At 64.7% G+C, this 222,093-nt stretch carries 233 protein-coding genes and 5 tRNA genes (2 of these 238 cut by a window edge); 85 read left to right on the top strand and 153 right to left on the bottom strand.

Annotated features, from left to right (window positions below; all coding sequences use genetic code 11):
• From ACW17U_RS07180 to ACW17U_RS06985, 40 genes are all read right to left on the bottom strand, one after another.
• On the bottom strand, positions 1 to 544 hold the beginning of the coding sequence (locus ACW17U_RS07180) for an Eco57I restriction-modification methylase domain-containing protein (RefSeq protein WP_492055370.1). The gene continues 1,043 nt to the left of window position 1, outside the view; only the first 544 of its 1,587 coding nucleotides appear in the window; its start codon is at positions 542 to 544; its stop codon lies beyond the left edge, outside the window.
• Positions 541 to 1,194 (bottom strand): N-6 DNA methylase, encoded by a 654-nt coding sequence (locus ACW17U_RS07175; RefSeq protein WP_492055369.1) that lies wholly within the window; start codon positions 1,192 to 1,194, stop codon positions 541 to 543. Before ACW17U_RS07175 ends, ACW17U_RS07180 begins: the two co-directional genes overlap by 4 nt.
• 312 nt (positions 1,195 to 1,506) lie before the next feature.
• Positions 1,507 to 1,860 (bottom strand): hypothetical protein, encoded by a 354-nt coding sequence (locus ACW17U_RS07170; protein WP_492055368.1) that lies wholly within the window; start codon positions 1,858 to 1,860, stop codon positions 1,507 to 1,509.
• 199 nt (positions 1,861 to 2,059) lie between these two features.
• Positions 2,060 to 2,416 (bottom strand): hypothetical protein, encoded by a 357-nt coding sequence (locus ACW17U_RS07165; RefSeq protein ID WP_492055367.1) that lies wholly within the window; start codon positions 2,414 to 2,416, stop codon positions 2,060 to 2,062.
• Complete coding sequence (locus tag ACW17U_RS07160) at positions 2,413 to 2,760, bottom strand: hypothetical protein (protein ID WP_419316959.1); 348 nt, start codon at positions 2,758 to 2,760, stop codon at positions 2,413 to 2,415. Before ACW17U_RS07160 ends, ACW17U_RS07165 begins: the two co-directional genes overlap by 4 nt.
• Before the next feature lie 75 nt (positions 2,761 to 2,835).
• Entirely contained in the window at positions 2,836 to 3,147 is a 312-nt protein-coding gene (locus ACW17U_RS07155) for a hypothetical protein (protein ID WP_492055366.1), read from the bottom strand.
• A gap of 13 nt (positions 3,148 to 3,160) precedes the next feature.
• Positions 3,161 to 7,027 (bottom strand): baseplate multidomain protein megatron, encoded by a 3,867-nt coding sequence (locus tag ACW17U_RS07150; protein WP_492055705.1) that lies wholly within the window; start codon positions 7,025 to 7,027, stop codon positions 3,161 to 3,163.
• Positions 7,028 to 7,052: 25 nt separating this feature from the next.
• Positions 7,053 to 7,502: an NlpC/P60 family protein gene (locus ACW17U_RS07145; RefSeq protein WP_492055365.1), complete on the bottom strand. Its 450-nt coding sequence runs from the start codon at positions 7,500 to 7,502 to the stop codon at positions 7,053 to 7,055.
• Positions 7,495 to 8,343 (bottom strand): phage/gene transfer agent baseplate hub protein, encoded by an 849-nt coding sequence (locus ACW17U_RS07140; protein WP_492055364.1) that lies wholly within the window; start codon positions 8,341 to 8,343, stop codon positions 7,495 to 7,497. Before ACW17U_RS07140 ends, ACW17U_RS07145 begins: the two co-directional genes overlap by 8 nt.
• Positions 8,340 to 8,978, bottom strand: a complete 639-nt coding sequence (locus ACW17U_RS07135) for a phage distal tail protein, Rcc01695 family (protein ID WP_492055363.1) — start codon at positions 8,976 to 8,978, stop codon at positions 8,340 to 8,342. Before ACW17U_RS07135 ends, ACW17U_RS07140 begins: the two co-directional genes overlap by 4 nt.
• A 1-nt stretch (position 8,979) precedes the next feature.
• Entirely contained in the window at positions 8,980 to 11,274 is a 2,295-nt protein-coding gene (locus ACW17U_RS07130; protein WP_492055362.1) for a hypothetical protein, read from the bottom strand.
• Between the two features lie 376 nt (positions 11,275 to 11,650).
• Positions 11,651 to 12,061 (bottom strand): hypothetical protein, encoded by a 411-nt coding sequence (locus ACW17U_RS07125; protein ID WP_492055361.1) that lies wholly within the window; start codon positions 12,059 to 12,061, stop codon positions 11,651 to 11,653.
• Positions 12,061 to 12,462 carry a phage tail protein gene (locus ACW17U_RS07120; RefSeq protein WP_492055360.1) on the bottom strand — a complete coding sequence of 134 codons (402 nt, stop codon included), beginning with the start codon at positions 12,460 to 12,462 and terminating at the stop codon, positions 12,061 to 12,063. Before ACW17U_RS07120 ends, ACW17U_RS07125 begins: the two co-directional genes overlap by 1 nt.
• Positions 12,463 to 12,475: 13 nt before the next feature.
• On the bottom strand, positions 12,476 to 13,201 hold the full coding sequence (locus tag ACW17U_RS07115) for a hypothetical protein (RefSeq protein WP_492055359.1): 726 nt from the start codon (positions 13,199 to 13,201) through the stop codon (positions 12,476 to 12,478).
• A gap of 1 nt (position 13,202) precedes the next feature.
• Positions 13,203 to 13,607 (bottom strand): tail completion protein gp17, encoded by a 405-nt coding sequence (gene gp17 / locus ACW17U_RS07110; RefSeq protein WP_492055358.1) that lies wholly within the window; start codon positions 13,605 to 13,607, stop codon positions 13,203 to 13,205.
• Between the two features lies 1 nt (position 13,608).
• Entirely contained in the window at positions 13,609 to 14,103 is a 495-nt protein-coding gene (locus tag ACW17U_RS07105) for an HK97 gp10 family phage protein (RefSeq protein WP_492055357.1), read from the bottom strand.
• The gene (locus ACW17U_RS07100) at positions 14,103 to 14,420 is read right to left on the bottom strand and encodes a phage head closure protein (protein WP_492055356.1); all 318 of its coding nucleotides are present in this window, start codon (positions 14,418 to 14,420) and stop codon (positions 14,103 to 14,105) included. Before ACW17U_RS07100 ends, ACW17U_RS07105 begins: the two co-directional genes overlap by 1 nt.
• On the bottom strand, positions 14,402 to 14,995 hold the full coding sequence (locus ACW17U_RS07095) for a head-tail connector protein (protein WP_492055355.1): 594 nt from the start codon (positions 14,993 to 14,995) through the stop codon (positions 14,402 to 14,404). Before ACW17U_RS07095 ends, ACW17U_RS07100 begins: the two co-directional genes overlap by 19 nt.
• 11 nt (positions 14,996 to 15,006) lie before the next feature.
• Positions 15,007 to 15,456, bottom strand: coding sequence for a hypothetical protein (locus ACW17U_RS07090; RefSeq protein ID WP_492055354.1), 450 nt, complete (start codon positions 15,454 to 15,456; stop codon positions 15,007 to 15,009).
• Positions 15,457 to 15,543: 87 nt separating this feature from the next.
• Positions 15,544 to 16,920 carry a phage major capsid protein gene (locus tag ACW17U_RS07085; RefSeq protein WP_492055353.1) on the bottom strand — a complete coding sequence of 459 codons (1,377 nt, stop codon included), beginning with the start codon at positions 16,918 to 16,920 and terminating at the stop codon, positions 15,544 to 15,546.
• A gap of 74 nt (positions 16,921 to 16,994) precedes the next feature.
• Complete coding sequence (locus ACW17U_RS07080; protein WP_492055352.1) at positions 16,995 to 17,792, bottom strand: S49 family peptidase; 798 nt, start codon at positions 17,790 to 17,792, stop codon at positions 16,995 to 16,997.
• A gap of 312 nt (positions 17,793 to 18,104) precedes the next feature.
• Complete coding sequence (locus ACW17U_RS07075; RefSeq protein WP_492055351.1) at positions 18,105 to 18,572, bottom strand: RipA family octameric membrane protein; 468 nt, start codon at positions 18,570 to 18,572, stop codon at positions 18,105 to 18,107.
• A gap of 80 nt (positions 18,573 to 18,652) precedes the next feature.
• Positions 18,653 to 19,090 carry a TIR domain-containing protein gene (locus ACW17U_RS07070; protein ID WP_492055350.1) on the bottom strand — a complete coding sequence of 146 codons (438 nt, stop codon included), beginning with the start codon at positions 19,088 to 19,090 and terminating at the stop codon, positions 18,653 to 18,655.
• A 127-nt stretch (positions 19,091 to 19,217) separates the two neighbouring features.
• Positions 19,218 to 19,706, bottom strand: coding sequence for a hypothetical protein (locus ACW17U_RS07065; protein WP_492055349.1), 489 nt, complete (start codon positions 19,704 to 19,706; stop codon positions 19,218 to 19,220).
• 120 nt (positions 19,707 to 19,826) lie between these two features.
• Positions 19,827 to 20,183 (bottom strand): TIR domain-containing protein, encoded by a 357-nt coding sequence (locus ACW17U_RS07060; RefSeq protein ID WP_492055704.1) that lies wholly within the window; start codon positions 20,181 to 20,183, stop codon positions 19,827 to 19,829.
• 273 nt (positions 20,184 to 20,456) lie between these two features.
• Complete coding sequence (locus ACW17U_RS07055; protein WP_492055348.1) at positions 20,457 to 21,812, bottom strand: phage portal protein; 1,356 nt, start codon at positions 21,810 to 21,812, stop codon at positions 20,457 to 20,459.
• A complete protein-coding gene (locus tag ACW17U_RS07050) occupies positions 21,809 to 23,512 on the bottom strand; it encodes a terminase large subunit (protein WP_492055347.1) in 1,704 nt (567 codons plus the stop codon). Before ACW17U_RS07050 ends, ACW17U_RS07055 begins: the two co-directional genes overlap by 4 nt.
• Positions 23,487 to 24,035 carry a P27 family phage terminase small subunit gene (locus ACW17U_RS07045; protein WP_492055346.1) on the bottom strand — a complete coding sequence of 183 codons (549 nt, stop codon included), beginning with the start codon at positions 24,033 to 24,035 and terminating at the stop codon, positions 23,487 to 23,489. Before ACW17U_RS07045 ends, ACW17U_RS07050 begins: the two co-directional genes overlap by 26 nt.
• Before the next feature lie 193 nt (positions 24,036 to 24,228).
• Positions 24,229 to 24,666 (bottom strand): HNH endonuclease, encoded by a 438-nt coding sequence (locus tag ACW17U_RS07040; protein WP_492055345.1) that lies wholly within the window; start codon positions 24,664 to 24,666, stop codon positions 24,229 to 24,231.
• 341 nt (positions 24,667 to 25,007) lie between these two features.
• On the bottom strand, positions 25,008 to 26,921 hold the full coding sequence (locus ACW17U_RS07035; protein WP_492055344.1) for a hypothetical protein: 1,914 nt from the start codon (positions 26,919 to 26,921) through the stop codon (positions 25,008 to 25,010).
• Positions 26,911 to 27,318, bottom strand: a complete 408-nt coding sequence (locus ACW17U_RS07030; protein ID WP_492055343.1) for a hypothetical protein — start codon at positions 27,316 to 27,318, stop codon at positions 26,911 to 26,913. Before ACW17U_RS07030 ends, ACW17U_RS07035 begins: the two co-directional genes overlap by 11 nt.
• Positions 27,302 to 28,435: a DUF7146 domain-containing protein gene (locus tag ACW17U_RS07025; protein WP_492055342.1), complete on the bottom strand. Its 1,134-nt coding sequence runs from the start codon at positions 28,433 to 28,435 to the stop codon at positions 27,302 to 27,304. The genes ACW17U_RS07030 and ACW17U_RS07025 overlap by 17 nt, the downstream gene beginning before the upstream one ends.
• A complete protein-coding gene (locus tag ACW17U_RS07020; protein WP_419316993.1) occupies positions 28,432 to 29,130 on the bottom strand; it encodes a winged helix-turn-helix domain-containing protein in 699 nt (232 codons plus the stop codon). The genes ACW17U_RS07025 and ACW17U_RS07020 overlap by 4 nt, the downstream gene beginning before the upstream one ends.
• Entirely contained in the window at positions 29,127 to 29,834 is a 708-nt protein-coding gene (locus ACW17U_RS07015) for a DUF2793 domain-containing protein (RefSeq protein WP_492055341.1), read from the bottom strand. Before ACW17U_RS07015 ends, ACW17U_RS07020 begins: the two co-directional genes overlap by 4 nt.
• Positions 29,834 to 30,634 carry a hypothetical protein gene (locus tag ACW17U_RS07010; protein WP_492055340.1) on the bottom strand — a complete coding sequence of 267 codons (801 nt, stop codon included), beginning with the start codon at positions 30,632 to 30,634 and terminating at the stop codon, positions 29,834 to 29,836. The genes ACW17U_RS07015 and ACW17U_RS07010 overlap by 1 nt, the downstream gene beginning before the upstream one ends.
• Positions 30,627 to 30,809, bottom strand: coding sequence for a hypothetical protein (locus ACW17U_RS07005; RefSeq protein ID WP_492055339.1), 183 nt, complete (start codon positions 30,807 to 30,809; stop codon positions 30,627 to 30,629). Before ACW17U_RS07005 ends, ACW17U_RS07010 begins: the two co-directional genes overlap by 8 nt.
• 50 nt (positions 30,810 to 30,859) lie before the next feature.
• On the bottom strand, positions 30,860 to 31,054 hold the full coding sequence (locus ACW17U_RS07000) for a hypothetical protein (RefSeq protein ID WP_419316998.1): 195 nt from the start codon (positions 31,052 to 31,054) through the stop codon (positions 30,860 to 30,862).
• A 14-nt stretch (positions 31,055 to 31,068) separates the two neighbouring features.
• The gene (locus tag ACW17U_RS06995; RefSeq protein WP_492055338.1) at positions 31,069 to 31,413 is read right to left on the bottom strand and encodes a hypothetical protein; all 345 of its coding nucleotides are present in this window, start codon (positions 31,411 to 31,413) and stop codon (positions 31,069 to 31,071) included.
• Positions 31,414 to 31,509: 96 nt separating this feature from the next.
• On the bottom strand, positions 31,510 to 31,974 hold the full coding sequence (locus tag ACW17U_RS06990; RefSeq protein ID WP_492055337.1) for a hypothetical protein: 465 nt from the start codon (positions 31,972 to 31,974) through the stop codon (positions 31,510 to 31,512).
• 98 nt (positions 31,975 to 32,072) lie between these two features.
• Complete coding sequence (locus ACW17U_RS06985) at positions 32,073 to 32,315, bottom strand: helix-turn-helix domain-containing protein (protein ID WP_492055336.1); 243 nt, start codon at positions 32,313 to 32,315, stop codon at positions 32,073 to 32,075.
• A gap of 157 nt (positions 32,316 to 32,472) precedes the next feature.
• On the opposite strand from ACW17U_RS06985, the gene ACW17U_RS06980 reads away from it, so the two are divergent.
• The 3 genes from ACW17U_RS06980 (at position 32,473) to ACW17U_RS06970 (ending at position 34,632) form a co-directional block, all read left to right on the top strand.
• A complete protein-coding gene (locus ACW17U_RS06980) occupies positions 32,473 to 33,114 on the top strand; it encodes a helix-turn-helix domain-containing protein (protein WP_419317004.1) in 642 nt (213 codons plus the stop codon).
• 155 nt (positions 33,115 to 33,269) lie between these two features.
• A complete protein-coding gene (locus ACW17U_RS06975) occupies positions 33,270 to 34,382 on the top strand; it encodes a ParB/RepB/Spo0J family partition protein (protein ID WP_492055335.1) in 1,113 nt (370 codons plus the stop codon).
• Between the two features lie 52 nt (positions 34,383 to 34,434).
• A complete protein-coding gene (locus ACW17U_RS06970; RefSeq protein ID WP_492055334.1) occupies positions 34,435 to 34,632 on the top strand; it encodes a helix-turn-helix domain-containing protein in 198 nt (65 codons plus the stop codon).
• On the opposite strand, the gene ACW17U_RS06965 is transcribed toward ACW17U_RS06970, so the two are convergent.
• Positions 34,562 to 35,794, bottom strand: a complete 1,233-nt coding sequence (locus tag ACW17U_RS06965; RefSeq protein WP_492055333.1) for a tyrosine-type recombinase/integrase — start codon at positions 35,792 to 35,794, stop codon at positions 34,562 to 34,564. The two genes, ACW17U_RS06970 and ACW17U_RS06965, sit on opposite strands and share 71 nt — an antisense overlap.
• Positions 35,795 to 36,157: 363 nt before the next feature.
• Here ACW17U_RS06965 and ACW17U_RS06960 point away from each other — a divergent pair, with 363 nt between their 5' ends.
• On the top strand, positions 36,158 to 36,562 hold the full coding sequence (locus ACW17U_RS06960) for a hypothetical protein (RefSeq protein ID WP_062146673.1): 405 nt from the start codon (positions 36,158 to 36,160) through the stop codon (positions 36,560 to 36,562).
• A 6-nt stretch (positions 36,563 to 36,568) separates the two neighbouring features.
• Here the strand turns inward: ACW17U_RS06960 and ACW17U_RS06955 are convergent, their stop codons facing one another.
• From ACW17U_RS06955 to ACW17U_RS06945, 3 genes are all read right to left on the bottom strand, one after another.
• Positions 36,569 to 37,006 carry a VOC family protein gene (locus ACW17U_RS06955; RefSeq protein ID WP_062146675.1) on the bottom strand — a complete coding sequence of 146 codons (438 nt, stop codon included), beginning with the start codon at positions 37,004 to 37,006 and terminating at the stop codon, positions 36,569 to 36,571.
• Between the two features lie 62 nt (positions 37,007 to 37,068).
• A complete protein-coding gene (locus tag ACW17U_RS06950; protein WP_062146677.1) occupies positions 37,069 to 38,928 on the bottom strand; it encodes an ABCB family ABC transporter ATP-binding protein/permease in 1,860 nt (619 codons plus the stop codon).
• On the bottom strand, positions 38,925 to 39,767 hold the full coding sequence (locus tag ACW17U_RS06945) for a hypothetical protein (RefSeq protein ID WP_492055332.1): 843 nt from the start codon (positions 39,765 to 39,767) through the stop codon (positions 38,925 to 38,927). The genes ACW17U_RS06950 and ACW17U_RS06945 overlap by 4 nt, the downstream gene beginning before the upstream one ends.
• Before the next feature lie 93 nt (positions 39,768 to 39,860).
• On the opposite strand from ACW17U_RS06945, the gene ACW17U_RS06940 reads away from it, so the two are divergent.
• Together ACW17U_RS06940 and ACW17U_RS06935 are read left to right on the top strand one after the other, a co-directional pair.
• A complete protein-coding gene (locus tag ACW17U_RS06940; RefSeq protein WP_492055331.1) occupies positions 39,861 to 40,469 on the top strand; it encodes an LOG family protein in 609 nt (202 codons plus the stop codon).
• 68 nt (positions 40,470 to 40,537) lie between these two features.
• On the top strand, positions 40,538 to 40,837 hold the full coding sequence (locus ACW17U_RS06935; RefSeq protein ID WP_062146683.1) for a DUF8200 family protein: 300 nt from the start codon (positions 40,538 to 40,540) through the stop codon (positions 40,835 to 40,837).
• 40 nt (positions 40,838 to 40,877) lie between these two features.
• On the opposite strand, the gene ACW17U_RS06930 is transcribed toward ACW17U_RS06935, so the two are convergent.
• From ACW17U_RS06930 to ACW17U_RS06910, 5 genes are all read right to left on the bottom strand, one after another.
• Positions 40,878 to 41,021 carry a hypothetical protein gene (locus ACW17U_RS06930; RefSeq protein WP_166504333.1) on the bottom strand — a complete coding sequence of 48 codons (144 nt, stop codon included), beginning with the start codon at positions 41,019 to 41,021 and terminating at the stop codon, positions 40,878 to 40,880.
• A 410-nt stretch (positions 41,022 to 41,431) separates the two neighbouring features.
• Positions 41,432 to 42,577 carry an acyl-CoA dehydrogenase family protein gene (locus tag ACW17U_RS06925; protein ID WP_492055330.1) on the bottom strand — a complete coding sequence of 382 codons (1,146 nt, stop codon included), beginning with the start codon at positions 42,575 to 42,577 and terminating at the stop codon, positions 41,432 to 41,434.
• A 128-nt stretch (positions 42,578 to 42,705) separates the two neighbouring features.
• The gene (locus ACW17U_RS06920) at positions 42,706 to 43,920 is read right to left on the bottom strand and encodes an acyl-CoA dehydrogenase family protein (protein WP_492055329.1); all 1,215 of its coding nucleotides are present in this window, start codon (positions 43,918 to 43,920) and stop codon (positions 42,706 to 42,708) included.
• 135 nt (positions 43,921 to 44,055) lie between these two features.
• A complete protein-coding gene (locus ACW17U_RS06915) occupies positions 44,056 to 44,937 on the bottom strand; it encodes a nicotinate-nucleotide--dimethylbenzimidazole phosphoribosyltransferase (protein WP_492055328.1) in 882 nt (293 codons plus the stop codon).
• A gap of 47 nt (positions 44,938 to 44,984) precedes the next feature.
• The gene (locus tag ACW17U_RS06910) at positions 44,985 to 45,311 is read right to left on the bottom strand and encodes a hypothetical protein (RefSeq protein WP_492055327.1); all 327 of its coding nucleotides are present in this window, start codon (positions 45,309 to 45,311) and stop codon (positions 44,985 to 44,987) included.
• An 81-nt stretch (positions 45,312 to 45,392) separates the two neighbouring features.
• Here ACW17U_RS06910 and ACW17U_RS06905 point away from each other — a divergent pair, with 81 nt between their 5' ends.
• Entirely contained in the window at positions 45,393 to 45,608 is a 216-nt protein-coding gene (locus ACW17U_RS06905) for a DUF1289 domain-containing protein (RefSeq protein WP_062146693.1), read from the top strand.
• 3 nt (positions 45,609 to 45,611) lie between these two features.
• On the opposite strand, the gene ACW17U_RS06900 is transcribed toward ACW17U_RS06905, so the two are convergent.
• Entirely contained in the window at positions 45,612 to 45,950 is a 339-nt protein-coding gene (locus ACW17U_RS06900; protein ID WP_492055326.1) for a hypothetical protein, read from the bottom strand.
• 257 nt (positions 45,951 to 46,207) lie between these two features.
• Between ACW17U_RS06900 and ACW17U_RS06895 the strand changes: the two genes are divergently transcribed.
• A complete protein-coding gene (locus tag ACW17U_RS06895; protein WP_062146695.1) occupies positions 46,208 to 46,723 on the top strand; it encodes a TIGR02281 family clan AA aspartic protease in 516 nt (171 codons plus the stop codon).
• 4 nt (positions 46,724 to 46,727) lie between these two features.
• Here the strand turns inward: ACW17U_RS06895 and dusA are convergent, their stop codons facing one another.
• The 12 genes from dusA to flbT form a co-directional block, all read right to left on the bottom strand.
• On the bottom strand, positions 46,728 to 47,738 hold the full coding sequence (gene dusA / locus ACW17U_RS06890; protein WP_492055325.1) for a tRNA dihydrouridine(20/20a) synthase DusA: 1,011 nt from the start codon (positions 47,736 to 47,738) through the stop codon (positions 46,728 to 46,730).
• 208 nt (positions 47,739 to 47,946) lie between these two features.
• Positions 47,947 to 48,450: a single-stranded DNA-binding protein gene (gene ssb, locus ACW17U_RS06885; protein WP_062151494.1), complete on the bottom strand. Its 504-nt coding sequence runs from the start codon at positions 48,448 to 48,450 to the stop codon at positions 47,947 to 47,949.
• Positions 48,451 to 48,581: 131 nt separating this feature from the next.
• Complete coding sequence (locus ACW17U_RS06880; RefSeq protein WP_062146699.1) at positions 48,582 to 48,980, bottom strand: hypothetical protein; 399 nt, start codon at positions 48,978 to 48,980, stop codon at positions 48,582 to 48,584.
• Between the two features lie 13 nt (positions 48,981 to 48,993).
• Positions 48,994 to 49,674 (bottom strand): hypothetical protein, encoded by a 681-nt coding sequence (locus ACW17U_RS06875; protein ID WP_492055324.1) that lies wholly within the window; start codon positions 49,672 to 49,674, stop codon positions 48,994 to 48,996.
• A gap of 61 nt (positions 49,675 to 49,735) precedes the next feature.
• Positions 49,736 to 52,552 (bottom strand): hypothetical protein, encoded by a 2,817-nt coding sequence (locus tag ACW17U_RS06870; RefSeq protein ID WP_492055323.1) that lies wholly within the window; start codon positions 52,550 to 52,552, stop codon positions 49,736 to 49,738.
• 78 nt (positions 52,553 to 52,630) lie between these two features.
• Entirely contained in the window at positions 52,631 to 53,185 is a 555-nt protein-coding gene (locus ACW17U_RS06865) for a GNAT family N-acetyltransferase (protein ID WP_062146705.1), read from the bottom strand.
• 88 nt (positions 53,186 to 53,273) lie between these two features.
• Positions 53,274 to 54,107, bottom strand: coding sequence for a flagellin (locus ACW17U_RS06860; RefSeq protein WP_062146707.1), 834 nt, complete (start codon positions 54,105 to 54,107; stop codon positions 53,274 to 53,276).
• A gap of 176 nt (positions 54,108 to 54,283) precedes the next feature.
• Positions 54,284 to 54,469, bottom strand: a complete 186-nt coding sequence (locus tag ACW17U_RS06855) for a hypothetical protein (RefSeq protein ID WP_084746231.1) — start codon at positions 54,467 to 54,469, stop codon at positions 54,284 to 54,286.
• A 243-nt stretch (positions 54,470 to 54,712) separates the two neighbouring features.
• Positions 54,713 to 55,534: a flagellin gene (locus ACW17U_RS06850; RefSeq protein WP_062146710.1), complete on the bottom strand. Its 822-nt coding sequence runs from the start codon at positions 55,532 to 55,534 to the stop codon at positions 54,713 to 54,715.
• A gap of 266 nt (positions 55,535 to 55,800) precedes the next feature.
• Positions 55,801 to 56,619, bottom strand: a complete 819-nt coding sequence (locus ACW17U_RS06845) for a flagellin (protein ID WP_062146712.1) — start codon at positions 56,617 to 56,619, stop codon at positions 55,801 to 55,803.
• 232 nt (positions 56,620 to 56,851) lie between these two features.
• Positions 56,852 to 57,214, bottom strand: a complete 363-nt coding sequence (gene flaF / locus ACW17U_RS06840; protein ID WP_062146714.1) for a flagellar biosynthesis regulator FlaF — start codon at positions 57,212 to 57,214, stop codon at positions 56,852 to 56,854.
• A complete protein-coding gene (gene flbT / locus ACW17U_RS06835; RefSeq protein ID WP_062146716.1) occupies positions 57,174 to 57,599 on the bottom strand; it encodes a flagellar biosynthesis repressor FlbT in 426 nt (141 codons plus the stop codon). Before flbT ends, flaF begins: the two co-directional genes overlap by 41 nt.
• Positions 57,600 to 57,785: 186 nt before the next feature.
• On the opposite strand from flbT, the gene ACW17U_RS06830 reads away from it, so the two are divergent.
• The 3 genes from ACW17U_RS06830 to ACW17U_RS06820 all read left to right on the top strand — a co-directional run bounded on the left by ACW17U_RS06830 (position 57,786) and on the right by ACW17U_RS06820 (position 61,472).
• Complete coding sequence (locus tag ACW17U_RS06830) at positions 57,786 to 59,594, top strand: tetratricopeptide repeat protein (RefSeq protein ID WP_492055322.1); 1,809 nt, start codon at positions 57,786 to 57,788, stop codon at positions 59,592 to 59,594.
• 120 nt (positions 59,595 to 59,714) lie between these two features.
• Positions 59,715 to 60,584 carry an AAA family ATPase gene (locus ACW17U_RS06825; protein ID WP_062146720.1) on the top strand — a complete coding sequence of 290 codons (870 nt, stop codon included), beginning with the start codon at positions 59,715 to 59,717 and terminating at the stop codon, positions 60,582 to 60,584.
• A gap of 72 nt (positions 60,585 to 60,656) precedes the next feature.
• Positions 60,657 to 61,472 carry a hypothetical protein gene (locus ACW17U_RS06820; RefSeq protein ID WP_492055321.1) on the top strand — a complete coding sequence of 272 codons (816 nt, stop codon included), beginning with the start codon at positions 60,657 to 60,659 and terminating at the stop codon, positions 61,470 to 61,472.
• Positions 61,473 to 61,474: 2 nt separating this feature from the next.
• Here the strand turns inward: ACW17U_RS06820 and ACW17U_RS06815 are convergent, their stop codons facing one another.
• Together ACW17U_RS06815 and ACW17U_RS06810 are read right to left on the bottom strand one after the other, a co-directional pair.
• Complete coding sequence (locus ACW17U_RS06815; RefSeq protein ID WP_062146725.1) at positions 61,475 to 61,852, bottom strand: hypothetical protein; 378 nt, start codon at positions 61,850 to 61,852, stop codon at positions 61,475 to 61,477.
• Positions 61,853 to 61,882: 30 nt separating this feature from the next.
• On the bottom strand, positions 61,883 to 62,695 hold the full coding sequence (locus ACW17U_RS06810) for a universal stress protein (protein WP_062146727.1): 813 nt from the start codon (positions 62,693 to 62,695) through the stop codon (positions 61,883 to 61,885).
• 107 nt (positions 62,696 to 62,802) lie between these two features.
• Between ACW17U_RS06810 and ACW17U_RS06805 the strand changes: the two genes are divergently transcribed.
• Positions 62,803 to 63,447, top strand: coding sequence for a YfbR-like 5'-deoxynucleotidase (locus ACW17U_RS06805; RefSeq protein ID WP_492055320.1), 645 nt, complete (start codon positions 62,803 to 62,805; stop codon positions 63,445 to 63,447).
• Positions 63,444 to 64,424, top strand: a complete 981-nt coding sequence (locus ACW17U_RS06800) for an NUDIX hydrolase (RefSeq protein ID WP_492055319.1) — start codon at positions 63,444 to 63,446, stop codon at positions 64,422 to 64,424. Before ACW17U_RS06805 ends, ACW17U_RS06800 begins: the two co-directional genes overlap by 4 nt.
• Before the next feature lie 6 nt (positions 64,425 to 64,430).
• Here ACW17U_RS06800 and ACW17U_RS06795 read toward each other — a convergent pair whose 3' ends face one another.
• Positions 64,431 to 65,363 (bottom strand): sterol desaturase family protein, encoded by a 933-nt coding sequence (locus ACW17U_RS06795; RefSeq protein ID WP_492055318.1) that lies wholly within the window; start codon positions 65,361 to 65,363, stop codon positions 64,431 to 64,433.
• Positions 65,360 to 65,734, bottom strand: a complete 375-nt coding sequence (locus ACW17U_RS06790; RefSeq protein WP_492055317.1) for a hypothetical protein — start codon at positions 65,732 to 65,734, stop codon at positions 65,360 to 65,362. Before ACW17U_RS06790 ends, ACW17U_RS06795 begins: the two co-directional genes overlap by 4 nt.
• 309 nt (positions 65,735 to 66,043) lie before the next feature.
• Between ACW17U_RS06790 and ACW17U_RS06785 the strand changes: the two genes are divergently transcribed.
• On the top strand, positions 66,044 to 67,159 hold the full coding sequence (locus tag ACW17U_RS06785; RefSeq protein ID WP_062146736.1) for a beta-ketoacyl-ACP synthase III: 1,116 nt from the start codon (positions 66,044 to 66,046) through the stop codon (positions 67,157 to 67,159).
• A 120-nt stretch (positions 67,160 to 67,279) separates the two neighbouring features.
• On the opposite strand, the gene ACW17U_RS06780 is transcribed toward ACW17U_RS06785, so the two are convergent.
• Positions 67,280 to 68,464, bottom strand: a complete 1,185-nt coding sequence (locus tag ACW17U_RS06780) for a M48 family metallopeptidase (RefSeq protein WP_492055316.1) — start codon at positions 68,462 to 68,464, stop codon at positions 67,280 to 67,282.
• A gap of 165 nt (positions 68,465 to 68,629) precedes the next feature.
• On the opposite strand from ACW17U_RS06780, the gene tcyJ reads away from it, so the two are divergent.
• The 6 genes from tcyJ (at position 68,630) to ACW17U_RS06750 (ending at position 73,788) form a co-directional block, all read left to right on the top strand.
• Positions 68,630 to 69,421: a cystine ABC transporter substrate-binding protein gene (gene tcyJ / locus ACW17U_RS06775; RefSeq protein WP_492055315.1), complete on the top strand. Its 792-nt coding sequence runs from the start codon at positions 68,630 to 68,632 to the stop codon at positions 69,419 to 69,421.
• 2 nt (positions 69,422 to 69,423) lie between these two features.
• A complete protein-coding gene (gene tcyL, locus ACW17U_RS06770) occupies positions 69,424 to 70,083 on the top strand; it encodes a cystine ABC transporter permease (RefSeq protein ID WP_062146741.1) in 660 nt (219 codons plus the stop codon).
• Positions 70,080 to 70,814 carry an amino acid ABC transporter ATP-binding protein gene (locus ACW17U_RS06765; RefSeq protein WP_492055314.1) on the top strand — a complete coding sequence of 245 codons (735 nt, stop codon included), beginning with the start codon at positions 70,080 to 70,082 and terminating at the stop codon, positions 70,812 to 70,814. Before tcyL ends, ACW17U_RS06765 begins: the two co-directional genes overlap by 4 nt.
• Positions 70,815 to 70,884: 70 nt before the next feature.
• The gene (locus ACW17U_RS06760; protein WP_062146745.1) at positions 70,885 to 71,187 is read left to right on the top strand and encodes a hypothetical protein; all 303 of its coding nucleotides are present in this window, start codon (positions 70,885 to 70,887) and stop codon (positions 71,185 to 71,187) included.
• Positions 71,188 to 71,225: 38 nt separating this feature from the next.
• On the top strand, positions 71,226 to 73,316 hold the full coding sequence (gene recG, locus ACW17U_RS06755; RefSeq protein ID WP_492055313.1) for an ATP-dependent DNA helicase RecG: 2,091 nt from the start codon (positions 71,226 to 71,228) through the stop codon (positions 73,314 to 73,316).
• 166 nt (positions 73,317 to 73,482) lie between these two features.
• Complete coding sequence (locus ACW17U_RS06750; protein WP_062146749.1) at positions 73,483 to 73,788, top strand: DUF3892 domain-containing protein; 306 nt, start codon at positions 73,483 to 73,485, stop codon at positions 73,786 to 73,788.
• Here ACW17U_RS06750 and ACW17U_RS06745 read toward each other — a convergent pair whose 3' ends face one another.
• Entirely contained in the window at positions 73,789 to 74,745 is a 957-nt protein-coding gene (locus tag ACW17U_RS06745) for a DUF808 domain-containing protein (RefSeq protein WP_062146751.1), read from the bottom strand.
• A gap of 114 nt (positions 74,746 to 74,859) precedes the next feature.
• On the opposite strand from ACW17U_RS06745, the gene ACW17U_RS06740 reads away from it, so the two are divergent.
• Together ACW17U_RS06740 and ACW17U_RS06735 are read left to right on the top strand one after the other, a co-directional pair.
• Positions 74,860 to 75,837, top strand: coding sequence for a phosphotransferase family protein (locus tag ACW17U_RS06740; protein WP_492055312.1), 978 nt, complete (start codon positions 74,860 to 74,862; stop codon positions 75,835 to 75,837).
• Positions 75,834 to 76,202, top strand: a complete 369-nt coding sequence (locus ACW17U_RS06735; RefSeq protein ID WP_062146755.1) for a DUF6285 domain-containing protein — start codon at positions 75,834 to 75,836, stop codon at positions 76,200 to 76,202. The genes ACW17U_RS06740 and ACW17U_RS06735 overlap by 4 nt, the downstream gene beginning before the upstream one ends.
• On the opposite strand, the gene ACW17U_RS06730 is transcribed toward ACW17U_RS06735, so the two are convergent.
• From ACW17U_RS06730 to kdsA, 5 genes are all read right to left on the bottom strand, one after another.
• Positions 76,169 to 77,323, bottom strand: coding sequence for a DUF3089 domain-containing protein (locus ACW17U_RS06730; RefSeq protein ID WP_492055311.1), 1,155 nt, complete (start codon positions 77,321 to 77,323; stop codon positions 76,169 to 76,171). The genes ACW17U_RS06735 and ACW17U_RS06730 overlap by 34 nt on opposite strands.
• A 30-nt stretch (positions 77,324 to 77,353) precedes the next feature.
• Positions 77,354 to 78,556, bottom strand: a complete 1,203-nt coding sequence (locus ACW17U_RS06725) for an acetyl-CoA acetyltransferase (RefSeq protein WP_492055310.1) — start codon at positions 78,554 to 78,556, stop codon at positions 77,354 to 77,356.
• An 11-nt stretch (positions 78,557 to 78,567) separates the two neighbouring features.
• A complete protein-coding gene (locus tag ACW17U_RS06720) occupies positions 78,568 to 80,052 on the bottom strand; it encodes a hydroxymethylglutaryl-CoA synthase family protein (RefSeq protein WP_492055309.1) in 1,485 nt (494 codons plus the stop codon).
• A 108-nt stretch (positions 80,053 to 80,160) separates the two neighbouring features.
• The gene (gene rfaD / locus ACW17U_RS06715; protein ID WP_492055308.1) at positions 80,161 to 81,162 is read right to left on the bottom strand and encodes an ADP-glyceromanno-heptose 6-epimerase; all 1,002 of its coding nucleotides are present in this window, start codon (positions 81,160 to 81,162) and stop codon (positions 80,161 to 80,163) included.
• Between the two features lie 4 nt (positions 81,163 to 81,166).
• On the bottom strand, positions 81,167 to 82,033 hold the full coding sequence (gene kdsA, locus ACW17U_RS06710) for a 3-deoxy-8-phosphooctulonate synthase (RefSeq protein WP_062146765.1): 867 nt from the start codon (positions 82,031 to 82,033) through the stop codon (positions 81,167 to 81,169).
• Between the two features lie 59 nt (positions 82,034 to 82,092).
• Here kdsA and ACW17U_RS06705 point away from each other — a divergent pair, with 59 nt between their 5' ends.
• From ACW17U_RS06705 to ACW17U_RS06695, 3 genes are read left to right on the top strand one after another with little or no spacing between them, the layout of a single operon-like run.
• Positions 82,093 to 83,541: a cryptochrome/photolyase family protein gene (locus ACW17U_RS06705; protein ID WP_492055703.1), complete on the top strand. Its 1,449-nt coding sequence runs from the start codon at positions 82,093 to 82,095 to the stop codon at positions 83,539 to 83,541.
• A gap of 50 nt (positions 83,542 to 83,591) precedes the next feature.
• Positions 83,592 to 84,827: a class I SAM-dependent methyltransferase gene (locus ACW17U_RS06700; protein ID WP_492055307.1), complete on the top strand. Its 1,236-nt coding sequence runs from the start codon at positions 83,592 to 83,594 to the stop codon at positions 84,825 to 84,827.
• An 11-nt stretch (positions 84,828 to 84,838) separates the two neighbouring features.
• Entirely contained in the window at positions 84,839 to 85,120 is a 282-nt protein-coding gene (locus ACW17U_RS06695) for a hypothetical protein (protein WP_062146767.1), read from the top strand.
• Positions 85,121 to 85,124: 4 nt separating this feature from the next.
• Here ACW17U_RS06695 and ACW17U_RS06690 read toward each other — a convergent pair whose 3' ends face one another.
• Positions 85,125 to 86,663 (bottom strand): cryptochrome/photolyase family protein, encoded by a 1,539-nt coding sequence (locus ACW17U_RS06690; protein WP_492055306.1) that lies wholly within the window; start codon positions 86,661 to 86,663, stop codon positions 85,125 to 85,127.
• A 120-nt stretch (positions 86,664 to 86,783) separates the two neighbouring features.
• Between ACW17U_RS06690 and ACW17U_RS06685 the strand changes: the two genes are divergently transcribed.
• From ACW17U_RS06685 to ACW17U_RS06670, 4 genes are all read left to right on the top strand, one after another.
• Entirely contained in the window at positions 86,784 to 87,794 is a 1,011-nt protein-coding gene (locus ACW17U_RS06685) for a cysteine synthase A (RefSeq protein WP_492055305.1), read from the top strand.
• Between the two features lie 105 nt (positions 87,795 to 87,899).
• Positions 87,900 to 88,748 carry a 3-mercaptopyruvate sulfurtransferase gene (gene sseA / locus ACW17U_RS06680; protein WP_492055304.1) on the top strand — a complete coding sequence of 283 codons (849 nt, stop codon included), beginning with the start codon at positions 87,900 to 87,902 and terminating at the stop codon, positions 88,746 to 88,748.
• 79 nt (positions 88,749 to 88,827) lie between these two features.
• Positions 88,828 to 89,985 carry a cystathionine beta-lyase gene (metC, locus tag ACW17U_RS06675; RefSeq protein ID WP_492055303.1) on the top strand — a complete coding sequence of 386 codons (1,158 nt, stop codon included), beginning with the start codon at positions 88,828 to 88,830 and terminating at the stop codon, positions 89,983 to 89,985.
• Positions 89,986 to 89,989: 4 nt separating this feature from the next.
• Positions 89,990 to 90,565, top strand: a complete 576-nt coding sequence (locus ACW17U_RS06670; RefSeq protein ID WP_492055302.1) for a DUF1697 domain-containing protein — start codon at positions 89,990 to 89,992, stop codon at positions 90,563 to 90,565.
• On the opposite strand, the gene nhaA is transcribed toward ACW17U_RS06670, so the two are convergent.
• Entirely contained in the window at positions 90,502 to 91,689 is a 1,188-nt protein-coding gene (nhaA, locus tag ACW17U_RS06665) for a Na+/H+ antiporter NhaA (protein WP_492055301.1), read from the bottom strand. The two genes, ACW17U_RS06670 and nhaA, sit on opposite strands and share 64 nt — an antisense overlap.
• Before the next feature lie 464 nt (positions 91,690 to 92,153).
• On the opposite strand from nhaA, the gene ACW17U_RS06660 reads away from it, so the two are divergent.
• Genes ACW17U_RS06660 through ACW17U_RS06625 form a run of 8 tightly spaced genes read left to right on the top strand, consistent with a single transcriptional unit; the run spans position 92,154 to position 102,836 of the window.
• Entirely contained in the window at positions 92,154 to 93,785 is a 1,632-nt protein-coding gene (locus ACW17U_RS06660; RefSeq protein ID WP_492055300.1) for a TldD/PmbA family protein, read from the top strand.
• Positions 93,786 to 93,807: 22 nt separating this feature from the next.
• On the top strand, positions 93,808 to 95,139 hold the full coding sequence (locus tag ACW17U_RS06655; protein ID WP_492055299.1) for a TldD/PmbA family protein: 1,332 nt from the start codon (positions 93,808 to 93,810) through the stop codon (positions 95,137 to 95,139).
• Positions 95,140 to 95,146: 7 nt separating this feature from the next.
• The gene (locus ACW17U_RS06650; protein WP_062146784.1) at positions 95,147 to 95,866 is read left to right on the top strand and encodes a DUF4159 domain-containing protein; all 720 of its coding nucleotides are present in this window, start codon (positions 95,147 to 95,149) and stop codon (positions 95,864 to 95,866) included.
• A gap of 28 nt (positions 95,867 to 95,894) precedes the next feature.
• Positions 95,895 to 96,896 (top strand): AAA family ATPase, encoded by a 1,002-nt coding sequence (locus tag ACW17U_RS06645; protein ID WP_492055298.1) that lies wholly within the window; start codon positions 95,895 to 95,897, stop codon positions 96,894 to 96,896.
• A 9-nt stretch (positions 96,897 to 96,905) separates the two neighbouring features.
• Positions 96,906 to 97,793, top strand: a complete 888-nt coding sequence (locus ACW17U_RS06640) for a DUF58 domain-containing protein (RefSeq protein WP_492055297.1) — start codon at positions 96,906 to 96,908, stop codon at positions 97,791 to 97,793.
• Positions 97,790 to 98,947 (top strand): BatA domain-containing protein, encoded by a 1,158-nt coding sequence (locus ACW17U_RS06635; protein ID WP_492055296.1) that lies wholly within the window; start codon positions 97,790 to 97,792, stop codon positions 98,945 to 98,947. Before ACW17U_RS06640 ends, ACW17U_RS06635 begins: the two co-directional genes overlap by 4 nt.
• Positions 98,944 to 101,094, top strand: a complete 2,151-nt coding sequence (locus ACW17U_RS06630; protein ID WP_492055295.1) for a DUF4175 family protein — start codon at positions 98,944 to 98,946, stop codon at positions 101,092 to 101,094. Before ACW17U_RS06635 ends, ACW17U_RS06630 begins: the two co-directional genes overlap by 4 nt.
• Positions 101,091 to 102,836: a hypothetical protein gene (locus ACW17U_RS06625; RefSeq protein ID WP_492055294.1), complete on the top strand. Its 1,746-nt coding sequence runs from the start codon at positions 101,091 to 101,093 to the stop codon at positions 102,834 to 102,836. The genes ACW17U_RS06630 and ACW17U_RS06625 overlap by 4 nt, the downstream gene beginning before the upstream one ends.
• Positions 102,837 to 102,880: 44 nt before the next feature.
• On the opposite strand, the gene ACW17U_RS06620 is transcribed toward ACW17U_RS06625, so the two are convergent.
• The 13 genes from ACW17U_RS06620 to ACW17U_RS06560 form a co-directional block, all read right to left on the bottom strand.
• Positions 102,881 to 102,957: transfer RNA gene (locus ACW17U_RS06620), tRNA-Arg, on the bottom strand.
• Between the two features lie 26 nt (positions 102,958 to 102,983).
• Positions 102,984 to 103,289: an ETC complex I subunit gene (locus ACW17U_RS06615; protein WP_492055293.1), complete on the bottom strand. Its 306-nt coding sequence runs from the start codon at positions 103,287 to 103,289 to the stop codon at positions 102,984 to 102,986.
• Positions 103,290 to 103,312: 23 nt separating this feature from the next.
• Positions 103,313 to 103,389, bottom strand: a tRNA-Pro gene (locus ACW17U_RS06610).
• A 75-nt stretch (positions 103,390 to 103,464) separates the two neighbouring features.
• Positions 103,465 to 103,944: a DUF192 domain-containing protein gene (locus tag ACW17U_RS06605; protein ID WP_492055292.1), complete on the bottom strand. Its 480-nt coding sequence runs from the start codon at positions 103,942 to 103,944 to the stop codon at positions 103,465 to 103,467.
• Positions 103,945 to 104,028: 84 nt separating this feature from the next.
• Positions 104,029 to 104,649 (bottom strand): stationary phase survival cold shock domain protein CspD, encoded by a 621-nt coding sequence (cspD, locus tag ACW17U_RS06600; RefSeq protein ID WP_062146797.1) that lies wholly within the window; start codon positions 104,647 to 104,649, stop codon positions 104,029 to 104,031.
• A 196-nt stretch (positions 104,650 to 104,845) separates the two neighbouring features.
• Positions 104,846 to 104,920, bottom strand: a tRNA-Glu gene (locus ACW17U_RS06595).
• Between the two features lie 57 nt (positions 104,921 to 104,977).
• Positions 104,978 to 105,052: transfer RNA gene (locus tag ACW17U_RS06590), tRNA-Glu, on the bottom strand.
• A 107-nt stretch (positions 105,053 to 105,159) separates the two neighbouring features.
• Positions 105,160 to 106,968 carry a single-stranded-DNA-specific exonuclease RecJ gene (gene recJ / locus ACW17U_RS06585; RefSeq protein WP_492055291.1) on the bottom strand — a complete coding sequence of 603 codons (1,809 nt, stop codon included), beginning with the start codon at positions 106,966 to 106,968 and terminating at the stop codon, positions 105,160 to 105,162.
• 100 nt (positions 106,969 to 107,068) lie between these two features.
• Positions 107,069 to 108,037, bottom strand: a complete 969-nt coding sequence (locus ACW17U_RS06580; RefSeq protein ID WP_492055290.1) for a class 1 fructose-bisphosphatase — start codon at positions 108,035 to 108,037, stop codon at positions 107,069 to 107,071.
• A 64-nt stretch (positions 108,038 to 108,101) separates the two neighbouring features.
• Positions 108,102 to 109,055: a class II fructose-bisphosphatase gene (gene glpX / locus ACW17U_RS06575; protein WP_492055289.1), complete on the bottom strand. Its 954-nt coding sequence runs from the start codon at positions 109,053 to 109,055 to the stop codon at positions 108,102 to 108,104.
• A gap of 51 nt (positions 109,056 to 109,106) precedes the next feature.
• Entirely contained in the window at positions 109,107 to 110,396 is a 1,290-nt protein-coding gene (locus ACW17U_RS06570; protein WP_492055288.1) for a homoserine dehydrogenase, read from the bottom strand.
• Positions 110,397 to 110,424: 28 nt separating this feature from the next.
• Positions 110,425 to 111,645, bottom strand: a complete 1,221-nt coding sequence (locus tag ACW17U_RS06565; RefSeq protein WP_492055287.1) for an LL-diaminopimelate aminotransferase — start codon at positions 111,643 to 111,645, stop codon at positions 110,425 to 110,427.
• A 109-nt stretch (positions 111,646 to 111,754) separates the two neighbouring features.
• On the bottom strand, positions 111,755 to 112,198 hold the full coding sequence (locus ACW17U_RS06560; RefSeq protein WP_492055286.1) for a hypothetical protein: 444 nt from the start codon (positions 112,196 to 112,198) through the stop codon (positions 111,755 to 111,757).
• A 291-nt stretch (positions 112,199 to 112,489) separates the two neighbouring features.
• Between ACW17U_RS06560 and ACW17U_RS06555 the strand changes: the two genes are divergently transcribed.
• Positions 112,490 to 114,277 (top strand): class I poly(R)-hydroxyalkanoic acid synthase, encoded by a 1,788-nt coding sequence (locus tag ACW17U_RS06555; RefSeq protein WP_492055702.1) that lies wholly within the window; start codon positions 112,490 to 112,492, stop codon positions 114,275 to 114,277.
• A gap of 163 nt (positions 114,278 to 114,440) precedes the next feature.
• Here ACW17U_RS06555 and argC read toward each other — a convergent pair whose 3' ends face one another.
• The 3 genes from argC to rplM form a co-directional block, all read right to left on the bottom strand.
• Entirely contained in the window at positions 114,441 to 115,388 is a 948-nt protein-coding gene (argC, locus tag ACW17U_RS06550; RefSeq protein WP_492055285.1) for an N-acetyl-gamma-glutamyl-phosphate reductase, read from the bottom strand.
• Between the two features lie 85 nt (positions 115,389 to 115,473).
• On the bottom strand, positions 115,474 to 115,947 hold the full coding sequence (rpsI, locus tag ACW17U_RS06545; protein ID WP_062146811.1) for a 30S ribosomal protein S9: 474 nt from the start codon (positions 115,945 to 115,947) through the stop codon (positions 115,474 to 115,476).
• A 3-nt stretch (positions 115,948 to 115,950) separates the two neighbouring features.
• A complete protein-coding gene (gene rplM, locus ACW17U_RS06540) occupies positions 115,951 to 116,424 on the bottom strand; it encodes a 50S ribosomal protein L13 (RefSeq protein ID WP_062146814.1) in 474 nt (157 codons plus the stop codon).
• A 234-nt stretch (positions 116,425 to 116,658) separates the two neighbouring features.
• Between rplM and ACW17U_RS06535 the strand changes: the two genes are divergently transcribed.
• The gene (locus ACW17U_RS06535; RefSeq protein WP_492055284.1) at positions 116,659 to 118,062 is read left to right on the top strand and encodes an alkaline phosphatase PhoX; all 1,404 of its coding nucleotides are present in this window, start codon (positions 116,659 to 116,661) and stop codon (positions 118,060 to 118,062) included.
• Between the two features lie 46 nt (positions 118,063 to 118,108).
• Here ACW17U_RS06535 and ACW17U_RS06530 read toward each other — a convergent pair whose 3' ends face one another.
• Entirely contained in the window at positions 118,109 to 119,140 is a 1,032-nt protein-coding gene (locus ACW17U_RS06530; protein WP_492055283.1) for a COX15/CtaA family protein, read from the bottom strand.
• Positions 119,141 to 119,286: 146 nt separating this feature from the next.
• Here ACW17U_RS06530 and ACW17U_RS06525 point away from each other — a divergent pair, with 146 nt between their 5' ends.
• Together ACW17U_RS06525 and ACW17U_RS06520 are read left to right on the top strand one after the other, a co-directional pair.
• Positions 119,287 to 119,541 (top strand): GlsB/YeaQ/YmgE family stress response membrane protein, encoded by a 255-nt coding sequence (locus tag ACW17U_RS06525; protein WP_062146822.1) that lies wholly within the window; start codon positions 119,287 to 119,289, stop codon positions 119,539 to 119,541.
• A complete protein-coding gene (locus ACW17U_RS06520) occupies positions 119,538 to 119,765 on the top strand; it encodes a DUF2842 domain-containing protein (protein ID WP_062146824.1) in 228 nt (75 codons plus the stop codon). The genes ACW17U_RS06525 and ACW17U_RS06520 overlap by 4 nt, the downstream gene beginning before the upstream one ends.
• Before the next feature lie 71 nt (positions 119,766 to 119,836).
• Here the strand turns inward: ACW17U_RS06520 and ACW17U_RS06515 are convergent.
• The 7 genes from ACW17U_RS06515 to ACW17U_RS06485 all read right to left on the bottom strand — a co-directional run bounded on the left by ACW17U_RS06515 (position 119,837) and on the right by ACW17U_RS06485 (position 124,093).
• Positions 119,837 to 119,913, bottom strand: a tRNA-Pro gene (locus ACW17U_RS06515).
• Positions 119,914 to 119,985: 72 nt separating this feature from the next.
• Complete coding sequence (locus tag ACW17U_RS06510) at positions 119,986 to 120,414, bottom strand: MerR family transcriptional regulator (RefSeq protein WP_062146825.1); 429 nt, start codon at positions 120,412 to 120,414, stop codon at positions 119,986 to 119,988.
• Between the two features lie 11 nt (positions 120,415 to 120,425).
• Positions 120,426 to 120,728 (bottom strand): integration host factor subunit alpha, encoded by a 303-nt coding sequence (locus ACW17U_RS06505; protein ID WP_062146827.1) that lies wholly within the window; start codon positions 120,726 to 120,728, stop codon positions 120,426 to 120,428.
• 197 nt (positions 120,729 to 120,925) lie between these two features.
• Positions 120,926 to 121,903 carry a beta-ketoacyl-ACP synthase III gene (locus ACW17U_RS06500; RefSeq protein WP_062146830.1) on the bottom strand — a complete coding sequence of 326 codons (978 nt, stop codon included), beginning with the start codon at positions 121,901 to 121,903 and terminating at the stop codon, positions 120,926 to 120,928.
• The gene (plsX, locus tag ACW17U_RS06495) at positions 121,900 to 122,973 is read right to left on the bottom strand and encodes a phosphate acyltransferase PlsX (RefSeq protein ID WP_084745896.1); all 1,074 of its coding nucleotides are present in this window, start codon (positions 122,971 to 122,973) and stop codon (positions 121,900 to 121,902) included. Before plsX ends, ACW17U_RS06500 begins: the two co-directional genes overlap by 4 nt.
• Before the next feature lie 65 nt (positions 122,974 to 123,038).
• Positions 123,039 to 123,578 (bottom strand): YceD family protein, encoded by a 540-nt coding sequence (locus ACW17U_RS06490; protein ID WP_492055282.1) that lies wholly within the window; start codon positions 123,576 to 123,578, stop codon positions 123,039 to 123,041.
• A complete protein-coding gene (locus tag ACW17U_RS06485) occupies positions 123,563 to 124,093 on the bottom strand; it encodes a ubiquinol-cytochrome C chaperone family protein (protein ID WP_062146834.1) in 531 nt (176 codons plus the stop codon). The genes ACW17U_RS06490 and ACW17U_RS06485 overlap by 16 nt, the downstream gene beginning before the upstream one ends.
• 121 nt (positions 124,094 to 124,214) lie before the next feature.
• Here ACW17U_RS06485 and ACW17U_RS06480 point away from each other — a divergent pair, with 121 nt between their 5' ends.
• Together ACW17U_RS06480 and ACW17U_RS06475 are read left to right on the top strand one after the other, a co-directional pair.
• Entirely contained in the window at positions 124,215 to 124,703 is a 489-nt protein-coding gene (locus ACW17U_RS06480) for an outer membrane protein assembly factor BamE (protein ID WP_062146843.1), read from the top strand.
• 261 nt (positions 124,704 to 124,964) lie between these two features.
• Entirely contained in the window at positions 124,965 to 125,495 is a 531-nt protein-coding gene (locus ACW17U_RS06475; protein WP_084745898.1) for a response regulator, read from the top strand.
• Between the two features lie 113 nt (positions 125,496 to 125,608).
• Here ACW17U_RS06475 and ACW17U_RS06470 read toward each other — a convergent pair whose 3' ends face one another.
• From ACW17U_RS06470 to glyA, 7 genes are all read right to left on the bottom strand, one after another.
• Entirely contained in the window at positions 125,609 to 127,750 is a 2,142-nt protein-coding gene (locus tag ACW17U_RS06470; protein WP_062146847.1) for a sodium-translocating pyrophosphatase, read from the bottom strand.
• Positions 127,751 to 127,999: 249 nt separating this feature from the next.
• On the bottom strand, positions 128,000 to 128,515 hold the full coding sequence (locus tag ACW17U_RS06465; RefSeq protein WP_492055281.1) for a hypothetical protein: 516 nt from the start codon (positions 128,513 to 128,515) through the stop codon (positions 128,000 to 128,002).
• 35 nt (positions 128,516 to 128,550) lie between these two features.
• On the bottom strand, positions 128,551 to 129,612 hold the full coding sequence (gene thiL / locus ACW17U_RS06460) for a thiamine-phosphate kinase (RefSeq protein ID WP_062146849.1): 1,062 nt from the start codon (positions 129,610 to 129,612) through the stop codon (positions 128,551 to 128,553).
• A complete protein-coding gene (gene nusB / locus ACW17U_RS06455) occupies positions 129,572 to 130,021 on the bottom strand; it encodes a transcription antitermination factor NusB (RefSeq protein ID WP_062146851.1) in 450 nt (149 codons plus the stop codon). The genes thiL and nusB overlap by 41 nt, the downstream gene beginning before the upstream one ends.
• Positions 130,018 to 130,482, bottom strand: coding sequence for a 6,7-dimethyl-8-ribityllumazine synthase (gene ribH / locus ACW17U_RS06450; protein ID WP_062146853.1), 465 nt, complete (start codon positions 130,480 to 130,482; stop codon positions 130,018 to 130,020). The genes nusB and ribH overlap by 4 nt, the downstream gene beginning before the upstream one ends.
• Positions 130,483 to 130,552: 70 nt before the next feature.
• Entirely contained in the window at positions 130,553 to 131,026 is a 474-nt protein-coding gene (gene nrdR, locus ACW17U_RS06445) for a transcriptional regulator NrdR (RefSeq protein ID WP_062146855.1), read from the bottom strand.
• 31 nt (positions 131,027 to 131,057) lie between these two features.
• Complete coding sequence (gene glyA / locus ACW17U_RS06440; protein WP_062146857.1) at positions 131,058 to 132,350, bottom strand: serine hydroxymethyltransferase; 1,293 nt, start codon at positions 132,348 to 132,350, stop codon at positions 131,058 to 131,060.
• Between the two features lie 162 nt (positions 132,351 to 132,512).
• On the opposite strand from glyA, the gene ACW17U_RS06435 reads away from it, so the two are divergent.
• Positions 132,513 to 132,953 carry a Ros/MucR family transcriptional regulator gene (locus tag ACW17U_RS06435; protein ID WP_492055280.1) on the top strand — a complete coding sequence of 147 codons (441 nt, stop codon included), beginning with the start codon at positions 132,513 to 132,515 and terminating at the stop codon, positions 132,951 to 132,953.
• A 54-nt stretch (positions 132,954 to 133,007) separates the two neighbouring features.
• On the opposite strand, the gene hemA is transcribed toward ACW17U_RS06435, so the two are convergent.
• The 6 genes from hemA to ACW17U_RS06405 all read right to left on the bottom strand — a co-directional run bounded on the left by hemA (position 133,008) and on the right by ACW17U_RS06405 (position 139,057).
• Positions 133,008 to 134,234 carry a 5-aminolevulinate synthase gene (hemA, locus tag ACW17U_RS06430; protein ID WP_492055279.1) on the bottom strand — a complete coding sequence of 409 codons (1,227 nt, stop codon included), beginning with the start codon at positions 134,232 to 134,234 and terminating at the stop codon, positions 133,008 to 133,010.
• Positions 134,235 to 134,396: 162 nt separating this feature from the next.
• On the bottom strand, positions 134,397 to 135,293 hold the full coding sequence (gene mmsB / locus ACW17U_RS06425) for a 3-hydroxyisobutyrate dehydrogenase (RefSeq protein ID WP_492055278.1): 897 nt from the start codon (positions 135,291 to 135,293) through the stop codon (positions 134,397 to 134,399).
• A 72-nt stretch (positions 135,294 to 135,365) separates the two neighbouring features.
• A complete protein-coding gene (locus ACW17U_RS06420; RefSeq protein ID WP_492055277.1) occupies positions 135,366 to 136,172 on the bottom strand; it encodes a class I SAM-dependent methyltransferase in 807 nt (268 codons plus the stop codon).
• Between the two features lie 57 nt (positions 136,173 to 136,229).
• Entirely contained in the window at positions 136,230 to 137,285 is a 1,056-nt protein-coding gene (locus ACW17U_RS06415) for an enoyl-CoA hydratase/isomerase family protein (protein ID WP_492055276.1), read from the bottom strand.
• Complete coding sequence (locus ACW17U_RS06410; protein WP_062146865.1) at positions 137,279 to 137,881, bottom strand: histidine phosphatase family protein; 603 nt, start codon at positions 137,879 to 137,881, stop codon at positions 137,279 to 137,281. Before ACW17U_RS06410 ends, ACW17U_RS06415 begins: the two co-directional genes overlap by 7 nt.
• A gap of 36 nt (positions 137,882 to 137,917) precedes the next feature.
• Positions 137,918 to 139,057, bottom strand: a complete 1,140-nt coding sequence (locus tag ACW17U_RS06405; RefSeq protein WP_492055275.1) for an isobutyryl-CoA dehydrogenase — start codon at positions 139,055 to 139,057, stop codon at positions 137,918 to 137,920.
• A gap of 252 nt (positions 139,058 to 139,309) precedes the next feature.
• On the opposite strand from ACW17U_RS06405, the gene ACW17U_RS06400 reads away from it, so the two are divergent.
• From ACW17U_RS06400 to ACW17U_RS06375, 6 genes are all read left to right on the top strand, one after another.
• The gene (locus tag ACW17U_RS06400) at positions 139,310 to 139,762 is read left to right on the top strand and encodes a DUF2147 domain-containing protein (RefSeq protein WP_062146870.1); all 453 of its coding nucleotides are present in this window, start codon (positions 139,310 to 139,312) and stop codon (positions 139,760 to 139,762) included.
• A gap of 216 nt (positions 139,763 to 139,978) precedes the next feature.
• Positions 139,979 to 141,481: a flavin-containing monooxygenase gene (locus ACW17U_RS06395; RefSeq protein ID WP_492055274.1), complete on the top strand. Its 1,503-nt coding sequence runs from the start codon at positions 139,979 to 139,981 to the stop codon at positions 141,479 to 141,481.
• 154 nt (positions 141,482 to 141,635) lie between these two features.
• Positions 141,636 to 142,094: a DUF2147 domain-containing protein gene (locus ACW17U_RS06390; protein WP_062146874.1), complete on the top strand. Its 459-nt coding sequence runs from the start codon at positions 141,636 to 141,638 to the stop codon at positions 142,092 to 142,094.
• Between the two features lie 61 nt (positions 142,095 to 142,155).
• Positions 142,156 to 143,157, top strand: coding sequence for a porphobilinogen synthase (gene hemB, locus ACW17U_RS06385; protein WP_062146876.1), 1,002 nt, complete (start codon positions 142,156 to 142,158; stop codon positions 143,155 to 143,157).
• Complete coding sequence (locus tag ACW17U_RS06380; RefSeq protein WP_492055273.1) at positions 143,157 to 143,558, top strand: hypothetical protein; 402 nt, start codon at positions 143,157 to 143,159, stop codon at positions 143,556 to 143,558. Before hemB ends, ACW17U_RS06380 begins: the two co-directional genes overlap by 1 nt.
• Complete coding sequence (locus tag ACW17U_RS06375; protein ID WP_174515189.1) at positions 143,558 to 143,938, top strand: NUDIX hydrolase; 381 nt, start codon at positions 143,558 to 143,560, stop codon at positions 143,936 to 143,938. The genes ACW17U_RS06380 and ACW17U_RS06375 overlap by 1 nt, the downstream gene beginning before the upstream one ends.
• Here the strand turns inward: ACW17U_RS06375 and ACW17U_RS06370 are convergent.
• Positions 143,935 to 144,549, bottom strand: coding sequence for a TetR/AcrR family transcriptional regulator (locus ACW17U_RS06370; protein ID WP_492055272.1), 615 nt, complete (start codon positions 144,547 to 144,549; stop codon positions 143,935 to 143,937). The genes ACW17U_RS06375 and ACW17U_RS06370 overlap by 4 nt on opposite strands.
• Positions 144,550 to 144,621: 72 nt before the next feature.
• On the opposite strand from ACW17U_RS06370, the gene ACW17U_RS06365 reads away from it, so the two are divergent.
• Positions 144,622 to 145,470 carry a metal-dependent hydrolase gene (locus ACW17U_RS06365; protein ID WP_492055271.1) on the top strand — a complete coding sequence of 283 codons (849 nt, stop codon included), beginning with the start codon at positions 144,622 to 144,624 and terminating at the stop codon, positions 145,468 to 145,470.
• Between the two features lie 2 nt (positions 145,471 to 145,472).
• Here the strand turns inward: ACW17U_RS06365 and ACW17U_RS06360 are convergent, their stop codons facing one another.
• The 3 genes from ACW17U_RS06360 to ACW17U_RS06350 form a co-directional block, all read right to left on the bottom strand.
• Positions 145,473 to 145,709: a DUF2809 domain-containing protein gene (locus ACW17U_RS06360; protein WP_492055701.1), complete on the bottom strand. Its 237-nt coding sequence runs from the start codon at positions 145,707 to 145,709 to the stop codon at positions 145,473 to 145,475.
• Between the two features lie 154 nt (positions 145,710 to 145,863).
• Positions 145,864 to 146,943 carry an alpha/beta fold hydrolase gene (locus ACW17U_RS06355; RefSeq protein WP_492055270.1) on the bottom strand — a complete coding sequence of 360 codons (1,080 nt, stop codon included), beginning with the start codon at positions 146,941 to 146,943 and terminating at the stop codon, positions 145,864 to 145,866.
• A gap of 2 nt (positions 146,944 to 146,945) precedes the next feature.
• Positions 146,946 to 147,800, bottom strand: a complete 855-nt coding sequence (locus tag ACW17U_RS06350) for an NAD(P)-dependent oxidoreductase (protein WP_492055269.1) — start codon at positions 147,798 to 147,800, stop codon at positions 146,946 to 146,948.
• 114 nt (positions 147,801 to 147,914) lie between these two features.
• Between ACW17U_RS06350 and ACW17U_RS06345 the strand changes: the two genes are divergently transcribed.
• The gene (locus ACW17U_RS06345) at positions 147,915 to 148,814 is read left to right on the top strand and encodes a flagellar motor protein MotB (RefSeq protein WP_062146888.1); all 900 of its coding nucleotides are present in this window, start codon (positions 147,915 to 147,917) and stop codon (positions 148,812 to 148,814) included.
• Between the two features lie 101 nt (positions 148,815 to 148,915).
• Positions 148,916 to 149,758, top strand: a complete 843-nt coding sequence (locus tag ACW17U_RS06340) for an arginyltransferase (RefSeq protein WP_062146890.1) — start codon at positions 148,916 to 148,918, stop codon at positions 149,756 to 149,758.
• A 12-nt stretch (positions 149,759 to 149,770) separates the two neighbouring features.
• Here ACW17U_RS06340 and ACW17U_RS06335 read toward each other — a convergent pair whose 3' ends face one another.
• From ACW17U_RS06335 to ACW17U_RS06275, 13 genes are all read right to left on the bottom strand, one after another.
• Positions 149,771 to 150,538: an SDR family NAD(P)-dependent oxidoreductase gene (locus ACW17U_RS06335; protein WP_062146892.1), complete on the bottom strand. Its 768-nt coding sequence runs from the start codon at positions 150,536 to 150,538 to the stop codon at positions 149,771 to 149,773.
• An 11-nt stretch (positions 150,539 to 150,549) separates the two neighbouring features.
• Positions 150,550 to 151,482: an NAD(P)H-dependent flavin oxidoreductase gene (locus ACW17U_RS06330; protein WP_492055700.1), complete on the bottom strand. Its 933-nt coding sequence runs from the start codon at positions 151,480 to 151,482 to the stop codon at positions 150,550 to 150,552.
• Between the two features lie 11 nt (positions 151,483 to 151,493).
• Complete coding sequence (locus ACW17U_RS06325; protein WP_492055268.1) at positions 151,494 to 152,456, bottom strand: quinone oxidoreductase family protein; 963 nt, start codon at positions 152,454 to 152,456, stop codon at positions 151,494 to 151,496.
• 41 nt (positions 152,457 to 152,497) lie between these two features.
• Positions 152,498 to 153,820 carry a serine hydrolase domain-containing protein gene (locus tag ACW17U_RS06320; protein WP_492055267.1) on the bottom strand — a complete coding sequence of 441 codons (1,323 nt, stop codon included), beginning with the start codon at positions 153,818 to 153,820 and terminating at the stop codon, positions 152,498 to 152,500.
• A 123-nt stretch (positions 153,821 to 153,943) separates the two neighbouring features.
• Entirely contained in the window at positions 153,944 to 155,122 is a 1,179-nt protein-coding gene (locus ACW17U_RS06315) for a saccharopine dehydrogenase family protein (protein WP_062146905.1), read from the bottom strand.
• A 70-nt stretch (positions 155,123 to 155,192) separates the two neighbouring features.
• Entirely contained in the window at positions 155,193 to 155,771 is a 579-nt protein-coding gene (locus tag ACW17U_RS06310) for a TMEM175 family protein (protein ID WP_062146907.1), read from the bottom strand.
• A 7-nt stretch (positions 155,772 to 155,778) separates the two neighbouring features.
• Positions 155,779 to 157,116, bottom strand: coding sequence for a serine hydrolase domain-containing protein (locus ACW17U_RS06305; RefSeq protein ID WP_492055266.1), 1,338 nt, complete (start codon positions 157,114 to 157,116; stop codon positions 155,779 to 155,781).
• The gene (gene parC / locus ACW17U_RS06300) at positions 157,113 to 159,389 is read right to left on the bottom strand and encodes a DNA topoisomerase IV subunit A (protein WP_492055265.1); all 2,277 of its coding nucleotides are present in this window, start codon (positions 159,387 to 159,389) and stop codon (positions 157,113 to 157,115) included. Before parC ends, ACW17U_RS06305 begins: the two co-directional genes overlap by 4 nt.
• Positions 159,390 to 159,448: 59 nt before the next feature.
• Complete coding sequence (locus ACW17U_RS06295) at positions 159,449 to 161,038, bottom strand: alkaline phosphatase D family protein (RefSeq protein ID WP_492055264.1); 1,590 nt, start codon at positions 161,036 to 161,038, stop codon at positions 159,449 to 159,451.
• A gap of 50 nt (positions 161,039 to 161,088) precedes the next feature.
• Positions 161,089 to 161,820, bottom strand: coding sequence for a DNA repair protein RecO (recO, locus tag ACW17U_RS06290; RefSeq protein WP_492055263.1), 732 nt, complete (start codon positions 161,818 to 161,820; stop codon positions 161,089 to 161,091).
• Positions 161,821 to 162,681 (bottom strand): arylamine N-acetyltransferase family protein, encoded by an 861-nt coding sequence (locus tag ACW17U_RS06285; RefSeq protein WP_492055699.1) that lies wholly within the window; start codon positions 162,679 to 162,681, stop codon positions 161,821 to 161,823.
• Positions 162,682 to 162,787: 106 nt separating this feature from the next.
• Positions 162,788 to 163,753, bottom strand: coding sequence for a GTPase Era (gene era, locus ACW17U_RS06280; protein ID WP_492055262.1), 966 nt, complete (start codon positions 163,751 to 163,753; stop codon positions 162,788 to 162,790).
• 103 nt (positions 163,754 to 163,856) lie between these two features.
• Positions 163,857 to 164,753, bottom strand: a complete 897-nt coding sequence (locus ACW17U_RS06275) for a LysR substrate-binding domain-containing protein (protein WP_492055261.1) — start codon at positions 164,751 to 164,753, stop codon at positions 163,857 to 163,859.
• A 117-nt stretch (positions 164,754 to 164,870) separates the two neighbouring features.
• Between ACW17U_RS06275 and ACW17U_RS06270 the strand changes: the two genes are divergently transcribed.
• Positions 164,871 to 165,860, top strand: coding sequence for a sodium-dependent bicarbonate transport family permease (locus ACW17U_RS06270; RefSeq protein ID WP_492055260.1), 990 nt, complete (start codon positions 164,871 to 164,873; stop codon positions 165,858 to 165,860).
• 6 nt (positions 165,861 to 165,866) lie between these two features.
• Here the strand turns inward: ACW17U_RS06270 and rnc are convergent, their stop codons facing one another.
• The 5 genes from rnc to ACW17U_RS06245 all read right to left on the bottom strand — a co-directional run bounded on the left by rnc (position 165,867) and on the right by ACW17U_RS06245 (position 169,098).
• Complete coding sequence (gene rnc / locus ACW17U_RS06265; protein ID WP_492055259.1) at positions 165,867 to 166,568, bottom strand: ribonuclease III; 702 nt, start codon at positions 166,566 to 166,568, stop codon at positions 165,867 to 165,869.
• A gap of 15 nt (positions 166,569 to 166,583) precedes the next feature.
• Positions 166,584 to 167,438 (bottom strand): signal peptidase I, encoded by an 855-nt coding sequence (lepB, locus tag ACW17U_RS06260; RefSeq protein WP_492055258.1) that lies wholly within the window; start codon positions 167,436 to 167,438, stop codon positions 166,584 to 166,586.
• A gap of 132 nt (positions 167,439 to 167,570) precedes the next feature.
• Positions 167,571 to 167,864: a YciI family protein gene (locus ACW17U_RS06255; RefSeq protein WP_492055257.1), complete on the bottom strand. Its 294-nt coding sequence runs from the start codon at positions 167,862 to 167,864 to the stop codon at positions 167,571 to 167,573.
• A gap of 23 nt (positions 167,865 to 167,887) precedes the next feature.
• Entirely contained in the window at positions 167,888 to 168,280 is a 393-nt protein-coding gene (gene acpS / locus ACW17U_RS06250) for a holo-ACP synthase (protein WP_062146929.1), read from the bottom strand.
• On the bottom strand, positions 168,277 to 169,098 hold the full coding sequence (locus ACW17U_RS06245) for a pyridoxine 5'-phosphate synthase (RefSeq protein WP_492055256.1): 822 nt from the start codon (positions 169,096 to 169,098) through the stop codon (positions 168,277 to 168,279). The genes acpS and ACW17U_RS06245 overlap by 4 nt, the downstream gene beginning before the upstream one ends.
• Positions 169,099 to 169,241: 143 nt before the next feature.
• On the opposite strand from ACW17U_RS06245, the gene ACW17U_RS06240 reads away from it, so the two are divergent.
• Positions 169,242 to 170,861 (top strand): amidohydrolase, encoded by a 1,620-nt coding sequence (locus ACW17U_RS06240; protein ID WP_492055255.1) that lies wholly within the window; start codon positions 169,242 to 169,244, stop codon positions 170,859 to 170,861.
• 15 nt (positions 170,862 to 170,876) lie between these two features.
• Here the strand turns inward: ACW17U_RS06240 and pyrE are convergent, their stop codons facing one another.
• Positions 170,877 to 171,464 carry an orotate phosphoribosyltransferase gene (pyrE, locus tag ACW17U_RS06235; RefSeq protein WP_492055254.1) on the bottom strand — a complete coding sequence of 196 codons (588 nt, stop codon included), beginning with the start codon at positions 171,462 to 171,464 and terminating at the stop codon, positions 170,877 to 170,879.
• Positions 171,465 to 171,541: 77 nt separating this feature from the next.
• Between pyrE and ACW17U_RS06230 the strand changes: the two genes are divergently transcribed.
• Positions 171,542 to 171,943, top strand: coding sequence for an NUDIX domain-containing protein (locus tag ACW17U_RS06230; RefSeq protein ID WP_062146935.1), 402 nt, complete (start codon positions 171,542 to 171,544; stop codon positions 171,941 to 171,943).
• On the opposite strand, the gene ACW17U_RS06225 is transcribed toward ACW17U_RS06230, so the two are convergent.
• The 3 genes from ACW17U_RS06225 to folK all read right to left on the bottom strand — a co-directional run bounded on the left by ACW17U_RS06225 (position 171,940) and on the right by folK (position 175,238).
• The gene (locus ACW17U_RS06225) at positions 171,940 to 174,018 is read right to left on the bottom strand and encodes a RelA/SpoT family protein (RefSeq protein WP_062146937.1); all 2,079 of its coding nucleotides are present in this window, start codon (positions 174,016 to 174,018) and stop codon (positions 171,940 to 171,942) included. The genes ACW17U_RS06230 and ACW17U_RS06225 overlap by 4 nt on opposite strands.
• A 245-nt stretch (positions 174,019 to 174,263) precedes the next feature.
• Positions 174,264 to 174,623, bottom strand: coding sequence for a DNA-directed RNA polymerase subunit omega (gene rpoZ, locus ACW17U_RS06220; RefSeq protein WP_035049486.1), 360 nt, complete (start codon positions 174,621 to 174,623; stop codon positions 174,264 to 174,266).
• Positions 174,624 to 174,761: 138 nt separating this feature from the next.
• The gene (gene folK / locus ACW17U_RS06215; RefSeq protein ID WP_492055698.1) at positions 174,762 to 175,238 is read right to left on the bottom strand and encodes a 2-amino-4-hydroxy-6-hydroxymethyldihydropteridine diphosphokinase; all 477 of its coding nucleotides are present in this window, start codon (positions 175,236 to 175,238) and stop codon (positions 174,762 to 174,764) included.
• A 51-nt stretch (positions 175,239 to 175,289) separates the two neighbouring features.
• On the opposite strand from folK, the gene ACW17U_RS06210 reads away from it, so the two are divergent.
• Both ACW17U_RS06210 and ACW17U_RS06205 read left to right on the top strand, forming a co-directional pair.
• Positions 175,290 to 175,889: a LabA-like NYN domain-containing protein gene (locus ACW17U_RS06210; RefSeq protein WP_492055253.1), complete on the top strand. Its 600-nt coding sequence runs from the start codon at positions 175,290 to 175,292 to the stop codon at positions 175,887 to 175,889.
• Entirely contained in the window at positions 175,879 to 176,562 is a 684-nt protein-coding gene (locus tag ACW17U_RS06205) for a uracil-DNA glycosylase (protein ID WP_492055252.1), read from the top strand. Before ACW17U_RS06210 ends, ACW17U_RS06205 begins: the two co-directional genes overlap by 11 nt.
• On the opposite strand, the gene ACW17U_RS06200 is transcribed toward ACW17U_RS06205, so the two are convergent.
• The gene (locus tag ACW17U_RS06200; RefSeq protein WP_492055251.1) at positions 176,559 to 177,476 is read right to left on the bottom strand and encodes an SMP-30/gluconolactonase/LRE family protein; all 918 of its coding nucleotides are present in this window, start codon (positions 177,474 to 177,476) and stop codon (positions 176,559 to 176,561) included. The two genes, ACW17U_RS06205 and ACW17U_RS06200, sit on opposite strands and share 4 nt — an antisense overlap.
• Positions 177,477 to 177,671: 195 nt before the next feature.
• Positions 177,672 to 179,165 (bottom strand): glycerol kinase GlpK, encoded by a 1,494-nt coding sequence (glpK, locus tag ACW17U_RS06195; RefSeq protein ID WP_062146948.1) that lies wholly within the window; start codon positions 179,163 to 179,165, stop codon positions 177,672 to 177,674.
• Positions 179,166 to 179,334: 169 nt separating this feature from the next.
• On the opposite strand from glpK, the gene ACW17U_RS06190 reads away from it, so the two are divergent.
• The 3 genes from ACW17U_RS06190 to ACW17U_RS06180 all read left to right on the top strand — a co-directional run bounded on the left by ACW17U_RS06190 (position 179,335) and on the right by ACW17U_RS06180 (position 181,808).
• The gene (locus ACW17U_RS06190; RefSeq protein ID WP_062151540.1) at positions 179,335 to 180,420 is read left to right on the top strand and encodes a DUF2336 domain-containing protein; all 1,086 of its coding nucleotides are present in this window, start codon (positions 179,335 to 179,337) and stop codon (positions 180,418 to 180,420) included.
• A gap of 32 nt (positions 180,421 to 180,452) precedes the next feature.
• Positions 180,453 to 181,235, top strand: a complete 783-nt coding sequence (locus ACW17U_RS06185; RefSeq protein ID WP_062146950.1) for an NAD kinase — start codon at positions 180,453 to 180,455, stop codon at positions 181,233 to 181,235.
• A gap of 90 nt (positions 181,236 to 181,325) precedes the next feature.
• Complete coding sequence (locus ACW17U_RS06180; protein WP_062146952.1) at positions 181,326 to 181,808, top strand: Hpt domain-containing protein; 483 nt, start codon at positions 181,326 to 181,328, stop codon at positions 181,806 to 181,808.
• Between the two features lie 6 nt (positions 181,809 to 181,814).
• On the opposite strand, the gene ACW17U_RS06175 is transcribed toward ACW17U_RS06180, so the two are convergent.
• The 3 genes from ACW17U_RS06175 to folD are packed head-to-tail and all read right to left on the bottom strand — an operon-like array spanning position 181,815 to position 184,485.
• On the bottom strand, positions 181,815 to 183,218 hold the full coding sequence (locus ACW17U_RS06175; protein ID WP_492055250.1) for a D-arabinono-1,4-lactone oxidase: 1,404 nt from the start codon (positions 183,216 to 183,218) through the stop codon (positions 181,815 to 181,817).
• A gap of 14 nt (positions 183,219 to 183,232) precedes the next feature.
• Complete coding sequence (locus ACW17U_RS06170) at positions 183,233 to 183,589, bottom strand: c-type cytochrome (RefSeq protein ID WP_492055249.1); 357 nt, start codon at positions 183,587 to 183,589, stop codon at positions 183,233 to 183,235.
• The gene (gene folD, locus ACW17U_RS06165) at positions 183,589 to 184,485 is read right to left on the bottom strand and encodes a bifunctional methylenetetrahydrofolate dehydrogenase/methenyltetrahydrofolate cyclohydrolase FolD (protein ID WP_492055248.1); all 897 of its coding nucleotides are present in this window, start codon (positions 184,483 to 184,485) and stop codon (positions 183,589 to 183,591) included. The genes ACW17U_RS06170 and folD overlap by 1 nt, the downstream gene beginning before the upstream one ends.
• A gap of 91 nt (positions 184,486 to 184,576) precedes the next feature.
• Here folD and crtY point away from each other — a divergent pair, with 91 nt between their 5' ends.
• From crtY to ACW17U_RS06150, 3 genes are read left to right on the top strand one after another with little or no spacing between them, the layout of a single operon-like run.
• Positions 184,577 to 185,764 carry a lycopene beta-cyclase CrtY gene (gene crtY, locus ACW17U_RS06160; RefSeq protein WP_492055247.1) on the top strand — a complete coding sequence of 396 codons (1,188 nt, stop codon included), beginning with the start codon at positions 184,577 to 184,579 and terminating at the stop codon, positions 185,762 to 185,764.
• Positions 185,761 to 187,263 carry a phytoene desaturase gene (locus ACW17U_RS06155; protein ID WP_492055246.1) on the top strand — a complete coding sequence of 501 codons (1,503 nt, stop codon included), beginning with the start codon at positions 185,761 to 185,763 and terminating at the stop codon, positions 187,261 to 187,263. Before crtY ends, ACW17U_RS06155 begins: the two co-directional genes overlap by 4 nt.
• Positions 187,260 to 188,189, top strand: a complete 930-nt coding sequence (locus tag ACW17U_RS06150; protein WP_492055245.1) for a phytoene/squalene synthase family protein — start codon at positions 187,260 to 187,262, stop codon at positions 188,187 to 188,189. Before ACW17U_RS06155 ends, ACW17U_RS06150 begins: the two co-directional genes overlap by 4 nt.
• Here ACW17U_RS06150 and ACW17U_RS06145 read toward each other — a convergent pair.
• The 4 genes from ACW17U_RS06145 to ACW17U_RS06130 are packed head-to-tail and all read right to left on the bottom strand — an operon-like array spanning position 188,186 to position 191,751.
• Positions 188,186 to 188,659: a sterol desaturase family protein gene (locus ACW17U_RS06145; protein WP_492055244.1), complete on the bottom strand. Its 474-nt coding sequence runs from the start codon at positions 188,657 to 188,659 to the stop codon at positions 188,186 to 188,188. The genes ACW17U_RS06150 and ACW17U_RS06145 overlap by 4 nt on opposite strands.
• A 7-nt stretch (positions 188,660 to 188,666) precedes the next feature.
• Positions 188,667 to 189,875 (bottom strand): ABC transporter permease, encoded by a 1,209-nt coding sequence (locus ACW17U_RS06140; protein WP_492055243.1) that lies wholly within the window; start codon positions 189,873 to 189,875, stop codon positions 188,667 to 188,669.
• A complete protein-coding gene (locus ACW17U_RS06135; protein ID WP_492055242.1) occupies positions 189,872 to 190,816 on the bottom strand; it encodes an ABC transporter ATP-binding protein in 945 nt (314 codons plus the stop codon). The genes ACW17U_RS06140 and ACW17U_RS06135 overlap by 4 nt, the downstream gene beginning before the upstream one ends.
• Positions 190,813 to 191,751, bottom strand: a complete 939-nt coding sequence (locus ACW17U_RS06130) for a polyprenyl synthetase family protein (protein WP_492055241.1) — start codon at positions 191,749 to 191,751, stop codon at positions 190,813 to 190,815. The genes ACW17U_RS06135 and ACW17U_RS06130 overlap by 4 nt, the downstream gene beginning before the upstream one ends.
• A gap of 72 nt (positions 191,752 to 191,823) precedes the next feature.
• Between ACW17U_RS06130 and amaB the strand changes: the two genes are divergently transcribed.
• From amaB to ACW17U_RS06095, 7 genes are all read left to right on the top strand, one after another.
• Positions 191,824 to 193,347 (top strand): L-piperidine-6-carboxylate dehydrogenase, encoded by a 1,524-nt coding sequence (gene amaB / locus ACW17U_RS06125; protein ID WP_492055240.1) that lies wholly within the window; start codon positions 191,824 to 191,826, stop codon positions 193,345 to 193,347.
• Positions 193,348 to 194,095: 748 nt separating this feature from the next.
• Complete coding sequence (locus ACW17U_RS06120; protein ID WP_492055239.1) at positions 194,096 to 195,091, top strand: aspartate carbamoyltransferase catalytic subunit; 996 nt, start codon at positions 194,096 to 194,098, stop codon at positions 195,089 to 195,091.
• Positions 195,092 to 195,275: 184 nt separating this feature from the next.
• Complete coding sequence (gene pyrC / locus ACW17U_RS06115; RefSeq protein WP_492055238.1) at positions 195,276 to 196,577, top strand: dihydroorotase; 1,302 nt, start codon at positions 195,276 to 195,278, stop codon at positions 196,575 to 196,577.
• 120 nt (positions 196,578 to 196,697) lie between these two features.
• Positions 196,698 to 197,345 carry a glycerol-3-phosphate 1-O-acyltransferase PlsY gene (plsY, locus tag ACW17U_RS06110; RefSeq protein WP_492055237.1) on the top strand — a complete coding sequence of 216 codons (648 nt, stop codon included), beginning with the start codon at positions 196,698 to 196,700 and terminating at the stop codon, positions 197,343 to 197,345.
• A complete protein-coding gene (gene dprA / locus ACW17U_RS06105; protein ID WP_492055236.1) occupies positions 197,342 to 198,439 on the top strand; it encodes a DNA-processing protein DprA in 1,098 nt (365 codons plus the stop codon). Before plsY ends, dprA begins: the two co-directional genes overlap by 4 nt.
• Before the next feature lie 44 nt (positions 198,440 to 198,483).
• A complete protein-coding gene (locus ACW17U_RS06100; protein WP_492055235.1) occupies positions 198,484 to 198,765 on the top strand; it encodes a BrnT family toxin in 282 nt (93 codons plus the stop codon).
• Positions 198,766 to 198,778: 13 nt separating this feature from the next.
• On the top strand, positions 198,779 to 199,099 hold the full coding sequence (locus tag ACW17U_RS06095; protein WP_492055234.1) for a helix-turn-helix domain-containing protein: 321 nt from the start codon (positions 198,779 to 198,781) through the stop codon (positions 199,097 to 199,099).
• A 23-nt stretch (positions 199,100 to 199,122) separates the two neighbouring features.
• Here the strand turns inward: ACW17U_RS06095 and ACW17U_RS06090 are convergent, their stop codons facing one another.
• Positions 199,123 to 199,296, bottom strand: coding sequence for a hypothetical protein (locus ACW17U_RS06090; RefSeq protein ID WP_166504207.1), 174 nt, complete (start codon positions 199,294 to 199,296; stop codon positions 199,123 to 199,125).
• Between the two features lie 177 nt (positions 199,297 to 199,473).
• On the opposite strand from ACW17U_RS06090, the gene topA reads away from it, so the two are divergent.
• The 3 genes from topA to rnr all read left to right on the top strand — a co-directional run bounded on the left by topA (position 199,474) and on the right by rnr (position 205,005).
• Positions 199,474 to 202,146 carry a type I DNA topoisomerase gene (gene topA, locus ACW17U_RS06085; RefSeq protein WP_062146985.1) on the top strand — a complete coding sequence of 891 codons (2,673 nt, stop codon included), beginning with the start codon at positions 199,474 to 199,476 and terminating at the stop codon, positions 202,144 to 202,146.
• A gap of 38 nt (positions 202,147 to 202,184) precedes the next feature.
• The gene (locus ACW17U_RS06080; protein ID WP_492055233.1) at positions 202,185 to 202,547 is read left to right on the top strand and encodes a hypothetical protein; all 363 of its coding nucleotides are present in this window, start codon (positions 202,185 to 202,187) and stop codon (positions 202,545 to 202,547) included.
• 142 nt (positions 202,548 to 202,689) lie between these two features.
• On the top strand, positions 202,690 to 205,005 hold the full coding sequence (gene rnr / locus ACW17U_RS06075; protein ID WP_492055232.1) for a ribonuclease R: 2,316 nt from the start codon (positions 202,690 to 202,692) through the stop codon (positions 205,003 to 205,005).
• Between the two features lie 35 nt (positions 205,006 to 205,040).
• Here the strand turns inward: rnr and ACW17U_RS06070 are convergent, their stop codons facing one another.
• A complete protein-coding gene (locus ACW17U_RS06070; protein ID WP_492055231.1) occupies positions 205,041 to 206,075 on the bottom strand; it encodes an SGNH/GDSL hydrolase family protein in 1,035 nt (344 codons plus the stop codon).
• 65 nt (positions 206,076 to 206,140) lie between these two features.
• Between ACW17U_RS06070 and ACW17U_RS06065 the strand changes: the two genes are divergently transcribed.
• A complete protein-coding gene (locus tag ACW17U_RS06065) occupies positions 206,141 to 207,268 on the top strand; it encodes a pyridoxal phosphate-dependent aminotransferase (RefSeq protein ID WP_492055230.1) in 1,128 nt (375 codons plus the stop codon).
• A gap of 121 nt (positions 207,269 to 207,389) precedes the next feature.
• On the opposite strand, the gene ACW17U_RS06060 is transcribed toward ACW17U_RS06065, so the two are convergent.
• On the bottom strand, positions 207,390 to 208,688 hold the full coding sequence (locus ACW17U_RS06060) for an amidohydrolase (protein WP_492055229.1): 1,299 nt from the start codon (positions 208,686 to 208,688) through the stop codon (positions 207,390 to 207,392).
• 111 nt (positions 208,689 to 208,799) lie between these two features.
• Here ACW17U_RS06060 and ACW17U_RS06055 point away from each other — a divergent pair, with 111 nt between their 5' ends.
• From ACW17U_RS06055 to rpmG, 3 genes are all read left to right on the top strand, one after another.
• A complete protein-coding gene (locus tag ACW17U_RS06055) occupies positions 208,800 to 209,528 on the top strand; it encodes an NUDIX hydrolase (protein WP_492055228.1) in 729 nt (242 codons plus the stop codon).
• A 26-nt stretch (positions 209,529 to 209,554) separates the two neighbouring features.
• Positions 209,555 to 210,016: a DUF6265 family protein gene (locus ACW17U_RS06050; protein WP_492055227.1), complete on the top strand. Its 462-nt coding sequence runs from the start codon at positions 209,555 to 209,557 to the stop codon at positions 210,014 to 210,016.
• A gap of 81 nt (positions 210,017 to 210,097) precedes the next feature.
• A complete protein-coding gene (rpmG, locus tag ACW17U_RS06045; RefSeq protein ID WP_007673017.1) occupies positions 210,098 to 210,265 on the top strand; it encodes a 50S ribosomal protein L33 in 168 nt (55 codons plus the stop codon).
• A gap of 197 nt (positions 210,266 to 210,462) precedes the next feature.
• Here the strand turns inward: rpmG and phoY are convergent, their stop codons facing one another.
• From phoY to ACW17U_RS06030, 3 genes are all read right to left on the bottom strand, one after another.
• A complete protein-coding gene (gene phoY / locus ACW17U_RS06040) occupies positions 210,463 to 212,172 on the bottom strand; it encodes an alkaline phosphatase PhoY (protein ID WP_492055226.1) in 1,710 nt (569 codons plus the stop codon).
• Positions 212,173 to 212,257: 85 nt separating this feature from the next.
• Positions 212,258 to 213,622 (bottom strand): PleD family two-component system response regulator, encoded by a 1,365-nt coding sequence (locus tag ACW17U_RS06035; RefSeq protein WP_492055225.1) that lies wholly within the window; start codon positions 213,620 to 213,622, stop codon positions 212,258 to 212,260.
• Positions 213,619 to 213,996 carry a response regulator gene (locus ACW17U_RS06030; RefSeq protein ID WP_062151549.1) on the bottom strand — a complete coding sequence of 126 codons (378 nt, stop codon included), beginning with the start codon at positions 213,994 to 213,996 and terminating at the stop codon, positions 213,619 to 213,621. The genes ACW17U_RS06035 and ACW17U_RS06030 overlap by 4 nt, the downstream gene beginning before the upstream one ends.
• A 121-nt stretch (positions 213,997 to 214,117) precedes the next feature.
• On the opposite strand from ACW17U_RS06030, the gene ACW17U_RS06025 reads away from it, so the two are divergent.
• From ACW17U_RS06025 to ACW17U_RS05995, 7 genes are all read left to right on the top strand, one after another.
• Positions 214,118 to 214,765, top strand: a complete 648-nt coding sequence (locus tag ACW17U_RS06025) for a hypothetical protein (protein ID WP_492055224.1) — start codon at positions 214,118 to 214,120, stop codon at positions 214,763 to 214,765.
• Positions 214,762 to 215,655 carry an ROK family protein gene (locus ACW17U_RS06020; RefSeq protein WP_492055223.1) on the top strand — a complete coding sequence of 298 codons (894 nt, stop codon included), beginning with the start codon at positions 214,762 to 214,764 and terminating at the stop codon, positions 215,653 to 215,655. The genes ACW17U_RS06025 and ACW17U_RS06020 overlap by 4 nt, the downstream gene beginning before the upstream one ends.
• 13 nt (positions 215,656 to 215,668) lie before the next feature.
• Positions 215,669 to 216,925, top strand: coding sequence for a DNA polymerase IV (locus ACW17U_RS06015; protein ID WP_492055222.1), 1,257 nt, complete (start codon positions 215,669 to 215,671; stop codon positions 216,923 to 216,925).
• A 57-nt stretch (positions 216,926 to 216,982) separates the two neighbouring features.
• A complete protein-coding gene (locus ACW17U_RS06010; RefSeq protein WP_492055221.1) occupies positions 216,983 to 217,489 on the top strand; it encodes a DUF3224 domain-containing protein in 507 nt (168 codons plus the stop codon).
• A 242-nt stretch (positions 217,490 to 217,731) separates the two neighbouring features.
• Complete coding sequence (gene clpS, locus ACW17U_RS06005) at positions 217,732 to 218,061, top strand: ATP-dependent Clp protease adapter ClpS (RefSeq protein ID WP_062147013.1); 330 nt, start codon at positions 217,732 to 217,734, stop codon at positions 218,059 to 218,061.
• A 13-nt stretch (positions 218,062 to 218,074) separates the two neighbouring features.
• On the top strand, positions 218,075 to 220,411 hold the full coding sequence (clpA, locus tag ACW17U_RS06000; protein WP_492055220.1) for an ATP-dependent Clp protease ATP-binding subunit ClpA: 2,337 nt from the start codon (positions 218,075 to 218,077) through the stop codon (positions 220,409 to 220,411).
• Positions 220,412 to 220,642: 231 nt separating this feature from the next.
• Positions 220,643 to 222,093 carry the 5' portion of a response regulator gene (locus ACW17U_RS05995; protein ID WP_492055219.1) on the top strand. It continues 532 nt past the right edge of the window, so 1,451 of the gene's 1,983 nt are visible here — the first part of the coding sequence; it begins with the start codon at positions 220,643 to 220,645; the stop codon falls past the right edge of the window.

Below are 222,093 nucleotides of genomic sequence, written 5' to 3'. Positions count from 1 at the left end.
TGAAGGGGTAGGCGTAGGACTCACGATGATCGCCACGATCCAGCGCGGTTTTCTGCGCTCCGCAGAACCGGCATTTGTTTCCCTGCCAATCGTGCTCCATTCGCTCGAACCAGACGTTGCCGTCCTCGTCGTCGAAGTCGCGCGCTACGGAGTGCTCGCCATTAGCCCATTTAGAGCAGTACAGGCTGCGGCGGGCCAAAAGCGCGGTCAGGCTAGAGGTGCCGATGCCGAAAACTTGGCGGGTTAGGATGTGATCGACGCGGGTCCTCAGATCCGGGATTTCTTCCACCAGCCCGTCGATCAGCCGCTTGGCGATTTCGCGCAGGAAGACCCCAGACTTGGTGCAAGGGTCCAGGAAGGTGACCGAACTGTCGGTCCATAGTTTCGCGCCGCCGTTGGCCGCCGCCCACCCCTCGGTCACGGTGTCCAGCATCCGCGCGGCGAACTCGGGTGGTGTGAACACCTCATCGTTCGACAGATTGGCGATGCAGGTTAGGACGTCGGGGTTGCGCTTCAGCAGGGCAAACGGCGTGGCGTCGGTCATGCGGCAGCGCCCTCAGGCGTTCGATCCAGCGCTGAGAGATCGCGCACCGTCATCGGGGGCCAAGTCTTCACTGGCTGGAAGACCTCATGCTTGCCGAGATGCTGGAACAGCATGCCCTCTTCCCGCAGGCCGGCGGACTGGGTCATGCGGTCGAGCCGGAAGTCACGACGCTGGAACTTGCCGTTCCCGATATAACCCCACTCCACGAAGGAGATCGCTCCGCCGTCCGCCGCCACCATCGACAGGGCGTCGCCGTGGATTAGGTTCAGCGACAGGATGTTTGAGGCCGCATGCCAGATCTCATCCTCGGGCGTTGCCGACATGTAGTCGCTGAACAAGGCCAGCATATTCGTGCGGCATTCGGCGATGTTATCGGCCAGCAGTTCTATTCCGTAACATGACGCCACTGCGACAAGGCCGTAGATACGCTTCTCGAACGACGATCGCCCATACTTCAGCTCAACCGTGTCGAGTTTTCGAGCCAGGATGGGAACGAGGAAGTTGCCGCTGCCACAGGCCGGTTCAAGAAACCGCGAATCGATCCGCTCGCTTTCGCCTTTCACTAGATCGAGCATGCGCTGGACCAGCCATGGCGGGGTAAAGACCTCTCCGTGATCGGCGACCCGTTTCTTCGACTTGATAAGACTCATTGGGGCGCCAGCCTGCAATTGGGGAGGTGACTTCTTGCGCGTTCTTCTGGAGCAATGCCATCCCTGAGGTCATGTGATCAAGTGACGAGCGCGCGCTGGAGCGGGGTCATTGAAGGTCCGGTTGCCGACGGAAGGCTGAGTTCCGCTCCTGTTTGGCCCCGAGCGGAACAGCCGGGATCTTGCGCGCAGAGGCTTCATTCCATCACCCTCGTCGGGAGTTGCCAATGGCCGCTTGAGGGCGTCCATCGGCGTGGCGCTGAGCGACCAGATGTCTGGCGCTGGACGTACTTTACGCTGGGGGCCACTACCCTGCTACGCGCCGATGACGTGAAGGATCCAGGTGACGGCCTTCCACGCCAAATAGCCGACGATGTACATCTGCACGGCGACGCCAGCGATACCGCCGAGAATGTAGATCACCCACACAGGAGCGAAGGCAACCTTCCAGGCCATCAGTGCGCCCGGCGAGAATCGCGCCTCGCCGGCGACCAGGCGGGCGGTCCGATTTAGCTCGCGACGCTCGATCTCGGCCGTCCAGATCTCGCGGCGCCGCGCGTGCTCCTCTGCCTTCACGGCTCGACGCCTCGCGCGCTCCCGTTCTCGGAAGGCGCGACGCCGGATCCTCTCGTCGGCGTTCGTTGGGTTCATGTAGTGCACGTCGCCCATGACCCGACGCTAACCGAACGCAACCTGAGCGGTCGACTCCAAATTTGTGCATCTTTTCGGGAACAGGCCTTCGGCGGCCTATCAATCTTGAACCGGACGAGCCCCATCGGGTCCGCCTAGATTACCCTGCGGAGAGCCATAAGCGCTCAAAAAAAAAACGGGGCCGCCAGCGAGGCGACCCCAGTTGCAGGGAGGAGGATCAGTCTCGGCGACCGCCAGCGATCAGCCGGGGCGGACCCGGCGGAGCCTTCGAGGAGGAAGGATTGGGCGGCCGCTGGCGAACGACGTTCGCGAGCAAGGCGACGGCCGACACCGCGACGGCGGTGTAGGTGAACAGGTCGGCCGGCTGGACGTGGATCTTGGCGAAGAGCACCAGGGCGGCGCGGAAGGCGAGCGCGATCGCGACCAGGTCGATCGCAGCGCGAACCACCCAATGGGCGGCCGGGAAGCCCGAGGCCTTCGGATCCAGCGCCGAAGCGCGCCAACCGATGAAGAAGGCCCCGATCACCAGAACGGCAACGGCGACCAGGTCGAGCAAGGTCAGGTTCGCGATCACTTCGACACCCCGCCGAGGAAGCGTTTGAAGACCTTGGGTCCCTCGCTGAGCACGATCGGAAAGAGCCGGAACGCGAGCATCCCGATCGCCAGCGCCCAAGCGAATGCGCCCTGATCTCCGAACCAGGGGATCGCCTTGGCGACGCCGGGGGCGAACGTGATTGCGGCCGCGAACCCGACCACGATCCCCATGACGAAGTCATAGAAGGCGCGGATGAGCTCGCGGCCGCGAGGGCGATCGGGGGCGAGAAGCCTGGAAACCAGGACATGCAGTCCCGTGAGGAGCCCGCCGATCGCGCCGGCGATTCCGAGACCAAGATCGAGGTTCGCCCACTTGTCGGGCATAGCCCGCCCTCCCCACGGTGCGAGCTAGGCCCGCTGACGAAGGGAGGCTCATGCGTATCGGCTTGCGGTCGAGTTTCAGGCTCCCGAGCCGGTGATCGCCACCGTCGCCCCGGCCCCGGTCAGAGCCGAGACGTCGACGCGCCACCAGGCGACGCCAGGCTCGTTGAAAAACGCCGGTGCGATCCCCGTCGACGGGTTGCCGGTGATCGGCGCGACGGTGGCGATATTCGGCGACGCGCCGGCGGGATCCCTGGTCGACCGCTGAACGGTTCCGGTGATCGCCGTAGCGACCCCGGTGACTTGGACGGACAGGCCGCCCGAGAACTTGATCCATTCTGTCGCGCCGGCGGCCGTCAGATCCTTGTCGGTGTTTACGGGATAGGTCATGGGTCGAGATCTCCTAGAGCCGGACGGTTCCTTTCCAGGGCGTGCCGCGCCCCCAAACCGCGCCGAGTTGATAAACGGCGACCTCGATCGTCGCGGGCGAACCGCCGAAGTCCGAGGTTTGCGCGGCCGCCGCATAGACGACGCTCGGGGTCGAGCTCGTGAGCGTGCGAACGACGGTCGCGCCGTTGAAGATCTCGACCGCGTAGCTTTCGAAATCTTCCCCTAGCGGGACCTCGGCCGCCGCCCAATCGTCGCCGCCGGTTCGCGTGCGGCGGATCCAGGCGAACGTGACGTCGCCGCCGGCGGCGCGGGATCCTCGGACATGGTCGGGAGAGTACGGCCGAAGGCCCTTGCTCTGGATCGCCGCCGTTTCGCCCGTAAAGGCAGGATCGGAGAGCGCCGAGCCAATCGGCCCATAGCGCCAGTTGTAGGGCAAGCCGCGCATTTCGCGATCGAACGGGATCGAGGTCAGGGACGAATCGAGAAGCGCAACGCGCGCCCCGGCCGCCAAGGGCGAGCGCATGGCGGCCTCGGTTCCGAGTTGCCCGCGCAAGAGCCTGGTCAGGCTGTAGCGGCCAGGCGAGACGAGCGTCGCGTCGACGAACTGAACGATCTCCCATTCCCCAGCCGAGGCCTCGACCGCGATCGCGTTCGCGCCGGCGAACACCTCGGCCTCGGTCGCCGAGGTCAGGATCCCGCCCTCGACATCGACGACCAGGGCGTTCGCCTGGTCGAACCGGTGCAGCGGCCCGGCTGAAAAGGCGGCGGCCGTCTGGCCGAGGATCCCGCCGCGCGTCACTTGTGTCGCGAGTTCGAAGCCCGAGGTCGTCGGGCTCTTGTAGATCGCCACGGCGCCGGGCCACGGGCTGGCGGCCGCGACCGCGTAGGGCCGATGCGCCGGCAGATCCGCGACGATTTGCGGAATGTCGAGAAGCATGACCTCGGGCGGGCCATAGATCGGGAGCGACGGTGGCTCCTGAACGCGGTCGACGTAGTAGCGAAGGCCGTAGATGCTCGGATCCGTAGCGGCCGCCTCGACCGCCCGCGCCTCGCCGTCGCCGATCGCCGACAAGCGGAAGTCATAGGAGCGGCCGCCGAGAACCATCGTCACCACGTCGGCCGGATCCAGCGCCAGGCGCGACGGCGCGAGCGCAAACGTCCCGCGCTCGCGCATCACCCATTGATCCTGAATGGCCTGGTCGGCGAGGCCTTGGAGCTCACCGGATCCGATGACGATCGGGAATTGCGAGGCGGCCACGCGGTCGGCTGAGACGATCAAGCGGCGGGCCTCGGCCGAAAGGTTTTGATAGTCGGCGTTCCCGTCGATCGCGACCCACTTCAAGGACCGGGGAAGCTCGGTCTCCTGCCCTCGCGTGAGCGAGAAATCCTCCTCCTCGGGATTCGTCGAGACAAGTTCGCTCTCGTCGATCGTCGCCACCGACGGCCGCCCGCGCATGACAAAGCGGATCGTCCCGCCCACCTCGACCGCGTCGAACTGATAGACGGTCATGAGCGGGTCGATCGCCTGGCGCGCGCTCACGACGCCGTCGACCAGGAAGCCAGCGACCGCCTGCGTCAGGTCGCTTGTGTCGGCGACGCCAGGCTTCACCCGGTCGAACTCGGCCTGAACGATCGAGGCCAAGGACGAACCGCCGAGGCGGCCGTTCAGCCAGTGGCCGAGGGTGTAGTTCGGGGCGTCGCTCCAAACGGTCGAGCGTTGCGGGAAATCGGGATAGGGCCGCGCATCCCAACACCAGACGGACGCCCGCTCTAGCGGGATCATCGGTCCGCCATAGACGGACGAGGTCGGGTTGTGGCCAGCCGCTGGATCCCAATAGGCGAACCAGGCCTCAAGCGCCCGGCGCTGAATGAGATCGTCTCGCGAGCCCGTGGAGAAGTACGGGAACGCCGACTCGGCGCTCTTGGGATCGTAAAAGACGTTCGGCTGATTGGCTCCCTTGTCGATCGACGGAACGCCGAGCTCGGTAATCCAGAGCGGCTTTGACTGAGGAACCCACCCCGTCGGGGATCCGGCCTCGACGCCGGCGACGCGGTTATAGTGTTGGTTCGTCCAGAACGAACGGAAGTCCTTGACCCGATAGACCCACGGCTTCCCGAGCCCGTCGGTGATCGGCGTGCGGGTTTGAGACGCGCGATCGGCCGGGCTCGCATAGAACCAGGTGAAGCCCTCGCCGCCCTCGATATTGGATTGCAGATAGGCGCGATCATAGGTCGACGGCGCGCCGGCCAGGGCGTCGACGTGGCCGGATCCGTCGCGCCAATCGGCGAGCGGGCAATAGTTGTCGATCCCGACGAAATCAACATTGGCGTCGGACCACAGGGGATCGAGGTGGAAGGTCCAGCCCGTAGCGTCGTCATAGGGTTTGACGCCGTTGTATTCGGTCCAGTCCGCCGCATAACCGACCTTCGTTCCGGCCCCGAGGATACCCTTCACGTCGGCCGCCAGTTGCTTCAAGGCCGCGACGGTCGGATAGGCCCCGGCAGCGCCCTTGACGGTCGAAAGCCCGATCAACTCCGAGCCGATCAGGAAGGCGTCGACGCCGCCTGCCATCTGACAGAGCTTGGCATAGTGCAGGACCATCCGCCGGTACGACCACTCGGCCGGGCCGGAATAGCTCACCGTGTCGCCGGCGGCGGCGAAGTGCGACGAGAGGCAGGTTCCGAAAAACGCCGAGACCTGCGTCGCAGCCGTGGCCGTCCCGTAGGGCGAGCCGGCCTTCCCCGGCGCGGGGTGACAGGTGATCCGGCCGCGCCATGGAAACGCCGCTTGCTCGGCCCCGCCGTAGGGATCCGGCTTGGCGTTACCGGTCGGAATATCCATGAGGATAAACGGATAGAAGGTCACGCCCCAGCCGCGCGCCTTGATCGCGGCGATGCCCTGCAGAACGGCCAGGTCGGAAGGCGTCCCGCCGTAGTTTGGAAGGCCGGCCGTGGCCGACACCTGGTAGGCGGCCCCGCGCTCGACACCGTTGACCCGCCACTCGAACGGGATCGTCGGCTTATCAGGGATCTCGACGCCCGGCTTAATCTGACAGGATCCGGCGCGAAGATCGGTCCCGAACCAGGACGTCACGAGCGAGACGTTCGCCATGTTGCCGGCGATCTCGTCGAGTTGATCGAGCGAGGCCTCGACGTCCGTCTTCTCACCGAAAGAGCCGTGAACGTTCTCGGCCGTGGTGACGGTGAGGCTCGTGCGTCGAATGACCTTTTCCGTCGCATAGACGAACTCGCCCGAGCCGGGGATCATACACACTGACTTGAGACGGTTTTCCAGGGCGTCGGGATCCTTGTCGACCTTGAACACCTCGAAGTTCAGTTGAGGAAGGCGATTGCCAAAAGCCTTGAGCGGGAGATCCTCGAACACGACATAGGCGGTCCCGCGATAGGCCGGGGTGTCGCCCTTGATCGAGGCGATCAGCGGGTCAACCGCCTGGTCCTCGCTCCCCGTGTGAAGCCTCCAGGTGACGCCAGAAAGGTCGAGCAACTTGCTATCGGCCCAGACGCGGCCAATCGAGGCGACGACGCCCTCGCACAAGGCCACCGCAAAGCTACACGAATAGAGATACTCCTCGACCTTCGTCGATTGGCCGCCAGCGCCCTTGCCGCCGACCCGCTGCGTCGTTCGGGTCTCCTTGAAGTCCGTCGCCCAAATGACCTGACCGGCGGTCCTCATCCTTCCGTAGATCCGCGAGATCGTCGCGCCCTCGGTCGAGGTCATGACCTTGAGTTGGTCTAGCCGCTGGCCGGGGATCGTCTGCGATCCCATGAGCGCGGGATAGAGATACGCGCTGTCGATATACGACCCGATGGTCGCGCCGATCCAACCCCCAATAGGCCCGCCGATCGCGGTCCCCGCCATTTGAAGAACGACCGTCGCCATGGGTTCAACCTTTCAGAGGCGGGAAGCGGAAAGCGAACGCCGTTCGCGTGCGCCAAGGGCGCGAATAGGTCTCCAACCGGACGCCGTCGCCGTTGGTCGCGTGGATCATCCGGCCGTCGTCGATCAGGATCGCGCAATGTTTGGCGGGCCCGTTTGCGATCATGCGGAATAGAACGACGTCGCCGGCGGCGACTTGCTCGCGCGGGATCTCGATCAGCCACCGGCGCGCCGCCGCCGCGAGGGTCTCCTCCCCCGTGGCCTCGGCCCAATCGGGCGAATAGCGCGGCGGTTGCTCGGGCTCGTCGCCATAGAGCCCCCGCCAGACGCCGCGCACCAGGCCGAGGCAATCGCACCCGACGCCGCGCGCCGAGGCCTGGTGGTGGTAAGGTGTGCGATCCCACGCCAGGGCCTCGGCGACGACAGCGGTCGGGCTGATCGCCTCGGCGCTAGACAACCCGAGACACCACGTCATTCCCCGGCATGTCGGGGAAGCCTCGGAAGTTGACGGCGTTCGCGAAGAGCTTGCAGCGGGCGAAGCTCTTGTCGCACCCGGCCGTCACGACGAAGGCGTCGCCGGCGACGATCGGGTTCGCCGGCGGTCGCCAGAGTTCGAGATTGACGGTCGCACCGACCAGGGCGTGAGAGCGAACCTCGAACGGCCGGCCGGCGTTCGCGCCCGTCAACCAGACCAGCCGTCCGCGCGAAAACAGGTCGCCGGCAAAAGCGCCGAGGCCCGTCGCGGTCATCGTGCGGTCGTTCACCAGGGCCGCTACAGCGCCGACGCCGCGATAGGCGGTGGCGGTCAGGTCCACGCCGCAACGGGTGTCGCCGAGATCCGCGTCGCACGGATATTGGTATGTCCGCGACTTCGGCTGATTGAACAGGTGCGCCAGGCTGCGAACCTCGGCTTCGAAGGCCTGGCGGCCGCGCCGGATCTCGCCGAGGCTCCCGACGCGGATCAAGACGCGGGCGGCCACGTCCTGCCAATTCACGCGATAGACCTCGATCCCGGCATTATCATAAAGGCCGGCGAGGAGATCAGCCTCGACGATCCTGGCCGAAGAGAGCGCGCCCTTCACGTCGACCGAGTCGACGTTGAGCCCGAGCTCCGAGCGCATCTCGCTCGCGGTGAAGCCGGCCTCGGGTTCGAACGTCACGCCCGCGAAGGTGAGCGGCCGATCGTGGTCGGTAAAGCCCATCACCTGGCCGTCGGCGCGGGTGAGTTTCCAGCAATGGGCGATCGTCGTCGTCCCGGTCGCCAGGTGGTCCGCGAGCGCGGTCGGGAGGGCCTTCATAGCTTGAGCTCGACCAGGGGGATTGAACCGATCTCGCCGGCGCGGAAGTGGTCGAGATCCACGTCGATCCGATCAGCGTCGAACCGCACGGGAACGTCGAACTCATAGCCGGCGGTGACGGCCTGGCCGGCGGTCGGCTTCGATCCGGTGACGAAGGTGACGACACCCGTCGTCACGTCGAGGCTATAGTGGGTGCCGAGGGTCTTTTGCACGCCGGCGACGGCGACCTTCACCGACCCGGCGACAGGCTTGCGGATCTCGCGAACATAGGTCCGCGCGACGTCGCCGTAGATCTTCACCAGTTGGAAGGCCACCTTCGTCCCGTCGCCCGTGCCGATCGCCTGGTCGAGCGCCGTCGTGTTCTGCAACGGCGGACACGAGCGGTAGTCCGACCAATCCTTGAACCGGAACCCGTACAGCTTGGCGCGGCGGGCCTCGAAGAAGGCGACGACGGCGTGTAGCTCGTCGGCGGTTCGGATCCCGTAAGCGACGTCGTACCGCCGGCGCGACGAAGCCCAGGGCGAATTGCGCTCCTCGCGGCCGCTCCCGAGCTCGACGACGGCCGTCCGTCGCTCGGGGCCGCCCTTGGATCCGCGCGAGACGTCGACGGGGAACTGTACCTCGTCAAAGGCCATGTCAGGTGTTCCTCATGCCGCGCTGCACCGCGCGAGCGACGGCGGTCTCGACCTGGCCCCGGCTCTGTTGGAAGCCGGCCAGGCCGCCCGCGCCGCTAAGATTGAAGGTGACGTTCACGCTCGGCCGGGCGCCGCCGCTGCCGTCGTCGCTTCCGCCGCCCGGCGTCTTCGAGACGCGGACCCGCTCGCCTGGTGAAACACGAAGGCCGAGCATTTTCGTATCAGTGCCGCCGACCCCCGGAACGACGAAGTCGGTCCCGTTCGCCGCGCCAGGCGCGGCCTTGAATAGGCCGGAAAACCACTTGCTCGCGCCCTTGGCGGCCGACATGAGCCCCGACCAGCCGCCCGAGGATCCGCCGCCGCCGCCGGACGCGCCGCCGGCCGAGCCAAGGATCTTATCGAACAGGCCGTCGAGAGCGCTCTCCATTGGCTTGGTGACGAAGCGCTCGAGGATCTTGGCCGAGATACTTTCGATCACGCTGGTCCAGGTGTCGCGTAAGGCGGCCCCGGCCGACTTCGACCCGCTCACCACTTGCGAGAAGTTGGCGGCGATGTCGCGCGATAGATCCTTGGAGGCCGCGCGGAGATCGTCGCGGAGCGTAGTGGTCTTGTCCTTGGCCTTGTCGGTTTCCTGGCCGACCCCTTTAATCCGCCCCTCGGCTTCCTTGTAGTCGTCCGACGAGATCAGCCCGGCGTCGAGGAGCCGGTTCAACTCGACCAGGGCGCCGATATAGTCCTCGGTCGCCTCAGTCAGTCGAACGAGCGCGTCGATCCGGCCTTGCGACGCGGTCTCGAAGCCACCGAACGTCCCGGCGAATTGGTTCTTCTCGAACTCGGAGAGATCTTCCAGGGCGTGGCGATAGTCCGCCCAGGATCCGGCGACCTGAGACCACATGCGTTCGGCCGAGTCATAGGCGGCCTTTTGCGCCTCGGTCATGCCGGCATAGATCGAGGTGGCCCGCGTCGCCTCGGCCGCCGCCTGGTCGGCCAGCTTGGCGCGAACGGCCGCCGCGTCGACGGCGGCGATCGAACCGTCGGCCTCAAGCTGATTGAGCTCGTCGAGGGCCATCGTCGCGCTGTCGGCCTTTTGCGCCAGGTCGAGCAAGGCGTCGGCGCGGGCGCGGCTGGCGGTCTCGAAGCCGCCAAACTTTGCGGCATAGGTCGAGCCTTCGAAGTCGGCGACCTCTTTGAGGTTGGCGAGATACAGTTCGAGCGGCGAGCGCGTGGTTTCGTAAAGGCGCTCGGCCTCGGTTTGAGCTTCGTCGACCCGAGTACGGCCACCGCCGCCACCGCCGCCCCTCGGCTTGGGTTTCGGCTTGTCTTCGAGCGGGTCGTTCGTCACGGCGCCGGCAGGCTTGCCGCCCGCGACCGGCTTAGCCAGGCGCGTGGCGCGCTCGGCCTTGATCCGTTCGAGCGTTGAGATCTCGCCCTCAAGGCGGGTAATCCGGGCTTGGTTGGCGTCGTGGCCCGTCTGCCATTGGCCTTGCCACCTGGCGCGCTGGTCCTTGCTTCCGTTCGCGCCGATCCGGGTGAGGAAGTTATTGATCGGGTCGGCCTTCGGTTTGAAGATCCCGTCGAACACTTCCATGTCGTGCCGGAGCTTTTTGAGCTCCTTGCGCTTGCCATCGATCCCCCCGGTCCCGAGGTTCATGACGTCCATGAGCCGGTTTCCGAACTCGATCAGGTCGGGGATCGCGAGCGCGAGATCCTCGGCGAAGCCCGAGATTTGCGGGGCGGCCTTGATAAGGGCCGACGTCAATTGCATCCCGATGACCTGTTGCAGATCTTCAAGCCGCTTCTTGGCGTCGACGGCGTTGGCGATCAGCTTCTCGTCGAGCGTGATCCCGAGATCCTCGGCGCGCTGACTGAAGGTCCGAAGCCCGGCGTCGCCCGCACTCAGCATGTCGACCAGGTCCTTACCGGCGTCGCCGAAGGCGGCCGTCGCCAGGGCCGTCCGCTTGTACGGATCCTCGGTGTCGCGAACGGCGTTCGCGAGCACGGCGATCGCCTCGCTCTGGTTCTTGGTCGCGCGGACCGCCGTGGCCAGCACCGGATCGGTGTCGCGGAGGTACTTGAGGAACGAGCCGGTCCCGGCGTGCGCCTGGCCGACGTTCTCTGAGTATTTGGCGAGAGCCGCGTCAAGCTTGTCGAGGCCGTCGGTCTGCGACGCCGCGTAGCGAAGCCCGAGGAGTTCCTTTGTCGTGATCCCCGCCTTCGTCGCCGCGCCGTCGAGCGCGGCGGCCGTGTCGAGGGCTTTTTTCTCGGCCAGGATCAAGCCCGAGACCAGGAAGCCCACGCCGACGCCGGCGGCTTGAGCGACCTTGCCCCACCCCGCGCCGGCCTTGCCGGTGGCCTCGATCCCCTCTCGGGTCTTGTGGAACCGGTTATCAATGCCGAGGAGTTCGCGGGCGATCCCGCGAGCTCCGTCGGCCAGGCTCTTTCGAGCCGTTTGAATGTCATCCTTGAAGGCCGCCGAATTGGCGGAAAGATCGGCGACGAGCTCGCCAACGACGACGGTCAACGTCCCCTCCTAGTCTTGCGGAGCTTCCGCACACCGGCGATCGCTCGGTCTTCGAGATCCGCTTCCCGCGCCTCCCGCTCTTCCAAATTTTCCAGCGCCGCCCATTCGCTGAGCTCCGCCGACGACATGCGCCGGCCGAGCTCAGCGACCGTCATTCCGAGGTCGCGGGCGAGGTTGAAGAGGAAGCGTCGCGAGGGGCGCCTGAGGAGTTTTTTTCAGCGGCCGCGATCTCTTGCTTGCCGATCTTGTTCAGCTTCGAGGCGGCCAGGGCGACCCGCTCGACGGCGTCCGCGTTCTTCGCGCCGAGGGCCTCGGCGTCGTCGGCGGTGAAGAGCGGGTTCAGGGCCTCGTCGACCGCCGTCATGACGACGAGATAGGCCCGCGTGTTGGCGGGAACCTCGCCGGCCGGGCTGGACCGAAGATAGTCCTCCCAGGCGTCGCGCTGAGCGGCGCTCATCATGGCGACGCGGACGCTTCCGCCCCACTCGGGAACCTCGACGTCGACGAACTCGCGGTCGGCCGTTTCGAGGATCGCCGCCTTCGTAAGGATGACGACCGACATTAGGCCGTCGCCCGCGTCAGGGCGCCCGAGCCCGGCATGGACACGGACACGACGGCCAGGTCGCCAACCTTGCCCTCGATCGGGTTGTATTCCTTGAGCAGGGTCGAGCCCGTGAATTTCGGGTTCCCGACGCCGACCGCCGAGTTTGTCGGCCGACCTTCGAAGGCCAGGAGCGAGCCGACGCCGTTGAACAGGATCGGATCGAGCGTGGTGTAGTCCTGAACGAACGTCACCGTCACCGACCAATCCTTGAGGCCGCCGAGGCGCTTCTTGAAGTCGCCGCCCATGGTGGTGTTGTCGAGTTCGTCGGCCGAGTAGTTCAGCGCCACGCTCTGGACAAAGGCGCTAACGTCGGTCCCGCCGATCGAGACGAACGCTTTCTTGAGTACCGTTTCGGCCATTGGCGAGGATCTCCTATGCGACGCCGAGGAAGAGCGCGACGACTGCTTGCGGCGTCGTGCCGGTGAGGGTGAAGGCGGCTCGGAACCAGGTCTCCGTCGTGCCGGCCGCGAACGATGACCAGGCCGCAAACGGCGCGGCCGCCGCGTTGACGACACCGAAGTCGATCCGCGTGGTTCCACCGCCGGCGAAGGCGTTCGTCGGGGCCGACTTGACCTCGACGTCGAGGGTCGCGCCGGCGGACATTGAAAGGATGTGCAGGCCCGCGAACAGACGCAGCGGCGCGGCCGGGGCCGGAAGCTGGATCCCGACGCCGGTCCCGTTGGCCGACACCGTCCGGTCGGCGGCGATCGCGCCGCGCACGAGTTCGCCGTCGGACACCGCGCCAAGAGAGAAGCCGGCCAGGTCACCGATCTTGCCGCCCCACGGACTGTAGTCGCCAGCGAGGGCCTTGAGCCCATAGGCGAGCGCCCCCTCCCCTACGTCCGGCGCTCCGATCGTCACAATCTGGCCGGCGACGCCGAACGCCTGATCGAGGCCCGCGTCGAGATCAGCGTCAAAAAAGCCCTCGCACGATACGACGCCACTCTTGAGACCACCCCGGCGGACCTTGAAGCTATCGGCCAGGGACGTCCGGTCGAGCTCGTCGGCCGCGATCGACAGTGCGACGGCGTTCGCCTGCGTCTGCAGGGCACGGCCGTTCAGCCAGATCCGTTGATTCCGAAGAACGCTCTCGGCCATGTCAGGCGGTCCTCACGACGAGTTGGAACTCCAAGATCCTGCGAAGCAGATCGTCGGGGCCGCGCTCGGCGTCCCAATCGTCCCGCTCCCCTAGGAAGAAGGTCGTCTCGATTTGCGGAACTCCTGCCGAGGTCTCCCACCGGTTCAGGGCGTCCTTGACCCCCTGGCCGAGGAGCTCGAGCTCGTCGAACGACTTGGACACGACGTCGACCTGTATGCGCGGCCGCTCGATCTTGGTGTCGGCCGTCATCTTGCTTTCCCGGCCAGCGCTTCCGGCTGTCAGATAGACGACGTACGGCGCGGCCGCGCCTTGCTTGGCGCGGACCGGATAGACCCGCGCCCCCACGGCCGAGAGCCCGGCAAAGGTAGTCAGGCGCGTAAAGAGGAGTGAGCCGACGGACGCCATGTCATCGCCTTTTCGGATGACGCGGGGCGGCGTGCTTCATGGCCTCCCGCTTTAGGTGGATGCGAATGCGCTGAATGAAGAGGTCGAGAACTTCGAGCTTCTTCACTTCCCAAGCGGGTCGGGCGAAGGGATAGGCGCGAGCCCCGGAGTGGTTGCGGTACTGGCGACGCCGGCGGCCACCGACATAGACCTTGGCACCCTTGGTCCCGGCGACCGTGCCGAGCTCCAGATAGCGAGCCCAAAACACGCCGATACCCGCGCCAACACCGATTTTGACCTTGCGGGAAACCCCCGTCACCACGCTCCAGATACTCAGCAATCCTTTCGTGCGGCCGGTGCGAACCTGAACGCGGGATTGCATCTCGGCGAGCAACGGCTCGGCCGCGTCCATCATGGCCGCCTCCATGACGGAGGTCCCGGCCGCATCGCCGATGTTCTTCAAAGCGCGGTCGAGCTCGCGGACGCCATGGAGCGGAGTGCGGACGGTGCGGACCACTAGGCCGGCTCGCTTTCGCCAGTGAGGAGCAAGCCCTCGCGGCGGCCAAGCATCTGGATCCCGACGACATCGAAGATCTCGCCGTCGTCGTCGACGCGCATCTTTCGAACGACGCCGTCGAGATAGTAGATCTTGAATGTCGCGCGGCCGACGGCGGCGCGCTGATCTTGGCTCGCGCCCTCATTCGCAACCAGGTCGGTCCGCTTGGCCCAAACCTCGGCGTAGCTCGACCAGGTCGACAAAGGATCCCCGGTCGCCGACTGATTTTCAGTGGCGACCAGGATCTTGATGAAGCGGTCTAGCTGTCCTGCCAGCATTGGAACACCTTGAAGGGCGAGGCCAAGGCCTGGACGGAGAGCGGGAGCTCCGAGACGATCGCGCCGACGACGACGGGCTCGCGGTTCGCATACCAACCCGCCGCGAGGATCTTCATCGCGTGTTTGAGTTGGGCGGGAACGTCGGCGGCCGTGCCGTACCCGCAAACGAACTCGATCCGCACTGCGTCGGGGCGATCGGCGGTTGAGGGGAAGACGGCGGTCGGGAGGAGCTCGATACGACCCGGCTCGGATCCGGTGCCGACGTAAAAGAGCGAGGGATCCGCCACGCGCTCGACGAGGCCGGCGTCGAGGTAGCGAACGGCCGTCACCGACTGCAATGGCGGGAAAGGAAGATCGACGCCGCCGGCGGGAAACGCCGAGAGCGTACGGATCCAGGTTTGCGTGAGAAGCGCACGGTTCAGCCATCCGTCGCGGCCCTCGAAGTGGGCGGCGGCGGTCGCGATCAGGCCGTCAAGATAGGTGTCCTCAAGGCCATGCGTGATCCGCAATTGAGCCTTGAGTTCCGCCGTCGTGACGGCCTGGCCGACAGGGGCGACCGTGCGCTTCAAACGCATAGCGGGCCGCCCTAGCCGTAAATGACTTGGGCGACCGACGTCGCGCCGTAGTCGGACGCCGGCTCATAACGACCAGCGTAGCCGAACACCGTCGCGTCGATCAGCGAGGCGGCGACGCCGACCGTCACGGTCAAACGAAAGAACCCATAGTCGAGGGCGAGGTCGAGGTCCTCCTCGCGAAGATTGATGATCGCTTGCTTGTTGTCGCCGGTGGCCTTGACGATTTGGGTGATCGACTTCCCGACGATGTCCTTGACGCCCGCGCCGGCCGCCGTAGTGGCCTGTTCGAGCTTGGCGTCGAGCGTCGCCGACGCGCCGAGAACGCCGGTCTTGATGACCGCCGCGAAAACGGCGAAGGCGCTGGCCGAGAGCCAGCCGGTCGAGACCGCGCCGGGGCCGGTGGAGACCGGACCAATGACGCCGAGGACGGCGTTCGCGTCCGAGAAAAGCTTGTTCGACATGTGATGATCCTTCCGTTTGCCGCCGACCGGGTCGGGGGCCGGATGAAGAGGAGCCGACGCAGCCGGGACGGCCGCGCCGGCCGCGACCTAGGGACGGTTCGCGAGGGTGATGAAGTGGGACTTCTTTCCGCCGGTCGGCGTGGTCACAGGCTTCGACAGATGCGGCTGGCCGCCCATGCGGAAGGTCCAGCGGAAAGCCGTCAGGGCCTGGTCGAAGTACAGGTGAATCGACTCAGCGAACTCGACGTTGTCGGACGAGCCGCCCCGACGCGGGCTGTAATAGCCCTTCAGGTTGACGAAGCTGAGGTCGCCTTCCGTACCGAGGGTCTTCGCCGATTCCGTCCAGATCACCGGGCGGCCGAGAATATAGCCGCCGGGCGCGTCCTTCATCCCCGCGTTCGGCGGGGTGAACACGGGCACGTTGCCGATCGTCAGGGCGATCAACTGCGGCAGGATCTCGGTGTTCCCGATCCAGGCCATAGACGACATGTCGCCGCTCACCAGCATCGCCGCGAACATGTTGGCGATGTTGCTAACGGTGATCGTCTTCGCAGCCTGGCCGGCGTCCTTGGCGATCGTCAGCTTCGCCGGGGCGTTCAGGAAGCCCAGCGGCTTCCCGGCGCCGTTGGCGTTGATGACCGAATCCTCGGCCTTCCAGCGGATCGCCTGGCCGGATTTGCGGGTCAGGCGATCGCGGAGGCGCGGGCCGTCGGCCAGCAATTCCGAGGTCGCGGTGACGAAGGCGTAAAGCTCATGGACCTTCACGACGCGATTGTCGGTGTCGGCCTTCGAAGCGTTCATCGCCTGCGCTTCGCCGCGCCAGTAGGCTTGAACGCCCGTCGCACCCCACGGGGTCGACTCGTCCGCGCCGATCTCGACGGAGCTCCCGCCGGTCTCTTCATAGTCGACCATCCCGAGCAGGCCCGAGGTATCGAAGGCCAACTCGAAGAGTTGGTCGCGGAACGCCGGCGGGACGACAAAGCCCTCGCCCGCCGAGCCCGAGCCACGGTTGAAGGTCGACGGGCCGGCGAGGCGCTCGTCGAAGCTGGCGCCCGTGGTTTGGTCGATGACGGCGCGAGCGAACTCGGTCGTCGACTTGAAGCCATAGGTTCGGGAAGGGTCGAGTTCACCCACGGTGCGGCCCGCCTCAAACGCCGGGACCTGGCCGCGCGTGCGGTCCTGGCCTTCGGTAGCAGTGCGGCCGCCGATCGAGGTCGAACCGAAAGCGGCGGCCCGGCGACGGCTGGCCTCGATCCGACCCTCTTCGGCGCGGATCTCTTCGTTCACGCCCACGATTTCGCTAGCGAGGCTGTCGCACTCGCCGGCCAGGGTTTGAAGACGAGCGTCTTCGTCGGCCGTGCGGGTGGCCTTGGCTTCGAGGCCGTCGGCGTCCTTGGCCTTGGCGCGGCCTTGGCCTTGTAGGGAGGCCAGCCGGTCGCGGAGCTCTTTGAGTTTCTGAGACATGCTGTCCCTTCTCCAATTGGACCAGGCTGGAAGGGTCGCAGCCGCCGCCCGGTCCCCCGGCAGCCGCGAAGGGGTTAAACGCCAGCGAATGCCATTCGCGCGGACCTCGACACGCCGCGCGCCGAGCCGCGACCCGAAAGACCGGCGATCACGTCGTCGAGGGTAGCGATCCGGTCGACCAGGCCGGCGGCGAGCGCGGCGTCGGCCGACAGCGAGCGGCCGAGCGCCGGGATCTCGCGAACGGCATTCGCGTCCATGCGGCGGTTACGGGCGATGGCGTCGATAAACGCCGTGTCGGTTTCGTCGACTTGCGCTTGATTGAAGGCCTTCGCCTCTTCCGGCATGGCCTCATAAGGGTTGTTCCAGCCCTTGGACGGGCGCGAGACGAAGACGCTCGCGGCGATCCCGTCCTTTGCGAACATTTCGGCGTAGCTCATGCAGATCCGCATGACGCCGACGCATCCCGTCATCGACGACGGCGAGGCGACCACCTCGTGAGCGCCCGAACAAATCCAGTAACAGGCCGAGGCCATGCGGGTGTCAGAGACGGCGACGATCTTCTTTTTCGCGCGGACGGCGAAGACGGCGTCGGCCGCCTCTTGGACACGGTCGACCAGGCCGCCAGGGCTGTCGGCGAGGATGACGATCGAGTCGACGGACTGATCGTCGGCCGCCTCGCGGAGCCGCGAGAGGAATTGATCGAGGCCGGTCCCGGCCCAACTGGCGCGGGGAAGGATCATCCCGATCAACGGGACGACAGCCACCGTTCCCGAGACCCGCGCCGCGCCGATTTGAGCCGAGGCCCGCGAGCCGGTCTCGCCGGCGCTCAACATTTCCTGGTCGATCGCCCACAGTCCGGGCGACAGCGGCAACGCGTGCATAGGCGGCGAACTCCCTTGTTCGCGCCCTAATCCTACCGTTTCGTCCTTCGGTTTTCTGTCGACGCCTTTAGAGGATGCCGCCGGTCATTGCGATGGGGACCGCATACTCAAGAAGCTACGATCGACGTGCCCATTCCGCCTGAGCGCATCATCGAGCTTGCCGCAAGCTCCAGGTTCGATCCGGGGTTGCGGGTCGCTGCGGCGGCGTAAGGCCGGCATGTGGCGCCCGAGAGCGCCTACTAAATCGGTAGGACGAAGGGACGGGTCCTGCATCTCAGACACCCGCTCACCGGTGCCTGTACCCTACTGGCCCGTCGACACTTCAGCGCAATACTTGAAAAAGTCCGCCCACCGCGCCTGTAGCGCTAGCTGTACTAAGTGTAGCGCTCCAAAAACAAAAGGCACGACCGTTTCGACCGAATGAAATTGGACATGCCTTTTATCTGATTTGAGAAGCACCCACTCGTCAGTAAATGGTTTAACCACCAAATTATTCTCAAGGTCATCAATAACCCTGAACTTAGCCTGGTTAAGCGTTCGGTAGCTGTGGATGCTTCGCCACCATGCCACGCAAATCACAAGTCCAGCCATTGATACGGCAACAGTTGGCAGCCATTTCAGCTGTACTGTCGCGAGGTACGCTGTCGTCCCGACAACGGCCGTATTGACGGTCATATAGAAGTTGTTATTCGATTGCCTTCGTTGGCTCACTCGATCAGCCATCTCCACCAGAAGCTTGTAGATTTCCAGAACTTGGGCCAGGTTCTGCACGGGTGGCGGTGGCGGAATGGAGGGGGTGGATATTGATGGCCCAGCCGGGGGCGTCGTAGGATTCAAAGAGCGTCTAGCCATCAAGCGCCTCGATAGTGAAGATCCCAGATCGCTCCAATTAAGGGCTCCTTGTTCCAACCAACTACACGATCTGCCGCCGACGCAACGACGCTAGCGGTGCGCTGTTGTCCCCAAGGATTTACGGCCACAATTGGCTTTCTCAAGGCCTTTGCTGAGTCGATTTCTTTGCGAATCCACTTGCTATAGTTGGCGTACATACCGGTCGGGATCACCACAACGTGGCTTCTCCCTATGCGTTCATGAATCGCAGCCTTGAGCAGATTTGCATTCGGCGCGTTGTTGATCGGTGCGTTACTTGGGATCGAATGGTCATGGAACTTGATAGCCGCCTGACCTATCGACCACGAATCTTCGAAAATCCATTGCGCGAGCTTCTCATAGTGCTGACTGTACCACCACGAGTGACTGATAAAGACATGAACCTGATGCGTGCTCACGCGCCCCTCCCGAAGAGACAACTTTTTCGGGCAGCTTGACCATTTCGTCAACCTGAAAGGTCTGTAAGCTCCGGCGGGCGTTTGCGCCAAGGCTGATCGCTATTCGCCGCTCATTGGGCGTCCGACTCTAAAGCCTGAGGACGTTTTGCTTGTACGGATCGAGCCAGATCAAGGGCGTGTTTCGTGATTTGGCGACCGACACGATGTCGGCAGTCCCGCCCAAGCCCTGAGCTTCATCTCCATCCCAAATTGCCAAAAGAAGATCTGATCGTCGCAGGACCTCAAGGCCAGCGTTCAAAAACGCTAACTCGTCGGTGTCGGACGGCTTTGCAAGCACGACATCGCTAGCTTGATCAATAAGTTTTCTATAATTTGAAATATCACCTTCAGAACTAAAGGTTCGTTCGTAGCCTTCAAAAGGAAGAACAACAAACAAGTGAGCTCCCAATTCCAGCGCTACCTCAGCAAATAGCTGGTCCGCGCCGACGGCGAGAGAGGATACGGCTTCCCAGGGAGCATCTACAGATATCAGATTTTCCCTTAAAGCTGACTTGGTCCAATCCCACGATAAGCCATCAGCAAGACTCTGGTGCCCGGTAATGCCAATGGTGAACAATCTCAAACTCCTAATAATATTGTTAGCGTCTTAAAATATTCATCATAATTTATCACCAAGCAAAAAAAGAAAACTAAGCTAAATTTGAAACACTAACCGCATCGAGAATTCGCAGCCACGCTAGGGTTTATTCTTACCCTCACCCATCATTTGTGTAATGGCTCCTGCGATACCGTCCCATGTCCAGCTTATTGTGCGGTTTCGGGCAAGTCCAACTGGTAGCGCGCTCGCTGTACCGGCTCCATCGACGTAAACACCGAAGAATGGGACATTTTGCTCGCGAGCCATCGCTATTTCTTTGGCTACCCCTGAGGCGCTCGACATTGATCGTCCACAAAGAACAATCATCAAGTTACACTTGTTTATCTTTGCCTTGATTAGCGCCTCCCACTCGTGCTGGGACAAATGTGTTTTCGACGACCAATCCTGAATTGTGAATGGGGTCTTGGAGTTCTTCGATTGGCCAACGAAAAGCATCCTCGCATTTTCGTTGTTGTCAAAGTCAAAGCTAATGAACGCGCGGGGATCTGCCATCGATTTTGTCGCCCTAGGAGCCTCGCGTCGCCACGGGCTTGGCCAGGCCTGGATGGCCTGAATAGGTCGAGCTTAGCTTTATGGTGCCGTGACATACAAGCAAGGCGGGAGTTCATTTAATTGCTCGCGGAGTGTCGAGCGTCGTCGCACCCATGTCGGCGAGCTGCGCAATGCGATCTTTGCTATGGGCGAAAGCGGAAAATGGCACGCTGCGCGTCAGAGGACCTTACTCCCCGTCCCTTGGCGTGACGCAGAGTGACCATGTGTCTGGCGCTGGTCGTCCAGTATGCGGGCGCCCCCTACCTTTGACTTAGAGACACCAGGTCCGCGATTTTGGGTCCCGTTGCGCCCCGGCTTGCCGCCGCTGGCCGGGGTCATGTTCAAGGGGAAGGCGTACACGTCGCCGCCGGGAACCGGGTTCTTCCCGTCCATCTTTCGAATGTCGTTCGCGCTCAGCCATCCGGCGTGCTTGCCGATCGCCCACGCCTCATAGCGGCTCTTCAAGTCCCCTTGGAGGAGGCCCGCCAAATTGTGCTTTGCGTAAAAGCGGCGGGGAGCGACGATCAAATCTCGGCCGATCACCTTCTCGAACAGGATGCAACGCGGCTGATAGGCCTGTGTGACCAAATCGATCGCCTGTTGCTCGATGTTCGTGAACGTCGCCTTGTCCAAGAGGCCGACGGCGTGCGGCGGCAGGCCCCATAGCTGGACGATCTCGAACTTCACCTCGCGCGCCGTTTCGAGGAATTGAGCCTCGTTGTGCTTCACGCTCGTCGAATGGAACGTCGCTTTGAAGGGGAAGACGAACTCGCGGTGAGCATTGAAGCCCGTCCGGTCCCTGCGGAAGATGTCGAGGAACTTGGAGTATTGCTCCTCGTTCTTCGGCGGAATGTCGGGAAAGATGATCCCGCCGCCCATGCCTGAGTTGCGGAAGAACGACCCGGAATAGCGGACAATCGAGACCGCCTTCGCCAGGGTGTCGGACGCTAGCTCCCACATCGGAATCGGCGTGATCCCGTCCGACCGGTACGGCGGCCGGCGCATGTGCATGACTTCGGTGTGGTGAAGGAGGCGACGCGGGCGGCCGTTGTGCGCGCGGATCTCGAACCAGAGTTCGCGGTCGGCCGCGCGCATCGGCTTGACGTACTCGGGGTCGAGGCGTTCGAGCGTGTCGACCGCGCCGCGCCGGCCGGGGATGATCTCGGCATAGGCCGCGTTCCAGAGCTCGAAATCCCACCACCAGGAGAACCGGAACTCGGTCGCGGTTTGCTCGGGATTGGCGATCACGTCCAGGACGTCGGCGATCGGGTGATCGGGAGCCTCGAACCGCTCCTCGCCCCGCTTTTCCATCATTTCGAGCGGCAACGTCGAGAGCGACAGCGAGATCCGATAGATCACGGCCGCCACGGTCTGGACGCTCGCGGCAAGCTCGGGCGTCATCCGAACGCCGGCGGCCCCGACGGATCCGCCTGGCCCCCAATATCTTGGATCGAGTTCGCGGGGTTCGGTCGCTTCACCGGCCAGGCTACGCACCGCACCGGCGACGCGATCAAGGAACCGGGGGCCGCTCACGCGCGCCCCCCATAGCCGGCCGGGAGCACCCAACCCGGCGAGCCCTCGGGCGGGTTCAACGCGAGCCCGGTCGCCATGACCAACGTCATGACGCCGTCGACACGCAACGTCCGCGACGCCTTGTACGGCATGTAATTTTCCTTGTCGTCGACCCGAACGGACACGTTCTCGGCCATCCACGCCGTTATCGGGTTTCCGCCGTGTTGCAGGTCGCCGGACACGACCAGGGCCTCGAAGTCCTTGGACGGACCCGAATAGCTCCTCATCCCCTGGCGAAACTCGACGACGTCGAAGCCGCGCGTCATGAGCTTTTGCTCGATCCCGGCCGCGTTCCACGGGTCGACCGCGATCGCCTCGATCTCGAACCCGCGATCGCGTTGCTCCTCGATCGTCGCCAGGACGACGTCATAGTCGACGCGCGCGCCAGGCGTCGGGATCAAGAACCCGCGCTTGGCCCAATCCTCATAGGGCGCGCGGTCGATGCGCGAGCGCCGCTCGATCCCCTTCTCGGGGCAGAAATACCAGGCAAGGGTTTTCCAACTCTCGCCCTCGGCCTCGGGCGGGAAGAGAAGCGTAAAGGCGGTCAGGTCGGTTTTGCTCGACAGGTCCAGCGCCGCGAAGCACGGCCGGCCGATTAATTCCTCAGGGTCGATCGGCGCGGCGCCCGCATCCCATAGGCCGCCCTCGAACCACCGATTGACGGCCGCAATCCAGAGGTTGCAGCGCTTGCGCTGAAACTCGGCCTGAGCGGACGGGAGGTGTTCGGCTTCCTTGGCCTGGCGGATCAACTCGTCGAGCGAGATCGAGACGCCAAGGTTCGGGTTCGCCTTGATGTAGCAAGCCGGATCGCGCCAATCGTCGAGCTCGTCGATTTGGGCGATGTAGGCGAACCAGGCGTCGTCCTCGATCAGGCTCTCAAGCACCTTCACCGAATACTCGTGCTTTTCGAGACAGATCGAGTTCACCCCGTGGACGTGGCCGGCCGTGGTGATGATCCAGATAAGTTGCTGCAGGCGCGCCCCCACGGCCGAGGCGATGACGTCCCAAAGGTCCCGGCTCTTGTGGGCGTGGAGCTCGTCGACGACGACGAAGTGAGGGTTGAGGCCGTCGAGGGTCGAGGCGTCCGAGGCAAGCGGCCGATATTCCGAGAAGCTGTTCATATGGCGAATGACGTTCGCCGACGCCTTGAACTTCCGCGACAGGAACGACGAGGTCGCCACCATGCGCCGCGACTCGTTGAACACGACGCGGGCCTGGTCGCGCTTCGTCGCGGCCGAGAACACTTGAGCGGCCGCCTCCCCGTCCGGGCCGAGGCAGTTGAGGGCGACGCCGCTGAGCATCGCTGACTTACCGTTCTTCCGGCCGACCGATGAATAGACCCAACGGAACCGCCGCGCGCCGTCGGCCCGCTTCCAACCGAACACCGATCCGATGACGAACATTTGCCACGGCGACAGAGCGAACGGTTTCCCGGCGAACGGGCCTTGCGTGTGTTTCAGCCGGGCGAAGAACCTGAACAGGCGGCGGGCGGCCTCGGCGTCGAACAAGAGACCGCGCTCTTTTCCGAACTGCATGTCGCGGAGGTGGCGCTCGCACGCCAGGCGCACGAGGCGGCCCGTCGGGTAGTACCCTTCAACGACAGCCATCGCGTAGGCGGTGACTTCGTCTAGGGCCTCAAGCCTGGTCGTTCGACGGGCCAAGGCCCCACCCGTCACCATCGTCGCCGAAGAGGTCCCCTTGCAACCCGCCCGACAGACGAAGCCGCGCGACGGGCGTCGCGCCATAGTCGGCCGCGAGCGACGAGATCATGCGGTTCACGAGGTTGAGTTGCGCGACCTCAGGCCGGGTCTTGAACTGGATCCCGTTGCGACCGACGGTCTTATAGCTCCAATCGGTCTTGATCTTGTCGCGGAGATCCTCGCGGTCGGCGCATAGCTCCGCGAGCTCGGCCAACTGGATCGCGTCGACGTCCTGCAACAGGCCGGCCGCCGCGCACCATCCGGTCAGGGCGTGCCAATACTTCAACGCCAGCGGCCGCGCCGCGACGCGGTCCGGCGGCTCGATCGTGACCTTCGCCCTCCCCTCAGCCGCCTTCTCGGCGACATAGGCGGCGGGCGCGTTCTCGATCAGCGTGAGGAAGCTCGGCTTTCGTCCTGCGCTCATAACCCCAAACCCCCGGCCCGAGCCCCGTAAAGAGGCCGCCGCACGGGAGAGCGTTTTCATTTATCGGTTTTCGAAATCGCTGCTATTTTCAGATCCTCGAACCGAGGGGCTTTCCGGTTCAATTTCCATTCTGCACCGAGAGACTTCCTCCGCCGGTCCTAAGCGGTTGGACCCCCTCGATTTTGACCCCCCACGTCCGGCGCGGCCTCGGGGTCAAGTGCGATCGGATCGCACCTGTTGCTTTTCGGTCGGGTCACGTCCCGCGAGGTCGAGGGCCGCGCGGGATCCAGCGCGGCGGGACGCCGGCGGGCTTGGGCCCGGCCCGCGCCGGGCCTGACCATCCGAGCTCGCCCGCCGTCTTGCGAGAATGGCAGGGCCGGCAAAGCGACTGGACGTTCTCGGGATCCAGGCGAAGCGGATCGTCAACGCCGTCGAACGGGATGACGTGGTCGACGTGCTCGGCCGCCACCGACAGGCCGCCCGCCTCGCACTCGCAACAGAGCGGATGCTCGCGGATCCAGGCGTCGCGGAACTCGTACCAGGTGGCGTCATAGCCCCGCTTCCACGCTGAGGCGCGGCGTGCATCGGCCTCGGCCTTGCGCGTGGCGCGCGGCCTCCAGCCTGGCGGGCGGAACTGGCGGGGCGCATCACCCACCTTGGCGGCTAGGTTCGCCGGCGCTGCAACGGCCAAGGCCGCGCGTTGCGGTCTCGTTGCGCTCCCGTTTCAGATAAAGCATTGAGCCTCTTATCCTTTTAGATCTCTCTCAAGTCGCAACAGTGAAACAAGGGATTACACATGGGGCGCGTGCATGGGCGCGCATGTGGAGCGGCGGCCTAGATCCCGTTGCGCCTGACCGCGATCGCGATTAGCCGAGCGAGTTCAGTGGGTTATCTGCAACAGCGCCGCAACGCCACCGCAACCAACGGCAACAGGCGAACGGGTTTCGTTGCGTTCCCCGACCCTTTCCGCCCGGAAAACCAACCCGGCGACGGGCAGGAACGCCGACGAACGGCGTTCGCGGGCGGCGGTTGTTATTCATAGGATCGGGGGTCCGGGTCGGGGTCGGGAAATGGATGGCGAGAGGAAGAGGGTTCGGGCTTCGGATCCTCATCGTCGTCGGCCTGGTCGACGACGGTCTCTAGCGGGACCAGGACAGCGCGGGAGGCCACGCCAGCAAACCGAAGGGTCCCCCAACATTCCACGGCGCCAGGCGCGCGGGACAGCGCTTGAACCCACGGCCCTTTTAGTCCCGCGCGCCCGGCCCACTTGCTCTTTTCGAAAATGGTCGCGGTGCCTCGGTGAGACCAGGCGACAGCCAGGAACCGCTTTTCTTTGCCGTTGGGATGGTTCTCGGTCGGGTGGATAAAGATCTTGATGCCCGACCGCTCTAGGTCCCGCTGCATGGAATCACGGGAGCCCATGCCCCGGAACGTGTTGGCGTTGGCGTCCTTGATCGCCTCGGCGATCAGCCGGCGCTCGCCCGACCGGAAGGCGTCGATCGTCGCGCTCAAGACGTGGTCGCAGCACTGTCGCCAGTTGGGGACCTTGCGGGTCTCCGAGAGTCTGGCGGGATGCAAGAGCTCGGCGTCGGCCGCGAGCTCCTCCTCCGAAGGCAGGACGTCGCACTTCATGACGTGGGCGATCGCCAGCAGCGTCCCGAACTGGTCGGCGTTGCGATGCGAGTGGCCGACGCCCATGAGGGCCTGTCGATAGACGGCGATCGTCTCGCCCACCTGGCGAAACCGATCCATGAGCCGCCGGCGCAGCTTGTGGCCGAGGTGCGCCCACGGGGCGGCGGTCTCGGTGTCTAGCGGCGGGTTGTCCGACGAGAGCTCGCGGAGCTCCAGGATCGCCATGCGCGATATGTCCTGGTTCTCCAACGGAGGGAGAAGGATCGAGCCGAGGATGAAGGACGAGTTCAGAATGAAGAGCTTGGCCTCGTGGTCCGAGGATCCGCGCACGCTGAGGCCGCCGCTATAGGCGGACCGGGCGAGCTCGACCATCGCCTGAAGCTTGGAATTGTCCTCGCGGGTCTCGGACTCGTCGAGGAGAACCGGGACGCTGTCGCGGCCGAGGAGTTGGGCTATCCCCCGAGGCGTCGCGTCGGTGGTGCAGATCACCGCCCGGTCGAACATATGCTCGGTGATCTTGATGAGCGCGCTCTTGCCCGTGCCTTCGTCGCCCGTGACCCAAGCGATCGGCCGGACCTTGAGCGCCCCGCCGATCATCCCGGCCCCGATCGCGCCGAGATAAAGGCGCGCGTCGAGATCCCGATGCTTGCGAAGCCAATTCCAGGTTCGGAGCGTCTCGAAGAGATCCTCGCCGTAACCAGGTTCGGGCGTCTCCTTGTCGTCGACCGGCCAGCCCACGGGCTCGGCCGCCGAGTAGATATGCCGGCCGATCACGCCGGGCCTTTGAGTAGCGCCGGCGACGAAGACCATGTCGCCGCAATGAACGATGAGCTCGCCGGCTGCACCGAGCCAAGCCCCCCGCCCGCGCATCCGCTTGATCGGGTTGAAGACGCCGTTCTTCGCCGTGGCGTGGGCGCACGCGGTCATGAGCGCGATCGCCAGGTTCTGACTGTCGAACCGGGCCTCGCCCTTCTTCTTGATCGCGCGCGGGAACTTTTTGAACGCCCATCCGGCCTGAGTGCCGAACATGGAAATCAGGGCGTTCGCCTGGTGCTTGGAGGCCGCCAGGCCGAGAACGATCCGGTCGGCCGTTAGATAGAAATGGGTCTCGCCGTCCTCGCCCTTTCCGAGGGGAACGACCGGGCCGCCAGCCGGGAGGTGCGGCGCGAGATCGAACGTCTCGTCGTCACCAGATCCGCCGCCCGAACCTCCGCCAGATCCGCCGCCGCCGCCGAACGGCGGTTCGTCGTCGTCACCCTCAGCGCCCTCGACCGCGTCGACGACGCCGGTGAAGTCATAGATCTTAGCGGTCAAGCTGACCCCCTTGGAACTGAGTGAGGCGCATAGCCTCGTGAGCGGCGATCGCGGCTTCTGCGATCTCGAATTGACGGGGGGTGGTCACGGCGACGGCCTCGCGAACCAGGCTGTCAAACAGCCGGCGGGCGTCGGCGATGCGGCCGAGGAGCACGAGGGCGTAAAGGCCGACGAGGCAGGTCGCGCCAGGATCTTCAGATCGGAGCTCGAACACCGTCGTCGGGTGTGGGGCCACGGCGCGGAGATCCTCGGCCGCCTGTCGATGCTCGACCAGGTCGACCAGGTTGTCAGGGTGCCCCTCGGCGACGAGGCCCGAGACCTGTTCGGCGTGCCACGCGGCGAGCGTGAGGATCCGCCGGCGAAGGCCGACGCGGGCGTCGCTATCCATCCTCGCCATTCTGCGAACTCCCATAGTTGAGTTGATCGTTGAGATCCTTCCCCGCCGCCGCTCGGGCGAGCAGGACCCGCCGGCCTTGGCCTTTGAAGGCTTCGGACGCGGCCTTGATCGCCAGCGACGCAGCCTCGTTCTCACCGTCGTTGTCGGCGGCCAGGATCACCGTCGAGCAAGCGGCCGGGAGATTGACGTTCCGCATGTTGGCGAGGCTGATCGCGCACAGGATCCGGGGCGCGCGTTCGGGGGCGGTTAGGTGGAAGGCCAAGGCCGCCGTCAAGGCGTCCTCAAGGCCCTCGGTGATGAGGACGCGATCGCCGTCCGGTGCGGCGTTCATCGGGCGGCCGGACATGCCGCGCCAGATGTTGGCGGCCCCGCCGCGATATGACGAATAGGCTTTCTTCGCGTCGGCGATCGGCGCTTTCGACCAGGTCCCTCCGATCTCGGCCAGGAAGGTCCGGTGAATGGTGACGAACCCCGTTCGTTCGGGCGTCCAGCGGGTCACGGCCGCGATGAGCGCCGGGAGCTCGGACTTCGTCTCAGGCTCGTAGAGGCGAGGATGAAAGCGCAGCGCACCGGGCTGTCGGCCGAGGCGCTGGACGTCGACGCCTCGGGCCTTGAGGTACTCGCCTGCGGGCGTCCCGGTGATGAGCGGTTGCGCCTCCAGGTAGCGGGCTTGGGCGCGGCCGCGCGCCTTCTCGGCCCTGGCGTCTTCGATCTCCCGCTCGGTAGCCTTGACCGCCTCGGGAAGCGCCGGCCGGGCCTGGCGCGGGCCGGCGGTTTGGAAGTTGAGGAAGTCGATCAGCCACGGGAGCGCCTTCTTGCGGCCGGCCCGCATGTCGCCGAGGCCGAGGCGATAGGCGACGAGGTCATAGATCCCGCCGGTCTCGCCGGTGGCAAAGTCCGTCCAGCCGCCGACCCGGCTCCCCGTCGTGTAGATGCAGAACGAGCCGGGACTCTTGTCCGCGCGGGTCAGGTTGAGCGGCGCATAGATCCCGCTCGATCGGGCGTCTTCGAGGTTCCCGTTCGGGAAGAGTTCGCGGGCAATGTCGAGGGTCCGGCCCTTGGCCTCGTCGATCAAGCGATCGAAGTCGAGCGGCGGGCGTTCGTCACGCGGGTTCATGCCGCGCCCCTTTTCCGATCGAAAGCCTCGACGGCGCGGCGAAGGACAGGATCGAAGGCGGCCAGGCGGCGGGCGGCCTCGGACGGTATGCGGTCCTCGGGCCGGATCTCGGGGTCGGGGTTGCGGCGTAGCGGCAAGCCGAGGCGATACGCCTTGCCAAACACGGCGGCCTTGCCATCACGGCCGAGGCCGAGGCGTTCGGCAATCACCGCGCCGCTAAAGCCCTCGTGCCAAAGCGTCTTGAGGCCAGTGATCCGGTCCTCGGTCCAAATCCCGCCGTCGGTGGCCGGCGTCTCGGCCGCTGGCATCGTACGCGCGGCGCGAACTGCGTACTTGGCGTCATCGGCCAGAGCCCAGCCTCGGCCGTGGCGGGTCTCGATCAGGATCGAGTAGCGCGCAAGCTTCTTGCGGAGCCGGCAAATGTGAATGTCGAGAACCTTCGCCTCGGGCGGCTCGCGCCCATGCGACAGGCTGTAAAGGTGCGCCATCAGCGCCTCGCGCGTCGCAACCTTGCGGGCGAGGAGAACTTGAAGGACGCCGATTTCAGTCTTCGTTAGCCGCCAGGCCGGCGGCGGCTCGAAGTGATCCTCGGCGATCGCAGCCTCAAGCTCGGCAATGCGCGCGTACAGGAACTCGAAGAAATCTTCGATGTCCTGACGTCCGCCGACGACGAATGAGGCCGCGACCTGGTTCATGACGCGGGCGCCGTGAACCTGAGATAGTAGCCAGCGACGCGGACCTTCCCGCCGGTGAAGTTCGAGCCGACCGCCGTCAATCGGACGGGCGTATTCGAATAGACAGCCGTCGGGCCGATGACGCCGACATTGGTCGATCCGAGCCCGATCCCGAGGGATCCGCCGAACTTCGAGGTGTCGCCGACGATGCCGCAATTGAAAGACGTCGCGCCGGTGACAGCCTGCGTCGTGCGGACCCCAACGCAGAGCATTACCGCCCGATCAGGGAAGTACGCCGTCGTGTCGGTGAACGCGCCAGCGAGCGTGACCTCTTGCTCGAAGGCCCCGATCCCGCACATGCCACCGGACGCGGTAAGCGCGAGGACGTCGCCGAAGCGGAGCCAGGCCCCGCCCGTATAGACGAACAGGCTATCGTCGGCGTCCGACCAGGCGAGGAAGCCCTCGCGGGGGTCAAGGAACGACCAGGCGCCGCCCTCGAAGAAGGCCACGTCGAGAGCGCGGCCCGCCCAAGTACCGGTCGGGGCCGAGCCGACGATATAGCGGTCACCCTCGGCCGGCGACGCCGGGGCGACGTTGAGGCCCCGGCTCTTGACGGAAAGCTGAGTGACGGCGTCGAGAAGCCTAAGGGCCTCATTCACCGTCACATGCTTTTGCGCTTGGGAGGCCGCCAGGTATGGCAAGCCGATGTTGGGCGAGGCGGTCATTACTGCACCGCGCCTAGGACTTCGAGCGACGAGCGCTCCTCGCCAAGGCGATAAACCAGTCGCACCGGCGGGTCATGGCGGGCAACTGCCACGACGAGGCGGTCGCCGATCGCATAGGCCGGCGCGTGGGCGTCGAGGATCCGCTCGAAGCTGTCCTCGATTGTGTCGGCCGACCAGCCCATCCCCACGGCAGAGCGCGCAGCAAACCAAGTCGCGCCGGGGCCGACCTCGCCCTCGATCGACCAGGCCGAGGCGGTTCGCGTGGCGATGACGTCGGGAAGCAACGTCATAACCAAAGCGTCGAACTCCTCGTCGCCGTCGACCTCGCGGCCGGGACCTTCCTCGGCCAAGCCCGTCGCCAGCCAGCCCGCCCACGCAGCCAGGGTCGGGGCGCACGGAAGGCCTTCGTCGCTGTAGTCGGTGAGGAAATAGATCGTCTCGCCGGGGGCGGTGGCTGGCTGCAGAAGGAAGGTCTCGACCGCGTCGCTGCGCGCGAACGACACGGTAAGATCCTCGCTCGACGACAGGTCAACGCCGACGGAGGGCGGGGTCTCGTCGAGCGGTCCGGCGTAACCGTCGACGAAGCCGGCGGCGGCGAGTTGCCAATTCTCAAGCGACCAGGCTTCCCCGGCGGGGGTGGCTTGACTCTGGTCGGGAACGACAACGGCCACGCCGTCGCCGAGCGCCGCCCTGAGCGCCGCCGCTGTTTCGGCCCCCTCAATGACGAGAACGGGCGAAGTCGACGGCGCGACAGGATCAACGGCCGGCGCGGGGGCGCGGGCCTTCTTGGGCTTAGTCATGGCTTGCCTTTCGGGTGGTTAGAGTGCGGAAGCTGAGGCTCAGCAGCGCGTCGACCAGCGCGCGGCCAATCAGGCTATCGAGCGCGATGTTGCAGTCGGCCGGATCGCGCCCGAGGGCGTCGGCCGCGTCGTCCAGGCTCCCGCCGTCGGCCATCACGGCGCGCAGGGCCACCAAACCCGCGAGGGTCCAGGGCCGCGCCGGCGGCGAATGGCGCTCGCCGGCTCTCACCGGGGCGGCCCGAGGCGGCGGGCGAAGCCGAGACAACCCGCGCCGTTACGCTCGAAGGCGGCGGCGATCGCGTCCCTCTCGCCCTCGCGGGCGGACTTGTGCGCCTTGGCCTCGGCCCAAGTGCATTTCGAGCGGCCGCGCGCGGCGTCGACCGTGACGAACTCGCATTGATCGCAGGATTTTTGTGTCATGCCCCCGCCCCCGACTAACCGAAGAGATCTCGCCGGAATCCCGGATCGCCCTCGGCCGGCACGGCGGCCAGCGGGGGCTCGCCCGCGAGGCCTGCGACTTCACCGGCCAGCGCCGCGAGGCCGGGAGCCATCACCAGGCGGCGCGAAGCTGCCGCCTCGATGAAGATCCGGGCGGTCCTGACGAGAAGTTCGCAGAGCGCGAAGTCATTGGCGTCCCGCGACGGGACGACGGTCTTGCTCGCCACGGCCGTCAGCTTCGCGAGCTCGCGAGCGCGGGCCGTGGGCTTCCTGGCGGCGGCGTTCGCGGCAGCCGCGAACTCGCGCCAGGTCTTGAGCTCGCCAGGCGACGGCCTAGACATGCTCGCCCCCCGCCACCAGGACGGCGAGCCCGATCACCAGGGCGGCAAATCCGCCGACGGCCGCCAGGGCGGCGGCCTCTCTGGCGAGGAAGCGCATCACGGGACGTCCCCGCCGAGGTCGGACGCCATGCCGGCGAGCTGAACGCGGACGTCCTCGATCTCGCGCTTGAGCTTTCGGGTCAGCGCCGGGTCCGGGCGACCTTGGGCGGAACACTCCGCATAGGCCCGCGCCGCGTCGCTCACCTCGACCATGAGCCGCGACAGGCGATCCGCCGGCGCGACCTTGCGCTGAGCGTCTTCGAGCGGCGCGCCGAGGAGCTCCTCGATCCGGGCTCGATAGGCGTAAAGGACCGGTGGTCGTTCACCAGTGGCCTTGACGAACGCAGCGTCGAGCCGCGCGGCACGGTCCAGATCGGGAAGTGCCGGGTTCTCTTCGTCGGCCCAATCGTACACGACGTCTTGACCGCGCTTCACCAAAGCGGCGGCCGTGTCCCGGCCGATCGCGCCGAGGATCGTCATGATCGCGTCGGCCAGGGAGCCGGGCTTGCGCGGCTTGGTCATGTCATCCCTTCCCGAAAGTCGCGGCGCTATTCGGGAAGCGCCGCCTTGGGGCTTGAGCTAGAGCTTGAGGTGTGGAGGCCGTGACCATGACCAGACCCTCAGCCGCTCGGGCGGGCGTCGGCCCGCTCTACCGCTTGGCCCTGGTGCGAGTGGCCGAGGGCGTCCGCCTCATGATCAGGCCGTTCGCCGAACAGCCACTCGTCGCGCCACGGGAGGCGCTGGGCCTTGGCGCGGGCGCGAAAGCGGGCGACGTCGGCGAGAGAGAGGCCTTTTCCCCGGTCCCAGTTGGAAACGGTGGCCTGCGATGCGCCGAACAGCGAACCGAATTCGGCTTGGGTCAAGCCGAAGGTGCGGGCGCGGATGATTGCAATTCCGACGTGCATAAGTGCTGCGATAACAGCGTTGCTTATGATTCGTCAACAGCGTCACTTGTTCGACTCACAAGCCGAACGGCGGCAGACCACCAGGACGCAGCACTTATGCAAAGGGGGCTTGGCGTTGACCAGTTCGGATCCTGAAGTCGCGATCGACAGCAATGTCGCCCTAGGGCGACGTATCCGCGAGGGACGTAAGGCGCTCGGCTGGTCTCAAGCCACGCTGGCCGAGGCTATCGGCGTGAAACAAACCGCCGTCTCCCAATGGGAGCAAGGATCGACCAGGCCCGAGCCCGAGAAGCTCAGCCGTATTGCCAACCTGCTACAAAAAACGGTTAGCTACCTAGGGTTCGGGGAAGAGCCGGCGCAAGCTGAGCGTGTCCCAATCATTGGTATCATTGGGGCAGGTGGCTTGGTGACGCTGGAAAAGCCGGAAACACAGGGCGGGCTTGAGGAAATCGAGCTCCCATTTCACATAGGGGCAGGCTTTAAGGGCCTCGTCGCCCGTGGCGACTTCAACCTTCCGGAAGCGGCGGACGGTTACGTCCTCGTTTTCCGGGACGTGCCGACGTTCGACTCTGATCGCTGCATCGATCAGCGCTGCGTCGTGCGCCTTCGCGACGGCCAGATGTTCGTCAAGACGCTCAAGCGTGGCTCCCGTTACGGCAGGTTCACGCTACAGTCGATCGGCTCGACGGATATGGCCGAGGTAGAGGTTGAATGGGCAGTCCCCGTCTTCGCAACGGTCAATCCTCGGGCGCTGTGAGGCCGCGAACGGCATTCGCCATGGGCGGCTGTCAAAAAATATCTCTCCCGATCACTAGCACCGATCGTTGATTTAGAAGCGTTGCTTATAATCTTTGTTGATGGTCAAAAGTGACGCTGATATGCGTGTCACCCTTGACCTTATGGAGAGTGGCAATGCACCCGATCGCCGTTCAGTCCGCGCACGTCCTCCGCTACCTCGCGGCCGCCGGCCCGACCTCCCTCGCAGCAATCGCCGAGGGGACGGGAAAGGACAAGGCGAACACCCGTCGCAGCGTCCTGGCGCTTGAGCGCGAGGGCTTCGTCGACAAGGGCGACAAGATCGCCAACACCGAAGCTGGCCGGCGCGCGATCACCGCGCTCGACGTGGCTGAGGGCAAGATCCTTATCCCCGAGGGCTTCGTCGGGATCTTGTTTGAGGATCTCCGCTCGGATCCCGACAACGCTCGCAAGACATTTGACGAGATCACCCTCGGAGAATTGGCCGACGACATCGAGGCGCGCGGCGGGCTCCTGCAAAACCTGATCGTGCGGCCGCGCGCCGCCGATGGGTTCTACTACCTTCGCGGCGGGGAGCGCCGCCGGCGGGCGGTCGGCCTGTTGATCGAGCGCGGTTCCTGGCCGACCACCCGGCCCCTCGTCTGTCAGATCCGGCAAGAACTCGGCCGAGCTGACCACATCATCGAAGGCCTGGTCGAGAACCTGCAACGCGACAACCTGCCGCCGATCGACGAGGCGCGGCAGTTCAAGGAACTATTGGGCCTCGACCTCGACACCGACGCTATCGCCAACAGGGTCAAGAAGTCGCGGCGCTATGTTCAGCTACGCCTCGACCTCCTGAACCTGCCAGCGCCGGTGATCAAAGCGATCCGCGACGGCGATGCCTCGGCCGAGGACGGCAAGCGCCTCCGAAGGTTCTTCAAGGCGAACAAGACCGTTGAGGACCGGGTCGCCGCCGGCGCAATCGCGGTCGAGGACGTGATCGAGCACGCCAAGGCCGCCAGCGACGAAGCCGAGACCGACGAGAGCACCTCCGCGCTCGGCGCGGCCGAAGTTGCCGAGTTCAAGATCCTCCGCGAGTACGACCCGTTCCGCGAGATCATCAACCGCCTGGTTCCGATCGGGCGAACAGCGATCGGGGCGCTCAAGAACGTCGAGGGCGGGATCGTGACACACGCCGACATTGAGACGGCCCGTGAGATCCTCGCCAAGTTCGAGCCGCTGATCGCCGACGCGGCCATGTTCGTCCGCGAGGAGAAGGCCGCATGACCCCGGCCGCTAGCCGACGCGCGGCCTTGGGGGTGATCGAGGGGGACCGCACATGAGCGACAAGCTGTCCTACACCATCCCTCAAGCCGTTCAGGCAATCGGCATTAGCCGGGCGACCCTCTATCGCTCGATCAAGGCCGGCGAGATCAGAACCTTCCCGTGGGGCGGCCGCGTTCTGATTAGGCGGGCTGAGATCGAGCGTGAGATCGAACGGCGATCGGGCGGGATGGAGCTCGCGCGCTCGGCGTGAGCCCGTCACAATGGGCCGACCACAAGACCATGAGCTCTCGACGCTTTTCGAGAGCGTCACCCCGACGATAGGCCCGCTCGACTTCGCCGCCGATCTCATGCGCGAGGCACTGTTCAGCGATCTCGCGGGGGGCGTCGGTCTCGTCGCCCGCCCAATCCCTGAAGGTCGACCGGAAGCCGTGCGGCGTGGCGTCGACCTTCATCCGCTCAAGAACCGCGTCCATGGTATTGTTCGACATGACGCCGCCCGTCGTGCGGCTCGGGAAGAGTAGATCTTCGGGATCTCCGCCCTCGGGACAGACCTTCGCCAGGATCGCCTTACAGGCGGGCGATAGCGGGACGCGGAACGGCTTCTCCATCTTCATCCGCTCGGCCGGGATCACCCAATCGTCGCCCTGAATTTCCTTGCGCGTGGCCTCTAGGGTCATGGTCTCGCGGACGACGGTTAGAACGGTCCATTCCAGGGCGAGAGCGCCCATTCCTTTGCGCTCACGTAGGTCCCGCATAAAGGCAGGGACCCGGCCATAGGGGATCGCCCTGTGATGGCCCCGCGTGAGCTTTTGGCGCTTCGGTAGGATGACAGAGAGGTGATTGCGCCACCGCGCCGGGTTCTCCCACGCCCCTTGAATGTGGCCGAGGGCTCGTGAGGCATCGAGAACCGTCTCAATCCGCAGACGAAGCTTTGCGGCCGATTCAGGCCGGGTTGACCAGATCGGCCGCAAGACGCTCAACACGGCCTCGGTGGTCACCTGGTCGACGGGCGTAGCGCGGATTTTGGCGGCCTGTGTGACGAGCGATCGCTTCCACCCCGCCTCGGTCTTGCGGCCGCGCCAGCCCGGCTTGAGCGTCTCGATTAATGCGTCGGCCGCTTCGCCAAAGTTTGCCGCGCTGGCGGGGGTCTTTTGCTCCTCGATCGGGTCGACCCCGCGCGCAACCAGTTGGGCCTTTTCCTTGGCCTTCGCTCGTGCATCGGCGAGGCCTACCTCGGCCAGGGACCCAAGGCCCATTTCCCGCCGGCGCTTGTTCAGTTGGAACTTATAGATCCAGCGCCTTGCGCCGGTGGCGTCGACCAGGAGATAAAGCCCGTTTCCGTCACCGTGCATTCCCGGTGTCTTGAGGGTCAGAACCGTCCTCGCCGAGAGCTTGTTTACTTCGCGACCCAACCTACCCCCCCGGCATCCGCCCTACATGACGCCCTACACCGACACATGAGATTGTGTGAGAAACGGTGAGACGACCGGAGACGATAGAAACCGCAAACCCCCTGTTTGCAAAGGGGGGTTGAGACACTCAGAGACCACATGAGATGGTTGAGCGAATCCTACCCGCGGAGCCACCTCCGGCCTGAGCAGCGACCTTCGTTTCGACGAAGGTCGCGCTTTGATCCCAAAAAAGCGATTTCGGTGAAATGTTGAGCGTCAGGTGCCAAAGTAGCCTGAGCTTGCGTCGGCTTGGCCTGGTCCTTGACCGTGCGAAAGGCGCTAGTCGCCCTTCACCGACTCTGCTGGCGACGCTATGGCTCGATCATGACGACTGCTGATGACCATTGGCCTGCGACCCTGCAACGCGTTGTCGCTCTGCTGCATTTCAAACTTGCGGATCCAAAGGCCAACCCACAGGGCCTGACCGTCGAGGTCCGTCAGGATCTCACCATCCTGCCGGCGCTGATCCAGACCGCCGTCAAGGCCGCGATCGAACTCGACCAGTGGGTCGCCGCCGAGAGCAAGGAAGCGCCCGTCAATCGCGAGGCCATCGTGGCCCGCAAGCAATTCCTGCGGGCCTTGATCGCCGAGCCGCCAGGCAGCACCCGATCGCCCTTCACCATGGGCTATGACGCCGCCTATCGCCTGCGCCTCGAAAAACTGATCTGGGCGGCCATTGCAGACCACCCCCGTCGCAGACTGGAAGAACTGGCCGCGGCCCGCCCCTGACGGTACCTACCAGGCCCCGATATTGGGCATGGAGGCCCAGGGTTCAGAGGCAGGCAGGTTCCCGTCCTGCAACAGTTCAACCGAGATATTGTCCGGCGACCGAACAAAGGCCATGTGCCCGTCGCGAGGCGGGCGGTTGATCGTCACCCCCATGTCCATCAGGCGCTGGCAGGTCTCGTAGATATTGTCGACGCGGTAGGCCAGGTGGCCGAAATTGCGACCGCCGGCATAGTCCTCGGCATCCCAGTTATAGGTGAGCTCGACCAGGGGGCCCTTGCGCTCCTTGGCCAGTTCGACGTCCTCAGGCGCGGCCAGGAACACCAGGGTGAACCGTCCCTGCTCATTGTCGACACGATACATCTCGGTCAGGCCCAGGCCCTGGCAATAGAACCGCAGCGAAGCGTCGAGGTCGCGGACCCGGACCATGGTGTGCAGATAGCGCAAGGCGAAACTCCAGGACTGTGTCGTTCGGCTATAGCCCTTCCCGGCCCGCGAGCGAAGGACGATCAGTCTGCCGGCTTGTCCCGGGTCTGCCGCCGCCAGAGGGCCGAATACTCCCCGCCCGCCGCGAGCAGGACGCTGTGGGCACCGCGTTCGACGATCCGGCCCCGGCGCAGGACGACGATCTCGTCGGCATCAGCGATGGTCGAGAGCCGGTGCGCCACGACCAGGGTGGTTCGCCCGGCTCTGGCCTTGCGCAGTGTCTCCTGAATGGCCGCCTCGGTGCGGCTATCGAGCGCACTGGTGGCTTCATCGAGGATCAGCACGCGCGGCTGGGCCAAGAGCGCCCGGGCTATACCGACACGCTGGCGCTCGCCCCCGGACAGCTTCAGGCCGCGCTCGCCGACCTTGGTCGCCATGCCTTCGGGCAAATTGCGGATAAACTCGCCCAGCTCAGCGGCCTCGGCTGCCGCCCAGATTTCGGCCTCGGTCGCTTCCGGTCGGGCAAAGCCGATATTGCTCAGCACGGTGTCGTTAAACAGCGCCACATCCTGCGGCACCAGGGCTACGGCCCGACGCAAGGATGCCTGCCTGAGATCACGCAGGTCGCACCCATCGAGTGTGATCCTGCCAGACTGCGGGTCGATCATCCGCAAGGCCAGGCGCACCAAGGTGGTCTTTCCCGCGCCCGACGGACCGACGATCGCCACGGTCTGGCCCGGGGGAATCGAGAAGCTGACGTCCAGAAGTCCTTCCGACCGCGCACCATGGCGGAAGGACACGCCTTCAAAGACCACGGCCCCGCCGCGCGCATCGGCGCAGGGCGGAAGGTCTGTGGCCCCTGGGGCATCCGCGACATCGGCGCTTTGCCGGCGAAGATCGAGCATGGCCTCCATGTCGATGAAGGACTGCCGGATCTCACGATAGGCAAACCCCAGGATGTTGAGGGGCGCGTAAAGATTGATCAGGATCAGCACGGCGGCCGTGACATCGCCCGGGCCCATGCGCCCCGCCGCAGCTTCGCCCCCCGCCAGCACTGCCATGGCCCCGAGACCGACGCTCATGACCGCCGCCTGGACGATGTTGAGGAGGGTCAGGGAGTTGGTCGCCTGGATCTGGGCGCGGCCATAGGTGTCCAGCGCCCGCTTGTAGCCACCGACCGCACGGTCCTCGGCCCCGAAGGACTTGACCGTCTCGTAGTTGATCAGCGCGTCCACCGCACGGCCGGCAGCCTCTGCGTCGGCCTCGTTCAGGGCACGACGATGCCCGATGCGCCAGTCCGAAATGGCGAAGGTGATGTAGCCATAGACCCCGACCGTCAGCAGGGCGATCGCGGCAAATCGCCAGTCATAGGCCTTGGCCAGGACGGCCGCGGCCATCAGGAGTTCAATGCCCGTCGGCGCGAGATTGAAGACCAGGCTGCGGAGCAGGAAATCCATCGACCGTGCACCGCGGTCGATCACCCTCGACAGTGTGCCGGTCCGCTTCGACTGGTGAAAATCGATCGACAACGACAGGGCGTGGGCAAAGGTCTCCACCGCAGCGCGGTTCTGGGCGGCCTGGGCCACAGGGGTGAAGACGGCGTCCCGGGCCTGGGGGGTTGCCGAAGCGATGAAACGGACCAGGGCCCAGCCTGCGGCCAGACCGGCAAAGGTCCAGCTCACGGTCGCAGCGACTCCTTGCCCCGCGGCAAGCCGATTCACCGCAGCACCCAGCATCAGAGGGGCCAGGACGCCGAGTGCCTTGCCAAGCAGTGTCAGGGAAAGGGCTACGGTCAACCGCCAGCGCAGACCTGGCGCGTTCGAGCGCAGCACCAGACGGAAAAGATCGCTCATCGCGCTCCAAAACCGGATCTGGACGGCGGGCGGTGAGATCGCGCCGGTCACAGCCTGGCGCGCAGAGGGGGCCGAGCCGAAGCCTCTCATTCGGTAGCAGCCGAGGTGATGAGCGTGGTCTGGACGCCGCCACCGGGAGTCAGCCAGTCAATCCGCCAGCCACCGGCTTCGCGCTGGGCGCGCACGGGACCGTTGGCCAGCGGCGCGGGGGGCAGGACATTGATCCTGATCCGCTGCTCGCCGCCCTCGCCGCTCACCTGGATGTCGTGCCCGCCGGGTCCAAGCGTTTCGCTCAGAGACAGAAAGAACCGCCCATCATCGGCAGCCTCGCCGACGGCACGCGGAGTCCGGTCGACGCGTACGCCCAGGCCCGCGCCTGGCGCGGCCATGCCCGAGACCACGGCTCCACCGTCCGGATCAATATCGACCGCTAGGATGTTGGGTGAGGCCGACCCGGAAGCCAGTCGCCAGGCCCCCGACCCGGCCCGCAACAGGGCGACAATCCCGTCGGGGGTGATCATCACATAGCCCTCGGCTTGGACCGTGCGGCCAGGCTGGGTCATCGAAAGGCCAAACAGGCGGACGCGATCGCTTGGCGGCACGGTCAGCCGCCAGCCGCCGGCCGCATCCGCCCGGGCCACCAGGGCTTCTCCCGTCGGTGCGCCCAGCCGCACATTGGCATTGGGCGCGGACTGCCCCACCAGCACGAGACCTGCCGCCCCCTTCAGGGCCTGACGGATATGGGGTGGTGCCACATAGCCAGCCTCGGCCGCATCAGCCTGGGTTGAAGCCGGCGCAACCTTTGGACGCCAATCGTCCCGTCCGCCGCCATCGCAGGCCCCAAGTGTGGCAGTGGCCAGGGCCAGCATTCCATAAAGAGCCTGCGGAGCGAGCTTCAGCTTGAAAGGGGCGGTGCGAATCCAGATCATGTGGCGCTCATGTCGGCGCGCCCATTCGCGCCGGCCTCTACATAGGCGGCGCGCTGCGACGGCGCGCCCTTTCTTTTGCTGGAGTGAACGACGATGGCTGATGAGTCTAGGCGCCTGGACTCCGTCTGCGTCTATTGCGGATCGTCCAATGACGCCGATCCGGCCTTCATCGCAGCGGCAGGTCAGATCGGCGAAAGTTTCGCCCGAGCCGGCCTCAAACTGATCTATGGCGGTGGCGGGGTTGGCCTGATGGGCGCAACGGCGCGGGGAGCTCATAGCGCCGGCGGTCGCGTGCTGGGGATCATTCCAAAGTTCCTGACCGGCCGGGAGCAGCCCTTCGACGACGTTGAGACCATCGTGGTCGACAACATGCACGAGCGGAAAATGCTGATGTTCGAACAGGCCGACGCCTTTGTCGTCCTGCCAGGCGGCATCGGCACGCTGGAGGAGATCATCGAACTGTTGTCCTGGCGGCGGCTGGACCTGCATCAGAAGCCCATCGTGTTCCACAACCCGCGCGGGTTCTGGGATCCGCTGTTTGCCCTTCTGCAACACACGATCAATGAAGGCCTCACCCCGGCGGCCCTGGCCGAGACCTGGCGCGCCGTGGACAAGGCCGAGGACGTGACCGCGGCACTCTTGTCATGGGATGCCGAATTCTATCAAAGCGGACCACAAACAAGCGTTCGGCTCTTGACTTAGTTTTAAAACGCAACGCACTTTCCTCCCCGGTCGACCTCCCCGTCGGCCGTGGGGATAAAGGAATAGTCATGCGTATGTTTTTGGCCGCATTTGTCGCGGCATCTGCCCTGTCCACGGGCGCAATGGCCGCAGAAGGCGCGGTCCTCAAGCTGAAGGCCCCCGCCAAGGTCGAAAGCCTGATTCATGATGGTTCAGCCTGGCGCTGCACCGGCGACGTTTGTGCCGCCAGCCAAGTGAAGTCGATGCCCATCGGTCGGACCTGCCGCAAGCTCGCAGCAGAACTGGGCGAGATAGTGGCGTTCAACTATCGCGGCAAGGAGTTGGATGCAGCCGGCCTGACGGACTGTAACGCCGCCGCCAAACCCTAAGCTTAATGGGCGATCCGCTCGCAGCGGATCGCCCATTTTTCTACTTGCGGCCTGTGGGCCGTGCATCTGACTTCGGCGGCTTGGCCGTCGGACTTGGCTTGGACCCGACCAGCATTCCGCCCATCAGGGCGAAGGACAGCATGGCGTGGTTCATCTTCGATACATTCATGGCGGCGTCTCCCAGACAGGCCGTTTGGACCAGGAGACGCGCGCGGCTTACAGGGGTGAACCCCTCCTAGTCGTCAGCGCGTCAGGGTTAAGCATGCGTCAATTACGACCTTCCGCAATCATTTTTATTCCGTAAACGGAGCATATCCGCGCACGGAACATTCTGATTTACGCCGCTAAACCGTGCCATATTTTTATCTGTATACAGAATATAATAGCCCCACCTTCACCGCCCCGCCTTGCAGGCCTGGCGCATCTTTCAACCGCCTTGCGGTTGGCGATGCCCGCAGCCTGGTCCGGCGCCGGAACCCTGCAGCAGGGGCATGGATCAAAGAAAAAGCCGCCTGCGTCGGCATGACGCAGGCGGCTTAATCGAGTTCGTCCAGATCCTCCGTGGGCGTCATCCGCCCGGACCCAGAGTTTGACCTAGGCGGCAGCGTCGAAGGACAGGGATTCGTAGCGCTTCAGGTGGTGGTCAACCGAGCCAAACAGGCCCTCGATGATCGACGCACGCTTGAAATAGTGGCCGATGGCCAGCTCATCAGTCATGCCCATACCGCCATGGATCTGGATGGCGTTCTGGCCGACAAACTTGCAGGCCCGGCCGATCTGCACCTTCATCGACGAGATCGCCTTGGCGCGGGTCGCCGCGTCTTCGTCGATCTTGATATTGGCCATATAGGTCATGGAGACGGCCTGTTCGACATTGATGAACATGTCGACCATGCGGTGCTGCAGGACCTGGAAGTTGGCGATCGCCGTGCCGAACTGCTTGCGCTGCTTGGCATAATCCAGGGTGTTTTCATGCAGCTTGCGCAGTACGCCCACCGCCTCGGCACCAACCGCTGCCGTGGCCTCGTCGATGACCTTGTCGACCAGCGGCAGGCCCTCGCCCTCGCCGCCGATCAGGGCGTCGGCCGGGATCGAGACATTCTCAAAATAGACTTCCGAGGCGCGGCCGCCGTCCACGGTCGGATAGTCGCGGGTGACGATGCCCGGTAGGCTCTTGTCGACCAGGAACACCGAGACGCCGCCCGTGTCCCGCTGAGCCCCACCCGTACGGGCGGTGACGATCAGATGCGAAGCGAAGGGCGCGCCGACCACGACGGCCTTGTGGCCGTTCAGGATGTAGCCCGAGCCGTCCTTCTTGGCGGTCGTCTTCAGGTCGCGCCAGGTGTAGCGGCTCTGGGGCTCGGCATAGGCAAAGGCGATGGTCGTGGACCCGCCGATGATGCCTTCGATCACGCTCGCCGCACCGGCATAACCGGAGTGCTTCATGAAGCCGCCGCCGATCACCACCGTGCCCAGATAGGGCTCGATGACGAGGGCTTTGCCGAACTCTTCCATGATGATCATGTTGTCGATCGCCCCGCCGCCGAGACCGCCGAGGTCTTCGCTGAATGAGGCCCCGAGGATGCCCAGTTCTTCAGCGAAGGCCTTCCAGTAGTCAGCCCGCCAGCCGCTCTCTGAGGCGACGATCTTCCGGCGCGTTTCGAAATCGTACTTGTCCTGCAGGAAGCTCGCGACCGTGTCGCGGACCATCGACTGCTCTTCGGTGAAGTTGAAATCCATCCCAGGGTTTCCCGTCTTTTTGTTTTGTCATCCCGGCCGTGGCTTGGCCGATGGCCGGGAACGTCAAGGTCTTTGAATTGGGCGGTCCTGGATGAGCCGCGCCGCAGCTCATCCAGGCTGACAGGCTGCTAGAGGCCCAGCACCATCTTGGCGATGATATTGCGCTGGATCTCGTTGGATCCGCCATAGATCGACGTCTTGCGGACGTTGAAATAGTGGGGCGCCGAGCGATGGGCAAAGTCCGGGCCGATCGGATGGGCGTTGTCGCCGTCGTTCGGGAAGCCCCGGAAATAGGGCGCGCCATAGTGGCCCGCAGCCTCGAGCACGAGCTCGGTGATCCGTTGCTGGATCTCGGTGCCCTTGATCTTCAGAACGCTGGACTCCGGACCCGGGCCCTTGCCGGCGGCTTCGCCTGCCAGGGTACGCAGTTCGGTGTATTCCAGGGCGGTCAGGTCGATTTCGAGTTCGGCGACCTTTCGCTTGAACACGGGGTCGGCCAGCAGGTTTTCGCCGTCATCCGACATTTCGGTCGAGGCGATGGCGCGGATACGTTCGATACCACGCTTGGAACGCGCGACGCCGGCGATACCCGAGCGTTCGTGGGCCAGCAGGAACTTGGCGCAGGTCCAGCCCTTGTTCTCTTCGAAGATGCGGTTCTCGACCGGCACCTTGACGTTCTCAAGCCAGACTTCGTTGACCTCGTGCTCGCCGCCGAGGGTGATGATCGGACGCACCGTGACACCCGGCGACTTCATGTCGATCAGCAGGAACGAGATGCCTTCCTGGATCTTGGCGGTCGGGTTGGTGCGGACCAGGCAGAAGATCCAGTCGGCATGCTGGGCCAGGGTGGTCCAGGTCTTCTGGCCGTTGACGAGGTAGTATTCCTTGCCATCATCGCCGGTGAAGCGCTCGGCCTTGGTCTTCAGGCTGGCGAGGTCGGAACCCGCGCCGGGCTCCGAATAGCCCTGGCACCACCAGATGTCACCCGACAGGGTCTTGGGCAGGAAGCGCTCTTTCTGCTCCGGCGTGGCGAAGGTGTAGATCACGGGCCCGACCATGTTGATGCCGAAGGGCAGGATCGGCACGCAGTCGGCGCGGGCGGTCTCTTCCGACCAGATGTAGCGCTGAACCGAAGTCCAGCCCGGACCACCGACCTTCTCGGGCCAGGCCGGAGCCACCCAGCCCTTGTTGGCCAAGACACGATGCCAGGCCAGGAAGTCCTCCTTGGCCATTTCCTCGCCCTCTTCCTGCTTTTCACGCAGGCCGGCCGGATAGTTCTCGGCGATGAAGGCGCGGACTTCGTCGCGGAACGCGACATCCTCGGGCGAGAAATCGAGATTCATGGCGGGCTCCCGGTTTCGGCCTCTATGTGGAGGGCCGATTTGTTGTGTCGGGATCCACGATAGATGTCGAACGGGCGTTTGGAAAGATGACGTTAGCGTCAACGGAAGCGAATATGATCCGCGTTCAGTTAGCGCCTAGCGGGCCTCGCAGGCCAGCTTGACCAGAGCGATCGCCGCAGCCCCACCCACGCCCTCTTCCTCCGCCAGGTTCAGCGCCACGAGCGGGCGCTTGCCCAGGGCCTGAAGAAGCCGGGCGTGACCCTTTGAGGTGCCGACATGGGCGGCCAGGCAATGATCCAGCAGGGCCGGTTCAAGCCTGTAGAGCACCGCAGCGGCAGCTGTTGCGGCGTAACCGTCGAGCAGAACGGGAATCTTCTGGATCCGCGCCGCCAGGATCGCCCCGGCGACCGCCGCCGTCTCACGGCCACCCAGTTGCCGCAGAACCTGTAGAGGATCGCTCAGAGCGCCCTCCTCCGTTGCGCGGGCAACGGCCCGCGTCACCAAAGCAGGAGCCTCGCTCCAGTCTTCAGCTTCGCCACCAAAGAGGGCCATGGCCAGACAGGCGGCAATCAGGTCGGACTCGGCGGCGATCACGCCGGGCACGAGCAGATCCGGCTGTTTGGCCAGGGCCTCCATGCCAAAGGCCATGGTGGCAGCGCACTCCTTCTCGCTCATCGACGGCCTGTCGACGGCATCCGGGGTCGGGCGATCCACGGCCAGATCAAAGGCTTCAAGCCCCGCCCCCTGAGCGCCGGCCAACCGGCAGACCGTCGCCGCGCCGGAAGCCACGGCCTCAAGCCGGTCACGGGCATAGCCGCGTGGTCCAACACCCTGACGCGCGCCGGCATAGAGGGCTACGACGGGGCGGTTGACCGCAGGGCGGGCCTTGCCGGTCCAGGCCGACAGCCAGGATGAGATCTCTGCAAGCCGATCACCCTGGGCCAGGTCAGGCGTAGTATCTGCCATTGGCGGGCTGGCCGCGAGGGCGCGAATATCGTCGAAAGGAGAAGCGGTCATGACCCGGGCTTTGGCGCCCGCGTCCCCACTTGTAAAGCGCTTGAGGCCTAGCGGGCCAGCAAGGCCTGACAGGGACCGTCGCGTTCAGCAATCAGGTCTGCCCGTGCCGTACCCTCGGCCCGACGGGCCTGACCGCTGACGACGATCACGGCGTCCGACGCCCGATCCACGACATAGTCTGCCCGCCCCTGCCTCTGGACCTTCACGAGGGCATTGTAGGCTGCAGCGTCTGCCACCCCAAGGCTGGTCGCCCTGGCCAAAGCCTGACACCGCGAAGCCTGCACGAACTGGCTATCGGTCAGGCGTGGCCCGGCCAGAACCGGGGTCGCTACCGCCAGGACCAGAGAACCGACAAAGAGATTTAGAACGATCATGGATGAGCTCCCCTTCATGGAGTTGAGACCTAATTTGCGGTGGATGTTGCGCGACGCTTGTGAACCAGAGACAATCAAGCCATGGACCTCACTGCCTCCTCGCCGCGCCCGATCGTCTCGCCTTGCATCAAGGTCTGCGCCGTTGACGGCCAAAGCGGATACTGCCTGGGCTGCCGACGCACCCTTCCGGAAATTGCGAGCTGGGCCCGCAAGAGCGACGACGAGCGGAGCGCCATTCTGGCTGAACTCCCTTCCCGGCCAGTTCCGATGATCAGCCTCGTGGCCGGCCAGGCCTAGGCGTCAGCGACCGCCCTTGAGCCAGACGGCGCAGGCTGACTGGCGCTCGGCCAACAACCTGTCCTTCTTGCCACCCTGAGCCCTATCCCCCTGAGCCTGGGCCGCGGTGATCCGCTTCGAGGCCGACGCCTTGGCCGCCAGGGTGCGGCTATGGCCTTCGGTCCGTAAAAGCTGATCGATGGCGGCAGTATCGAGCCGGCCGAGGCCTTCAGACGCGGCCAGGCCCCGACAGCGCGCCGCTTGCAGAAACCCGGAATCCGACACCCTGGACTCCGCTCCTGCAGCACTTGCGGCACCCGCAAAGGCCATGGCCACAACGGCCGCTGCAATCGTCGACTTCACGAAGATCCCCTCGATCAGCAAAAACAAATACTGAGCAATTGGATAGTTCATTTCACAACACAGACTAAGTTAATTTCAGTACATATTTCATTTATCTCGATTAAAGAACAACTTTTATCGAAATTCAGCAATCATAATTACCGCAACATTAACTATAGGAAATAATTCGACGATCCCATTCACGGGTTGAAAAGGCCTTTTCAGATAGAGTGAACCCCAACGGCCGAAGAAAACGGTCACAAAGCCTTTAAGGCGGGGTGTCTTCGATGTTGAAGTTTGTGGCGATTGCGGTGCTAGGCGCGCTTTCGGCAGTGGGAGCCGCAAAGGCCGTGGTGTCCCTGGACGATCTGCGCCATCCAGACCTCCGCGCCCCGGCTGCAGCGAGTGCAACGCTCGGTGGGCCCGATGGCGCGGCCCAGTTGACCAAGGGCCCTGACGGTCACTTCTGGGCTGAGGCTGCTGTCGACGGCAAGGCCGTGCGGTTCCTGGTCGATACCGGCGCGACGGCCGTATCCTTGAGCCTGGCCGACGCCAAACGGCTTGGCATCGACACCGACAAGTTGACCTATGACTACAGCGTGATCACCGCCGATGGCCGCACGCGGGCCGCCTCCGTGCAGCTCGCCAGCGTCGCCATCGCCGGGGCGCGCGTGCGTAATGTCGACGCCCTGGTCATCGAGAAAGGTCTTGAGACATCGCTTCTTGGGATGAGCTATCTGGGTCGCCTGTCACGCTTCGAAGCGACCCCCAAGGCGCTGATCCTGCACCCCTGACGGGTCATGCTTCGGCGAAACGGGCTTCCCGAGCCTCCAGAGCCTGCCGTACGGCCGCCAGGGCACGATCGACAACCTCTATCCCGGCCCCTGCCGGAACCCCCTCCACGGTCAGGATCCGCCGCCAGGCCCGCGCGCCAGGCAGGCCATGGAAAAGGCCAAGCATGTGGCGGGTCATGGCGGCCAGATGCACCCCCTCCGCCAAACGCCGCGCGATATAGGGCTTGTAGCGCTCTACAGCTTCGAACTCTGAGACATCCGCGACGGCTGCACCGAACACACGACGGTCCACAGCCCCCAGCAGGCCTGCCTCATGATAGGCTGAGCGGCCGAGCATCACCCCATCGACATGGGCCAGATGGGCCTCGACCGCATCCAGGTCGGTGACACCGCCATTGATCACGATGGTCAGGTTCGGACGTTCGCGCTTGAGCCGATAGACCAGCTCATAGTCCAGCGGCGGGATGTCACGGTTTTCTTTCGGTGACAGACCCTTGAGCCAGGCCTTTCGGGCATGAACGACAAAACTGTCGACGCCGGCAGCCGCACTGGCATCGACCAGGGCGAACAGGCTTTCTTCCGGCTCCTGGTCATCGACGCCGATGCGACATTTCACCGTCGCCGGCACCGAGACCGCCTGCCGAATGGCGGCCATGCACTCGGCCACCAGGTTGGGTTCGCGCATCAGGCAGGCCCCGAACCGCCCGCTCTGCACCCGATCCGAGGGGCATCCGACATTCAGGTTGATCTCGTCATAACCAAAATCCTCGCCAATCCTGGCCGCGAGGGCCAGTTCTGCGGGATCCGAGCCTCCAAGCTGCAGAGCCACGGGGTTTTGGCCCGCCTCAAACCCCAGCAGTTTTTCGCGATCCCCGTGCACCACGGCCCCGCTGGTGACCATCTCCGAATAGAGCAGAGCGTGGCGCGACAGGGTCCGGTGCAACGACCGACAGTGACGGTCGCTCCAGTCCATCATGGGGGCCACGGAGAATCTATGCGGTTGGAATGGCAGCATTTCCGGTCGTTTCAGCTCGGGAGAACCTCAGCCTGTACCCGAAATCGCGTTCCGATTGGCTATTTTTTCGGGCGGGCACGGCATGCGCCAAGCGGCCCCTGCCGTCTTGCGGACGCCTGAAGGCCTCGCTGCTATCTGCGCAAAGCAAAATGGCCAGGTTCATCAGAACCTGGCCACCTGTTGATGCCTGCTGGATCGCTAAGGGCGACTAGAACGGAATCTCGTCGTCGAGATCTGCAGAGAAGCTCTCTCGCGGGCCGCTGGGCTGGCTGCGCGGGGCGCCGCCACCATAGCCGCCGCCACCGCCGCCGCTGGAATAGCCGTCATCGCCACCGCCGGACGACGCGCCGGCACCGTCACCACGACCGCCGAGCATGGTCAGCTCGCCACGGAACTTCTGCAGCACGATCTCGGTGGAGTATTTCTCCGCGCCGGTATTGTCGGTCCATTTGCGGGTCTGGATCGCCCCCTCGATATAGACCGTCGAGCCCTTGCGCAGGTACTGCTCGGCAACCTTGACCAGGTTGTCGTTAAAGATGACCACCCGGTGCCACTCGGTCTTTTCCTTGCGCTCGCCCGAGGTGCGGTCACGCCAGCTCTCCGAGGTGGCAATACGGAGATTGGCGACGCGGTCACCGGATCCCAGGCTGCGGATTTCCGGATCGGCCCCGAGGTTGCCCACCAGAATGACCTTGTTGACGCTGCCCGCCATCGCTTCGACCTTGTTCACGCCCGGCGACCCATGCGCCGGAATCTGATCAAGACGTTAACGGAGCAGGCTGGTCAACGCAATTTTGTTCTCAATACGTTCCTGTGGACGACCGAAAGGCCGCACCGGCGCTCCTATTGGGCCGGGACCTCGCGGATCGCACCCGGCACCGCAAGCCGACCGTCGCCCGTCCGCACCAGCGACATGAAGCGGGCCCCGTCATAGGTCTGGCCAAGATAGATCCCTTCCTTCTCAAGGAAGATGAAGCTGCCCTGGTAGGATCCTGTCAGGGTCCTGTTGGGGCTACCCATACGGACAAAGCGGATACGCACCCCCTCCAGGATGGCCGCACATTGCTCCATGGTCGCCACGTTCCGCTCGACCGGATTGAACCGCAGGGTCTTGTCCTTGTTGGTCGCGACATGGAAGCAGACCCCCTTTTCAAAAGGAGCCTTGATCTGCTTTTCGCAGGCGACCAGCCCGAGCCCGGCGGCGGCAACGACGGTGGCGGCAATCAGAAGCTGACGGCGCATGGCAATACTCGGTTTAGCCGGCGGCGGGGATCGAGCAGTTCGGCCCCTGCTCGATCACGGAATGGAAGGAACGGTTGTCGGACGAGGCTTCAATCCTGCCGGGTACCAGTCGCAGGGTTTCCTCACCCCAGCGACCATAGGTGGCTCCGCCGGAACGTTCGCAACGACCGCCAAAAAGGGCCTGGGCGCAGGCGTTCAGAGTGATGTCCCCAGGCAACCGCCGCCATTCGGCACCCGAATAGCGCCAGCAGGCCGCCAGAGGTGCCGTTGAGGTCGTCGCAGCAGGTACAGGAGCGGGTCCCGGCACCGCAGCAGGCAGGGGCGGCGTTTCCATGGCGGGCGGGGGCAAGGGTGTCAGCACCGTGCCGGCCTGGTCGGCCGCTGCCAGGGCACCGGTCTCGTCCACGCCGACGTCCAGAGCTCCAGTCGCAACGCCATTTTTCTTGGCGCACTCGGCCAGGGTGGTCTCGCCGACAAACTGGCCGCCCACGAAGCAGCGCAGGGGGCGCGCGGGGTCGAGCTTGGTGTCGTCCGCCCGTCCGGTCTCGACGATCAGGCCTGCGCGCGACGCCGGGGGGGGCTCTGAGGACTTTCCCTTGCCACCCAGCAGCGCACCGGCAATGCCGATACCCGCCAGGAGAGCCAGGGCGGCGCCGCCTGCCAGAACGATGCGTCGGTCTTTCAGAAGTTCCATGAACACTGGCTACGACGCGAAGATGACGCTTTCAAGCGTCACGAAGTCACTGACCTAACGATCAGCCTGTCAAACGGTTCAGCGCGGCTTGGTAATTCGAAATCTGGTTCTTCAGATAGGCCGGCACGGTTCCGCCTGTCTTGCCGGCCGTATTGGTGGCGCTGTTGTTGATGCCGAGCGCATTGTCGGCGATTTCCCGGTAGGCGGTGCGCACCGCCGACATGGCGCGCGTAATCACTGATGAGGCATTCTTGCGGCCAGTCTCATCAGCGAGGTCCAGCTCCGGCGGAAGCTGGAGGCCGAACACGGGCCCGCCACCATCGGCCGAGACCGTCTTGCCGCTTTCAGTCTTGGTGCTGCGCACAACGCCCGCCGAAAGACCGAGGGCCTGAAGCACGTCCGTGCCGCCCTTCCCCGCCAGCACCTCGATGGTCGAGGTGGCATAGGCCGGGCTGATCTTCAGCTTGCGGGCATTGCCATCACTGGAGGTCTCGACCTTGGCCCGGAAACCCGAGGCCCGCTTGATCTTGTCTGCCAGGGTTTCCAGGGTGTCCTTGGCGTCGATCGTGATCGTCGTCAGCGTCCCGCGCTCACGGGTGCGGATCTGAAAGGTATCGCCGGCACGCGCCGCCGTTGCGGAGACCAAACGTTCCGACTGCGTGAAATCCATCTTGCCCTTGGGCAATCCAAAAGCGTCAAGACTGCTGGAACCGGCCTGATCGACGGCGATGGAGGTTGGCGTTGCATAACCGTCCTTGCCGGTCAGTCGCTGCGACCAGGACACAGCCCCCGTCCCGACGTCGATCTGCGCGACATAGCCGTCCTTTTCGCCGACCGTCGACTGGCCTTCGAGGTTCTTGCCGGCCGCTCCCACGAGCCAGGCCGAGCCGTTGGCGATAGCCATGCCGGTCACGGTGTCATCACCCGTTCCACCATAATAGGCCAGGGTATCGGCGCTCGTATCACTCAGGTCCAGCGACAGGCGGCCGACGAATCCATCAGAGCCGCCGGAGGCACCGCTGGTCGTGTTGGCCAGGCTCAGTGCCCCATTCGAGGTGTGCCCCCCGACATAGAGTTGACCGCCATCGATCTTGAGGCCGACCAACTCACCGCCCTTGAGCGATCCCAGATCACGCACCGTCCCCGCCGTGAGGGCGGCAGCCTTGGTATAGGTGACAGGCGTCGTGACCGTTACGCCGGCAGACGTCATGCTCGAAGCGTTCTCAGTGACCACGGTTGGGGCCACCGTGAAGCTGCGCAGAACGGCATTGCCATTCTCCTTGCCGCCGACCACCACCTGCGACCCGTTGACGACAATATCCGACACGGAGTCGTTCTCGGTCGTACCGAACTTTTCAGTGAAAAGGGCCTTGGGTCCGCCGTTCAGGTCCGTGGCGAAGGCCGTCAGGTAGGAATCGTAGCCTCCACCCGTTGCGGTGGTTGAGGCGGGCAGGTCGGATTTGGATCGCCCGCCGACATAGAGGATCCCGTCCGAACCGAAGGCCACGGCAGTGGCTTCGTCTTCAAGCATCGCGCCGCGCCGGACCGTCCACTGCTCGTCGCCGCTGGCATCATACCGCGTAACGAAGCTGTCGGTTTTGCCCGACGTGGCGTCAGAATTTATGGGTCCATCGACGGCACCCTGCAGCCGTCCGGTGACGGAGCCCGCAACCGCCACGCTTCCGTCGCTGGCCACGGCCAGGTTCAGACCGCTGGCGGAATCGGTGGCGCCCAGGCTTCGGGCATAAAGCAGATGGCCCGCCGAATCGTACTTCAGCAGGGCGACGTCCTGATCGCCCTTGATGACCTGACCGCTGACGTCCTTGGTGACGTCTGCGAGCATGTAGATGGAGCCGTCACTGCCCGACACCGTCTTGCGGACGCTTGAAATCGTACCCTGGAGGGTTTCGGAAAACACCTTTCCGCCCGCCTGGCCACCCCCGGCGGCGCTGTACTTGGTCAGGGTGTTTTCAATGACCGCGTCCTCGGTCTTGGTATCCTTGTCAGGATCGGGATTGCCGGCGGCCGTAGTGATATAGACGGCAGGCGTGGCGGCGGTCGCGGTGAAGGTCAGCTGCTCGCTCGAGTCGCCACGCACCCGCAAGGCAAAGTCATCGCCCGTAGCCGGCAGGGTCACCGGCTGGCCGTTGACCTGCACAGTTCGCGTCTCGCCGACCTTGCGTTCAACCGCAAAGCTGGTCTCGAACCCACCGGCCTTGAGCTTGCCATTCATGAAGCTGACGACGTTCGACATCGTCCTGGGCGTCGCGCCCATCTCGGCGAGGTCCATGGTCAGATTGGTGGTAACCCCGAACTTCCGGACAGCCAGATCAAAGCTGACATTGCCCTGGAACTTGGGCACCGGATCATCGGACTGACCGCTGTAGATGGTATCGGTGATGTAGCCGAAGACGTTCTTGGGAACCCCGACCGTCGACCGGGCCGTCGTCATGACCGAGCCCGGGGTCAAACGCCCCTGATCCAGACTCAGGTTCTGGGTGTAGCTGGTGACTTCGGAAAGACCCTTGGTCAGCGCGGTCTGCAGACGCTTGATCTCGCCGTCGGACACCCCTTTCTCAGACGCTCGCGCGGCGATCGCTGAAAGGGTGTTCAAAGCCTGATAGGTCGCGAACAGCTTCTTGTAGTCGCCGCTGGCCCCCTTGAGGCTGGTGGCATTGCCCTCTTCGTCAACAAACTTGCGGCCATTGAGCGCCGCCTTGACGAGGGTGCTGGGCTCGGCTGATCCACCCACCCAAGGGGCTGTGGGCACCACGGCCTTGGATCTACCGGACGAAGTCGCTGCAGTCGGCGCACCATTCACCTGGCCCGTGCGAGCCTGATAGTAGCCAAGCAGTGCGCTGGTGTCGAAGGTGATCACGGCAAGTCCTGTCGGGAGGCACGAGGCTCCCCGCTTCTATTTGAACGGCTTGTGCTGAAATCTGATTAAGGCCCGTGGTTACGGGGCAATTAGGTTCGCCTCCACCAGCCTGCGGCGGGCCGTTTCACGCAACGCGTTCCACTCGGAAGCCAGAATTCCGAGAAGCACGACATCCCGCGCAACGCCCGTCTTCAGCACATGGCCGCGCAGATAGCCCTCACGCCGAAATCCCGTGGCAGCCTGGGCCTTTAGCGCGGCGTCATTGTCAGCCATCACCTCGGCGAACACCTTGTGCAGGCCAAGCTCGCCAAAGGCACGATCCAGCCCAAGCACCTGTGCGGCCCGACCCACGCCGCGACCTCGGGCTTCAGCCGATCCCAGAAACCAGTTCCAGCTCGCTCGCCGATGATGGCTGAGCAAACCCGACAGGGTCAGCAGGCCCGACGGCGTTCCACCCCGGGTAATCAGCCAGCCGCGCATATCCGGATCCGAGCGAAGAAGGCTGAACCAGGCCGAATGGGCCTCACGGCTGGGAAAGGCCGCATCGGACATCCAACGATCGACTTCAGGTTCCGAGCGCCACTTGAACAGCACGCCCTCATCCTCGTCGCAGAGATCGCGAAGATCGATCATTCTGGCCGTTTCCTCATCCTGCCCCTCCAAGCGTATCGCGCGCGCCGGGTCTGGCCTAGTGCGCGGACGCCGTCTCGCCGCAACACGGCTAGCCGTTGAACAGCTTGAGGATGATCTGCGGTGCCGAGTTGGCAATCGACAAGGCCTGGGCACCGAGTTGCTGCTTGACCTGCAGGGCCTGGAGTCGAGCGCTTTCCTTTGCCAGGTCAGCATCGACCAGATTGCCGACGCCGGTTTCCAGAACGTCGGAAAGACGCGCGATGAAAGTCTGATGGGCGTCGATCTGCTTGGCCTGGGTACCGATATTGCCGACCGCCTGGTTCACGGCCCCCATGGTGGCGTCCAGCCGCGTCAGGACGCCGGTGGCATTGGTCACATTGAGAATGTCGTCAGTCGCCGACAGCGTATTGATCGTGCCACCAAATGACAGATTCTGCAGGTTCAGGGTAATTGCAGCCACGGCATCGGCGTCTGCGAGGAACGAAACATCGGTCGCCAGGCTGCCGTTCAGCAGATTCGCGCCGTCAAAGGTCGCGCTGGAAAGCACCTGGTTGAGATTCTTGATCAGCCCCTGGAAGTCGGCGTTCAAGGCCTCGCGAGACTTGGTGGTCAAGGAGGTGTCCTTGGCCGCAACGACCTTCTCGCGCATCAGGTTGAGGAGGTCGGAGACTGATTCGCCGGCCGCCAGGGCCACATCAGCGACGGAGGTGGCGCGGTCGAGACTCATCTTGACGGCGGACAAGGCGTTCATGTCGGCGCGTTGCGCTTGGGCGATCGACCAAACGGCGGCGTTATCCTGGGCGCTCGAAACAGCCAAACCCGTGTTGATGCGGGTTTGCACACCCTGCATGTCGTCGTTGGTTCTGTTCAGATTTTGCAGAGCGATCAGCGCGGGCTGATTGGTGTTGACGCTCAGGGTCATTCTCGGCCTCCGATCGGAAATTTTTTCCGGGATTGGTCCGCACGCCTCATGGCGAGCGAGCCCTCACGGAACCGACCGTAGGATCAGAAGGTAAGGTTATGGTTAACGGAAATAAACCATAACCGGATCGCCCCGCGGCGCGCCGCCGCAGGGGAGGAAGAGGCAAAAGGGCCGCCTCAGGTCAGGCCGTCATACACCGCGCCAGGGTCATAGCTGGCCGCATGCTTGAGCTTCAGCACGTCTTCTCGCGGTAGGACCTGGAGGGTCTCTCCCGTTCGACGGTCTACAGTCTTGTAGATGAAGGCCCCACTGTCCTCGTCCTGTTCGATGACGAGGCGAAGATCGCCGGGCTGATGTTCCACAGGAGCATCTTTTCGCGCTTCTGAAACGCCGACATCGCCCGCGGAGGTCTCCGGGGCGTTCAACTTTGTATAGGGGCTCGTTGGAACCGGGTCGGCTGCGGGGGCCGACAGAGCGGCTTTGGTTTCCATCTCTCCTTGCGCCAGCGCCTGCGCGGCGGCGTCCTCTGGTGGTGCGGGTTCTCCTCGCCTTCAGGCCTGAATGAGACGGAGGCGGACCAGACCCTGGCCCGCCTCCCCTGCTCCTTAACGGAACAGGCTCAGGATCGATGACGAAGCTTGGTTGGCAATCGACAGTGCCTGCACGCCCAGCTGTTGCTTGGTTTGCAGCGACTGCAGCTTGGCGCTTTCCTTGGCCAGGTCAGCGTCAACCAGGTTGCCGACGCCGGCATCCAGGCTGTCCTGCAGCTTGCCGACGAAGGTCAGGTGGGTGTCCAGGCCGACTGAGCTTGTGCCCAGCGAAGCCAGCTTGTTGGTCGCCGTTTGCAGGGCCGTGGACACTGTGGTGATCATGGTCTTGGCAGCAGTGGCGTCAGCGAAGGTCGAGGTGGTCGTCAGGCCGATGCCGGCCAGCGACAGGGTTTTGGCGGTGACCGTAAAGCCCGAACCATCCGAGTTGGCCAGGAAGGTCAGCTTGGTGGTGGTTCCGTCAGCGATGCTGACGCCGTTGAACTTGGCGTTGGTGGCCGCCTTGGTGATCTGGTCACGCAGCGACTCGAAGTCGGCCTTCAACGCGTTGAAGCTGGCGGTATTGAGCGAGGTGTCAGACGCTGCGAGCGCCTTTTCCTTCATCTTGCCCAGCAGGTCGGTGATGGTGTCGCCGGCGGCCAGGGCCACGTCGATGGTCGACTGGCCGCGCTGCAGCGAGTCCTTGACCGAATTCAATGAGGAGGCCGTGGAGGACTGGTTCTTAGCCGTCGCCCAGATCGCACCATTGTCCTTCGCACTCCCCACCTTCTTTCCGGTGTTGATGCGTTGCTGGACGGTCGCGAGCTCCGAATTGGTGGAGTTCAGGTTTTGCAGCGCGATCAGCGCGCCGCTGTTCGTGTTGATGCTATTCAGCGCCATAACGACTTTTCCTTTTCAAGGTGGTCCGACGTCATTTTGACTGCCGGGAGCTTTTTGCTCAGGTCGGTGGGAAGCAATGACCGGGCCAAACTTGCCGCCCAGGCAACATGCGCCAAGGGCTTGAAAAATAAGCGTTATAGGTCCATTTACGACAACAGCCCCCGGCAATTTCTGCCGGGGGCTGTTGTCGTGGGCAAATTCTGCCGGGCAATTGATGCCCTGAAAAGGAGGCGCCGGGCGACCCGAAGGTCGCCCGGCTTGTCGGATCACTTGAACAACGACAGGATCGACTGCGGCGTCTGATTGGCGATCGACAGGGCCTGCACTCCCAGCTGCTGCTTGGTTTGCAGCGACTGCAGCTTGGCACTTTCCTTCGCCAGATCCGCATCGACCAGATTGCCAACACCCGCTTCCAGGCTGTCCTGCAGCTTGCCAACGAAGGTCAGGTGCGTGTCCAGACCGACAGAGTTGGTGCCCAGCGACGACAGCTTGTTGGTCGCAGTGGTGAGAGCAGTCGTGATCGTGGCAATCATCGTCTTGGCCGTGGCAGCATCCGTGAAGGTCGAGCCGGCCGCCAAACCGATGCCGACGAGCGACAGGGTCTTGGACGCCACGGTGAAACCACCACCATCAGCATTGGCCAGGAAGGTCAGCGACGCCGTGGTGCCATCAGCCAGGCTGACACCGTTGAACTTGGCGTTCGTGGCCGCCTTGGTGATCTGATCACGCAGCGACTCGAAGTCTGCCTTCAGGGCGTTGAAGCTTGCCGTGTTCAGCGAGGTGTCGGAAGCGGCCAGGGCCTTTTCCTTCATCTTGCTGAGCAGATCAGTGATCGTGTCGCCAGCTGCGAGCGCCACATCGATCGTCGACTGACCGCGTTGGAGCGAGTCCTTCACGGAGTTCAACGAGCTCGAGCTGGAGCTCTGCATTTTTGACATCGACCAGATCGCGCCATTGTCCTTGGCGTTGGCGACCTTCTTGCCGGTGTTGATGCGGCCTTGGGTTGTTGAGAGCTCCGAGTTGGTCGAGTTGAGGTTTTGCAGTGCGATAAGCGCACCACTGTTGGTGTTGATTGAGTTCATCATGGGTCACCTACCGTTTTGGTCGGATTTCTCCGGCGCGAGCCGGCTGGGCGTTTTGCCTGCAGCGACCATCGCAAGGGGCGGGCCACTCGCAGACCCATGTGACCAGATTTTAAGTCAATGATTTTATTGAACTATAGACCAGCCAAGCTCCAAAACGAAGCCGCCCGGCGAATGCAAGATTCGCCGGGCGGCAGGAACTTCCTAAACAGCTGGGCAATTGGCGCCTGAGGGATCAGCCCCCTTCGACGCGCCCCGCCAGACCTTGCATGATCGTGCGATTGATATCGATCAGCGGTTCGAAATCCTCTTCCTTGCGCATGACCGCACTGGAATGGCGCCCGACCCAAAGGCTCAGGGAAATGATGCTCGCCCGCAATTCGGGTGCCAGGGCGTTTTCAGGCAAGGAACAGTCGGTGGCCATCGCCGACCAGACGCGGCGATTCCAGTCCAGCGCATCGATCCGCTTGGCAATATCGTCTTCGGGAGACTGAGCCGCGTCCATAAGGGCGCGAGTCACCTGTCCGAAGAGGCGATATTCCAGTTCACGCGGATTTTCAGCCCTCGTCGCCGCCTGCTGATAGGCTCGAAGAGACATGCCCCAACCTCTCGTCTTCGTACTCGATCAATTTTCGGCTCAACATGAGCGCCTTGTAGTATTCCCGCGCCATGACGTGCTTTGAAATCGCAATGCAATCTGCAAGCACGGCCGGGTTGCGCACCACGCTCATGAACTCGTTCAGGCGCGTGGCGAAGTCTTCGTAGAACCGTTCAGCGACACTCTCTTCAAGGTACATCATCATGACGGGGAAGTAGATGCGACGCGATGGCGTCGTCACCTGATCCAGCTGCATGATATCCTTCTCTCGAAGGACGGAGGCCTTGTTCTGGAGCACGAGAACGCCGCGTCGGTCGCCATTCTGGACGACCGCGCCATTCAAAACGAACTTCTCGCCGGGCTTCAGCGAAAGCTTCAAAGGCACGTTATGCCGCTCCCTTTTGCAATCGCCACGACAGCCCGGTCCGCCAGGATTAGCGGGTCAGAAGAAAGCTATGACGGATCGGGTTAACACCGTCTTGCTGGCCCTGTGACCGTGAGCCGCAGCTTAGGACTCAGTTAAGCATACTGCCTCACAGGATGGTTAACTCCAAACCTGCAAGGCTCAACCATGTCCCGCAAACGCGCCCTTGAAGGCTCTGGAAGTTCGCTGGCCCAGCAGGAAGTCACGGCGGCGGCGATCGTCCAGCGCGGGATCGCCGGGACGACCATGGGAGACTCGGCCTCCGCAGAAGCTCTCGCCCGGCTGGACCGCGCCGCCAAGGAACTGAAAAACCGCGAAACAGCCCGTCTGCTCGGCGAAGCAATCGCCGCCATTCATGCTCGCGACTTTCAGAAAGCCGACACCCTGGCCCTGGCCGTGCTCGAGAAGGACGAACGTCAGGGGGTCGCCTGGCATGTCCTGGCAATCGCCCGCGAAAAGAACGGCGACTTTGTTTCCTCGATGCGCGCCTATGAGGCAGCGCTGCAGCTCTTGCCGGACCACGGTCCGGTCGCCGGGGATCTGGGCCGACTGGCCTACCGCATGGATATGCCGGAGCTGGCCGCGAAATTCTTCGCCCACTACCGATTGGCACGACCCGACTGCGTCGAGGCGACCAACAACCTTGCCTGCGCCCTGCGCGATCTCAACCAATGCGCCGAGGCCATCGACATACTTCGCCCGGCCATCATGGCCGACCAAGGCCAGCCCATCCTGTGGAATACGCTGGGCACGGTGATGTGCAGCCTGGGTGACGGCCAGCAGGCCCTGACCTTCTTTGATGAGGCGCTCCGGCTCGCGCCATCGTTCGGCAAGGGCTACCATAATCGTTCCTATGCCCGTCTCGACCTGGGTGATGTCCCGGGTGCCCTGGCCGACTGCGAAGCGGCCATTGCCCACGCCGAGTCCGTCGAGGACCTGGCCATGATGCAGTTCGCCCGCTCAACCATCCTGCTCTGTCTTGGCCGGGTCAGCGAAGGCTGGGCGGCCTATGAGTCTCGCTTTTCACACGATCTTTCCGACGCGCCGCGCTTCCTGATCGATGCGCCGCGCTGGTCAGCCGACCAGTCCCTGACTGGAAAGCGCATGTTGATCTGCGCCGAACAGGGTCTGGGCGACGAAGTCATGTTCGCTAATCTGTTGCCGGACATCATCGAGGCAATTGGCCCGGAAGGCTCACTTTCAATTGCCGTCGAACACCGGCTGATCCCGTTGGTCCAGCGCTCGTTCCCCGACGCCGAAGTGACAGCCCATCGTACGGTCGCCTTTGAGGGACGCGTACGACGTACGGCACCTAATGTATCAGACTGGAGCAAGATCGACCTCTGGGCACCGATCGGCTCGCTGCTGCCCGTTCTGCGCCCGAGCATCGAGTCGTTCCCGAAGCGCCCCAGCTTCCTGAAAGCCGACCCGGCCCGAATCGCCCACTGGCAGCAGCAACTGGAAGCCGCCCCCCAGGGCCCAAAGGTCGGGCTACTCTGGAAAAGCCTGAAGCTGAATGGCGAGCGTGCGCGCCAGTTCTCGCCCTTTGACCTGTGGCATCCGGTCTTGCAGACGCCCGGCGTCACCTTCGTCAATCTGCAGTATGGCGATTGCGAAGAGGAAATCGCCTACGCCAGGGATGAGCTGGGCGTCGAGATCTGGCAGCCGGAAGGCATCGACCTGAAAAAAGACCTCGACGATGTCGCGGCTCTCTGCTGTGCCATGGACCTGATCATCGGCTTCTCCAATGCGACGATCAACCTGGCAGGAGCCTGCGGGGCCAAGGTCTGGCAGATCAGTGGCGCGGCATCCTGGACGCGCCTCGGCACGGACAGCCTGCCCTGGTATCCGCAGATCCGCTGCTTCTCGTCATCGGACTACTATGACTGGTCACCGACGATGAATGAGGTGGCCCAGGCCCTGGCCGACACCTATTCGGGGCAGGCGCCGAACTAAGGGTTTCGGGACATTCCGGTTTCAATTCCAGACGCTCTTGCCAAGCGCGCGCCGCCCGGTAGTTTGAACATCTGATTTGAACACTTGTTCGAGACCGGATCGATCCGGCAGAGGGTGGGTATGAGCCAGCGCTTTGAAGGCACTTCCGACTATGTCGCCACTGACGACCTCAAGGTCGCGGTCAATGCCTCCGTGGCGCTGGAACGTCCGCTCCTGATCAAGGGCGAGCCGGGCACCGGCAAGACGGTGCTCGCCTACGAAGTGGCCAAGGCCATGGGCGCGCCGCTGCTGACCTGGCACATCAAGTCGACGACCAAGGCCCATCAGGGCCTCTACGAATATGACGCCGTCACCCGCCTGCGCGACAGCCAGCTGGGCGACGAGCGGGTCAAGGACGTCAAAAACTACATCAAGAAGGGCAAGCTCTGGGAGGCTTTCGAAAGCCCGGTGCGCCCCGTCCTGCTGATCGACGAGATCGACAAGGCCGACATCGAATTCCCCAACGATCTGCTGCAAGAGCTCGATCGCATGGAGTTCTATGTCTACGAAACCGGTGAGACGATCGCGGCCAAGGTCCGCCCGATCATCATCATCACGTCCAACAACGAGAAGGAACTGCCGGACGCCTTCCTGCGGCGCTGCTTCTTCCACTATATCCGCTTCCCCGAGGAAGCGACGATGCAGGCCATCATCGATGTCCACTATCCCGGCATCAAGCAGAAGCTGGTCTCTGAGGCCCTGCGCATCTTCTACGACATGCGCAAGGTGCCGGGACTGAAGAAGAAACCCTCAACCTCGGAACTGCTCGACTGGTTGAAGCTGCTGATGGTCGAGGACATCGACGAGAGCCTGCTGCGCGAGAAGGATCCGACCAAGCTGATCCCGCCCCTGCACGGAGCGCTCCTGAAGAACGAACAGGATGTCCATCTGTTCGAACGCCTGGCCTTTCTGGCCCGGCGTGAGGGGGCCGGCGGTCGACCGGGGCAGTAAGGCCTTACCGGGAATTCACTGGACGCGAGTCACGAGCCCCCTCACCTTCCTTGTGAAATCAAAGGAATGGTCATGCGTCGTTCGACTTGGATCGCCTTGCTCGCCGCCACCAGCGCCTTGGCTCTGACGGCCTGTCATCGCAGTGAAACGGACAAGACCGAGAAGCTTGAGCACCATCGCTCTGGCGAGCCCATTCGGGTAATCAGCAAACTCGATTGCCCGGAAATCCAGGGGGAACTGAAGCGCGTCAGCGTGGCCGCTGATGGCCTGTCGTGCGCCTATGCCGGCAATGGGGCCGAGGTCAACCTGCGCCTGGTCGCGCTGAACGCCGGCAACGCAGAGGCCGCCCTCGCCCCCATCGAAGCGGAGCTCAAAACTCTGATGCCTACGGTCAAGCCTGCGGCCGAGCCCAAGGCTGGAGACAAGGCCGAGCGCAACAAGACCAGCATCCACCTGCCCGGCCTGAGAATTGATGCCAGCGACAGCGGTGCGGACATCAAGATTGGCCACATCACGATCAACAGCAGCGACGGTGGCGCATCTGAGGTCAAGATCGACAAGAACGTCACGGTCAAGGGCGACAGCCACAAGGACAGTGTCAGCATCACCACGTCAGATGGCGAGGATGCCGAGGGTGACGTCAATATCCGGGCCAGCGATGGCGGTGCCGAGATCCGCCACAGCAAGCGCGGGGACTCGATCCGTTCCACATTGATCCTGGCCAGCGACAAGGCCCCCAGCGGCTATGGCGTCGTCGGCTACGAGGCCCGCGGCCCCAAGGGGGGACCGCTGGCCGTCGCTACCATCAAGGCCAAGAACCGCAATTCCGGTGACCATGACGTCTTCAAGGACATGAAGGCCCTGGTTCGCCACAATGTCGGTGGCTGAGATCAGGCCGGAATGACGGCGACCTCCATCACCTTGTAGGTCAGGGCACGACCGTCTTCGTCGGTCACGGTGACATATTCACCGAGGGCAAATCGGTGATCGCCCAGCCGGTGCACAGGTTCGTCATCGGCCGTGTCAGCCGAGTCGTAGTCGAAGAACCAGCGTGACCCTTTTCGCGCCAGCCGGCCGTCGACGGCATCCTCGTCGGGCGTGAAGCGGCGCACGCTGCAGGCCGCTCTGTGCTTGGCATAGGCCGCTTCATCCAGATGCCCGTCGGACGTCAGAGGGGCCGTGAGGGTGTAGCCGCGATGGTCGTCGCCCCCGGCGAACTCCGTTCCAGGGTTGCGGGCAAGGCGCAGCACGATGCGAGACAGGGACATTGAAGCCTCCCTTTGAGAATGACGGCCGATTTAGTGTGACAGGAACAGCGAAGGACCATCGCTGTTGAGCAGGCTGCGGGTCGTGCCGCCGAAGATGAACTCCTGCAGCCGCGGATGGCCGAACGCCCCGGCGACCAGGAAGTCGGCCCCAATGTCCCGAGCCTGTCCAAGGAGGACGCCGGCAGCATCACCAGTACCCGGCAGGACCTGACTGGTCGCCGCCACACCGCGTGAACTGAGGAACTCGACCAACCGGTTCAGATCGAAATGCCGCGATGACGCGCCTGGCGCGCCGGCAACGATCACCGATGAGGCTTTCTGCAACAGCGGCAAGGCCGTGCGTACCGCCCGGCTGGCTTCCTTGCCGCCGTCCCAGGCGACAAGGGCCACGCCGCCGATCTTCAAGCCCGGTCGCGCCACCACGACGGGTCGCTGCTCGTCCGCCACCAACTGCTGAAAGGCTTCCGCCAGCGGCCCCTTGCCGCGCGCCGAGGCGTTGTCGAACACAATGACGTCCGACAGTCGCCCCTCCATGGCCAATCCCGCCCAGACCGGCGAGTCCAGGCTGATCACCCGGGTCCGGCCATAGCCGATCTCGGCAGCCAGGGCCCCGACGGCGCGGGCACCTTCCAGGGCCGCCTCCTTCAGGCTCTCCATGGCCGTGACCTGCACGCCGCCCATGAAGCCTTCACCCATCCAGGGCATGAGGTCGGCCATATCCGCCGGCGCATGGACACAGGCCAGCTCAGCCTCAAAGGCCTTGGCTAGCACGGCCGCAGACGCAAGAAGTTCCCGGTCGGCCTGGGCTCCCGCGAGTGGAGCCATTATTCTCGCCCAGCTCATGATCGAACTCCCTTTGGCGTGCATTTCCACAGATCAGGCCGCTCCGCTCATTGATCTTTGTCAACCAATGGGCCAGTCAGTCCAACTTCACCGTAAGGAACGATCTCGTGGCCAAAGGGCTGCATAGGGGCGCGGCACCCCGCGCTTGGCAAAGGATGCTCTCCGGCCGGAGGCTGGATCTCCTCGACCCGTCGCCGATGGACATCGAGATCGAGGACATCGCCCACGGCCTGGCAAGGGTCGCCCGCTGGAACGGCCAAACGGTTGGCGACCACGGCTTTTCCGTCGCCCAGCACAGCCTGGTGGTCGAAGAAATCGCAGCCCATATCAAGCCCGACCTCGAGCCGAAATGGCGACTGGCCGCCCTGCTGCATGATGCGTCCGAATATGTGATCGGCGACATGATCAGCCCGTTCAAGGCTGCACTCGGCGTCAGCTACAAGGACTTCGAAGGGCGGCTGGAAGATGCAATCCATATCCGCTTCGGACTGCCCGTGAAGACGCCGCCGGCGATCAAGAAGCTGATCAAGCAGGCAGACCGCGCCTGCGCCTTCTTCGAGGCGACCCAATTGGCCGGCTTCGAACATGCCGAGTCCCTGGCGATTTTCGGAGCGCCGCCCCCGGGATACGATCTGCAGATCCGGCCGCAGGCCCCGTTCGAAGCCCAGGCTCAGTACGTGCAGCGATTCCACGTGCTCTCCCGGGCCGCCGGCTTTGAATCAGCCCCCCTCGCGGTCCTGGAAACCGAATGACCGCGTCGGTCGTCATCGGGCTTTCCGCCGTCGTCGTCGCCATTCGCGACGGCGAGGCCGTCGTGCTGACGGTTCGCCCGCATGACGCTGTCACCGACGTCGCCTCGCCCCTGCCCGGCCTACCCTTTGGTCCGTTCGACCCGGAAGGCCACCGAACCTTCGAACTTGGCCTGCGGGCCTTCGTGACCGAGCAGACACGGTTCCAGCTGGGCTATGTCGAACAACTCTACACCTTCGGCGACAAGGGCCGCGACGCGCCCCGGGCGGAGGTCGGGGCCGGAGCCGCGCGCGTGGTTTCGGTCGGCTATCTGGGCCTGACCCCCGACGCCATTGACACCAATGCTCCCGATACGGCCTGGGCTCCCTGGTCGCGGTTCTTCCCCTGGGAGGACTGGCGGCAGGGCCGGCCTGCCCTCTTGGACACCGTTCTGGCCCCAGCCTTGAAGCGCTGGGCCGGGGACGACGCGGCCAAATGGTCTCGCGCCCGTCTGGCCTTTGCTCTGGATGGCGCTCCCTGGAACGAGGAACGGGTCCTGGAGCGCTACGAGCTCCTTTACGAAGCTGGCCTCGCCCCGGAGGCCGCTCGCGACCAGGCCCGCGCCGATGGCGACGATCCGGCGGAGCCCGCAGCCCTGTCGGCAGCCCTCGGCGAACCCATGATCTCGGACCACCGTCGCATTCTGGCGACCGGCCTGTCGCGCCTGCGCGGCAAGATCAAGTATCGTCCGGTGGTCTTCGAACTGACGCCCGAAGAGTTCACCCTCTCGACCCTGCAGCGCACAGTGGAGGCCATCGCCGGCGTGCTGCTGCACAAGCAGAACTTCCGCCGGGTGGTCGAGCGCGAGGATCTGGTCGAGGGGCTGGGCAGACTCGACGCCGAGACCGGTGGGCGTCCGGCCGAACTGTTCCGGTTCCGCCGTGAAATGCTGGTGGCGCGCCCGGCCAGCGGCCTCAGCCTGCCGCTTCTGCGCGACTGAAACCCACTATTCCGCAGCTGCGGGAGCTTCGTCTGAAGCCCTCTCCGCCTCCACCCGCGCCCGCCACCTGGCCTTCAGGGTGTGGGAGGTATCCCGTGAGCCATCCGGGCTCCATCCGGGCGGACCGAACACAAAGCCCAGTACCTCGCGTGGTGACTTCGAACCGGCCAGATCCTTGGCGATGCCGATCCACTCGTGGAAGACGTTGTGGAACAGGTTGAAATTGCCAAGGTTCTTCACCGTACCATAGCGGCAGGGCTCTTCGTCGACCTCGGGGATGTAGGTGCCGAACATCCGGTCCCAGATGATCAGGATGCCGGCATAGTTGGCGTCCAGATAGCGAGGGTTACGGGCGTGATGCACCCGGTGGTGCGACGGCGTGTTGAACACCGCCTCGAACCAGCGCGGCATGCGCTTGACCGCCTCGGTGTGGATCCAGAACTGGTAGACGAGGCTGATGCCCTTCTGGATGGCCACCATGGCCGGCGGAAAGCCCAGAAACACGAGCGGAAGCCACAGGATCCAGGTCCCGGCAATGCCGCCCGTCCAGGTTTGCCGCAGCGCGGTCGACAAGTTGTAGTGCGTCGAGGTGTGGTGGTTCACATGGCTGGCCCACCAGAACCGCCGCTCGTGGGCGATGCGGTGGAACCAGTAATAGGTCAGGTCCTCGGCGAAGAAGAGTACAACCCAGGCCCAGACGGCGGTCATCGGAATTGAGAAGATCCGGTGCTCGTACACCCAGACCGTAGCGGCGAAGACCAGACCGGCGGTCAGCAGTCCGGCGACCGTGCTGCCGAAGCCCATGGCCAGGGACATGGCCGTGTCCCGGGGTTCGTAATGGGCCTTGGCCTTGCCGAGGCGCGCCAGGCCGATCTCGAGGATGATGGCCAGGACGAAGAAGGGTATCGCCATCTGGACGGGATCGATTTCGGCTTTCATGCCGCCAACTCCTTCGGGGGCCAGACATCATCGGCGACAGCGAGGGCCGGACGGCCGTCAGCCGTCTTCAGGATCCGGAGGCCCCTGAGCGAAGGCGCGGTCGCCACGGCGGCCCAGTCCAGATCACGCGCCACATAGCCGTCGCCGCGCCTCCAGAGCACCAAGGCAGTATCGCCGTCCCTGGCCAGGGCGGCCCGCCCATCGGCCGATATCCAGCGCGCCATCGGGCGATGGTCCGGAAACTCCTGCGCCAGAAGGGCTGAAAGGCTGGTGGCATCCAGCGGCGGGGTTGGCCTGGCGATTCCCGCCAAGGCTGATAGGCCCACGAGCACGCTGATCGCGATCGCCGACCCGATCAGTTGTATCAGCATCGCCTTTTCCAAGCTGACGCCGCCCTCCCTTTTTTTCCAGCGTCGGGCCACAGGTGCCCCACGTCAAGAGTGACGCCTGCGTCAAGTTTCTTCGACCCCATGCCCGCGTGGTTCGCTAGTCCAGAGCTCGAAGCCCGGTTGGTGCCTCTGGCCATTGCCTGTCGCAGCGGCAACCTGCCTTCATGGACTAAGCGAAACAGGGGTGCGGTGAGTCATGGGTGACGGGAGCGTCTTCCATGATATCAACCTCGCCATAAGCAAAAGATCGCAGGTTCGCAGAGGCCTGCGCGCATCATCGGGACTAGTCGCGTGCATAAAGCCGTCATCGCCGCCACGGGGCTCTACACCCCGCCGTTCAGCATTTCGAACACCGAGCTGGTCGAGGCCTTCAATGCCTTCGTCGAGCGCTTCAACGCCGCCAATGCCGAGGCCATTGCCGCTGGCGACGTCGTCGCCCTGGCCCCGTCGTCGCCCGAATTCATCGAGAAAGCCTCGGGCATCAAGTCGCGCTTCGTGATGAACAAGGACGGGATCATCGATCCGGACATCATGCGACCGGTCCTGCCCGAGCGCCCGAACGAAGAGATCTCGATCCTGGCCGAAATGGCAGTGGAAGCCGCAAAGCAGGCCATCGCGGCCTGGGGCAAGCCAGTGTCGGAGATCGGAGCCGTCATCTGCGCAGCTTCCAACATGCAGCGGGCCTATCCCGCCATGGCGATTGAGGTTCAGCAGGCCCTGGGAATAGAGGGCTTCGCCTTCGACATGAACGTGGCCTGCTCCTCGGCCACCTTCGGCATCAAGGCGGCAGCCGACTTTGTCGCCACCGGCAGCGCCAAGGCCGTGCTGATGGTCAATCCCGAAATCTGCTCGGGCCATCTGAACTTCAAGGACCGCGACAGCCACTTCATCTTCGGCGATGTGGCCACGGCGGTGATCATCGAGGATGCGGCCCAGGCGACCGGCGGCTGGGAGATCGTCGGCACGCGCCTGAAGACCCAGTTCTCCAACAATATCCGCAACAATTTCGGCTTCCTGAACCGTGCAGCGCCGGAAGGCGAAGGGGCCCGCGACAAGCTGTTCGTCCAGGAGGGGCGCAAGGTGTTCCGTGAAGTGGTGCCGATGGTCAGCGAGATGATCGTCGAACACGCCGCCGACCTTGGCCTCGATCCGAAGGCTCTGAAGCGCCTCTGGCTGCACCAGGCCAATATCAACATGAACGAGATGATCGGCCGCAAGGTCCTCGGCCGCGACCCTGCCCCGGGCGAGAACGTCATCATCCTCGACACCTATGCCAATACCAGCTCCGCCGGCTCGATCATCGCCTTCCACTCGGCCAATGACGATTTTGCCGCCGGCGAAACAGGACTGATCTGCAGCTTCGGCGCAGGCTATTCCGCCGGAACGGTGTTCGTGAGGAAGCGCTAGCTCGGCGCTACTGCAAAAAAAGGCCCGACGCGACGGGGCAGAGCGTCGAGGCCCGGGGGCAAACGCTATGCGTTCCCCCGGGCCCCTCGTGTTGCCACTAGGCTCCCGGCGTGCCGGGCCCTATTGCGGCTTCGGATGCGCCGCCTTCCAGTCCATGGCCCGGCGAATGCGCACGCCCACGGCCGGATGATCATAGAACAGGGCTTCCTCAATCTTGCCCGGCGTCGCGGCCCGATACTCGATGGTCTTGACCAGGGCCTTGGCCAGGCCATCGGGCTCGCCGACATGCTCCAGGCTGTAGCGGTCAGCATCGGTTTCGATCTCGCGGATCACCGTATTGAGGATCGGGGTCCCCAACAGGCCCAGCACGGCCAGGATCACCGCGAGAACCGGCAAGCCGGCCGGGTCGGCAATGCCGGTCACGCCGTCGGCGCTGAGCAGCCTTTGCATGGGAGCAAAAAAGCGGTCGACAAGGAAGAAGGCCAGGATCGCTAGCAGACTGAAGATGCCGGTAATCCACAAGCTATGCCCCCGGGCATAGTGACCCATTTCATGGCCGACAACGCCGCGGACCTCGGCCAGATCCGCCCCCTTTTTGAACATGGTGTCGCTCATGGCGATACGCGCAGAGCCGAACAGGCCGGAGACATTGGCGGTATAGGCATTGGATTGCCTGGACCCGTCATAGATGAAGATCTTATCAGAGGGGATGCCGTTGGCCTTGGCCATCTCGACCACCGCGGTGCGCACTTCGCCGTTTGGCGCCGGCGTATAGGTGTTGAAGAGAGGCTCGATATAGATCGGGGCAACCAGCATCCCCAGCACCATGAAACCGGCGCTCAGTCCGCCGGCCCAAAGCCACCACAAACGCCGCGCCTTGCGGATCAGGCCATAGAGGGCAACGAGGAACAGCCCCGTGAAAACGGCCGAAATCAGAAAGGACAGGGCCCCTTCGCCCAGCCAGGCGACAAAGGCCTGGCTGGTCATGCCGTACTGCTTTTCCCGCCACCAGTTGGAGTAGGCCGACCAGGGCAGGTTCAGAAGCCAGTCCATCAGCAGGAAGACGACACCCACGCCAAAACTGGCCAAGAGTGGTCGGCGGCGATGGCCCTCCAGGCGCAAACGCGTGCGCGCCAACACACCCGTTCGCAGGATCAGAAACGCGGACAGAAGCGAGATCAGAAAGCCCCATAGGAGCAGCCAGTGGCCGCCCTGGGTATAGGCCTGCGCCTTGGCATGAACCGCTGGCGACAGTTGCGCCAGATAGGTGGCCGTCGCTGCAGCCGCGTCGAATTTCTGGGACATGGCCCCTCCCCTCTGCATTCTGGACGGGAGAAGGGCAGACTCCGTCCGCAAGGTCAGCTTAATTCCCTGACAGACACTGTCATGTCGTCCGTCGGATGCGCTTGCCACTGGCGAAGGTCGCCGTGGCGTATAGAAATGGACCGCTTGCGGATCTTCGAGGCTTTCATGCGATTCCCCGACCGTCGACACCTTCTACTGGGCGCGGGAGCCCTGACCCTTGCGGCCTGCAGTGACAAGGCGCAGCACGCCGCTACACAGACTACCGCCCAACGCGTTCAGGCCAGCAAGACACTCCGGATCGGGCTGGAGGGCACCTACCCGCCCTTCAACTTTCAGGACAAGGACGGCCAGCTGGCGGGGTTCGATGTCGATTTTGGCAAGGCCTTGGCCGCCCAGATGGGTCTCAAGCCGGTATTCAGTCCTTCGCCCTTCGCCGGCCTGCTGGGTGCGCTGGAATCAAAGCGTATCGACGTCGTGATCAACCAGATCACCATCACGCCGGAGCGCGCGGCAAAGTACGATTTCTCAAAACCCTATACGGTGTCCGGCATCCAGATCATTGTGCTGCGCGGCAAGGCCGGACCCTATTCGCCCGCAGAACTCGCCGGCAAGAAGGTCGGTGTGGGCCTGGGCACCAACTATGAAGCCTGGCTTCGGGCCAATGCCCCCCAAACCGACATCCGCACCTATGATGATGATCCGACCAAGTACCAGGATCTCAGGGCGGGCCGTATCGATGCGGTCCTGAATGACCGGCTGGTGGCCGCAGACTTCGTCAAGAACTCGCCGGAGTTCATAGCCGCCGGCCCGGCCTTCGCACCCCAGAACCAGGGTGTGGCCATGCTGAAGGACCCGGCCATGAAGGTGCTGGTGGATCAGGCTATCGCGGCCATGAGGGCCGACGGCAGGTTGGCAGAGATCTCGCAGACCTGGTTCGGCGCCGACGTTACGCAATAGGCATGAACGCGATAATCGCCCTACTGCTGGAGTCGTCTCCGCTCCTCCTCAAGGGCGCAGGCTATACCGTGGCGCTTAGCCTGATCGGGATGAGCCTTGGCCTGGTGCTGGGCTTTGGCCTTGCCCTGATGCGGCTGTCGTCGAGCGTGCTGTTGCGATGGCCCGCCGCCGCCTATGTCTCGGCCTTTCGCGGCACGCCCCTGCTCGTGCAGCTCTTCCTGATCTATTATGGCCTTCCGCAGTTCGGGATCGAGCTGCCGCCCCTGATTGCGGCCGGGATCGGGTTTTCGCTGAACGTCGCGGCCTATGCCTGCGAAATCCTGCGCAGCGCCATCGCCAATGTCGATCGTGGCCAGTGGGAGGCCGCCACGGTGCTCGGCATGAGCCGCAGCCAGACCATGCGCAGAGTGATCCTGCCCCAGGCGGCCCGCACGGCCGTCGCCCCGCTGTCCAACAGCTTCATCAGCCTGGTCAAGGACACCTCCCTGGCCGCCACGATCCAGGTGCCGGAACTGTTCCGACAGACCCAACTGATCACCGCCCGGACCTTCGAGATCTTTACGATGTATCTGGCGGCCGCCGCGATCTACTGGCTCGTCTCGACCCTACTGGCGGCCGGTCAGGCCATGCTGGAGCGGCGAGCGGCGGAGGGCCGTCGATGAGCACTATCTCGGCTACAGGGCTGATCAAGCGCTTCGACGGGACCACCGTGCTGAACGGTGTCGATATCGAGGTCGCCCAGGGCGAGGTCTTGGCCATCATCGGGCCCAGCGGCTCTGGCAAGTCGACCCTGCTAAGGTGCCTGGCCGGGCTTGAGCTCCTGGACGGTGGATCCTTGCAGATCGCCGGCGTCGAGGCGGCACAGAGCCCTCCACTGGCTCGCGCCCTGAAGGGCCGCGTCGGCTTCGTGTTTCAGAGCTTCAATCTCTTCCCACACCGGACCGCCCTGCAAAACGTTGCCGAAGCGCCGATCATTGTGCGCGGTGAAACTCGTCGATCTGCCGAGGCCCGCGCGAGAGCCCTGCTGGACAAGGTCGGACTGGGTGCCCGGATCGACGCCTATCCGGCCGAACTCTCCGGCGGACAGCAGCAACGATGCGCCATAGCCCGGGCTCTGGCGATGGACCCAGAAGTCATTCTGTTCGACGAACCAACCTCCGCCCTCGACCCCGAACTGGTCGGCGAAGTCCTGGCCGTGATCCGGGAACTGGCCGAAGAACGCCGCACCATGCTGATCGTCACCCATCAGATGGACTTTGCCCGTGACGTAGCTGACCGCACGATCTTCATGGATGCGGGCGTGATCGTCGAACAGGCCCCCTCGCGCGCGCTGTTCGGAGCGCCTAAGGAGGAGCGTACGCGACGATTCCTCGGCAAGGTGGCGACGTCCTGAGCCATATTTTGGCCTTGGGCGCCCTTCACCAGATCGCCGCCAACGCCGCGTGCCATTTAGGCGAGGTCCTGTGAAACCCTATATCGAACTCAAAGGCGCCTCGGGCGCTGTCTATCGCTACAAGCTCGCCGAGGATGCCGACCCTCGCACGACCATCGCGGGCAACTTCGTCTATCTGGACGCCGCTGGTGCCGTGTTGCTTGCCGGTGAGACGAATAATCTGATCGGTGCTGTTTCCCGCTGGGGCGAGGCTCAGAGCCGCCACAGCGCGGCCAGCCTCTATACGCGCCTGAATGTTTCCGGTGCCTCGCGCTCCGAAGAGTATGCCGACCTGATCGCGGCCCTCGATCCCGTGATGAACCGCGAAGCCTAAGCGTCCCCATCCGGCCCCGGGTTCGCTATGGTTGGTCGATGCGACCCGAGATTCTCTTTCCGCTTTACGCGCCGGTCTCCACGCTGAAAGGCGTGGGGCCGCGTGTTGCGCCTCTGGTCGAAAAACTCGCCGGCTCGATCGTCCGCGATGTTCTCTTCACCCTGCCGACAAGCGTGATCCGCCGGACGGCCACAACGGTTGACCGGGCGATCGATGGCCAGGTCCAGACCTTTACGGTCAGCCTTGATGCCCACCAGCCACCAAGCCGGCTGGGGCAGCCTTGGAAGATCCGGGCCTGGGATGAGACAGGCTTTCTGACCCTCACCTGGTTCAAGGGCCATGGCCCGCATCTAGAGCGGCAACACCCTGTCGGCGCACGACGTGTCGTGAGCGGCAAGGTCGAGCGGTTCGGCTCGGAGATACAGGTCGCTCACCCGGAGTATCTGCTGCCTGAGGACCGGGTTGGCGACATCCCGGCCTTTGAGCCGGTCTATCCCGCCACTGCTGGATTGCCGTCGCGGAGCTTTCGCCGGTTCGCCCTAGAGGCCCTCAGCCGCGCTCCCGACCTGGCGGATTGGCTGGATCCCGCCTGGCAGGCTCGCGAGGCCCTGCCGTCCTGGCGAGTGGCCTTTGCCGCCGCTCATGGCCCTGAGGGCGAGGCCGATGTCCATCCGCTCGCGCCGCATCGACGTCGCCTGGCCTATGACGAACTGCTGGCGCACCAATTGGCCCTGGCCCAACGCAAGGCCTCGCGTCGCGCCCAACCCGCGCCGTCGATCGGCCCCAGCCCACTGGCCGCAGACGCAGAAAGGGCCCTGCCCTTCAAACTGACCGGGGCCCAGATTCGGGCCCTCTCGGAGGTCCGCGGTGATCTGGCTTCGGGTCAGCGCATGAGCCGCCTGCTGCAGGGCGACGTCGGCTCCGGCAAGACGGTGGTGGCGATGCTGGCCATCGCCGACGCGGCGGGCGCGGGTCTGCAATCTGCCCTGATGGCCCCCACGGAAATCCTCGCGCGCCAGCACTTTGAGACCATCGCCCCCATTCTTGAGCAGCTGGGCCTGTCGGTGATCCTGCTGACCGGCCGAGACAAGGGTGCCGCACGTGCCAGCAAGCTCTCAGGCCTGGCGAGTGGGGTCCATGCGGTCGCCATCGGCACCCATGCCCTGTTCCAGGATGACGTGGTCTTCAAGGCGCTGGGCTTGTCGATCATCGACGAGCAGCATCGTTTCGGCGTGAACGAGCGGCGGCGCCTGCAGGACAAGGGCCCTGCGGGTGATGGCGGTGGCGTGCACCTGTTGGCCATGTCGGCCACACCAATTCCACGCACCCTGGAACTGACCGTCTTCGGCGACCTTGATGTTTCCCGCATCGACGAGAAGCCACCAGGCCGAACGCCCGTGGCCACCCGTGCTGTTCCCATGCCGCGCCTGCCCGAGATCATCGCCCGTCTGAAGGCAGCGGCCGCCAGTGGGGCCCAGGCGTTCTGGATCTGCCCGCTGGTGTCTGAGTCCGAGAAGATCGACCTGCGCGCCGCCGAGGATCGCGCAGCGGACCTGCGTCAGATCATCGGCTCATCGGTCGGCCTGGTTCACGGACAGATGCCGGCTGCCGAAAAAGATGCCGTCATGGCGGACTTTGTTGACGGCAAGGTCTCGGTTCTGGTGGCTACCACGGTGGTCGAGGTCGGGGTCAATGTGCCCAATGCCAGCATCATGGTCATCGAGCAGGCCGAGCGTTTTGGTCTGGCCCAACTGCACCAACTTCGTGGCCGGGTAGGACGGGGGGCCAGGCCAAGCTCCTGCGTCCTGCTTTATGATCTACCGCTGTCCGAGACGGCCCAGCAACGCCTCGACATCCTTCGCCGGTCGGATGACGGTTTCGAGATCGCCGAGAAGGATCTCGAACTGCGGGGCGGCGGCGATCCGCTCGGTCTCAAGCAAAGCGGATTTCCGGCCTATCGCCTGGCTGACCCAGTTGCCCATCGCGACCTGATCGCAGTCGCCGCTGACGACGCTCGGCTGATCCTGGCCCGCGATCCAGAACTGATCTCGCCCCGGGGCCAGGCCGTCCAGACCCTACAGGCGCTCTTTGACTGGAAACCGACCTCTCCCCAGCATGATGCGGGCTGATCTGGTCGAATGATCCCCCAAGGACCGGTCGAACTGCTATAGTGGCTGAGCGCTGCTCTTCAGCGCACTTTGCACCAGCAGACAGGCCTTATTGGCACCCCGGCCTAGCGTGATCGCGCAAACCGACCGGCGCCTCACCTAAAACTGCGCCGACCCGGACGACTCAATGGCTCAACGCGCCGAAATCACCTGCGCCGCTCAAAACGGCCGCCATAGCACCTATGAGCGGATCACCCATATTGGCGGTGGTGGAGACAAGCCCTGGAAGCTGACCATCAAGGAAGCCATCAAGCTGGTCGATAGCGGCAAGTGGCGCTTTTTCGTGGTGCGCGGCGACGTGGAAGTGAAGGTCGAAGCCCAGACAAGCCGCACCGGCTGCCGCTACCTGAAAACGGCCAATGATCGCAATGAGCCTTTTGACATGCTGACCCTGCCTGATTTCCCGGTCAGCGAGACTGTAGAATCTGCCTGATCAGGCCGTTCCGTCAGGGGCGACGGCGGGCTTGCGGTGGTGCCAGAGGTGGATCAGGCCCGCCAGGGTTCCGCCGACCGCCAAACCGACCACGGCAGATCCCAGGGCAAAGGCGAGCCAACCCGTCACAGCCCCCACGACCGGAACGCGCTGTGCCCAGTGCGACAGGCCCTCGACCCAGGCAGGTATGGGGGTCAGATGGAAGTGTTCCAGGCCGTGGACGATGATCCCACCGCCGACCCAGAGCATGGCGGCAGTGCCTATCAGGGTCAGGGCTTCCATGGTGATCGGCATGGCCTTGACAAGACCCCGGCCCAGGCTCCGCGTGACGGGGTTTTTGCGCCGGGCTAGATGCAGGCCGATGTCGTCCATCTTCACGATCAGACCGACCACGCCATAGACCGCGACCGTCAGGAGCACGCCGACCAGGGCAAGGGCTCCGGCCTGAACCAGCAGGGGCTTGCCCGCGACGTCGGCCAAGGCAATGGCCATGATCTCGCCGGATAGAATCAGGTCCGTGCGGATCGCCCCGTTGACCTTCTGGGCTTCGAGTTCAGGCCCGCTCAGCGCGAGTTCTTCCGGCTCGTCAGCCGTATGCTCGCCGGCCAAGGCCTCAAGAATCTTCTCGGTTGCCTCGAAGGCCAGGTAGGAGCCGCCGACCATCAGGATCGGTGTCACCGCCCAGGGCGCGAAGGCGCTAAGCAGCAAGGCCCCGGGAAGGAGGAACACAAGCTTGTTCCGGAAGGATCCCACGGCGATCTTCCAGACGATGGGCAGTTCCCGGTCCGGCGTGAACCCCATGGCGTAGCCCGGCGTCACGGCCGCGTCGTCGACGACCACGCCGACGGCCTTGGTGCCGGCTTTGCCGGCCGCGCCGGCGACGTCGTCGAGCGACGCTGCGGCGATCTTGGTGATGCCGGCGACATCATCCAGCAAGGCGGCGAGACCAGAGGGCATGGAACTCTCGGCAGGGGTCAGGACTGTGCGTGCCGGCAAGGTGTGGTGATCCGCCGGCAATGTCACTGCGCGATCGCTTGCCTGACGCAGGGTGAGGGCTGAAACCTAGGGCCCATGACCCTTCTGGCTGCCCTGGACCGTCTCGCCCCCCTGCTGTCACCGACCGCGACCGGGACCTTGAACGCCCGCAGGTTGTCAGGCGGAGCCAGCCTGGAAACCTGGGCCTTCGACCTCGACGATGGTACGCCCTTGATCCTGCGACGGCGGCCCGATGGCGCGCCCTCCCGCGAAACCGCAGCGTCCCTGGCACAGGAAGCTGCACTGATCGCGGCCGCTGGCCGTGCAGGCGCGCCCGTGCCGATCGTTGAGCGCGTCTGCGCGCCCGAAGACGGTCTCGGCGAAGCCTTCGTCATGAGACGCCTCGAAGGCGAAACCCTCGGCAAGCGCATAGTCCGCGACGCGGCCTTTGATACGATCCGTCCCAGCCTTGCTCAGCGCTGCGGCGAGGTGCTGGGCCAGATCCATAGTGCCCCCTTGGAAGCCTTGCCACCCTTGGCCACCTCCGACGCACGCGGGGAACTGGCCCGCTATGAGGAGATCTATCGCCAGACTGACGCCCAGCGACCGACCTTCGAGGCGGCCTTTCGATGGCTCGAGGCTTCGGCCCCAGAGCCGGTGGCCCCCGTCCTGGTCCACGGCGATTTTCGCAATGGCAACCTGATGATCCATCCCGAGCAGGGCCTGGTCGGCGTGCTGGACTGGGAACTGGCCCATCTCGGGGATCCGGCCGAGGACCTGGGCTGGATCTGCGTAAACTCCTGGCGATTTGGCCAATGGCGCAGACCGGTCGGCGGCTTCGGCGACTATGAGGCCCTGCTGGAGGGCTATGCCCATACCCGCGGCAGTGAGATTCCACTGGCGCGACTGCAATTCTGGCAAGCTCTGGGCACCCTGAAATGGGGCGTCATGTGCCTGATGATGTATTCCAGTTTCGCGACCGGTGCGGATCCCTCGATCGAACGGGCAATGATCGGGCGCAGGGTGAGCGAGACAGAAATCGATCTTGTCCGACTGATGGAGATCATGCCGTGATCACCTGCCCCACGGCTGACGAGCTCCGGTCCGCGCTCACCCTGTTCGACCAGGACCCAACGCCTCCCTCAGACCCCCGCCGCCAGTTCCTGGCCAGGGTCGCCGACAATGCTCGCGCCCTGCTCGACCGCGAATCCGCCTTGGGAGACATTGCCCAGGCCGAAGAGCAGGCTCGGCTCAGGGACCTGCTGGACTTGGACGGACCCATCGAAATGATGAACCACCGCCTCTGCCAGGACCTCAAGGCCGGTGTGATCTCGCCCCGGGCTCCGGCCTTGCTGGCGCATCTTCGTGCAACGGCGATCGCTCGTATCGCGATCGACCAGCCAGGCTATAGCGGGCTGGAGGCGCTGCTGGCTGGTTGAGTGGAACTGTTGACCAATGCGCCGACCCTCTCCAGGGCATCGGCCTCGATATCGGCATAGAACAGATTGAAACCATCGACCTTGCGGCGATCAGCCCAGGAGCCGGCATCCCGCAAGGCCGTCGACTTGGGGCGACTGGTATGCAGCAGACCGCCCTCGCACCCGGCCGAGACCTGCCGCTGCAGGAAGGCCGGGCGTGCGCCCCACTCCAGGCCCGTGGCATTGGCCGCACCCTGGTTCATCTTCGCGGGCGCACGATCTTCGCCCAATCCGCCCAACAAGGGATTGAAACACAAGGCCAGGCGACCGTTCAGGTCGATCAACTGGTCGCCGGCATCCCAGATCAGGGAGCGATGGGTCATTTCCTGCATGCGCTGGAAGTCGCCATCCTGGACCGAAGCCCACGCTGCGACACAGCCCGTTTGCCCCCGCCGCTCGCAGGCCGGCAGTAGCGAAGCCGGACCATACTCCTCCGCCGGCACAATGGTTTCGATCAAATAGGCTGCGGCGAGACGCTGCCGGATCGCCGGAACCGCAGCTATCTCCTCGCGCAACAGTCGGGCAGCCATCGCGCCACCTTGTTCCACCCCAACGACGACAAAGGGTCGCCCCCTATTGTAGCGGGCCAGATAGAGCCTGAAGGCCGCGCGCACATCGCCATAGGCGAAGCGCCGCGCTTCCCGCGCATCATCCCGGAGCGTGAGATAGGTATAGAGGCTGGCCTGGCGATAGCGCGGCGCGAAGACCCGGCCGACGCGATAGAACGGTCCGGCATAGTTGGGCAGCACGACACGGTTCAGGAACTTCTGGGCCTTGGGCTGGTCGATGGCCCCATTCCAGTCCTGGCCGCCATCGAATGTGGTCGGATGGACAAAAAACACATCCACGGGCGGATCGGAGAGCGCCGGGCTGGTCGGATCCTTGGGCCGCAGAGCCCAGGCCGAAGCCTGGGCGTAGTTCGGCGGCGGCGGCGGCTTGTAGGTCAGGAAGGGGACCTTGGGATCCAGGGCATTGCTCAGGATGTCGTATCGCCAGACAAAGGCAGCCGCGACCAGCAACGCCAGCAGCAGAACTGCCCCCGCGAAGATCCAGCGCTTGAAGCCCTTTAAAGCATCACCCATGGCCTTGGGTACACCAAGGCCGGCCGGCGTTTAAGCCCCCTCCTGCCCGATGATCGCCACCGAACAGACATTGCTGGCCGGTGCCCCGCCCAGATTGTGCGTCATGCCGAAGACAGGGTCCTTCAACTGGCGCTCACCGGCCCGGCCCTGCAGCTGCAGGTACATTTCGTAGAGCATCCTCAGGCCCGAGGCTCCGATCGGGTGGCCGAAACACTTCAGACCGCCGTCGATCTGGCAGGGCACACCGCCATCGGCGTCATAGAAGCCGTCCATCACGTCGCGCCAGCCCTGGCCCTCGGGCGAGATGAACAGGTCCTCCATCGTCACCAGCTCGGTGATCGAGAAGCAGTCGTGCACCTCGATCATCGAGATCTGCTCACGCGGCCGCTCGATGCCGGCCTCGCGATAGGCCTTGCCGGCGGCGATGCGGGCGGTGTGGAAATGGCTGCCGTCCCAGCCGTTGTACTGGCTCTCATAGCCGTTGGAGACCGACAGCTGGATGGCCTTGACCATGGTCAGGTTCTTCTTGCCCATCGCCTTGGCGATCTCGGGCGTGGTGACGATGGCGCAGGCCGCGCCGTCCGACACGCCGCAACAGTCAAACAGGCCCAGAGGCTCGGCGATCATCGGGGCGTTCAGCACTTGATCGACCGTCACAGCCTTCCGGAGATGCGCCTTTGCGTTCTTGGCCCCGTTGGCGTGGCTCTTGACCGAGACATGCGCGATCGCGCGCTTCAGGTCGTCCTTGGACACCCCGTGCTTGGCGCGATAGGCGCTGGCAAGCTGGGCGAAGTTGCCGGGGGCCGAGCCATTGGGCATGACCTGAGGCATCAGTGTGCCAGGATTGGCGACCGGCAGGCCGCCATAGCCGGTGTCCTTCAGCTTCTCGACGCCAAGGGCGATGGCGATATCGGCAGCGCCGGAGGCCACGGCATAGACCGCGCCCCGGAAGGCTTCCGAGCCCGAGGCGCAGAAGTTCTCCACCCGGGTCACGGCGATATTGGGCAGACGCAGGGCGATCGACATCGGCGTGCCGCCCTTGCCCGTGCCCATCTCATCGACGTGGGTGGAGAACCAGGCCGCGTCCAGCTGGCTGGGTTCGATACCGGCGTCGCTCATGGCTTCGATATAGGCCTCGACCATCAGGTCGTCGGGACCGCAGTCCCAGCGCTCGCCGAACTTGCTGCAACCCATGCCCAGGATGGCGACCTTGTCGCGGATGCCTTGCGCCATGTTCGTGTCTCCTATTCGGCCGCGACGGCGGTTTGAGCGGCCTGGGCGGAGCGATCCGGCGCGGCCTTCCAGAAGTAGCGGACGAACCCGCGCTTCTCGTCGATATCCTTGATCCGGAACACCATCTTGACCGGCAGGCCGGTGTCGACGTCGCCGGGCGACACGTCGGTGATGTCCATCATGATCCGGCCGCCGCCCTCGAAGACGATCATGCCGTAGTGGTTGGGCGGGGCCATTGAGAACGTCAGATAATCCGCCGAATAGCTCAGCACGGAGGCCTTGCGCTCTGCGAAGCGGTACGGCTCCTGGGTGTCCAGGGCGGGCTTGTTTGGGGCCACCGAGATCCGGGTGCGCGGGAACTGCACGACCCCGGTCTCGCGACAGCGGCCACCGACCAGACCCAGGATCATGTCCTCATTGCGATAGAGGGTGGTCAGGGCCGTCTTGTTGTCCTTCTCCGCCCGCATGCCCTTGTCCCACTCGACCAGGCCATTGAACATCAGGAACTTCAGATAGTTGGTCTCTTCCTGACGGTCAGCGAGCGAACCACTGACGCCCCGAGCCGGCTTGGTGTTTGCAACGCCGGTGGCCCGGAAGACCAGGGCGTCAGCACCCTGACCGAACTGGGCAACGACGATGATCTCGCCGGCCTTGGCCTGTTCCAGCGCATGGGCCAGCATCAACGGACCGTGAGCTGAGCCTGCCTCGCCCAGCACCGCGGCAAGGTTGTCGCGCACCGCTTCGGCTGGAATGCCCAGGGATTTGGCCAGGGTCGCAGCCATGCCCGCAAAGGTCGACGGGAAGCAGAAATGGGCGACCTCGGCGGCGGTGACCTTGGCGGCCTCCAGGGCTCGCTTAACGGCCGGGGGGACCAGCTTGACGATGCCCTCGTCGCGGATCCAGCGTTCCTCCCAGGCATAGTCAAAGCCGCCGTCATTGCCCCGGAAATGGTCGACGAAATCGTCTGTGACGCTGCCGCGTCCGAGGAAGTCTGCAGCGCCCCCTTCGGCGGTGATGACAAAGGCCGCAGCACCATCGCCGCAATCCAGCTCCAGGGCCGATACTGCGCGCGCCTTGCGGCGCTCGCCGGCAACCACCAGGGCTGACCTGGCCGATCCGCCAGACACCGAGTCCAGGGCCTGGGCCAGGGCGGCAAGCCCGCACCGCTGCGAGCCGGTGACGTCGCTGGCGGAAATGGACTTCTCGAGGGTCAGGGCCGCGGAGACCACGCCGGCATTCAGTCGATCGGCGAAGGGGGCCGTCGTGGAGGCGAAGTACAGGGCGTCAATGTGAGACCGGTCGTCGGCGGGCCCAAGGGCGTCGCGGGCGGCCTCGACGGCCATGGTCAGGGCGTCCTCATCCCAGTTGGCCATGGCCCGTTCGCCCTTGCCTTTGCCGACGAGGTTCGGGGCGACCCAGGCATTGGCTGTGACCACCGCCTTGCGGCTCAACCGCAGGCGCGGTGCATAGGCTCCCCAGGCGGCGATGCCGACCATGACTCCATCCCTTGAACTTGTCTCGTTGGGAGCAGCCTAGGCGCCGGTGCCGGGGGTCTTCAAGCGTGCCGCTTCGTCAAGCTCCGTCAGGTTTTCTGACCGGCATGGTCAGCGATAGGGATCGTCTGTCGCCAGGAAACCCGCGACATAGTCCTCTACCCCGTCCTCAAGGCTGGTCATCGGCGCGACATAGCCCGCCGCCCTGAGCCGATCCATGTTGGCCTCGGTGAAGTACTGGTACTTGCCCCGCAATACTTCGGGCATGTCGACATAGCTGATGTCCGGCCGCTGGCCCGCCGCGCGGAAGGTCGCCTCGGCCAGATCCTTGAAGGCCCGCGCCCGGCCCGAGCCCAGGTTGTAGACGCCATTGACCTGGGGATTGTCCGAAAGCCAGCCGACGATATCGGCGACATCGCGGACATAGACAAAATCACGCAGTTGCCCGCCGTCGGCATAGTCAGGATGGTGCGACTTGAAGAGCTTGACGCCCTCCCCCGCCGCGACCTTGGGCCAGATCTGGGCGACCACCGACTTCATGCCGTCCTTGTGGTCCTCGTTGGGCCCATAGACGTTGAAGAATTTCAGACCCGCCCATTGCAGAGGCGCACGGCCCCGGGACGCTTCGCGGACGGCATAGATGTCGAACAGCGCCTTGGACCAGCCATAGGCATTGAGGGGCCGCAGGGCCTTGAGCGACTCGATATCGTCCCGGCCGTCAAAACCAAGGCTTCCGTCGCCGTAGGTCGCCGCCGAAGAGGCATAGATCAGCCGGCGGCCATGCTCGGCACACCATTCCCAAAGGTCGCGCGACAGCACGAAATTGGACTGGATGATCTTGTCGGCATCCGGCTCGGTGGTCGAGGATACCGCGCCCATGTGGATCACCAGCTCAACGTCGCCACCCCGTTTGGCCAGCCAGGCGAACAGGTCTTCCGGAGCCACGAAATCGGCGATCGGCGACTTGGCGAGATTGCGCCATTTGCCGCTCTCAGCCTCGCGCAGGCGATCACAGACCACAACGTCGATGGCCGGATCCTCGCACAGGCGCGCGACGATGTTGGAGCCGATAAAACCGGCGCCGCCGGTGACGAGGACGGTGCGACGGGTCATGGGATCAGGCCGCGCGCTTGGTCAGGGCGTCATACTCTAAGAGGTTGGCAACCAGGGCCTCGAACTGGCTCATGGGCACCATGTTCGGGCCATCAGACGGGGCATTGTCCGGGTCGGGGTGGGTTTCCATGAACACACAGGCGACCCCGATCGCAACGGCGGCGCGCGCCAGGACCGGGACGAATTCCCGCTGCCCACCGGACGAGCCGCCCAGGCCGCCCGGCTGCTGCACGCTGTGGGTGGCGTCGAACACGACCGGACAGCCGATCTCCTTCATGATCGGCAGGGAGCGCATGTCACTGACCAGGGTGTTGTAGCCGAACGATACGCCGCGCTCGCAGGCCATCACATTGGGATTGCCCGCCCCCGTCACCTTGGCGATGACGTTCTTCATGTCCCAGGGAGCCAGGAACTGGCCCTTCTTGATGTTGATCGCCCGACCGGTTGCGGCGGCGGCCAGCAGCAGGTCGGTCTGACGGCACAGGAAGGCCGGGATCTGGATCACGTCGACGGCTTCGGCGACCGGGGCGCAATGGCTGATCTCATGGACGTCGGTCAGGGTCGGCAGGCCGGTGACCTCGCGGATCTCCTGGAAGATCGGCAGGCTGTCATGCAGCCCGATGCCGCGCTGAGCGTTGGCAGACGTGCGGTTGGCCTTGTCGTAGGAGGTCTTGTAGATCAGGCCAACGCCGAGGCGTGCGGCCATCTCCTTCAGGGCATGGGCCGTTTCCAGGGCGTGCTGCCGACTTTCCATCTGGCAAGGGCCTGCGATGATCGACAGCCTCTCGCCATTGCCAATGCGAACGGGCGTACCGGTCGAGGTCTTGAGCTCGACGACGGCGTTTGGGGCTACGGCTTGGGGCTGACTCAAGGCAAGGCTTCCGGCGAGTGACGATTTCCGGTCAGACAGGTGGCCTCAGAAGCGGGATGGTGCAAGTGCGGATCGACATCGACGGCGACGGACCGGTCCTGGTGTGGCTTCGCAAGGACCTTCGACTGACTGACAATCCGGCCCTGAACGCGGCGGTTGCGACAGGCCGGCCCGTCATTCCGCTCTACATTCTGGATGAAACGCCGGGCATGCGCCCCATGGGTGCCGCGTCGCTGTGGTGGCTGGACAAGTCGCTCTGCGCCCTCGGCGTCGATATAGACCAACGCGGCGGGAGGTTGATCCTACGCCGCGGCGTTGCGGCCGAGGTTCTGGATGATCTGATCGCCGAGACCGGCGCGGCGGGCGTGGTCTGGAACCGACTCTATGACAAGTCCACCATCGACCGCGACACCGCGATCAAGGCTGACCTCCGCGCGCGAGGCATGGCCTGCAAGAGCTTCAATGCCAGCCTGCTCAATGAGCCATGGACCGTGAAGAATGGCTCCGGCGAAGGCTACAAGGTCTTCACCCCGTACTGGCGCGCAGCCCGCGAGCACATCGGCGATGTCCACGTCATGCCGGCACCCGTCGCCCTTCCGTCGCCCGCCGAATGGCCGTCCAGCGACAGTCTGTCCGACTGGGGCCTGCATCCGACAGGGCCCGACTGGTCGACCGGCTTCACAATGTGGTCGCCCGGCGAAGCGGGCGCGGCCGATCGTCTGGTGGCGTTCCTGAGCTCGAAAATCCAGAACTATGCTGACCAGCGCGACATCCCTGGCGTCGAGGTCACCTCGCTGCTGTCGCCCCATCTGCATTTCGGCGAGATCGGGCCCCGTCAAATCTGGGCCGCGACCCGGGCAGAGGTGGCGGCCGGCAACGTCCCCGCCGTCCAGGCGGACAAGTTCCTGTCGGAGGTCGGCTGGCGGGAGTTCAACCACGCCATCCTCTTCAACCGGCCAGACATCGTCACCGCCAGTTTCCGGCCCGAGTTCGACGCCTTTCCGTGGAACAGCGACGACGCAGCTTACCAGGCCTGGACCAGGGGCCAGACCGGCTATCCGATCGTCGATGCCGGCATGCGCGAACTCTGGGCCACGGGTTACATGCACAATCGGGTGCGAATGATTGTGGCCTCGTTCCTGATCAAGCACCTGCTCATTGACTGGCGAGAGGGCGAAGCCTGGTTCTGGGACACCCTGCTCGACGCCGATCTGGCCAACAATGTCGGCAACTGGCAGTGGACGGCGGGCAGCGGGGCTGACGCTGCACCCTACTTCCGGATCTTCAATCCCATCACCCAGGGCGAAAAGTTCGATCCCCGCGGGACCTATGTTCGCCGCTGGGTTCCGGAACTCAGGGCTCTGCCGGACGCTGTTATCCACAAGCCCTGGACGGCACCGACGCATCTCAACATCACCGCCCGGCGTATCTATGCCAGACCGATCGTTGATCACGCTGAGGCCCGGGCGCGGGCCCTGGCCGCCTACCATAGCCTGAAGTCTGGCTAGGGGGCCGATCCACGCCAACGGTCCCCAGAGCGTTTTTGCCAGGAGACTGCATGCGGACCGCCATGACCCTTCCCGAAGCCGCACTATGGCGAGATCCTGAGCTGAAAAGTGCGCCGGGAGCCTTCCGGGCCGTGGTTCGGATTGCCGCCGAGAACTGGGCGACGGGGTCCCTGATCTTCATCCTGCCCTCCGGCAAGCGGTTCGAGATCGCCGGCAGGGAGCCGGGCCCCCACGCGGTGATCCAGGTGCGCGACTACCGCTTTGTCCGTCGCGCCCTGGCCTCGGGCGATATCGGTTTTGCCGAAGGATTCATCGCCGGAGAATGGGATACGCCCGACCTCTCGACCGTGCTGGAAGCCTTCTCTTTGAACTTCGACCGGCTGCACGAGCTGGTCGAGGGCAATATCGTCATGCGTACGGCCAATGCGCTCTTTCACCTGTTCAACCGAAACGACCGCAGGGGATCCAGGAAGAACATCCATGCCCACTACGATCTGGGCAACGCCTTCTACGCCCGCTGGCTGGACGCCAGCATGACCTATTCCTCGGCGCTCTATGACAAGCCGGGCCAGTCTCTGGCCGAGGGGCAGACCGCCAAATATGCCGCCCTGGCCCGGACGATCGACCTGCAGCCGGGGCACAGCCTCCTGGAAATCGGCAGCGGCTGGGGCGGCTTTGCCGAATATGCCGCCAGGGAGATCGGGGCCCAGGTCACGGCCATCACCATCTCGCCGGCCCAGCACGACTTCGCCCGAAAGCGCCTGTTCGAGCAGGGCCTGGCCGAAAAGGCCGACATCCAGCTCATCGACTATCGGGACGTTCAGGGACAGTTCGATCGCGTGGCCTCGATCGAGATGTTCGAAGCCGTAGGTGAGGCCTACTGGCCCGCCTATTTCGGCAAGATCCATGACGTGCTGAGCCCGGGCGGACTTGCCGGCCTTCAGGTCATCACCATCCGTGACGACCTGTTCGAGCACTACCGAACCCAAACCGACTTCATTCAGCGCTACATCTTTCCGGGCGGCATGCTGCCCAGTGAGACGCGCCTGCAGACTGAGACCCGCCGTGCGGGCCTAGATTGGCGCGGAATCCATCGGTTTGGCCAGAACTACGCCGACACCCTGGCCGAGTGGGCCGAGCGCTTTGAATCCGCCTGGGATGAGATTGCCCGGCTCGGCTTCGACGAGCGCTTCCGCAGGCTGTGGAGATTCTATCTCAGCTATTGCGAAGCCGGCTTCCGTACCGAGCGGACCAATGTCATTCAGCTGGGGCTGAGCCGCACCTGAAAGGAACCGCCATGAGCCTGTACACCCTGGTGCTGGACTATCATGGCGGGACCTATATCTCGCAGTTCCGGGCCACAGGCCCCGTCGAGGCTGTTGCAGCCTGGTGCAAGGAACTCGAAGATAATCAACTTCTTGGAGAACCATCCTCAGACGTCGCACGCGGCATTCTGGAGGACGCGGTTGAGAACCGGCTGGTCGAGGTCGAGGACCTGCTCGGGGTCTGGTGCGCGGCGACCACGACCAGCGGTGCTCTGGCCTTGCTGAATGTCATTCAGACCCTGGATCCCACCTGACCGACTAGACGCCCATGGCCTGCCGGGTCGCCGCAGCCTTGGCGCGAAACGCCGTTCGCTCGGCTTCCGGCATTCTGGACAGGGTTTTCAGGGGCATCATCATCCGTCCCAGCCCCGCCAGCCGTGCCTCGTTGCGATCGAGAAAATCCCAGTACAAGGCGTTGAACGGACAGGCATTCTGCCCGTTACGATCCTTGACGTCGTAGCGACAGCCTTTGCAGTAGTCGCTCATGCGGTCGATATAGGCCCCGCTGGCGGCATAAGGCTTTGAACCGACAATGCCCCCATCGGCGAAGGTGGCCATGCCGCGGGTATTGGGCATCTCGACCCATTCGTAGGCGTCGGCAAACACGACCATGTACCAGTCATCGACCGCGTCGGGATGGACGCCCAGCAACATGGCCAGATTGCCGGTGACCATCAGCCGCTGGATATGGTGGGCATAGGCGTGATCCCGCGCGGCGCGGACGGCGTCGGCGACGCAGGCCATGTCGGTCTCGCCGGTCCAGTAGAACCACGGCAGCTTGCCCTGGGCGTCCAGGGCGTTGCGCAGGGCGTATTCCGGCATCTTCAGCCAGTAGACCCCGCGAACGAATTCCCGCCAGCCCAGGATCTGGCGGATGAAGCCCTCAACGGCATTGAGCGGTGCCTTGCCTTCCCGATAGGCCGCCTCGGCGCGCCTGCAAACCGTCAGCGGATTCAGCAGGCCGATATTGAGGGCCGGTGAGATCAGGCTGTGCCACAGGAACGGCCTCTGCCAGCTCATCGCATCCTGCCAGTCGCCAAAGCCCTGCAGCATATCGGCCATAAAGTGGTCGAGGATGGTGTTGGCTTCGTCTGGATTGGTCGGCCAGGCGAAGGTGTCGACCTGACCAAAGTGGGCGTCGAAGCCGTTGCCGACCATCGCCATCACCTCGCGCGTCGTCGGGTTGGGCGGGGTTCGCAGCCGCGCCGGTGGTCGCATGCCGGTTGGCAGCTTCTTGCGGTTGTCAGCGTCGAAATTCCACTGACCCCCCACCGGCTTGTCGCCATCCATCAGCAGACCTGTGGCGCGACGCATCTCACGATAGAAGTACTCCATCCGCAGTTCTTTTCGCCCCTCCGCCCAGGCAGCGAACCGGGCACGCGAGCAGAGGAATCGATCGTCTTCACGCGTCTCGATCGGGACCGACAGGGTCTGGGCCAGGGCCAGCAGATGGTCCTCGAGCCCCCACTTGCCGCAGGCCGTGCGGATCACGCGCCCCAGCGGCTCCTCGGCCAGGGCCCGGACGATCTCGCCGCTGATCGAGCGGGTATTGGCCGGGTCATCCAGCGCCACATAGCGGACCCGCACGCCCCGGCCCCTCAGGCGTTCGGCAAACTGGCGCATGGCCGACCAGACCAGGACGAGCTTCTGCTTGTGATGTTTCCAGGCCGTGGCTTCTGCGACAGACTCCGCCATCAGGACGAGGTCGCAAGCCGGATCCAGTCCCTCCAGGGCCGAAAGCTCGTCACTCAGCTGATCGCCCAGCACCAGCCGCAGCGCGCCCAAACCCGACTTCATTACGCCTTGTCCGTTCCTCGACCCGACCATCAGGAAATCTGGGCTTGCTTCGGGTCGCCGCGACACGATCTACCATGCTCACACGCCCCCGCAGCCCTCCAGCTTCACCGATCCGCACCCATGACCGCTAAAGCCAGCGTCTCCCCCAGTGTTCTGGACGCCATCGGCAATACGCCCCTGATCCGCCTGCATCGCGCAAGCGAGGCGACGGGCTGCGAAATCCTCGGCAAGGCCGAGTTCATGAACCCCGGCCAGTCGGTCAAGGACCGTGCGGCCCTGGGCATCATCCGCGATGCCGAAGCCAGGGGACTGCTCAAACCCGGCGGACGGATCGTCGAGGGCACGGCCGGCAATACCGGGATCGGCCTGGCCATGGTCGCCTCGGCCCTGGGCTACAAGACCACCATCGTCATCCCCCGCACCCAGAGCCAGGAGAAGAAGGACGCCATCCGGTTGCTCGGTGCCGAACTGGTCGAGGTGGACGCCGTTCCCTATTCAAACCCCGACAACTATGTCCGCTATTCCGGTCGCCTGGCTGAGGAACTTGCCGCGACCGAACCCAATGGCGTGATCTGGGCCAATCAGTTCGACAATGTCGCCAATCGCCAGGCGCATTACCTGACTACAGGCCCTGAAATCTTTGACCAGACAGAGGGTAAGGTCGATGGCTTCATCTGCGCCGTTGGGTCAGGCGGCACCCTGGCCGGGGTCGCAGCGGCCCTGCGCGAGCGCAAGCCCTCGGTGAAGATCGGTCTGGCTGATCCGCACGGGGCCTCGCTCTACAGCTGGTTCCGGGACGGCGAACTCAAGTCGGAAGGTACCTCGATCAGCGAGGGCATCGGCCAGGGCCGCGTCACTGCCAATCTCGAGGGCCTGGTCGTCGACCATCCTTTCCGGATCGGTGACGAGGACATGCTCAAGGTCATATTCGATCTCGTCGAGCATGAGGGCCTGTGCCTGGGCGGCTCGGCCGGGATCAATATCGCCGGCGCAATCGAACTGGCGCGGGTCATGGGTCCCGGCCACACCATTGTGACCATTCTTTGCGATCACGGCTCACGCTACCAGAGCAAGCTGTTCAATTCGGCCTTCCTGGCCGAGAGGGGTCTGCCAACGCCCGGCTGGATGTAATCCTGCTCGCTGCTTAAGGACGCTGGACCGCTTGCCCGGCAAGGCGGATACCGCGATCCTTGACGTTCCAGAACTCGGACGAGTCAGACCCCGAAAGGCGCAGCCATGATCCAGGACCCCCTCGTCTCGACGCAATGGCTCCGCGACCATCTCGACGCCCCCGACGTCCGCATTGTCGATGCCTCCTGGTTCATGCCGGGGACGCCGCGCGATCCGCAGGCCGAGTTCCTGCTGAACCACATCCCAGGTGCGGTCTTTTTCGATATCGACGAGATCTCGGACGAGACCTCGTCCCTGCCGCACATGCTGCCCAGTCCGATCAAGTTCGCCTCTCGGGTTCGCAAGCTGGGTCTGGGCGATGGATCGCGGATCGTCGTCTATGACAGCCTGGGCATCCTGCCGGCCGCCCGCGTCTGGTGGACATTCCGCGCCATGGGTCACGAGGACACCGTCGTGCTGGACGGCGGCTTGCCCAAATGGATCAGCGAGGGCCACCCCGTCGAGGATGGACCGGCCATGCCGCAGGAGCGCCACTTCACCTCACGCTATCAGGCCGACATCGTCCGCTCGGTCGAGCAGATGAAGCGCAATCTTGAGACCGGCCGTGAGCAGGTGATCGATGCGCGGCCGGCCGGCCGTTTTACGGGCGAGACACCAGAACCCCGCGCGGGTCTGCGCGGCGGCCATATTCCCGGTTCTCGCAATATTCCTTTGGGTGACATGCTGGCCCCGGACGGAACCATGCTGACTCCAGACAAGCTGGCCGCGGTCTTCGCCACAGCCGGTATCGACATCGGCAAGCCAATCGCCGCGACCTGCGGGTCGGGCATCACCGCCTCGGTCGTGGCCCTGGCCCTGGCGCGCCTAGGCCATCCGCGTGCGGCGGTCTACGACGGGTCGTGGACCGAATGGGGTGGACTGGCCGATACACCGGTCGTCACCGGCCCGGCCTGAAACCGCCTACGGCTTGGCGCGTCAGGCAACCCCGCCTAAACCACGCCCAGTTGCCGCGTCGCCCCGGAGCGCCCTGTTCATGGATGAAGAAACCCGCCTGATCCGCACCGGCGCGTCATCGACTGCCTCAGCCAAAACCGTCAACCCGTTGATCCAGCGCGGTTCAACGGTGCTGATGCCCGATGCGGCGTCGCTCTATGATGACGACCAGATCAACTACGGGATCACGGGCCTGGCCTCACCGGCCGCCCTGCAGACGGCCTTGGCCGAGCTGGAAGGCGCGTCGAACGTGACCCTCTATCCTTCGGGGCTTGCGGCGATCACCGGAGCGCTGCTCGCAGTTCTGAAGGCGGGTGACGAAATCCTCGTCGTCGACAGCGCCTACAAGCCGACCCGCCGGTTCTGCGACCGGCTGTTGGGCCGCTTCGGCGTCGCGACCACCTATTATGATCCTGCCCTGACATCCGATCAGCTTATGGCGCTGGCATCGGCCAGGACCCGGCTGATCCTGCTGGAAACGCCCGGCTCCCTGACTTTCGACATGCAGGATATCCCGGCTATTGCGGCGGCCGCCAAGGCACGTGGCATCCTGACCCTGATCGACAATACCTGGGCGGCAGGACTCTATTTCAAGCCCCTGACCCACGGCGTCACACTCAGTGTTCAGGCCCTGACGAAATATGTCGGCGGCCATTCGGACTGTTTCATGGGCTCGGTCTCGACCTGCGACCCGACCATCGCCAAGGCGCTGGACGACGCCATGTGGGATATCGGCTGGTCCGTGTCGGCGGACGACGCCTACACCATGTTGCGCGGCCTGCGCACCATGGCCACCCGCCTGCCCCGTCACCACGAAAACGGCCTTGCCGTCGCCCGATGGCTGCAACAACGGCCAGAGGTGGCGCGGGTGCTGCATCCCGCCCTGCCCGACGATCCAGGCCATGTGCTCTGGAAGCGCGACTTCACCGGCGCCTGCGGTCTGTTTGGCGTGGTGCTCAAACCGGCCCCAGAAAAGGCGGTCCACGCCTTCCTGAATGCCCTGCGCCTTTTCGGTCTCGGCTTTTCCTGGGGCGGATACGAGAGCCTGGCCATCCATTGCGATCCGCAATTGCACAGCCGCTCTTTCCCCGTCCAGATGGAAGGCCCATTGCTGCGCCTGCATATCGGTCTGGAAGCCCCGGCCGACCTCATCATCGATCTGGAGCGCGGGTTCGCCGCTCTGAACAGTCAGGCCTAAGTCCATGACCACCCATATCGCCCTGTTGCGCAGCGTCAGCCCTGGCGGTCAGAAGCCCATCGATGCAGAAACCTTCGCGGCCCTGCTGACGGACCTGGGCCTGCCCAATGCCCGGACCGTGAGTGGGGCCGGCAATCTGGTGTTCGACAGTCCGGACCGCACCGGTGCCGAGCTGCAGGCCTTTCTTGAAACCGAAATCCAGTCACGGCTGGGTCTTCGGACCGACGTCTATGTTCGCTCCGCCCAGGCCTGGGCCGCCATCATCTCGGCCAATCCGTTTGTCGAATTTGCCGAAAGTGATCCCGGGCTGCTGATGACCCTGTTTCTCAAGGATCCGCCGGACAAGAAGATCATCGGCGCCCTGCGCACCAAACTCTCGGAGGGCCAGCAACTCCGGGTCGAAAGCCGCCAGTTCTATGTCACCTATCCCACCGGGCTCGGCGGATCGAAGTTCGGCAACAGCACTGTCGAGAAGGCCCTGGCGACCCGGATCACCAGCCGCTCCTGGACGGTTGTTCAAGCCATCGGTGCGGATCTGGTCGGCGAGTCTGCCGATTTCGCTCCCGCCAGCAGCCAGTAGCCGACGGCAGCGGACAGCACAGACCCGCCCAGCACGCCGATCTTGACCTGATCCAGCAGGTGCGGGTCCGCGAAGGCCAGGTTGCCGATGAACAGGCTCATGGTGAAGCCGATGCCACAGAGCACCGCCACGCCATACAGTTGACGCACCGTCGCGTCCCGAGGCAGGTCGGCAAGGCCCAGCCGGATCACGGCCATGGCGGCCAGGAAGATGCCCGCTTGCTTGCCGAAGAACAGCCCGAGCGCCACACCGAGCGGAATTGGTGCCATGACCGTCGCCAGGGTCACGCCTGCAAAGTTGACGCCGGCATTGGCCAGCCCGAACAGCGGCACGATCCCAAAGGCGACCGGCTTGTGCAGCGCATGCTCAAGCTGGTGGAGCGGCGAATGCGGGTCATCGGGCCGCCCCCGTGAGGGACGCAGCGGTATGGTCATGGCCAGAACGACACCCGCCAGGGTGGCGTGAATGCCGGACTTCAGGACGCAGAGCCACAGGGCCAGGCCCAGCAGAAGGTAGAGCCACAGCAAGGTCACCTTGAACCGATTGAGGGCGATGAGTGCGACCGTGAAACCGCCGGCCAGGACCAGGGCCAGCACATTGAGCTGGTCGGTATAGAAAATGGCGATGATCAGGATCGCGACCAGATCATCCAGAATGGCAATGGCGGCCAGGAAGATCTTCAAGGACGCAGGCACCCGTGATCCCAGCAGTGACAGGACTCCCAGTGCAAAGGCGATATCGGTGGCCGCCGGGATCGCCCAGCCGCGAAGATGTTCGGGCGTCCCAAGATTGACCGCGCTGTAGATCAGGGCCGGCACCGCAACACCGCCCAGCGCCGCGACGCCGGGCAGGAGCAGGTGCGAAGGCTTGGACAACTGCCCGTCCAGCACCTCTCGCTTGATCTCCAGGCCGACCAAAAGGAAGAACACGGCCATCAGACCGTCATTGATCCAATGCGCGAGGCTTTCGCGCAGGGCCAGGCCGGCGATGGTTCCGCCGATCTCGAAATGCAGTACGGCGTTGTAGGCATTCGCCCAGGGTGAATTGGCGATAATCAAGGCCAGGGCGGCTGCGGCCATCAGCACATAGCCTCCCGCCGCTTCCTGGCGAAGAAACTCGCGCAAGGCTGAGACTGCGCGCTTTGAAAGTCTGGGCGTCGGGAGTCTGGGCGTCGGTTCAAATGCCACGGCGGCCTCCAAAAACATGGATCAAGCTGTCGTGGCGCCCGGTTATCGACGGACGCCGGACCGAATTCGCCAGGGGCGCGGCCTGGCCGCCTGCAGCGACCTGATATCTGCCGTCCAAATCGACCCAGCCGCCTTTCAGGTCAAGTGAAATCGGCCAGCTCCGATCGAAGTCGGGCGAAATGGTGAGAACGCCATACGCGCCCAGCGAGGCGATGCCGTTACGGAACCTCACGGCCGCATCAAGCCCGGCTTTCGCGCAATCCGATGAGGCCTCGCACCCAGCTTCGGGAAAGATTTGACCTCGGACACGGCTCGGCACAGAATTTCCACAGCGTCAGATTCCCAAAGGATCGGATCGCGACGCAAGCGCCCCAGATCGTGGGCCACTGGGGAGAAGAGCCTTGGATAGACGTCAGTTCCTTGCCGCCTGCGGAATCGGTGCCGGCGGCGTCCTCCTGCCGGGCTTCGGTCAGGCCATCGCTGCGGAACAGCTGGTCGGAACCCTCGATGTCGCGATCAAGAAGCGCCTGGCCGACGCGGCCATGAGTGCCGCGACGGCGGCCGGGGCCAGCTATTGCGATGTTCGCATCGGCCGCTATCTGCGCCAGTTCATCGTCACCCGTGAGGCCAATGTCCAGGCTGTGACCAATACCGAGTCCAGCGGGGTAGGCGTCCGCGTCATCGCTGACGGGGCCTGGGGCTTTGCCGCCACCAACAACATGTCGGCGGAATCGATCGCCCAGACCGCTCGCCTGGCGACCGCGATCGCCAAGGCCAATGCCAAGAGTCAGACCGCGCCCGTGCGCCTGGCGCCGACCAAGGGCGTCGGCGAGGTCAAATGGGCCACCCCCATCCGCCGCAATGGCATGGAGGTGTCGCTCCAGGAGAAGGTCGACCTGCTGATGCGGGTCAATGGCGCTGCCCTGAAGGCCGGTGCAAGCTTCGTCAATTCGAGCCTGTTCCTGATCAACGAGCAGAAGTACTTCGCCAGCACGGATGGCTCCTACATCGATCAGGACGTCCATCGCATCTGGGCCCCCTTAACGGTAACCGCCATCGACAAGGCCAGCGGCAAGTTCCGTTCGCGCGAGGGCCTCTCGGCCCCCATGGGTCTGGGCTACGAGTATCTGGACCCGAAAGCCGAGGACAAGAGCCTCTCGCCAAATGGCCTGATCAGCTACGGCAAGTCCTATGACATGGTCGAGGATGCCCAGGCCGCCGCCGTCCAGGCCCGTGAAAAACTGACGGCCAAGTCCGTCAAGCCCGGCCGCTATGATCTGGTGCTGGACCCCAACCACCTGGGTCTTACGATCCACGAGTCGATCGGCCACCCGCTCGAACTGGACCGTGTTCTCGGCTACGAGGCCAACTTTGCCGGCACCAGCTTTGCAACCCTCGACAAGCGCGAACAGCGCTTCCAGTACGGCAATGAGATCGTCAACGTCGTCGCCGACAAGCTCCAGCCCGGCAGCCTCGGCGCGGTCGGCTATGATGACGAAGGCATTCGTACCAAGAGCTGGCCCCTGATCCAGGATGGCAAGCTGGTCGACTATCAGGCGACCCGCGACCAGGCCCACATCCTGGGCAAAACCGAATCCGACGGCTGCTCCTATGCCGACTCCTGGTCGACGGTGCAGTTCCAGCGCATGCCCAATGTCTCGCTGCAGCCGGGCAAGAAGAAGATGAGCCTGGACGACATGATTTCGGGTGTCGAGGACGGGATCTACATCCTGGGCCGCGGCTCGTTCTCGATCGACCAGCAGCGCTACAATGCCCAGTTCGGCGGAACGCTGTTCTACGAAATCAAGAACGGCAAGATTACCCAGCCGCTCGAAGACGTTGCCTATCAGATGCGCACGCCCGAGTTCTGGAACGCCTGCTCGGCGATCTGCGACGAGCGCGACTATCGCCTGTTTGGCTCCTTCTTTGATGGGAAGGGTCAGCCCAGCCAGGTTTCGGCTGTGAGCCACGGTTCGTCGACCACCCGGTTCGACGACATCAATGTCATCAATACCGCGCGCTCGCTCGGTTGATCGGATCGGGGGAGACAGTCCAATGAGCATCATGACAGAAGCCGAGGCCAAGACGATCCTCGACAAGGTCATCAAGCTGTCGACGGCCGATGAGTGCACCGCGCAGCTGACCGGATCGGTCGAAGGCAATATCCGCTTCGCCCTCAACAACGTCTCGACCAGCGGCGTGGTCAGCAATACCGACCTGTCGGTTCAGGTGGCGTTCGGCAAGCGGGTCGGATCAGCCTCGATCAACGACTTTTCGGACGCTGCCCTTGCGCGCGTCGTCAAGCGAGCTGAGGAGCTGGCCAAGCTAGCGCCGGAGAATCCGGAATTCGTCTCTGCCATCGAGGCTCAGACCTACAAGCCCAGCGCTACCTTCAGCGCGACCACCGCTGCCATCACACCCGAACAGAGGGCCGAGATCGCCCGGGCCTCGATCGCGCCTTGCCGCGCCAAGAATCTGATTGCCGCCGGCTTTCTGAACGATGAGCAGAGCTTCGTCGCCTTCGCCAACAACAAGGGTGCCTTCGGCTATCAGAAGGCGACAGAGCTCGACTACACCTGCACCGTCCGCACGGCAGATGGTCGGGGCTCGGGTTGGGTCAGCCGGAACCTGCAGGACTCAAGCGCCTTCAAACCGGCCAGCGATATCGAAATTGCCATGCGCAAGGCCAGCGCGTCCGCCGAAGCCCAGTCGCTGGAACCGGGCAAGTACACCGTGATCCTCGAGCCGGCCGCGGCCTCGGGCCTGATCTCGTTCATGCTCAACTTCTTCGACGCCCGCCAGGCCGACGAGGGCCGCAGCTTCCTGTCCAAGAAGGGCGGCGGCAACAAGTTGGGCGAGCAGGTCTATGATCCGCGCGTCAACTTCACCGCCGACCCCTGGCACCCCGAACTGGCGGTTCTGCCCTGGGACGGCCAGGGCCGGGCTCGCGAGCGGATGCCACTGGTCGAGAAGGGCAAGATCGCCAACCTCCTGTACTCGCCATTTTGGGCCCAGAAGCAGGGCAAGAAGGTCGTCGGCCGACCGGGCAACATCATTATGTCCGGCGGCACCAAATCGACGGCCGACCTGGTGCGCGAAACCGAGCGTGGCATCCTGGTGACCCGCACCTGGTACATTCGCATGGTCGATCCCCAGACGGTGCTGCTGACTGGCCTGACCCGCGACGGCACCTTTTACATCGAGAACGGCCAGCTGAAGTACCCGCTGAAGAACTTCCGCTTCAACGAGTCGCCGGTCATCATGCTCAACAACATCGACGACCTTGGCCGGCCCGTTCGGGTCAGCGAGGGGGGCCAGATGCAGTACATGATCCCGGCCATGCGCGTGCGCGACTTCACCTTCTCCTCGCTGTCGGACGCCGTTTGACGTCAGCATGGCGGGTGACGGAGTAACGCGTGCCGAGTGCCTGCGCCTGATCGCAGGGAGTGTTTTGGGAGGCTGGCTCGCCAGTCTCCCGTCCACCACACACGCCGCAGCCGCCTATGATTTCTGGTTCACACGCCTGAGATACGACTCTGGCGACTGGGACGTGGACCAGCGCATGCCCGCGAACATCCTGACCTCCCTGGTCGACTACACCAACCTGAGGGTCGATCCCGAAGAACGGGTCATAAGACTATCGGATCCGGCCATGCTGACGGCCCCGTTCTGCTATCTGGCCGGCCACAAGCTGGTGGAATTCAGCCCGGCCGAGGCCGCCAATTTCGAGGCCTATGTCCGCAACGGCGGCTTCGTCCTGGTCGACGACTGCAACCACGATATCGACGGCCTGTTCGCCAAGTCGTTCGAGCGCCAGATGGCCAAGCTGTTCGGGGCCGACGCCCTCAAAAAGCTGCCCAACGACCACGCCATCTATCGCAATTTCTTCAAGTTCGATGGCCCGCCGGCCACCAGCTTCGAGCTGAATGGCTGGGGTGACGATCTCGTGCATGACTATCTAAAGGGCATTGAGATCGGTGGTCGACTGGGCCTGCTCTACAGCAACAAGGATTATGGCTGCGAGTGGGATTACGACTGGCGCAACAAGCGCTTCCTGGCTGAAGACAACACCAAGTTCGCGGTCAACATCATTCTTTACGCCCTGACCGCCTGATTCCGTTTCCCGCCACTTCGGACCCGAGATGACCCAGACCCCAACCGAAGCTGACATTGCGCGCAAGATCGAGCGCCTGGGCCAGCTGCGCATCGCTATCGGTCAGGCCATCGTCGGTCAGGACGAGGTCGTCGAGCAGTTGCTGATCGCGCTTCTGGCGGGCGGCCACTGCCTGATCGAGGGGGTCCCAGGCCTTGGCAAGACCCTGCTGGTCCGCACCCTGGGCCAAGCCCTCTCCCTGGACTTCCGCCGGGTGCAGTTCACCCCCGATCTGATGCCCAGCGATATTCTCGGCACTGAAGTGCTGGAGGAAGATCACGGGACCGGCCACCGGCATTTTCGCTTTCAGCGCGGCCCGGTCTTCACCAACCTGCTGCTGGCTGACGAACTGAACCGCACGCCGCCCAAGACCCAGGCCGCCCTGCTGGAGGCCATGCAGGAACACACCGTGAGCTATGCGGGCGTCACCCATGCCCTGTCCGAGCCCTTCTTCGTGCTGGCTACACAGAATCCCCTGGATCAGGCTGGCACCTATCCTCTGCCCGAGGCGCAGCTGGACCGGTTCCTGCTGAACATCCGGGTCGACTATCCGACTGCGGCAGAGGAACGCGCGATCCTGGCCCTAACAACCGGTGGCTCCGTCGCCCCGCCCGCAGCGGTGATGACCGGCGCCGACATTGTCGAACTGCAAAACTGGGTCCGGCAGGTTCATGTCAGTGACGCCCTCCTGACCTGGATCACCGCTCTGGTGCGCTCCAGCAGGCCCGGCCCGGAAGCCCCGGCTGCAGTGCAGACCCTGGTCCGCTGGGGAGCCGGTCCGCGTGCCGGCCAAGCCCTGGTCCTGGCGGCCAAGGCCCGCGCCCTGCTTCAGGGTCGCCTCTCTGCCACCCGGGCCGACGTCATCGCCCTGGCGGCACCGGTCATGCGCCACCGTATCCTGCTGTCTTTCGCAGCGGAAGCAGAACGCAAGACGGCAGACGACGTAATCACGGCCCTGCTTGCCGCCTTGCCCGCGCCGGCCCGGGACTGACCTCGGGACATGTCGCCCTTCGACCTCCCGCCCGATCTGCGCAGCCGCCTGCGACGCCTGTCGCTCGCGCCGCGATCGGCAGCGGCCCTGGTCAGTGACGGGATGCACGCCAGTCGCAACCGCGGCGGCAGCATGGAGTTCGCCCAGTATCGCGCCTATGAGCGAGGCGACGATCTCAGGCGGATCGACTGGAAACTGTACTCCCGATCAGACCGGTTCTTCGTCCGCGACGCCGAACGCGAGAGTCCGGTCGCCATCTGGATCGTCCTCGACGCCAGCGCTTCGATGGGCCAGACCGACCTGGCGAGTCCCAACTGGTCACGGTTTGATGCCGCAAAACGGCTGATGGCCGCGATCATGGACATTGCCTTGCGGCAGGGCGATCGCTTCGGCACCATCGTCGTTCAGGCGGATAGCCCGCTTGTCGTGCCCCCGTCCCAGGACCGCCGACACCAGGATCGCCTTCGCCTCGCCCTGGGACCGTTGCGCCCCGGTGGGATACCGGCATGGCAGCACCAGCTGGCGACGCTGGGTGGGCATATCGCGCAGGGCGATGTCGCGATCATCGTTACTGACGGCTTCGATGATGGCTGCATCACGGCCGCAGAACAGCTGTCGGCGGCGGGACGCGATGTCTCGCTGATCCAGGTTCTGACAGCCGACGAGCGCGACTTCCCGTTTGACGGCAGTCACAGGTTTCGCGATCCGGAACTCGAGACCGAGATCGCCGCAGACGGCCGCCACCTGCGAGCCGCGTACCTGACGCGTTTCGCCCAGGCCCGTGCGGACCTCAGGGCGCGGCTTGAAGGTCGCGGCATTCGCTTTGCCGAGCATTTCACCGACCAGGATCCGGATGGGCCGATCCAGGCCCTGTCGCTTGCGACGGGGCGGTCGTGATCCCGGTCCTTCTGGTCCCTGCCGCACTGGCGGCCCTGGCGGCCGTCCTGGTGCCCCTGGCGATCCATATTGCTCGAAGAACCGAGACCCGGACCATCGACTTTGCGGCCCTGCGATGGCTGACGCCCAACCCCAAGCCTGTTCGTCGCCTGCAACTCGATGAGCCCTGGCTGCTGGCCGTCAGGGTTGCCCTGACTGCGGCGATCGTCCTGGCCCTGGCCCGCCCTGTCCTGAATTCCGCCGCCAGCGACCGACCGATTGTCGCCGTGTCACCGGCCGTAGATGCCACGGGCATGGCAGATCGCGCGGAGCGGCATGTCTGGCTGGCACCCGGATTTCCGGACCTGAAGCAACCACGTCCCCCTTTGCCGAACGACCAGGCCAGCCTGATCCGGCAGCTGGATGCCCAGACACCCGCCGGAACGAGACTTGCCGTCATGGTCCCGGCTTTGTTGTCCGGAGTCGACGGCCAGAGACTGGTACTGTCACGCCCCATCGACTGGCGGGTATTGCCGCCCAGGCCGCGTTCGGCCTCGCCGCGCCCGCCGGTTCCGCCGTCGCTCACGGTGCGGTACGCGTCGCGGTACGAAGATGCTGTTCGCTATTTCCGCGCCGCAGCGGTGGCCTTTGCCGAACCCGGAAAGCCCCCCGCCTTCGATGCTGCCCCGACAGATCGCCCCATTCCTCGGTCCGCGCGCTATCTCGTCTGGCTGACAAATGCCCCCCTGCCCTCGGCGGCCCTCGACTGGATTGAAGCGGGCGGCGTCGTGCTCTTGTCCAAGGATACGCCCACGCCCGTCGAAGGCCCCCTGCGTGTGAGCTGGCGGGACCCGGAAGGTAACGCCCTGGCGACGTCCGGCCGGTTTGGCAAAGGTCGCGTCCTGCACCTCACGCGGCCGGTCGAGCCAAGGGAACTGCCGGCCCTGGCCGAACCCGCCTTCGCCCGGGAGCTCTGGACGCTACTTGAGCCACCGCCGGCACCGGGGCGCGTTGCTGCAAGCGACTACGCACCGACCGTCCAGCTGATGGCGAAAAGCATGATCCAGACCCCAACAGCCCTGGATCTGCGCCCCTGGCTCATCCTGCTGATCACCAGCCTGTTCCTTCTGGAACGCTGGCTGGCCACCCGACGCGGTCGAAGGATCGCCGCTTGATCGCCGCGCTTGCCCGACATCTGAGCGCCGCCCGTCAGCGCAGCCTGCTCGACACGCTTGCGATCGGGTGGCCCATCGTCATGGCCCTCGGCGCAGTCGCGGGCCGTTTGGCCGGAGTCGGACCAGCGTGCATCGTTATGATCGCCGCAGCCCTGATCCTCAGCGGGATCGCCTGGCGACGTGTCCGAAGGTTCGACCAGGCCTGGCTCGTCCAGGTGCTCGATGCCCGAGTTCCCGCCTTCGAAGACAGCAGCGCACTGCTGCTGCGGGATTCCGATGGGCTACAGGGTCTGGCGGCTCTGCAGCAGCAGAGGTTGCTGGACAGGCTGGCGGAAGCCGCCGCCCTGGACCTTCGTCCGGCCTGGTCCTGGCGCTGGATTGCCTCTGCGGTCGGGGCCAGCCTGGTGGTTTCCGTCACGGCGGCCGTCTGGCCGCGACAGAACCAAACAGGCCCTGGGGGCGAAAGTGCACCGTCATGGCCTTTGCCTGACAAGCCCAGGCTCGTTGGGGTCCGGCTTCGTGTGACCCCTCCCGCCTACACGGGCCAAAGGCCCTTTGACCAGACGGGCTTGGATGTGCGCGCCCCGGCAGGATCGACCATTGAATGGATCCTGTCGCTCCGGCCTGAGCCCGCCTCCGTCAACCTGAGCTTCCCGGGCCAGGCCCCCATGAACCTGGCTCCCACCGACCGAAAATGGGCAGGCAGCCGGCGTTTCACGGCTTCTGCCCTCTATCGCCTTGAGGCCAGCGGCCTGCCCCGACAGCGCCTCCATCAGCTCGAGATGATCGCCGATCTTCCGCCGACCGTTCGGATGTTGGCCCCGGACCGCACCCTGAATCTGGCATCCGCAGATCAAGCGCACTGGGACCTGAGCTTTGAAGCTCGTGACGACTACGGCGTCGCCAACTCGGCCATGCTGCGCCTCACCGTTACCCGCGGCGAAGGCGAGATGATCACAACAACCGAACGATCCCTGCCCCTGACCGGTCAGGGCACCATGCGACTGAAACGCTTTTCCACCCGCCTGGACCTGGTCCGTGAAAGACTGGAACCGGGCAACGACCTGATTGCGCAACTGGTGGTTTGGGATAATCGAAGCCCGTCGCCACAGGTCGTCGAAGGGCCGGCGGTCATCCTTCGCCAGCCCCAGCCGGGAGGCCTCAGCGACGGCCTGGATGGTATGGCGCGCCAGATCCTGCCGGTCTATTTCCGCAGCCAGCGCCAGATCATCATCGACGCCGAGGCCTTGATTGCCCAGCGGGCACGCACTGCGCCGGACGTCTTCCTCGAGCGCTCCAATGCCCTGGGGTCTGACCAGGCCCAGCTCCGCCTGCGCTATGGCCAGTTCATGGGGGAAGAGGCTGAAGGCGGTGGACCGGGCTTGGCAATCCCGACGAATGACACGCCGACCCTGGACCTCCCGACCAATGACGGACCACCGCCTGCGGCCGCCACCCAGCCTGAGCCGCATCATGGCCATAGCGCGGACGACGGCCACGACCATGGCTCGGACACGACGACCTTTGGACAGATGGGCGACGTCGTTGCGCAGTTTGGCCATGCGCACGACACCGGCGACGCCTCGACCCTGTTTGATCCCGACACGCGATCAACCCTGGCCCAGGCCCTCGACGCCATGTGGGCCTCTGAACGCGCCCTGCGTCAGGGTCGCCCCAAGGAGGCCCTGCCGCACGCCCTGAAAGCGCTCTCTTTGCTGAAGACAGCACAGCAGGCGACACGGATCTACCTGGCCCGGACGCCGCCGAGAATCCCGCCGATCGATCTGTCCCGACGGCTCAGTGGCAAACGTGACGGCATCCGGCCGGGCCGGTTCGCAACGACGACGCGGGCACCGGATGACACACCTGCGATGAAGGCCTGGCAGGCGCTGGGCCAGACCGGAAAGTCCGGTGCCCTGCCCTTGGACGAGCTGGCCAGATGGGTGGTGAACCATCAGGGACGCCTTGCTGATCCCCTGGCCCTGTCCGCCCAGATCGACACAGTCAGAAACGAGCCGAACTGCCTGGAGTGCCGGCAGAAGCTGCGCGCCTTGCTCTGGACGGCACTCGAGCGTCCCCCCGTGGGTGTTCTTCGCCGATCTCCCGGCGATGCTGGGGGCCAGCGCTACCTGGATGCCCTGCGATGATCGCAACCCCCAACCTTTGGGCCGGGATTCTGATCGCCGTCGCCGTCGTCGGCGGGGCCGGCCGGCAGTGGCTTCGCCACCGAGCAGGACCTGACGGCCGGCGATCCCGGCCTTGGCATCTTGCAGGCCTGGTTGCCCTGCAGGTGGCGAGCGGGCTCTTGCTTTACCTGACCCTGTTCCCCCCCTTTGGCGGCACGCCGCCGGGTCGACTGGTGATCGCAACACAGGGAGCCGCCTCTCTGCCGCGCCTGTCTGGCGACCTGCTGGTCACCCTTCCGGAAGCCAAACCCATGTCCGGGGCGGCCAGAGTGCCCGACCTGGCCACGGCCCTGCGCCTTTATCCCACCCCGGGCCTTCTGGTGATCGAGGGACAGGGACTCACGGCCCGGGACCAGATCCCCCTTGACCGTCCGGCCCGGTTCAAGCCGGCACCGGCACCCCGGGGCATTGTTGATCTGATCCTGCCAGGCCCCCTGCCTCCTGGCGGGCGTTTCACCCTGCAAGGACAGGTTGGATCCATGTCCGCTGGCGTCATCGAACTGCTTGATCCCGCCGGGGCCCTGGTCGACCGGGCAGAAGTGCGGGCCCAGGGGCGCTTCAGCCTAGCAGCCTCGGCCCGTGTCAGCGGCCAGACGCTGTTCGATCTAAGGCTGAAAGACCGTTCAGGCCGCCTTGTGGAACGCCTGGAGATTCCCGTGGTGGCGCGCACACATCAGCCGCCGCGAGTCCTGGTCCTGGCCGGGTCGGCCGATCCGGAGATCAAATACCTGCGCCGATGGGCCCAGGATGCCGGCCTTGATCTCAGGGCCGAGATCGATCTCGGCGGCGGCACCCTTATGGGTGATCCTCCAACTCCACTCACCCGCTCGACCTTCGCCGACATCGATCTCGTGGTTGTTGACGACCGTCGCTGGGAAACACTTCCGCCCAGCGCCCGCGCAGCCCTGGTCCAAGCCATCGAGGACGGCCTGGGTCTTCTCCTGCGCTCGACGGGGCCACTCTCCGCCACCACGCGGCGTGACTGGTCAGCCCTCGGAGCCGCCGTCTCGGCAGACAACCCTGAAGGGGCCGTCAGTTTCGCCGGCTCATCCCTGCTGCCCACACTGGCCCTCAATCGAAAGGGCCTAATCGAAGGCCAAAAGGATGCCGTGCCGCTGATCCGGGACAACAGCGGCAAGGCGCTGGCGGACTGGCGTCCGCGCGGCCAGGGCCGCATCGGCCTCTGGACGGTCGCCGACAGCTACGCCCTGGTCCTGGCCGGGCAAGGGTTTCAACATAACGAGCTTTGGAGCCAGCTTTTCGAGACCCTGGCGCGCCCTGGCGAGCAGCAAGAGCCCCATTTGAGCGGTGTGGCCTGGTCCGGTGAACGCCTTGCCCTCTGCCCCGCCCGCAGGCCACTGCGGGTCCTGGATCCCGATGGACGCGAGAGCCGGCCCCAACCCGACCCCGCGACAGGGCCTGCAGCCTGCGCCGCCTTCTGGCCTCGGAAGGCGGGCTGGCACCAGCTGGCCGAGGACAAGGTCATAACGACCTTCTATGTCCACGCCACCGACGCCGCGCCATCGCTGCGACAGGAAGGCCAACGGCGGGCCACGCTTGATCTGGTGGAGGCCTCGGCGCAGCGCGCGACCGTCAAGGCTGCGCCGGTTCCAGGGTCGCCCTGGGGCTGGGCGGCCAGCCTTTTGGTCGTTCTGGGCTTGCTCTGGTGGCTGGAGCGCAAGCCAGCGGCTTTGGCTCGATAGACCGGACATCTGCAAGGCCGCCGCTTTCTGCAAGCGGGGCCCCATGGCGCGCCCTGCTGGATTCGAACCAGCGACCGCTCGCTTAGAAGGCGAGTGCTCTATCCAGCTGAGCTAAGGGCGCGAACCTGGAAAGCCTGTAGACGGGCCCTAGTGGGTCCAGGGCTGTCGACGGCCGGCAGCGAAGTTATCCGCATAGGCCTTGATGATGCGCTTGGGAGTCTTGGGTTCAAAGAGCTGAAAGGCCAGCCCATTGTGCTGGGCGTAGGCGACGGCTTCCTCACGAGTCTCGAAGGTCAGGCGAACCTGGCCTTTCATATCGCTCGACTGGGTCCAGCCCATCAAGGGATCCGACCGCCGGGCCGACTCGGGTTCGAATTCCAGCACCCAGTCCTTGGTCTTGGCCTTGCCGGACTGCATGGCGGTCTTGGCGGGGCGATAGATGCGGGCCAGCATGAACCTCTCCAATAGTTTGCCGATGGTCGGAGCGGCAGGATTTGAACCTGCGACCCTCTGGTCCCAAACCAGATGCGCTACCAGGCTGCGCTACGCTCCGACACTTCGGCAGGGGGCTGCTCTACAGGGGTTCGTCGCCCGGATCAAACGGGAACCACGCCAAACCTGGCCCCAATCAAGTTTTCGGAAAAATCCGGTGCAAGACCCGGTCACCCGGAAGGATGCCAAGCTGAGCCGCGCGGCCACCGGCGATCTCCAGGACCCCGAGAATAGCGCCACCGGAAGGCAGCGGCGTTTCATTGTGAGGCTGGGCGTTGCGAACGATCGAAAGTACCCTGCCGCTGGGCGCGATATAGATGATGTCCAGCGGAATAAGGGTGTTCTTCATCCAGAACGACGCCGCCTGCGGCTTCGCATAGGTGAAAAGCATGCCCCGGTCGGGTGCAAGAGACTTGCGGAACATCAGGCCACGCCGCTGCTCGGCCTGTGTCGCAGCGATCTCGACCTGAAAGCGCGCGCGCCCCTTGGTCGTGACAATCTCCACGACCTCAAGCTTGCCGTCGGATCTGGCCTGGGCCGTATCGAGGGCGACAAGGGCCCCTGCCGTCAGAGCGGCCAGAAAGGCCCGCCGGCCGTTTGGTCCATGTTGCGTCAACTGAAGCCCCCACTCGCCCAACCCAAGTCCAGGCAGCCTAGCGCGCCGGGCCTGAACACGAAATGGCTTAAGGGCAACCGGTCTCTAGGCGTCGCCAGGATTGATCTCGGCCACCACAAGGCCCTTGGGGCCCTTGGCGAACCGCACCAGGACATCGTCGCCCGGCTGCAGGTCCTCGAGGCCACCACGACGCAGGGTCTCAATGTGGACGAAAATGTCACCCGGCTCGGCATCGCGAACCACGAAGCCATAGCCCTTAGTCCGGTTGAACCACTTGACCTTGGCGTGCTCTGCGGGCCCTTCCGGCGTCAGGGCCTGACGAGCGCTGCCGCTGTCCAGACCGGAACGTAGACCGTTGGCAAAGCCGTCACGCTCCTTGCGCGGCCCGGCATCCGAGAAGGTGCGGCGCGGTCGCTCCAGGGGCGACGCCGTGGAACTTTCGTCCAGATCAACGACCTCGCTGACCTGCCAGCCCTTGGGGCGACGAACGACGTCACAGACGATCACTGCACCTTCAAGCGCCGTTTCGCGTCCGCAATTACGAAGCGACGTCACATGGAGAAGCACGTCCTTAAGGCCGGTCTGTCCGGGATCATCGGGAATGATGAAACCGTACCCCTTGCCCACGTCGAACCATTTTACGCGCCCGCTGATCCGCACGAAGTCCTCGTGCGCACCTGCGGTATCGAAATCGTAACCAGACATTCCGCCCCTCTGGCTCGCCCAAACAGCCCAAAGGGACGAGCGCCACAGGGAGAACAGTGTTCTCGCGTAAGGAGAGCCGTCAACTGACAATTCGCCTCAAGCACGCGCACAGAGGCCAACCGCGACATTTCGTCGCGGAAAATCCCGGCAAACAAATCTGAAATACAGCCTCAGGGCGCCGAAACGCAGCCCGTGGTGGTAGTCCCTAGGGGAGTCGAACCCCTCTCTCCAGAATGAAAATCTGGCGTCCTAACCGATAGACGAAGGGACCACATCGCCGCAAGCAGGCGGTGACATCGTCGGAAGACCAGTTTGAAAGCCTCGCGGGTGGTAGTCCCTAGGGGAGTCGAACCCCTCTCTCCAGAATGAAAATCTGGCGTCCTAACCGATAGACGAAGGGACCACGGCCCCGCGAGGAAGCGGGTGTATAGCCGCGCCGTTTGGGGTGCGCAAGCCGCAGGGGAGCATTTTTTCCGTTCACCCACAGGCGACCCAAATTGCTGATGAAAATCAAACGGCGCGCGGGTCGGCGGCGTCCTCGATCTCCAGCTGGACGCCATTGCGGCCATTATAGTCATCCGGCTTCAGCTTGCCCGCGACGTGGAGCACGCCGCCGCCCGACAGGAGTCGGCGGCCAAGATCCGTTTCCGCACTGCGCCAGGAAATCGCCTTTAGACGCTCGCCGGTCGGGCCGACCAGATCCAGCTTCACGTGCCCTCCCTTCAGCGCCATCACCCGGTCGGCGCGGACCCCCGTCAGGGCGAACATCGGCTCGGGATTGCCGGGTCCGAACGGCGCCAGACGCTGAAAATCCTCATAGAGCGCCCGGTCTGCCCCGCGCGGCTGAACCAGGGCATCAATCTCGACGGCCTCAGGGCCAACGGCCTCCATCTCGCCCGCCAGCCGCTCCTCCAGAAAAGCGCGTAGTTCCGGGATGGAGTCCGGCCGAATCGACAGTCCGGCGGCCATGGCATGTCCACCGCCTGACATCAGCAGGCCCTGTTCGAATGCGGCCTGGATGGCGGCGCCCAGATTGACGCCGGGCTGCGAACGGCCCGAGCCCTTGCCGACATTGGCGGCACGGTCGATGCCGATCACCACCACGGGCTTGCGATAGCGTTCGCGAAGGCGGCCGGCGACAATGCCGATCACCCCGGGATGCCACCCCTCACCGGCCACAACGATGACCGGCGCGTCGGGATTGAAGTTGCTGCCACGTTCCAGAACTGCGGCGGCCTCCTCGACCACGGAGGCCTCGACCGCCTTGCGCTCGGTATTGAGGGCATCGAGCTCCTCGGCCAGCATCCGAGCTTCTTCAGGATCATCCGTCGACAACAGGCGCGCGCCGAGGTCGGATCGGCCGATCCTGCCGCCGGCATTGATGCGAGGGCCCAGAATGAAACCGGCATGGAATACCGATGCCGGCCCAGAGCCCTTGCCGACCTCGAACAGGGCCTTGAGGCCGGGGTTGCCCCAACTGGACATGGCCCGAAGACCAAGGGTCGTCAGAGCACGGTTGAAGCCGACCAGTTGGGTGACATCACAGACCTCGCCCATGGCCACCAGGTCGAGCCATTGGCGAGGGTCGGGCTGGGGTCTCTCTTCGCTGAACAGACCGCGCTTGCGGGCCTCGCGATTGAGGGCGGCAAGCAGCACGAAGGTCACGCCGGCGGCGGCCAGAACCCCCTGCCCGCTCTGACAACCCGGACGATTGGGATTGACCACGGCGGCCGCAGCAGGGGGGTCTTCGCGCATCAGGTGGTGGTCAATAACCACCACTTCGAGGCCGATGGTGGCGGCACTGGCAATGGCGTCATAGGCCGCCGCGCCACAGTCCAGAGTCACGACCAGTTCGGCTCCGGTCTCGCGGATGGTCTTGAAGGCGGCCGGACTGGGGCCATAGCCCTCGGTCAGACGATCGGGAATATAGATCGGCAGCTCGACGCCCATATGTCGAAACCAGCGGACCAGCTGGGCGGCGCTGGTGGCACCGTCGACATCGTAATCGGCAAAAACCATGGTCGGCCGACCGGCTTCCAGAGCGTCAATCAGGATCTCCGCGGCCCGGTCCATGTCCGTAAAGAGGGAGGGATCGGGGAACAGGGCCCGCAGGGTCGGTCGCAGAAAGTCTTCTGCCCCGTCGACATCCACACCGCGAGCAGCCAGGGCGCGGGCCAGGGGCTCGGAAAGACCATGGACCTGCTGATGGCTGCGCGCCACCGCCGGATCGGCCGGACGCTCGCGCCAGGCGCGGCCACTCAGCGACCGCGAGACGCCGAGGAAGGCATTGTCTTCGACGGAATCATGACCATCGGCCATCGCTAGTCGACCCTGGATCGTAGTGCTTTGGCCATGAGGTCAGCCTAGCCGCTTCCCGGGATTCGCTCCATGCGCCCGGCTGAGATCAGCCGGGGGACACCTAGGCGGCCGAAACGCGATCCACCTCATTGGCCGAGCCCAGCACGACCGGCACGCGCTGATGCAGCTTGGTCGGTTGCAGATCGAGGATCGCCGTCTGGCCGTCAGTGGCCTTGCCGCCCGCGCGCTCGACAATCAGGGCCATGGGATTGGCCTCGTAGAGCAGTCGCAGCTTGCCCGGCTTGTCGGGCTCGCGAGCATCCCACGGATACATGAAGATGCCGCCCCGCATCAGGATACGGTGGACGTCGGCCACCATGGAGGCGACCCAGCGCATGTTGAAGTTCTTGCCGCGCGGGCCGTCCTTGCCCTGCAGGCAGCCGTCGATATAGCGCCTCACCGGCTCAGCCCAGTGGCGCTGGTTGGACATATTGATCGCAAACTCCGCCGTCTCGGGGCTGATCGCCACGGCGTCATGGGTCATGAGCCAGGTACTGTCCGCGCTCAGGGTAAAGCCAAACACGCCCCTGGACAGGGTCAGGACCAGCATGGTCTGGGGCCCATAGACCACATAGCCGGCCGCCACCTGCTGGCGGCCCGGTAGCAGGAAGTCCTGCTCGGTCGGCTCCCGGTCGCCCGGTGCTGGCAGGATCGAGAAGATCGTTCCGACCGAGACATTGACGTCGATATTGCTGGAGCCGTCCAGCGGGTCGAATGTCACCAGGAAGCCACCCTTGCGGCTGGCGGTCTCGATCGCCTCCAGCTCCTCCGACGCCAGGCCCGCGACGGCGGGACAGGCTTTCAGCGCCTCGCGCAGGATATCGTTGGTGATGATGTCGAGCTTCTTTTGCTCTTCATCCTGGACATTGATCTGTCCGGCCGCACCCAGGCTGCCGGAGATGGCACCGGAGGCCACGACCCTGCTGATCTGGACACAGGCGGCGGCGATCACAGCGACCACGTCCTTGACCGCTTCGTCGGCGGCCTGCTCGGCGGCGAGATGGCCGGCGAGGTCGATCAGGGTGGTCATCTGGAAATCCCGGGGTTGAGGTGCAGGGCGAGACCTTTAGCCGATGCCCCGTTCAGACCCAAGCCTAGGCTTTGCGCTTCATCCGCACTTCCCGGACAGTGCCCGTCGAGGAATTCATCACCAGGGTATGGGTGTGGACAAAGCCATCCTTGTAGACAACGCCCTCGAGAAGATTTCCCCAGGTCACTCCGGTCGCAGCGAAAATGGCATCGGCGCGGACGATGTCGTGCAGGTCATATTTCCGGTCGAGTTCGGTAATGCCCCACTTGGCGGCGCGGGCACGTTCGTCCGCATTCCGGAACAGCAGCCGTCCCTGGAACTGGCCTCCGACGCATTTGAGGGCCGCACAGGCCAGTACGCCCTCGGGCGCGCCACCGGACCCGACATAGAGATCAATCCCCGTTGAAGGGTCCGTCGTATTGATCACGCCGGCGACATCGCCGTCCGTTATCAGATAGACCCGCGCTCCGACCGAGCGGACACTGGCAATGATTTCGGCATGGCGCGGGCGGTCCAGCACGCAGACCGTAATGTGCGAGGGGTCGACACCCTTGGCTGCGGCAAGGGCCAGCACGTTCTCGGCCGGCGTGCGGTCCAGATCGATCACCCCGGCGGGAAGCCCGGGCCCACAGGCGATCTTGTCCATATAGGTGTCGGGCGCATTCAGCAGCGTGCCCTTGGGGGCCCAGGCCATGACGGCCAGGGCATTGGGCATGGCCTTGGCGGCGAGGGTCGTCCCTTCCAGCGGGTCGAGGGCGATATCGATGGCCGGCCCTTTGCCGGTGCCGACCTTCTCACCGATATAGAGCATGGGCGCTTCGTCGCGTTCGCCCTCGCCGATCACGATCTCGCCGTCGATGGCCAGTTCGTTCAGGGCGTTGCGCATGGCGTCGACAGCGGCCTGGTCGGCAGCAATCTCGTCGCCGCGTCCGACATTGGTCCAGGATGCGATGGCGGCGGCTTCGGTAACGCGGACCGCGTCCAGGACCAGCGACCGGTCCAGGGTGTTCGAACTCATCAGCATCTCCCAGCCTTAAAAAGGCTAATTCTCGGCCGCTTTTCGCGGTTCTCAGATGCGCGCAACGCGCAAAAGGCGCGGACGCTCTAGCACGGCGTGCAGCTTTTCGATGCGGCTAATCGCATCCAGCAGATTGGATTCGGGAGTCGCATGGGTAACGAGCACGATCGGGACCCCACCCGCTCCTTCGACAGGCTTCTGCAGGAAGCTGTCGATCGACACGCCGCACTCGGCGAGGGTTTCCGAGATGGCGGCAATGGCCCCCGGCTCGTCCCGGACCATGATCCGCAGATAGGCCTTGCCCACGGTGCGACTAGGATCAACAGCGATGAAGGGCTTGAGTTCGCCCGCTGGTGCCTGGAACACCGGACGGACGGCCCCCGTCATGACGTCGGCGATGTCGGCGGCAACGGCGGCAGCGGTCGGTCCCGCCCCCGCTCCCGGGCCCTGCACGAAGATGCGTCCGACGCGACGGCCCTCGATGAACAGCGCATTGAGCGCCCCGCCGGCCTGGGCCAGGGGGTGATCCAGCGGGGCCAGGGACGGATGCACCTTGACCGCAACGCCATGATCCGTGCGCGAGGCCGAGGCGACGAGCTTGATCCGATAGCCAAGATCCTTGGCCAGCTTGATATCCAGCAACTCGACATTCGAGATGCCCTCGATCTCGGCGGCGGCGAAATTGGGCGCGCAACCAAAGGCCAGGGCGGCGAGAATGCTGATCTTGTGACCGGCGTCGAAGCCGCCGACATCCATGGTCGGGTCAGCCTCGGCATAACCCAGGGCCTGGGCCTCGCGCAGGACATCAGCGAACGAGCGACCGGTCTTTTCCATCTCGCTCAGGATGAAATTGCACGTGCCGTTGAGGATGCCGGCCACGGAATCGATGTCGTCCCCGACCAGGGCCTCGCGCATGATCTTGACGGCGGGCACCCCCCCCATCACGGCGGCCTCGAACATCAGCGGCACGCCCCGGGCCTCAGCCAGGGCGGCCAGTTCGGCGCCGTGCTCGGCGATCAGCGCCTTATTGGCCGTGACGACCGGCTTGCCTGCCTTCAGCGCCGTTTCCACAGCGGCCTTGGCCGGGCCATCCGAACCACCGACCAGTTCGACAAAAAGGTCGATGTCGGACGAACCGGCCAGGGCCACAGGATCGTCGAACCAGGTCAGGCCCGAGATGTCGATCGTGCGGGGCCGCGACTTCGAGCGCGCCGAAACGGCCGTGACGACGGCGCGGTCTCCGGCCGGTGCAAAGTCAGGTCGGTCGGCCAGGAACTGCAGAAGGCCACCGCCCACCGTGCCGAGGCCGGCGACGCCGACACGCCAGGTTTTGTTCGTCATCGTGGGATCCTAAACGTGAAGCCGGGCCTTAGGCCGGCTCCACCGAATTATGGTGCTTAGCCAGGATGGCGTCGGCATTGGTGATGAATTTCTTCACGTTCCGGGCCGCCTGCCGAATGCGATGCTCATTTTCGACCAGTCCGATACGGACATAGCCCTCGCCGTACTCACCAAAGCCGACGCCCGGGGCCACGGCAACGCCGGCCTCCTCGATCAGCAGCTTCGAGAACACCATGGAGCCGGCTTCGCGATAGGCTTCTGGGATCTTGGCCCAGGCGAACATCGACGCTGGGGGATTGGGGATATCCCAGCCCGCGCGCGCCATGGATGACACCAGGGCGTCGCGCCGGCCCTTGTAGATCCCGCGGATCTCGTCGACGCAGTCCTGCGGCCCATTGAGCGCCGCCGCGGCCGCCACCTGCACCGGGGTATAGGCCCCATAGTCCAGATAGGACTTCACCCGGGCCAGGGCGGCACAGATCCGGGCATTGCCCACCACCATGCCCACGCGCCAGCCGGCCATGGCATAGGTCTTGGACAGCGAATTGACTTCAACAGCGATGTCCTTGGCCCCGTTGACCTGCAGGATCGACGGCGGCGGATTATTCTCGAAATAGATCTCGCCATAGGCCACGTCGCTGATCACCAGCAGGTCGTGCTTCTTGGCCAGGGCCACGGCATCCTTGTAGAAATCCAGATCCACCGACTGGGCCGTCGGATTGGAGGGGTAGGACAGGATGAGCACGCTGGGCGGCGGCACGGAATGCTTCACCGCCCGACTGATGTTGGACAGATAATCCTCAGGCGTCAGGGCGGGCACGTGACGGATAACGCCGCCCGCCATGATGAAGCCGAAGGCATGGATCGGATAGGCAGGGTTCGGGCAGATAATGACATCGCCCGGCGCAGTCAGGGCTTGGGCGAGGTTGGCAAAGCCCTCCTTCGAACCGAGCGTCGAGATCACCTCGGTGTCGGGGTTCAGCTTCACGCCAAAGCGGCGGTCATAGTATCCGGCCATGGCCCGGCGCAGGCCCGGGATGCCCTTGGAGGCGGAGTAGCGACCAGCCTTGGGATCGCGGGCCGTTTCGATCAGCTTGTCGACGATGTGCTTCGGGGTCGGCATGTCGGGATTGCCCATGCCAAAGTCGATGATGTCGGTTCCCTCGGCGCGAAGGCGCGCCTTGATCTTGTTGACCTCTTCAAAGACGTAGGGAGGCAGGCGACGAATACGGTGAAAATCGGTGGTCATGTCTGGCTCAATGCGCCGCTCCGGCGCGTCGGGAGCAAAGGTCGAGCATGGATAGACCCCGAACAGGGTCGCGCCAAGCCGGTTCAAGGAAGATTATGCCTTCGTCGGCCTATTTGGGCTGCGACGAAGGCGCGCTAGCTCGGCCACGGGCGGCAGCCGCGAAGGCTTCCGTCTCAGCACGGTCAGCCTCGGTGGGCGCAGCAAAGTCCGGTGCCTTGGCCGACGCGCGCGCCTGAGCAGCATAGGCTTCGGTGTCTTTGAGCTTGAAGGTTTCCGGTGCAGCGTCGCGGCGCAGCTTGGCGGCAGCGCGCTGCTCGCCCTCAATAACGGCCTTGATCCGAGCCGGCCCACGGACGTCAGTCGGCACAGCCGGGATCTCAGCGAAGGTCGGACGGCGGCCCTTTTGGCCGGCCGCAACACGGGTCGCCTCCGCGACCGGCGAGGTCGGATCGATCGTGGCAGTCTTGAACGGCGAGGCGCAGCCCGACACGGCGAGTGCCGTGAGAGCGATAAGCACGCCGGGACGTACGATTTTGCCTGTTGCGCCGTTCATCTTGTCTCCGGTCTTATGCGATGATCGCGACGAACAAAAGGCCGAGCGCGTCAGGTCGCTGACCAAACGGCGAGAAAAGCAGCGGGAAGAACCAGCATGGCTACGGCGAAAACACCTGCAAAGCCGCGCAAGGCCTCTGCAGCCAAGGCGAAACCGGCCGATTCCAAACCCAAGCCTGCGGCAAAGCCCAAGCCGTCGGAGGTGCCGCCTGAGGCGGCTACGCCCGGCCGCGAATCGCCCTTTGCCGCAGCGGCTTCCGCCGGCGCAGCGCAATTTCAGGGTTTTGAGGCGATGATGTCGCCCGACCAGCGGAACATGCTCGAAACCCTGTCGGCCAATCTGGCCCGCGCGGCCGTCACGGCCCAGGGGGCCATAGCCGAAGCGGCCCTGAGACAGGCCGATCGCCCTGCCGCCCTCAATGCCGATCCCTTCCACGTGGCCCCGGCCATGAACGAAGTCATGTCACGGCTCGCCGCCCAACCCGACCGCATGCTGAGGGCCCAGGCAGACCTCTTCAGCCGCTACATGGACCTTTGGCAGTCCGCCGCCCGCCGCGCCGCCGGCGAAGACACCCAGCCGGTCGTGGCACCGGCCAGCGGGGACAAGCGCTTCAATGATCCTGACTGGGCCGCAAATCCCATGTTCGACATGATGAAGCAGTCCTATCTGCTGACCTCGAACTGGCTGAACGGCCTGGTGTCCGAGGTTGACGGCGTGGACCCCGCCTCAAAGCGCCGGGTCGAGTTCTTCACCAAGATGCTGACGGACGCCTTCTCGCCGTCGAATTTCCTGATCTCCAACCCCGCCGCCCTGCGTGAAGTCATGCAAACCAACGGCGAAAGCCTGGTGCGGGGCATGGAAAACTTCGCGGCGGACCTCGATCGAGGCGGCGGCCAACTGGCCATCAGCCAGACGGACCTGGAGAAGTTCAAGGTCGGCGAGAACGTCGCCACGGCTCCCGGAAAGGTGATCTACCAGAACGACATCCTGCAGCTTCTGCAGTTCGATGCGACCACGGACCAGGTTCACGAAATCCCACTGCTGATCTTCCCGCCCTGGATCAACAAGTTCTACATCATGGACCTGCGGCCGGAGAACTCGATGATCCGCTGGCTGAGCAGCCAGGGCTTTACGGTGTTTGTCGCCTCATGGGTCAATCCTGACGCGCGCCTCGCGGCCAAGACCTTCGAGGATTACCTTTTTGAAGGCATCTACGACGCCACCCAGCAGGTCATGACCCAGACGGGTGTCGATCGGGTCAATACCGTCGGCTACTGCATTGGCGGCACCCTGCTCTCCTGCGCCCTCGCCCACCTGGCGGCCAAGGGCGACGAGCGGATCAATTCGGCCACCTTCTTTGCGGCCCAACAGGATTTCGCCGAGGCAGGCGATCTTCTGCTGTTCACCAATGAGGAGTGGCTGCAGTCGATCGAGCAGCAAATGGATGCAACGGGCGGCTTCCTGCCCAGCCAGTCCATGGCCGACACCTTCAACGCCTTGCGCGGGAATGACCTGATCTGGTCCTTCTTCATCAGCAACTATCTGATGGGCAAGGAGCCACGCCCCTTCGACCTGCTGTTCTGGAATGCCGACCAGACCCGTATGCCCAAGTCGCTGCACATGTTCTACCTGCGCAACTTCTACAAGGACAACGCCCTGGCCCTCGGCGAACTGACCCTGGGCGGGGTCAAGCTGGACCTCTCCAAGGTCAAGACACCGATCTATGTCCAGTCGTCCAAGGACGACCATATCGCGCCCTATCGCAGCGTCTATCGCGGTGCCAGGGCCTTCGGCGGGCCGGTCACCTTCACCATGGCGGGCTCGGGCCACATCGCCGGCGTGATCAACCATCCTGACGCCAAGAAGTACCAGCACTGGACCAATAACAGCCTGCCCTGCTCGGTCGAGGGCTGGATTTCCGGAGCGCAGGAGCATCCGGGGTCCTGGTGGCCGCACTGGGCCGAGTGGCTGCGCGCCAAGTCAGGCCCCCTGGTCCCGGCCCGCGACCCGGCCAAGGGCAAGCTCAAGCCGATCGAAGACGCCCCAGGGAGCTATGTGCGCGTGCGGTCTGACGCCTGATCGTCAGGCGATGGCGGTACGGGCCAGAGCGCGTCTGGCCCGTACCGCATAACTTCAGACTGGCAGGCCTCTCGAAACCTGCGCCGCGCGGAATAGAGGGTCAGGGATAGCCGAGCGGGGCGAACAAGGGACTCTGGCGGCAGCCACCCCGCCGGGCAGATAATTACAGCCCTGCGGCTTCTTGGAGACCCAGGGCCAGGTTGAGGTTCTGCACCGCAGCGCCGGAGGCCCCCTTACCCAGGTTGTCGAGCAGGGCCACCAAGCGAGCCTGACCACTGGTGTCAGAGCCAAACACAAAGATCTTCAGGCGATTTGAGCCGTTCAGGCCTTCGGGATCCAGAGTCGTCAGACCCTTGGCCTCGTCCAGGGACGCAACCTGAACGAACCGCTCGCCCTTGTAGTGGGCAGCGAAGGCGGCGTGGATCTCACCCAGCGATCGACCATCATCGAGGGTCGCCAGATGCAGGGGCAGCTCGACCAGCATGCCCTGGGCATATCGCCCAACGGCGGGCGTGAAGATCGGCCGGGTCAGCAGGCCGCTGTGCTTCTGAATCTCGGGCACGTGCTTGTGCGACAGGCCCATGGCGTAGATCCGATAAGGGACCTTGGTGAAGTTGGCCGCCGTCTCGTCCTCGAACTCGGCGATCATCGCCTTGCCGCCGCCCGTGTAGCCGGAGACGGCGTTGAAGGAGACCGGCAGGTCGGCGGGCAGGATACCCGCCGAAACCAGGGGCCTGGCCAGGGCGATGGCACCGGTCGCGTAGCACCCGGGATTTGAAATTCGGGTTGCGGCTGCGATCCTGCCGCGCTGGCGCCGGTCGAGTTCCGCAAAGCCATAGGCCCAGTCTTCGGCTGTCCGGAAGGCGGTCGATGCATCGATCACCTTGACCGACGGGTTCTCGATCAGGCTGACCGCCTCCTTCGACGCCTCATCCGGCAAACAGAGGATCACCGCGTCAGCACTGTTCAGCATCTCGGCGCGGGTAGCGGGGTCCTTGCGCTTGTCGGGATCGATCGAAATCAGCTGCAGGTCTGTGCGACCGATCAGGCGTTCGCGGATCTGCAGGCCGGTAGTGCCAGCTTCGCCATCAATGAAGACCTTCGGGGCCATGGTGACCTCCAATCCAGGCAAGGGGCCAAGAAAAAGGGCGCTTCGGTTTCCCGAAGCGCCCCATTCCAAACGCGTAGAACCGCGCTTAGCGCTTCGAGAACTGGAAGCTGCGGCGGGCCTTGGCCTTGCCGTACTTCTTGCGCTCGACGACGCGGCTGTCGCGCGTCAGGAAGCCGTGCGGCTTCAGGACGGGGCGCAGCGCGGGTTCATAATAGGTCAGGGCCTTGGACAGGCCATGGCGCACGGCGCCGGCCTGGCCCGACAGGCCCGAACCTTCAACGGTGACAACGATGTCGAACTGGCCTTCGCGGTCGGTGACCTGCAGAGGCTGAGCGATCATCATGCGCAGAACCGGACGGGCGAAGTAGATCGCCTGGTCGCGGCCGTTGATGGTGATGGTGCCCTTGCCGGGCTTGATCCAGACGCGAGCGATCGCGTTCTTGCGCTTGCCGGTCGCGTAGGCGCGGCCTTGAGCGTCGATCTTCTGGACGGCCGGAGCGGCCGCTTCGGGGTTGCTGGACAGGCTGGCCAGCGCGTCAAAGCCTTGAGCTTCAGACATGACTTAGGCGCTCCGGGTGTTTTTGGCGTTGCGCGCAGCGAAATCGATCGCTTCCGGGCTCTGCGCTTGGTGCGGGTGCTCACCGTTGTTGTAGATGAGCAGGTGCGTCAGCTGCTTGCGAGCCAGGGGGCTCTCCTTGGGCAGCATGCGCTCGACGGCCTTTTCGAGGACGCGCTCCGGGAAGCGGCCTTCCAGCAGCTTGCGCGGGGTGGTCGACTTCACGCCGCCCGGGTGACCGGTGTGGCGGTAGTAAACCTTGTCGTCCATCTTCTTGCCGGTGAACTTCACCTTGTCGGCGTTGATCACGACGACGAAGTCGCCGCAGTCAACGTTCGGGGTGTAGTCGGGACGATGCTTGCCGCGAAGACGCATGGCGATGAACGTCGCCAGACGACCGACAACGGCGTCCTGGGCGTCGACCACGATCCACTTCTTCTCGACCTCGGCGGGCTTCAGGGAAGCCGTGGTCTTTTGCATGGGATTGATCCGTATTCCTTGTGCGTCAGGGGCCAAAGGAACGGCTCCGTCTGCGTGAGGGGCGGCTGGTACAGGAGGGTTCGCGACCTGTCAACAATGTGCACACCAGAAACTCGCCAAACCCTTGCAGTATAAGGGTTTGTTGCGTGAGGTATCATAATACCTCAACCTTGAACGTCATCGCCTCGTCATGCAAGGCAGGCATAGGCCGTGGATAGCCCGGAGTCTCCAGACATGACCTTCTCCCGTCGCGCCTTCATGGCCTCTGCCACAACCAGCCTGGCATTCACCGCCTTCCAGGCCCGGGCCCAGGGCGACGAGGCCCAGGACTATGCCTATATCAACGAGGTTGAAGGCTACGGACCGCTGCGGCCGGACCCCAAGGGCATGCTGGAACTGCCTGCCGGCTTCTCCTACCGGGTCATCAGCCAGGCCGGCGAGACCATGGCGGACGGCTTTCTGGTTCCTGGTGCCTTTGACGGCATGGGCTGTTTCGACGCCGGCGACGGCAAACTCGCCCTGGTTCGCAATCACGAACTGGGCCCTCTGGCCTTTGACTACAGCGCCTTTGGACTGGGGGCCCGTCTGGCGGACCGCCTGCCCAAGGACCGCGCCTATGATTTCAGCGATACCGGCATCCCGCTATCTGGCGGCACGACCACGATGATCTACGACCCCCGCAGTGGCCAAGTGGTGAGCCAGCACCTCAGCCTGGCCGGTACCGCTGTCAATTGCGCTGGAGGCGTGACGCCCTGGGGCTCCTGGCTGACGTGCGAGGAGACGACCCTGTCCGCCGGACTCGAGGTCGGCAAGGATCATGGCTTCGTCTTCGAGGTTCCCAGCAGCGCCAAGGGTCTGGTCGATCCCGTTCCGCTGAAAGCCATGGGCCGCTTCAAGCACGAAGCCGCCTGTATCGATCCCCGCACCGGGATCGTTTACATGACCGAGGACCTGCAGGACGGCCTGTTCTATCGCTATCTGCCGAACGATCGTCGCAACCTCGCGGCGGGCGGCCGACTTCAGGCCCTCGGCCTGGTTGGCGTGACCGAGGATGCCGATACCCGCAATCAGGAGGGCGAGGACAACCTCAAGCCCGGTTCCTGGACCCAGGCGCGCTGGATCGACCTGGACGGTGTCGACAATCCCTATGATGACCTGCGCCTGCGCGGGCACGCCAAGGGCGCTGCCTTCTTCGCACGAGGTGAAGGTCTTTGGTGGGGCAAGGGCGAACTCTATTTTACGGCCACCTCGGGCGGCGCAGTGGGAGCGGGCCAGATTTTCCGCTACGTCCCCAGCGCTCAGGAAGGCCAGGCCGGAGAGACCGACCAACCCGGTCGCCTGCAGCTCTTCGTCGAGAGCAAGAACGAGAACGTTCTCGACTATGCGGACAACATCACGATCTCGCCGCTGGGCCATATCCTGGTCTGCGAGGACCGCTACTCGGACCTCAAGCCCAACCACATCCGGGGCGTGACACCCGCTGGCAAGGTCTACACCCTGGCGCGCAACGTCTTCAGAGGAAACGCCGAGTTCGCAGGGGCCTGCTTCTCGCCGGATGGCCAGACGCTATTCGTCAATGTGCAGTGGCCAGGCATGACCCTGGCCATCACGGGGCCCTGGTCGAGCCTGAAGGCCTAGGAACTGCTCATCCCGTTTAGATGGCACCATCTAGACGGGAAAAGCCCTAGGGCCGCCGCACGCGCCAGGCGAAGGTCGTGGCGACCGCCAGCAGCACCGCTGCCCCCGCCTGATGCAGGACGCCGAGGGCCAGCGGCACCTGGGCCATCAGGGTCCAGACGCCGAGCCCAGCCTGAAGGGCGACGACGACGGCAACGGCAAGCCCTGCAACCTTAGCTTCGCGGGGCAGATGGCGCGCGCGGTAGGTCATCACACCAAGGGCGATCCCCGCTGCGAACAGGCCATAGGCGACCAGCCTGTGGTGCAGCTGCACTGCGCCCTGGCTATGGGCCAGCGTGCCCCAAAGCCCCTTGCCCAAATAGGCATCAGGCCAGAAGTGGCCATTCATCAGAGGCCAGTCGTTATAGACGAGGCCCGCATCATTACCGGCCACCAGAGCCCCCAACAGGCTCTGAAAGAACACCGCCCCGAGAAAGGCCAGGGCCCAGCCACGCCAGGGTGATCGTTCCTCAATACGGGGCGAACCAGCCCAGGCATCAAGGGCCGTCCAGACCAGCACGATGAACAGCGCCAGGGCCAGGCCCAGATGGGTCATCAGCCGCTCGGGCGCGACGGAGACCCGCTCGGACAGCCCACTTGAGACCATCCACCAGCCGACCAACCCCTGCAGCCCGCCCAGCAGTAGCAGGGCCCCGCACCGCCAGATCAGGCGTCGGGGGATCATGCCGCGGATCAGAAAGAAGGCGAAGGGAATGGCGAAAGCAGCGCCGATCAGACGGCCCAGGAGCCGGTGCCCCCATTCCCACCAGAAGATAGTCTTGTAGGCTTCCAGGCTCATGCCCGCATTGACCAGCTTGTACTGGGGAATTTCCTTGTAGAGCTCGAAATTGGCCTGCCAGGCCGCCTCCGACATCGGAGGAAATGCCCCCATGATCGGCTTCCACTCGGTAATCGACAGGCCCGAATCGGTCAGGCGCGTCGCGCCACCGACAACGACCATGCAGAAAACCAGCGCCGCCACGACGAACAGCCAGATGGCGACAGGGCGGGAACGATCAGAGCGCAGGAATGACGTCATGTTACCGGACAAAGCGATAAGTCTGGGCCGAAATGCGACCGGCCGTCCCGTACTCCCGCTGCAGTCTGCCGTCCATGACCGATGACGCTTAAGGGATTTTCGTGCGATGATGCCGCGCGGACGACGGGTCCGGCACGGAGGCCCTGATGAGCGGTGTTGGAGTGTTCGCCACAGCGGTGATCGGCATATTTGCCGGCTGGATCGCCGATATTGTGCTGGGACATCGTCATTCGCTGTTCGCCAAGCTGCTGATCGGTGTCATCGGTGCCTTTATCGGCGTCTTCATCGCCCAGCGCCTCGCCCTGCCGTTCACCGGCTTCTGGGGTGGACTCCTTGTGGCCAGCGTCGGAGCCATCCTCTTTCTGGCCGTACTCAGCCTCGTTTTCCGGAGAACCGCTTGAGCGCCCCAATCATTCCGGCCCGCCTGAGGAAGCTGATCGGCACCCTTGGCATCATGGTCTTTCTGGCCGTCTATGTGGCCATCGCCACCACGCTCTATGACTTCCTGCCCGACAATCGCGCGGTGCATCTGATCTATTTCGCGGTCATAGGCCTCGCCTGGGGTCTGCCGCTGATGCCTCTGATGTCGTGGATGGGCAAGGCCGACAAACCCGTCATCCGCTGAAAGGCCCTGAACCGAAAAAGGCCGCCCCTTGGGGCGGCCTTTCCGTTCTTCCGTTTATTCCCCTGAGGAAATGGTCGGAGCGACAGGATTTGAACCTGCGACCCCTTGACCCCCAGTCAAGTGCGCTACCAGGCTGCGCCACGCTCCGACGGAAGAGGCGCTCTTATAGGCGCCGGTCCAGAGCTCTGCAACCGGTATTCCGGCTGATTTTCGATGTGGCCTAGAGACGCCTGAGGAGCCCATCCAGGCGCGCCTTGACGACCTCCAGATCGCCCAGCGCAAAGGTCAGACGATCGCGTGCCTCGCCAGCCAGGTCCAGGCTCGCATCGCCTTCAACGGAGTGCCTGACGTCAGCGTCGAGATTGGCCGAGCCGTTGGAGCCGAGGCCCGCCGCGATCACATGCGACAGGCCCTGATCGCGATGCAGTTTCTGCACACCCTTGATGGTCAGGCCTTCGCCGTGCAGCAGCACGCGCACGCCGTTCAGAACGGCAATGTCCTGCGGACGGTAAAAACGCCGCCCGCCAGCCCGTTTCATGGGCCGAATGAACGAGAACTTGGTTTCCCAGAAGCGCAACACATGCTGGGGCACGCCCAGCTCGTCTGCGGCTTCGGAGATCGTGCGGAAGGCGTTGGGTCCCTTCGCCACCGCGCGCGTGCCTAGCCGCCCAGGGCGCGGTCGATGCGCGCCTTCATGACCTGTGAGGCGCGGAAACCGATAACCCGACGGGGTTCGATCTCGGCGGGCTCCCCGGTCTTGGGATTGCGGCCCATGCGAGCGCGCTTGTCACGAACCTGGAACACGCCAAATCCGGAGAGTTTGACGGTCTCGCCCCCCTCAAGCGCCTCAGCGACAAGGTCGAGAGTACGTTCGACCAGACCGGCGCAATCCTGTCGGGTCAGTCCCACTTCCTCATGGACAGCCTCGCAGAGGTCGGCCCGGGTCAATGTCGCGCCCTTCATGACGCCCCCTACGCGCTTTGGCGGATCCGTGATGCACGGTGCCAGATTGAAAACACTTGGACCACCCAAACGGCAGACATCGCCTCTACTGAGCGAACGCTGACGTTTGAGCAAGCCTGCATGCCGCGATTATCGCATGAAGTCAAAGACTCAAGGGCGAGACTTCACGCTCGATCACAAGCCTGTCCAGCTGGCGGTCAGAGGCGCAAGAGACAGGCACCCCATGTCAGCCCGCCACCCATGGCTTCCAGCAGCAACAGTTGGCCGGGCTTGATGCGGCCATCGGCAACGCCATGCGCAAAAGCCAACGGAATCGAGGCCGCAGATGTGTTGGCATGGATGGCCACGGTCGAGATAACCTTGGCCTCATCCAGGCCCACGCGGTGGGCCACCCCCTGAAGGATCCGCTGGTTGGCCTGATGGGGGATGAACCAGTCGACATCAGCGATCTCGACTCCAGCTGATCCCGCAGCCGCCCGGATGGCCTCGGAGATATTGACCACGGCATGCTTGAAGACCTGATTGCCCAGCATCCGGAGCTTACCGACCGTACCGGTAGTCGACGGACCACCATCCACGAACAACAAGTCCTGCTTGGTCCCATCCGCCCGCAGGGCGAAGCTGAGCAGGCCCTGATCGGCGGTCGTGCCCTGCCCTTCACGCGGTTCGAGGACCACAGCACCGGCCCCGTCACCGAACAGCACGCAGGTGCCACGATCGGACCAGTCCATCAGCCGAGTCATGGCTTCGGCACCGATCACCAGGGCACATTTGGAGTGCCCGCGCGCGACGAACCCGTCAGCGACGCTCAGGGCATAGACGAAACCCGAACAAACGGCCTGAATGTCAAAGGCGATGCCGACCGGCGCGCCCAGTTTCCTTTGCACGATCGTCGCCGTCGCCGGAAAGGTCAGGTCGGGCGTCGTGGTGGCGACGATGATCAGGTCGACCTCAGCCGCGGTCCTGCCCGCCGCCTCAAGCGCTGACCGCGCTGCCTCAAGCGCAAGATCAGACACGGCCTGATCTTCAGCCGCCTGATGCCGCTGACGGATGCCCGTACGTTCTACGATCCACTCGTCGCTGGTATCGACAAATTTAGACAGGTCATCATTGGTGACGATCTTGGGGGGGAGGTATGCGCCGATCCCCGTTACAGCGCTGCGAATGACGGTCACTCAGGCACTCCATCAGACACGGCGCTGACCGGGTCGCCTTCCGCCTTGTCCGAAGGTGCAGTGAGGCGCTGAAGATTGCGCTCGATCTCTGCCGAGAAATCGCTGCGCGCCAAATCCGTTGCGACCCGGATCGCCGAAAAGAAGCCGTTCGCGTCCGCTCCGCCGTGGCTCTTGACCACGATGCCGTTCAGGCCAAGCAGAGGTGCCCCATTCACCCGGCCCGGATCCAGCCGCTGCTTCATCTTGCCCAGCGCGCTCGAGGCGATCAGCGCGCCCAGCATGGCCAGGGGGGACGAGGTCAGAGTCGTCTTGATCTCGTTCGAGAAAAACCGCGCCAAACCTTCGGCCGTCTTCAGGGCGACATTGCCGGTGAAGCCGTCGGTCACGACGACATCGACGGTGCCAAGGGCGATGTCATTGCCCTCGACGAAACCTTGATAGTCGAAGTCCAGCTTGGTCTCACGGAGGATGGCGTGGGCCTCACGCACTTCCTCATGGCCCTTCTGGTCTTCCGAGCCGACGTTCAACAGGCCCACGGTCGGTCGCTTGGAGCCGTGAACGGCATGGTGATAAGCCGCTCCCATAATGGCGAACTCGACCAGCTGGGCCGCGTCGCTTTCGACATTGGCACCGACGTCGAGGACGGTCGTCACGCCCTTCATGTTGGGCCAGTTGGCGACGATGGCCGGGCGCTCCAGGCCGGCCCCCATGCGCAGGATCAACTTGGAGATCGCCATCAGTGCGCCGGTATTGCCGGCGGACACACAGGCATGGGCCTCGCCCGCTCGGAGCGATTCGACGGCATTCCAGAGGCTCGACCCCTTGCCACGGCGCATGGCCTGGGCAGGCTTTTCCTCCATGGCGATGCACTTGTCGGTGTGCCGGATCTCACTCACCGCCTTGGCAGCCGGCGCCTTGGCGAGCTCAGCGCCAAGCTTGGCTTCATCACCATGCAGCAGGAAGCGCACGCCGGGCAGCGCCTGAGCGGCCCTTGCCACCCCAGGCACGACGACGGACGGGCCGTGATCGCCACCCATGGCGTCGATCGAAATGACTATGGTCTTGGACACGTTGACGCTTTTTGCTCCTGGGACGCTCACGTGACTAACACGCAAGGGCGGTGAGTCGGCTCGCTTTAGTCCGACTCGCCCTTGGGTTTGAGCGCCTTGAGCGCGGCGAACGGTGAGATTTCCGCAGTCGGCAGCGGGTTTTCGAACACGGCTCCCGGCTTACGGGGGAATGGATCCAGTTCCAGCGCCAGATGTTCCAGCACATAACCAGAGACATCAATCACATCACTTTCAAGGACGTCCGGCGGGTCATCAGCCTCGGGATCGAGGCCCAGTTCACCACCATCCTGCGCCGGCGCATGTTTGCTGTTGGCGGGGATGACATGCACCGTAAAGCGCGCCTCAATGGCGTCTTCAAAGTCATCTGCCGTCACACTGCAGGTCTGAACGACGCGCGCGCTGAGGCGGCCCGAGACTTCCGCGCCATCCAGCCAGGCGCTCAGATAGACCTCGGAGGAGAAAGCCTCGAGACGCACCAGTCCCAGCTGCCGGGCAATGGCCTTGCGCTGGTCGGCATCAGGCTCGAACCTGAGGCTCACATCACCGCGATCGACACGGGCCAGAGGGACTTCATAGGGCCAGGCCACGGTCAGGGGTTCGGCCATTGCGCCTCTCCTTGCAGCAGTGCGGTCAGCGATTGGGCCGCCAAGCTCTCACGGGCGGCGACGACATAGTCCATCAGCGCCTGTACATCCCCCTCGCCACGCTCCTCCAGGACCGTGCGGCCGATCATTTCGGCCAGGGCGGCGCGATCAGGCAGGCCGGCGACGGCCTCGTCAAACGCCTTCAATCGGCCATAGAAGGCCCCGGCCAGCTTCTTCATCTTCTTGCCGACTGCGGTGTCCGACACACCGATCTCGCGGAATGCATCGTCCAGACCGCGTACATAGGCGTCAAACACCGCCTGCGAAGTTTCTGCCGCAAGGTCGCCCTGCCCCTTCAAGCGTTCCAGCAGGAGCACGACGTGCAGCGTGAAAAGTTCGAACCGCCCTTCAAGCGAGTCGCGAACGCCCATCTCCCGGTAAAGCGGAGCTGACCGTGCCTGGGCGACCGCCGAAGCATAGAGCTTGGCCCCTGCCGCCTTGGAGGGTCTGGGCTTCAACAGCCGTTCGAGAATCATTCAACGCCTCTATTTCGCCGCGTGCCGTCGCTAGATGAGCATCTGGTCCACGCGGACCATTGAACTAAGCCCCTCCGGGCGATAGGTCAAAGTCCAGCATTCTTCCGGTTCCGGAGACCTCATGTTTCGTCCCGCCGTTTTTGTCGCCGCCGCCCTCGGCCTGTCTGCCGTTGTGTCCGGCTGCACGCCGCTGACGAGCTACTCCGGCTTTCAAGCCATTGAAGCCAAGCCTGCCGACATGAAGATCGGTGAAGACAGCAAGTCCACCCTCATGGAAAAGCTGGGCTCGCCCTCGACCGTTTCGACTTTCGACCCCAACACCTGGTATTATGTGTCCCAGACGACCGACCGGGTGGCGTTCTACATGCCGCGGGTGATCAAGCGCGACGTGATCGCCATCAAGTTCAACCCGGCCGACGAGAAGGTTTCCTCGATCAACACCTTCACGCTGAAGGACGGCAAGGTCATTGCCTATAACGGACGCGAAACGCCGACCCGCGGACGCGAGATGACGATCCTTGAGCAGTTGCTTGGCAATGTGGGCCGTGGCGGCATGCTACCCAACGATCAGGATAATGTTCCCGGTAGCCGCCCTGGCGATCGCCGCTAAAGCTTAGAATTGGGATGTTTTTCGAAAGGCCGCATGCTCAGAGCGTGCGGCCTTTTTACGCATGTGACTGTTAGCGGTCTCTAAGGATTAAGGGCATAGGCAAACTCAGACGCGACGGGATTGGTGGTCAAAGCTAGATCCCGACGCTCTGTTACGCCCACCCCTTGCCTGAAACACTTCATCAACCAGCGTCAAGGCAAGCTCATTAACAAGACGGCTAAGCTAAAGAACCAAGACCTTGCCAAGATTGGGAGGCGGTGAATGAACGGGATGGACCTCAAGGCGTTGTCGCTTCTGCTCGTCGATGACAATCAGAACATGCGCAAGATCCTGGGTGCGATCCTGAAGTCCTTCGGCATTCGCGACATTCAAGAAGCAGATGACGGCCTACAGGCGCTCCGCATTCTCAATGGCAAAGAAGTCGACATCATCTTCACCGACCTGATGATGCAACCCGTCGATGGTTTGGCCTTCATTCGGTGGATCCGCACATCAACCGCCAGCCCCTGTCGGTTTGTACCCATCATCATGGTCACCGGTCATGCCACGAAGCGCAGCCTGGATGAGGCCCGCATGGCGGGGGTCACAGAGTTCCTGGCCAAGCCCCTGAATGCGCGCGGCGTGATGCACCGCCTCAATGAGGTGATCAACAACCCGCGCCCGTTTGTTCGGGTGGGCGACTATTTCGGACCTTGCCGCCGTCGCCGGATCGACCACGAGTTCGCCGGACAGGAACGTCGGGCCGCAGCTGAGGCAGCCGGGGAAGATTTCGACCCCGAAGACGTCTACTAGAACCCACATGGGCGGACCAGAGCTCGCCTCCCTCTAGGCAAGTGCTGCTTGAAACAAGAAACGCCCCGGAGATCGCTCCCCGGGGCGTCTTGCAGTCTAGAAGCCGTCGTAGATCAGACGCCGTGGGCCAGAACGGCCAACAGCAGCAGAGCCACGATGTTGGTGATCTTGATCATCGGGTTCACGGCCGGACCCGACGTATCCTTGTAGGGGTCACCAACGGTGTCACCGGTGACAGCGGCCTTGTGAGCTTCGGAGCCCTTCTTGTGCAGGACGCCGTCCTTGTCGGTGAATCCTTCTTCGATCACCTTCTTGGCGTTATCCCACGCACCGCCGCCGCTGGTCATCGAGATGGCGACAAACAGGCCCGTGACAATGACACCCATCAGCATCGCGCCGAGCGAAGCAAAAGCATCGACCTTGCCGGCGATGGCCTGGATCGTGAAGAACAGCACCACCGGAGAAACAACCGGCAGCAGGCTCGGCACGATCATTTCACGGATGGCGGCCTTGGTCAGGATGTCCACGGCCTTGCCGTACTCCGGCTTGACCTCATAGGTCATGATGCCCGGGTTCTCACGGAACTGACGCCGAACCTCGGCCACAACCGATTCCGCCGCCCGGCCGACCGCCGTCATCGACATGCCGCCGAAAAGGAACGGCAGCAGCCCACCGAACAGCAGGCCAACCACCACATAGGGGTTGGACAGGTCGAAGGTCACCGGACCCATACCCTCGAAGAAGCTGCCCGGCGCGGCATTGGCCGAGAAGTACTTGAGGTCTTCGGTATAGGCCGCAAACAGGACCAGGGCACCCAGGCCGGCCGAACCAATGGCATAGCCCTTGGTGACGGCCTTCGTGGTATTGCCCACGGCATCAAGTGCGTCGGTCGTGACGCGGACTTCCGGCGGAAGTCCGGCCATTTCGGCAATGCCGCCGGCGTTGTCGGTCACCGGGCCAAAGGCGTCCAGGGCGACAATAAAGCCAGCCAGGGACAGCATGGTGGTGGTGGCGATGGCGATCCCGAACAGGCCCGCCAGATTGTAGGTCACAACAATGCCGACGATGATGGTCAGGGCCGGCAGGGCCGTGGATTCCAGCGACATGGCCAGACCCTGGATCACATTGGTACCATGACCCGAGACTGAGGCCTGAGCGACCGACTTCACCGGGCGGAAATTGGTGCCCGTATAGTACTCGGTGATCATCACGATCAGGGCGGTGACAGCCAGACCCGCCAGGCCGCAATAGAACAGGCTGTTGGCGTCGAAGGTTTGATCACCGACCGTGACAGCGGCCGGAACCAGTTGGTGGATCACGTACCAGACGGCCGGGATCGACAGCAGGCCGGTGACGATAAGGCCCTTGTAGAGAGCCCCCATGATGTTCTGGCTCTTGCCCAGGCGGACAAAGAACGCGCCGACGATCGAGGTGACGATGCAGACCGCGCAAATGGCCAGCGGCAGCAGCATCATCGCGGTGACCGCTTCGGTGCCGCGGAAGAAGATCGCCGCCAGGACCATGGTCGCGACGGTGGTCACGGCATAGGTCTCGAACAGGTCAGCGGCCATGCCGGCGCAGTCACCGACGTTGTCGCCGACATTGTCCGCGATGGTCGCGGCGTTGCGGGGGTCATCTTCCGGAATGCCGGCTTCCACCTTGCCCACCAGGTCACCGCCAACGTCCGCACCCTTGGTGAAGATGCCGCCGCCCAGTCGAGCGAAGATCGAGATCAGGCTGGCACCGAAGCCCAGCGACACCAGCGAGTCGACCACAACGCGGTCCGTGCCGTCATAGCCGCCAGGACCGGTCAGCACTGCGAAATAGCCCGCAACTCCGATCAGGGCGAAACCGGCCACCAGCATGCCGGTGACGGCACCGGAGGTGAAGGCCATCGAAAGACCCTTGGCCAGGCTCTCGGAAGACGCCTGGGCCGTACGCACATTGGCGCGCACGGAGATCAACATGCCCGCGAAGCCGGCAGCTCCGGACAGGATTGCCCCCAGGGCGAAGCCAACCGGTTGCTCCCAGGATTTAAAGAAGAAGGCCAGAAGAGCGATGACCACCACGCCAACAAGGGCGATCGTGGTGTACTGCCGCTTCAGATAGGCCTGAGCGCCTTCCTGGATCGCCGCAGCGATTTCCTGCATCTTTGCATTGCCGGCCGAAGCCCGCATCAAGCCGGCTGTCTGTACGGCACCGTACAGCACCGCCAGCAGCCCGGCCGCTATAGCCAGTATAAGCCAAGAACTCATTCGAGAATTGCCCCTTCGCGCTTCCATTCACGAGGGGGATGCCGGTCCGGACGCAGCACACGACCAGATCATTTGATCAGATCGATACCCCGGATCGACGGACGGGCCTTATGGCCTCATGCCCCCTCGATGCTCCCTGAATTGACGCGCACGGCGCGCCAAGGCGAGGACAGTGCCAAATGGCACAACAGTGCGCAACCCGTGGCCTTACAAGCCCCGGCGAGAATGAAACAATTGTTCTAAATGGACTTAGTGATGCGCAGAGGGCGCTGCAGTCGACCCTGAAGACGGGGGCGGAGCAGACGGGCGCCGCGGCCCGGACGGATGCGGAATTTGTCTGCGGGCAATCTGCTTGGTGATCTCAACGGACGCCACCTTGCCCTTGCCGACCAGGCCAGCGGCCTCGCGCAACACGGCAAGCTTCAGCTTCTCGGCGTCCACTTCGTTGTAGGTGTCCGCAGCGGTAAAGGGAGTGCGGTGAGCCGCCTTGACCACAGCATCGCGCAAGAACGGCTCCTTGCCCTCCATGGTTGTCACGGGCACCGCCGACGCCAGGGTCAGGGTCAAGTTGACGAAGACGTAGTTGAGGAGCTTGCCGTCCACGACAATCGGGATGGCGATGGGCTGCAGCTTGATCTTGGGATCCGGCGGAGGGCCCTCTCCCTCCTTCTTCTTGCCAGACTCGTTAGCCAGAGCCGGGCTGGCCAGGGCCAGGAGGCCGGCGGCAAGGAAGAAGCGGCGCGAGGGGACGGGGCGAAGGGTCATGCCCCTTCTATTACCCGGCAAGGCTTGCTGGTTTACTACCCGTGCAGCCAGCCGAGGCGCTCGGGTGTGATGTCCTTGCCCTTGAAGAGGGCACAGACGCCCTCCCCCTCGACGAACTCACCGATATCGCGCACGGGAACGCCAGCCGCCATGGCAGCGGCCTGGAAGGCTGCGACGTCACCCGGGTCCACCGCACAGACGATTTCATAGTCATCGCCGCCCGAGGCGAGCGACATGCGCGCTTCGCCGGCTTCCGGCTGGGCATTGAGCCAGTTGCGGGCCCCCGGCGACAGAGGCAGTCGATCCAGATCGACCATGACCCGCAATCCGCTGGCCTTGGCGACATGGGCGGCGTCAGCCAGGAGGCCGTCCGAAACATCAGCAGCAGCGCGCGCATAGGCCCGCAAGGCGTCGCGAACGCTCAGGCGCGGCGGTGGCAGACGATAGCTGCTGACCAGACTGCCATCCGGATCCTCGACTTCACCCCAGTGCGCCAGAAGCCCAAGCCAACCGTCGCCGATGGTACCGCTGACCATCAGACGGTCACCGACGCGCGCGCCACGGCGCAGAACCGCGTCTCCGGCGGGTACCCAACCGAGGAAGGTCGCGGACACGACCAGGGGACCCGAGGTGCTGAAGGTGTCGCCGCCCAGCAGGCTGATGTCGTAAAGAGCGCCGTCCTCGGCGAGGCCGCGGGCAAAGACCTCCCGATCCTCGACGGTCGTGCCGGACGGCCAGCCGATCGACAGGAAGTAGCCGTAAGGCTCGGCCGCCTTGGCCGCCAGGTCGGACAGATTGGTTCGCAGCAGGCGCTTGGCGACCAGGTCGAGAGCCTCACCGGTCAGGAAATGGACGCCACCGGCCATGGCGTCCTTGGTGATCACCAGATCATGATCCAGGCGGGACGGAAGCACCGCCGCATCATCCAGAAGGTCAAGGGCGACCGGATCACCGCGCGTCAGCGGACGTAGAAGACGGGCAATATGGTCGAACTCGTTGGCCGGCTCAGCCGCCGGTTCCGACGGGCCGTCATCTGCAAACCAGTCGTCGTCTGCCTCAGGTTCGTGCATCGCGGGCGATCGCGTCGAGTGCGCCATTGATGAATCCGGCCTCCGGTCCTTCGAAGAACGATTTGGCGATCTCGACATACTCGTCAATGACGACTTCGGTTGGAACATCCGGGCGGTGCATCAGCTCAAACGCACCCGCCCGCAGGACGGCGCGCGCTGTTGCATCCAGCCGGTCCAGCCGCCAGCCAGAAGCCAGGCGCTTGACGATCGCCTGATCGACCTCGCCCTGCTTAGCCACTACGCCCTTGGCCAGTTCCGCAAAGAAAGTTTCGTCTGCGGCGGCCATCTGCTCGCCGTCTACGTCACGATCGAAACGGTGCTCGGAGAATTCCCGAACCACAGCGTCAACGCCGACGCCCGAGACTTCCATCTGGTAGAGGGCCTGAACAGCGGCCAGTCGCGCCACCGAACGCGGTTGAATGCGGCTCTTGCTCATCGGGGCTGCCCCAGCAACTGGCGCTTCAGGGCAATCGTTTCGAGGCAGGCCTTGGCGGCGGCACCGCCGCGGTCGCCTTCACTCACGCGGGCGCGCGTCCAGGCCTGGTCTTCCTCGTCGACGGTCAGAACGCCGAAGCCGATCGCCAGCCGCTTGCCGATGCAGAGATCCTGCAGGCCACGCGCCGTTTCATTGGCGACGATCTCGAAATGGTAGGTCTCGCCCCTGATCACGCAACCGAGGGCGACATAACCATCATACTGAACCCCGATTGGCCTGTGGCCGGCCTCTTCGGCCAGAGCCACGGCACCCGGGATCTGCAGCGCGCTCGAGACTGTGATGACGTCATGCTCCGCGCCATAGGCTTCAATCGCCTGCACGGCTCCGCGCAGCAACTCGTCGGAGATACCCGAATAGCTTCGGCCCTCCACGATCAGCAGGCGGATCTTCTCTTCAACCATCTAGCTCGAACTCCCGGGCCGGTGCCGGCGCATCGCCAACAGACTCAGCCTTAACCGAAACAGAATGCGCCTATAGTTCTTCTTCCGCGACGTCGCTCAGACCCTCTTCGCCCAGAAACTTTGCGAAATCGCTAGTTTCCTTGAAATCGCGATAGACCGAGGCGTAGCGGACATAGGCCACGTCATCGAGCGCCTTCAGCGCCTTCATGACCATTTCTCCGACCGTCGAGGACGGCAGTTCGGTTTCGCCCATGCTTTCCAGTTGCCGGACGATGCCATTGATCATGCGTTCGACCCGCTCAGCCTCGACAGGGCGCTTCTGGGTCGCCAGGGCAATCGAACGGACAAGCTTCTCCCGGTCAAACGGCGAGCGGCGACCAGAGCGCTTGAGGATGGTCAGTTCCCGCAACTGAACCCGCTCGAAAGTGGTAAATCGCCCGCCGCATTCCGGGCAGGCGCGCCGACGGCGGATGGCCGCGCCATCTTCCGATGGGCGGCTGTCCTTGACCTGGCTTTCAGCATGTCCACAGAACGGGCAGCGCATGATCTAGCCCTCCCCGGCTCTATCCAACCTATTAGTTGTAGATCGGGAAGCGCGCCGTCAAGGCCAGGACCTCTTCACGCACCTTGGCTTCGACGGCTGCGTTGCCGTCAGCGCCATGGGCGGCAAGGCCATTGACGACCTCGCCGATCAGTTCACCCACCCGAGTGAACTCGGCTTCCTTGAAGCCCCGCGTCGTACCGGCCGGTGTGCCAAGGCGGATACCGGACGTCACCGTGAACGGTGCCGTATCGAACGGCACGCCGTTCTTGTTGCAGGTCATGTTGGCACGCTCGAGGCTATGCTCGGCGTCACGGCCGGTCACACCCTTGGGCCGCAGATCCACCAGCATCAGGTGGCTATCGGTGCCGCCGGAGACGATATTGACGCCCGACTTGCCAAGGGCCTCGGCCAGGGCGCGAGCATTGGAGATCACCTGCTGGGCATAGGCCTTGAACTCCGGCCGCAGCGCTTCGCCGAAAGCCACGGCCTTGGCGGCGATCACGTGCTCCAGCGGGCCGCCCTGCAGGCCAGGGAAAACCGCCGAATTGACCTTCTTGATGATGGCTTCATCGTTAGTCAGCACCATGCCGCCACGCGGGCCGCGCAGGGTCTTGTGGGTCGTGGTCGTCACGACATGGGCATGGGGGATCGGGCTCGGGAAAACTCCGCCGGCCACGAGGCCCGCGAAATGGGCCATGTCGACCATCAGATAGGCCCCGACACTGTCGGCGATTTGGCGGAACCGGGCGAAATCGATCTCACGGCTATAGGCGCTGCCGCCGGCGATGATCAGCTTGGGCTTCTCGCGCTGAGCCACCTCAGCCACGTTGTCATAGTCGATCAGCTGGTCCTGCTGCCGCACGGTGTAGGACACCGGCTTGAACCACTTGCCCGACTGATTGGCCGGGCTGCCGTGCGTCAAATGGCCGCCTGCCGCCAGATCCATGCCCAGGAAGCTGTCGCCGGGCTGCAGCAGGGCCATGAACACAGCCTGGTTGGCCTGCGAGCCAGAGTGCGGCTGGACATTGGCAAAGCTCGCGCCGAACAGCTGCTTGGCCCGCTCGATGGCGATAAGTTCGATTTCGTCGACGAATTCGCAGCCACCATAGTAGCGCTTGCCCGGATAACCTTCGGCATACTTGTTGGTCAGGATGGACCCCTGAGCCTCAAGCACGGCCTTCGAAACGATGTTTTCCGACGCGATCAACTCGATCTGGTTCTGCTGACGACCCAGCTCAAGACCGATCCGATCAAAGATGTCGCGGTCTGCCGTGGCGAGGTCCGCGCCGAAAAATGCGGTCAGGGTGGAAGCGGGTGCGGTCATGGGCGGTCTCCAGACGCTGCGGGGAGTCGGTGGCGCCTTCTTTAGCGGCCTTCGCGCCGCGATCAATCACGGAACTATCGATAAGCTTGGGCGTTCGTCGCTTGCCCGGACGGAGGAACCGATCCTCGGTCCCAAGGCGCAGCAATCAAAAGGCGACTATCGATGACGGCGCAAACCGGGGCTGTAATTCTCGAGGGCGAACAATCCGGCGATCTTCTCACGCTGAGTGCCGGAATTGTGTCGGCCTATGTCGGCCACAACATCGTGCAGCAGGTCGTCATTCCCGAACTCATCCGCACGATTCACGCGGCCTTGGTGAGCCTGGAACGCCGTGAAGCGAAGCCCCCGGCCGAAAAGGTCAGGCCGGCGGTTCCGGTGTCACGCTCGGTCCAGCACGACTACCTCGTCTGTCTTGAAGACGGCAAACGTCTGAAAATGCTCAAGCGTTATCTGCGCTCGCACTACGACATGAGCCCCGAGGCCTACCGTCAAAAATGGGGCCTGTCGGCGGACTATCCGATGGTGGCACCGGCCTATGCCGCGAGGCGATCGGAATTCGCCAAACAGATTGGCCTGGGCAAGGGCGTCAGGCGCGGCCTCTGAAAGCGTTCGGTCCAAGAACCCGGGGTGAACCGCCGGGTCAGACACCCTGGGTGATCAGGCCGCGTGACCGCCCATGCGCGCCACGTTGCAGTGCGCCCACAACTGCTCCATCGCTCCGACCAGCTTGCGCATCATGTCGTCGGTATGGAACGGCGTCGGCGTAAAGCGCAGACGTTCGGTACCGCGCGGCACGGTCGGATAGTTGATCGGCTGCACATAGACGCCGTGCTCAGCCAGCAGCAGGTCGCTGATCAGCTTGGTGTGGTTGGGGTCGCCCACCATCACCGGCACAATGTGGCTGTCATTCTCCATCACGGGCAGGCCCGCAGCCCTGAACATGGCCTTCAGCGTCTGGGCGCGTTCCTGGTGCATTTCGCGCACTTCGGGGTGCAGCTTGAGCCATTTGACGCTGGCCAGGGCTCCTGCGGTCAGGGCCGGCGGCAGAGACGTCGTAAAGATAAAGCCCGAAGCCATCAGGCGGATGGCATCAATCACTTCGCTATTGCCCGTGATGTAGCCGCCCATCACGCCAAAGGCCTTCCCAAGGGTGCCTTCGATGATGTCGATCTGGTCCATGACATTGTCGCGCTCGGCGACGCCGCCGCCGCGCTGACCGTACATGCCAACCGCGTGGACCTCGTCGAGATAGGTCATAGCGCCGTATTTCTTGGCCAGGGCCGCCGTCGCGCCGACATCGGCGATATCGCCATCCATCGAGTAGACGCTCTCGAAAGCCACAAGCTTGGGCGCGTCGGCCGGAGCGGCCGCCAGCAGTTCTTCCAGATGCGCCAGATCGTTGTGGCGGAAAATGTGCCGCTTGCCACCGCCGTTGCGGATGCCGGCGATCATCGAGGCATGGTTCTGTTCATCCGAGAAGATGATCAGGCCGGGAAGGATCTTGTAGAGGACGCTCAGGCTGGCTTCGTTTGACACATAGCCCGAGGTGAACAGCAGGGCTGCGTCCTTGCCGTGCAGGTCGGCGAGCTCCGCCTCGAGTTCGACGTGGTGATGGTTGGTGCCGGAAATGTTGCGCGTTCCGCCGGACCCCGAGCCATGCTGGTCGATGGCGGTGTGCATGGCATCCAGCACGATCGGGTTCTGGCCCTGGCCCAGATAGTCATTGCTGCACCAGACCACGACGTCGCTCTCACCGCCGTCCGGCCGGGTCCAGGTGGCGTGGGGAAAAGCGCCGCGGTGGCGCTTGAGGTCGGCGAAAACGCGGTAACGCCCCTCATCACGGATCTGATCAACGGCGGCGCGGAACGCGGCTTTATAGTCCATGGTCTTCTTGCTCGACCGCCAGACGGACAAGGCCGCCGGACCGCCGGTCCCCTTCTCGATAAACCGCGTTTCGCACGCGCTGGCCGCAGCTGTCCACATAGGGACGATTACTTACGCTTAAGAATTAGGCCTTTTGTCACATTGATCCAAGTCAAGACCTGCCTAGGCCAGATCGGCGAGCCGTCCGCGCAGCATCTGGATCACAGCCGAGAAATCCTTGCCCCCAAAACCATTGGCGTCGAACAGGGCGTAAAGCGCCTCGGCCTGGGCCCCCATGGGCGTTGAGGCACCGGCCTTTGCGGCGGCGTCCTGGGCCAGCTTCAGGTCCTTGAGCATCATTGCCGTGGCAAATCCGCCTTCATACTGGCGATCGGCGGGCGTGGCGGGGCCCACACCGGGTACGGGGCAATAGGTCGAGACCGACCAGCACTGGCCTGACGACTTGCTGGCAACCTCGAAGAATCGGTCAGCCGCCAGGCCCAGTTTTTCGGCCAGGGCGAAGGCCTCGCAGGTCCCGATCATCGACACCCCCAGCAGCATATTGTTGCAGATCTTGGCCGCCTGCCCTGCACCATGGTCTCCGGCATGGATGGTGACGCGCGACATCGGTGCCAGCGCCGCCTCAACGGCGGGAAAGTCAGCCGCGTCGCAGCCGACCATGAAGGCCAAGGTCCCGGCCTCGGCGGCCATGATGCCGCCCGATACCGGCGCATCGGCAAAGCGAAAGCCTGCCTCGCCTGCCTGCCTGGCCACAGCACGAGCGCTCTCAACGTCAATGGTCGAGCAGTCCAGCAGCAGGGCCGTCTTGGGCGCATGGGCCAGGATTTGCTCGCCATAGACGCTGCGCACGTGCGGGCCAGCCGGCAGCATGGTGATCACCACCTCGGCATCGGCTACGGCCTCGGCCACCGAATCGGCGGCGTGACATCCCGCCGCAACAGCCCGCGCGACCGCCTCGTGCGACAGGTCGAACGCCTTGACCTGATGCTGGGCCCTGGCCTGGTTGGCGGCCATGCCACCGCCCATATTGCCAAGTCCGATAAAGGCGATGCGGGTCATGCTGGAGCTCCCAAATGCGAACCGCGCCTCATGGGCGCGGCTCTTATCGTTGAAATCGCTGTGCTACCGAACCTACCGGGCACCGGCAGGCTTGCGGAACTTGTAGACAAACTGGTCCGTCTTGCCGCGGATCGAGGGGTCGAAAACGCTGACAGCGCGCTTGTCCGCAGGGTCGCGCAAGACACGGCTCTCGCCCTCGAAGACAAAGCCAGCTGCGGTCACTTCCGACTTCACCACAGCCGAGTCGATGCGATGCAGGCCTTCCGTATCGCGCAGACCGGAACCCGCCTCGGCCGAATGGTCGATGACCAGGTAGACACCGCCGGGCTTCAGGGAGCGGAAAATGGCCCTGTTCACGGCCGCCAGGTCTGCCGGGCCCATGAACTTGTTGTGCATATCGTGATAGTTCTGGGCGGTGAACACGAGGTCCAGCTTTTCGGGTGCCGCAAAGTTGGGAAGCGTATTGAGAATGACGGTGACGTTCTTGTAGGCCGAGTCACGCGCCACGGCGTTCACCGCAGGTTCGCGCTTCGCCAGCTTGGTAAGTTCGTCAGGGACATAGGCATAGACCTTGCCCTTGGGCCCTACGGCCTTGGCAAAGATCCGGGTGAAATAGCCGCCGCCTGGAATGAGGTCTGCGACCTTGGCACCGCTCTTGACGCCGGCAAAGGCCAGGACTTCCCCCGGCAGTCGGTCGCTGTCCCGCACCATGTCTGTGGCTGGGCGCGTCGGGTCAGAGACTGCAGCGGCGATATTGGCCGGGATCGCAACAGCGACCGCTCCAGAAGGCGGAGGCGGCGGAGGCGGCGGACCCACGGGTGTCGTGGCGCACGCAGCAAGCCCGAGTACGGCAACGAGACTGAGAAGCGGCTTACGCATGGCATTCCTTCCGACCGGTAGTCTTTTTGTTACGACAAGGTTAGCGCAACACGCTCCTTACGTCAGGGGCGTCCATTCATCTTCCGGCGGCAAGGGTGCGAAAATCTCGTCGAGCATCGCTTCGGTCACACCTTCAAGAGACTGCGGAGCCCACTGGGGCGCATTGTCCTTGTCGATGATCACGGCACGGACCCCTTCGAGGAAGTCATGCTTCCGGACAACACGGGCACCGATCCGATACTCCATCGCCATGTGCTCGCCGAAGTCCTCGGCGGACTCCCCCAGCGCCAGTTGCCGGAAAGCGACCTTCAGGGTCTGGGGCGACTTGGTCTTCAGGGCGGCGAGCTGGGCCTTGCCCCAGTCGCTGGAATCCATTTCCAGAAACTCGAAGATCTGTTCGACACTGTCCCCGACAAACAGCCGGTTGAGGTCCTGTTCGATGCTGGCCAGGGGAGCCTTGCCCGCATCGGCCCGGAACATTTTCAAGGTTTCGTCGATCCGGCGGTGATCGGCGATGATCGCCTTCTTCAGCCCCTCGATCGCGCCAAACTCGACGAAGTGGGTGGCGATCCCCAGGCGCAGGCAGTCCGCGCCCTTGATCCGCGCGCCGGTCAGGGCCAGCCACAGCCCCGCCTTGCCCGGCAGGCGTGGCAGGTACCAGCCGCCGCCGACATCAGGGAACAGGCCGATGCCGGTTTCAGGCATTGCGAAGGTCGTTCGTTCCGTGGCGATCCGGTAGTGAGCCGGCATCGAGATGCCGACGCCGCCCCCCATCACCACGCCGTCCATGATCGCCACGATAGGGCGGTCATAGTGGAACATCAGGTGATTGAGCCGGTATTCGGTATGGAAGAACTGACAAGCCGCGATGCCGTCGCCCGCCCCGCTCTCAGCCAGCATCCGGATGTCACCGCCGGCGCAGAAGCCGCGCTCGCCGGTGTGATCGATCATGACCATGTCGATCTCGGGATCGGCCTGCCAGTCCAGCAGGGTCTCGATCATGGTCTCGCACATGCCCAAGGTCAGGGCATGTAAGGCCTTGGGCCTGTTGAGCGTAATCCGGCCGACGCTTTTATGAACGCGGACAATGATTTCGGCGGTGTCGTTCAGCATGCCGGTTCCTCGACGGGTTCACAGTCCAGGCGATCAATCTGGCCGCCGTGCAATCGGTAGAGCGCGTCCTGAGGCACGTCCTGGGCCAGGGTGGCTTCGCGCGAGAGGCCCGCATAGGCCCCCCGCAGCAGCCGGCCGGCGATGCCGTGGCTGACCACGATCAGCCGGCGCTCCGGTTCAGTCGCCTGCTCGGCCAGCCAATCGGACACTCGCGCCATGACCTGCTCATAGGTCTCGCCGCCCGGCGCGGTGAAGAACCATTCTGGGCTGTTGAAAGCCTCGGGATTTTCGCGCTGCACATCGGCATAGAGCCGCCCCTCCCACTGGCCGACCGTCAGCTCCATGAGCCGATCATCGAAGGCGACCGTCATGCCAAGCCGGTCGGCGATGGCCTGGGCCGTATCGCGCGCCCGACGCAGCGGGCTGGCGACGATCCGCCAGACGGCTGAAGGGTCGCGCGCAATCAGATCATGCAGCAGGTCGGCCATGGCTGCGGCCTGCAAGCGGCCGAGCGGCGTCAGGTCGGCCTCGGTCTGGCCTTGCAGGCGACGTTCGCGGTTCCACTCGGTCTGGCCGTGGCGGCAGAGATAGATCACGTCAGGTCCTGGGTTCGGCGAAGGGCTGGCGTGGCTCTACTGCCGAAACATCTCGCGCGCTATGATCACGCGCATGATCTCGTTGGTGCCTTCCAGGATCTGGTGCACCCGCAGGTCGCGGACGATGCGCTCCAGGGGATAGTCCTGCAGATAGCCATAGCCGCCATGCAGTTGCAGCGCATCATTGGCCACCTGGAACCCGGCGTCGGTGGCGAAGCGTTTGGCCATGGCGCAGAGCTTGGTGGCCTGCGGGTCGCGGTTGTCCAGCGCATGGGCCGCGCGGCGCACCATCAGGCGGGCCGCCTCCAGCTCGGTGGCCATATCGGCCAGCTTGAACTGCAGGGCCTGGAAGTCCTTCAGCGGCCGCCCGAACTGGTTGCGGGTCTCCAGATAGGCCTTGGCGGTGTCGAGCGCGAACTGCGCCCCGCCCAGCGAGCAGGAGGCGATGTTCAGGCGCCCGCCGTCCAGTCCCATCATGGCGAAGCGGAAGCCCTCGCCTTCCTGGCCGATGCGGTTGGACACCGGCACGCGGCAATCATCGAAATTGACCTGGGCCGTCGGCTGGCTGTTCCAGCCCATCTTGCGTTCGTTGGCGCCGAAGGTGAGGCCCGGCGTTCCCTTCTCGACCACGAAGGCCGAGACGCCCTTGGCGCCGTCGCCGCCGGTGCGGGCCATGACCACATAGACGTCCGACACGCCACCGCCCGAGATGAAGGCCTTGCCGCCGTTCAGCACATAGTGGTCGCCCTGCAGCCTGGCGCTGGTGCGCATGTTAGCGGCGTCAGAGCCCGAACCCGGCTCGGTCAGGCAATAGCTGGCGATCAGCTCCATGGTCGTCAGGCGCGGCAGATAGCGCTGGCGCAGATCCGCGGACCCGAACCGGTCGATCATCCACGAGGCCATGTTGTGAATGGTGAGATAGGCGGCCGTAGGGACGTCGCCATAGGATAGGGCTTCAAAGATGATCGAGGCATCCAGACGGCTCAGGCCGGTGCCGCCGACATCGTCCTGCACATAAATGCCGGCAAAACCCAGTTCAGCAGCCTGACGCAGCACATCGACCGGGAAGTGCTTCTTCTCGTCCCATTCCGCCGAATGCGGGGCAAGCTGTCCCTCAGCAAAGGCGCGCGCGGCGTCCTGGATGGCGATCTGATCGTCGCTCAGTGCGAAATCCATGCGCGATATCCTCCCATGCGGGGCAGAACCGCCCTCGCAACATCTTGCTGCCGGACGTGCCGCGCAACGCCATCGATGTCAACGGCGTCCAGGTGGCTCATCCTTCAACGCCCGAACCCGAAACACTGCCCCACCAGACCCTGTATCCTGAAATCCACTGTTACACGTTGTGTAGTGCCTGGAATGCCACAACCCCTTGATCATAGAGCGCATTGATCGCAGATCACGCCTCCGGAGGCGTTACCTTTTCGCATGCATAGTTTGAAGCTCGTCGCAGTTCTGTCTGCCGCAGTTGTCGGCCTCATCTCTGTTCCTGCCCATGCGGCCGGCGAGAGCGCGCTAGGCTATGGCGTCTGGCGCAATCCGAAGGACAATGTTCGGGTCGAGATCAAGAGCTGCGGGGCCACGACCTGCGGCGTGGTCGTCTATGCCAGCCCAAAGGCCCAGGCTGATGCGCGCAAGAGTGGCTATGACACCCTGATCGGCCAGCAGCTTCTGCGAGAATTTGAGCCCGTCGGAAATCGCATGATGCGCGGAAAGGTCTTCGTGCCCACCTTGCGGGTCACCCTGGTTGGCACAGCAGAGTTCCTTGACGCCCGGACGATGCACGCCAAGGGGTGCGTACTCGGCAAGCTGATCTGCAAGTCACAGATCTGGACCCGGGTCGAAACCGTCACGGCCAGCACGGGCCGCGCTCCCAGCTAGGCAGCCGCATCCGGCTCATCCCAACGATTTGCGGCCCATCCATCGCTGCCCGTTGCGGCCCCCAGCCTATCCAATGACAACAAGGCGCTTGATCCTGATCAAACCTCGCGGCAGCGTGTAGGTTTACGGCGTTTAGTTAGATGCCCGCAGAGGCATCGACTTTTGGCGAGGGCACGCGGCGGACCTCATGGGGTTCTCCGCCCAGGGAAGACGCGCATGACGGACACTTCTACGCTCGAGAGAGCGCCGCAAAAGTCGTCGATCGAGCATTTCGACGTGATCATCGTCGGGGCCGGAATTTCCGGTGTCGGCGGGGCTTACCACCTGACCCAGCAACGCCCGGGAACACGCTTCGTCGTCCTCGAAGCGCTCGGCGACTTTGGTGGAACCTGGCGCAGCCATACCTATCCCGGCATCCGTTCCGACAGCGACCTCTATACCTTCGGATATCGGTTCAAGCCCTGGGTCGGACCACCGATCGCCAGCGCCGCCGAGATCCTGAAATACATGGGCGAGGTGATCGAGGACAACGATCTGGGCAACCACATCCGCTATGGCCACAGGATCACCACAGCCCGCTGGTCCAGCCAGGACAAGCTGTGGTCGCTGGAGGTCACCCGCAACGACGGAGCGGTTCTGCGCTTCACAACCAACTTCCTCTGGATGTGCCAGGGCTACTATCGCCAATTGCAGGGCTACACACCCCAATGGCCCGGCATGGCCGACTATGCGGGCCAGATCATCCATCCGCAGGAATGGCCCGAGGCCCTCGATTACAAGGGCAAGAAGGTCGTGGTCATCGGCTCGGGGGCCACGGCGGCGACCCTGGTGCCCGCCATTGCCGGGGACTGCAGCCACGTCACCCTGCTGCAGCGCTCACCGACCTATTTCGTCCCCGGGCGCAATGAGAACGACCTGGCCAATACCCTGCGTGAACTGCAGATCGACGAGACCTGGATCCACGAGATCGTCCGTCGCAAGGCCCTGTTCGACCAGGAAATGTTCACCCATCGCGCGGTCGCCGAGCCCGACGCGGTCAAGGCCGAACTGCTGGAGGGCGTGAAAGCCTTCCTCGGCGAAGACTTCGACATCGCCAAGCACTTCACCCCACACTACCGCCCCTGGCGCCAGCGGATCGCCTTCGTGCCGGACGGCGACCTGTTCCAGGGCATAGCCTCGGGCAAGGCTTCCGTGGTCACCGACGAGATCGAACGCTTTACCAGGACCGGGCTCCTTCTGAAATCGGGCGAACAGCTCGAGGCGGACATCATCGTCACGGCGACCGGCTTCAACCTGAATGTGCTGGGCGACATTGACTTCGCGATCGACGGCAAGCCGCTGAATTTCGCGGACACCGTCACCTATCGCGGCATGATGTTCACCGGCGTGCCCAACATGGCCTGGGTCTTTGGCTACTTCCGCGCCAGTTGGACCCTGCGAGCCGACCTGATCGCCGATTTCGTGTGCCGCCTGCTGTCCCACATGGAGGCCAAGGGGGCCAAACAGGTCGAGGTCGCGCTCCGTCCGGAAGACAAGGACATGCCACTGTCGGGCTGGATTGATCCGGAAAACTTCAATCCGGGCTATCTGATGCGCGGCATGCATCTCTTGCCCAAGGCTGGCGACAAGCCGGAGTGGCGGCATACCCAGGACTATTGGCGGGAAAAGGATGACCTGCCGGCCATCGATCTGGACGAGGCCAGCTTCGTCTATTCCTGATCGCGCTGGGGCGCGGATGTGGCCGGATCCGGTGATCCGGTAGCGATCCGCGCCGTGAACCCCGAGCGGTTTCGAAGTCGCCTGCGGCGCGCTCCCCCTTGCCAATGGACCGGCCTGCCTCCAAGTCTGCTCACCCGTGGAGGCGCTAACCAAGATGCGTATGAGAATGTTCGGCGTGATTGCGGTCTCGGCGGCGCTTGGCCTGGCGTCCAGCCCTGCCGTGGCTGCCAGCGCCCCCGACAACGCCACGACCTATGGCGTGTGGCGCAACCCCAAGAACAGCGTCCATCTCGAGATCAAGGATTGCGGCGCAACAGCCTGCGGCGTGGTGGTCTGGGCCAGTGCTCATGCCAAGGCCGACGCCCGCAAGGGCGGTTCGGCCAACCTCGTCGGCCTGCAGCTCCTTCGGGACTTTGCGCCTGACAAGAACGGGGCATGGCGCGGCAGGGTCTTCGTGCCCGATCTCAACATGACCTTCGCCGGCACCGCTGAGGTACTGGACGCCAAGACCCTTAAGGCCAAGGGCTGCGTGCTGGGTGGCATTCTGTGCAAGTCACAAATCTGGACACGGGTGGACCCGAGCTCGGTCATGGCGTCCTCGGTCAGCCCCTAGAACACGCCTTAAGGGCAGGTGTGGCTTGCCTCGCGGGCCCGACCGCGCGAAACCCTAGACCATGACCACGCCCCCGCTCGCCCCCTACCCCGCTACCCGCCTGCGCCGCGTTCGCCAGGCTGACTGGACCCGCCGCCTGGTCCGCGAGGCCGAGGTGCGCCCCTCCGACCTGATCTGGTCGATGATCGTGCATGAAGGCGAAGGCGTGATCCCGGTGGCTTCGATGCCGGGCGTCGAGCGCCTGAGCGTCAAGGAAGCCGCCAAGGCCGCTGTCCGGGCCCGTGACCTGGGCATCCCGGCTATCGCCATCTTCCCGCACATCGACGGTGCCAGGAAAGACGCCGCCGGCTCGATCGCCGCCGATCCGGACGGCGTCATCCCTCGCGCGGTCAAGGCCATGAAGGACGCCGCACCCGAAGTCGGGATCATGTGCGACGTGGCCCTGGACCCCTTCACGAACCACGGCCACGACGGCGTCGTCGAGGGTGGCAAGATCCTCAATGATCCGACCATCGAACGCCTGATCGAACAGGGACTGATGCAGGCGCAGGCCGGTGCCGATATCCTGGCCCCGTCCGACATGATGGACGGCCGCATCGGCGCCCTGCGCGCGGCGCTGGAAGGCGCGAACTTCCAGGACACCCTGATCATGTCCTATGCCGCCAAGTACGCTTCGGCCTTCTATGGCCCGTATCGCGACGCCATCGGCTCGGCCAAGCTGGCCGGCGGCCAGGGTGACAAGAAGACCTATCAGATGGACCCGGCCAACACCGAGGAGGCCATCCGCGAAGTCGCGCTCGACATCGCCGAGGGTGCCGACATGGTCATGGTCAAGCCGGGCATGCCCTATCTGGATATCCTGCGCCGTCTGGTCGACGAGTTCCGCATGCCCACCTACGCCTTCCAGGTGTCCGGCGAGTACGCGATGATCAAGGCCGCCGGCATGAACGGCTGGATCGACGAGGAACGGGCCATCCTCGAAAGCCTGACCGCCTTCAAACGGGCCGGCGCGGCCGGGATCATCAGCTATTTCGCGCCCTGGGCGGCGGAAAAGCTCGGCTGATGCGGTTTGGTACGCTGAGATCAATCGCTCACAATCTGGGTGACTCTATCTCAACGGGGCTTGGCCTGCCGATAGGGCTCGACGGCTACGACATCTTTGAAGAAGCTAAGAACTCATCAGAAGGCTTCCTCGAAATCGACTTCATCGCGGGTGCCATATGCGGTGCCATGCCGTCGACGGTCTTGTCCGACGCATTGTTGCAATACACTCGATGGCTTCATGAGCTGGCGGCAATACACGGCGCAACGCTCGACGACTTCTCACGCCTGACGCTTCGCTTCGCGGACTCAAAGCCATACGGTCGACACTTCGTAGCCACTATCGCCAACCAACGTGGCCGATCTGACGGCACAGTTTATGACGGCGCGGGCGGCCTCACATTGGCCAAGCTGGATCCATGATCCAGCCGATCCTCGATATCGTCACCGCCGTCATCCACGACGATGCCGGCCGGATGCTGGTGGTCCGCAAGCGCGGCACGGCGATCTTCATGAAGCCCGGCGGCAAGCGCGAGCCGGGCGAGGACGACCTCACGGCCCTGGCCCGCGAACTCGACGAGGAACTGGGCTGCCGGCTGGTCGAGGCCACGCTGCTGGGACGGTTCGAGGCGCCGGCCGCCAACGAGCCGGACCATCTTGTTCGCGCGGCGACCTATCTGGCCAAGGTCGAGGGCGAGATCGGGGTGCACGCCGAGATCGAGGAAATGGCCTGGATCGACATCGCCGCGCCGGGCGATATCCGTCTAGCGCCCCTGATGCGCGTGGTGCTGGCCGTCCTCTAGGCGCCGAGCGCCGCCGCCGCCAGTCGGGCTTGCAGAATACCCAGCGCCACCTCGCGCGCTCGGCCGGGCGGCTTGCCCAGCAGTTCGCCCAGCGGCGACCCAAACAGGCCGACCCCCAGCGCGTAGGTCACACAGCCCAGAATGAAGTCGCCCATCACCTCGGCCGAGACGCCGTCGATCTGGCTGATGCGCGCTTCGATGACTTCCTGAACGGCCTCTTGAACGCCGGTCATGCGAGACGCCTGTCCGGTAAGGGCCAGCCAGGCGGCCAGACGCGCCGCCCCTTTCGACTCGAAGGCGTCGAACAGGGCCCTCATGCCCTCGCCGGCAAAGGCCGCGCCCCGTCCCTCGCCGGTGGTGATGGCCAGCACGTCGTCGACCAATTGTCGGATCATCCGTTCCATCAGGGCGGTCTGCACGCCGTCGATCGACCCGAAGTGGTGCAGGACCGTGGCATTGGCCACACCAGCCCCCTTGGCCACCTCGACGAGCTTCAGGTCCTGCGGACCCGAGGCCAGAAGGATCGTCTCGGCGGCGGCCAGGATGTTGTCGCGCGAAGCCTCAGGCGAACGACGATGTCGCGTACGACACTGCGAATGCTCTATTGACATTTTTGTCGGTAACACCAATTGTAGCGTCAGGCTTGACCATACAAGCCCTATCCTGAGGCAGGACAGAACGCCATGGCTACCCAACGCAGCACTCCGGACGACGTTTCTGTCATCCCGCGCGATCTACATTTTGACACCCAGGCCGCCAGCAAGGGCGCATGGCTCGGTGGCGATGTCGTCGGCACCGCCGTCTTCAACGCCCTGTCCCTGACCTTCCCAGATGGCGAGCGCCTTTTCATGGACGCCGTGCGCCACTATCGGCCCAAGCTGTCAGGCAAGCTGCTGGATGACGCCAAGGCCTTCATCACCCAGGAAGCCATTCACTCGCGCGAACATGTGGCGATGAACGGTGGCCTGGACCGCAGCCGCTACCCGGTCGCGGCGATCGAGGCCCAGGTGAAGGAGCGCACGGCCATGGTTCGCGGCCGGGGCCCGATGGCCATGCTCGGCGCGACGATCGCTCTGGAGCATTTCACCTCGATGATGGCCGACGCCTTCATGCGTGACGACGACCTGTTTGCGAATACCGACCCCGAGATGAAGCGCCTCTGGCAGTGGCATGCCCTCGAAGAGACCGAACACAAGGCCGTGGCCTTCGACGTCTTCCAGGAAGTCACCAAGCACTGGAAGCCACTGGACCGTTACAAGCTGCGTGTCAGGGTTATGGTTCTGATCAGCATCATGTTCACGCGCAACATCACGGTCTATGCCTCGGACCTGCTGGTCGCCGACGGCATGAAGCGCGGTGTCGCCCGCGCCAAGGTGTTGTGGTTCCTGTTCGGAACGCCGGGCCTGTTCCGCCGCTGCGGGCGGGAGTACCGGGCCTGGTATCGTCCGGGCTTTCATCCCTGGGACCACGACAATCGCGAGCGCCTGGCGGGCATGCGGGAGCAGTTCACCCCGGCCATGGCAGCGGAATAGCCCTAGTTCCGCCTTCGAGTGCGCTCCACGAGCCAGACAACCGCGCCGCCGGCGGCGTTGGCGACAAAATCCTTAAAGTCGAAGACGCCGCCGAAAATCGTCCGGGCCAGCCGATTGTCCTCCAGGCCCGCAAGGCCAAGGACATTCATCCGCTGGCCCAGTTCGATGGCAAACGCCAGACCCAGGGCCACGGCCAGCGCAGCTGCCATCCTGATTGACGTCGCTGCCCGCAGCGCCAGATAGACCAGCGCGACCGCCAGGGCGTCTCCGACATAGGGCCGGATCAGACGGTCGGTGACGCAAAGCGCGATCAGAACCTCGACCCCAAAAATGCCCAGCGCCAGGAGCGCATAAACAAGGCGTTCTGGCGGAACCAGCCCCGCATTGGATCGCCTATCGCTCCGTAGCCTTCAGAAACGCGGCCAGCCTGTCCTTCCAGAGGACTGCCCAGGTATGGCTGCCATGCCCTTTTGTCTTCTCGCTGATCGGCAAGAGAACGAAGGTCCCGTTCTTCAGGCGCTTGGCCTGGGCCTCGGCGATGCCCAGCTCCGGCGGATTGATGAAGTCGTCGGCCGAGTTGATCCACAGCACCGGCGCGGTGATGCTCTCCAGCTTCGGCGACGGATCATAGGTGCGGGAAGCCCCGACGGCATAGATCAGGTCATTGGCGTCCAGCGGCGGCAGCCGGGCAGTGAAATAGTCATCCACCGCCTTGTCAGCGGCCTCGCGGGTCGGGCTGGCGATCTGGGCGGGCAGCGGCGAGAGGCCGGCCACCATCAGCAGGCCCAGCGCCGTGCGCAGGCCTTCTTTCGGTTGCTCGACATAGGTCCCACCCTTCCAGGCCGGATCCTTGGTGATCGCGTCGATGAGCAGCTTGCGCCACATGCGATTGCGACCCGCGATCTCGTTGGGCAGGCAGGCAAAGGGGGCCATGGCGACGGCGAAGTCCGGGTATGTCTCACCCCAGACGAAGCCGTGCATGCAGCCCATCGACGTTCCGAGCAACAGTCGCAGCCGATCCACCTTCAGGCCCTGGGTCAGCAGCAGGTGCTGTGCCGCGACCATATCGTCATAGTCGTACTGCGGAAAGCGCGCCTGCAGGCCGTCGCTGGGCTTGGACGACTTGCCATGGCCTATGCCATCCGGAAGGATCACATAGTATTTGGCTGGGTCCAGCAGGCCGCCGGGGACCAACAGCTCGTCGGCGAACTGGGGGCTCAGGAACTGCCTTCCCGTCCCGCCGGTGCCGTGCAGCAGCATCACCGCATTGGTCACTCGGCCACTGGCGTCGCGCCGGGGCTCTCCCAGTGTGGTGTAGTGCAGGCGAAGCTCCGGCAGCACTTCGCCAGTGCGAAACTTGAAGTCCCGGACAACGAAATCCCCCTCCTTCGGCGCGACGGCCGGTGCGGCTGCGGCCGGGGCTGCGAACGCGGCGAGAGCCGCGATAATGAGAGACAGACGGCGCATCAGCATGACTATGGCTCCAGTCTTGCCACGAGGCTGGATGTATCCCAGCGGTTGCCGCCCATGGCCTGGATCTCGGCATAGAACTGGTCGATCATGGCGGTGCCCTCAAGCTTGGCACCATTGCGGTGCGCTTCGGCCAGGGCAATCCCCAGATCCTTGCGCATCCAGTCGACGGCAAAGCCAAAGTCGAACCTGCCCTCGGCCATGGTCGCCCAGCGGTTTTCCATCTGCCAGGACTGGGCAGCCCCCTTGGAGATGGCTGCGAGGACGTCGTCGGTCGGCAGCCCCGCGCGCTTGGCGAAATGCAGGGCTTCGGCCACACCCTGGACCAGGCCGGCGATAGCGATCTGGTTGCACATCTTGGTCAACTGCCCGGAGCCCACCTCGCCCATGCGCCGGCTGGCCTTGGCATAGGCTGCGATAACCGGTTCGATGCGAGCGTACGCATCGGCGTCACCGCCGGCCATGATGGTCAGCTGCCCATTCACTGCACCCGCCTGCCCTCCCGACACCGGCGCATCAATGAAGAAGCAGCCCGATTGCCTGGCCAGTTCCGCCATATCGCGCGCGACCGTTGCGGATGTCGTGGTGTGGTCGACGATCACTGAGCCCTTCTGCAGGCCGGGCAGAGCTCGCGCCATGACGCCACGCACATCATCATCGTTGCCGACGCAGAGCACGACCAGTTCACAGCCTGCGACAGCGTCCTCGACCGTTTCGAAGGCCGCGCCGCCATGTTCGGCCGCCCAGCGATTCGCCTTGTCAGGACTGCGATTGAAGACGCTGACCTCGTGCCCGGCAGCCTTGAGATGACCCGCCATGGGGTAGCCCATCACGCCAAGGCCGATAAACGCCGTTTTCATACCAAGCACTCCCCGAAGACCCTGCGATTTCACCTGCTCACGCCCGCTTCGCAACCCCATCTTAACGTCCGCAGGGCAACTTCCGTGGAACAGGGTTAAGCAGGCTTAAGCACGATGGCCGTCAGCGGCGAAGCGCCTATTGTCATCAAGAAGGTCAAGAAGGTGGTCGGCGGCGGCCACCATGGCGGCGCATGGAAAGTCGCCTACGCCGACTTCGTGACCGCCATGATGGCCTTCTTCCTGCTGATGTGGCTGCTCAACTCCACCAGCCCGGAGCAGAAGCAAGGCATCGCCGACTACTTTGCCCCGGCCAGCATCTCGTCCACGACCAGCGGATCGGGCGGCATTCTTGGTGGCACATCGCTCGGCGATGACGGGGCCAAGGCCGATGGCAAGATGTCGGTCGTCGAGCAAATGGCACCGGAAGCCCCTGACCACACCAACAAGGATGGGCAGAGCTCAACGACCGCCAGCCTCGACTCCGCCAGCGAGGAAGCGCTCCGCGATGCCCTGGCCAAGAAGGAACAGGACAGTTTCGCCTCGGCGGCACAGTCCCTGCGTCAATCCCTGCAGGAAATGCCGGAACTGGCCGAACTGTCCAAACAGATCATGATCGACCAGACCCCTGAAGGCCTGCGCATTCAGCTGATCGACCAGGAAGGCCGCTCGATGTTCAAGGAGAACTCGAAGGAGCCCAATGACCGCGCCAAGATCCTGCTGCGCGCTGTCGCCAAGATCATCACCCAGCTGCCCAACCGGGTTACGGTCTCGGGCCACACGAGTGCCAATGCGCTGGGGAGAAAGAGCGACAGCGACTGGTCGCTCTCGGCCACCCGCGCCGACGCCGCTCGCTTGGTGCTCCGCAATGCCGGGGTCAATGACGACCGGATCTATCAGGTCTCCGGCAAGGCCAATTCCGAGCCGCTCTATGCGGACGACCCCACCCTGGCCGGCAACAGGCGGATCTCGATCGTCCTGCTCCGTGAAAAGCCGGTTCTGCCCGATGGGTTGTGACCGTATGCCGCTCACGAGGCTCGCGACGCTTGCACAAGCGCTCGCGGCGCCCCCTAATCATCTGACGGCTAAGAGCCGCTGAAAAGGGGACGGACGCTTCCGTGACGCAGCATTTTCCGACGCGACAGCTTCGGTTCTTCCTCACGGCTCCGACCCCCTGCCCCTATCTGCCGGGCCGGGAAGAACGCAAGGTGTTTGCGCACCTCCCTCTCTCGGATGGACCCACCGTCAATGACAGTCTGACCCAGGTCGGCTTTCGTCGGTCGCAGAACATCGCCTACCGGCCCGCCTGCGAAACCTGCCGCGCCTGTCAATCCGCTCGTGCACCGGCTGGGGACTACGTCTTCTCCCGGTCAGAGCGGCGGGTACTCGCCCGCAATGGCGATCTGGAACGCCACCTGGTCGAGTCTGAAGCGACCCTGGAACAGTTCGAGCTGCTCCGGCGGTACCTCCTGACCCGACATGCCGCCGGCGGCATGGCTGAAATGACCTGGCCCGACTATGTGGCCATGGTCGAGGACACGGCGGTCCGAACCCATCTGATCGAGTATCGTCGCAAGTCACAAGACCGCGGACCCGGCGACCTGATCGCATGCGTCTTGGTCGACGTGCTCGCGGACGGCCTATCGCTGGTCTACAGCTTCTACGATCCGGACCTCATCAAACGAAGCCTGGGATCGTTCATCATTCTGGATCATCTGGTCCAGGCTCAGCAGTCGGCCTTGCCCTATGTCTATCTGGGCTACTGGGTCCCGGGCAGCGAGAAGATGGCCTACAAGGCCCGCTTCTCGCCTCTTGAGATCCTCAAGCCCGGTGGCTGGGCCCTGATGTCCGCCCGCGAACGCGGTGCCCGCTCGCCGCGCTCCATGACTCTGTTGCGCGACGCCGGTGATGACGAGCTGAACATGAGCGATGCCCAGCCCGCCATCCTGCAGGAAATCTAGGGCGCTCAATCACTAGCGGGCGAAGCTGACTCCGCCATCAACCGTAACAGCGCCGCCCATCACATAGTCCCCCGCGCGCGAGGCCAGATAGATGGCTGCGCCGGCCATGTCTTCTTCCGAGCCGATACGGCCAGCGGGAATGGCCTTGGCCACCGCGTCGGCATGGTCGCGAGCGACCTTGTTCATGTCCGAGGCGAAGGCACCAGGCGCGATGGCCGACACCGCAATATTGTCGGCAGCCAGGCGCAGGGCCATGCGCTTGGTCATGTGCAACAGACCCGCCTTGGACGCCCCGTAGGGATAGGTCTCGTCCCGGGTCACCGACTGGCCGTCGATGGAGCAGATATTGATCACCTTGGCCACCCGGTCCTGGGCGGCAGCGCGTAGCGGAGCGATCAGGGCCTGGGTCAGGAAGAACGGGGTCTTCATGTTCAGGTCGACCGTCTTGTCCCAGCCGCTTTCCGGAAACTCGTCGAAGGCCGCGCCCCAGGCCGCACCGGCGTTATTGACCAGGATGTCGAGCTTGTCCTCGCGCTCCCTGATCCGCGACGCCAGGCCTTCAATGCCTTCCATGGTCGAGATATCGCCCGGCAGCGAGACGCATTCGCCGTATTGGCTCAGGTCTTCAGCGGCGGCGTCGCAGGCAGCGGCCTTGCGGGCAGTGATATAGACCCGCTTGGCACCATAGGTCAGGAAGCCCTTGGCGATCATCGCGCCGATACCGCGCGAGCCGCCGGTCACGACCGCAACGCGGCCTTCGAGCGAGAAAAGGTTTTGCATGGTCAGGTCCTTCAGAAGCCGCGCTTAGCGGCCAGCGCGCCGAGACGCCCGGTGATGTCGTGAAACTGGCTCACGGTTTCGTCGATGATCTGCTTGGCCGTCTTGACCTCATCGATCAGGCCGACGGTTTGGCCCGCCAAGGCGGGGGCCGCTTCCATGTCGCCGCCAAAATAGACGCCCAGGATGCCCTTCAAGGCGTCCGGTGGCATCAGGCCTTCGTCATGGATGGTCTTGGTGCGCTCAGATTTCAGGGCGCGAATACACGGACTGGCCTTCTTGTTGAGGATCCAGGTGCCGGTCTCCTTGCTGCCCGTGATGGCAGCCTTGTAGTTTTCGTGCACCGGGCTTTCGGCGGAGCTTACGAACCGGGTGCCCATCTGAATCGCTTCGGCCCCCAGGGCGAAGGCGGCCGCCATGCCGCGGCCATCGCAGATTCCGCCGGCCGCGATCAGGGGAACATCAACACGGGCCCGAATGGCCTGCAGCAACACCAGGGTCGAGACTTCTTCGGGGTTCTTGAAGCCACCGCCCTCAGCGCCTTCGACCACCAGGCCGTCGATGCCCGCTTCGGCGCATTTGACTGCCGCGTCCACCGTCGGCACGGCGTGATAGACGACGATGCCGGCGTCCTTCAGCGGGCCGATGAACTTGGCCGGGCTGCCCGCCGAGGTGGTGACGAACTTGACCCCGCTCTCGCAGACGAACTTCAGCATCGAGTCGTCGCGCAGGAACATGATGGGCAGATTCACGCCGAACGGCAGGCCCGCCTCGGCCATCTTGCGGATCTCGGCCTTGCAGGTTTCGGTCTCGCCGGACGAGGTCTCGATGATCCCCAGCCCGCCGGCCCGCGACACCGCCGAAGCCAGGGGATAGCGGGCGATCCAGCCCATCGGAGCCTGAACGATGGGATATCTTGCACCCGTATGGGCCAGAACGCGGTTCATTGTCGTCTCGCTCATGGGATCAGCAGCACCCGGCCCACGGCCTGGCGGCTCTCGATATAGGCGTGGGCGGCGGCGGCTTCCGAAAGCGGGAAGGTCTTGTCGATGATCACCTGCAGTTCACCGCGCGTGGCTTCATCGATCAGGGTCTGGATCATGTCGTGGACGCGGTCGGTCATGATCTCGGCGCCCAGGAAAACGCCCGAAAGCCGCCGGTTGCCACCCATCAAAGATGAGACATCCACCATCATGGGCTCGCGCCCGGCATTGCCGACCAGCGAAACCCGGCCGCGATAGCCCAGCGATCCCAAGCTGGCTTGCAGGGTCGCTCCGCCTACCGGATCAACCACCAGGTCGACGCCTTTGCCGCCCGTGAGCTTCATCACCTGCTCGACCGTGTCGTCGCGGCTGTAATTGATCCCATTGTCGAGGCCAAAGGCCTTCAGGCGCTCGAGCCGCGCGTCGCTGGAGGCAGTGGCCAGCACTGTCGCCCCGGCCCGCTTGGCCAGCTGGATGGCGGCAATGCCAAGGGCGCTCGCCCCGGCCTGGATCAGCACGGTCTCGCCGGCCTTCAGCTGGCCGTGACCAAACAGGCACTCATGGGCCGTGCCGAACGGCACCGGAATGGCCGAGGCCTTGAGAATGTCGAAGCCATCCGGGATCGGCCAAGCGTTACGGGCCGGAACCGAGCGCAGTTCGGCGTGCGAGCCAAAGGCGTTCACGGTCACGACTTTCTGGCCGACCTTCAGGTGAGTGACGCCAGCGCCGACCTCGACGATCTCGCCGGCCGCCTGGTAGCCCACGATATGCGGGCTACCCGCCATCTGACCGCCGCCACGATTGAGGGTGTCGCCCCCTTCGATGCTGACGGCTTCAACCCGGATCACCACGCCAGAAGCATGGCAGGCCGGATCGGCGACATCCTCATAGCGCAGTACGTCCGGCGAACCGGTTTCGTAATAGACGGCAGCCTTCATGGCGCTCACTCCCCAACCATCTTTTTATTGTTTTAATTCAGTTATTTTGACGGCTTGACCAAAGCCGAATAGACAAGCTGCTGGCTGATATCATCGAGATTGCGAAGGGCCGGGTTACCGTCCTTGTTGAGGATATGGATCATGCCGAGGAAGAAGAGGTCATTCTTCGGGTCGATCCAGAACCAGGTGCCGGCCGCGCCTCCCCAGCTGATCGTCCCCTCGCCTGCCGGTGTGCCGGCCTTGGCAGGATCTGTAATGACCATGAAATCCAGACCAAACCCCTGGCCACGACCGTTTGTGAACGAGCCCTCCTTGCCCGTCATGATGTCGTCGTTCAGATGGTTCGAACCCATCAGCTTGATGGTGCTGGGCGACAGAATGCGCGCACCGTCCAGCTCACCGCCGTTCAGGATCATCTGCGAGAAGCGCGCATAGTCAGCGCTGGTCGAAACCAAGCCCCCGCCTCCCGAGGCCACAACGGGCGGCTTGCTGATGTCCAGGACCATGAACCCTTCAGCCGGGACCAGCTTCTGAGCCTTGGGAGCCCAGACATAGAGCGAGGCCATTCGATCGGCCTTCTCGGCCGGCAGATAGAATCCGGTATCGACCATCTTCAGGGGTTCGAAGATGCGCGTCCGCATGAAGTCGGCCAGGGTCAGGCCCGACAGCTTTTCGACCAGATAGCCCTGGATATCGACCGAAGCACTGTACTTCCACTGCGCGCCGGGTTGGCCGACGAGCGGCAGAGCCGCGATCTTCTCGATGAACTCCTGGCCTGTCTTGCTGCCCAGAACGCCCGTCGAGACATAGGCCTTGTCGACAGGGTTATCGGGGACAAGCCCGTAGGCGAACCCGCCGGCGTGACTCATGATTTCGCGCATCGTCGGAGGGCGATTGGCCGCTTCGGTGATGAAGGTCCCGTCCGGATTCTGCCCCTTGTAGACACGCAGATTGGCGAATTCGGGGATGTATTTGCTGACCGGGTCGTCGAGGCGCCACTTGCCCTCTTCGTACAGCATCATCATGGCCACGCCGGTCACCGGCTTGGTCTGGGAATAGATCCGGAAGATCGTGTCCTGGGTCATGGGCGGGCCTTCGAAGCCCTTCTTGCCATGGACCTGGAAGGCAACGACCTTGCCGTGTCGAACCACCATGGTCGTGACGCCGGGCAGATGGCCCTGATCCACGAGCGCCTGCATGCTGGCGTCGAGACGCTTCAGCCGCTCACTGGAAAAGCCGACACTTTCTGGCGATGCGCTGCCAAGGGTGACGGCCGGGCCACTCTTTGGAGCTGCCTGCAGCGGCGCGGCGAGCGCCAGAAAACCGACCGCAACAGCAGTCCCGAACAGCCGACCCAAAGTCATCCTGCGCATTCCTCGAACACTTGTTTGAAGCGACCTTAAGGTGAATTGCTGCGGTTGCGCAGCCAGTTTTTCTAGGTCTGCAAAGCCTGCTCGCCGACAAGGTCGGGGAGCAGGCCAATGCCGCTACTCGACCGCGAACGTCAGGCCCGCATAAGCCTGCAGTCGGGAAACCAGCCTGCCCTGCAAGGCCGCACCGGGGGTCCAGATCCCGCCGGCAACCTCGGTTGCCTCGGTCACCAGGCAGATGGCCGACTCGGCGATCATCTTCGATGTCGAGCCGTAGCCGGGATCCTTGTCGCCCTTGACGCTGGCCCGGACCTGCCGGCCGTCTGCGGCAATGCCCAGGAACAGCACGTCATAGAACCCGGTCTCGCGCTCTTCCTTGCTGGGCCCTTCGCCGGGCTTGGGGCCACCTTCGCCACCGAGCCCCCCGCCTGAGGCCGCGATCATCTGGGCGATCTGTTCGCCCTGTTCGCCGGGCCCGGTCAGCATCATCTCGTCATAGACGAAGTCGGCACCATAGGCCTGGCCCAGCAGGGCGTTTGAGCGGTGGACATTGCGGGTATTGATCGCCGCCATCACGAAGGGCGCAGCCCATACGCCCAGATCCTCGTCCAGCATGGGCTTGTTGCCTGACGGCTGGGCCGGCCCCTCGAAGCCGGGAACCAGGGCGAACGGGTTCTTGAGCAGGGCCACCAGCGCAGGATCGCGCGCAGCGGCGGCCATGGTTGCCTTCAGGCTGGCCGCAGTACCGCCCGAGAAGCCGCCCTTCATGCCCCGCACCCGACCCTTCACGCGTGGGACCGGACCGCCCAGTGTCTTGCCGGCCTCCTGCTGCAGGAACCAGACGCCCAGTTCGAAGGGGATGGAGTCGAACCCGCACGAGAAGACGATCCGGGCACCGGTCTTCTTCGCCGTCGCCTCATGGGCGTCAATCATCTGGCGCATCCAGGCCGGCTCGCCACAGAGATCCAGATAGTCGGTGCCGGCTGCAGCACAGGCCGCGACCAGGGCCGAGCCATAGAGCTGATAGGGACCGACCGTGGTCAGGACAGCCTTGGTCCGACGAACCATGGCGTCCACCGAAGCGGGATCATCAGCGTTCGCCACGACCAGGGGCGTATCGGCCGGCGCGCCGATCTCGTCACGGACCGCAGCCAGCTTTTCGAGGCTCCGCCCTGCCATGGCCCAGCTGATCTTGCCGCCGACTCCATACTGCCGGGCCAGATACTCAGCCACAAGCCGGCCGGTGAAGCCGCTCGCGCCGTAAACGATGATGTCGAAGTCTGCTGCCGGGTTCATGCGCCCCTCCCAAATCTCTTTGGTGAGGAGCATGACTGGGTCCACACCATCATGCAAACATGTGTTTGAACTAGTCGGCCTTCAGCACGCGTTCGATGCGGCGGTCCGGCACGAACCAGATCACCGCCACAGCCACATAGCAGCCGACAGCCACCCAGGAATTGACGAAGGCCAGGCCGATCCCTGCGACGTAGAGCGCCAAGGACAGCTTGCTCTTGTAGTCCTTGCCAAAGGCCAGGGCGAGTTTCGACTCCGCGCCCTCGTGCCTGGTCAGCAGTCGGGCCAGCAGCATGAAGGCCAGGGCGCACATCAGCATCACGCCGCCGTAAAGCGCTACAGGAATGGACGCGAAATGGTTCTCGCCCATCCAGGCGGTGACGAACGGCACCAGCGACAGCCAGAACAGCAGGTGCAGATTGGCCCACAGGATCGGGCCGGTGACCGAGGTCACCGCATGCAGCATGTGATGATGATTGTTCCAGTAGATGCCGACATAGATGAAACTCAGCACATAGCTAAGAAACACCGGGACCAGGGGCTTGAGCACCGCCAGTTCGGCACCGTGGGGAACCTTGAGCTCCAGCACCATGATGGTGATGATGATGGCCAGAACGCCATCACTAAAGGCTTCAAACCGTCCCTTGCCCATGTCCGCCCTATTGGTCTGGCTGTTCCAGAGCCTGATAGACCAGCGTTCGGGTTGTGGCGTCCAGACCCGGACCAACACCGCCCAACCGCTGAATCATGCCGATGAAGAAGAGATCGTTCGTCGGATCTATCCAGAACCATGTGCCGGCGCTGCCGCCCCAGCTGATGGTACCAGGTCCGACCGGCGCGCCTGACGCCGCAGGGTCGACCGCCACGGCGACATCCAGGCCATAGCCCATGCCGGCGGCAAACGGGAACGGCTTCTGGGAGGGATGGAGAACGCCGGTCGTACCATTGGTCGTCACGGTGAAACTGGGCGGCAGATGATTGAGCCGCATCAGGGCGACGGTCTCGGGCTGAAGGATGCGGGTCCCGTCCAGCTCTCCGCCGTTCAGGATCATCTGGGAGAACCGGGCGAAATCATAAGCCGTCGAGACCAGCCCGCCCCCGCCGGAAGGTGCCGCTGGCATTTTGGTCACATCGCGCCACGACCCCTCAATGGCTGGCGTGAGCTTGCCCGTCGCGTCGGCATCGTAGAGGGCAGCCAAACGGTCGAGCTTCTCCGCAGGAACGTAGAAAGCCGTGTCGTTCATGCCCAAGGGCGCAAAAATGCGCTGCTGCATGAACGCGGGAAGGGTCTGGCCGGAAAGCTTTTCAACAATATAGCCTTGGATGTCCGCAGCGACGCTGTAGCGCCACAAGCTGCCGGGCTCGGCGAACATGGGCAGGTCGGAAACCTTGCGGACCAGTTGATCTAGCGACTCTGACTGCAGCACCGAGGCGCGGAAATAGGCCTGATCGGCCGGACTGGAGGGGTCATCGGCAATGCCGTAGGCGAACCCTGCAGTGTGGGTCATCAGTTCGCGCATGGTCGGCGGCCGCGAGATCGGTGTCAGGACCGCCCGCCCCTCGGCGTCCATCTTGGCCACCCGCAGATTGGCGAATTCAGGAACGTACTGGCTGACCGGGTCATCCAGCTTCCACTTACCCTCTTCATAGAGGATCATCATGGCGACGCCGGTGACCGGCTTGGTTTCAGATCGAATGCGGAAGATCGCATCGACCGGCATGGAGTCGCCCGATTCCAGGCCGCGCTTGCCGAAACTGGAAGCCTGGATGACCTTGCCATGACGCGCCAGCAGGGTGACGGCTCCGGCAACCTGACCGGTGTCGACCATGGCCTGCATGGCGTCGTCCAGCTTCTTGAGCTTGATGGACGAAAAGCCGACCGTCTCGGGCTTTACGATCGGCAAAGGCGCGGCAGCGGCCCCGCCGACAGCGGCGGCGCAGCCGAGCAGGCCGGCGACAAATCCGATCGCCTTCCGCTTCAGCTTGCCGCCGGTCATTTCGGTTTGAACCGCTTGGAGGTCGGGAACCCCTTGGGCGCCAACTTGCCAGCGCTGGCCCGGCGGCCAACAAAAGCCTGCCAGTCGGTCCAGTCGCGGCGACGGCCGGCGGAGTCGATCCAGTAACCGCCGGTCTCAGCGTTAAAGGACAGAGCGTCGCGCAGACCACCCTCGCGATAGGCCTGTAGCTTCACACCCTTGCCACGCGGCATTTCCGGCAGTTCCTCGAGAGGGAAGATCAGGATCTTGCCGTTGTCGCCGATCACGCCCAGCTGATCGCCGACGGCTTCCAGGCAAAAGGCCGCGCCGGCAGCGTCGACGGTCAGGACCTGCTTACCGGCCTTGCGATTGGCGAGCGCTTCTTCCTCGGGCATCAGGAAGCCATAGCCGAGCTTCGAGGCCAGAATGCGTTTGCGGCCGGCCTTGAACGGGAAGACGTCAAGGATCTTCACCTTGTCGTCCAGCTCGATCATCATTCGCAGCGGCTCGCCATGGCCCCGGGCGCTCGGAAGCTTGTCACAACCGATCGTGAAGAACCGGCCATCACTCGAGAAGATCAGCAGCTTGTCTGTGGTCTCGGCCGGAACCAGGAAGCCGAGCTTGTCGCCCTCCTTGAACTTCAGTTCGGACGGGTCCTCGATCTTGCCCTTGGCCGCCCGGATCCAGCCCCGGTCCGACAGGATGATGGTGATCGGTTCACGGACGATCAGCGCTTCAATGGCAGCGTCAGCGTCTACCAGAGGGGCCTCGGCAAAGATGGAGCGGCCGAGGATCCCGTTCTGGCGAGGCTTGTCCAGCGGATGCTTGATTTTCAGCAGGGTGGCCCGAACCTCCCGCAGGCCGGTGCCGACCAGTTTCCACTGCAGCTGGTCGCTGGCCAGCATGGCCATGATGCCGTCGCGCTCTTCCATCAGCTCGGCGTGTTCGCGGCGGATCTCCATCTCTTCCAGCTTGGCCAACTGGCGCAGGCGGGTGTTGAGGATGGCGTCGGCCTGGATGTCCGACAGCGCGAAGGTCGAAATCAGCTTCTGTTTCGGCTCGTCCTCGTAGCGGACGATCCGGATCACCTCGTCCAGATTGAGGTAGGCGATCAGCAGGCCGTCCAGGATGTGCAGACGGGCTTCGATCTTGGCGAGGCGGTGCTTGGCCCGGCGGGTCAGCACCTCGCGTCGGTGAGTCAGGAAGGCCATCAGGGCCTGCTTGAGTCCCATCACACCCGGGGTGCCGCGCGCGTCCAGCACGTTCATATTGACCGGGAAGCGGCTCTCGAGTGCCGAGAGCTTGAACAGGCTCTCCATCAGAACCTCGGGTTCGACGTTCTTGGACTTGGGCTCAAGGACAAGACGAATGTCCTCGGCGCTCTCGTCGCGAACGTCGCCCAGCAGGGCCGCCTTCTTGCTCTCGATCAGATCGGCCAGCTGTTCGACCAGATCCGACTTCTTCACCTGGTAAGGGATTTCGGTGACGACGATCTGGTAGGTGCCGCGACCGGTGTCTTCCTTCTCCCACTTGGCCCGCACGCGAACGCCGCCGCGGCCGGTCTCGTAGGTTTCGAGCAGGGACTCCCGCGGCTCGACAATGACGCCGCCGGTCGGGAAGTCGGGCCCCGGAATACACTCCAGCAGGTCCGCGGTCGTCGCTTCCGGGCGGCTCAACAGCAACAGACAGCCGTCGATCAGTTCGGCAGCGTTGTGCGGCGGGATCGAGGTGGCCATGCCGACCGCGATGCCTGAAGAGCCATTGGCCAACAGATTGGGGAAGCCGGACGGCAGAACCACCGGTTCCTCATCCTGACCGTCATAGGTGGGCCGGAAATCGACCGCGTCCTCGTCAATGCCGTCCAGCAGCAGAGTCGCCGCCGTGGTCATCCGGCATTCCGTGTAGCGCATGGCGGCGGCGTTATCGCCGTCGATATTGCCGAAATTGCCCTGACCTTCGACCAGCGGGATGCGCTGGGCGAAGTCCTGAGCCAGACGCACCAAGGCGTCATAGATCGACTGGTCGCCGTGCGGGTGGAAGTTACCCATGACCTCGCCCACCACCTTGGCGCACTTGCGGGCGGCGGCCTCGGGGTTCAGACGCATGTTGTTCATCGCGTAAAGCACGCGACGGTGAACGGGCTTCAGCCCATCGCGCACGTCCGGCAGGGCCCGCGAACTGATCGTCGACAGGGCATAGGCCAGATAGCGGCGCGACAGGGCCTCGGTCAGAGGCTCGTCAAGGATGCGGTCGCCGTCGCCAGGACCGCCGGGGGGAAGGACAGGTTTGTTCATGAGGAGGAATCGTTACCGGGACCGCACCCTAGCAGAGATCCCTCCCCCGATTCGATGGCCTAGACGGTCGCCAGACGCGGATTTCCAGCCTCGACCGCCAGCTTGGCCCGCGTGGTCAGCTTGCCGTCACGGCGGGTGATGGCGTCCAGCACCTTGAACTCCGTCGTCCAGCGCTCCGGCGTCACGTCACAGATGGCGTAGCCGCGCTGGGCGTTGTTGAACTTCAGCTGCGGATTGACCGCCTGTATCTTCGCCATGTCCTCGCGTTGGTCGACACCATCACCGCTGGAGGAGATCGAGGTAACGACGAACTCGGTCCCGATCGGCGCGCCCTCGGGATGGGCCCCGTCCAGATGCAGCTCGCCGGCATAGTTCTGGTGTTCATCGCCGGTCAGCACGATCGGATTGGCGATCTTGCGATCACGGATCTGCTTCAGCAGACGATTGCGCGGGGTGCGATAGCCGGCCCAGGAGTCCGGATTGACCGCCGAGCCCGCACCGGCATCACGATCAAGGTCCATGACCATGATCTGCTGTGCCAGCACATTCCAGCGCGCCTTTGATGCCGAGAGGCCGTCGACCAGCCATTTCTCCTGCTGCAGGCCAAGCACCTCGGCCTTGACGGCCTCGATCTCGGCGCAGGTCCCGAACCTGTCGCCGCAGGGCTGGTTGCTGCGGAACTGACGGGTGTCGAGCAGGTTCAGGTCCATCAGGCCGCCGAAGCTGGCGCGGCGGTACAGCTGGATTGTGGTTCCAACCGGAAAGCTGCTGGGCCGCAGCGGCATGTTTTCGAAATAGGCCTGGACCGCCGCCTGGCGGCGCAGGTTGAACACCTTGGGATCAACGCCGTCCTGGTCCAGATCAGTGACCCAGTTGTTGTCGATCTCATGGTCGTCCCAGACGACAAACCAAGGTGCAACGGCGTGGGCGGCCTGCAGGTCGGCGTCCATCTTGTACTGGGCATAGCGGCGGCGATATTCGTCGAGGCTGTAGATCTCGCCGCCGAAGTGCTGGCGAACATTCTCGACCGGACCCCTGGGGCCGTTCCAGACGCGGTTGCCGCGACCTTCATAAATGTAGTCCCCGTAGCAGAATACGAAGTCGGGGTTGTCCTCGGCCAGGCGGCGGTGGGCGGTGTAATAGCCCTGCTCGTACTGCTGGCAGCCGGCGATAGCGAAGCGGACCCGATCGACGGTCGCGCCGGGGGCCGGCGTCGTGCGGGCCCGCCCCGTAAGGCTGCGCTCCCTGCCGGCCACGAAACGGTACCAGTAGTCACGCCCCGCCTCCAGGCCGCCGACCTCGACATGGACCGCGTGGCCGAGTTCGGGCATGGCGACCGCAACGCCCTTGGCGACCACCGTTCTGAAGCCGGCATCGGTCGCTACTTCCCACGATACCTCCACCGGTTGGCTGGGCATGCCGTGGCCAATCTCGAACGGCTCCGGTGCCAGGCGCGTCCAGATCACGAAACCGTCCGGCTGCGGATCACCAGAGGCGACACCGAGCTGGAAAGGGTAGATCCGAAAAACAGGCTGGGCCAAGGCCCGGCCACTGAGCAGCGGGATCGACAGCGCGGTGGCCGCAAGACCGCCGAAGGTCGCCAAGGCGCGTCGGCGGGACAAAGCATATCGATCAAGCAGGATGGACATCGACGACTCCTTGCACGGGCCTTGGCGTTATCGCTGCATTGTGACGGTTCTTAAAGCCGCCCTGCTTCGTTCAAGCGGTCCAGAAGCCACTGCCGCGTCGGCGGGAGTGGCCGGTTCAGCGGGCCGAACACAAACTGTTCGAGGAAATGACCGGTGATCTCCAGCCCTGACTTGACGTCGCCTTCCGCCAATCCGCCCTGGGCCGACAAAAGGAAGGGCGGGAGCGGCAACAGCTTGTCCTTGTAGGGCTCACCCGCCGCGCGGCTGACGGCACGGCCGGTGCGGGGACTGACATAGATAAGGTCATCGAACGAGCCGGTCGCCGCGCATTTGGAGAGGTCCAGGCCAAAGCCCAGTTCCTGCAGCAATCCGGCCTCGTAGCGCACATAGACTGCGGGCCAGATGTCCGGGATCTGCAGCACGTTGATCAGGGCCTCCAGGGCATGAAAGGCCCCCGGGTGCGCCTCGCGCTCGGGCAAGGCCCCGGCCGCCAATGAGGCGGCCGATGACAGGCCGGCAAGAGCCAGGGGATCGTCAAACAGCGCCGCCACGCCCTCGCCCATCGGCTCTAGGCTGGCCGCGCCCAGCTGCTCCGACGCCCGGGCACGGTATCGGGCGATCACCCGCGAGCCGGGCTGCAAGAAGGGCTTCATTCGACGCGAGGCAGCACCGGCCACGTGTGCCGCGAACTTTCCGCGCTCCAGGGTTAGAAGCTCGACGATGGCGCCCGTCTCGCCATGAAGACGAGCGGAAAGAACCAGAGCCTCGTCTTCCCATTCCATCTAGGTTGGTGTCCCCCAGGCCACGACCTTCTCCAGCACCGGCCGCCACTCAGGCTCGACCGGCAGGCCGATCACATCGCGCAGGGTCATTTCGAGCTCATCCACCGAAAGGTCGCGCTGCTCGACCAGAGCACCGGTTTGGTCACGATGAGTCAGGCGATTGTTTTTCAAGGCAAAACGCGCGGTCGGCGTCGTGCGCCCGACCGTCATGCTGAAGGTGAAGTGCGAGGACGGGTGGGTATAGGTAAAGAAGTTGACCTGTTCGTAGTCGACGTCGGCCCAGCCCCCCTGAGCCACCTGATAGAGCGGTGCCCAATTGCCCGACAGATTGGCCTGAACCTGCCGCTCGGCCACGCCGTCTTGGCCGGCGTCGATGATGCGGAACTGGCCATTGGGACTGTCCTGAACCTCGTGGGAAAACAGGCGCAGCGGCGCAGTCAGCACGCAGCCACCAAAGCCGGCGTCGGCCAGCCAGGTTTCACCGTCGATATCAACGCCCAGCACCATGTGCGAGCGGGGTCGGGGCGGCGCGCCGACCGGTGCCATCCAAAGCACCCGGGCCATCAGACCCTCGACCTTGAAGCCCACAGCGGTCAGCACCCGCTTGAGCAGTCCGTTCTGCTCGTAGCAGTAGCCGCCACGCCCGGCGGCAATCAGCTTGGCGTCGATGACCGCAGGATCGATCGAAACGCCCCGCCCCATCAGCACGTCCAGGTTCTCGAACGGTATGGCGTCGGGGTGCTTCTGAGTGATGGCGCGCAAGACAGCCAAGGTCGGCTCTCGCGGGCCGCTAAAGCCGATCCGCGCGAAATAGGCATCGAGGTCAACGGCCGGAACGGTCGAAGAAAAGACGTTGTCGATCTTGCTCACTGGGGGCGATATTCCCGGTCTGTTCTCAATCCTAGGGACAGCCTGACGATGCTGAAGTCAAGCGCCGCGCCCGTCGAAACGAGCGCGGTCCGTAACATCAGACGTCGAAGTCCAGTCCCATGTCGTTGAAGATGCCCCGCTCTTCAGCCCAGTTTTCCTTGACCTTGACGTGCAGGAACAGGTGCACCTTGCGATCCAGGATGTCGCACAGCTCCTCGCGTGAGGCCTGGCCGATCCATTTCAAGGTCTGGCCGCCCGCGCCCAGCACGATGGCGCGCTGGCCGTCGCGTTCGACATAGATGGTCTGCTCGATACGGGCGCTGCCGTCAGCCCGTTCCTCGAAGGCCGTCGTTTCCACCGAAGCGGCGTAGGGCAGCTCCTCATGGACACGCAGATAGATCTTCTCGCGGGTGATCTCGGCAGCCAGCAGACGAGCCGGCAGATCGGCAGTCTGGTCTTCGGGATAGAGCCACGGGCTCTCGGGCATCAGGCCCGCCAGGCGTTCCAGCAGATCATCAACGCCAGCGCCGGTGGCGGCGCTGATCATGAACACTTCGGAATAGACCCCCGTGTCGAACAGTTCCTTGGTCACGGCCAGGAGGGTGTCACGCTTGACGCCGTCGATCTTGTTCAGGGCCAGGATCACCTGACGATTGGCGGACTTCAGGCCCTCGATGATGGTCTGGACGTCCTGCACCGAGCGGTGCTCGGCGGGCGTGGCCTTGTTGATGTTTGAAGCGAGCTCCGCCTGGACATCAACGAGGTGGACCGTGACCTCAGCCTCCTCCGAACCGCTCCAGGCGGAACGGACCATGGCGCGATCGAGTCGGCGGCGCGGGCTGAAGATGCCGGGGGTGTCGACTAGAATGATCTGGGCGGCACCATGCATGGCGACACCGCGCACGGGAAAGCGCGTCGTCTGGACCTTCTGGGTGACGATCGAGACCTTGGCCCCGACCATGCGATTGACCAGGGTGGATTTGCCGGCGTTGGGAGCGCCGATGATGGCGGCAAAGCCAGCGCGCGTCGGCAAGGCGGCATTTTGAGCATTGATTTCAGTCATTGGGCGAGCCTGTAGCACAGCAGGGCAGGAATTCCTCCCCCTGTTGGGTCATTGCCCGCATCGAGGCGCGGGTCGCGGCCTGGCAGCCCATGGCTCGCTGGCTTCAAACAGAACCCGACGCCTTGCCCGGCGGCTCCAGGCGCTGCCGATCCAGAGCCGAAAGGATGTAGTCGGCCAGCCGTTCAGCGGCAGCCGGTGGCGTTCCCCGCGCCTTCAGGAGTGCGACCTCCGCATCCTCCAGGCGCGGAAGGCCTGCCGTGAGGATCGTAAGGTCATCCGGGACCATCTCACGCGGCAGGACGCTCAGCCCAAGCCCGCCCCTTAGGGCGGCCAATTGCCCGGCGAGAGAGGGGCTGGTGTAGGTTGCGCGCCAGGTCCGGCCCGTCTGGTCGAGTGCGGCAATGGCGCGCTTCCGATAGACGCAAGGCGACGGTGCCGCGACCAGCGGCAGGGGGCCGGCCCGCTGAACCAGGTCTGCATCCAGCCCCACCCAGACCAGCGGCTCACGCCAGACCCGGACGCCAAGATCCGGCCCAAGCGGTTCTCGTTTGACCAGAGCCATGTCCAGCGCACCTTCGCGAAGACGGTCCAGCAGGTTCAGGGTCAAATCACAGGTGACCGTCAGAGCCACCCGGGGATGGCTTCTCGCAAAAGCGCCCAGGACCTTCGGCAGGTGCAAGGTGGCGAAATCCTCCGGTGCGCCCAACCGGACCTCGCCCTCGACATCGTCAGCGCCCAGGCCGGCAAGAATCTCGTCATTCAGGCGTAGCAAGCGCCTCGCTTGCGGCAGGAAGGCTTCACCCTGTTCGGTCAGGGCCACATGACGGGGGTCACGCGACAGTAGCGGCTGGCCCAGTTGCTCCTCAAGGCGACGCACCTGCAGGCTGATGGCCGACTGCGATCGCCCCAGGCGCTCACCCGCCCGCGTGAAACTGCGTTGCTCGCAGACAACAAGGAAGGCGCGAACCAAGTCGAGGTCCAGGTTGGTCAACCGCGGCATGGACTACCAATCATTACGTTTTATAATTTTATGTATGACAAAAATAAACAATCAATATGCCACTTCCTCCGTTAGAGCGGCCGCGCGCTAAGACGGCGCCCATCAGCGGAGCGCCTTTTGGACATTCTAGGACAGACCCTGGCGGCCGCCAGCAGCAACCTGTTGCAGCCGGCCGTGCTGTTTTTCGCTCTGGGCATGACGGCTGCATTTGCTCGCTCTGACCTGGCGCTGTCGCGCGACACGGCCAAGACCTTGTCCCTGATCCTGATGCTTTGCATCGGCTTCAAGGGGGGCGTTGAGGCCCGCACTCACGGTCTGGATGCCGATTTTCTTAAAGCTGCAGCTCTGGGCGTTGCCCTGAGCGCGCTTATGCCGCTGCCAGCATACCTGCTGCTGCGGCGATCGGGTCTGAACACTGTTACCGCTGCAGCGACTGCGGCGCACTATGGATCCGTGTCGGTCGTGACTTTTGCGGCGGCTCAAGCCTGCCTGTCCGAGGCCGGCCTGACGCCCGGAGGCTATATGTCGGCGGTCCTGGCCCTGATGGAGACCCCTGCTCTTCTGACCAGCCTTGCCATTGCAACCCTGGCCGACCGCAAGGCCAATGGCGGTGCCCCCGTGGCGAAGCTTCTGCAAGAGGTTTTGCTCAATGCCGCAAGCGTTGTGCTGATCGGCAGCTTCCTCATTGGCCTGCTGACGGGCCCTTCCGGCGGAGCCCGACTGGCGATCTTCTCGGGACCTGTGTTCCAGGGCGTGCTGTGCCTGTTCCTCCTGGATTTGGGCGTCAAGGCGGGTCGACAGCTCACCTCGGCACGAACCCTGACGGTACCTGTCGTCGCCATGGGACTCCTGCTTCCACTGCTCGGCGCTGCCACGGCCCTCGTCCTGGGCCACTTGCTCGGCCTGGCTCCTGGGGATCTGGCGATGCTGGCCGTCCTGGCCGGATCGGCCTCCTATATCGCGGCACCGGCCGCCATGGGGCTTGCCCTGCCCAAAGCCGATGCCGGCGTCTATCTGACCCTGGCACTCGGCGTGACCTTTCCGTTCAACCTCACGATCGGCATACCGCTCTACGCCCTGGCCGCCGGTCAACTCACAGGCCTTTAGCCAGGCCTAAGCCGCGCCTTCCCGGTCCAGGAGCGCCCTGGCGGCCGCTTTCTCAGCCTCCTGGCGGGAGCGGCCGTCGGCGAAGATCGGGTCCAGGCCAGCGACGGTGACCTGAACCGTGAAAACCGGCGCATGATCAGGACCTTTTCGATCCTTGACGGCATAGGTCGGCAACGGCTTGCCCAGGCCCTGCGCCCACTCCTGCAGGGCGGTCTTCGGGTCTCGCGGCTTGCCCTGGGCGGCGCGGTCAAACTCTGCGCTCCACAGGTCCAGAAACACCCGGCGTGCCGTTTCCAACCCACCGTCGCGATACAAGGCCGCCATCAGGGCCTCGCAGCCCCCGGCCAGAATGGAGTCGGTCTCGCGACCACCGATCTTGCTGGATGAGGCCGACAGGCGCAGGGCCGGGCCAAGCTCGGCAGCCCGGGCGACCCGAGCGCAGGTCTCGCGGCTGACCAGGGCGTTCAGACGCGGTGCCAGTTCGCCTTCCTTGGCCTGCGGAAAACGCTCGGCCAGAGCTTCCGCGGCCAACAGGCCCAAGACGCGGTCGCCGATGAACTCCAGCACCTCGTTGTCGGCCGTCTTCTTGGAACCGTCGCCCACGCTCGCATGGGTCAGGGCCTGTTCCAGAAGCTGGCGATCGGCGAAGGTATGGCCAATCCGTCGTTCCAGGTCGCAGACGGCGGCGACCCGCTTATCCTTGACCAAGGGAGCCCGCCTCGATCACTTCAGGACGCGGAAGAAGCGGCTCGGACGGGCGTCCAGCACCCAGGTCCAGGGCTTGAACAGCGCGGCATTGCGGTTCCAGGAAAGCAGGATGATCTGGGCCTTGCCGACAAGGTTCTCTGCCGGCACGAAGCCGACGCCGATCTCATCACCAATGTATTGATCCAGCTCATAGTCCCACTTGCAGGTGCCCGATCCGGTCTTGAACGGCGAAACGCCCGGATCGAAACGGCTGTCAGCCGAGTTGTCCCGGTTGTCGCCCATGAAGAAGTAGCAGCCTTCCGGCACGGTATAGATGCCGGTGTTGTCTCCGCGGCTGTCAGGGCCGTAGTCCTGGGTCTGATACTTGCGGCCTTCGGGATTGGTTTCCTCGAAGCGCTGGACCTGCTGGGTGAAGCCATAGCCCATGTCGACCAGGGCCGGTTGACGGGCGGCCTGATCGAGCGGCTTGCCATTGATATTGACGACGCCGCCGCGCACCTGGACCTTGTCCCCCGGCATGCCGATCAGACGCTTGATGTAGTCGGTGCGATTGTCGCGCGGCAACTTGAAGACAATGATGTCGCCACGCTTCGGTGCATTGTTGAGGATTCGGCCGTTGAACAGCGGCGGGCTGAACGGGATGGAATGCTTGCTCCAGCCATAGCTGAACTTGCTGACGATGATGTAATCGCCTTCCAGCAGGTTGGGCTCCATCGACCCGGACGGAATGGTAAAGGGCTGAAAAAGCAGGACGCGCAGCACCAAGGCTATGCCCAGGGCATAGGCCACAGTCTTGACGATCTCGATGAATTCCTTGATCGCGCCGCCCTGTTCGTCAGGGTGCGCGTTTTCGTCGGCGGCGTCGGTCATGCGGGCGCTGGACTCTCGAGCAGAAGGGTTCCGGCGGACCGGACAGGCTTAGCTAGACGCGCTTTATGCATCGGGCAAGCTTCAGGGCAGTTAACTCGACTTCATGGCGGCGAAAGGGCAACGCGCCGGCCTCTACTCATCCTCGAGCAGAAGACGGATTTCTACGGTCCCGCCGGCCTCATAGACGGGATTGCCCGCGAGACACGACGCCGCGTCCTCCAGGCTGTCTGCGGCGATCCGGATGAACCCCGCCAGATGGTCAGTCGAAGGCCGAACTGCCCCATCCTTCCGGAAACAGGCCCCGTCGCCGAGGCTGCTTCCACCGCGGAGACGCCCGGCCTCGGCGAGTCCATCGAGATAGGCCGGCCAATCCGCTGCGGCCTCATCGACCGCGTCAGCGTGCATCAGCAGCAGATACTCACTCATCCGACGGTCGCTCTCGCAGGGCGCTAAAGGGCCTCGATGATCACGAAGGCCTGGGCATAGGGATGATCATCTGTCAGGGACAGATGAATGACGGGCGTCATTCCGGCCGGCACCATCGAGGCAAGCTGCGCCGCAGCACCGCCTGTCAGAGCAAGGGTCGGCTTGCCAGAGGGCAGGTTGACCACGCCCATGCCCGCCAGATGCACACCCCTCTTCAGGCCCGTGCCCAGGGCCTTTGAACAGGCCTCCTTGGCCGCGAAGCGTTTGGCATAGCTGCTGGCCCGGTCCGGCTTGCGCTCTGAACGCGCTCGCTCGATCTCCGTAAAAACCTTGTGCGTGAACCGATCGCCGAAACGCTCCAGGGACTTCTCGATCCGCCGGATGTCACACAGGTCGGATCCGATGCCGATGATCACGCTGCCAGTTCCGCGCGAGCGGCTTCCATCAGGGCCCGCATGCGATGGATCGCCTCGGGCAAGCCCACAAAGATCGCCTCGCCAATCAGGAAATGCCCGATGTTCAACTCGGCAATCTGAGGGATGGCCGCAATCGGCTTGACGGTCGCATAGTCGATACCGTGTCCGGCGTGGACTTCCAGCCCGAGGTTGGCGGCCAGGTCCGCGCCATCCTGAAGCCGGCGGAGAATGGCTGCAGCGCGATCGACCTCGCCCGCGCGCGCCGCATCACAATAGGCCCCCGTATGCAGCTCGATCACCTGGGCACCCAGACGGTGGGAGGCCTCGATCTGCCCGGCTTCCGCATCGATGAACAGCGACACCCGGCTACCGGCATGCCGAAGGCGCGCGGTTGCGGCGGCGATGGCGTCATAGCCGCGCACGACATCGAGCCCGCCTTCGGTCGTGACCTCTTCGCGACGCTCCGGCACCAGGCACGCTGCATGAGGGCGGGCCTGCAGGGCGATCCCGACCATCTCATCGGTGACGGCCATCTCAAAATTGAGAGGCTTGCCCCGCTTGAGGCACAGGTCGGTGAGTACCGCGATGTCGGCATCGGAGATATGCCGCCGGTCTTCTCTCAGATGGGCGGTGATGCCGTCGGCTCCGGCGGCCAGGGCCAGCTCAGCAGCACGGACAGGTTCTGGATAGCTGGATCCGCGCGCGTTCCGGATCGTCGCCACGTGGTCGATATTGACGCCCAAGCGGACGCCCGTCTGATGTTCGCTAAGAATCTTACCGCCCTCGAACGCGATCGGCGGCCGAATGCGGGCCGTCATACCTAGTCTATCGCCTTCCGCTCAAGGGGTGGAGAGCAGAAAAGCACCGACCTTACAGTTCTGGTCGTCCGGTTGATTAGGCCATGGACAAGCCCGCCGCACACCGGCGAAAGTCGTCGCCCAGACTGTGGCGGATAAGCAAAATGATCCTGAAGACTGCGCGCGCCTTGGCGCTGACCCTCCTGCTGAGCACGACGGCCCACACCGCCCTGGCGGCCCCGGCGATTACGGCCGGCAAGCTCAAGGCGCTCAAAGCTCAGGCGGTGGCAGGCGTCGAGTCGCGGGCCAAGCTGTCCCAGGTCATGAACGACACGATCTTCTCGTTCGGAGAGCTCGGCTTCCAGGAGATCGAGACCTCGAAGTACATCACCGGGGTCTTGGAGGAGAACGGTTTTACCGTGGTGCGCGGCGTGTCGGGCATCCCCACCGCCTGGACCGCGACCTGGACGAACGGCAAGGGCGGTCCAACCATCGCCTTCGGCAGCGACATAGACTGCATTCCCAAGGCCTCGCAGAAGCCTGGCGTGCCATGGCATGACCCAATCGTTCCCGGCGCGCCGGGCCATGGCGAGGGCCACAATTCCGGCCAAGCCCTGAACGTCGTTGCGGCCCTGGCACTCAAGGATCTCATGATCAAGGAGAACATTGCCGGGACCCTGATGCTCTGGCCGGGCGTCGCCGAAGAACTGGTGGCCGGCAAGGCCTACATGGTCCGCGACGGCGTCTTCAATGGCGTGGACGCGACAATCTTCACCCATGTCGGCTCGAACCTCGCTACCACCTGGGGACAGCCGTCGGGCACAGGCCTCGTGTCCGTGAAGTACAATTTCCATGGCGAGTCCGCTCACTCGGCCGGAGCCCCTTGGCGGGGTCGAAGCGCGCTGGACGCGGTGGAGCTGATGAATATCGGCTGGAACATGCGTCGCGAGCATTTGCGGCCCGAACAGCGCTCGCACTATGTCATCGTCGACGGCGGCGATCAGCCCAACGTCGTGCCGTCCGAGGCCAGCGTCTGGTACTATTTCCGTGAGCAGACGTTCGACGCGATCAAGAAAAACTACGCCATCGGCGACAAGATCGCCCAGGCAGCGGCCGACATGACGGATACCAAGGTCGACCACCAGGTGATCGGCTCGGCTGCGCCTCGCCACTTCAACCGGCCGATGGCCGAGGCCGCCCAGGCCAATATCGAGGCCGTCGGCCTGCCGGTCTGGACCGCCGATGAGCAGGCCTTCGCCAAGGCCGTTCAGACCAATATCGGCGCGCCCAAACAGACCGGCCTCGACATCAAGCTGAAAGGCCTTTCTGCGCCCGATCCCAAACCGGAAAGCGGCGGCTCGGACGACATCGGCGACATCTCGTGGATCATGCCGACCATCACGATCAACTATCCCTCAAACATCCCTGAGCTTCCTGGCCACCACTGGGCCAACGCCATCTCGATGGCCACGCCGATCGCCCACAAGGGCGTGGCGGCGGGCTCAAAGGTTGTGGCGATGACGGCGCTGGATCTCCTGACCCAGCCCAAGCTGCTCGCCGCAGCCAACAGCTATTTCAAGGACGTCCAGACCAAGGACCAGAAGTACGTGCCTATGCTGGCAGCGACCGACAGGCCGCAGACCCAGATCAATGCGGGGATCATGGCCACTTACCGGCCGGCGATGAGCAAGTTCTATTACGATCCCAACAAGTACGGGACCTATCTGGAACAGCTGGGTGTCGAATGGCCGGTCAAGCAGCTGACGCCCCCGTCCACCAAATAGGGGGCGGCCAGTTGACTACTGGGCTTTGAGCCGGCGGCTGCCGGGATCCTCGATGGGGATCGCGGCCAGCTCCGGCGGCAGGGCGTCGGCAGGATAGGCCGGCACTTCCAGGCTGCACAGCGAGACCAGCGGCACACCGACATCAACCTTTCCGCCAGAGCGATCGACGATGCAGGCCGCCGCGATCACGTCGCCCCCGGCCTCCTGGATCGCGGCAATGCACTCGCGCGATGACAGGCCGGTGGTGACGATGTCCTCAACCATCACGACCTTCTGGCCGGGTTCGAGGTGGAAACCGCGGCGGAACTTGAAGCCCCCACCCTCGCGCTCGACATAGATCGAGGCGACGTTGAGATGGCGTGCAGTCTCATAGCCCGGGATGATGCCACCGACGGCGGGGGAAACCGCCACATCAGGCTGACCGACAGTGGCGACGATCTTCTCGGCCAGGGCCTTGCACAGGCGCTCGCAGCGCTCGGGTCGCATGAACACTAGGTTCTTCTGCAGGAAGACCGGGCTGTGCAGGCCGGAGGACAGAACGAAGTGGCCTTCGCGGAGGGCACCAGCAGCTCGAAATTCGTCGAGAACATCATCATTGGTCATGGGCGGCGGCTATACCGCACCCTGACGGGTCCGCCAATCACCTTGCACATCGGCCCGGATCCCGCTCTATCCCGGCCATGAGCGATCCCCAACGCCCGCGCATCGGCTGCGGTGCAGCCATTCTCGACGATCAGAATCGCCTCCTGCTGGTCAGGCGCATCAAGGCTCCCGAGGCCGGTCACTGGGGCGTGCCGGGTGGCAAGCTGGATTGGGGCGAAGCCGCGCGAACCTGCGCGGAGCGCGAAATCTCGGAAGAGCTGGGGATCAACATCCTGGCCGGTCCGGTCCTGGCCGTGACAGACATGATTTCCAAAGACTATCACTGGGTGGCGATCACCTATCGAGCCACGAGCTTCGAGGGTGAGCCGTCGATCCAGGAAGACCACGCCCTATCGGCCTGGGGCTGGTTTCCGCTGAGCGCCCTGCCCTCGCCCCTGACCGCCGCCACCGCCGATGCGGTGGCCGCGCTGCAGGCCTAGCCGCGCGTTCGGTCGACCGTCTCGACCGACGGGCAGGCTCTCAGAGCCGCAGAGATATTGGTCAGGTGCTTGGCGTCTCGCACCTCGACATCGATGTCGGTGTCGAAGAAGTCGCTCTGGCGATGATGCATGCGCAGATTGACGATATTGCCGCCGGCCTCACCGATGATCGTGCAGACCTGACCGAGCACACCGGGCGCGTTCTGGATCGTTGCGTGGAGGCGGGTCAGGGACACCGTCTCGCGCTCGGCTTCCGGCGTCCAGTTGAGGTCGCGCCAGAGATCCTCGCGGTCCTCGTAGTCGGCCAGCTTGGGGCAGTCGATGGTGTGGACATCGAGCCCCTCACCGTCCTCGCGCAAGATGCCGACAATGCGATCGCCCGGCACGGGGCTGCAGCAATGGGCAAAGTGCAATGAAACGCCCGGTGTCAGACCACCGCCGCGCACATAAAGCCTCGCGCCCTTGCCGCCCTCGATCTTGCGCCGGGCCGAGGCGGCGGCCATGTCGCTGTCCTTCATGCCCGGGAAAGCCGTTTCGAGGACCTGGCTGGGCGACACCCGTCCGCGGCCAACGGCATCAAACAAAGCGTCTTCGTTTTCGAGGGCGAACCGCTCCAGGATCGGCCGCAAGGACACGTCCTTCAGCTTCTTGCCGGCGCGCTCGAAGATCTGCTCCACCGAGGCTCGCCCGAGGCGCAGGAACTCTTCCTTCTCGGTCTGGCGGATATGCCGACGGATCGCAGAGCGCGCACGCCCGGTGACGGTCAATGAACGCCAGTCGGGCGGCACCACCGGCTTGGCCCCCCGGATCACCTCAACCACGTCACCATTGTTGAGGCCCGTGCGCAGGGGCTTCAGTTCGCCATTGATCTTCACGCCAATACAGGTGTCGCCGACGCTGGTATGGACCGCATAGGCAAAGTCCAGCGGCATGGCCCCGCGCGGCAGGCTGACGAGTTTGCCCTTCGGCGTGAAGACGAAGACCTGGTCCAGGAACATCTCGAGCTTGGCATGCTCGACCAGTTCCTCGGCGTCGCCGCCATGCTCCAGCACCTGGACCAGCTGTCGCAGGTTGGCCAGCGGATCGCGACCGCCGGCGGCCTCCATACCTTCCAGATCAAGTCCGTAGGAGGCGTCCTTGTAGCGGAAGTGCGCGGCCACGCCCTCCTCATTGACGCGATCCATGGCCTCGGTACGGATCTGCATCTCGATGCGCATGCCGCGCGGCCCGACCACCGTGGTGTGCAGCGAACGGTAGTTGTTGCGCTTGGGCGTCGAGATGAAGTCCTTGAAGCGATCCGGCACGCTTGACCAGGCGCGGTGCACCACACCAAGGGCGCGGTAGCAGTCTTCCTCACCGTCGACGATCACGCGGAACGCGTAGATGTCAGACATCTGCGAGAAGCCGATCGACTTGCGCTGCAGCTTTCGCCAGATCGAATAGGGGGACTTCTCCCGCCCATAGGCCCGGGCCGGAACCCCGGCTGTCTCCAGACGCGCCGCGATTTCCTGGCTGACCAGGGACACCGCCCCGCCCTGCTCGGCACGCAGGGTGTCCAGCCGCCGGATAATCGCGTTCCGGGCCACGGGATTGGTATGCTCGAAACTGAGCTCTTCCAGTTCCGTGCAGATGCGATGGCAGCCGATGTTGCGGGCCAGAGGCGCGTAAATGTCTCGCGTTTCGCGAGCGATACGCTCGCGCTTTGCCTGGCTCTTGATGAAATGCAGGGTCCGCATGTTGTGCAGGCGGTCGGCCAGCTTCACGAGCAGGACGCGAACGTCCTTGCTGATCGCGAGGATGAACTTTCTCAGGTTCTCGGCCTGCCGCGAATGCTCGGCCTGCAACTCCAGCTTCGAGAGCTTGGTTACGCCTTCGACCAGTTCGGCGATCTCGTCGCCAAACAGGCCGGCGATATCCTCGCGACTGACCGGCGTATCCTCGATCACATCGTGCAACAGGGCCGTAACGATGGTCGCAGTGTCGAGCCGGTACTCGGTCAGAATCCCCGCCACCTCGATGGGATGGGCGTAGTATGGATCGCCGCTGGCCCGGGTCTGACTGCCGTGCATCCGCATGGCATAGACATAGGCGCGATTAAGCAGGGCCTCATCGGCCGTCGGGTCATAGGAATGAACCCGTTCGATCAGCTCATACTGACGTAGAAACTTCTGGCGCGGCTTCTGCGCCGGTGTGGCCTCGCTGGAGGCCTGAAACGAAGACGCGCCCGAATCGACCTCGGCTTGAGGATCGACGGGCGCGCGTTCGGATGGAGCGGCGGCAGGCGCCGCTTCAAGGGTCAGAGGGTCTGTGCCGTCGGGGCTCAGTACCGCTCCTCCTGGCCGCCGTCGCGGTCGCTTTGCAGGGCGCGAACCAGTTCCAGCTCGCTCATTTGCATGTGGCTCGGATCCGCCAGCAGAGCCAGGGTCTCGGCCTCTTCTTCGGCCTCGGTGTGCTCATCAACGCGCTGCAGCGTGCTGATCAGTTGCTCCTTGAGGCCTTCGTGATCGACGACGTCATCGGCGATTTCACGCAGGGCGACGACGGGGTTCTTGTCGTTGTCGCGGTCAACCAGCAGGGCGGCACCGGCCGAAATGCCGCGCGCCCGGTGGGCGGACAGCAGGACGAGCGCAAAGCGGTTCGGAACCTTCTCGACGCAATCTTCGACGGTGACGCGGGCCATGAATTCCTCGGGCTAGCCGTGATGCTCTACAAAATACGGGTCCGAGCGGCGTAACGCAACGCCGCTGAGGTTGTCGCCCATCTTTCGCGAGGGGGCGCTTATGCCTGCTTCGCGTCAGGAAGTCCAGCGCATGACGTTTCAGGGCCTGGCATCGCGCCCAACCTTGGCAGCGTCCGCCAAACGTACGGCAAGCTCACCGTTGACCGGATGCCGCCAGCCAGGCGCAATCTCGGCCAACGGCCCCATGACGAACAGACGCTCATGGGCTCGCGGGTGTGGCACGGTCAGGCCACCGGAGATCACCTGTCGGCCATAGGCGATCAGGTCCAGATCCAGTGTTCGGGGCGAATTGGCCACCTCGCGGTCACGCCCGAAGCGGGCCTCAATACGATGCAGAGCGGACAGGACGACCGACGCGTCATGCGCGGCATCTACCAGCACGACGCCATTCAGGAAGGGTGGCGCAGAAGCATCAGGCCAGGCTGCGGATGTCCACCAACCCGACCGATGAGTCACTTGCAGCCCCTCGGCGGGAAACGCGGCCAGTGCCGCTTCCAACAAGGCCTCGCGACTCGTATAGGGTCCCGCAAGATTACTGCCGAGAGCCACGATTATGGCCTCGTCCAATCCATTTTGATCGACCACATTTTTCAAGGATTTGCCGCTTTGACCTTTTATCCGACCGACCGCCTCGCCCTCTTCATAGACGGGGCCAACCTTTACGCCGCTGCCAAGTCCCTGGGCTTCGACATCGACTACCGCAAGCTGCTCGACGAGTTCAAAAAGCGCGGCGTCCTGATCCGGGCCTATTACTACACCGCCATCAACGAAAACGACGACTATTCACCGATACGTCCTCTGGTCGACTGGCTTGACTACAATGGCTTCACCCTGGTGACCAAGCCCGCCCGCGAGTTCACCGACAGCCAGGGCCGCAAGCGTTGGCGTGGGGACATGGATGTCGAGATCGCCGTCGACATGCTGCAGATGGCCGAAACAGCGGATCACCTTGTGCTGTTCTCCGGCGATGGCGACTTCCGCGCCCTGGTGGAGGCCGTGCAACGCAAGGGTCGTCGGGTGACCGTCGTCTCGACGATGAAGAGCCAGCCGCCCATGACCAGCGATGACCTGCGTCGCCAGGCCGATGACTTCGTCGATCTGAACGACCTGGCCAACATCATCGGCAGACCGCAGCGGGCACCGGCACCGCGTCCTCTTTCAGATGTCCGCACCCTCGCCGAGCGCGAAGCTGAAGATGAGTACTGAGCAACCATCCAATATCCCCGGCGAGGCTGTCCCCTCCCCAGCTGAGCCGGCACGCGACTGCCCTCTGTGTCCTCGGCTTGTGGCCTATCGACGCGAGAATCAGGACCTCTATCCCGACTGGTTCAATGGGCCGGCTCCATCCTTTGGCGACCGCGAGGCCCGACTTCTCGTCGTTGGCCTGGCACCGGGTCGCAAAGGAGCCAACCGCACCGGGCGCCCCTTCACCGGCGACTTTGCCGGGGCCCTGCTTTACGAAACCCTGAACAAGTTCGGCTTCGCCACCGGCAGGTTCGAGGCGCGGGCGGATGACGCGCTGAGACTGGTCGGCAGCGTGGTGACCAACGCCGTGCGCTGCGCGCCACCCGGCAACAAGCCCGAGACCAGCGAAGAAAATGCCTGTCGACCCTTCCTGACCAAGCGGATCGAGGCCCTTCCCAGGCTCAAGGCCATCGTCACCCTCGGCGACGTCTCACGCCGCAATGTCCTGAAGGCCCTGGGCCTGAAGGCCTCCGCTGGCACGCCGGGCCACGGCTCCGAGTTTCAGGCCGGCCCCTATAGGATCTTCAACAGCTATCACTGCTCACGGCTCAACACGAATACCGGCCGCCTTACGACGCCCATGTTCGAGGATCTGTTTGCAAGGGTCAGAGACTATCTCGATGCAGAGGCCTAAACGACCAGGCCGCTGACCTTCAAGCGGACCCTGGCCAGGATGTCGTCAGCCGTCACAAACAGGGTGTGGCCGTCCTCGCCAAAGGCGCAGTTTGCGACGGAACGTCCTAGATCGATGACGCCGATCAGATCACCCTTGGGTGTGAGCACCAGAACCCCACCCGGTCCCGTGGCGAAGAGCCGGCCTTCAGTGTCCAGGCACATGCCGTCCGGCAAGCCGGGACCGCCCGCCCGGAGCAGGGGCATGGCGTCAAAGAATACCTGGCGATGGACTGGAAGGCCGTCGTTCCCGAGGTCATAGGCCATGATCACCGGACCATCCGGATCCGAGACCGCCACATAGAGCCGGCGCTCGTCTGGTGACAGGGCCACCCCGTTCGGAAAGGTCAGCTTGTCGTCGACGACCAGCAAGCTGCCATCCGGCCGGAGAAGATAGACGCCGTTGAAGGCCAACTCCTTGACCGGAGAGTCATTGAGCCCCGTCAGGCCGTAGGGCGGATCAGTGAAATAGACAGAGCCCGTCCGAGAGACTGCGAGATCGTTGGGGCTGTTGAACTTCTTGCCCTTGTAGCGATCGACAACGGTGGTCTTCTGACGGGTCTTCAGATCGACCCTGGAGATCGCCCGATTGCCATGATCGCAAACCAGGAGTGCACCGGATGCGTCCAGCGCAAGTCCATTCGATCCAGGCTCCCTGAAAGCCTCGGTTGCAGGCCCGTCATAGCCGGAGGGCTTGAAGAAAACGGTCGCCCCCTCGGACTCGCTCCAGCGATACATCACATTGGCTGGCACATCGGAAAAGACCAGATAGCCGCCGTCCTGCACCCAGACCGGCCCTTCTGACCAGACAAAGCCTTCGGCCAGCATTTCGATCCTGGCCTCGCCCTCGACCACCGCATCAAGCGAGGGAGACAAATGGCGTATGCGTCCCACAGTCGGACGAGCGGCATGAGCAGACACCGAGACACCTCCGGCAAGAACGGCAGCACTGGCCCCAAACAAGGTGGAACGGCGCGTCGGCGACATATGGCAGGACCCTTCAAAATGACAGCGATGTCATATTGCTATTTCGGCCAGCTGGCGACCCGCCTTGTGTATTGGTTAGGAAAGTCAGCTTCGTACGCGTGGCACGGCATCGAGCCAGCGCGCATAGGCTGCTTCGCGCTCGTGCAGACCCAAGCCGGGCGTCAGCGCCTCCGCTGTTGGACGGGCCGCAACAGCCTCATCCTCAGAAGCATAGAGTCCAGCCCCAAGGCCGGCGAACAAGGCCGCACCGAGGGCTGTTGTTTCCAGATAGCTCGCTCGCTGGACCCGCATGCCGGTGAGATCAGCCAAGCGTTGCGAGAACCAGGCGCTCTTGGACATGCCCCCATCAATCCGAAGCTGTGCGTCGTCTCCGAAAGCATCCGGCGCATCGGCCCGCATGGCCTCGATGAGGTCCCGGCTCTGCAAGGCGCAGGAATCAAAGGTTGCCGCCGCGATTTCAGCCAGGCCGGCGTCCCGGGTAAGCCCGAAGATTGCGCCGCGCGCGCCAGCATCCCACCATGGCGCACCGAGGCCTGTGAAGGCCGGCACCACCACTACGCCGTGATCCGGCCGGGCTGTCCGCGCCAAAGCTTCGGCCGCGCGTGGGCCACCGGTGATGCCAAGGCCTTCTCCAAGCCATTGCACGGCTGCACCCGCGACGAAGATTGATCCCTCAAGGGCATAGGTTGTCTTGCCGGCAACCCGGGCCGCCACGGTCGTCAGCAGGCGTGAGCGCGACACCGGACGGGCTTCACCGGTATTGATCAGCATGAAACAGCCTGTGCCGTAGGTCGCCTTCATCTGACCGGGGCGAATGCAGCCCTGGCCCATCAGGGCCGCCTGCTGATCTCCCGCCACGCCCCGGATCGGTACTTCACGTCCGAGAATCTCGGTCGCTGTGACGCCATAGTCATCCGCGCAATCGAGCACACGCGGCAGCAGATTGGCCGGGACATCGAAGAGCTCGAGCATGGGCGGAGACCAAGCCTGCGCCTCAATGTCGAAAAGCAGCGTTCGCGAGGCATTGGTGGCGTCGGTGGCATGCACCTTTCCCGCCGTGAGCCGCCAGATCACCCAGCTGTCGATGGTGCCGCACAGGAGCTCACCGGCCTGTGCACGCGCCCTCGCTCCCTGAACCCGGTCAAGGATCCACGCGATCTTCGGGCCTGAGAAATAGGGGTCCAGCAGAAGGCCGGTCACCTCGGCCACCCTGGCCTCATGCCCGTCAGAGCGGAGGCGGTCACATACGTCCGCCGTACGGCGGTCCTGCCAGACGATAGCAGGATGAATGGGCCGGCCTGTCGACTTGTCCCAGACCACGACAGTTTCACGCTGGTTGGTCACACCAATCGCCACGACATCGGAGACGGCGCGTCCAGACGTCTCCATCGCCTCGCGCAGCACAGCGACGCAGGCGGCGAAGATCTCTTCGGCATCGTGCTCCACCCAGCCGTCCGCTGGATAGCTTTGCCGCAGGGGTCGGGTGGCGTCCGCAAGGGCCGCGCCCGTTGCGTCGAACAGGATCGCACGGGTGCTGGTAGTGCCCTGGTCCAGAGCCAGAATCAGTTGTTCAGCCACGTCCTCGCCTCCCACCTTGTTGCTTCGCCCGCGACAACCCGCCGCTGTTCTTGTCGATTGTTGGGTCACACCGTTTAAGCATGTTTTCATTTGCAGGCAGCAAGGTCATCCTCACTGCATTCAGGATTCGAGGAGGCTGGTCATCCAAGCCGTCCAAACCGCTAAGCTTCTGAACCTGGCGCGCAGTCGCGATCCGGGCGACCGCGAGCGACTGCTCAGCGGCATCATCGAGCTCTGCGAAGCCGGGCAGGCTGCCGGTGCGCCGACGGATCCCGATGTTCAGCGCCTGCTGGACTCCATCTTCATGACCCTGGTTGTCGAGGCCGAGCGCGACATCCGGCAACGTTTGTCCGAGCGTCTGGCAGATGCGCCCTGGGCCCCTTCGGCCCTGATCAACATTCTGGCCCTCGATGAAATCGAGATTGCGCGGCCGATCATCGCCCGTAGCCCCGTGCTCCAGGACCATGACCTGATCCGACTGATGGTCCAGGCCACACTCGAGCACCAGATCGAGATCGCTCGCCGCCCTCGCCTTTCGGCCTCTGTCGTCGAGGCCATTCTTGCCCGTGATGAGCCTGCAGTCCTGACGGCCATGGCGAGCAATGAGACCGCCGAAATCTCGGCGGATGGTTTGCGACGCCTCGTTGGCCGCGCCAAGGATGTGGTCGCCCTGCGCTCTCCGCTCGCCCGCCACCCGCTGTTGTCGAGCGAACTGGCCGAGCAGCTTTATCTGTGGGTTGGACGCGCCCTGCGCGAAGCCCTCACAACCCGCTTTCACCTTGACCCCGAGACCCTGGCCGATGCGGTCGGTGAGACCCTGCGCGCCGCACATCAGGGTGAAAAACCGGCCAATGAGAGCGACCTTGAGCCTGACGATGAGCGTGAGGACATGGAACGTTCGCTTGTCGAGAAGCTCGACGCGGCGGGTCAGCTCCGGCCAGGCTACCTGCTGCGCGTGTTGCGCGAGGGCCGCCTGCCGCTCTTTGTCGTGGCGCTGGCGAGACTGGGTCAGTTTGACAGCGGCCAGATCCGGCGCGCAATCGACAGCAACCGCCCGGAACTCCTGGCCCTGGCCTGTTCGGCGGTGGGCATCGACCGCAGCGTGTTCCCTACCATTCTGGACCATGTTCGCCAGTTGAACGGTGGCCGGCCCGGCGGCGGCGATGAGGGGGCCAGGCGTGCTGGCAGCGCCTTCGGTCCGTTCACGCCGGACATCGCAGGAATGGCGTTCAGACAGGCTGTCAGCGCGGTTTGACAAGCCGGTTGGCTTCGCGCCTCTTGAGCGTGATGTACCAGCCCCAGCCCTTCCTGACTCGCCTGACGTTCAAGGCCAGCGACAGGCCCGAAGCCGAAGAGGCCCGCGAGCGCCTGATCGCCCGTTATGGTGATGTCGGAGAGGACTCAGCCCAGGTGATCGTTGCCCTGGGCGGTGATGGATTCATGCTCGAAACCCTGCATGCTGCCATCGCCAGCCAGACACCGATCTACGGCATGAACCGCGGCTCTGTTGGCTTTCTGATGAACGAGTACAGCGAAGATGGGCTTCTGGAGCGGATCAATGCCGCCGAACGGGCGACGATTCATCCTCTCGCCATGACCGCCATCGACTCACAGCGCCGCAACCATCGCGCCCTGGCCATCAACGAAGTCTCCTTGCTTCGACAGACCCGACAGACCGCCAAGCTCCGCATCTCGATCGACGGCAAGGTCCGGATGAGCGAACTGGTGTGCGACGGTGCCCTGATTGCGACGCCGGCCGGTTCGACGGCCTATAATCTCTCGGCCCATGGCCCGATCATTCCGATCGGGGGACAGGTGCTGGCCCTCACGCCAATCAGTGCCTTCCGTCCCCGCCGCTGGCGCGGGGCCCTTCTCCCGCGTTCAGCGCGGATCACTTTCGAGATCCTCGAGGGCGACAAACGTCCAGTCAGCGCCGTGGCAGACAATTTCGAGGTTCGTGATGTCCTTGAAGTGCACATTTCCGAAGACCGTGACACCAGCTTGGCGATGCTTTTCGACGCCGGCCGGAGCCTTGACGAGCGCGTACTCACTGAGCAGTTTTCGGCCTGAGGCGTCGGCCGCAGAGAAACGGATGTCTCACGCGTTGTTAACGCCTGCTATGATACCCAATACCAACTGTGCGCCGCCGGGGAGGCGATCTTGACGACTAAGCCAACCGCCGAAGTGATCCAGGTTCCGAATATGCTGAAGCTGAAAGTCGGCGGACGCGGCGGCATCGACATGGCAGCAATCGCCAAGGCGGAAGCTGCGCTCAAGAGCCTGTCGGGCAATTTTGCACAATGGCTTCAGGACGAAATCAGCAAGCTCGAGGCCGCGCGTCAGGACGTAAAGACCGAAGGATTGAACGCCACGACGGTCGAGGCCCTCTATCTGCGGGCCCATGATCTGAAGGGCCTCGGCGCTACCTACGAATTCCCGCTGATCACCCGAATCGCCGCTTCACTTTGCAAGCTGATCGACGAGCCGGACACGCGCCTGTCAGCCCCGATGTTCCTGGTGGATGCTCATATCGACGCCATCAAGGCTGCCGTGCGCGGCGACATCAAGGTCGACACCCATCCGGTTGGCAAGGCCCTGGCCGAAGAACTTGAAGGTCGGGTTACAGAGTACCTGGCCGGCTGACCGTCTTCAGATCAGGCCGAACAGGCCTCTGAGATAGGGATTGAGCATTCGGCCTTCCGGATCGAGCTCAGCCCGGACTTTCAGGAAATCATCCCAGCGCGGATAGAGGGCTGCCAGCTGCTGACCACGCAGGTTGTGCAGCTTGCCCCAGTGCGGGCGTCCACCATGACGGCGGAAGATCGGTTCGATCAGTTCATAGAGGAATGAGAAATCGTCCTTGTAGTGCGTGTGGACGGCGATCGATCCGCGAGGCCCGCCATGGAAGGGCGACAGCCAGGCATCATCGGCCGCGATCCGACGCACCTCGATCGGGAAGAACACGTCAGGCCGCTCCTGCTCTATCGTCGCGACCACTTCGGCCAGAGCTTCGAGTTGGGCATCGACCGGAAGATGGAACTCCATCTCGTTGAAACGCACCGGTCGTTCTGTTGACAGGAGCTTCCAGCCCTCATCGACGGCCGTCTCCGGTTTGGCACTGGCCAGCAGCGCCCTGGCAGCCGCCTTTCGCAGGGGCACCGAGAACCCGAAAAGGTTTCGCAAGGCCTTGAGGGCGTCGAGGAAGGCTGAGTCCTGATCCGGGCCCCGCGCTTCGGCCGGGTCGTCAGTCTCATCATGGCTGATGCCGACCGCTAGCCCGGTAAACGGTACGGCATAGAACTCGAAATTGCGATGTTGCGCCCAGCGGGCCTCGGCCTGGCCCAGAGCCTCATCAAAGGGTTCGATCCAGACGCGCCGGCGGACCCTTCGATTGGCGATGGTCTTCAGCCTGACCTGGGAGATCACGCCGAGCGACCCGAACGAAACCTTTGCAGCCTGGAAGATGTCAGCGTCGCGGCCAGCATCACAGTCGATCACGCGCCCGTCCGGCGTCACGAGGCGAAGCGCCGTCACATCGCCGTGCAAGGCTTGCAGCTTGACGCCCGTGCCATGGGTCGCCGTAGCCAGGGCACCGGCGAGAGATTGCTTGTTGATATCGGGCAGATTGGCCATCGCCCGCCCCTTGGCCGCCAACGCTGGGCCCAGAGCCCCAAGCCGAGTGCCCGCCAGGACCACGGCCTCATCGCCCTGCCACTCCGTTACGCCCGACATGGCGTCCAGGGAGACCATGGTCCCATTCGTCGGAACCAGGGCCGTAAAGGAATGACCGGCACCGACCGGCCGGATCGGAGCCGACGCAGTCTTGAGCATGCGGGCCAGTTCAGCCTCGTCCCTCGGGGCCAGGCGCGCCGAGGGATAGGCGGTCTGGATTCCGGACCAGTTGCGCCACAGAAGTTTGCCGTCCGGGCTGACGGACTTCGGCGCGGGGGGCTCGGGCTTGTCGTGGGTAGCGGTCAGATAGACCCCGCCACCGGCCGCCACGGTTGCCAGCACGGAACTGCCCGCGACCAGTGCCCCTCGTCTCGAGATCATGCGTTCCCCCAAGCCTATGCGGGGTCTTCGCGCCCCGCCATGAATCGTATCAGGCCCTGGAAATCCGCCGGTGCGCAAGCCACGCACTGGCCCGAGGCCGGCATGGCCTTGAAACCCTGGATGGTATGGTCAAGCAACACGGCCTCGCCCTGCTTCCAGCGGGGATCCCAGGCCGCGCGATCCTGCACGAGCGGCGCGCCCGTGCCAGGTGAGGCATGGCAGGCCTTGCAGGAGGTCTCGTAGAGGTCAGCCAAGCGGGCATCAGCGGGCTTCAGCTGCAACGCCTCTTCCGGCGTGGGGGCCGGCGGAAGCTTTTCGCTGCAGCCCGACAGGGCCAAGGCCGTAACAGCAAGAAGCACGGCAGCACGCATCAGGCGCCTATCCCGTTCAGGCGCTTCGCAGCGGTAACAGTGTTGGCCAGAAGGCAAGCGATGGTCATGGGGCCGACGCCTCCCGGTACGGGCGTGATGGCTCCCGCCACCGCCTTGACCTCGTCGAAGGCCACATCCCCGACCAGACGGGTCTTGCCTGCTGCAGCTGCAACGGGATCGCGGGACGGGAATCGGCTGATCCCGACATCGATGACCACCGCGCCCGGTTTGATCCAGTCGGCCTTGACCATCTCGGCGCGCCCGACGGCGGCAACCACGATATCGGCCTGACGGACGATACCGGGAAGGTCCTGGCTGCGGGAATGGGCAATGGTTACCGTGCAGTCGGCAGCCAGAAGCATCTGGGCCATGGGCTTGCCCATCAGATTGGATCGGCCAATCACGACCGCGGACTTGCCGCGCAAATCGCCGAGCACGTCCTTCAAGAGCATCATGCAGCCCAGGGGCGTACAAGGCGTCAGGGCCGGCAATCCACTGGCGAGGCGCCCCGCATTGGTGACGGTGAGGCCATCAACGTCCTTGTCCGGCGAGATCGCCGCCACGATATCCGACTGCTTGAGATGATCCGGAACCGGGAACTGCACCAGGACGCCATGGATTGACGGATCGCCATTCAGCTTTCCGACCAGGGCCAGAAGGTCGTCCTGGCTGACATCGGCGGGCAGTCGGTGTGTTTCGGAATGCATGCCTGCAGCCAGGGTCTGCTCACCCTTGTTGCGAACATAGACCTGGCTGGCCGCATCGTCTCCAACCAGGACGACGGCAAGCCCCGGCGTGACGCCATGCTCGGCCTTCAGGACCTCGACATCCGCTGCCACCTGCTCGCGCAGTTTGGCGGCGAACGCCTTGCCGTCGATGATCGTGGCCTCAGACATGGGTGCCTCCCTGTTCCGCTGTGCCTAACCGCTCGTTTTGCTGCGCGCAACGCTGGCGTGGAGAGCGGGCAAACGTGCTAGACGCTCGGCCATGGCGACACAGTCCTCAAATTCGCGCGCAGACGTCGTCCTTGTGGGCGGCGGTCTCGCCAATGGCCTGATTGCTCTGCGATTGAGGGCTCTGCGCCCTGACCTCCGCGTCATTCTGCTGGAACGCGAGAAAAGAATCGGCGGCGAGCACACCTGGTGCCATTTCGGGACCGACGTCAGTCCCGGGATTTCTGGCTGGCTCAGACCCCTCATCGTCCACCGCTGGTCCGACTATGAGGTCCGCTTTCCGGGTCATAGCCGCGCCCTCAAGACGCCCTATCTGGCCATCACATCCCAGCGCCTGCACGAGGCAGTTTCAGCGGCCCTCGGCCAGGATGCATGGCTGAGCGCAACGGCGTCGGAGGTGTCGCCGCACCAGGTCACCCTGACCGATGGCCGACGCATTACAGCGGCCGCCGTCATCGACGGACGTGGCCCTCGCCGCAGCCGCAGTCTGGCTCTGGGCTGGCAAAAGTTTCTGGGCCAAGAGGTGAGGCTGACGAGGCCCCATGGCCTTGGCCGGCCGATCATCATGGACGCCACGGTGTCCCAGCTCGACGGCTACCGCTTCCTCTACGTCCTGCCACTCGATGCAAGCCGTCTTCTGATCGAAGACACGCGGTATAGCGACGGCTTCGACCTCGATCGCGACGCGCTGCGTGCCGACATTCTCGCCTATGCCAACCAGCAGGGCTGGGCCGTAGAGAAGATTGTGCGGGAAGAGCACGGGGTTTTGCCCATCGCCCTTGCCGGCGACATCGACGCCTATTGGCGCGAAGCGAGGGCCCAGGTGGCTGAGGTTGGCCTAAGGGCCGCCCTGTTCCAGCCGACAACGGGCTATTCCCTGCCTGATGCCGCACGATTGGCCGATCAGATCGCCGCCCTGCCCCACATTACCAGCGCCCATGTCCGGGCCTGCGCCGAGGCCCAGTCCAAAACGGCCTGGCGAAAGCGCCGGTACTTCCGTCTGCTTAATCGGATGCTGTTCAGGGCCTGTGAGCCGGACCAGCGCTTCAAGGTTCTGGAGCGCTTCTATCGATTGCGCCTGCCGCTCATCCAGCGCTTCTACGCGGCGCGCCTGACACTTTGGGACAAGGCGCGCGTCCTGATCGGCAAGCCGCCCGTACCTGTCTCGCGCGCTCTGAACTATCTGAGCGAACACTCTGTGATCGAGGACCGACCTGCATGACCCTTCCCAAACCCCGCGCAGCAGTCATCGGTTCCGGCTTTGGGGGCCTCGCCTTGGCCATCCGCCTGCAATCTTCGGGCTTTGATGTCACCGTGCTTGAAGCTCGCGACCGGCCCGGCGGTCGCGCCTATGTCTGGGAGGACGAGGGCTTCATCTTTGATGCCGGTCCCACGGTGATCACCGATCCCGATTGCCTGAAAGAGCTGTTCACGCTCAGCGGCCGCAGGATCGAGGACTATGTCGAACTTTTGCCGGTCAACCCGTTCTACCGGCTGGTCTGGGAAGACGGCGACGTCTTTGACTATGTCAACGACCAGGCTGAACTGGATCGCCAGATCGCCGCCCGCAATCCGGCCGATGTCGAGGGCTATCGCAAGTTCCACGCCTATTCCGAGGAGCTCTATCAAAAGGGCTATGTCGAGCTGGGTGCCGTGCCGTTCCTCGACATCCGCAGCATGATCTCATCGGCCCCCGCCCTGATGAAGCTGCAGGCCTGGCGCAGCGTCTATGACAAGGTCTCATCGTTCGTGAAGGACGAGCATGTCCGTCAGGCCCTGTCCTTCCACAGCTTGCTGGTCGGCGGCAGTCCTTTTGCAACCTCGTCGATCTATGCCCTGATCCATGCCCTGGAGCGCCGAGGCGGCGTCTGGTTCCCGCGGGGCGGCACCGGTGCCCTGATCCGTGGTCTTGTGCGCCTTTTTGAGGACCTCGGCGGCACGATCCGTCTCAATGCACCGGTCCAGAAGATCACCACCCGGGACGGCCGCGTCACGGGCGTGATCAATCATGACGGCACCGTCGAGACGTTCGACACCGTGGCCTCGAACGCCGACGTGATGCACACATATCGCGATCTTCTGGTCGATGATCCGCGCGGCAAAAAGGTCGGCAAGGCGCTGGAAAGCAAGCGCTGGAGCCCGTCACTTTTCGTGATCTATTTCGGCCTCAAGGCCGAACATCCCGAGATCCGCCACCACACCATCTGCTTTGGCCCGCGCTACCGCGAACTGATCGGCGATATCTATAACAAGGACGTCCTGTCCGACGACTTCTCGCTCTATCTGCACTCGCCCTGCGCGACCGATCCCGGCATGGCACCGCCCGGCTGCAGCAGTTTCTACGTCCTGTCGGTGGTTCCCAATCTCGAGACCGCCCAGATTGACTGGTCCAAGGAAGGGCCTGCCTATCGCGACCGGATCCTGAACTATCTGGAAGAACGCTACATTCCCAACCTGTCGCGCGACCTGGTGACCAGCCGGATCTTTACGCCGGACGACTTCACCATCGAGCTGAATGCCTGGCAGGGAGCCGCCTTCTCGCTTGAGCCCCTGCTGACCCAGAGCGCCTTTTTCCGAACCCACAATCGCGACGACGTCATTCCTAACCTCTACTTCGTCGGTGCCGGCACCCATCCGGGTGCCGGTATTCCAGGCGTGGTGGGATCCGCCAAGGCAACGGCCTCCCTGATGATCGACGATTTCGAGACCGCAAAAGCGTGAGCCAACTCGAAGCCCAGAGCCGCGAGGCGATCCAGAAGGGCAGCAAGAGCTTTGCGGCCGCTGCAGCGCTGTTCGACGCTGAAACCCGCGCTGACGCCGAAATGCTCTACGCCTGGTGTCGGCACTGCGACGACGTGATCGACGGCCAGACCCTGGGCCATGGCATGAGCCCGGTGGAGGATGCCCCGGCCCGTCTGGCAGCGCTCTATGCCCAAACCCGCGCTGCTCTGGCTGGTGAGCCGCCTGCTGATCCACAGTTTGCCGCGTTCCAGACCGTAGCCCGCCGACGCCGGATTCCGGGGCGCTACGCCCTGGACATGATCGACGGCTTCGCCATGGACGTCGAGGGCCGCCGCTACCAGACGCTGGACGACTTGCTGGACTATTGCTGGGGCGTGGCCGGGGTGGTCGGAACCATGATGGCCCTGGTTATGGGCACGAAGCCCGATGCCCTTTCGACCCTCCGTCGCGCCCAGGATCTGGGCCTGGCATTCCAGTTGACCAATATTGCCCGCGACATTGTTGAAGACGCTCGCAACGACCGGATCTATGTGCCGCGCGCCTGGCTCGCCGAGCTGGGCGTGCCCGAGACAGCGGTCGCCGATCCAGCCCATCGTGGCGCGGTGGCGGTGATGGCCAAGCGCCTCGTCGACGCTGCCGAGCCCTATTATGCCTCGGCCCGCTGGGGCCTGCGCGACCTGCCCCTCCGCTGTGCCTGGGCCATTGCAGCGGCCCGGGGGGTCTATCGCCAGATTGGCCTGGATGTCGTTCAGGCCGGCGACAAGGCCTGGGACGAGCGCGTCGTGGTCAGCGGCCGAATGAAGGCCCTGCGAGCCCTGGAAGGCGGCCTCATCGCCCTGCGTTCGGCGATCTGGGACCGGGCGATCCAGCCGCCTCAGCGGCCCGATATGTGGTCAAAGATCTAGGCTTCGACCCCGCGCGCCTTCAACTGCGCCTTCAGGTCGCGCACAGGCTTGGCCCAAAGGAAGCCGAACGAGACCGCCCCGTGCTTGGTGTGGACCGCGTGGTGGATGCGATGGGCCTGGATGGCGCGTTTCCAGAAGGCGGACTTGCCGAACGGAGTCTTGAAGCGGCGGTGCACCATGCCGTCATGAAAGATGAAGTACATCATCCCGTAGGCGGTGATCCCGAGACCCACCGGAAGCAGCCACGGCGTGCCATGCACGCCGAAATAGATTGCCACGATGGCCGGGGTGGCGAAGACCACAGCGAACAGGTCGTTGAGCTCGAACAGGCCTTCGCGCGGTTCATGGTGTGACTTGTGCCAGACCCACATGAAGCCATGCATGACATAGCGGTGCGTCACCCAGGCAAAGCCCTCCATGAAGGCGAAGGCGGCCAGGAACAGAACGATATCGAGAGCCAGTTTCGCCATCAGGGTCCTATCGACGGGACAGTCGCACCAGGGTCTGGGCCAGGGCCAAACCACCCAGGCCGGCGGCGGTGAGCACGCCCCAGGCCCTATACACCTGCGAGAGTGGCGCGTCGCGCCAGAGAACGCCTTGATAGGCATCAATGACCCAGGCGTGAGGCGTGAACCAGCCGACGGTCTGCAGCCAGGCCGGCATCAGGAAGCGCGGCACCATGCTGCCGCCGATGGCCGCCAGCACCAGGATCACGAAGGTCGACAGCATCTGGGCCTGCTCTCGCGTCCGGCAGACCGAGACCAGCCCCAGGGCCAGGCCCGCCGCGCAGACGGCCGCCGCCAGGGTGGTCGGCAGCCAAAGGCCGAAGTGCTCCAGAACGGCGACGCCATAGACGATCTGGGCGGTCGCGAAGATCGCTGTGGCCTGCACGATCCCCTGCCCGACCAGGAAGACGAACTTTCCGGTCACCACAGGGCCCATGCCGGCCACGCCCGCCAGAAGGCGATCGGCCACGCCGGTCCGGCGCTCGTCCATCAGGCCCAGGGCCCCCTGCATGGCCGAGAACAGGGCGAACAGGATCATCACCGCCCCGCCATAATAGGCGATCGTCGCCCCGCCCTTCTTCGCCCCCAGCAGGTCTTCCCGATCAAACAGGTCACCGCCGGTGACGGCCGGAGGCTTGAGTTTCAGGGCCGCTGCCGCCGCATCAAGGCGGGCGCTCTGGGCCGGGGTCAGGGGGGTCAGGACGGGAGCCAGCTGATCGACGCTGCGGCGCAGGACGGCGTCGGGCGCGGCCCGGGCCATGGCCTGTTGCACCCGGGCCTGGGTCAGGGGGGCTGCCACGGCGCGCGCGGGGTCGGCAATGATCAGGAAGGGCCGCCCGGGGCCGGCCGGATCGGCGCGGATCACGAGACCCACATCGGCCTGGCCCGACTTCACCAGGGCCCGCACGGCCTCGACCGTGGCCGGTGCCACAGCCTCGGCCCGGATCTCGGAACTGGCCAGCAGGGCCCCGGCGACCCGACCGGACGTCTCGGTGCGGGCCAGATCGACCATGGCCAGCTTGGGCTTGATGTCCTCGCCGGTCGCCCCGGCAAAGACCGAGCTGAAGATCAGGAAGACCAGAGGCGGCAACAGGAAGGTCATCACCAAGGCTGCGCGATCGCGCCACAGCTCCAGCACCATCACGCGCACCATGGCCAAGGTCATCTCAAGGCGGATCATGCGGCCAGCGTCCGCTCGGCGACGAGACTGAACAGGTTGTGCAGGGACGGCTCCCGGACCCGGATTTCGCGAGGGCAGAGGCCCGCCTTGCGGAGCTGCTTGTCGAGTCGCCCGGCGGCGGCATAGCCATCGGCCTCGAGACAGGTCCAGAGCCTGGCCCGATGGGCGGTGCGGCTCAGCCCCGCCGCCGTCAGCAGGGCCTCGCCGGCGGCATCGGGCTCGCTCGAAAGCTCCACCAGAACTTCCATGCGGGAGCCAAAGGCCTCAGCGATCAGGGCCTGGGGTGGCCCTTCCAGCACCAGCGCGCCGTCCCGCAGGAAGCCCACCCGATCGGCCAGGGATCCGGCCTGCTCGAGATCGTGGGTGGTCAGGAGCACCGCCACGCCGAGATCGCGCAGGCCCCGGATCACGGCATCGAGGGCCTCGCGGGCATCGATATCCACGCCCACCGTCGGCTCGTCGAGGATCAAAAGGGCCGGCTGATGCACGATGGCCGCCGCAATATTGGCCCGCCGCTGATAGCCGCCCGACAGGTGACGGACCGGTACGTGGGCGCGGTCGAGCGTGCGGGTCAGCTGCAGCGCTCTCTGGACGGCAGCCGGGACGTCGCGGCGCGGGACCTGGGCGAGGCTGGCGAAGGTTGCCAGGTTCTCCGCCACGGTCAGGTGGGCGTAGAGGGCGATCTCCTGCGGCACCAGGCCAAGGCCGGCCCGCGCCGCGCTGACCCGGGCCGGGTCCTGGCCCTGGAGCCGGACGCTGCCGGCTTTGGGCCGAAGGCGTCCGCAGATGGTCTTGATCAAGGTGGTCTTGCCGGCCCCGTTGGGACCCAGAAGGGCATAGATCTCACCGGGCGACAGGGCCAGATCGACGCCGGCCAGCACGGTCCGGGGTCCATAGGCGTGGCGGACGCCGGACACCGTCAGAAGGGGCAAGCCGGTCACGCGGCCGCCTTGCGCCCGGCGAACAGACGGCCGACATAGCCCGCCACAAGGTCGCAACCGCCGACCGCATCAAGGGCCGCACGGCCGGCCGCCAGGTGATCGTCCATAGCGGCCCGCGCTCCGTCCACGCCCAGCAGGGAGACGGCCGTGGTCATGCCGGCATCCTTGCCGACATCCTTGCCGGCTCCCTCGACCGAGCCTTCGGCATCGATCAGGTCATCCCGGATCTGGAAGGCCAGGCCCATGCGTCGGCCAAACTCGCCCACTGCCCCGACGGCGGCGTCTCCGGCCCCGGCGATCCGGGCTCCGGACTGGGCCGCGGCCATGATCAGGACGCCGGTCTTTTCATGGTTGAGGCGATCAAGCGCCGGCACATCGCGCATCTGGTCGCGGTCGAACAGATCCCGGGCCTGGCCGGCGATCAGGCCCGAAAACCCGACGGACCCGGCGATACGGCCGGCGATCTCGGCCCGCAGACCGCTATCGAGGGCCGCATCGGCCGCGACCACGGCATAGGCCTGGTTCAGCAGACCGACCCCCGCCAGGACGGCCGTCGCCTCGTCGAAGGCCCGGTGGATGGTTGGGAGACCCCGCCTCAGACCGGCATCGTCCATGGCCGGCAGATCGTCGAGAATCAGCGACGCCGCATGGACCATCTCGAAGGCGCAGGCCGTATCCAGTGCCACCCCTTCGGATGCGCCGAACTGGGCGGCGGTCAGCAGGGTCAGCATCGGACGAAACCGCTTGCCGGGGGCCAGCAGGGCATAGCGCACGGCCTCGACCAGCCGATCCGGTGCCGTTCCTGGTCTGGGGGCGAGCTCCGCCAGGCGTCGATCGACACCGGCACGAAGGGCCTCAAGGCGCTGCAAATCGGCGGCGGTGTCGTCCATACGCAATCGCGACAGGCCCAGATGCCCCCATGCGGGCCCGCTCATTTGACGGCGCCCGCCGCGAGCGTCAAGCAGCCCCCCTTGACCCGAGGCACCGGTCGTCGTTTTCCAACGTCCATGACCCAGTCCTTTCCCTCTCCCGCCGCCCACGCCCGCGCCGTCCTGGCTGAACTGGGAGTCACCGGCCTGCCTGCCGACGGTGGCATCGCCGTGCGATGCCCGCTCGATGGCGCGATCCTGACCCAGGTCGCCTATGATGACGCCCGAGCCATTGACGCCAAGGTTTCGGCCGCGTCGAAGGCCTTCCGCGCGTGGCGCACCGTGCCCGCCCCGCGTCGTGGCGAACTGGTCCGCCTGCTCGGCGAGGAACTGCGCGCCGCCAAGGATCAGTTGGCCGCCCTTGTGACGCTGGAAGCCGGCAAGATCGCCTCCGAGGCGGCCGGCGAGGTCCAGGAGATGATCGATATCTGCGATTTCGCCGTGGGCCTGTCGCGCCAGCTCTACGGCCTGACCATCGCCTCGGAACGCCCCGGCCATGCCATGCGCGAGACCTGGCATCCGCTGGGCCCGGTCCTGGTGATCAGCGCCTTCAACTTCCCCGTGGCGGTCTGGGCCTGGAACGCGGCCCTGGCCCTGGTCTGCGGCAATCCGGTGATCTGGAAGCCGTCGGAGAAGACGCCGCTGACGGCCGTGGCCACCCAGGCGATTCTCGAGCGCGCCCTGGCCCGGTTCGGCGACGCCCCCGAGGGTCTGTGCTCTGTGGTCCTCGGCGGCCGCGACGCCGGCGAGCGGCTGGTCCGCGATCCTGCCCTGGCCCTGGTCAGCGCCACGGGCTCGACCCGGATGGGCCAGGCAGTCGCCCCGATCGTAGCGGCGCGTTTCGGTCGCTCGATCCTGGAGCTGGGTGGCAACAACGCCATGATCGTCACGCCCAGCGCCGACCTGTCCCTGGCCGTTCGCGCCATCGTGTTTTCGGCTGCAGGCACCGCCGGTCAGCGCTGCACCTCCCTGCGCCGGCTGATCGTTCACGAAAGCCTGGTCGACAAGGTCGCCGATGCCGTCGAGGGGGCCTTTTCCCGCCTGCCGGTCGGCGATCCGCGTCAGGCGGGCGTCCTGCTCGGGCCTTTGCACGACAAGGCCGCCTATGACGCCTTTGTCGCCGCCATGGACCAGGCCCGGGCCGATGGCGGGACGGTGAGCGGCGGCGAACGGCTGCTGATCGACGAGCACCCCGACGCCTATTATGTCCGCCCGGCCCTGGCCCGCCTGCCGGCCCCGAGCGCCGGCATGCAACGCGAAACCTTCGCTCCCCTTCTGCATGTCGTGCCCTATCGCGACTTCGACGAGGCCGTGGCGATCCAGAACGATGTGCCCCAGGGCCTGTCCTCCTGTGTGATGACCCAGGATATCCGCGAGGCCGAAGCCTTTCTGGCCGCTTCCGGCAGCGACTGCGGCATCGCCAACGTCAATATCGGTCCCTCGGGGGCCGAGATCGGCGGTGCGTTCGGCGGCGAAAAGGAAACCGGCGGCGGGCGCGAGAGCGGCTCCGACAGCTGGAAACAGTACATGCGACGCCAGACGGCGACGGTGAACTATTCCGGTGCCCTGCCCCTGGCCCAGGGGGTGAAGTTTGATCTCTAACGAGATCCTCCCCCTTTGGAGCAGCATCTGGCCGGTGGACACGGCTTCGCGACCTCACACGATCTCTCGCTGAGTTGTGGAAAGGGTCGCGGAGCGTCCGGACGACGTCCGGATGAGAGATAGAGATTACCGTTTCGACGAAGCCGTGCGCTCCGCGTGACCGTTATCCGCCAGCCTCCCGCCAGGTGGCCCTGTTGAGGCCTTACCGGGACCCGGACCTCGCCGTTTCCAGCGCGCTCCGGCGGTCGAAGAGGACGGGCTTACAGCCAGACACGCCCTTTTGCCTTCAACCACGCCGACGGCGGGCAGGTCTGGCCAGCAACCAGATCCCCGGACACGCTTCAGTATCCCCCTGAAGCCCAGTCCCGCTCGATCACCCCCCGCCGCCGCCATGGTCGCTGGCCCTGCGCCCTTTCCTCGCGACGAGGTGGGATGATTATGCGGCAGGTTTAGGGGCGTCGGACGGGCGCGGTGGTTGTTTTTGCAGGGTGTTGAATAGGCTGGGGTTTGTTCGGGAAAGCACGGGGATAGAGGGCAGTCTTTCCCCGTACTTGCCCCCTACGGATCGCTTCGCGATCGTCTTCCCCCGGAGGGGGAAGATGAAGGGCGGCGATCTCATCTTCCCCCCGCAGGGGGGAGGACGACCGCGAAGCGGTCAGGAGGGGGCCAGCGGCGCTGGCCGGTTATCAACCCTGTGGGACAGCCGCCGCCTTCCCTCCACTGGCAAAGCCGCCTATGACACCGTTTCATGACGGCCACCGCCCATGACCCCACCCGCGTCGCCCTCGACGCGATCCGCGCCCGCGCCTTTGCCTTCCCAAAGCGCCATTTCCTGTCCGCCGGCGATCTCAATGCGCCCCAGGCGGCCGACCTGCTGGACCTGGCCGAGGCGTTCGTCGCCTTCAACCGCCAGACTTCCAAGTCGCTGGACCTGCTCAAGGGCCGGACGCTGATGAACCTGTTCTTCGAGAACAGCACCCGCACCCAGTCCAGCTTCGAGATCGCCGGCAAGCGCCTGGGCGCCGACGTGGTCAATATGAGCCCGCGCACCTCGTCGATCACCAAGGGCGAGACCCTGATCGACACCGCCGTGACCCTGAACGCCATGCGCCCCGACCTGCTGGTGGTGCGCCACGCCTCGTCGGGCGCGGCGTCGCTGCTGTCCCAGAAGGTCAGCGGCCACGTGATCAACGCCGGCGACGGCCAGCACGAGCACCCCACCCAGGCCCTGCTGGACGCCCTGTCGATCCGGCGCGCCTTTGGCCGGGTCTCGGGCCTGACCGTGGCGATCTGCGGCGACGTCCTGCACAGCCGCGTGGCCCGCTCGAACGTCTCGCTGCTGCACACCCTGGGGGCCAGCGTGCGGCTGGTGGGTCCCGCCACCCTGATGCCGGCCCAGGCCGAGCGCTGGGGCGCCACCGTCCACCACGACATGAAGTCGGGCCTGGCCGGGGCCGACGTGGTGATGATGCTGCGCCTGCAGCTGGAGCGGATGCAGGGCGGCTTCGTGCCCTCGACCCGCGAATATTTCCGCTTCTATGGCCTGGACCGCGAAAAGCTGTCCCGCGCCGCGCCGGGAGCCAAGGTCATGCACCCTGGGCCCATGAACCGGGGCGTCGAGATCGACAGCGACGTGGCCGATGATCCGGCCGTCAGCCTGATCCAGGACCAGGTCGAGATGGGCGTCGCCGCCCGGATGGCGGTGCTGACCAGCCTCGCCGCACGGCTGGAGGCCGGGCGATGATTTTGAATCCCATCATTTCCTCCGCTCTCCCCGGCGAAGGCCGGGGCCCAGCTTCATCCAGAGCGTCTGGCGATGACGCGCCTTCGGGATTTGCCAGATCGCATCAGGCACGTGGGTTCGATCTGGACCCCGGCCTTCGCCGGGGAGAGCGGGGTTTTCTAGTGGCGTCTTTGGAATTTCACGCATGAACGCCCCCCAGCCCCTGGCCTTCACCAATGCCCGTCTGGTCGATCCCGAGAGCGGCTATGATGGCCCCGGCGGGGTCATCGTCTCCGAGGGCGTGATTGCCGACGTCGCCAAGGGCCGAGAGTTCGGCAAGCTCGGCAAGGGCGTCCGCGTCGTCGACTGCGGCGGGGCCCTGCTGGCCCCCGGCCTGATCGACCTGCGGGTCAAGACCGGCGAGCCCGGGGCCGAGACCAAGGAAACCCTGGCTTCAGCCGCGCGCGCCGCCGCCGCCGGGGGTGTGACCAGCATCGTCGTCCAGCCCGACACCGATCCGGCCATCGACGATCCCAGCGTGGTCGACTTCATCCTGCGTCGGGCCCGCGACATCGACAGCGCCCGCATCCTCTGCGCCGGCGCGGCGACCAAGGGTCTGAAGGGCGAGCAGATGGCCGAGATCGGCCTGATGCGCGAGGCTGGCTGCGTCTATATCACCGACGCCGACCGCCCGATCGTCGACTCCAAGGTCTTCCAGCGCATCCTGACCTACGCCAAGGGCTTCGACGCCCTGCTGGCCCACCGGCCGATGGACATGTGGCTGGCCAGGGGCGGCGCGGCGATCGGCGGCGAATTTGCCGGCCGTCTGGGCCTGCCGTCGATCTCGCCGATGGCCGAACGCATCATGCTCGAGCGCGACATCGCCCTGCTGGAAGCCACCGGCGGCCGCCTGCTGGTCGACCAGATCACCAGCGCCGGCGCGCTGGAGACCCTGGCCCGCGGCAAGGCCAGGGGCCTGCGCCTGTCGGCCAGCGTGTCGATCAACCACCTTTCCTTCAACGAACTGGACATCGGCGATTATCGCAGCTTCGCCAAGCTGACCCCGCCCCTGCGCGGCGAGGACGACCGCCAGGCCCTGATCGAGGCCCTGGCGTCGGGCCTGATCGACATTGTCGTCTCGGCCCACGCCCCGGCCCCGGCCGAGGACAAGCGTTTGCCCTTCGACGAGGCCACCCCCGGGGCCATCGGCGTCGAGACCCTGCTGCCGGCCCTGCTGTCCCTGTATCACGACGAGCGCCTGCCGCTGGTCGACCTGATCCGCGCCGTGACCCTGGCGCCCGCCGAGCTGCTGGGCCTGCGCGGCGGCCGGATCGCCCCCGGCGCGCCGGCGGACCTCGTGCTCTGCGACATCGACGCGCCGATCATCGTCGATGCGGCCAAGCTGCTGTCCAAGTCCAAGAACTCGCCGTTCGACGGGCGGCGGTTGCAGGGTCAGGTGCTGATGACTCTGGTGGACGGGCGGGTGGTGCATCGGGCGGAGGGGTAGCTGATCCTGTCCCGCTGGGGGGAGGATTTGGATGCACCCCGACTCTGCACTAAACCTAGGTCACCAACTTCGCTTTGCGTAGCGGTTGAAATCGCGCGCAACTCGCCTTAAGGTCGAAACGTGCAAGATCTCGCCCAAGCCGTCTATCTCACGCTCGCGATTGCCGTGGTCGGAGGCTACCTCCTCGGCTCGATCCCGTTCGGCCTGATCGCGACCCGCCTGGGCGGGGCCGGCGACATCCGCCAGATCGGGTCAGGCAATATCGGCGCGACCAATGTGCTGCGCTCCGGTCGCAAGGACCTGGCGGCCATCACCCTGATCGGCGATGCCGGTAAGGGCATCCTGGCCGTGCTGCTGGCCCGCTGGATGACCAACGACAGCGCCGCCATCGTCGCCCTGGCCGGCGGCGCGGCCTTCCTGGGCCACCTGTTCCCGGTATGGCTGAAGTTCAAGGGCGGCAAGGGCGTGGCCACCTTCTATGGCGTGCTGCTCTCGGCCTGCTGGCCCGTGGGCGTGCTGGCCGCCGTCACCTGGCTGGCCATGGCCGTCCTCTTCCGGATCAGCTCCCTGGCCGCCCTGACCGCCGCCGCCCTGGCCGCGCCGTTCGCCCTGGCTACCGACCAGCCCCATGCCATGCTGGTCCTGGCCCTGTTCATGGCCGTGCTGATCTTCATCCGTCACCGCGAGAACATCGCCCGCCTGCTGAAGGGCCAGGAGCCGAAGATCGGCCAGAAGAAAGCGGCGGAGCCCCCGCCTCCGGCCGCGTGACCCCGGGCCGCCTCTCGGATCCCCAGCGCCTGGCCTGGCTCAGGCTGGCGCGCACCGAGACGGTCGGCCCCGTCGCTTTCGAGCACCTACTGGCCCGCTACGGCACGCCCGAGCGCGCCCTTTCGGCCCTGCCCGACCTGTCGCGCCGCGGCGGTCGCGCCACGCCCCTGAACATTCCCCTGCGCGACACGATCGAGCGTGAACTCGCAGCCGGAGCGGCCCTCGGCGCGCGGCTGATCTGTGGCTGCGAACCCGACTTCCCCCTTCGGCTGGCGGCCCTGGATCCCCCGCCGCCGGTTCTCTGGGCCCTGGGCCGCGCCGACCTGCTGGCCAGGTCCACCATCGCCATCGTCGGGGCCCGCATCGCCTCGGCGGCCGGCCAGCGCTTTGCCCGCCAGTTGGCCGCCGAGCTGGGTGAGGCCGGCCACGTCATCGTCAGCGGCATGGCGCGGGGCGTCGACGGCGCGGCGCACGAGGGCGCCCTGCGTACCGGTACGGTCGCCGTGCTGGGCGGCGGGGTCGGCGACATCTATCCGCCCGAACACGCGACGCTCCATACCCGGCTCGCCGTCGAGGGCTGCGTCGTCAGCGAAAGCGCCCCCGATCGCCGGGCCCAGGCCAAGGACTTCCCCCGCCGCAATCGCATCATCTCGGGCCTGTCCCTGGGGGTTGTAGTGGTCGAGGCCGAGCTGAAGTCCGGCTCCCTGATCACCGCCCGCCTGGCCGCCGAGCAGGGTCGCGACGTCTTCGCCGTGCCCGGCTCACCTCTGGATCCACGGGCCCGCGGCACCAATGACCTGATCCGCCAGGGCGCGATCCTGTGCGAGGGGGCCGAGGATGTGTTGCGGGCCCTGTCTGGCCAGGCCCAGCTGCGCGAACGGGACCGGACCTATGATCCCGCCGCTGAGGCCGACCTCGACCTTGACGCCCTGCGCGAGCGACTAGCCGCCCTGCTCTCGCCCACGGCCGTCTCGCGCGACGAGCTGGTGCGGGCCACCGGCGCGCCGACCTCGGCGGTGATGGCGGCCCTTGTGGAGCTGGCCCTGGCCGAGCGGGCGGAACTGCTGGCCGGAGGGATGGTGGCGGGGGTGTGATGGCCACCGCCGATTCATTGCACTGAGTACTGGATACCAGTACCATGGCGATTGAATTCGAATGGGATCCGGAAAAGGCGCGGCGCAACCTCGCCAAACATGGGGTTGATTTCAAAGACGCCTGTCACGCGATCCTGGACCCTTGGCGTATGGAGGATGTCGATGACCGGTTCGACTACGGCGAAGAACGCATCCAGATCATCGGCGCCTGCTTCGGGGCCGTCCTCTTCGTCGTCACCGTCTCACAGGTCCAAAATCACTACCGGATCATCTCAGCCAGACCCGCCAATCCCGTCGAAAGCAAAAGGTACTTTCGTGGTGCATAGCGGCGATCTGCCGATGGGCAAGACCGACTGGGATCGCCTCAAGGCGATGACAGACGAAGACATCAACGCCGCCGCCCTGTCCGATCCCGATTGCCCACCGCTGACCGAGGAGCAACTGTCGCGGTTCAGGCGCGTCAACGCGATCAAGGATATTCGCGGTCGGCTAGGCATGACCCAGGCGGCGTTCGCTGCGGCATTCCGCTTGCCGCTGTCGACGGTCCGAGATTGGGAACAGGGTCGAACCACGCCAGACGCGCCAGCCAGAACACTGCTCACAGCGATATCGCGGGATCCCGAAACGATGCGAAGGCTGGTCGGTGGCGAAGCGGCCTGATCGGCGACTTCTGGTCTGAACGCCTAGACGCTCAGATCGATCATCAGCCCCGTACCCTGGGCCGGAGCGGCACGCACGGCCTCGCGCAGGCGCTCGGCGATCGCTGCGCGTTCGTCGTTCGACGTCACCGGCTTGACCGGCTGGATCGGTGAGACATAGGCCTCGGTGGCGATCCTGTTGATGCTCGAGAGGTTCATGAGCGCCAGAAGGGTTTAGGTTCCAGCCTGATCATCGTCCAAATGGGCTTAACAATCGCCTACCAGGATCCAGGAAACTGCACCGTTTGAACGGGCTGCGTTGACAGACCCCCCGTCCCGCCCCCACTTTCCGGCGCTCGCCTCCAAGGCGATCCTCCCCGCAGGTACAGAGTCCTAATGAACGTCGTCGTCGTCGAGAGCCCGGCCAAGGCCAAGACCATCAACAAGTATCTCGGGTCCGACTACACGGTTCTCGCCTCGTACGGCCACATCCGCGACCTGCCCTCCAAGGACGGCTCGGTCGAGCCCGACAACGATTTTGCCATGACCTGGGAGGTCGACGCCAAGTCGTCCAAGCGGATTTCCGACATCGTCGACGCGATGAAGGGGGCCGATCGTCTGATCCTGGCCACCGACCCCGACCGCGAAGGGGAAGCCATCAGCTGGCACGTGCTGGAGGTCCTGAACAAGAAGAAGGCGGTCAAGGGGATGACCGTCCAGCGGGTCACCTTCAACGCCATCACCAAGGCCTCGGTGCTCGAGGCCATGGCCAATCCGCGCGACATCGACATGGAGCTGGTCGAGGCCTATCTGGCCCGCCGCGCCCTGGACTATCTGGTCGGTTTCACCCTTTCGCCGGTGCTGTGGCGCAAGCTGCCGGGCAGCCGCTCGGCCGGTCGCGTCCAGTCGGTCTGCCTGCGCCTGATCGTCGAGCGCGAGATGGAGATCGAGCGCTTCAAGACCCAGGAATACTGGAGCGTCGAGGCCGATGTCTCGGCCGGGGCCGATCCGTTCACGGCCCGCCTGGTCAAGCATGAGGGCAAGAAGCTCACCAAGTTCGACCTCGGCAACGAGGGCTCGGCCCTGGCCGCCAGGGCAGCGGTCGAGAAGGCCGTGTTCAAGATTTCCGGTGTCGAGAAGAAGCCCGGCAAACGCTCGCCGGCCCCGCCCTTCACCACCTCGACCCTGCAGCAGGAAGCCTCGCGCAAGCTCGGCTTCTCGGCCCAGCGCACCATGCAGGCGGCGCAAAAGCTCTATGAGGGCATCGATATCGGCGGCGAGACCGTCGGCCTGATCACCTATATGCGAACCGACGGCGTGTCGGTGGGCCCCGAAGGCATAGCCGAAGCCCGCGACGTGATCGGCAATGTCTATGGCAAGGACTATGTCCCGGAGACGCCGCGCTACTACAAGGTCAAGGCCAAGAACGCCCAGGAGGCCCACGAGGCCATCCGCCCGACCAGCCTGCACCGCAATCCCGGCTCCCTGCGCCTGGAGCCCGATCTGGGCCGGCTCTACGAGCTGATCTGGAAGCGGATGATCGCCTCGCAGATGGAAAGCGCCCGGATCGAGCGCACCACGGTCGACATCGAAAGCCATGACGGCCAGACCGGCCTGCGCGCCACCGGCCAGGTCGTGCTCTTCCCCGGCTATCTGACGGTCTATGAAGAAGGCCGCGACGACGACGGCGATGAAGACTCGGCCCGCCTGCCCCTGATCGAGGACGGTGCTGCCGCCAAGGTCATCGAGGCCCGCGCCGACCAGCACTTCACCGAACCGCCCCCGCGCTATTCGGAAGCCAGCCTGGTCAAGAAGATGGAAGAGCTGGGGATCGGTCGTCCGTCGACCTATGCCTCGGTCCTGACCGTCCTGCGCGACCGCGAATATGTGAAGATGGAGAAGAACCGCTTCATCCCAGAGGACAAGGGCCGGCTGGTCACCGCCTTCCTCGAGCAGTTCTTCCGCCGCTATGTCGAGTATGACTTCACGGCCAGCCTGGAAGAGCAGCTCGACCTGGTGTCGGACGGCAAGCTGGACTGGAAGCAGTTCCTGCGCGACTTCTGGAAAGAGTTCCATGCCGCCGTCGGCGAGATCGCCGAGCTGCGCGTCACCAATGTGCTGGACGCCCTCAATGAGGCGCTGGGACCCCATATCTTCCCCGACAAGGGCGACGGGTCCAATCCCCGCCTGTGCCCCACCTGCGGCTCCGGCCAGCTGTCCCTGAAGGTCGGCAAGTTCGGGGCCTTCATCGGCTGCTCGAACTATCCGGAATGCCGTTTCACCCGTCAGCTCGCTACCGCCGAGGGCGAAGGCGAAGCTGAGTCCGCGGACCGCGATCTGGGGATCAACCCGGAAACCGGTCGCTCGGTGTGGCTGAAGAACGGCCGCTTTGGTCCCTATGTCGAAGAGCCACCGGCGGCGGAAAGCGGCGACAAGCCCAAGCGATCAAGCCTGCCCAAGGGCTGGCTGCCGGCCGCCGTCGATCTGGAAAAGGCCCTGCGCCTGCTGTCCCTGCCCCGGGAGGTCGGTCAGCACCCCGACGACGGCAAGACGATCACCGCCGGACTTGGCCGGTTTGGTCCGTTCGTCCTGCACGACGGGACCTATGCCAATCTGGAGAACCCGGAGGATGTCTTCGACATCGGCCTGAACCGCGCCGTTGCCCTGCTGGCCGACAAGCGGGCCGGAGGCGGACGTCCTCAGCGCGGTCAGGCCGCTGCCCTGGCCGAACTGGGCAATCACCCCGAGGACGGCAAGCCGGTCCGCGTGCTGTCCGGCCGCTTCGGCCCCTATATCAAGCACGGCGATACCAATGCCAATGTCCCCAAGGGGGCCGATCCTGCGGCCCTGACCCTGGACGAAGCGGTGGTCTTGCTGGCGGAACGTGTCGCCAAGGGCGGCGGCAAGAAGCCGGCAAAGAAAGCCGCCGCCAAGAAGGCTCCCGCCAAGGCCACGGCCAAGGCGAAAGCCGCTGACGGGGCGGCTCCAGCCAAGAAACCTGCTGCAAAAAAGCCGGCGGCGAAAAAGGCAGCGGCCCCGAAGAAGGCCGCCGCCAAGCCGAAGGCCTGACCCTACCCATGTCCACAATCCGGGTTTAGACTGCCCCCATGACGTCGCTCGAACGGCCCCTGCCCCTGACTGTGGTGATCGCCGGCCTGATCATGGCCAGCATCCTGGGCTTCGTCATGGGCCTGACCAATGCGCTCAAGGACGGGCAGTCGCTGAACAGCGTCTCGACCGCCCCCTTGGCCGAGGTATCAGGCGTCCCCATCAGGGACGCGTCCCCGGCCCCCCTTTACGTCCCGGCCCCGCCCGAAAGGCCCAAGCCCAAGGCCGTAGAGGTCAAGACCGAAGAGGTCGCCGTTCCGGCTGCGGTGATCGAGGCCCCACCGGCTGCGCCGGAAGCCGCTCCCGTGGCTGCCCCGCCGGCACAACAACCCCCGCCGGCCCGGATCGAGGATCTGTACTAGGGGACCCACGCCTGTTGGGCATTTTGCGTCTCTGCGGTCTTCGGCCCTCGGGCTGGTCAGCGCCTGCCCCTTCAGACAAGCCAAACCGGCGGTAGCGGCATTTCCCTTGGCCTTTGGCCCCCGGCCCGGGTTATCCCAGCACATGGCCAAACCACGCACGCCCAAGTCGTCGAAATTTCCTGCCGCCGCCAAGCCGCCCGCCGGCCTGCCGGACCGCGAGACCCTGCTGGCCTTCCTGCGCAGTGCGGGCGAGAGCGGCAAGGCCGATATCGCCCGGCACTTCGGGCTGAAGGGTGCTGACCGCCGGGCCCTGCGGGAGATGCTGCGCGAACTGGAAGCGCAGGGCGCGCTCGGCAAGCGTGGCCGCAAGGGCTTCGCCGAGGCCGGCTCCCTGCCCCCCGTAGGCGTGGTCGATGTCGTGGATCGTGACGCCGACGGCGACATGTTCGTCAAGCTGACCCGGGCCGACGATGACGCCCCCATCGTGCGCCTGTCGCCCGCGCGCAATGCCGATGCCGGCGGCGCACCAGGCATGGGCGATCGCCTGCTGGTCCGCTTCGAGCGCCTCGAGAACGGCGAGCTGGAAGCCCGGCTGATCAAGAAACTCGGCCAGAGCGCGCACAAGATCCTGGGCGTGATCCGCAAGCACCGCCGCGAAACCCGGGTTGAACCGGTCGATCGCAAGTCCAAGGAAGTCCTGGTCCTCTCCGAACTGGACGCCAGGGACCTCAAGGAGGGCGATCTGGTGCTGGCCTCGGTGGGTTCAGCCGCCGGTCGCTACGGACCCAAGCAGGGTAAGGTGCTGGAAGTGGTCGGAAGCGAGGATGATCCCCGTGCCGCCTCCCTGATCGCCATCCATAGCCACGGCATTCCGGTGGGCTTCTCTGAAGCCGCCGAGGCCGAGGCCGCGAACGCACAGCCGCCGACCCTGGAAGGCCGCGACGACCTGCGCGACCTGCCGTTCGTGACCATCGACCCGGTCGATGCCCGCGATCATGACGATGCCGTCTATGCCCATCCCGATCCCGACGCCGGCAATGCGGGCGGCTGGATCGTCTGGGTGGCCATCGCCGATGTCGCCGCCTATGTCCGCCCGGGCTCGGCCCTGGACCGAGAGGCCCGCGAAAAGGGCAACAGCGTCTATTTCCCCGACCGGGTCGAGCCGATGCTGCCCGAGGTCCTGTCCAACGGCCTGTGCTCCCTGCGGGAGGGCGAGAACCGCGCCACCCTGGCGGTGCGGATGGTGTTCGACAGCGCCGGCCGCAAGAAGAGCCACCGCTTCGTGCGTGGCCTGATGCGCTCGGCGGCCAAGCTGTCCTACGAGCAGGCCCAGGCCGCCATCGACGGCGTGATCCCGCCCGACGGCCAGGACGGCGACAAGGCTCCGCCCCTGCTGGACCCGATCCTCAAGCCGCTCTGGGCCGCCTTCCGCCTTATGGGCAAGGGCCGCGAGATCCGCTCACCCCTGGCCATCGAGAGTGACGAGCGCAAGATCGTCATTACCCGCGAGGGCGAGATCGCCTCGATCAACCGCCGCGCCAGCCTCGAGGCCCACAAGCTGATCGAGGAGATGATGATTCAGGCCAATGTCAGCGCCGCTGAAAGCCTGGAGGCCAAGCGCACGCCGCTGATCTATCGCGTCCATGACACGCCCAGCCAGGAGAAGGTCCAGAACCTGGCCGAGTTCCTGGCGACCCTGGAGATCAAGTGGAACAAGGGTGAGGCCCCGCAGACCTCGCGCTTCAACAAGCTGCTGGATGAGACCCGCGACGCGCCCCATGCCGCCATCGTCAACGAGGTGGTGCTGCGCACCCAGATGCAGGCCCACTACAGCGCCGACAATCTGGGCCACTTCGGCCTGAACCTGGCCAAGTATGCCCACTTCACCAGCCCGATCCGCCGCTATGCCGACCTGATCGTGCACCGCGCCCTGATCCGGGCCCTGAATCTCGGGACCGACGGCCTGACCGACCAGGACGTCAGCCAGATCAAGGACACCGCCGAGACCATCACCTATGCCGAGCGTCGGGCCATGGCCGCCGAGCGCGACGCCACCGACCGCTATATCGCCGCCTTCCTGTCCGACCGGGTCGGCGCGACCTTCAACGGCCGGATCACCGGCGTCACCCGCTTTGGCCTGTTCGTGAAACTGGACGAGACCGGTGCCGACGGTCTGGTCCCGGTCTCGACCCTGGGCCAGGAGTTCTTCGTCCATGACGAGCGCATGCACGCCCTGGTCGGGGAGCGCACCGGCAAGCGCTGGCCCCTGGGCCTGCAGGTCGAGGTCAAGCTGGTCGAGGCCACCCCGGTGACAGGCGGCCTGCTGTTCGAGATGATCACCGAACCCCTGCCGGCCGATCCCAAGGCACCTCGCCCCCGCCTGGGCGCGCGGCGTCAGGCTGCCGTCAAGCCGCGCGGCGGCCTGCCCAAGGGCGTGCGGCGCGGCAAGCGGCGGTAGTTTGAGAGATACTCCCCCTTTGGGGGAGGACCCATCTAGTTCAGGCCTTTGACCGCCGTCTCCAGCAGGTCAGCCATCATCCGCTCGTCGGCCGCTGAGGGATGCTGGTGGCAGGCCGTACGCTCCAGCCCGGTCACGCGCACGGCTGTGGCCAGGCCCTTGAGCCGGCCGGCGACCTGCTGAACATCCTCCGCGAAGGTGTCACCGGCGATCAGCAGGAAGCGGGCCTGCGGGTCGCGCCGGGCCAGGCCGGCGACGAAGTCGACATAGGAGTCGCGATAGTCGGCGCGCAGGTCGGCCTCACTGCGCCAGGCTTCGCCCGGCTTCAGCGGCGTCGAGAAATCGTTCGTACCCAGACCGATGACGATCAGGTCGGGCTTCCAGGGATCGGCCGGATCGATGCGCGGCTCGGCCTGGCCGGGGATCAGGCGCGGATAGAGGGCCGGCAGGGGCTCTCCCGGGGCCAGGCCACTATAGTTGCGCACCACGCCGCGCCCTGAATAGGCGATGATCCGATAGTCCGCCTTCAGCCGCCCCGCCAGGATCGGCGCGAAGGACAGGCTGGTGTCGGTCAGGTCATGAACCTCCTGCTCCGTGCAGGTCTGACGGGCGGAACGCACGCCATAGGCCACGGTGAAGGAGTCGCCGATGAACTCGATCCGGCGGGATCGCGCGACGGGTGCCAGGGGCCGTCCTTCGGGACCGACAAAGAAGCCGATGAACCGCGCCGACCCCGTCTGGCTCTCGGTCAGCTTGTCCAGCCGCACCACATGCTCGCCGGGGCCAAGCTGGTCGAAGCTCAGTCGCGCCAGACCCGGCCTGCGCAGTTCGGCACGGACCTGTCCGTCAATGCTGACCGACAGGTGTTCCGAGCCGGTGTCGACCGCCACGGTCACCGAGGGGCCGGAAAACCGGCCTTCGAAATAGACCCCCGGCCAGCCAAAGCTCAGCCCGCCCTCGGGGGCAGGCGCGACGCGGCCGCCGACATGGGGGGTCAGGGCGGTCTGGGCGGCGACCGGCGCGGCGGCCAGGGACAGGACGCTGAGCGCGGCGAGGAGAACGGAACGCATGGTCGACTCCAACGAACGGTCCCCTTCATCTGTCATAGCGACGCGATCCCCGCTAACAGGAAATCATGCGCCCAGATCTCGACCCGTTCCACGCCATCGCCATCAGCCGCCTGGCCTATCAGCTGCAGGCCGAGGGGCGGTCGGTCATCCATATGGAATTTGGCCAGCCCTCGACCGGCGCACCCAAGGCCGCGATCGACCGCGCCCACCACGTGCTCGACACCGACGGCCTGGGCTATTGGGAAAGCCCTGGTCTCAAGGCCCGCATCGCCCAGCGCTATGGTGAGAAGCACGGGGTCAAGGTCGATCCGGAGCAGATCATCCTGACCTGCGGGGCCTCGCCGGCCCTGGTCATGGCCCTGGCCTCGGCCTTCGAGGCCGGCGATCGTGTGGCCCTGGCCCGCCCCGGCTATGTGGCCTATCGCAACACCCTGAAGGCGCTGAACCTGATCCCGGTCGAGATCGCCTGCGGGCCGGAGGATCGCTACCAGCTGACCGCCGCCCACCTGGCGGCGCTCGACCCTGCCCCGGCCGGCGTCATTGTCGCCAGCCCGGCCAACCCGACCGGCACCGTCATCGCCGACGACGAAATGGCCGCCATAGCCGACATATGCCGTACACGGAATATCAGGATCGTCAGCGACGAAATCTATCATGGCCTGAGCTATGTGGGGCCCGTGCGGTCGATGCTGGAGTTCGAGCCCAGCGCCCTGGTGGTCAACAGTTTCTCGAAATATTTCAGCATGGTCGGCTGGCGACTGGGCTGGCTGGTGTCGCCTCTGGACCATGTCCACCGGGCCCGGGCCTATATGGGCAACCTGTTCCTGACCGCCCCGTCCCTGAGCCAGCACGCCGGCCTGATCGCCATGGATTGCACCGACGAGCTCGACGGCCATGTCGAGGTCTATCGCCGCAACCGCCAGCTGCTGCTGGACGCCCTGCCCTCGCTGGGCTTGGCCAGGATCGCGCCGCCGGACGGGGCCTTCTACATCTGGGCCGATGTCGGCCACCTGACCGATGACTCGATGGCGTTCTGCCGGCAACTGCTGACCGAAACCGGCGTCGCCACCGCCCCGGGCATCGATTTCGACCCGGTCGAGGGGCACCGCTTCATGCGCTTCAGCTTCGCCGTCTCGACCGCGGAGGTCGAGGAGGCGCTGCGGCGGCTGGTTCCGTGGTTTGCGGCGCGGTAGCTGCTCCCCCTCAGGGGGAGCTGTCGCGGAGCGACTGAGGGGGCCATCGCGGCATCAGGCCAGCTAGCCCCCTCCGGCCCTGCGGGCCACCTCCCCCAGAGGGGGAGGATCTATTTCGAGCCTACTTCTTCTCCAGATAATCCAGAGCCATGAACACCTCGGCTTTCACGCCGGTCTCGAACACAGCCTCGTCGACGTCAAAATAGGGCGAGTGGTTGGCCGGCGCACCGGCGGCCGGAACGCTGGCCGGGCGGCCGCCCAGCTGGATGAACACGCCAGGGACCTTCTCGGCATACATCGAGAAATCCTCGGCCCCGGTCACCAGGGCCCCATTGTCCTCGACCTTGCCGGGCGAGGCCTTGGACAGCGACGCCTTGACCCATTTCGACAGGGCCGGATCGTTATAGGTCACCGGATAGGGCTGGGTGAACACGGCCTCGGCCTTGGCACCGTAGCGGTCACCGATCGCTGCAACGCTCTTCTGGACCTTGTCGATCAGGTCGGCGCGACGCTCGGTCGAGAAGGTCCGCATGGTGCCGCCCATCACCAGGTCTTCCGGAATGATGTTCTGGCGCATGCCCATATGGATGGTGGCAATGGTCACCACCGAGGGCGACAGCCCGACATCGACCTGTCGGGCGGCGATCTGGTTCATGGCCTGGACGATATCGGCGGCGATGCTGGCCATGTCGATGCCTGCCCAGGGTCGAGCGCCATGGGTCTGCTTGCCCTTGACGGTGATCGTGATCCGGTCGGAGCTGGCATAGAAGCCCATGGGCCGATAGTTCAGCTGATGGGCATCCAGCGGGCCGATGTGCAGGCCGAAGATGGCGTCAACCTTGGGCTGGTCCAGAGCACCGTCGCGGATCATCAGCTTGGCGCCGCCTTCCTCGCCGGCCTGCGGGCCTTCCTCGGCGGGCTGGAAGATCAGGACCACCGTGCCCTTGATGTCGGCCTTCATGCCGGCCAGCACCGTGGCGGCTCCCAGCAGCATGGCGACATGTGTGTCATGGCCGCAGGCGTGCATGACCGGAACGGTCTTGCCTTCCCAGGTGGCCGTGGCCTTGGAGGCGAACGGCAGGCCGGTCTTTTCCTCGACCGGCAGGGCGTCCATGTCGGCGCGGAGGGCCACCACCTTGCCGGGCTTGCCGCCCTTGAGGATGCCGACCACCCCGGTCTTGCCGACGCCCTCGCGGACCTCGAAGCCCAGGGCCTTCAGCTCCTTGGCCACCAGGGCGGCCGTGCGCACTTCCTGGTTTCCGAGCTCAGGATTCTGGTGCAGGTCCCGCCGCCAGGCGATGACCTTGGGCTGGACGGCCTTGGCGGCGGCCTCGACCTTCGCCGCCGACGGCGCAGCCAGGGCCGGTGCCCCACAGGCCAGTCCGGCCAAGATCGCCAAAGTCGAAATTCGTCCCAACATGCCCGTCATTCCCTCTGAAAAGCCGGGCGACAGTGGAGTGCTTGCTGCGGGCTGGTCAAGCTGACGTAAGGTCTGGCTTTGCGATTGGCGCGATCGGTCTAAGCTTGGGCCATGGACGAGCCGATTGAAGCCAAGTTCGACACCATCAATGACGCCGCCGTGCGCGAGCCCGGCACCGGTGTCCTGCGGCCGCGACATGCCGCGACCCTGATCATGGTCCGGACCGATGCGGCCAAGCCGCGCCTGTTGATGGGCCGCCGCAATCGCGGCCATGCCTTCATGCCCGACAAGTGGGTGTTTCCCGGCGGTCGGGTTGATCGCGGCGACTATCGGGTCCCGGCCGCCAGCGAGCTTTCGCCGGAGGTCACCGCACGACTGACCCACCAGCCGCGCCACCCGAGCCCTGTCGCCCTGGCCCGCGCCCTGGGCCTGGCGGCGATCCGCGAGACCTTCGAGGAGACCGGCCTGCTGCTGGCGCGCCCGGCCCCTGCACGGCCGGCGGCCGGGGCCTGGCGGCCCTTTCTGGCCCAGGCGGCCCTGCCCGACCTGGCTCCCATGGCCTTTGTCGCCCGGGCCATCACCCCGCCCTACCGCAACCGCCGCTTTGATGCCCGCTTCTTCATGGCCTCGGCCGAGGCCCTGATCAGCCTGGACCGCCAGCCCGACTGCGGCGAACTGGACGAGATCGCCTGGGTCGATTTCGATGAGGCCATGGCGCTGGATCTGCCCAACATCACCCGCTTCGTGGTCGCCGAGATCGGTCAGAGGCTGAAGGATGCTGGACGCCCCGCGCCCTTCATGCGTTTCCTGAACGGTGCCCGGAACCTGACCTATGTCTGAGCCGGCGCGTCTCGGGGGAGATCGACATGCTGGCCATTCTGTTCGCGTCCGCCCTGGCGTCCACACCGCCCGCGCCTGAACCCGAGATCAGCCGCCTGGCCTGGATGACGGGCTGCTGGATGCAGGTCCGCTCCAACGGACGTGTCGACGAGCAGTGGATGGCCCCCGGCGGCGGCGTGATGCTGGGCATGAGCCGCACCCTCAAGGACGGCAAGGTTCGCGAATTCGAGTTCCTGCGAATCGCCCCGGGCCCCGACGGCAGGCTCGCCTTCAACGCCAAGCCCTCCGGCCAGCCAGAGGCCGTCTTCCCGCTCAAGGAGATCACCGACGACTCGGTGGTGTTTGAGGACCCCGCCCATGACTTTCCGCAACGGATCCTGTACCGGCGCGTCGATGCCCGCACGCTGATCGGCCGTATTGAGGGCCAGATCGGCGGTCAGGTCCGGTCGGTCGACTATCCCTACATACGGTGCCCCGCCGGCAATTGACTTTGGCGCGCTGATCAGTATGTTCCGCGCCTCTCATTTCCAACGCGCGGGTACCCTGCGCGACACCGCAGGGATTCGACCATGGCCAAACCGGCTTCAATTAAGATCCGCCTGAACTCCACGGCGGACACCGGCTTCTTCTACGTGACCAAGAAGAACGCCCGCACCAAGACCGAAAAGATGGTGCTGAAGAAGTACGATCCGGTCATCCGCAAGCACGTCGAATTCAAGGAAGGCAAGATCAAGTAAGATCTGCCCGACCGGTACGACACAACAAAACGCCCGGCCAGAAATGGCCGGGCGTTTTTGATTCCGGGGGCGGTAGCTGCTCCCCCTCTGGGGGAGCTGTCGGCAAAGCCGACTGAGGGGGCTAACGCAACCTGGGCCGAGCTTGCCCCCTCCGGCCCTGCGGGCCACCTCCCCCAAAAGGGGAGGATCTATCCGACTCAGCAGTCGTGCCCTGCCCCCAGCGGCCGGCACCGACCGTCAACATCGGCCGGCGGCTTGAGGCCGGTCACGGCCGCGAGGGTCGGCGCGATGTCCACCGTGTCCAGCGGCAGGACGCGCTCGCGGGGCGCACCGCCCTTCCACCAGAAGATGATCGGCACCCGACGGTCATAGTCCCAGGGGCTGCCGTGGGTGGAGACATAGGTCGGGCCCGCCGTAGCCGGGACCAGCTCCGGCCTGAAGGCGACGACGATGTCACCCATGCGGCCGGGATAGGCACTGCGGCGCATACGCTCCCGCAGCGAAATCTCCTCAGGAGAGGTGTCAGCCGCCTCCGGGGCCAGGGTCAGCAGGGTGTTGACGTCAAAGGCCTCAACCACCTCCGGCTGGCGCGAAACCAGGGCCAGGGCCGCCGCAGTGATCCGGACATGTTCGACAGGATCCAGAGCCTTGCGGTCGGGTCCGACGACGTCGATCGTATTGATGCCGCCATCGGCCACCAGCGGGTCATAGGCGAGGCCCAGATCCTTGCGCAGGGTGGCGTTCAGGCCCGCCAGCCAGGCCTTGGTGCCGATCCGACCGGCCTCATAGCCCTCCTCATGGAGGCGCTCGGGCATGTCGGCCCCGCCGTGGTCGGCCGAGAGAACAACCAGCACACCGCCCTTGGCCTTGCCGACCCGATCGAGGAACTCGCCGAGCCCCTCATCCAGACGCGCGATCTGGTCGCACATTTCCGGTCCCCGGGTGCCGAAGCGGTGGCCGATAAAGTCCGTGGCCGACAGGCTGACCGCCAGGACGTCGACCTGAGGCCCGTCGCCCAGGCCGAAATCGTCACGCAGCTGGGCCGCCAGGTCCAGGGTCACCTGATCGGTGAAGGGACTGCCGCCGAGGTCCCGCAGCCGGTCCGCCTCGCTGGTGGCAGTGGGAATCGGCAGGGCCGCGCGCCATTTGCGGCCGCCGGTCTCGTAGTCAGCCTCAAGAGCCCTGCAGCGCTTGGCCGATCCGCCCAGCAGGGCGTCCATCGGGCTTTTGGCATAATCCCAGACGAAGGGGTGCTTCTTCAGGTCAGCCAGCATCCTGGCATTGAAGGCCGCAACAGGCTTCAGTCGCGCCTCGGCGGTCTGGCCCGGCGGCACATAGGTCGTGAAACCAAAGCCGGGCTGCAGCCAGAAGGCCCCATCCGCCTGATGTCCCGACAAGGTGATCGCGCCGCGATCCTTGCCGGAGACGCCGAACACCCGGCTGGTCGGCGAGACGGCCTTCAGCCAGTCTCCATAGGTCGTGGCGACCATGTTCTTGGGGCTGACCGGGCGGCCCTTGGGATCGTGGGCCAGGACGACACTGTCGTCGGCCAGACAATAGACCTGCTTGCCCAGACTGGCATCGTACCAGTCATTGGCGCTGATACCGGTCTTATTGGGGTGCTTGCCGGTCAGCAGGGTTGAATGCCCCGGGCAGGTCTCGGTCATGGCATGCGACTGGTAGCCATTGGGATAGACCACGCCTTCCCGCGCCAGCCTGCCGAGGCCACCGGTGAAGGTGCCGCGATACTGGGCGAACAGGTTGGCGCTGAACTGGTCGATCGAGATCACCACGACCAGCCTGGGATCGGGCTTGGCGAGGGCTCGAGGCTGGGCCTCAGCCTGGGTCAGGGCTCCGCTGACGAGCACGGCGCAGACAAGGGCACCGGAAGTAAGTTTCTTCTTCATCCAGGCTACAAAGCCTGATCCCTGGCCGCGTGCAAGGTTGCAGGCCGATCAGGCGACAGGAAAAGTTCGTCCGCCTAAAGAACGGTTAGGCGACGCGCGCCACCACGGCATTTCGGCCAGAGGCCTTGGCCTCATATACGCCCTCGTCGGCGCGCTTGAGCAGAGCCTCGGGGGAGTCGTGCTCGCCCAGGGTCGCCGAAACGCCGATCGAGATCGTCACGGTCAGCAATTCCCGGCCCTGGGCGACGCGGAACGGCGAACCGGCGACATGCATGCGGATCCGCTCGGCGATACGCATGGCATCCTCGAGCTGGGTGTCGGGCATGATCACCGTGAACTCTTCGCCGCCATAACGGCAAGGCAGGTCGATGGCGCGCACGTTCGAGGCCAGGCGCAGGGCAAACTCGCGCAGCACCTCGTCGCCCACATCGTGACCGAAGGTGTCGTTGATCTTCTTGAAGTGGTCGATGTCGATCAGCAGGGCCGCCACCGGATCACCGCCCAGGGTGGAACGCTGGACCAGGGAGTCGAGCTGCCCGGTCATGTAGCGCCGGTTGTGCAGACCGGTCAGCTGGTCGGTGACCGCCAGTTCCAGGCTGTGATCGAGATTGTTGCGCAGATAGTCGGTGTAACGCTTGCGCTGGATCTGGGTCTTGACGCGGGCCGCCAGCTCCTGGGGATCGATCGGGCGCGGCAGGATGTCATTGACGCCGATTTCCAGCGCCTTGACCATGCGCTGGCGGTCATCGGGATCGACCATGGCCAGGACCGGCAGGTGCCGGGTCCGCTCGGTCGAGCGCAGCGAGGCGGCGAAGCGCAGGCCGTCAAAGCCCTTGGCCGCGCCATTGATGATCACCAGATCCACCGGGCCGCCGGCGCTGATCCGGGCCTTGTCCGGGTCGGATTCGACGACCGGACGATGTTCGATGCTGAGCTCGGCGGCAATGCGCTGGGCCTGGCGTTCGTTGTCGTCGATGATCAGGATGCGACCGCCCAGGCCATCGAGCCGCGAGGCCGCGCCGGCGATCACGCCCATGCGCCGGCCCGAGGCCTCGCGCTGGCGCAGTTCGTCGATCACCAGCTTCAGACGGGTCAGACTGCGCACGCGGGCAAACAGCATCACGTCATCGATCGGCTTGGTCAGAAAGTCCGAAGCCCCGGCTTCCAGCCCCTGGATGCGGTCGGCGCGGCCATCCAGGGCCGTGACCAGAACCACGGGGATGTGGCGGGTAACCGGATCTTCCTTGAGCTTCTTGCAGACGGTGAAACCGTCCATGCCCGGCATCATCACGTCGAGCAGGATGATGTCGGGCAGATCACTGGCCGCCATGGCCAGGGCCGTGGGGCCGTCTGACGCCGTGGAGACCTGATAATACTCGGCCGAAAGCTTGGCCTCCAGCAGGCGGACATTGGCCTCGATGTCGTCGACGACGAGGATCCGCGCGCTCATGCCGGAGCCTTGTCGAGCAGACGCTTGATGGTGTCGAGAAAGTGGGCCACCGAGATCGGCTTGGAGATATAGGCCTCACAGCCGCCTTCCCGGATCCGCTCCTCGTCCCCCTTCATCGCGAAGGCCGTAACGGCCACCACGGGAATATGGGCCAGGTCCTCGTCTTCCTTGAGCCACTTGGTGACCTCGAGTCCCGAGATCTCCGGCAGCTGAATGTCCATGAGAATCAGGTCGGGGCGATTGTCCCGAGCAATGGACAAGGCCTGCAGACCCTCACGGGTTTGCAGGGTCTCATAACCCTGGGCTTCGAGCAGATCATGAAAGAGCTTCATGTTCAGCTCATTATCCTCCACGATGAGGACCTTCTTCGTCATCCTGACCCCGACCATACGGTCCGTGGCGACGCCTGAGGGATTCGCGCCGCTTCTGACTTCCAGATGGCACGAATATCCTTAAGCCCGCGCTAATCGCGTTAACATCGGCCAATCGCAGATCATGGAACCCCGTTTCTCCGACCTTGAAGCCTGCATCATCGATCCGGAAGCCCCGCTGGTGATCGTCGATGTCGACGAGGTGCTCGCCCAGTTCATGCGCGGGTTCGGCACCTTTGTGGGCCGTTTCGGCTACGAATTGCGCGTCGACCGCTTCGCCCTGTTCCAGAACATCTACCGCCCGGGCGAGACCGAGCACCTGGACCTGATCGCCGGCAAGGTTCTGTTCGACGACTTCTTTCGCGACGGGGCCGACGACCTTTTGCCCGCCGAGGGCGCGGCCCATGCCCTGGCTGATCTGGCGTCACGGGCCGGGGTCGTGATCCTGACCAATGCGCCCGAGCATGGCCGCCTGGCCCGCGGACAGTGGCTCAAGACCCATGGCTTCGACTATCCACTGGTGATCAACAGCGGCCCCAAGGGGCCGTCCGCCGCCCAGCTCGCATCCCGCACGGCCGGACGCTCGGTCTTTATCGATGACCTTTTGCCGCAGCTCGAATCGGTCGCGGCCAGCGCGCCCGACATCACCCGCTTCCAGATGATCAGTGACGAGCGCCTTCGTCCCCTGGCCCCTACCGCCCCCGAGCGGCATGTCCGGATCGACGACTGGGCCGAACTCCGGACCGCGATCGAGGCGCAGCTGTTCGCATGATCCGCTTCGGCGTCGATTTCGGCGGCACCAAGATCGAGGTCGCGGCCCTGGATCGCTCTGGCCAGTTCGTCGCCCGGGTCCGCAAACCCAATCCCGGATCCTACGAAGCGGCCCTGGAGGTGGTGGCCGACCTGCTCGCCGATGCCGAATGCATGGCCGGATCCGGTGCGGCCCGGCTCGGCCTGGGCATTCCTGGCTCGATCTCACCGCGCACCGGCCTGATCCGTAACGCCAACAGCGTCTATCTCAATGGCCGAACCTTTGCCCAGGACCTGGAGGCCCGGCTGGCGCGTCCCGTCCGCCTGGCCAATGACGCCAACTGTCTGGCCCTCTCCGAGGCCGCCGACGGGGCCGGGGCCGGACAGGCCGTGGTGTTCGCTGCCATTCTGGGCACTGGCTGCGGTGGCGGCCTGGTGGTCGATGGCCGGATCATCGAAGGCCGCAACGGCATTGCCGGGGAATGGGGCCACATGCCCCTGCCCTGGCCCAGGCCCGGGGACGAACCCGCCCCGGCCTGCTGGTGCGGCCGCAAGGGCTGTCTTGAAACCTGGATCGCCGGTCCGGCCTTCGCCCGCGATGCTGGCCACCCGACGGGCCAGTCGGTCATGGCTGCCATCGAGGCCGGCGACGCCGGTGCGATGTCCGCCCTCGACCGGCTGATCGACCGGACGGGCCGGGCCCTGGCCCTGGTCTGTGACATGGTCGATCCGGACGTCATCGTCTTGGGCGGGGGCCTGTCGAACATCGCGGCCCTGTACGACCGACTGCCGGCCGCGATCGCGCCTCATGTCTTCTCCGACACCTTTGAAACGCCCCTGCGCAAGGCCGCGCATGGCGACAGTTCGGGGGTGCGCGGCGCGGTCTGGCTGTGGCCCCTCGACGACGCCTAGGCCCGGGCACGCCATGAAGGCCCTGTGCCGCGATTGCGACTGGACGGGTGAGGTACGGGCCCTGCGGTGCCCGTCCTGTGGCTCGCCGCGCACCATCTTTCATGCCGAACTGGCCGCCCTCTCCATGGCGCACCTGGACTGCGACGCCTTCTACGCTTCGGTGGAGAAGCGCGACGATCCGGCGATCCGCGACCGGCCGGTCATCATCGGCGGCGGCAAGCGCGGGGTGGTCACCACGGCCTGCTACATCGCCCGCATGAGCGGGGCCCGCTCGGCCATGCCCATGTACAAGGCCCTGCAGCTCTGTCCCGAAGCGGTCGTCATCAAGCCCAACTTCGCCAAGTACAAGGCCGAGAGCCGCCGGATCATGGAGAAGCTGACGGCCCTGACGCCGCTGGTTCAGCCCCTGTCGCTGGATGAGGCCTGGTTTGACCTGTCGGGCACCGAACGGCTGCATGGTGCCAGCCCGGCAGTGATGCTGACCCGCCTGCAGCGGGAGATCGAGCGGGAGATCAATCTGACCGTCTCCATCGGCCTGGCCCCCAACAAGTTCCTGGCCAAGATCGCATCCGAGCTGGACAAGCCGCGCGGCTTCTCGGTGATCGGCGCGGCCGAAGCCAAGGGGTTCCTGGCCGGAAAACCCGTCTCGATCCTGCCCGGGGTTGGCCCGGCCACCGTGACGTCCCTGGCGGCCGAGGGCTACCGCACCGTCGGCGACATTGCCGCTGCCGACCTGAAGGATCTGGCGGCCGTCCTGGGGGCCGGAGGCCTCCGCCTGCACCGCCTGGCCCAGGGACAGGATTCCCGTGCGGTGGATCCTGATCAGGTCCGCAAGACCATCAGTGCCGAAACGACCTTCAATGACGACCTGTCCCGACGCGAGGACCTGGAGGATGAACTCTGGCCCCTGTGCGAGCGGGTGGCGCGACAGGCCCGCGCCGAGGGGGTGGCGGGACGGGTCGCGACGCTGAAGCTGCGCACCCCCGACTTCAAGGTCCATACCCGCCGCCGAACCCTGGCCGTGCCCACCCAGACCGCGCGCACCCTGTTCCAGGTCGCCCGCGAGCTGCTGGCCCAGGAGCCCGGGTCGACCCGCTACCGCCTGATCGGCGCGGGCCTGACCGAATTTGTCCCGGCCGAAGGGGCTGCGGACGACTTCTTTGCCGGCGACGAGCGGCAGGCGCTCAAGAAGGAGCAGACCATCGACGTCCTGCGCGGCAAGTTCGGGGCCGGAGCGGTGGTCACGGGCCGGACGCTCAAGAGCCGCTGAGCCAAGACCGCAAAACGCGCTACTGACTCCAAACCCGCGTCATCGAAGGAGCCTTGCATGCCCGTCCCACGTCTCCTGGAAGTGACGCTTCTGGCCAGTCTGGCTTTCACACCGGCAGGGGCCAAGCCGCCGAGTGCGCCCCTCACGGCCATCGGAGCCACCGCCATAGCCCAGCACGCCCGGGGCCCCTTTGATGTGAAGCTCGTGCCACAGGACGAGGACGCCGGGCCGGGCTCGACCCTCGGCCGGCTGTCGCTGGACAAGGTCTTCCATGGCGACCTGGACGCCACGGGCAAGGGCCAGATGCTGACCGCCGGCACGGACACGCCGGGCTCAGCCGTCTATGTCGCTATCGAGCGCGTGACCGGAACCCTGCACGGCAAGGCCGGCAGCTTCGCCCTCGTGCACAAGGGTCTGATGCGCGGCGCGGATCGCCAGCTGACCGTCGAGATCGTGCCCGACTCTGGAACCGGGGCGCTCAAGGGCATCGCCGGCAGCCTGACTATCGAGATCACCGGCGGCAAACATCTTTACGATCTGACCTATACCCTGCCGGCTCAATAGGCCCACTCCGTCCCGAGGATCACTCGACCGCCCTTGCGCGGGCGCCGGTCGCGCCCCATTTCGGCTGCTCACCCGGAAAACTGTCCATCGACGGCTTCCGCTCTCCCAATCGTGAAGCCAATTTCCAGGGCGCCCCTGTGTTAAAGCGGCGCAACAGTGCGTGGGCCCCTTCCAAAGCCGGCGCGTTTCCATATCTAATCCAGACATGGCGGGTGGTTCGGCCCGCCGGGAGAAAACGGTCAATGGCCGAGCGGAAGCAAGGCGGACAGAATAACGGGACTGGATCTTCGGTCATCACTGAGGTGAAACCGAAGACACAGAAGCCTTCGCTCTATCGAGTACTGATTCTGAACGACGATTATACGCCGATGGAATTCGTCGTTTACGTTCTTGAGCGGTTCTTCAACAAGTCACGCGAAGACGCGACCCGGATCATGCTGCTGGTTCACCAACACGGCGTTGGTGTGTGTGGCGTCTATACCTACGAAGTCGCTGAAACGAAGGTTGCCCAGGTCATCGACTCGGCGCGCCGTCATCAGCACCCCTTGCAGTGCACCATGGAAAAAGACTGAGGAGCCTCCCCCCTTGCCCTCGTTTTCTCGACCCCTTGAAGAGTCCCTTCACCGCGCCGTCGCCTACGCCAACCAGCGCAAGCACGAGTACGCCACCCTGGAGCATCTGCTCCTGTCCCTGACCGACGATGATGACGCGGCCGGCGTGATGCGCGCCTGTGACGTCGATCTGGTCGCCCTGAAAAAGAGCCTGACCAACTATCTCGACGTCGAGCTGGCCTCGCTGATCGTCGACGACGAGGAAGACGCCAAGCCGACCGCCGGCTTCCAGCGGGTGATCCAGCGCGCCGTCATCCACGTGCAGTCCTCGGGCCGCGAGGAAGTCACCGGTGCCAATGTGCTGGTGGCCATCTTCTCGGAACGCGAGAGCCACGCCGCCTACTTCCTGCAGGAGCAGGACATGACGCGCTATGACGCGGTGAACTTCATCGCCCATGGCATCGCCAAGAAGGCCGGGGCGTCCGAGCCCAAGGCCGTCAAGGGGGCCAGCAACAACGCGACGGAAGACGATTCCGAAAAGCCCAACACCAAGACCGGTGGCGAGGCTCTGGAAGCCTATTGTGTCGACCTCAATGAAAAGGCCCGCCAGGGCAAGGTCGACCCCCTGATCGGCCGGGCCAGTGAAGTGGAACGCGCGATCCAGATCCTGTGCCGTCGCACCAAGAACAACCCCCTGCTGGTCGGTGAACCGGGCGTCGGCAAGACCGCCATCGCCGAGGGCCTGGCCCGCAAGATCATCACCAACCAGGTCCCCGAGGTCCTGGCCGAGGCCACCATCTTCTCGCTCGACATGGGCGCGCTTCTGGCCGGCACCCGCTATCGCGGCGACTTCGAGGAACGCGTCAAGCAGGTGGTCAAGGAGCTCGAGAACCACCCCAATGCGGTGCTGTTCATCGACGAGATCCACACCGTGATCGGCGCCGGCGCGACCAGCGGCGGAGCCATGGACGCTTCGAACCTGCTGAAGCCGGCCCTGGCCTCAGGCAGCCTGCGCTGCATGGGTTCGACCACCTACAAGGAGTTCCGCCAGCACTTCGAGAAGGATCGGGCCCTGGTCCGTCGCTTCCAGAAGATCGACGTCAACGAGCCGTCGGTGGAAGACACCATCAAGATCCTCAAGGGGCTCAAGAGCTACTACGAGGACTTCCACAAGCTGAAATACACCAATGACGCCATCAAGGTGGCTGTCGAACTGTCGGCCAAGTACATCACCGACCGCAAGCTGCCGGACAAGGCGATCGACGTGATCGACGAGGCCGGAGCCGGCCAGATGCTGCTGCCCGAGAACCGCCGCAAGAAGGTCTTGGGCGTCAAGGAGATCGAGGCCGTGGTGGCCAAGATCGCCCGCATCCCGCCCAAGTCGGTCTCCAAGTCCGACACCGAGGCGCTGAAGGAGCTGGAAACGGATCTGAAGCGCGCCGTGTTTGGCCAGGATGCCGCCATCCTGCAGCTGTCCTCGGCCATGAAGCTGGCCCGGGCCGGCCTGCGTGACGCGGACAAGCCGATCGGTTCGTTCCTGTTCAGCGGCCCGACCGGCGTCGGCAAGACCGAAGCCGCCAAGCAGCTGGCCCTGACCCTGGGCATCGAGATGATCCGCTTCGACATGTCCGAGTACATGGAGCGCCACACCGTCAGCCGCCTGATCGGGGCACCTCCCGGCTATGTCGGCTATGACCAGGGCGGCCAGCTGACCGATGCCGTCGACCAGCACCCGCATGCGGTGGTGCTGCTCGACGAAATCGAGAAGGCCCATGCGGATGTCTACAACATCCTGCTGCAGGTCATGGACCACGGCGTCCTGACCGACAGCAACGGCAAGAAGGTCGACTTCAGGAATGTCGTCCTGATCATGACCACCAATGCCGGGGCTTCGGACGCCCAGCGCCAGTCCATCGGCTTTGGTCGCGACAAGGTGGTCGGCGAGGAAGAGGCCGCCCTCAAGCGCCTGTTCACGCCGGAATTCCGCAACCGCCTCGATGCGGTCGTGGCCTTCAAGCCGCTGACGCCGGAGATCATCCGCCAGGTCGTGCAGAAGTTCGTCATGCAGATGGAGGCCCAGCTGGCCGACCGCAACGTGACGATCGAGCTGTCCGACGACGCGGCCGACTGGCTGGCCAAGAACGGCTTCGACGAGCTCTACGGCGCCCGTCCCCTGGGCCGGGTCATCCAGGAGCACATCAAGAAGCCCCTCGCCGACGACATCCTGTTCGGACGTCTGGTGCGCGGTGGCCACGTCAAGATCGTGCTCAAGGACAGCAAGATCGACTTCGAGATCGAAAGCACGCCGGAAAAGCCCGGAAAGGGCTCTGCGGCGACAGAGACCGAAGCCGAACCGGCTCTGGTCGAATAGATCCAGGACTATCGAGAGGCCCGGAGCGATCCGGGCCTCTTTCGGTTTGCGGCCAGGAAAACTTTACACCCCCCTCAAATCAATAAAGTCTCTGGATGAACTGAAGAAAAAGGATACCGGGTGCGAACGCCAGTGCGCGGCCTGTTTCGTCCTGCACAGACGGCGCGGCCAACCTGGTGGCCGTTAGCCTTTTTCGCCGCCTATGTGATCCTCGCTGCAGCGGCTTACGTCATGACCTTGGGCGCCGGCGGTCTGGCGGTTCTGTGGGTCAATAACGGCGTTCTGGCTGCCGCCCTTTTGTTACTTCCACGCGGCACGGCAATCCCCCTGGCGCTGGTCTGCGCGCTGGTCGACTTTCTGGCCGCCCTGCTGACGGGGAGCGCGCCCGCCCAGGCCGCCTTGATTGGCAGTTTCGACCTCACCGAGTCGGTGGCCGCCGCCTTCCTGATCCGCCAGGTCGGTGGCGCGGGTCTGGACATTCAGCACTTCAGCAGACTTTGGCGCGTGGCCCTTCTGGCCGTACTGCCGTCCACCCTGATCATGGGCAGCCTGGGCGCGGCGGTACTCACGAGGCTCATCGGCGGTGATTTCGTGTCCATCTGGATCGCCTGGGTCGGGGGCGATTTCCTGGGGATGATGATCGGCGCGCCGGCCGTGCTGCTGCTGACCAGAATGCGGCGATACACGACGCCCGAGATCCTGAAGGGCGCGGTGCCAATACCCCTGGTGGCTGCCACCCTGATCGTGGCGGCAATACTGTTCCACTTCCTGCCCGCCGCGCCGCTCTTCCTCAGCTTCCCCCTGCTGCTGGCTGTGCTGCTGCGGCTGGATCCACCGAGGGCCATCCTGGCCATCGCCGGGTTCGCTTTCCTGACGGCCGGCAGTACCACCACGGGCAACGGCCCGATCGCGGCCCAGTACGAAGATATCTCCAGCCGGATTCTGGCCTTGCAGACCTATCTGGCCGCCATTCAGTTCTGCGCTCTGGCGATCATCAGCGTGATGTCGGAGCGAACACGGGCCCAGAATGGGTTGAGCCGCGCCCTCTCGGCCGCCCGCGCAGCCCGGCGTGAAGCCGAGGCCGCCGCCATCGCCAAGAGCCGGTTCCTGGCGGTGATGAGCCATGAGATGCGCACGCCGCTGAACGGCATCAGCGGTCATGTGCAGTTGCTCAGTGCCAAGCGCGCTCTTCCCAGATCCACGCGCGAGCCGCTGGCGGCTATCGAAGCCTCGTGCGGCGTCCTGGTCTCGCTGATTGACGACGTGCTCGACTATTCCAGCGTCGGGGACGGACAGCGGCAGAGGCAGCTGAACCTCGCGCCAGTCTCGATCCCGACTCTCGTTGAGCGCGTCATGACCCTGATCCTGCCGCTGCTTGGCGACCGGCCGATCGCCATGCGGGTCGAGATCAGCGCCCAGGCCGAGTCCCTGCACAGCGCCGACGAAAATCGCCTGGCCCAGATACTGTTCAAGCTGCTCAGCAACGCCGCCAAGTTCACCCAGCGCGGTCACATCACCCTGTCGGTCGAAATCAAGTCGAGCAATGTCGAGGGCGTGGACGAGGTCACGTTTTGCGTGGCCGATACGGGCATGGGGATCGCGCCGGACGATCTTCCGCTGCTGTTCCGGCCGTTCTCCCAGATCGACAGCACCCCGACCCGGAAGTTCTCCGGCGCAGGCCT

This window comes from Caulobacter sp. AVps16 (assembly GCF_058681455.1).
Note: the sequence above shows the minus strand (reverse complement) of the source record. Positions and strands in the feature narration are given on the sequence as shown.

Excerpts from the sequence above, each read along its gene's own strand:
- rfaD (WP_492055308.1), bottom strand. The coding sequence starts at position 81,162 with ATGACCCGTCGCACCGTCCTCGTCACCGGCGGCGCCGGTTTTATCGGC.
- ACW17U_RS06810 (WP_062146727.1), bottom strand. The coding sequence starts at position 62,695 with ATGAGCTGGGCGAGAATAATGGCTCCACTCGCGGGAGCCCAGGCCGAC.
- ACW17U_RS06780 (WP_492055316.1), bottom strand. The coding sequence starts at position 68,464 with ATGTCCCAGAAATTCGACGCGGCTGCAGCGACGGCCACCTATCTGGCG.
- ACW17U_RS06555 (WP_492055702.1), top strand. The coding sequence starts at position 112,490 with ATGATGTCGCCCGACCAGCGGAACATGCTCGAAACCCTGTCGGCCAAT.
- ACW17U_RS06800 (WP_492055319.1), top strand. The coding sequence starts at position 63,444 with ATGACCGCGTCGGTCGTCATCGGGCTTTCCGCCGTCGTCGTCGCCATT.
- ACW17U_RS06400 (WP_062146870.1), top strand. The coding sequence starts at position 139,310 with ATGCATAGTTTGAAGCTCGTCGCAGTTCTGTCTGCCGCAGTTGTCGGC.
- ACW17U_RS06015 (WP_492055222.1), top strand. The coding sequence starts at position 215,669 with ATGAAGGCCCTGTGCCGCGATTGCGACTGGACGGGTGAGGTACGGGCC.
- ACW17U_RS06230 (WP_062146935.1), top strand. The coding sequence starts at position 171,542 with ATGAGCGATCCCCAACGCCCGCGCATCGGCTGCGGTGCAGCCATTCTC.
- ACW17U_RS06905 (WP_062146693.1), top strand. The coding sequence starts at position 45,393 with ATGGACCTCACTGCCTCCTCGCCGCGCCCGATCGTCTCGCCTTGCATC.
- recJ (WP_492055291.1), bottom strand. The coding sequence starts at position 106,968 with ATGGCCGATGGTCATGATTCCGTCGAAGACAATGCCTTCCTCGGCGTC.
- glyA (WP_062146857.1), bottom strand. The coding sequence starts at position 132,350 with ATGACCGCACCCGCTTCCACCCTGACCGCATTTTTCGGCGCGGACCTC.
- ACW17U_RS06415 (WP_492055276.1), bottom strand. The coding sequence starts at position 137,285 with ATGCTGAACGACACCGCCGAAATCATTGTCCGCGTTCATAAAAGCGTC.
- ACW17U_RS06365 (WP_492055271.1), top strand. The coding sequence starts at position 144,622 with ATGGCTACCCAACGCAGCACTCCGGACGACGTTTCTGTCATCCCGCGC.
- ACW17U_RS06325 (WP_492055268.1), bottom strand. The coding sequence starts at position 152,456 with ATGAAGGCTGCCGTCTATTACGAAACCGGTTCGCCGGACGTACTGCGC.
- ACW17U_RS06420 (WP_492055277.1), bottom strand. The coding sequence starts at position 136,172 with ATGCGTAAGCCGCTTCTCAGTCTCGTTGCCGTACTCGGGCTTGCTGCG.
- sseA (WP_492055304.1), top strand. The coding sequence starts at position 87,900 with ATGATCCAGGACCCCCTCGTCTCGACGCAATGGCTCCGCGACCATCTC.
- ACW17U_RS07045 (WP_492055346.1), bottom strand. The coding sequence starts at position 24,035 with ATGAAAACGCTCTCCCGTGCGGCGGCCTCTTTACGGGGCTCGGGCCGG.
- ACW17U_RS06525 (WP_062146822.1), top strand. The coding sequence starts at position 119,287 with ATGAGCGGTGTTGGAGTGTTCGCCACAGCGGTGATCGGCATATTTGCC.
- ACW17U_RS06825 (WP_062146720.1), top strand. The coding sequence starts at position 59,715 with ATGAGCCAGCGCTTTGAAGGCACTTCCGACTATGTCGCCACTGACGAC.
- glpX (WP_492055289.1), bottom strand. The coding sequence starts at position 109,055 with ATGAGTTCGAACACCCTGGACCGGTCGCTGGTCCTGGACGCGGTCCGC.
- ACW17U_RS06100 (WP_492055235.1), top strand. The coding sequence starts at position 198,484 with ATGGCGATTGAATTCGAATGGGATCCGGAAAAGGCGCGGCGCAACCTC.
- ACW17U_RS06530 (WP_492055283.1), bottom strand. The coding sequence starts at position 119,140 with ATGACGTCATTCCTGCGCTCTGATCGTTCCCGCCCTGTCGCCATCTGG.
- crtY (WP_492055247.1), top strand. The coding sequence starts at position 184,577 with ATGGCGACACAGTCCTCAAATTCGCGCGCAGACGTCGTCCTTGTGGGC.
- ACW17U_RS06725 (WP_492055310.1), bottom strand. The coding sequence starts at position 78,556 with ATGGCGCAAGGCATCCGCGACAAGGTCGCCATCCTGGGCATGGGTTGC.
- ACW17U_RS07010 (WP_492055340.1), bottom strand. The coding sequence starts at position 30,634 with ATGACTAAGCCCAAGAAGGCCCGCGCCCCCGCGCCGGCCGTTGATCCT.
- ACW17U_RS07025 (WP_492055342.1), bottom strand. The coding sequence starts at position 28,435 with ATGAACCCGCGTGACGAACGCCCGCCGCTCGACTTCGATCGCTTGATC.
- ACW17U_RS07000 (WP_419316998.1), bottom strand. The coding sequence starts at position 31,054 with ATGACACAAAAATCCTGCGATCAATGCGAGTTCGTCACGGTCGACGCC.
- ACW17U_RS06320 (WP_492055267.1), bottom strand. The coding sequence starts at position 153,820 with ATGACTTTGGGTCGGCTGTTCGGGACTGCTGTTGCGGTCGGTTTTCTG.
- ACW17U_RS07085 (WP_492055353.1), bottom strand. The coding sequence starts at position 16,920 with ATGTCTCAGAAACTCAAAGAGCTCCGCGACCGGCTGGCCTCCCTACAA.
- ACW17U_RS06560 (WP_492055286.1), bottom strand. The coding sequence starts at position 112,198 with ATGAACGGCGCAACAGGCAAAATCGTACGTCCCGGCGTGCTTATCGCT.
- ACW17U_RS06305 (WP_492055266.1), bottom strand. The coding sequence starts at position 157,116 with ATGACCGGCGGCAAGCTGAAGCGGAAGGCGATCGGATTTGTCGCCGGC.
- ACW17U_RS06795 (WP_492055318.1), bottom strand. The coding sequence starts at position 65,363 with ATGAAAGCCGAAATCGATCCCGTCCAGATGGCGATACCCTTCTTCGTC.
- rpsI (WP_062146811.1), bottom strand. The coding sequence starts at position 115,947 with ATGTCTGAAGCTCAAGGCTTTGACGCGCTGGCCAGCCTGTCCAGCAAC.
- ACW17U_RS06070 (WP_492055231.1), bottom strand. The coding sequence starts at position 206,075 with ATGCGTTCCGTTCTCCTCGCCGCGCTCAGCGTCCTGTCCCTGGCCGCC.
- ACW17U_RS06860 (WP_062146707.1), bottom strand. The coding sequence starts at position 54,107 with ATGACCCTGAGCGTCAACACCAATCAGCCCGCGCTGATCGCTCTGCAA.
- ACW17U_RS06240 (WP_492055255.1), top strand. The coding sequence starts at position 169,242 with ATGATCCTGAAGACTGCGCGCGCCTTGGCGCTGACCCTCCTGCTGAGC.
- ACW17U_RS06940 (WP_492055331.1), top strand. The coding sequence starts at position 39,861 with ATGGCTGATGAGTCTAGGCGCCTGGACTCCGTCTGCGTCTATTGCGGA.
- ACW17U_RS06255 (WP_492055257.1), bottom strand. The coding sequence starts at position 167,864 with ATGAGTGAGTATCTGCTGCTGATGCACGCTGACGCGGTCGATGAGGCC.
- ACW17U_RS06730 (WP_492055311.1), bottom strand. The coding sequence starts at position 77,323 with ATGGGTGATGCTTTAAAGGGCTTCAAGCGCTGGATCTTCGCGGGGGCA.
- ACW17U_RS07095 (WP_492055355.1), bottom strand. The coding sequence starts at position 14,995 with ATGCGTTTGAAGCGCACGGTCGCCCCTGTCGGCCAGGCCGTCACGACG.
- ACW17U_RS06405 (WP_492055275.1), bottom strand. The coding sequence starts at position 139,057 with ATGGATTTCGCACTGAGCGACGATCAGATCGCCATCCAGGACGCCGCG.
- ACW17U_RS06225 (WP_062146937.1), bottom strand. The coding sequence starts at position 174,018 with ATGCGGATGCACGGCAGTCAGACCCGGGCCAGCGGCGATCCATACTAC.
- pyrC (WP_492055238.1), top strand. The coding sequence starts at position 195,276 with ATGAACGCCCCCCAGCCCCTGGCCTTCACCAATGCCCGTCTGGTCGAT.
- ACW17U_RS06975 (WP_492055335.1), top strand. The coding sequence starts at position 33,270 with ATGCACCCGATCGCCGTTCAGTCCGCGCACGTCCTCCGCTACCTCGCG.
- ACW17U_RS06640 (WP_492055297.1), top strand. The coding sequence starts at position 96,906 with ATGTCGCCCTTCGACCTCCCGCCCGATCTGCGCAGCCGCCTGCGACGC.
- ACW17U_RS06765 (WP_492055314.1), top strand. The coding sequence starts at position 70,080 with ATGAGCACTATCTCGGCTACAGGGCTGATCAAGCGCTTCGACGGGACC.
- ACW17U_RS06010 (WP_492055221.1), top strand. The coding sequence starts at position 216,983 with ATGCCCGTCCCACGTCTCCTGGAAGTGACGCTTCTGGCCAGTCTGGCT.
- folD (WP_492055248.1), bottom strand. The coding sequence starts at position 184,485 with ATGTCTGAGGCCACGATCATCGACGGCAAGGCGTTCGCCGCCAAACTG.
- ACW17U_RS06030 (WP_062151549.1), bottom strand. The coding sequence starts at position 213,996 with ATGACGAAGAAGGTCCTCATCGTGGAGGATAATGAGCTGAACATGAAG.
- ACW17U_RS06910 (WP_492055327.1), bottom strand. The coding sequence starts at position 45,311 with ATGATCGTTCTAAATCTCTTTGTCGGTTCTCTGGTCCTGGCGGTAGCG.
- ACW17U_RS06790 (WP_492055317.1), bottom strand. The coding sequence starts at position 65,734 with ATGCTGATACAACTGATCGGGTCGGCGATCGCGATCAGCGTGCTCGTG.
- ACW17U_RS06175 (WP_492055250.1), bottom strand. The coding sequence starts at position 183,218 with ATGATCTCGAGACGAGGGGCACTGGTCGCGGGCAGTTCCGTGCTGGCA.
- ACW17U_RS07060 (WP_492055704.1), bottom strand. The coding sequence starts at position 20,183 with ATGCTTTTCGTTGGCCAATCGAAGAACTCCAAGACCCCATTCACAATT.
- ACW17U_RS06615 (WP_492055293.1), bottom strand. The coding sequence starts at position 103,289 with ATGCTGGCCCGCATCTATCGCCCCGCCAAGACCGCCATGCAGTCCGGC.
- ACW17U_RS07020 (WP_419316993.1), bottom strand. The coding sequence starts at position 29,130 with ATGAACCAGGTCGCGGCCTCATTCGTCGTCGGCGGACGTCAGGACATC.
- ACW17U_RS07175 (WP_492055369.1), bottom strand. The coding sequence starts at position 1,194 with ATGAGTCTTATCAAGTCGAAGAAACGGGTCGCCGATCACGGAGAGGTC.
- ACW17U_RS06080 (WP_492055233.1), top strand. The coding sequence starts at position 202,185 with ATGACGTCGCTCGAACGGCCCCTGCCCCTGACTGTGGTGATCGCCGGC.
- ACW17U_RS06330 (WP_492055700.1), bottom strand. The coding sequence starts at position 151,482 with ATGAACCGCGTTCTGGCCCATACGGGTGCAAGATATCCCATCGTTCAG.
- ACW17U_RS06915 (WP_492055328.1), bottom strand. The coding sequence starts at position 44,937 with ATGACCGCTTCTCCTTTCGACGATATTCGCGCCCTCGCGGCCAGCCCG.
- ACW17U_RS06485 (WP_062146834.1), bottom strand. The coding sequence starts at position 124,093 with ATGATTCTCGAACGGCTGTTGAAGCCCAGACCCTCCAAGGCGGCAGGG.
- ACW17U_RS06380 (WP_492055273.1), top strand. The coding sequence starts at position 143,157 with ATGCGGTTTGGTACGCTGAGATCAATCGCTCACAATCTGGGTGACTCT.
- ACW17U_RS07015 (WP_492055341.1), bottom strand. The coding sequence starts at position 29,834 with ATGACCGCCTCGCCCAACATCGGCTTGCCATACCTGGCGGCCTCCCAA.
- gp17 (WP_492055358.1), bottom strand. The coding sequence starts at position 13,607 with ATGGCGTCCGTCGGCTCACTCCTCTTTACGCGCCTGACTACCTTTGCC.
- ACW17U_RS06355 (WP_492055270.1), bottom strand. The coding sequence starts at position 146,943 with ATGCTGATGCGCCGTCTGTCTCTCATTATCGCGGCTCTCGCCGCGTTC.
- ACW17U_RS06645 (WP_492055298.1), top strand. The coding sequence starts at position 95,895 with ATGACCCAGACCCCAACCGAAGCTGACATTGCGCGCAAGATCGAGCGC.
- ACW17U_RS06335 (WP_062146892.1), bottom strand. The coding sequence starts at position 150,538 with ATGCAAAACCTTTTCTCGCTCGAAGGCCGCGTTGCGGTCGTGACCGGC.
- ACW17U_RS06145 (WP_492055244.1), bottom strand. The coding sequence starts at position 188,659 with ATGGCGAAACTGGCTCTCGATATCGTTCTGTTCCTGGCCGCCTTCGCC.
- ACW17U_RS06815 (WP_062146725.1), bottom strand. The coding sequence starts at position 61,852 with ATGTCCCTGTCTCGCATCGTGCTGCGCCTTGCCCGCAACCCTGGAACG.
- ACW17U_RS06465 (WP_492055281.1), bottom strand. The coding sequence starts at position 128,515 with ATGACCCTTCGCCCCGTCCCCTCGCGCCGCTTCTTCCTTGCCGCCGGC.
- ACW17U_RS07135 (WP_492055363.1), bottom strand. The coding sequence starts at position 8,978 with ATGGCCTTTGACGAGGTACAGTTCCCCGTCGACGTCTCGCGCGGATCC.
- ACW17U_RS06700 (WP_492055307.1), top strand. The coding sequence starts at position 83,592 with ATGCGGACCGCCATGACCCTTCCCGAAGCCGCACTATGGCGAGATCCT.
- nusB (WP_062146851.1), bottom strand. The coding sequence starts at position 130,021 with ATGAGCAAGAGCCGCATTCAACCGCGTTCGGTGGCGCGACTGGCCGCT.
- ACW17U_RS07125 (WP_492055361.1), bottom strand. The coding sequence starts at position 12,061 with ATGTCGGTCGTCATCCTTACGAAGGCGGCGATCCTCGAAACGGCCGAC.
- mmsB (WP_492055278.1), bottom strand. The coding sequence starts at position 135,293 with ATGACCCGCATCGCCTTTATCGGACTTGGCAATATGGGCGGTGGCATG.
- ACW17U_RS06185 (WP_062146950.1), top strand. The coding sequence starts at position 180,453 with ATGTACCAGCCCCAGCCCTTCCTGACTCGCCTGACGTTCAAGGCCAGC.
- ACW17U_RS07100 (WP_492055356.1), bottom strand. The coding sequence starts at position 14,420 with ATGCTGGCAGGACAGCTAGACCGCTTCATCAAGATCCTGGTCGCCACT.
- ACW17U_RS06865 (WP_062146705.1), bottom strand. The coding sequence starts at position 53,185 with ATGATCGATCTTCGCGATCTCTGCGACGAGGATGAGGGCGTGCTGTTC.
- ribH (WP_062146853.1), bottom strand. The coding sequence starts at position 130,482 with ATGGTTGAAGAGAAGATCCGCCTGCTGATCGTGGAGGGCCGAAGCTAT.
- recG (WP_492055313.1), top strand. The coding sequence starts at position 71,226 with ATGCGACCCGAGATTCTCTTTCCGCTTTACGCGCCGGTCTCCACGCTG.
- ACW17U_RS06025 (WP_492055224.1), top strand. The coding sequence starts at position 214,118 with ATGGAACCCCGTTTCTCCGACCTTGAAGCCTGCATCATCGATCCGGAA.
- topA (WP_062146985.1), top strand. The coding sequence starts at position 199,474 with ATGAACGTCGTCGTCGTCGAGAGCCCGGCCAAGGCCAAGACCATCAAC.
- ACW17U_RS06020 (WP_492055223.1), top strand. The coding sequence starts at position 214,762 with ATGATCCGCTTCGGCGTCGATTTCGGCGGCACCAAGATCGAGGTCGCG.
- nrdR (WP_062146855.1), bottom strand. The coding sequence starts at position 131,026 with ATGCGCTGCCCGTTCTGTGGACATGCTGAAAGCCAGGTCAAGGACAGC.
- ssb (WP_062151494.1), bottom strand. The coding sequence starts at position 48,450 with ATGGCGGGCAGCGTCAACAAGGTCATTCTGGTGGGCAACCTCGGGGCC.
- amaB (WP_492055240.1), top strand. The coding sequence starts at position 191,824 with ATGACCCAGTCCTTTCCCTCTCCCGCCGCCCACGCCCGCGCCGTCCTG.
- ACW17U_RS06880 (WP_062146699.1), bottom strand. The coding sequence starts at position 48,980 with ATGCGCCGTCAGCTTCTGATTGCCGCCACCGTCGTTGCCGCCGCCGGG.
- ACW17U_RS07140 (WP_492055364.1), bottom strand. The coding sequence starts at position 8,343 with ATGAAGGCCCTCCCGACCGCGCTCGCGGACCACCTGGCGACCGGGACG.
- ACW17U_RS06655 (WP_492055299.1), top strand. The coding sequence starts at position 93,808 with ATGAGCATCATGACAGAAGCCGAGGCCAAGACGATCCTCGACAAGGTC.
- ACW17U_RS06395 (WP_492055274.1), top strand. The coding sequence starts at position 139,979 with ATGACGGACACTTCTACGCTCGAGAGAGCGCCGCAAAAGTCGTCGATC.
- rnr (WP_492055232.1), top strand. The coding sequence starts at position 202,690 with ATGGCCAAACCACGCACGCCCAAGTCGTCGAAATTTCCTGCCGCCGCC.
- ACW17U_RS06850 (WP_062146710.1), bottom strand. The coding sequence starts at position 55,534 with ATGGCGCTGAATAGCATCAACACGAACAGCGGCGCGCTGATCGCGCTG.
- ACW17U_RS06690 (WP_492055306.1), bottom strand. The coding sequence starts at position 86,663 with ATGAAGTCGGGTTTGGGCGCGCTGCGGCTGGTGCTGGGCGATCAGCTG.
- clpS (WP_062147013.1), top strand. The coding sequence starts at position 217,732 with ATGGCCGAGCGGAAGCAAGGCGGACAGAATAACGGGACTGGATCTTCG.
- ACW17U_RS06945 (WP_492055332.1), bottom strand. The coding sequence starts at position 39,767 with ATGATCTGGATTCGCACCGCCCCTTTCAAGCTGAAGCTCGCTCCGCAG.
- ACW17U_RS06695 (WP_062146767.1), top strand. The coding sequence starts at position 84,839 with ATGAGCCTGTACACCCTGGTGCTGGACTATCATGGCGGGACCTATATC.
- ACW17U_RS06720 (WP_492055309.1), bottom strand. The coding sequence starts at position 80,052 with ATGGTCGGCATCGCCGCCTGGGGAGCCTATGCACCGCGCCTGCGGTTG.
- ACW17U_RS06845 (WP_062146712.1), bottom strand. The coding sequence starts at position 56,619 with ATGATGAACTCAATCAACACCAACAGTGGTGCGCTTATCGCACTGCAA.
- ACW17U_RS06685 (WP_492055305.1), top strand. The coding sequence starts at position 86,784 with ATGACCGCTAAAGCCAGCGTCTCCCCCAGTGTTCTGGACGCCATCGGC.
- ACW17U_RS06155 (WP_492055246.1), top strand. The coding sequence starts at position 185,761 with ATGACCCTTCCCAAACCCCGCGCAGCAGTCATCGGTTCCGGCTTTGGG.
- ACW17U_RS06650 (WP_062146784.1), top strand. The coding sequence starts at position 95,147 with ATGGCGGGTGACGGAGTAACGCGTGCCGAGTGCCTGCGCCTGATCGCA.
- ACW17U_RS06295 (WP_492055264.1), bottom strand. The coding sequence starts at position 161,038 with ATGTCCATCCTGCTTGATCGATATGCTTTGTCCCGCCGACGCGCCTTG.
- ACW17U_RS07120 (WP_492055360.1), bottom strand. The coding sequence starts at position 12,462 with ATGGCCGAAACGGTACTCAAGAAAGCGTTCGTCTCGATCGGCGGGACC.
- ACW17U_RS07170 (WP_492055368.1), bottom strand. The coding sequence starts at position 1,860 with ATGGGCGACGTGCACTACATGAACCCAACGAACGCCGACGAGAGGATC.
- ACW17U_RS06740 (WP_492055312.1), top strand. The coding sequence starts at position 74,860 with ATGACCCTTCTGGCTGCCCTGGACCGTCTCGCCCCCCTGCTGTCACCG.
- ACW17U_RS06345 (WP_062146888.1), top strand. The coding sequence starts at position 147,915 with ATGGCCGTCAGCGGCGAAGCGCCTATTGTCATCAAGAAGGTCAAGAAG.
- thiL (WP_062146849.1), bottom strand. The coding sequence starts at position 129,612 with ATGGCGCACTCGACGCGATCGCCCGCGATGCACGAACCTGAGGCAGAC.
- ACW17U_RS07150 (WP_492055705.1), bottom strand. The coding sequence starts at position 7,027 with ATGGCGGGGACCGCGATCGGCGGGCCTATTGGGGGTTGGATCGGCGCG.
- ACW17U_RS06060 (WP_492055229.1), bottom strand. The coding sequence starts at position 208,688 with ATGTTGGGACGAATTTCGACTTTGGCGATCTTGGCCGGACTGGCCTGT.
- ACW17U_RS07160 (WP_419316959.1), bottom strand. The coding sequence starts at position 2,760 with ATGCCCGACAAGTGGGCGAACCTCGATCTTGGTCTCGGAATCGCCGGC.
- phoY (WP_492055226.1), bottom strand. The coding sequence starts at position 212,172 with ATGAAGAAGAAACTTACTTCCGGTGCCCTTGTCTGCGCCGTGCTCGTC.
- ACW17U_RS06875 (WP_492055324.1), bottom strand. The coding sequence starts at position 49,674 with ATGGAACTTCTGAAAGACCGACGCATCGTTCTGGCAGGCGGCGCCGCC.
- ACW17U_RS06050 (WP_492055227.1), top strand. The coding sequence starts at position 209,555 with ATGCTGGCCATTCTGTTCGCGTCCGCCCTGGCGTCCACACCGCCCGCG.
- ACW17U_RS06480 (WP_062146843.1), top strand. The coding sequence starts at position 124,215 with ATGTTTCGTCCCGCCGTTTTTGTCGCCGCCGCCCTCGGCCTGTCTGCC.
- flaF (WP_062146714.1), bottom strand. The coding sequence starts at position 57,214 with ATGTCTCTTCGAGCCTATCAGCAGGCGGCGACGAGGGCTGAAAATCCG.
- ACW17U_RS06580 (WP_492055290.1), bottom strand. The coding sequence starts at position 108,037 with ATGACCACCCTGATCGACCTCGCCGGCCATCTCGCCGCCGAGCAGGCC.
- rpmG (WP_007673017.1), top strand. The coding sequence starts at position 210,098 with ATGGCCAAACCGGCTTCAATTAAGATCCGCCTGAACTCCACGGCGGAC.
- ACW17U_RS07090 (WP_492055354.1), bottom strand. The coding sequence starts at position 15,456 with ATGTCGAACAAGCTTTTCTCGGACGCGAACGCCGTCCTCGGCGTCATT.
- ACW17U_RS06370 (WP_492055272.1), bottom strand. The coding sequence starts at position 144,549 with ATGTCAATAGAGCATTCGCAGTGTCGTACGCGACATCGTCGTTCGCCT.
- tcyL (WP_062146741.1), top strand. The coding sequence starts at position 69,424 with ATGAACGCGATAATCGCCCTACTGCTGGAGTCGTCTCCGCTCCTCCTC.
- parC (WP_492055265.1), bottom strand. The coding sequence starts at position 159,389 with ATGAACAAACCTGTCCTTCCCCCCGGCGGTCCTGGCGACGGCGACCGC.
- era (WP_492055262.1), bottom strand. The coding sequence starts at position 163,753 with ATGACTGAAATCAATGCTCAAAATGCCGCCTTGCCGACGCGCGCTGGC.
- pyrE (WP_492055254.1), bottom strand. The coding sequence starts at position 171,464 with ATGACCAATGATGATGTTCTCGACGAATTTCGAGCTGCTGGTGCCCTC.
- rplM (WP_062146814.1), bottom strand. The coding sequence starts at position 116,424 with ATGCAAAAGACCACGGCTTCCCTGAAGCCCGCCGAGGTCGAGAAGAAG.
- ACW17U_RS06275 (WP_492055261.1), bottom strand. The coding sequence starts at position 164,753 with ATGCCGCGGTTGACCAACCTGGACCTCGACTTGGTTCGCGCCTTCCTT.
- ACW17U_RS06130 (WP_492055241.1), bottom strand. The coding sequence starts at position 191,751 with ATGAGCGGGCCCGCATGGGGGCATCTGGGCCTGTCGCGATTGCGTATG.
- ACW17U_RS06470 (WP_062146847.1), bottom strand. The coding sequence starts at position 127,750 with ATGAGTTCTTGGCTTATACTGGCTATAGCGGCCGGGCTGCTGGCGGTG.
- ACW17U_RS06950 (WP_062146677.1), bottom strand. The coding sequence starts at position 38,928 with ATGAGAGGCTTCGGCTCGGCCCCCTCTGCGCGCCAGGCTGTGACCGGC.
- hemB (WP_062146876.1), top strand. The coding sequence starts at position 142,156 with ATGACCACGCCCCCGCTCGCCCCCTACCCCGCTACCCGCCTGCGCCGC.
- ACW17U_RS06435 (WP_492055280.1), top strand. The coding sequence starts at position 132,513 with ATGACGGCGCAAACCGGGGCTGTAATTCTCGAGGGCGAACAATCCGGC.
- ACW17U_RS06670 (WP_492055302.1), top strand. The coding sequence starts at position 89,990 with ATGACCACCCATATCGCCCTGTTGCGCAGCGTCAGCCCTGGCGGTCAG.
- cspD (WP_062146797.1), bottom strand. The coding sequence starts at position 104,649 with ATGTCTGGTTACGATTTCGATACCGCAGGTGCGCACGAGGACTTCGTG.
- ACW17U_RS07030 (WP_492055343.1), bottom strand. The coding sequence starts at position 27,318 with ATGGCGAGGATGGATAGCGACGCCCGCGTCGGCCTTCGCCGGCGGATC.
- ACW17U_RS06350 (WP_492055269.1), bottom strand. The coding sequence starts at position 147,800 with ATGAAAACGGCGTTTATCGGCCTTGGCGTGATGGGCTACCCCATGGCG.
- ACW17U_RS06095 (WP_492055234.1), top strand. The coding sequence starts at position 198,779 with ATGGGCAAGACCGACTGGGATCGCCTCAAGGCGATGACAGACGAAGAC.
- ACW17U_RS06170 (WP_492055249.1), bottom strand. The coding sequence starts at position 183,589 with ATGCGTGCTGCCGTGCTTCTTGCTGTTACGGCCTTGGCCCTGTCGGGC.
- ACW17U_RS06570 (WP_492055288.1), bottom strand. The coding sequence starts at position 110,396 with ATGACGAACAAAACCTGGCGTGTCGGCGTCGCCGGCCTCGGCACGGTG.
- ACW17U_RS07115 (WP_492055359.1), bottom strand. The coding sequence starts at position 13,201 with ATGGCCGAGAGCGTTCTTCGGAATCAACGGATCTGGCTGAACGGCCGT.
- ACW17U_RS06120 (WP_492055239.1), top strand. The coding sequence starts at position 194,096 with ATGACGGCCACCGCCCATGACCCCACCCGCGTCGCCCTCGACGCGATC.
- ACW17U_RS06925 (WP_492055330.1), bottom strand. The coding sequence starts at position 42,577 with ATGGATTTCAACTTCACCGAAGAGCAGTCGATGGTCCGCGACACGGTC.
- ACW17U_RS06970 (WP_492055334.1), top strand. The coding sequence starts at position 34,435 with ATGAGCGACAAGCTGTCCTACACCATCCCTCAAGCCGTTCAGGCAATC.
- ACW17U_RS06315 (WP_062146905.1), bottom strand. The coding sequence starts at position 155,122 with ATGAACCCGGCAGCAGACTTCGACATCATCGTTTACGGCGCGAGCGGC.
- ACW17U_RS06475 (WP_084745898.1), top strand. The coding sequence starts at position 124,965 with ATGAACGGGATGGACCTCAAGGCGTTGTCGCTTCTGCTCGTCGATGAC.
- ACW17U_RS06065 (WP_492055230.1), top strand. The coding sequence starts at position 206,141 with ATGCGCCCAGATCTCGACCCGTTCCACGCCATCGCCATCAGCCGCCTG.
- ACW17U_RS06745 (WP_062146751.1), bottom strand. The coding sequence starts at position 74,745 with ATGCCCTCTGGTCTCGCCGCCTTGCTGGATGATGTCGCCGGCATCACC.
- ACW17U_RS06920 (WP_492055329.1), bottom strand. The coding sequence starts at position 43,920 with ATGAATCTCGATTTCTCGCCCGAGGATGTCGCGTTCCGCGACGAAGTC.
- ACW17U_RS06245 (WP_492055256.1), bottom strand. The coding sequence starts at position 169,098 with ATGACGGCCCGCATTCGGCCGCCGATCGCGTTCGAGGGCGGTAAGATT.
- recO (WP_492055263.1), bottom strand. The coding sequence starts at position 161,820 with ATGGAATGGGAAGACGAGGCTCTGGTTCTTTCCGCTCGTCTTCATGGC.
- ACW17U_RS06090 (WP_166504207.1), bottom strand. The coding sequence starts at position 199,296 with ATGAACCTCTCGAGCATCAACAGGATCGCCACCGAGGCCTATGTCTCA.
- lepB (WP_492055258.1), bottom strand. The coding sequence starts at position 167,438 with ATGACCGACGCCGCCGACGAAAACGCGCACCCTGACGAACAGGGCGGC.
- ACW17U_RS06055 (WP_492055228.1), top strand. The coding sequence starts at position 208,800 with ATGGACGAGCCGATTGAAGCCAAGTTCGACACCATCAATGACGCCGCC.
- ACW17U_RS06750 (WP_062146749.1), top strand. The coding sequence starts at position 73,483 with ATGGCTCAACGCGCCGAAATCACCTGCGCCGCTCAAAACGGCCGCCAT.
- ACW17U_RS06490 (WP_492055282.1), bottom strand. The coding sequence starts at position 123,578 with ATGGCCGAACCCCTGACCGTGGCCTGGCCCTATGAAGTCCCTCTGGCC.
- ACW17U_RS06205 (WP_492055252.1), top strand. The coding sequence starts at position 175,879 with ATGAGTACTGAGCAACCATCCAATATCCCCGGCGAGGCTGTCCCCTCC.
- ACW17U_RS06820 (WP_492055321.1), top strand. The coding sequence starts at position 60,657 with ATGCGTCGTTCGACTTGGATCGCCTTGCTCGCCGCCACCAGCGCCTTG.
- ACW17U_RS06935 (WP_062146683.1), top strand. The coding sequence starts at position 40,538 with ATGCGTATGTTTTTGGCCGCATTTGTCGCGGCATCTGCCCTGTCCACG.
- ACW17U_RS06565 (WP_492055287.1), bottom strand. The coding sequence starts at position 111,645 with ATGACCACCGATTTTCACCGTATTCGTCGCCTGCCTCCCTACGTCTTT.
- ACW17U_RS06995 (WP_492055338.1), bottom strand. The coding sequence starts at position 31,413 with ATGTCTAGGCCGTCGCCTGGCGAGCTCAAGACCTGGCGCGAGTTCGCG.
- hemA (WP_492055279.1), bottom strand. The coding sequence starts at position 134,234 with ATGGACTATAAAGCCGCGTTCCGCGCCGCCGTTGATCAGATCCGTGAT.
- metC (WP_492055303.1), top strand. The coding sequence starts at position 88,828 with ATGGATGAAGAAACCCGCCTGATCCGCACCGGCGCGTCATCGACTGCC.
- argC (WP_492055285.1), bottom strand. The coding sequence starts at position 115,388 with ATGGCCCCGAAGGTCTTCATTGATGGCGAAGCTGGCACTACCGGCCTG.
- ACW17U_RS06960 (WP_062146673.1), top strand. The coding sequence starts at position 36,158 with ATGACGACTGCTGATGACCATTGGCCTGCGACCCTGCAACGCGTTGTC.
- ACW17U_RS06035 (WP_492055225.1), bottom strand. The coding sequence starts at position 213,622 with ATGAGCGCGCGGATCCTCGTCGTCGACGACATCGAGGCCAATGTCCGC.
- dusA (WP_492055325.1), bottom strand. The coding sequence starts at position 47,738 with ATGCTGCCATTCCAACCGCATAGATTCTCCGTGGCCCCCATGATGGAC.
- ACW17U_RS06505 (WP_062146827.1), bottom strand. The coding sequence starts at position 120,728 with ATGAAGGGCGCGACATTGACCCGGGCCGACCTCTGCGAGGCTGTCCAT.
- ACW17U_RS06390 (WP_062146874.1), top strand. The coding sequence starts at position 141,636 with ATGCGTATGAGAATGTTCGGCGTGATTGCGGTCTCGGCGGCGCTTGGC.
- ACW17U_RS06830 (WP_492055322.1), top strand. The coding sequence starts at position 57,786 with ATGTCCCGCAAACGCGCCCTTGAAGGCTCTGGAAGTTCGCTGGCCCAG.
- ACW17U_RS06535 (WP_492055284.1), top strand. The coding sequence starts at position 116,659 with ATGACCTTCTCCCGTCGCGCCTTCATGGCCTCTGCCACAACCAGCCTG.
- tcyJ (WP_492055315.1), top strand. The coding sequence starts at position 68,630 with ATGCGATTCCCCGACCGTCGACACCTTCTACTGGGCGCGGGAGCCCTG.
- ACW17U_RS06625 (WP_492055294.1), top strand. The coding sequence starts at position 101,091 with ATGATCGCAACCCCCAACCTTTGGGCCGGGATTCTGATCGCCGTCGCC.
- rpoZ (WP_035049486.1), bottom strand. The coding sequence starts at position 174,623 with ATGGCCCGCGTCACCGTCGAAGATTGCGTCGAGAAGGTTCCGAACCGC.
- ACW17U_RS07155 (WP_492055366.1), bottom strand. The coding sequence starts at position 3,147 with ATGACCTATCCCGTAAACACCGACAAGGATCTGACGGCCGCCGGCGCG.
- ACW17U_RS06990 (WP_492055337.1), bottom strand. The coding sequence starts at position 31,974 with ATGACCAAGCCGCGCAAGCCCGGCTCCCTGGCCGACGCGATCATGACG.
- ACW17U_RS06140 (WP_492055243.1), bottom strand. The coding sequence starts at position 189,875 with ATGATCCGCCTTGAGATGACCTTGGCCATGGTGCGCGTGATGGTGCTG.
- ACW17U_RS06310 (WP_062146907.1), bottom strand. The coding sequence starts at position 155,771 with ATGGGCAAGGGACGGTTTGAAGCCTTTAGTGATGGCGTTCTGGCCATC.